The following is a 230686-nucleotide window of genomic DNA, read 5'->3' as shown; positions in this document are numbered from 1 at the left end:
TTAATCGGCAAGTATCTAGGATAATGATTCCTCCGATTGATTTTCGAGAACCGAAGAATGATATCGCCCCTACCCTCCGAACTCATATCCTTCACGAAATTCTTCGAGCATTCTCGGATGAACGGAGTTTACCTTCTCCGTCTATTGCGTGACGAGCGGGGAATATTAAAGGATTGGAAATTCGAATTCTGTAATGAAACCGCCGCCCGCAATATCGGCATGTCCTTATCCGACGTCTTAGGCCGCACTTACGGGGAAATCCGCCCGGGAGCCTTGGAGAAAAATCCCGACTTGGTCGCTTTCATGGGATCCTTAAGCAAGGCAGGTTCCGAGTGGAGAGGAGTGATGCCTTCCACCGTAAACGGAAGATCCTACGATTGCAGCTTATTTTCCCCCAAAGACGATTGGATCATATCCATCGCCAAAGATCTTTCCCAGGAGATGAAAGAAAAGGACGTATTCAGAGAAGCGGCCTTCCAAAGTAAAGAGGAAGTATACTATTTCGAACCGGTGTTCGATCCCGACGGCAAGATAGAGGATTTTACTTTCGGAGACCTGAATCCCGCCGGCGAACACCATCTCAAAATGGGAAGAGAGGAAGTGCTGGGTAAAAGGCTTTGTCTTTACTTCCCGTATAATCTTTCTTCGGGTCTATTCGACCTTTACGTGTACGCATATACTAGTGGAGAAAGTTTAGAAAAAGAATATACCGTTCCGGAAGGTGCGAGAGCTCCGGGGACCTACTTAGTCAAAGTGGCGAAAGTCCACGAAGGACTTTTAGTCAGCAATTCGAATATTACGAATTTAAGAAACGTGGAAAAAGAGATCCGGGTCCAAAAAGAACTATTGGAATCCACCTATCTCGCCTCCAACGACGGTTATTGGGATTACGATTTTTCGGAGAATAAGCTATTTCTCTCCAAACGCTGGAAGACCATGTTGGGTTACGAAGAAGCGGAAATCTCGAACGAGCCTAACGCTTGGAGAAAACTTGTCCACCCTAAGGACCTTAGGATAGCGCTCTCGGCCTTCGAAAGGCAAAGAACGGAAGGTGCCGAACGTTTCGATAAGGTGCTTAGATTCAGAAAGAAAGACGGAGAGTATTTATTCGTAAGGTCCCGTGCTATGATCATTTTCGACGATTCCGGAGAACCGATCCGGATGGTAGGAACTCATACCGATATCTCCGCGGCCAAGGAAACCGAATTGGCCCTGGCAAAAGCGAAGGAGGCCGCGGAGAAGTCGTACAATGCAAAATCGGAATTTTTGGGTATGATCTCCCACGAGATGAGGACCCCTCTTTTCGGAATCGCAGGAATGGCCAATCTACTCTCCCAAACGGACTTGGACGAATTACAAAAAGATTATCTTAAGGATCTGATCTCTTCCTCCAATATCCTTTCCCGTTTGATCGACGATCTTTTACAAGTGGTGACTTTGGACGCCGCAAAGATAGAGATACGACAAGAGCCTTTCGGAATCCAGAATTTGATAGATATGATCCGCAAACTCGCCGAACCTAGGGCCAAGGAAAAGGATCTGAATCTGGAGATCCACCTAGCCCCGAACGTTCCGGAAAAAATAACCGGGGATAGAACTAGGATCGAGCAGGTACTTCTGAATCTACTCGTAAATTCCGTGAAATTTACGGACCATGGCACAGTTTCCCTTCGTATCGACTTGGAATCGCCGACCTCGATCGCGTTTACGGTTCGTGATACAGGAATCGGAATCGAAGATGAGGCTCGCAAACGGATTTTCGAAGCCTTTCACCAGGAAGATTTAGCGGACGCGAGAAAATACAAGGGAGTGGGACTGGGTCTTTATATTGCCCAAAAACTGGTCTCCTTGATGAAAGGAGAAATTCGATTGGAATCCGATCCGGGTCGAGGATCCGAATTCAAAGTTATCCTCCCATTGCATTCTCCCGTTATAACGGCCCCGGAAACCAAGAAGATTCCGCAAAACTCCGTCCCCACTTTCCCCTCCGGAAGGATATTGGTCGTAGACGATAACGAGATCAATCTCAAGATACTCTCCAAACATCTAAGTCGCACGGGAGTCAAAACGGACTCCGCACTCAGCGGATTCGAGGCGCTGAAGATCCTGGAAACGGAGGAGAACAAATACGATTTGATTTTCCTGGATTTGCAAATGCCCGGGATGGACGGCTACAGCACCGCCGACGCTATTCGTGCATTAAAATCTTCTAATTCGAAAATTCCGATCGTAGCGGTGACCGCAAGTTCCTTCTCCGAAACCTTCGAAAAATGTGCCGAGCACAGGATAGACGGTTTTATCGGCAAACCATTCGAGCCGGAACAATTATACAAGGTTCTAAGCAACTATATCTGACGAATGGCTTGCTCCCTTCGGCCGAGTCCGAAAAGAATGCCGGTATGGATCAGATCCGTCCTTTTAGCCCTCCCTTACATCTCAGACATCCTTTCGTCCAAACGGTACTCGCTTCTCTCATGCGCCAAAAGGCTCCCGCTCATCCGATGGACTCTTCCTCCAAACCGGTCGTCTTGGAAGCTGGAAAAGGAATCCGGCTATTAGGACATTATTCCAAGTCTCCGGAAAATCGGGCCCTTCTTATTCTGATCCACGGTTGGGAAGGAAGCATGGATTCCAATTATATCCAAAGGACCGCGAGAAGATTCTACGAGAAAGGGATCTCCATTTTCCGACTGAATATGCGGGACCACGGAGAAACACATCATCTGAATGCGGAACCGTTTAATGGAAGTCTTATAGACGAAACATATGAAGCAGTGAGGCTCGCGGCGAAACAATTCGGCCCGAAACTCCCGGTCTATGTGGGAGGATTTTCCCTGGGAGGAAATTTTACTCTTAGGATCGCTAGAGAACATTCCCGAAAGAAAAAGGCGATCCCTAATCTGAAGCATTGCATCGCGGTCAGTCCCGCTCTGCATCCCAAAAGCGCAACGGAGATGATGGACTCCAAACTGATCATAGGTAAATATTTCTTGGACAAATGGAGACAATCCCTAGCCAAGAAGAATGTTCATTTTCCGGATCTACACCCTTATCCGGACATCATGAAAGGTAAATCAGTGATGGAAATGACCGATAGAATCGTAGCCTCCACCTCCCAGTTTAAGAATACGGACGATTACTTCAATTCCTACACATTAGGCCCCGAAGATTTTCGAGGCCTGAAAGTGGACGTTACCATCGTGACTTCCGCGGACGACCCCATTATTCGTCCTGACGAATTCAAAACGATCCCCAAGGCTCCTAAACTTCACGTTTTGATCCAGAAATACGGAGGTCATAACGGATTTTACGAGAATTTAAAGGGAGATTGTTGGTATTTTAAAGTCTTCGATTCGGCAATTTTCGGATAGAACATAAAGGAGAAATGGTAATGAGCGAACTCCGTCTTAGGGAAATCATAGAAGAAAGAATGAAGGTGAATCCCAATCTGCAAAGCGTTGTAGATTCGCTAAAGAAGGAAGGTTATGATCCGGCTCTAGTGGACTCGGAAGCCGATAAGGTATTCAATCCGGACCGACTCAGACCCTTTGAAACTCAATACCAGATCCTTTTGATTCTTACCGCTCCTTATTTTCTCACGATCGGATTCTTTTGGATACCTCTCGGAATCTACTATAAGAAAAAGATCATATTCTTGATCACCGGGATCCTAACATCTTTAGGCTACGCTTTTACGATGTTCTCGATCTGGTCCACAGTATTCGATAAAAAAGATCCCGATCTAGGCGGGGCGATCTTTCTGAGCATATTTCTCTCCGCACTCTTCCTCCCGATAGCGCGCATCTCGCTCCGCCTGCATAAGGAATTATTCGGTCTGCCGAAGTAAAAGATCGTGTCCAATCGGAAATATCGACATACGATTCTGATTCTCTTTTTCTTAATCCTTCCATTCGGAAATTATAATGCTGAGAGTCTTTTCGCCGTACTCGTGGAAAGAAAGATCGGCTTCATGGATCGGTCCGGCAAGTTGGTTGTCCCTCCTCAATTCGACGACGTAACTCCCATCATGTATCCCTTCTTTGAAGGCTTAACGAGAGTTTACAAGGCCGGGAAATGCGGATATATCGACGAGGGGGGAAAAGCCGCGATTCCAATCGAATATTTGGAATGCTATCCTTTCCGAGAAGGATTAGCGGTCGTAGTGAAGGGAAAATCCGAATCTCCCGATTGCATGGAATACAGATATTTGATAGACCGAAAAGGAAATACCGTATTTGGACCCAGCACGGATTTTTTCGGTGCGATCTCCGAGGGAAGAATCCCCATAGATCGGGGAGGAATCCGGACTTGCTCCGGCCCGATGGGAACTTATTCTTCCGGAAAGTTCGGCTATTTGGATCGCAGCGGAAAGGAAATCTTGGCGCCGCAATACGATTACGCGAGTCATTTCCAAGGCGGTGTCGCGACTGTTCGAAAGGGAAAATATTATGGAGTTATAAATTATGATTTCTCCGAAATACTGCCCTTCGAGTTCGATCAGATAGGATTATTCAACGAAGGCCTAACTCAAATACGGAGAAAAGAAGAATGGGCCGTAGCGGATACTAAGGGGAATATTCGTATCGGTTTCGGAAAATTCCGCTTTATCGAACCTTTCTACGACGGAGTCGCCCAGGCTTGCCTCGCGGCCGAAATTTCCGGCAGAGAATGCAAGCAAGTTCTGATCGATCCTGAGGGTCGGGTCTTGCTTTATTTGCGGGATTTATACGTTCATAATTTTTCGGAAGGCTTAGCTCCTGCAGCGAAGTCGAATCGATCGGATGTCTGGGGCTTTATAGATAAAGAAGGGAATTGGGTGATTCCTCCCAAATTCAAAGCCGCCTATTCCTTTAAGGAAGGACTCGCGCTAGTCGCCGTCTACGATCGCAAGACCTTCAAGGACAAATTCGGTTATATCGATCGCTCGGGAAAATTCGTCTGGCAACCTTCCAATTAATTCCTAGGCAAACGACGTTCACTCCTATATTTCGTATTCGAAAAAAGTTTTTCTCCAAAACTAGAGAAGAAACTTCCGAGCAAAACGGCTTGCTTTTCCCTCCTTCGTCCTAAACTCAAACCGTAGGAACTATTCGTTCTTGAACGAGAGTTCAATAATAAACGAACGGCTTTCGTTATAGGAGAAAATCATGTCCAACGCATACGTTATCGATGCGGTTCGCACCCCTCGCGGAAAAGGGAAAAAGAGAGGAACTCTCGCCTCCGTCCATCCCCAAGAACTTTCAGCCAGCACATTAAAAGCCATCCAGGAAAGAAACGGCCTTAAACCGGAAGTTGTGGAAGAAGTCGTATTAGGTTGCGTCTCCCAAGTGGACGACCAAGCGGCCTGTATTGCGCGTTATGCTGTCATGGCAGCGCAATGGCCTAATTCGGTTCCCGGTTATACCGTTAACAGATTCTGCGGATCGGGACTACAAGCGGTGAACAATATCGCCAATCACGTCCAATCCGGAGCGATGGCAGTGGGTTTAGGAGGCGGCGTGGAATCCATGAGCCGCGTAAAGATGGGTGCCGACCTAGGAGACAGGGATTTTAATATAGGAAACCCTAATATTCAAAAGCATTATAATCTGGTTCCACAAGGGATCTCCGCGGACCTGATCGCTACGAAATACAATATTTCCAGAGAAGAGGCGGATAAATTCGCCGAATCCTCCCAGCTAAAAGCGGACAAAGCGATCAAAGAAGGTGTCTTCAAGAAATCCATCATCCCGATTAAATTGGAGGATGGAAGCGTAGTGGACACGGACGAGAACCCTCGTATCGAATCCGATTACGCTTTCCTTTCCGGACTGGGCGCCGTCTTCAAAACGGTGGGTGAGAAAGAATTGGATGCGATCGCGCTCAGATCCTATCCCGAAGTGGGAAAGATCAATCATATCCATACCCTGGGTAATTCCTCCGGGATCGTGGACGGTGCCGCGTCCGTTCTAATCGCTAACGACGAAGGAGTCAAAAAATTCGGCCTGAAGCCTAGAGCCAAAATTCTCGCGACCGTTGCGACCGGCGAGGACCCCACCATCATGCTAACGGGTCCCGTCTCCGCATCCAAGAAGGCTCTGCAAGCCGCCGGTCTAAAAGTAGAAGATATCGATCTATGGGAAATCAACGAAGCCTTCGCTTCCGTAGTTCTCTATACCCAAAAAAGTTTGGGAATCCCCATGGAAAAGATCAACGTAAACGGAGGAGCGATCGCGCTCGGTCACCCTCTCGGAGCGACGGGGGCCATTCTTCTCGGAACCGCTCTGGACGAGTTGGAAAGAAGAAATAAACGTTACGCTCTCATGACCCTTTGTATCGGGGGAGGAATGGGAATCGCGACCATCATCGAAAGAATTTAATCTTTCCCTTTTCTTCAGCGCCTGTTTCCTCCGCGGAGGCAGGCGTTTTTTTCTTTCCAAAGAATCGGTTCCCGGTATTCTGAATTCGGTATGCGGAATTTCAGGGGAAATCGATCGGTTCAGGCCCTTCTACTCTGCATATTCTTAGCTAATTTTGCTCTCTCCTTGGGTTTTTACTCGAACGAGCAAGGAGATCTTTCCGAGACAAAATTAAAGGTCCAGAAGACCTTTCCCGGTAAAAAATCCATCCGCTTTCATTCGGAAACCGACGACGAGGTTTCTATCGTCCAGGATTTGGATTCCACGGAATACGATCCTACCGAGACCTACTCAGATTTCCGTTTCTTCAGAATCCTATCGGCACGGGCAGACCGCTCTCTCTCCCGGGGCAACGAATATTTTCTGTCTAGGTTCCTAACGAACCTCCCTCCTCCTTATTATATCTAATTCTTTCGAAATTACGATTCGGACCGGAAGAATCCGGTCCCATTGGAGGCGATCCGAATGCGCGGCATATATTATTATTTCATACAATACTTATTTTTATTTTCCTTATACTTAGGGATCACCGGAGATTCCTTAGGATCCGGAGAAGAATCGAAGGTCTCTCCCCCATCCTCGACTTCTCCCGGAAAACGAATCAGTTTGATCGACGCGGAGAATCTATTTCTCAGGAATAATCTCTCCCTTCTTGCTTCGCGTATGGATGTGGAATCCAAGAAAGGGGATGTCCTCCAGGCAGGACTTTGGGATAACCCGAATTTCTTTATGGACCAGAACGCTTATAATCGGAACACGGGAGTTGTTTTAGACACCACTAAGAACGGACAAACCGCGATACAGATCCAACAACTATTCGTGCTTGCAGGCAAAAGGGATAAGAGAATCCGTTTGGCGAAATGGAATAAGGAAATCGCCGAGCAGACATTTTACGATACGTTACGATCTTTAAAACTGGAGCTGCGTTCCTCCTTCTTCCAACTCTATTTCGCCCGCAAGTCCTTGGAATTCTACGAGGAAAGCATTCCCCAAGTAAGAAAAACCATCGTGGGAGCGGAAAACGTTTATAAGAGTCGGGAACTTCTTCTTGCGGAGCTCTTGCGACTCAAGGCCATCCTGTTCCGACTGGAGACGGATCGCTCCGAGCTTATCAAAATCATTCTGGAAAAGGAAGAGACCTTGAGGGTCCTACTCAACGATCCGGAATCCTTCGAAGAGGAAATCTTTCCCATATGGAGCGAATCGGAGACCTCGGAATCTTCTCCCTTGGTTTTGGAAACGGAGGATTTGCTCAAGGCCGCCTTGGAATACAGACCGGATCTGAAAGGATTGGAGCTCGCGGTGAAAGCGGAGCAGACGAATCTTTCCTTACAAAAGGCCATGGCGGTTCCGGACTTGGCATTGGGAGGAAGCTGGGATCGCGCCGGTAATTATATCAATAATTACTACGGGGTTACCGTTTCCATCGCACTACCGGTTTTCGATAGGAACCAGGGAAATATCCGATCCTCCGAAACGGTGCTCGCCGCGAAAAAGGCCGCCTTGGAGGAAAAATTCCTGAAAGTAAAGGCGGAAGTAAAATCTGCCTTGGGCCAGGCAAAAGAGAAGGATAGGCTCCTGCAGGAATATAGGAACTCGTTCACGAAGGATTATAAGAATTTAGCGGGAATGATGATCGAGAACTACAAGAAAAGATACATTACGATTCTAGAATTCTCCGATTTCTTCGAATCTTATAGCGACAGCACAATTAAGATGATCCGACTTCGCTCAGACAGGATAGATGCCATCGAAAATCTGAATTATACGGTCGGTAGGACGATCGCAGGAGAAGGCAAATGAATCCCAGCCGTTGGAAGTTCTTCTACGAACTTCATTTGCAGGGAAGACCGATTCGTTGGGTCCTACTGTTCGTTATCGTGATTTTAGGGTTCTGGGGTTACTCCAAATTCTCCGCATACAAACTGAAGGAAGCATGGAAGCAGGAAAAGGACCGCAGCCCTAAGGTTTCGGATAACGGAGAAACGATCTCCTTCCCTCCCGATTCCTCCGGGCTCGCAAGAATGTCCATTCTTAGAGTGGGCGTCGGAGACGCTTCCTTTTCGGTGATCGCCCCCGCTCGTGTAATTGCAAGCATCAATACCTCCGTAAACTCGGGGGAGAAAATCATTCTATTCGATTCCGCGGACACGACGCAAATGTTTGCGGAGTATAAAAGAAGTCGGGCTGTGACCGCAAAATCATTTAAGGACTTGGCCAGAGTCCGCGACATGTATGCGAACCAGGCGGCAACCGGAAGAGAAGTAACCGAAGCGGAATCCAACTTCGCAATTGCGAAAGCGGAAAGCGCCGAGACGGAATCCAAATTGAGATCCATCGGATTCAATCCGAAGGAATTGGATAGCGTTTCCGGGCCTTCTCTTTGGTTGATTTGCGACGTTCCCGAATCGCAACTGAGCGAGGTTCAAAAGGGAGAAGAAGTGAGAATCCAATTTTCTTCCTTTCCGGGAAAGGTATTCAAGGGTCATGCGGAAGCCGTGGGAGAAGTCGTAGACCCCACTCTTAGGACCGTAAAAGTGAGGGTTACTCTTAGAAATCCCAAAGAGAAAATTCTTCCGGGAATGTACGCTCGCGTGGATTTCGGAGATCCGAGAACCTCCGTCATCGTTTTACCGAACCAAGCGATCATCACGGTGGATGAAAAGAATTACGTTTTTCTTTCGGAAGGAGACGGTATATTTCGCAGAAGACAGGTCGTATTAGGAACCTCGGGAGAGGATCGAACCATCGTGAACGAAGGCCTCTCTTCCGGAGATCAAGTCGTTACCGAAGGCGCCTTTCTACTGAAAGGATTGAGTTTCGGATTTTAGTATGATCGAAAAGTTAATCCACTTCTGTTTAGGAAATCGGATCCCAAGTCTGGTGCTTGCATCCGGTATCATAGTATTCGGTTTCTGGTCCTGGACCGAATTAAAGAAGGAAGCTTATCCGGATGTAGGAGATACTCAGGTAAGCGTTATCGCTCTATTACCGGGTCGCGCCGCTTCGGAAGTGGAAAGAAGGGTGACCCTGCCTTTGGAAAGAGGACTCAACTCCGTTCCTTACGTACTCACGAGAAGATCCAAGACCATTTTCGGCCTGAGCGTTCTACAATTCGTATTCGAAGACGGAGTCTCCGATTTCATGGCGAGGCAACTCGTGCTGGAGAGATTGAGAGATGTAGATCTTCCGGAAGAAGCGGAGATTTCCCTCGCACCTCTCACCGGTCCCGTAGGAGAAATTTTCCGTTATACCTTGGAAGCGGACGAGGAATGGAGCCCCATGCAGCTCAGAACCATCCAAGACTGGACGGTGATTCCGGCGCTCCGCCAGGTTCCGGGAGTTGCGGATATCGTAAACTTCGGAGGACTGGAGAAGCAATACCATATCATCACCTCCCCTAACAGATTGTATCGTTACCATCTCACATTATCCGATCTTTTGGATGCGGTACGGTCCAATAATCGGAATACGGGAGGGAACATTCTCACAAGAGGCGACCAAGGCTTTATGGTCAGAGGTTTGGGAGCCATCCAGTCCAAGGAGGATATTCATAATATCGTGGTATCCGCTGTGGGAGGAACTCCCATTTATATCGAGAATCTGGCCTCGGTCGAGGAATATCCTAGACGACCGGACGGAATCTTCGAATACGTTATGCGGAATCCAATAACCGGAGAGATCCGCACCAGAAAATCCGGAGTGCAAGGAATCATCGCAATGCGCCGGGGAGAGAATCCTTCCGAGATCATAGGGAGAGTACAGGCCAAGATAGAATTCCTAAATAAGTATTCGCTGCCGAAAGGAGTTCGCATCATAGCGACTTACGATCGCACGGAACTCGTAAAATACACGGTCCGGACGGTTTACAGAACTCTTTTCGAAGGTGTAAGCATAGTAACTCTTGTGCTCATATTCTTTCTTGGAAGCGTAAGATCCGCTCTTGTAGTAGCGTTCACCATTCCCGTTTCCCTCTTATTCGGTTTCGGAATGATGAAATTGACCGGAATTCCGGCTAACCTATTATCCTTGGGAGCCATAGACTTCGGAATCATCGTGGACGGTGCAGTCGTGATGGTGGAGAATATTTTTCGCAAATATTCGGAAGCTAAGAAAAAGCAACCTTCCGGATTGTCCTTCTCCCAATTATTAGAAGTGACAAGCGTTTCAGCCGGAGAAATCGGAAGGGAAATCTTCTTCTCCATAACCATTATCATATTCGCTTATCTCCCGATCTTCACATTCCAAAGAATAGAAGGGAAGCTCTTCTCTCCTATGGCCTTTACGCTCTCCTTTGCGATATTGGGGAGTCTATTGCTTACGATCACGGTGATCCCGGTTCTAATGCTGCTCTTGTATCGATCCAGGATGGAGAGTTATTCTCATTCCTCGTTGGAATGGGAAAATCCGATCCTAAATAAGATCCGGGAAGGATATCATTTCTTGCTCTCCAAGAGAATCCAATCTCCCGGCAAAACAGTATTTTACACTTTCCTGTTCTTAGGATTCGCGTTCGCATTGGGATATTCCAAATTAGGAACGGAGTTCCTACCGGAATTGGACGAAGGGGCCGTAAATATACGATGCTTTTTTCCCGTCGGAATGCATCTTAGAGCCGCGGAGAAATACCTCCCGATCGTGAAGGATTCCCTATTGCAACACGAGCAGGTCGAAACCGTCTTAAGTCAGCTAGGCAGAAACGACGAGGGCACCGACCCCTACGGTCCGAACCGTTTAGAGGTCCTCGTCGGTTTAAAGGACTACGAACTCTGGAAGGAAAAAATTTCTAAGCAGGAATTATTGAGAAGAATAGAAAAGGATCTGAGGGAGAAACTTCCCGGAGTCCAACTTCTATTCTCCCAACCGATTCTGGACAATGTGACCGAATCCGTCACAGGAAGCGTATCCGATCTTGCGATCTTTCTAAACGGGGAGGATCTTCCTACATTAAGAAATAATGCGGACAGAATTCTCTCACTCATCCGAGAAATCCCGGGAGCAACCGATTCCGGAATCGAGCAGGAAAGGGACCAAGCTCAACTTTCCATCGAAGTGGACAGAAGAAGATCTGCAAGATACGGAATCAACGCGTCCGAAATTCTGGATACGGTGGAAGCCGCAATCGGCGGAACCGAGGTGGGAGAAGTTTACGAAGGTTCCAAAAGATTCGATATCGTTGTCCGGTATAGCACCGACTTTCGCTCTTCACTGGAAAGTGTGAAAAATTTGCTCGTGACCTCCTCGAACGGAGGCAGGATCCCTCTTGCGGAACTGGCATCCATAGAACTCAAGGACGGTCCCACGATCATCCAAAGACAGGACGGGAAAAGGCAGATTTCCGTCAGAACGAATATTCGAGGCAGAGACCAAGGGGGATTCGTCTCGGAGGCGAAGGAAAAATTGGCGGAACATCTAAGCCTTCCGGAAGGCGTTACATTGGGCTGGGGCGGGCAATTCGAGAATTTATCCCGAGCAGGAGAACGTTTACGCATAGTAATCCCGGCTACTTTGGTCGCGATTTTCTGCTTTCTTTACGGAATATTCCGATCTCCGCGTTATGCTCTCTTATCTATGGCGGGTATTCCAGTTTCCATTACTGGGGGAATCCTAGCTCTGCTCATGAGAGGAATGAATTTCTCCGTTTCGGCAGGAGTAGGATTCGTTTCCCTTTTCGGAATTTCCACCATGACCTGCGTGCTTTTCGTTTCCAGAATGTTACATATTCTCGGAGAAGGAGATCATCCCGATCTGAAACAATCCGTATTGAAAGGAGCGGCCCTGCAATTCCGCCCTAGACTCATGACCATTCTTCTGGCGTTATTCGGATTGATTCCAGCTGCAACCGCAAGCGGAATCGGGTCGGATATACAGAGACCCTTGGCTACGGTAATCGTAGGAGGCCTGACTATGGAGTTATTTACTCTAATCTATCTCCCTTGCATTTTTTATCTCGCCACACGTAACGAATACCGTTCGCAATAAAATCGCCCCGCATTTCAGAAGAATGCTGCCTTCGACAACGAGCAGAAATTGTTTTTCATTTTCATAATACATTTTCATTATAACGATTACTAAAAGTAATCCGAAAGAAGTATTCAGAATCGATTCTTTTCGGAAAAAATGAGAAAAACATAAAGAAGAATATTTTAATTTTTTTGCCACTACCCCCTCTTAGTATACAAAATCAATAATTTAAATATTTGTATTTTTCATCGCCACTTCCTTCACTCGAGAAAAATAGAAAGTACGTTATTCGTATTATTCCTTAGCAAAGGAACGGTGTCCCATGATGATGATCGAAGAGGAGGCTGAGTTACCACTCACCTCCAAGCCCAACTATTATCCCAAAGAAAAAGTGTTGTTAGTCGGGACAAAAAAAGAAAAGTCGGAGTTCCTGCAAAAAATCTGCGGGGAAATTAAACTCACGGATGTGAGATCCGTTTTTAGTGTCGATGAAATTCCGACTAATGAAATATTCGACATCGTTTACTTCGAGTTAACGATCGGCGAATTCGAAAACCTAGTAAAGCGATCCGCTACCGGCAGGCAGCATCCGATCTATTTATTCGGTTTGAGAGAATTCGACGTCAGGACCATCGTAAGAGCCATACGCTTAGGAGCCTTCGACTGTATTACGGAACAGGATTCCGTAGCCGAAATTCTGGAGATTTTCCAAAAAGCCAGGGAGAATCTGGAAATGAATCGCTTGCATAAGACGGTGGAAAGGGAGCGTTTCGACAAACTCCAGGCCGAATTGGACTGGAATTCCTTTCGAAAGGATTTGATCCGCCGGGATATGCGAAATAAGGACTCGCATCTAATATCGAATATTAGAACTTCCTTAAGCCAAGGTTCCGGATTCGGAGCTCTACTTTCCGTAGTCAGCCTGATTCGAAAGAAAGCGAAACACCAAGGATCTCATTATGAAGTTCCTACCGCTCTAATCGAAATGCTCACGGCCAATACGGAATCAGCCTCTAAGATCATCGAAGTCTTTAACGAAATGGACTATTTGATCCATAATACCCAAACCAAGGAGGATTTCGCCGTTTCCCAGATTCACGGGCTATTCACGGAGGAAATCGTCAAACTAAACGATCTCGCCGCTTCCAAGTCCCTTACGATCAAGATCTGCGAGGACAAATATGCGAACGTAAGGGATAAAATCGGAATCAACGAGAAGAGTTTCCGAATGGCGATCGGAGAATTATTGATGAACGCGGTAAAATTCTCCGAACCGAAGAAAGTAATCTATATTCTTTTCACTTTGCATAAGGATCGCTTACTGATCTCCATCCTGAATTCTCCCAAATCGGAGGAAGGAATAAGACTCGGAATCCCAAAAGAAGAGTCTGAATTCGTATTTCAACCGTTTGCAAGATTGACCAAGCTTGTACACGAAGATATACCCAGCTTGGATTACGGATTAGGACTACCTCTTGTGGAAAAAATAGTCGCCAATCACGAAGGCAGAGTGACCGCCTTTAACGTGATGAGTTTTTTGAACGAAGAAGAAAACCTCATGGTACTCCTCGAGATCGATCTCCCGATTCGAGATATCGGGTAACGATCGATTCCGTATGGAGACTTAAAAAGAGTTACCGAACTACTGGGAAACGCATCGTAAGACAGATGCCTTCTTTTCGGTTTTCGTCCAGATTCAGGTTCATCGTCTGTAAATGGACCTTACCGCCCTGCAATTCGACCAGTTTTTTCACCACCGGCAAACCGAGGCCCATTCCGAACTCTTCCTGGGTGTAACGCTCGTCCATGAACTTTACCCCTCTATAGAAAGGTTCGAAGACCAGGTCTTCGTGAAATTCCTGCACATAGCCCGAAAAAGGAGGATCGTTAATCACCTTAAACTGTAGTTCGTCCCCTATCCTAAGAATCAATATTAGAATATTAGAATCGTCGGGAGAATATTTCAGAGCGTTGATTAGAATTTCCTTCGCTATCTTATAAATCCAGGTCTTCCTAAATTTTAAACGGTTAGACAAGATATGAATATTATCAGAAACCAATATTCTCTGCCTCTTGATCGATACGGAGGATTCCACTTCGTCTATGACTTCGCGGATCGTATCCACGAATTCCGCCACTGTTCCGACTTCCTCTACCACGTCGTTTTCCTCGAAAAGCGCTTGTGCAGAGGAGAGAAAGCGAGTGAATCTGGACGCGCTGGATACTCCGTCTTCCAAAAGATCGAAAAGATTTTCCCGGATCTCCACTACACCGTCTTCCGATCTGCGTTTTGCCTTGGATAATATCATGGATAGAACGCTCATCAGGCTCCCGATTCCTGTACCTTGCATGAGAGTGATATTGATCTGCTTGATCGCGGAATCCATCCAAGCAGACGAAGAATAGCGATCCTTGAGAGATTGCTTCCAATCGAAAATCTCGATCGCTCTGCGATAAATAGCGATCTCCGCGTCTTTTACGCTCTCTCCGGTCCTATATATGGAAGCTTGACTCGGCTCATGGGAGACCGGTCCGTCCAAGGGAAAGAATAAATGCAAAGAATCGCCGCTATTTGTCTTTGAAGTCACGGAGTGAAAGGCGACATACTGGCCTTCCTCATTCTTGAGGCGCTTTACCATTTCATAATGGGATAAGCTAGAATCCTTTTCTAACAGCTTTAATTCGTGTTCCAGATCGGCGGAATGGACCCAATCGACATAACGGATCTCCTGCCCGATACTTGTACCTATAAGATTCCAGAAGGGGTCATTTCCCTCGATAATGATTCCGTCTTTTGTAACGAGAGCCGCAGCCGAGGACAAATTTAATAGTAAGGAACTCAATTCTATCCGCTCCGAATCGTATCAGCTAGCCCCGGCCATATAAAACCGCAAACCAAATCCGATCGACTCAAAAGTAAATAGGACGGTTTTTTTTGCCCAGATCGGCCTGTACCTGGCGCAGATATTCGACCTCCTGCCGCTCGATAAAACTTTTCTGCAAATTTACCTGGACCCTCTTAACGAAAGCCTCGAAGGTTCCGGTCATAAACCGAAGATTTCGATAATAAGGCCCTCCGGTTTCCAGTCCGCACAGGGAAATAGATTCGGATTTCAAAAAATCTTTTACGAATTCCACGTTTCTATCTCCGATCGGAGAATTTTGAACTCCCAAATTTAGAGTCTGACCGCCTCCCACAATCTTGGCTTGGAGTCGACTTCTAGGAGTTCCCCTCTTCACGAATTCGTTGATCAACAATTCCATAGCGTTAATGCCGAATCTCGCGGACAAAATGCCACCTTCCTTCTCCGCTCTTCCCGGAAGAAGAATATGATTCATACCTCCGAACTGATTGAAGGGATCGTAGAGACAAACGGACACGCAGGATCCTAAAAGCGTCCTAAACTGAACCGGGGATTCGGAAAACTTGAATTCTCCTACGTTCACAAACTGACTGGAGAGCTTTCTAGTTTTTGAGTCTATTGTTTTGGATTCCAAATCCCTTGTCCTTTAGTATACTTTAATTTAGATTATGCGCCTCTCCAAGATCATCTAACGAGCTTCAGTTGAAAAGCAAATTGCCGATCGAAAGAAAATTATAAGAGATGGAGTGAAATCCTCGAAACAAGAAGGCAGTATACTATATATTAACTAATCCTTTAGAACTATCGTAAAGAAGATCGTCTCGAAAAAAAAAAAGAAAACACGATTTCGGCTGCCTGATGAATCCGACTCTAAAGGGTAAAAAATTAAAAACACGATCTTTTAAAAAAAAGAATGGAAAAAAATATTATTAGAATTTTAAACCGTTGGAAATGTTTCTCCGCGATCGTATACAAATGGAGTCGATCCAATTAAGATTATCAATCACGAAGAATCTGTCTCACTCACAAATTGAACGATTGTTTTACGTCAAAAGAAAACCGAACAAACAAGAGCGAGAAGTGATGCAACAAATGACATAATCCGGAAAAGAGATAGCAAGGATTAGAAGTATTTTTCATTCACGGAAAACGATTTGTGTTATAATGTGTGAATTCTTTTCACTCGTTCCAATTCATAAAGAAATTTCCGACACATCGGAAAACGATTAACTTAGGCAAGGGGGCATGGGCCGTATAATGGTCCCAATTGCAGCAATATATGTCCGAAAACGAATTAGATCTGCTCTTAGAGGAAGACGAATCCGAAGACGAGGATACTCTTGAAAACAAATATCTCGTGTTCTCCCTATCCGATCGGGAATATGGAATCGAAATCAAATATATAATCGAAATCATCGGCATGCAGCCGATCACCGAAGTCCCGGACATGCCGGCGTTCATCAAAGGCGTCATCAACCTAAGGGGAAAGGTCGTCCCGTTGATAGACGTTCGACTTAGATTTCATATGGATGAAATCCCTTATACCGAAAAGACCTGCGTCATTATTCTAAACATAGAAGGCGAAAACCTAGGCCTCATCGTGGATACCGTTCGCGAAGTAGTGGCCATTCCCGTCGAAAACACCGAACCCGCCCCGAAAATGGGAGACGGCGAAGCGAACCGTTTCATCGCGCTCTTCGGCAAGGTGTCCGATTCCGTCAAAATTCTCCTGGATGTCAGAAAGCTATTACGCTACGACGAGCTGGAAGTGATCCACGGAAAAATCGGTATCAGTTAATCGATACCTCCTACTTAAGCATTATATAAAATAAGGATATGAACATGAGTGTTAAAGCCAAACTTACCGCCGGGTTTGCGACGGTCGTCGTCCTACTGGTATTCGTGGCAGGGTTCGCCATCTATAGATTGAACAGCTTCAACGCTGTCGTAACAAAAGCGGTAAACGTGTCGGCCAAAAAATCCACGATGCTCGTAGCCATGCGAACCGCCATGCTTAAGGTCACTCGGGCGGAAAAAAACACGATCCTGTCTACGGAAGAGCAGGATATGAAAAAGTACATTTCCGAAACCGAAGTCAATCTAGCCATCATAAGCCAACTCGGAACCGAAGTTTACCCTCTTTTGCAAGACGCGGGCAAAAGAAATATGGAAGACTTTCGACTCGTGGAAAAAGATTATCGGGCCACCTTGAAAAAGGTATTGGACTTAGCGTTCGTAAATAAGAACGTAGAGGCAAGACAAATCTCCCAAATTCAATTGCGCGCCTATCTGGACAAGATGGATAATTTCTTGGATCAGATGATCGAACGGGCCCAGAAAGAATTGGACGATGCGAATAAGAGTACGGACGAACTATACGCCGAAACCACATTCTTGATGATCGTTATTCCGATCTTCTCCGCGCTTATAGCGATCGCAAGCGCGGTTTGGATCACCGTTTCCGTCAATAAGGCATTAACCACCGCACTCGACGTAGTCGGATCGGTGTCATCCGCAGCGGCACAAGTGTCCGCCACCGCATTCTCCTTAAGCCAATCCTCGAACGAACAGGCTGCGAGTCTGGAGGAAACGACCGCCGCAGTGGAGGAAATGTCTTCCACCATCGAGCAAAACTCGCATAACGCAAAAGAAACGAACGGTATGGCGGAATCTTCCGCAAAAGATGCCAACAAGGGCAGAAAGTCGGTTCTGGAAACCTTGAACGCAATGAAGAAAATCTCCGGCAAGATCAATATCATAGAGGAGATCGCCTACCAAACCAACCTGCTCGCCTTGAACGCCGCAATAGAGGCGGCCAGAGCCGGTAAACACGGAAAAGGATTCGCGGTTGTCGCGGACGAAGTCCGAAAACTCGCGGAAAGAAGCCAGGTAGCGGCGCAAGAAATCAACGGTTTATCCAAAGATTCCGTGGAACGTGCGGAAGATGCGGGAAAATTGATCGAAGAAATCGTTCCGAGCATCGAAAACACCGCAAAGTTGATACAAGAGATCGCGGTGTCTTCCAGCGAGCAGGCACGAGGAATCACTCAAATCAATACCGCTATGGTTCAGTTGGATCAAGCGACACAGGAGAATGCCGCCGCTTCCGAGGAACTCGCATCCACCGCGAAAGAATTGAACGAGCAAGCCGAGACTCTCCTTAAAGTGATGGGAACGTTGATCAAGATCCGTCAGGACGTTCTTACGGCTTCCCAGACAAAGGCCAAAAAGAAGGCTAAGGAAAGCGGGACCGGACAAAGCAGTGCTACGGTCTCCCATTTCCAACCGCATCATTTCGATCTTAAGAAAGCGGCTTCTCATTTCGGGCAGACCAAGCGGGAACCGAATCGTTTCGCCAACGGTAAATCCGATTTTCAAGCTCCGATAGACGAAGAGGACGAAGCTGCGGTAAATCACGACTTAAGCAACGGCACCGGAGAAGGTTCCGGAGAAATTAAAGTCTGATAATAGCATATGGATCGAGAGGACTTACTTTCAGAATTCGTATCCGAAGCCAGGGATTTAATCGATTCTGCGGAAACGGCGCTACTCTCTCTCGAAGAGGAAATCGAGACGACTGGTGTCGGAAATCCGGAGACGATCAATAAAGCGTTCCGATTCTTTCACACCCTGAAGGGATCGTCCGGATTATTGAAACTGGACACGGTAGTCAAGGTCACCCATATAGGCGAGACCCTTCTTGATATATTAAGAAACCGAGATAGAGTAACCGAGTTCCCTTTTAGCGACGAACTCATGGAGACTTTGGATCTGCTTCGAAAGATTTTCGATCATGTTGAAGAGGAAAACAACGATTCGGGTTTCGAAAAGGAAACCGAAGTCGTCCACGCTTCCCTAAAAAAACAATTGGACCTGATCACTCAATCTTCCTCTAAAAGCGAAGTGAAAGCCGAGAAATCGGACGCATTCGGATTTTTCGACGAGAACACTTCGACGGAAAAGAAGGAAGCCTTCGGATTCTTCGAAAACGAAGCAGGAACGGAGCCGGCACAACTTCGCACCGAAAGTGAAACCTCAAACGTAGGAGATACTACCGCTTCTTCCAAGCCGGAAGAATTCTCCTTAGCGGAACGCAAGAAAGACATTCGTATCACGACCGACAAGCTAGACCAACTCATGGATTTCATGGGAGAATTGGTCATCGCGGAATCCAATGTAGTGCACCATCCGGATCTGGAGGGCCTGCGACTGGAAGGATTCCGATCCGCGGCTAGGCATTTGCACAAAATCGTGAGAGACATTCAGGAAGTTACCTTATCCATGAGAATGGTCCCTCTCTCTTCCACCTTCCAAAAGATGAATCGTCTCGTTCGGGATCTACAGAAGCGTTCGCAAAAACAAGTCGAGCTGAAGATCGCCGGAGAAGAAACCGAAGTGGATAAATCCGTCGTCGAAGTCCTCCAGGATCCCATCATCCATCTTTTAAGAAATTCCATCGATCACGGCCTGGAAGCTCCGGAAGAACGAAGGGAAGTCGGGAAAAAAGAGAAAGGAGTCATCCGACTACAAGCAAGACAATCCGCTAACGAAGTATGGATTCTGGTCAGCGACGACGGGAAAGGGTTGGATAGGGAGAAAATCCTCCAAAAAGCGAGAGAGAAGGGAATCGTTCGCGGTTCCGGAGAGGAAATGAGCGATAAGGAAGTATTCCAACTCATATTTACTCCCGGTTTTTCCACTGCGGACAAGATCACCGACATCTCCGGCCGGGGAGTCGGCATGGATATCGTTTTTCAGAATATCCGCAAATTGAACGGAAAAGTGGATATACGATCCAAAAAAGGAGAAGGAACCACTTTCGTATTAAGAATACCGCTTACGTTAGGAATCATAGAAGGAACCGTATTCGAAGTAGGAGGAACTTATCTGACGATTCCTACAATAGATATAAACTCTTTAGTCAGTCTTAAGGACCAACACAGAATTTATCCTTATAAGGATCAGGAAATTCTGGATTTGAGGGGAACATATATCCCGGTAATCCGGATCAATGATCTGCTCGGACTCAGGGAAAAATTGGAGTACAAGAATCCGAATCCAGTTCTGATCATTTTGGAAAGCGACGATAGATTCATCGGAGTCCTGGTGGATCAGGTATTAGGAAATCAAAATATAGTCATAAAACCTCTAACCAACTCCATCCAAAAGGCGCAAGGAGTCAACGGGTTCACCATCCTTGGCAACGGAAGGGTCAGCTTAATCATCGACACTAAATTCCTTTTCGAGAAATTTCACCGAATCTCCTACAATACCCAAAATGAGAACGGTGGAGTTTTGGAAAAGACCACTTAGAACGAAAAATGATCCGAGTATACGTCATCGACGACAACCGAATCGTCAGGGAGATCATAGTCGACCAATTGACCGGCGATCCCAGATTCGAGGTAGTGGGTTCCAATACCGCTACGGTCGCAATGTCCGAAATTCCCAAAGTAAGACCGGACGTTATCACCTTGGACGTGGAAATGCCGGATATCAGCGGGATAGAGTTCCTACAATGGTTGATGCCTAAGTATCCCACTCCGGTCATCATGCTAAGTTCCTTCACGGAAGTAGGCGCTAAAATCACTTTAGATTCCCTGCAAGCGGGAGCATTAGACTTCGTAAGAAAAGCAGACGGGACCGAGAACGACTTTCTAAGAATGGTATTCGAATTAAAGAATAAGATTCGTGCCTGCTCGAAGACCGACGTTACCCGAGTCATAGAAAGAAAAAAGTCCTTATCCAAAGAAAGAAGCAGAGAACGAATCCAAAATACGGATATCAGGCTCATTCTAATCGGAGCGTCCACGGGTGGAACCCAGGCGATAGAGTTCATTCTTAGAAATTTACCGGGAGATCTACCTCCGATCATGATCGTCCAACATATGCCCGAATATTTCACATCCATGTTTGCGGAAAGATTGGATTCCGTTTCTCCCTTAAAAGTCTTAGAGGCGGAGAATGGACAAGAATTAAGAAAGGGCACCGTATTTATCGCGAGAGGAGATTATCATCTCGAATTGATCGATTATCCGGGATATAAGATCAGAGTGCAAAAAACGGATAAGGTAACCGGGCATCGTCCTTCCGTAGATATGCTGTTCCATTCCGTAGCCAAGACAGCACTGTCTCAGTATACGGCCGCATTCTTACTGACCGGTATGGGGAAAGACGGAGCCAAAGGCTTAAAGGCCCTATCCGAAAACGGAGCCTACACTTTCGGCCAAGACGAAGCTTCTTCCGTGGTATACGGGATGCCCAGAGAAGCATATGAAATCGGAGCGGTGAGGGAACAAATCCCCTTGGGTGCGATCCCCGATAGGATCGCGGAGCTTTGCTACAAATCGGCAGACAGTAATAATTAAATTTTTTGAATATGGACAGGTAAAAATATGGCAAAGATCCTCTGCGTCGACGACGCTCCGACCGTTTTAAAACTACTCGAATTCACGCTCTCCGAAGAAGGACATACCGTCACTAAAGCGTCCAGCCCGGACGAGGCGGTCGTAAAAATCGAAGCGGAAGGTCCTTTCGACATCGGAATCTTCGACGTGAACATGCCCGGTAGAACCGGAATAGAACTCACGAAAGAAGTATTGCAATCGGAAAAAGGAAAGGGTATGAAGATTCTCATTCTAACCACGGAATCCAGCGACTCCATGAAAAATCAAGGGAAGGAAGCCGGGGCAAAAGGATGGATGATCAAACCGTTCAACGACGAGGACCTGATCGCTGCGGTGAAACACCTAGCGGGAGGTTAAGTCCCCGAAAAATAAAGATCACGCGACGAGGAGAATCGGCTTCAGATTCTCCAATAGATTCTTTTTTTATCCAATACAAAAAGGATTAAATACCAAACAAGCAGAACCGTGACCGAATAACAAAAGGAAGCCAGTTCCGGAGAATCAATCCAGCTTTTATAATACTGAAGATAGATATGATTCTTAAGGCTAGTCTCCTTTCCTTCCCGCGTCGATATCTGTATAATATTCAGACTACGTGCGTATATTCCGGAAGCAAAGAATACCAATAAAGCGTTCCGACCGAAAGGCAAAAACGCTCTCTTGACCGATTCCAACACCGAATTCGGCTTCGTCTCTAATATTAAAAAAAGAGAAAGAACTGCGGCGGCATATCCGCCCGTCCAAAGAGTGTAGGAACTCGTCCAAAGGCTTTTATTAACCGGAAACGATAGGTTCCAAATTCCTCCTACAAGAAATAGAATCCCCGCAGCTAACACAAAAACGAATCCGATCTTAATACGGGATTCTCCCTTCTCCATTCTTGTTTGCAGAATCTCTCCGAAAAAAGTTCCGAGGAAAACCGAACCGATAGCACTGACGGAAGTCAATAAACCTTCCGGATCCCAAACTTTTCCGAATCGCCAAAGATGTTTTTCGCCGAAGACGAAACGGTCCAGCCAGGCTCCCCAATCCTTTCCTTCCGTCATGTTGGGCAGCTCGGTTCCCGGAGGCGGGACAAACCCCAAGAGCCACCAATATGCGACGATGAGAGAAAGGAATAAAGCCCCTCGAAATACTCGATTCTCCCTCGAGAAAACTAGAGCTCCAAAGAAATACGTAAAACCGATTCTCTGAAGAACGCCCGGTATTCTGAGTTCTCCGATGCTCCATTCTCCGAAGAAATTCAGGAAAAGTCCGAGAAGGATCAGCAAAACGGAACGCTTTAGTATTTTAGGAAATTCCGATAATCCATTCTTAACGGAGAAAGGAATAGCCGCACCCACAGCCAATAGGAAGAACGGAAATACCAGATCCGTCGGAGTGCATCCGTCCCATTTCGCATGTTTCAAAGGCGGGTACATATGAGACCAAGAGCCGGGGTTATTCACTAGGATCATACCGGCAACGGTTAATCCCCGCAATAAGTCTACGGAAAGAATTCTCGCCGAAATCGAATGTTCGTGTTTCAAGTTAGCTTCCGTTCTCACCAAAGGGATCTATGGAATTCCGTGAACCCCCATACATCCTTGAATTGTACTTCTTTTCCGGATTCTGGTCGGAGACTACCCGAGAACTTACCGACGAATTGCCGGAAATACAGCTTGGTCCAGATTAAATTCATCTTTTCCTTTCGTTCTCCTTTAGGCTCGAATTCCAATCGAAGCCTTCCCTCTTCGTCCCAGAGTCTCCAAGGTTTATAAGGATCTTTTTGAGAAAAATCGAATATACATCTGCTTACTCTTTGCCGTTTGGAATCTATCCAATATGCGTTTTCCGGGAAGAAGCTCTCGTTTACTAAGGCCGCGAAATTCGCGCCGATTTTTCCTCCTTCCGGCAATACGGAAGAAAATGCGGCCCAGTACCAATTCGTCTCCCTTCTGAGATAACCGGCCGACCAATCGTAGACCATCGTCGTACGATAAGGATCCCTTGCCAGTTCACGATTCGCGTATTTTACCGAAATACGGTCGGGCACGAGAGGAGAACATTTCTCCGTAAAGGTCCAGCGAGTCGGCTCCGAAGGATTCAATACCCTAAGAGGATTATGAGAAGCGAGAGAATACGGAAAATCGCCCGAAATCTGTAACTTCTTACCGAAATCCGCATTTAAGGAAAGTTTTCCCTCGGAGTGGGACTTTCGTATTTCCAAGAAGGAGGACCCTTTTTTAAAAAGGATCTCGTATTCGTCCGGATTGGCGGGAAATTTAAGGGCAAGTCCTAAGTCCGGTCCCTTCTCGTCGAATTCGAAGACCTTGCCTTCGTCATACTTGTACAGATAACAAAATACGTTATATGCGTAACCGAGACTGACTGCGGCAATCCCGACAAGACAGTCCTCCATCATGATTCCGAGATAGTTAAAAGAATGGAATGCGAACCTTTTTTTAAGCCCTTTGATCTCCTTTCCGAAGAAATCCAAGAGAGAAAAATCCCGATAGTTGAAATCGATCGGTCCGTCCCAAACTCCGTAACGTACTTGGTTATCCGGTCCGATGATCTTTTGCATAATTGCGATCGATTTTTGAAAGCCGAGCGGAAAAATCAATGGATTTCCGCAATAGCGGGCAAATCTGCTTTACAATTAACTTTTTCTTCTCAATATAGACCTAACATTCGTTCGGGAAAGTCGGCATAACAAACTCTATGGGAGAAATCCAGAGCAAGCACGCGGGGAGTAGCGAATTACTCGAAGCCTCCGATCTTAAAACCCTTAAAGACAAAAAGACCTCCCGAGAAATCTCCGTCCTACTCTATCGAGTCCTATTCCGAAGCGAAGAAGTCCGCAGCGGAGCCCTAAAAGTAGTTAAAGAAACCTTTATCCGGACACATTCCAATCATCCGGAGCAATTCCCCATTTTGGATAGGGGAAAATTTGTGAGAGACATGATCTCCGTTTTCAAGACTTCCACGGTTCTCACTCCGGAGAAACTCGAATCATTCTTCACCGGAATACATGCCGCCTTCCAAAGCGAGATTCGCTATCTTTTGGGCAAATCCACCCAATTTACTTTCGATATCATGTTTCAAGTGATAGAATCCATCCTTCAAGAGATGAGTCATCCCGAGGACCAAAGAACGGTCGATGTCAAGGACAGGGAGATTATTCTAAAGCACTTCCGAGCCTATAACGACCTATCCAAATTCTTCAATAAGATGGGAACTTCAAAGGCCGTCATCGACAAGAAGGACGAGATCATCACCGAGATTTCCATCGCACACAAGGAAATCACCATCGTATCGATCGAGAATATGTTCCGGAATATTCTGGCGCAGATACTTCTTTCCCGTAAGTACAATTGCGGAACCCTGATCGACAAATGGTCGGCAGAATACGGTTTCGGTCCCGAACAGGCCCAATCCATGCGGAATTATATCCAACAAACGGCCACTCTCACCGATTTTAGGACCCAATACGCAAACGCGCTTCGGGTCATCGGAACGGAAAACGAAATGGATCTGATGTTCCTTAGGACTCTTTCCAACTATTACGCTTCCTGGGTGACCCAGGTCTCGGAACAAATTCCGGCATAGTCCGCCGCTTAAACCGATTATTTCTAATATTAGAATATGTCGAAGGGCTGCGAAAGAAATCCTCCGCAGCCCTTCATTTTTAACCCAATTTCTTCAGAGAATACCCCAGAGCGTAATTAGCCGCAGCCAATGCGTAATGGAAAATGTCCACGTTCGGAACGCCGAGCGTGGAACCTACCGTCCCGATCACTAACCCTGCGAGCATAAAAAGCAATGCCCCTAAAATCCCGTATAACGCGGGAGTCTTATGGCTTTTGCCGTACTTGCGGAGAGAAACAACCAGAACGGTAATTAAGGAAACGGCTCCGATCACGGTGGCGTATTGTCCCAATCCGAAGAGAAGATCGAATATGAATAACGCAATCAGGGCCGCCGTCAAAATGGTCCAAGTCTTTTTGTCGACTTTCCCGAATCCCGCTGCGAAGAATCCGATGCCGATCCACGGTACTCCCACTTCTCCGGCAAACTGGACGACTGGTCTATAAACGGGAGAAATCCATCCACCGCCTAAAAAGAAGACGGTCCCCATATACGCGCCTAGAGCGATAGAGAAGAATCCCCAAGCCCCTCCTCTTTTGGAAACGCTTCCTTTTCCGGAAGCGTACAAATTTAGGCCCACCCAGGTCGAGACGAGAGCCAATACAAGATCGGAAATAGCTGTGCTGATTTGCATGCGAACAAGAAAAACGAATCGGGGAAGATTGCAAGAAAGAATCCGAATCGAAAATTGCGCTTTTTGCAATTGACCGTTTCATAAGATTCCGAATACTCAAGAATTTCTTGAATCGATATGAACTCTTGGATTTTAGAATCTTCTAAGATGATCCGGGAAAGAAAGAATCCCTATACCGGAGGATGCCTAATCGCCTTCGCTACGGTGTTTTTAGGGACTTTCACTCTCGTTTCTCTGACCTACTTCGGGATCGCAGCCGGCTCGGGAGAAGCCACCTTATTCTCCGGGTTTATCGCATTCTTCTCTCTATCCCTATTTTTGATTTTCTTAATATCGATTCTACAATATAAAAAAGCCTCGCATATAATCAGGACGATAGAGTTCGATTTCGAGTCATCTCTTATCGTTCTAAAAGAAACGGGAAAATCGAATGTGGAATTTTCCTTAGCAGAATTCGTATCTTACACGATCCTATTCCGGTCGGAAAGAAGCGGTTCTTCCGGCACTAACACTTTTTCCCGCACCTGGAAATATTGGGACCTTTATCTTCTGCATGAAGACGGAAGTATGATTCTGTTAGAGACCTTTAGGGATCCGAATTCATTGGAAAAAGTCCTGGAGGATTTTAAACAAAAACTTCCTCTTCCCGTTTGGGATCGTTCGAAAGGATCTTTTACGGATCCCCACTCCAAGGAAATCCTGAAAAATGCGATCCCGGCGGAACCTCAAGTTTCCGAATGGATACGTACGGAAACCCTAGGATCAGACTTAAGAGTTCGTTTGATGGAGAAAAAGTCGGCGGGCAATCGTCTGATTTCCCTATTAGTCCCTACGATCTTTTACGGAGCCTGGGCGACCATTCTGATTTCCTTCTTACGGGAACCGGGAAATATGATTTTTCTAATATTCTTGGTTCCATTCTCCCTGCTTTTCCTCGGAATACTAACCGTAGCCACGGTTTTCGTCCTTTTTCGAAAAACCGAGATCCGAATAGACTCAAGCGGAATGCGCATCTTATATTCCACCTCCATTCCGATTCTTTCCGTGCTACTTGCCAGAGAACGTAAATTCGACCCCGCCGAGATTCGACAAATACGGACCCTTAGGATCGAAAACGAAATCCAGATTTTGTGCGTGGCCTTAAAGAAAACGGCCCGCACTCCCGAAACCTTTCTTTTGGATTTTCTTTTCAATGCCCAGGCGGTTTCTCTTCACGATAAAAGAATTCCCGGAGACAGGGAATTACTCGGGATCTGGACTTTATCCTCTTGGGCCGGAGAGAAGGGACCGAGTTACTCCGATTTGGTATACGCCGAAAGATTCCTGCAAAAAAACCTAGGCATAGCCGAAGAAAAACTTTCCTTCTCCGATCTAAACGCATAACACTTGTCGAAATACTTTCTCATAAAACCTCCGGATCTAAAAGAGCCAAAAACCGTCTAACCTTCTATGCAAAACTCAGTATTGAACCAATCCGTACGTCTGAATAACGGAAACGAAATGCCTGTCTTCGGATTAGGAGTATGGAAAACCAGATCCGGAAAAGAATGTGTCGATGCCGTTCTTTGGGCTTTGGAAGCAGGATACAGACATATAGATACCGCAAAGATTTACGGTAACGAATCCGATGTGGGAACTGCGATCCGAAAAAGCGGGATCCCTAGAGAGGAAATCTTCGTTACCACCAAATTATGGAACTCCGACCAAAGGGATCCGCGCAAGAATCTAGAAGGCTCGCTAAAGAGTATAGGATTGGAAAGTATCGACCTCTATTTAATCCATTTTCCCGTAGCCTCCACTCGAAAACAGGCCTGGAAAGAATTGGAAAAGGCCTATAAAGAAGGATTGGTTCGCGCGATCGGAGTCAGCAACTATACGGTCCCTCATATCCGAGAGCTTCTAGGTTATGCGGAAATATTACCTGCGGTGAACCAGGTAGAATATCATCCTTTTCTAAACCAAAACGATCTTTTAAAACTATGCAAAGAAAAAGGAATCGTCCTGGAGGCCTATAGTCCTCTCGCCCATGGACAAAAAATCTCGGACCCGAAACTTTCCGCAATGGCTACGAAATACAAAAAGACTCCGGCCCAAATTCTGATCCGTTGGGCCATCGACAAGGGAATGGTGGTGATCCCCAAATCCGTTCGTAAGGAGAGAATCCTAGAAAACTCTCAGGTCTTCGATTTTTCGCTCTCGAAAGAGGATCTAATGGAAATGGAATCTTGGAACGAAAACTTTAGAACTTGTTGGGATCCTACGGGAGCCTAAAAGCCCCGTTCCAAAACCGAACTAAACGACAGCGGGCATGATCGTGAAATCTAATATATTCTTATTCTCTATTTATCTTTTCTGCGGATTCACTTTCTGTAATTTTCCGGTGGCATTGGCGAAAGAATACGCATTTACTCCGAGTAACGTGAAAAGCGGGGGAATGGAACCTTCCTTACAAATCGGAGATTTCATATTCGTAAAGAAATTCGATCTAAATCCGGAGAGAGGGGATATCCTAACGTTCAAGGCCGGAATAAAGGAGGATGGCTCCGAGCGCAATAACGTGCAGAGAGTGATCGGACTGCCGGGTGATAAGATTTCCCTTTGGACAGAAAAATCGAGTCAAGGTGATTACTTCTTACTTAGGATTTCCATCAACGGCAAGACACTTCCGATTACGGAATCTTCCGAAGAGATAAATCAGGAAGATTACGATATTCCCGTTAACGGCTTACATGCGGTTTACGAAACGATCGGAGCAAAAAAATACAAATTATTTTATGATACGTCGATGATCCCATTTACGTCTCCCCATGCTATGGAAAAGGAAGAAATCAACCTGAAAGAGGACGAATTCTTCCTACTAGGAGACAACCGCACGAATTCGGCAGATTCTCGCTACACCGGTCCCATCTCACGGGCTGACATTCGGGGAAAAATGACTTTCAAATATTTTTCCGTAAATTGGAAAGACTACACTTGCACCTCCGAAGAAAGAAAAGGTAATCTCGAAGACACACACGGAGGAAAGTGTCCTCAGAGTTTATTTCGACGTATAGGCAGGGCCAAAATCCGTTGGAAGAACATCGGACAGAAAGGCTATGAAATCCTGCAAGATCGGCAATCCGAGGACTTATAACCTCATAGGAGCTCCTACAGCTTTTTTTGTTGACTTTTTCAAACTGAGACAGTCTATACTCTATTAGTTCAATCTTAAAGTATTTATGGCCACGCATTTTAAGGGAAAAGCCAGAGAAGTCAAAGTTTTAGACGCCTATATCAAATTGAGTCGTTGTACAGACTCGATTCGATCCATGGAGGACAAAACATTGAGCCAGTTCGGATTGACGAGCGGTCAATTCGGATGCCTGGAAACCTTATATCATTTAGGCCCGATGTGTCAGAAGGAAATCGGGCAAAAGATATTCTCCTGCGAGGGAAATATCACCCAGATCATAGACAATCTGGAAAAGAGAAATCTAGTCGTTCGGGTCAGAAGCGAAGAAGACAGACGTTATTTCATCATCAATCTCACCCCTGCCGGCAAGGAGCTTATCGGAAAAGCCTTCCCCACCTATGTGGAACAGCTCAAGGAAAAGATGTCTACCCTCACGGATGAAGATCTTACCCAACTCGGACATATCTGCAAAATTGTAGGATTACGTAACGCAAACTAAGGAGGCGATCCATGTTCTTCGGATTTTTCGGACCATTACTTTAATATTAAACTATCAATCCATGTATTATATAACAAGAAATCATTTAGGAGGTGATCATGATTCGCAAACTTTTCCAAACGGATAAAGACGTTACTACACTCATTCTTAGAATCGCGTTGGCGGTGGTATTCTTTCCCCACGGAGCCCAAAAGGTATTAGGATGGTTCGGAGGATACGGGTTCTCGGGGACATACGCATTCTTCACAAGCGGTGGACTTCCCGGTTTCCTAGTACTTTTGCTCTTCGCAGCAGAATTTCTGGGACCCATAGGACTCCTGACCGGTCTCTTAACCAGAGTTTCGGCCGCAGGGATCGGTATTGCGATGCTAGTCGCTCTTACCACCCATATCCCTCACGGTTTCTTCATGAATTGGATGGGAAACCAACAAGGAGAAGGATTCGAATTCCATATCCTGGCAATTGCACTCTCTTTGATCTTAGTCCTGAAAGGGGGAGGAGCCGCTTCTATCGACGGCGCGATCGCCGAAAAAATCTGATCGAAATACTACCTAACTACCAATCCTTAGAGGCCTTCGGGCCTTTTTTTTTGCACGTTAGATCTTCTTTTCGTTTCTCCTGACAGAGACGAATAAACTCTCCTAAATTTGGAAATTTTTTTCCAAAACTGTGACACCTACTCTGAAAGGATTATTTATAGGTACCTTTCAGATTAAATTCCCAGAAAAATGACAAAGAATATTACATAATCGGAAATAAAACGAGCAATAAAAGGAATTCCGAAAGCTTTTCCATAACGAGGGCGTATCATTGATTTTGTGGGATTCAAAGAGTCTATTAGTACCGAATATGGAAAAGGCCAAGAAATCCAAGCTTCTAGAGTGGATTTTTAAAACTGCAAAAGAATACCTAACACCGAAGACTCCGTTCTCTTCGGGTTTAAATTATTGGAGAGAGCTGATCCTCACCTCTCTCATATTCAGCGTATGTCTCTTGGGAACGATCGCATTCTTTCCTAGCGTTTATTTGGCATGGGACGAAGGGAGACACGAAGTCCTTTGGATCGACTCCACAGCCCTAATCGTGATCTACACGTTATTCTTCGGTAAAGGCCTGCCTTTCCAATGGAAGTCGACCGCACTCCTCTCTCTAAATTTCGCGTTAGGAACCTCCTTGCTCGTTTCGGTAGGACCGGAAAGCGGAGGAATGCTCTGGCTTTACCCTTTTCCGGTCTTAGCGGGGATTCTTTTCGGACTGCGGTCTTCCTTACTCGCATTACTTCTAAACGCTCTCGTGGTATTATGCATCGTCGTCGTAGGACAATACTATCCTCTTTCCTGGCATTTGCCCGAAGATAAGATGTTCGTCATCGGCTTGAACTTCATCATCGCAAACGCGATCCTCTGCGTGCCATTAACGATACTCATGCGGGGTCTACAGGAAAGCATCGATAGAAGAAACGAATATTTAAGCAATCTTCGGATTCGTAAGGCTCATATTTTCCGCGCTAAGAAGAATTTGGAAAACGAAATTATGAGAAGAATAGAAATCGAAAGGACGTTGGAGGAAAATCTGAGAGAGAAGGAAGTCCTCTTGCACGAAATCCATCATCGGGTTAAGAATAACCTACAAATGGTATCCGGAATGTTGAACTTGCAGAATTTATACTCCGGAGAATCCAGCACTTCCGAAGTATTGTCCAAGGCGCAGAATAGAATCACCGCCATGGCAATGATCCACGATCATTTATATAAACAGGATAAGTTTGCGAACGTGGATATGCGAAAGTATCTGGATTCCTTACTCAGGCATCTGGTTACTTCCTACTTCCCCGCAGGAAACAGAATCGGCTTCGAATCCGATCTGGATCCTGTATGGGTCTCCATGGAGAAGGCGATACCTTGCGGACTCATCGTAAACGAATTGGTATCCAATTCACTGAAGCATGCCTTTCCGGAGGAAAGAGCTGGCAATATCAAGGTCGTATTGAAATTAGAAAATCGGAAATTACATTTAACCGTAAAAGATGACGGAGTAGGAATGCCGTCGATCAAGGAATGGTTCGGTCAGGAAAAAGGATCCAAAAATACGGATAGTTCCGATTCTCTGGGTTTAATGATTATCCGATCCCTCTGCGCTCAACTCAAAGCCGAGCTCGATCTCAAAAATTCGGAAGGGACTTCCGTTTGCTTGATTTTTCCCACTTCATGAATTCTTCTGTAAGAAGAAACGGTAAGCTCTTCGGCTTTAATATCCGTTTTTTAGGAGATCCATGAGTTCGGTAATCCAGGACAGTTCCGCAAAAAAATTCTTCCTACAGGAAGACGGCAAGGAAGCTCATTTGATGTATAGGGAGATCGGCAACGCCGCTTGGGATCTATACCATACATTCGTGCCGCCCGAATTCAGAGGCAGAGGAATCGCAGGTTTATTGGCCGAAGCCGCCATACAGGAGGCCAAAAAAAACGGTCGCAAAATCATACCGAGCTGTTCTTTCGTCCAAACCTATCTCAAGAGGCATCCCGAATATAATGATATGGTAATGGAATGATCCATCATATCGCCATCGGGACCTCCGACCCGGAAAAGTTAAAGCGGTTCTACTCGGAAATACCCGGGTTAACCTTCGAAATGGATCATTTTTATGAGGATGGTTCTCTTAGGTCCTCATGGTTTTTGGCGGGAGAGATAAGAATTATGATCGAAAAAGAGAAGAAATCGAAGAGCCCATTGGCTCTGGTCTTTTCTGCTTTGGATTCGTCTATGAGAAAGCGCATTGATGAGAAATTCTCCGCAGCCTTTCTGGACAAAACCCTGTTTACGAAATATTTCTCCGATCCGGATGGAAACCGTTTGGGGTTCAGTTCCTACCCTCATCCCTGGGAAGCTTAGAAGCCTCCGCGATCGCTCTTGCCGCGATAAAGGAAGTCGTCCAAGCGTTCTGAAAATTAAAACCGCCGGTAATACCGTCTATATCGAGGACTTCTCCGGCAAAATAAATTCCAGGAAGGATCTTACTTTCCATTTTTGTAAAGTCTACGTCCTTCCTACGAACGCCTCCGCAAGTCACGAACTCTTCTTTGAAGGCTCCCTTACCCCGGATATTTAGAGTCGATCTTTTTAGAAATTCCTCCACATCATGCAACTCCTTGGAGGAAACCTCGGACCATCTTTTTTCGGAGCCGACAACCAGATCCCAGATTCTTTCCCATAATCTCCCCGGAAGATCGAATTCGGAACGAGTTCCGGGCCTTTTTGCAGGATGCTCTTTCTTGATAGAAGCGAATTTATCCCGGATCTCCTGTCTGGATACTTCCGGAATCCAATCTATTAGAAGCTTGGTTTTATAATCGCAATCGAACAATTCTCTGGCGGCCCAAGCCGACAATTTTAAGATCGCCGGGCCGCTTAATCCCCAATGAGTAATGAGCACCGGCCCTTTCTGTCTTAATTTAAAATCCTGTAATGTAGCTTCCGCGTTGGAGACGGAGAGCCCTTGAAGACCTTCTAGTAAAGGGTTTTCTATCTCGAATGTAAAAAGGGAAGGTACGGGCGAAAGAATGGTATGTCCCAGGGATTCCAACCAACTCCAAGCTTTCCTGGAGGAACCGCTGGCAAATAACACGAAGTCGTAATCTTCTTCCGAATCTTCCGTCTGGACCCTGAATCTTCTACGGGAAGTATCCTCGTTCGCATAGACTCCGGAAACCGAAACCTTGGTTCTGATTTTGACTCCCAAACGTTTCGCTTCGCTTAATAGACAATCTATGATCGTCTGAGAATCGTCGGTGATAGGAAACATTCGTCCGTCCGACTCCGCTTTCAATTTCACTCCTCTGGATTCGAAAAAAGAAACGGTGTCCTTGGGCTGGAAGACTTCGAACGCTCTTCTCAGTTCTTTTTCTCCTCTAGGGTATCTTTTGGAGAGTTCTTCCGGATCAAAACAGGAGTGAGTGACATTACAACGACCTCCCCCGGATATCTTTACCTTGGAAAGAATATTGGGGGATTTTTCTAAGAGGACAACTTCTACCATTTCTTGGGATAAAAGTCGAGTCTGCACGGCTCCGAAGAACCCTGCGGCCCCACCGCCTATGACCGCTAGTCTATTGGTTTGGAAACGAGAAGACAATCCGCTCTCCTGAATCGGAACTTATTCGGGTTTCCGATACTTTCAGGATCCACTCCTTGAAAAGAAACTAAAATCCTATCCGTTGGAATTCCCACATTCTCCAAAATACGCTTTGCTCGAGCGGCTCTTTCTTTGGCCAATCTTCTATTGCTCGCGGAGGACCCAGTATCGTCCGTCCAGGCGCGGATCTCTACGGTTCTATCCGTTCTTTTCCAAGATTCTATAATTCGAAGATCTTCGACCTTAGGCGAGGCTTCCGTACTTCCGGCATCGAAATAAAAGGAAACGGACTCACGGATCGGCGAGTCCGTATGAGAAGAAGGAGAACTTTTAGGGAGAACCGACGGCTTCTTTTTAGGAACCAAAAGGTATAGAAAAAAGCCGCCGCCGAGCACTCCTAAAATATAGAGCAGCTCCAAAGAGAAATTCGAATCCTTTAGATCTCGCCCATCTTACCGGCGGAATAATCCTCGAATGCCTGCTGTATCTCTTGGGGAGTAGTCATCACGAAAGGGCCATAACGTGCCACCGGCTCCTTCAAAGGCTGTCCTCCCAAAATCAGAAGTTCCCACTCGTAATCTTCCGGAGCTCGTAGTCCTATGCTACCCTCTCCTCCTTCGTAAAACGTGGTCTCTCCCTCTTGCAATTCCCATTCTTGCTCGGAATCGATGATCGTTCCACCTCCCACGAAGGGATAGGCAAGAATATTATATCCTTCCGGAACCGGAATCTCGGCGTACGATCCCGGAGAAAGTTTGAGATGGAAGAATACGATGGGAGTCTGGGTTTGGATCACCGCCTTCGTTCCCCATAATTCTCCCGCGATTATCTTGGCCCACACTCCGTCCTTTACGATAACTGGTAATTCGGAGGAATCGACTTCCTGGTACTTCGGGGAAATAAGTTTTTTATCCCTTGGGAGATTGACCCAGATTTGAAATCCGTGCATTCTTCCCCCCCTTGCTTGGAATTCCGCGGAAGGAAGTTCGGAATGTACAAGTCCCGCTCCCGCAGTCATCCATTGGATACCGCCTTCTTTCAATTTTCCGGCATGCCCCCAGGAATCCCGATGTTCCATTTCTCCGGATAATAAATAAGTTACCGTTTCGAATCCCCTATGTGGGTGATCCGGAGCACCGATCGCTTTTCCAGGCTCATAAACTACCGGTCCCATTTCGTCCAATAATAGAAAGGGATCCCAATAGGAAAATTGAGGAACAGGAAACGGTCTTCTTACTGGAAAGCCTCCGCCTTCTAAAGTTTTTTCGGCGATTCTTGTTCCGGTTATTCGTCTAAAACCCATATTTCCTCCTTTCTCTTGGACTGGTCGAAAATCTCTTCAGGGAATTCTTTTCCCGAAGATTCGGAAGAATCCGCATGGCAACCACTACGATTGCATTTACCGTTCCCGTTTCTTTGATCAAAGCGTTCGAGTATGTTTCCAACGTGGAGCGTCTCCCCGATTGGTCGGATAACATTTTTCTTTTCCGTAAATTGGAAACCAAGAGCTATAAGGTAAAATTGAAATTTTGGATCTTCCGGATCGAATCCCAGTACGAGATAATAGAATCTAAATATCCGAGTCGATTCGTAACAACTCTGAAAAATCGGTTTTTGGATTTTAGAGAAACATTCTCCTTCTATCCGGATCCGAAAGGTTCCGACACCGATACCAAAATTCTTTTCACAAGCCAGTTAGAATTATCCGGATCGGCGAGAATTCTAAATCCGTGGATTCGATCGAAAGTGGGAGAAAAAATCAGAAAGGACATCCGCAAACTGCAGGAGACTCTTTCGCATGGAAAAGCCTTGGGCGCTCGCAATTTCCAAGTCATCAACGGATGAGCGACGAAAATTGCGGGAATATCCGGTAATTCCTTGCCTTTTTCCTTTTTAGGAAGAGCATAAGCCCGCAAAAATTAGTCTATTAGGATTAGTCTTTTTCATGGAACCCAGTCGTCCTTATTCCGTCGCTCCCCCACCGCCGAATGAAACCGAAAGGTTGAAGGCCCTGGAGCGGTACGGAATACTAGACACTCCTGCGGAAGAAAAATATGACGCAATTACAAAAGCCGCGTCTCTTATTTTCGGAACTCCCATCGCCTTAATTACGTTAATCGACTCTAATCGACAATGGTTCAAGTCCAGGATCGGGATGGAGGACTCAGAGACTCTGAGAGAGACTTCCTTTTGCCAATTCGCGCTTTCTCAAAAAAACGTGCTCGTGATCGAGGACGCCCGAAAAGATCCTCGATTTCATTTGAATCCTTCGGTTACGGGTTCTCCATTCGTTCGATTTTATGCCGGAGCGCCTCTCGTTACCCCTGAAGGTTATGCGATCGGAACTCTTTGCGTCATAGATCCTAAGCCTAGAAAACCCGATCAAAATCAATTGGATGCATTAAGAGCCTTGGCGGATTCCGTGATCGCATATATGGAATTAGAATCCAAGTCTAGAAGATTGATCAAAATCCAGACTTCCGCCATGGAGTTCCAAAAAGCCAAGGAACAATTCTTCGTGAATATGAATCACGAATTTAGGACTCCCGTTCACGGAATTCTAGGAATGGTGGACTTAATAAGACAAACTCCAACCAGTCATTTGCAGACGGAATATCTGGATTCCATACGGGAAAGCGGAGAACACCTAACTCGACTCATTAACGATGTGATCGATTTTAGCAAGGCAGAATCGGGATCTCTTTCTTTCAGTTCGATCGATTTCGATCTTCTCTCTTTGGTTCGAAAATTCGGAGAAGATGCGGAACATGAGGCCAAGAAAAAAGGACTTAGTTTTCGTACGATTCTTCCGAAGAATCCGGAATCCTTAGCCGTTGTTTCTGATCCTGTTCGACTCCGGCAAATTCTTTCCAATTTAGTGTCCAACGCCTTAAAGTTTACGGAGAGAGGAGGAATCACCGTAGAGCTGCAGTTACATTCCGTCGGCGATACGCATATAGAGGCGATTCTTTCCGTTAGAGATACCGGAATCGGAATAGATTCGCATAGAATGCCGAATCTATTCGAAGCGTTTTCCCAAGCGGACATTTCTTCGAGTAGAAAATACGGAGGAACGGGACTCGGGTTAGCCATCTGCAAAAAAATCTGCAATCATTTCGGTTGGGACATCCGGGTGGAAAGCGAATACGGAGTCGGTTCGAATTTTATCCTGAATTTCGAACTGGAAAGATCGGCGGAAAGTTCCGAGATCGATTTTCCTAAGGTCATAAAGACCTCCTCTTTGGATTTTTCCGCCTATTCCGCATTACGTATCCTCGTGGCCGAAGACAATCCCGTAAACCAAAAGCTCATACAAAAAATGCTGGAAAGACTGGGTTTAAATTGTTCGGTCGTTTCCAACGGAGTGGATACGCTTGCATTCTGGGAAGAAATGGAAATCGATCTTCTACTCCTAGATATACAAATGCCGGAATTAAGCGGAATTGAAACTGCGAGGATCCTGAAAAAGAAGCCTACTTCTAGAAAGGTTCCATGGATCATAGCAGTCACGGCTCACGATAGCCCCGAAGACAAGAAAGCCTGCGCAGAGGCCGGCTTCGACGATTATTTAGGAAAGCCGTTCCGTCTGGAAAACCTCGCGGAACGACTTCGTGAATTCCTGAAGAACTATCCTTCTTCTCTGGCTTCCTAATCCTGCTTTAAGAAATTATAAAGCATTTTTCGTCCACCCTCCGTAGCAAAGGATTCCGGATGGAATTGTATCCCTTCCATCCGAAGCTTTGCATTACGAATCCCCATCAATTCTCCTTTCGCATACGCGGTTCTTTCCCAATCTTCTCCCAATCCGTTCTCGTCCACGATCAGAGAGTGATAACGCATCACTCTCAAACGATCCGGCAATCCTTGGAAAACGCCTTTTCCGTCGTTATCGATTTCGGAGATCTTACCGTGCATGGGAGTTTCCGCTCGAACGATATTCGCCCCCGCGAAGTGGGCGATCCCTTGCATACCTAAGCACACTCCTAGAATGGGAATCTTACCTCCCAGGTCCTGCAATATGCGTAGGGAAACTCCGAAATACTCGGGATCTTCGGGAGTGCCGGGTCCGGGAGAGAGAATGATTCGATCGTATCCTCCGTTTCGAATTCCAGAAAAATCCGCCTCATTCTGACGAACCACATCCAAGCGAAAACGAAACGGATACTCTTCCTCTAGGATTTCTCCCGCTAATTGGAAAAGATTATAGGAAAAGGAATCGTGATGGTCGACTAACAATACTTTCATCGTATTTCCTCCATAGCCTTCAACACGGCTCCCATCTTGTGGCCGATTTCCGCGTATTCCGATTCCGGATCCGAATCGTATACGATGCCTCCCGAGGCTCGGACGGTTCCTTCCTGACCTTTCCGAAAGAAGCTACGGATCGGAATGCAGAAGGAGCAGTTCCCGTCGAATCCGAATCTTCCGACCGCGCCCCCGTAAGGGCCTCTAGGATCTTTTTCGATTCTTTGGATGATCTTCATGGATTCTATCTTAGGAGCTCCGCTTAATGTTCCCGTTGGAAAAGCCGCTGCCATACCGGAAAACATATCCTTTCCGGATCTGAGAATCCCCGAGACTTCCGTAGAAAGATGCTGCACGTGGCTGAAACGTTTCAAAGCGAAAGCATCCCTCACTTTCACGGAACCGAATCGGGAGATTCTTCCCAAATCGTTACGATGCAAGTCCACGAGCATATTATGCTCCGCGATTTCCTTGGGATCCGAAAGAAGACTCAAGGCCAAACTACGATCCTCTTCTTCGTCCTTGCCCCTACGAGTTGTGCCGGCCAAAGGAAAGCTTTCCACGAATCCGTCCTTCAGACGGAACAATAATTCGGGACTCGCACCCAGATGACATTCTTCCCTGAAAGCCAAGAAGAACATAAAAGGAGAAGGATTCACTTTTCTTAATGCTCGATACAACTCCAGATCGGATGTCCTGGAAGATTCCGAGGAATTCTCGACGCGAAAGGACCTTTTAAAACCGATTTGGCATTGGAAAGTGTTTCCCTTTCGGATCTCTTCCATAATAGATTCGACCATGGACCTATGTTCCTCCTTGGTTCTGGAGGCGCCCAGGTCTTGGATTTTGAATTTTTCCCCTCTCCGGGACGAACTCGGATTCAGGAATTTTTCGAAGAGAGAATAGCGATCTTGTCCGTAATGAAAATATTTAGACTCTCCCGTTCTTCTATCTATGAGAATACCGTCCTCCATCCAAGCGAACCGGAACTTAGGGAAGTCCGAATGCTCCGCAAGCCCCAGACTAGGCTCCATATCGTTGGCGGCCTCGTAGGAAAGGTAGCCGTAAAGCCCGCCCCCTCCGGACTCGGAATATTCTAAAAACGAAATACGAGGAACTAGTATCTCGGACATCATTGCATATGGATTCCCGGTTGCTATGATCTTTCCGTCGCATTCCAATGCGTTTCCTCTACCGGAAAGAATCCTCTTGGGAAAAGCAGATATAAAACTGAAACGGGAATTATCCGATTCGGGTCCTAGGCTCTCCAAAAACACTCCGGTTTCCGATTCGGAGAGAAGGTTTTCGAAATAAGCAAACGCGTCCGATTCTTTCAAAGGAAAGGGACGAAAAATAGGAAAAGGAGAGAGTTCTCTCGCCTCCGCTCTTAAGCTTCGTATATTCAGGGACATAGCGTCCTCCTTGGCAGCCCGAATCGATCGGGCCTAATTCATATTAAGATAAAGGAATATGTATATATGATTCGGCCCCGAGAGGCCACCAGAAGGAAGTCATAGAAGACGTAGAGAAACGAAACCCGCTAAAAAAGAAGCCCTTTATCAAGGAAAAATAAAATCCTTCGGAATCCGGGATGCGAATCCCGAAATCCGAAAGAAATTCCACTCTTATGATAAAGGAATTCTTCATCCTAAGAGCATCTCCAGATTGCTTTTTCCGGGAGGAACCATAGGGAGCACCTTCAAATCCGGATGGATCGGAACGACTACCAAGCCGGGACCCTCTTCCGAAAGAAATTCTTTCAAATCGTCCAAGGTCCTACCGATTTCTCCTAAATCCAGACTCGGAATCCCGAAGGCCCGAGCGATTCTGGAAAATTTGGATTCGGAAGGATAGGCGCTACCGTTATACCTGCTTCCGTAAAACAGATTCTGCTGTTGCCTAACGAGACCTAGATTACGATTATCGAATATAATAATCTTAACGTTTAAAAGATATTCGCTGAGAGTGTCCAACTCCTGGATATTCATGAGAATGGAACCGTCCCCGGAGAAACAGACCACCTTGGCTTCCGGCGCCGCAAAAGAAGCGCCCAAAGCACAAGGCAAACCGAATCCCATAGTACCTAGTCCTCCGGAGGTCAGAAAAGTTTCCGGTTTACGGAAGGGATAAAACTGGGCCGTCCACATCTGGTGTTGCCCCACGTCCGTGGTTACGATAGCCTCTTCACCGAGGCATTGGCCGGTCAGAAGTATGATTTCCTGAGGAGAAAATCCTTCGCCTCCTTCCGTGGAAGCCAAAGGAAAATTCGCCTTGTGAGAATTCATTCTCTCGATCCAAACCTTGCGATCTTGTTTCGGAAATTCTCCCAGACTCTCCAAAAAGAATTTCAGATCGGAACGGATTCCTAAATCGGGTTTTCTTAATTTACCCAGTTCTTTTGCGTCTATGTCCACATGGACCACCGTAGCGTTCGGGCAGAAGGTTTCCAATTTTCCGGTGGCCCTATCGTCGAACCGAGCCCCGAACGCCAGCAGAAGATCCGCTTCCGAAAGAAGTATATTCGTAAAAGGAGCCCCGTGCATTCCGAGCATACCCAAAGCCAAAGGATGGTCTTGTGGAAAACTATCCAGACCCATCAGGGTCGAGGCTACCGGGATATTCTGATCCTCTGCGAATTCCAAGAGCAAAGACTCGGCTTGGGATTGCTTTACTCCCCCGCCGACGTATAAAACCGGTCGTTCGGAGCGGGAAAGTAAATCATAAAAACGGAATATATCTCCGGTAGAGATTCCGGAAACCTCGGAAGGATCCGAATCTTCCTCTTCTTTCCAAATTCTTTCGATATCCTCTTCCGATAATTCTATCGGGGAGGTTTGTATATCTTTGGGAATATCGATCCAAACGGGGCCGGGCCTGCCGCTCTCCGCAATTCGAAACGCTTCGGGAAGCGCTCTCGCCAATTCTTGGACGGAGCGAATTAGGTAATTCTTTTTGGTAATGGGAAGAGAAAGAGAGAATGTATCAATCTCCTGGAAGGCATCCGTCCCTATGAGAGGGATCGGAACCTGACCGGTGATGGCTACGAGAGGAATAGAATCGGACTTTGCGTCCGCGACTGCGGTAATTAAGTTCGTGACTCCCGGGCCGGAAGAAGCTAGACAAACCGCGGCTTTCTTGGTGATCCTCGCCTCTCCTTGAGCCATGAATCCGCCGCCTTGCTCCTGTCTTGCGAGAATGTGCGAAATCCCGCTATCGTGCAAGGCGTCGTATAACGGTAAATTGGCGCCTCCCGGAATTCCATAGACCCTCGCTTGATTCCTACGCCTCAAATACGCTACGACCAATTCCGCACCGTTCTTGGGTCGCTGCCACTCCGATAACTCTTTCCTTGTTTCCCTTGCGATCGTTTCCATCTTCGCCTCATGTAGTGTAGAAATAAAAAAAGCCCCTCCCGGCTTTACGCCGAGAGGGGCTTTTCGAGGATTGCTGCCTACGAAAGATCCTTAGGGCGTAAAGCCTGACCCGGGTAGTGTGACCACTACCACCATCCAAAGGACGACCACCACGAGGGTGAGGTTAGACTGTAGACCTAAGTTTTGCATTCGGTAGAAAATAACGGATATCCGTTAACCTTATGACGGATCCTCTCCCGAAAAATGCAAGAATTTTTTCAGGCTATTGAATCGGATCCAAAAAAGATGGAAGGCCGAAAGGATTTTCGTTGCTCAAAAGCCAAACCCGCATATCATCCCCGGCTAAAGGAAATATAAAATGAGTAGCGTTACTTTGAAAGGCAATCCTGTATCACTGGAAGGAAAATTATTGGAAGTCGGAACCAAGGCACCCGATTTCACCGGAATCGCAAAAGACCTGAGTGCAAAATCCTTAAAGGATTTCAGCGGAAAAGTGAAAATCCTGGTAGGAGTCCCGAGCCTCGACACTTCGGTCTGCGCCCTCGAGACCAAGAAGTTCCACGAAAGAGCCGTCAAGCTGGACGGAATCGTAACATTAGTCGTCTCTGGAGATCTCCCCTTCGCGATGAACCGATTCTGCACTACCGAAGGATTGGATTCCCCGAACCTGGTCACACTCTCCCAGTTCAGGGACTTCTCCTTTTCCAAGGCGTATGGTACTCATATCGCCGACGGAGGACTCAAAGGACTTTCCGCGAGGGCGGTTTTCGTTGTGGATAAAAACGATACGATACAATATGTCGAACTCGTACCCGAAATCGCAAGCGAACCCAACTATGAGGCGGTGATCTCCGCGGCCAAGAAGCTTGTTTAAAATTTCTTAAAATAGGGGCGGCCCCCTCGCCTACCCTCGATTTTTTTAGGACTTTGTTTCCATTCACGAGGGTCGGGCTCTCCGCTCCGGTCTATGGACTTGCTTTCGCAAATCCATAGACCCCGCATCGATCCCTGCCGCAGTCCCATCTTTCTCTCATAAGAGGCTTCTTTATGGAAAATCTCGATCCGATAGGATATTTTTCTGCAAGTGTATTATTCTTTTTATCGGCTTTGCATATCTATTGGGCGTTCGGAGGCAAAACGCCGTTCTTCTCGGTCGTTCCGGAATTGGAAAGCGGACCGGCCTTTCGTCCCGGATTCTTTATAACGATATTGGTCGCGATCGTTCTGTTCGGATTCGGAGCAGTGGCCCTTTGGTCGATCGGTAGCTTATTCTCGCCGAATCGAATCACTCCTTGGCTGGATTTCGGGATCGCGTTCGTATTCTTTGCAAGAGCCTTGGGCGATTTCAGACTCGTGGGCTTTTTCAAAAGGATGAGAAATTCGCGGTTTGCCGGACAGGATACCTGGATCTATTCTCCTTTATGCGTAATACTCGGTTTCGCCTATTCCATTTTAGGCTATTGTACGAATTAAAAAGAAATCTAAAACGGTCGGATTTGGATTGAACTCGATTCCCTAAGGAAAACAGTAAGTCGCATCATCCCGACCGAGGAATCCAATGGAAGAAAGTCTACATTCTTATGAAACCGTTTCAGATGCGGTCATCGGCTTAAAGACGGAAGGTTATTCCGTGGACTATAACGTGCATTGGAATTCCCAAGGAAAGGAATGCCAAATATACACTTCCACCTCCGAATACAAAGTGGATAAGTTCTATCGTTTCGAAGGAAATACCGATCCGGCCGACGAAGCGATCGTGTATGCGATTTCCTCAGACAAGCTCAAACAAAAAGGAGTATTAGTAAACGGTTACGGAATCTATTCCGATCCCGGGATTAGTGAGTTGGTTTCCAAGCTCCGGGTAAAATAAATCGATCTTTTTATGCGGGCTCTGGGATTCTTTTCCGCGCTTTTGCCGTTCTTAGCCGCCTTTTATTTTTATTATGAAAGATCCCTTTTAGGTTTTCCGGACGGCCATAAAACCGAACTAGACGAAGTTCATTCCGTTTTCTTTCTAATTCTTATTTTCTGGAATCTGATCTTCGGATTCCTATTCTCCTTTTTAATTCTTCAAAAACGAAACTTTCGGTACATAAATAGAAGAATCGCTATCGCTTATATTCTATCCGTTCCGATTGCTTTTGCGATAGAGATATATCTACGCTCCGTTCTCGATCACGGAACCGGGGGATAAAAAAAGCCCGAATCGGTTTCCCGACCGGGCCTTTTTTATTTTAGGATCCGGAACTCTTATACGAAGAATTTTTTGGTAAGTTGGATCATTCTATCCACGAAACCCGTATACGGCGGATACAGGAACTCTATCGAAGAGAAAGCGGCCTGCTTTAATATCGACTTCTCGTGGGAGAATGTCTTGAATCCCCACCAACCGTGGTAACTTCCGTGTCCTGAGTGATTGATTCCTCCGAATGGAAGGTTCGGGTTCGCCAAATGGATGATCACATCGTTTATTGCGACTCCTCCGGAAGAAGTTTCCTTCAATACCTTATTGATGGACTTGCTATTGCTTCCGAATACGTACAGAGCGAGAGGCTTAGGCTTGGAGAGAACCTTCTCCACCGCTTCGTCCAGATTCTTGTACGTAACGATAGGAAGAACCGGTCCGAAGATTTCGTCTTCCATGATTCGTGCGTTCTCAGGGACGTTAGCGATCAGAGTGGGCTCGATAAAATTCTGGGAAGAATCGGTTTGGCCTCCCATGAGAACCTTACCGCCTTTTTCCACGGCCTCGTGGATATAACCGGAAACCCTTTGGAAGTTTCTTTGGTTCACTAAACGGCAGAAGTCCCGGTTCTTTTTGATCGCCTCGGCATTCTCTCCGTAATATCCTTTGAGAGCATCCTTGGCTTCTTTCACGAACGCTTCCGTCTCGCCTTCCGGTAAAAGCAGATAATCCGGAGCCACGCAGGTTTGTCCCGCGTTCAGAATTTTTCCCCACATGAGTTTCTTAGCGGCTTTTTTAAGATTCGCTCCAGGAACTATGATTGCCGGGGACTTTCCTCCCAACTCTAGAGTCACGGTGGAAAGATGCTTGGCTGCTGCGGCCATCACGATCTTGCCCACATGAGTGCTTCCGGTAAAGAAGATATGATCGAAAGGAAGCTCCATGAGAGCGGTGGAAACGGTGTGATCTCCTTCGAACACAGCCACTTCGTTTTCGGGGAAAGTTTCCTTGATGATTTTGGAGAATAACTTGGAAGTCTCGGGAGTGAACTCGGAAGGCTTGATGATCGCCGTATTTCCCGCTGCGATCGCCGCGGAAAGAGGAGCGAAAGCCAGATACATCGGATAGTTCCAAGGAGAAATGATGAGAGTCACTCCTTTGGGCTCGTACACCACTGTGCTAGTAGCTCCGAAGAGGGAAACGGGAGTCTTCACTCTTTCGGGTTTCATCCAACTTCTCACATGGCGGATCGCGTCTTTTACTTCCGCGATGGAAGGCATGATTTCGGTAAGATCCGTTTCGTAAGGAGACTTTCTAAAATCCTTTTGGAGAGCTTCCTTGATTTCAGGAGTGAATTTTTCGATGGCGAATAAGAGTTTCTTGAGACGCTGGATGCGATCCTTGGCCTTGCTCGTTTTTAGAACCTGATGAAAATGGCGCTTTTGGAGATCGAATACTCTCTGCATTTCCTTAGGATTTGCGGGAGGAAACGCGATCGCTCCGGCCGAAGCGGGAGTGCTAGATACGGATGGGGTGGCTGTAGTAGACATTTTGGTCTTCTCTCCTAAGTTCCTAAGATTTCTATGCCGGAGTCCCGGCCTCGTCTGGAACCAAAGAATAGTTCACCAGATTTCCGGTTTGGATGCAACCTTTTTATTGAATGATCATTCATTAACTTTTTCGTCGTAGAAACGGGGTCTAACAGTGCTTCGATTTTTAATCAACCCGTTATGTAAAAAAATCCCACCACTCGATCAAGGGGGGGACTACTGCGAAAGGGTTAGAATTTCACCGACGCTTGTTCATTTTTTTTACCACAACTCTTCTCATATAAATTCAACAATCCGTTTTTTTTTGTTTCTTTGATTCGTATAATTCGCTTAGCAGCGACTTATTTTTAACGAACGATTCGTTGCAATTTCTTGACATAGACCGCTAACGTTTTTCAGAGTAATCTAAGAACTCGTCCCGATAGGCACAAGTTCTTAAAGCCGAAAGCGATACTTGCAAAAATACATAAGTTTTAGGACCGACGATAAGTATGAGCCAAGGGAAAACCCTCGAACTGTTCCACCACAAAGATCTCGGAGTCTTCAGTAATCTTAAGGACTTAAATCAACCGATTCAGGAAAACCTCCCGTTTCACTTTAAGTTCTTCAGTCTTACCGAGAATGTGGACAATGTTTTAGCAAAAACCTTGGATCGATATTTGCTTCATTTGGATATCATATTCGTTCGGGATTCCGTCCTCGCGGCGATGAAAGAAACGATCACCAACACGATTAAGGCCAATATCAAACGCATTTATTTCCGGGAATTACAAGCGGATATCCAGAATCCGATGGTTTACCGCAGCAAGATCCACGGCTTCAAAAAATCCTACCTGGACAATAAGGAAAAATACGAAGACCTTCTCTTTAAAAACAATTACGTGGTCCTGGTATCCTTTATTCATAACAAGGATACAATCCGCATACGCGTGATGAACAACGTAAAACTTAGTCCGGAAGAAGTGGATCGTATCAATCAAAGGATAGAAAAAGCTAAAACGTATAACGACTTGGCGGAAGCCTTTATGGAAAAAGGCGACGAAACCGAAGGCGCGGGACTCGGACTCATCATGACGCTCATGATGCTCAAAAACGACGGTTTAGGAGCAAGTTCCTACAAAGTCGAAAGCCAAGGAAACAATACCTCCGTCATCATCGACATTCCCATCCGTATCCAAAGAGAAAATATACAGATCCAAAAGGCGGAGGAGATCATTAAGGAAGTGGACCAGCTTCCCACCTTCCCGAAAGCGATCCAAGACATACAAGCCGCAATCGATCGTCCGAATTCCAGTATAGGACAAATCGCGGAGATGGTGAAAAAGGACGTGGCCCTGGCCGCGAATATACTGAAGCTCTCCAACTCCGCGGCTTTCCGCAGAGGAAGCAAGGTGGAGTCCCTAGACAGAGCCATCCAATTGATCGGGTTAAAGGAATTGCAGGTTCTTCTCTATTCTCTGGGAACAAAACAGATTTTGGAGAATAAGTTCCCGGCCTTCTTGGCGATCTGGGAAAAGTCGAATCAGTGCGCGTATTATTGCAAACTCATCGCCCAAAAACTAGCCATGCCCAAGGAAGTAATGAGTAATCTCATGTCGGCGGCGCTTCTTCACGATATAGGAGAGATCATTCTTCTTTCCTTGGAAGCGGATAGAATGGGCAAGATCCAAAACTATTCCGCATCCAAGGAGATCGCTTCCTCCATCTCTATGGAAGAAGCCGCATTCGGTATCACTCACACTAAGATCGGAGCGTTGATCGCCGAAAAATGGAATTTCCCGGAATTATATTCCAAGGCGATGGAATACCACCATAGACCTCAGTTGGCTGAAGACCAATACAAGGACATCATCTATCCAATCTATCTTGCCGATACGATGATCAAGATCAATAACGAAGAGGCGAAATTCTCCGAGATCCCGGATGAAGTATTAAAATATTGTAAATTCTTCTCCTCGGGAGATTTCCATTCTTTCCGAACCAAGGCTCTGGAAAGTTTCCAAGCCACTCAATAACGGCTTCGCCCGTCTTTGGGCGTTTAGGCGTTTTTGCCGAACAAACAGCTAGAAAAACTATGAACCGAAGGTTCTAAGCATATAATCCTTAGGGGGTATTGATTAAGTCGTAAGCTTAAGCATAATCGAGTCACAAATCGAAGGTGCTTTTATGACCCCCAAATATAGAATATTCCCCCTTTTCTTGCTGGTTTTCGGACTCTCCGTCTCAATTTCCTGCTCTTCTGCCAGCGATCCTAATTACGCCTGGCTCTTAGGCCTTACCTCGGGAGGAACGCCCACGGCGGCTCCGAGCGGCCCCACGGATTTCGGAATCGATATCAACGACGAGACTGCTCCTACGGATTTCGTTTTCGATACTACCCGTACGATCACCGTAAATCTTCAGGTCATCGATCCTGTCGCTCCGGTAGACGGAAGTATGGTACAGATCACTGTGCCTTCCGCGATACCTGGAGCCGCTAGTAATAAATCCATTTTCAAAGCCTATACCAATCCGAGCGGAGAAGTGACCGGTAGTTTCACCATAGACGGGGACGCGAAGACCGTGCACTTGCAAGTGGAAGCTTACGGAAAATTCTACGATGTGGATATCAGCATCATCAACGTGACCAAGATAGATAGAAGGATCTCGGTGGGATTCACAGCGACTACTACCATAATCTTGGATTCGGATGGGGACGGAATTCCCGATTTCGAAGACGTTTATCCGAACGATCCGAACCGTGTGAGCGTGATTCGTATTCCCGCAGAGGATTATTATACGATCTCCTTCGAAGACTTATTTCCCAAACAGGGAGATGCGGACTTCAACGACTATGTGGTTCGTTCCTACTTCGAAGAAGATTTGAACAAAGCGGGAGAAGTGGTGAGAGTGAGAGCCTATTATACTCACGTAGCTAAGGGAGCCGGATACAATCACACTCTCAGATTTGCATTACCGAACGCCGAGGTGACTAGTTATTCTCTTATCCGAGTCGGAACGGACGGAACCACGGTGGAGGAAAACCTAAGCGGTACCGGTCCGAGCATCACCGATCTAGAACTTTTGGGAAATAGCTCCACTACGATTCCTTCTTCCAACGCTTCCAGATCCAATACCACTTTCGCAAAAGGAAAGACCGCGAAACTGGAAGTGATCCTGTCCTCTCCCGTCTCCAAGTTGGTTTTAGGACCTGCCCCTTACGATACCTTCCTTAGGGTCATCAATACCGGAAAGGATATCCATTCTGCGGGAAAATTCTTCGACGCATCCGGAAAAGATATCTATAGGGATGCAACCGGGTTCCCTTGGGCTTTATTGGTTCCAGGCAATTTCCAATGGCCTTACGAGGCTACGGATATCCGCACGTCTTATCCTCAATTCAAGACCTGGTACGAATCTTTAGGAACCGCGGATACCGATTGGTTCCGAAATCCGAACACCGCCGATGTGTTTCCTTCCACGCTCTAATTTATTGGGACTCCTGAAAGAGTAAAAGCAACCTTCCCCCTTCCCTCATTCGGCCGAGGGGAGGGGTTTTTTTCCTTTTCCGGACACAAATAGGATTATATCCTGATCCTTGTGGCCGGAATTTTGAAACGTAAAGACAATCGTCAACCTGCGACAAATTCCGAAAAAGAACAAGCCTCCTTGTATTTTCCCGCATTGGTGGAGGAAATCTCCCCCATCGTCGCCTTGGACCAAAATAATATCGTGCGATTTGCAAACGCTTCCTTTAAGAAGGAATTTCGCCTCCGCTTCCAAAGTCCGATAGGCAAGAATCTATTCTCCTTAATCAAATTGGATTCCAAAGAAGAAGCGAACCTCAGGGAAAATCTACAAAAAGCCAGAAAGACCAGGCTCCAAAACCAGGAATTCAGAAAAGGATCCAAGTCCTACGGATATTCCATCTTCCGTTTCCGAAATAACCTGGGGATGATTCTGAAGAATATCACAGAGAATAAAAAGTTAGAGAAGAAGGTGGCGACTCTTCACACTCAGGTACTGGCCTCCCAGGAAGAGGAAAGGTCCAGACTCGCAAGGGAATTGCACGACGGAGTCGGACAGTTGATTCTCGCCGCAAAATTACATTTCCAAGCTTACCAGAAGTCGGAGAAGGAACATCCTCAATCCTTTGCCGCCGGATTGGGATTGATCGACCGCGCGAGCCAGGAACTGCGGGAAATCTACACGAACCTACAGCCTTCTTCTTTGAAAGAACTCGGGTTGGAGGCAGCTTTCAATTCTTTAGCGAATCAAATCTTTCCTTTACAGAAAATCAAAGTGAAATCCGAATACAAGGTCCCGGAAAAGATTCCCCAGCTCGTGCAAAATCAAGTGTATCGGATCCTGCAGGAAATCTGCGCAAATATTCTGAAGCATTCCCAGGCAAATAAAGTGGAGCTGAAAATTTTCTCCGAAAAGGAGACCCTCGTCGTTTCCGCAAAAGACAACGGAAAAGGATTTAAAGAAAAAGAGGCTAGAATAAAATCTACAGGATACGGGTTGGAGAATATCCGTAGAAGAACCGAAGATTTAAACGGCACCCTATTTCTGGAATCCGAACCGGGAAAGGGAACCCAATATGTCATTAGAATTCCTTTAAAGAAACGTTCCAAGGAGAAACCATGAACTCTCAACCGGCTGTTTGCAAACTTTATCTCGTGGACGACCACGCCATTCTCAGGGAAGGTCTCAGATTGATCATTTCCGGTCAAAGCGATCTGGAAATCATCGGCGAAAACGGAAACGCCGAACAGGCATTAGACGAGATCGGTAAATTGGAGCCGGATATTCTGATTACCGATATCTCCATGCCCGGAGTCAGCGGAATCGATCTCGTCAAGGGAGTCAAAAGATATTATCCCAAGGTGCAAGTCATCATTCTCTCCAGACACGATAACGAAGAATACATCCAAAAGCTAGTGGATCTGGGAATCAACGGATACGTTCTGAAAGACGATGCGGGCGAGGATCTTTTACGTGCGATCGATGCTGTCAGAAGAAAGGAAACCTATCTCAGTCCCAGAATCGCCACGCGCGTACTTTCCGGGATCGGCCGCAAAAAAACGGGAGACCAACCGGAAGAAGGTCCTTCGGTATTCTCCGTATTATCCGATCGGGAAAGACAAATCCTGAAATTGATCTCGGAAGGAAATTCCAACGAGAAGATAGGGAAGCTTCTTCATATCTCCCCTGCTACTGTAAAAGTGCATAGAGCCAATATCATGAAGAAATTGGATCTACATAAGGTCGCAGACTTGGTAGTTTATGCGATCCGAGCGGGAATCGTAGAAAGTTAATTTCTAACGCAAAGAAGACGCATATTCGGTGTATCACAAGGATTTGCGAATCCTTGGTTAAAGGCACCGATACTTGTATCTCCCGAGACTCCGTATTCGGCATCGAAAGCAACGGTAGAATCCATCCAACCGTTGCAGTTGGCTCCGGCCGCCAAGACACCATCCAATCCGGTCCAGTAATTGAGAGAACTACCGGGAATTCCCGAATCCAGAGGAATTACGGGAAGCGCTCCCGAGGTGGTATGAAAGATCAGAGTGTTCGCCGGAGTCATGGCAAAATAACTCGTGTTCGCAGAAAGTGGCCAGCCGGCTCCTCCCGGCGCTCTACCGGGACCCGCAAGTAAGGCCTGGTATTCCAAAGGTAGACCGGGAAGATCGGCGCCATCTGCCAATTTTGCCGATTGGCATTTCAAGTCGGCACCGGCAATTCCTCCCAAATCACCGCTATACGAAGAGGAGGTCACGAATAGATATTGGCCAGGAATCGCAAGGCCTAGTAAGAGTAAGAAATCTGAATTCGGAAAAGGCTTGGAGCAGTAAGAAAACAAAGAGATCCCGACACCCAGGAAGAATATTCTAAAAAACTGATAAATGCGCGTTTTCATGCTCTTATTCTCCTTAAAAACTCCTGGTATATTGGATTTCCCAACGGCTTTTGGAAACTCCTAGATTCGAAGTCGCTTGGATAAGGCCGGATGCGTCGGGCTTCATGCGGACGTAAATCGCATCTCCCGCGGGAAGTTTATTTTCCCACCAAAGAGAACCGATTACGCTCAATAAGGCCAGACCGCCTATGATCGCCTGGTTATTCTGGTGCTGGTCGTATTCCTGCTTATCCCCGGCTCTCGCCTGCCAAAGGTAAAATGTCAGAGGAGTCGGAATCTGAATGGCGAGAAGTCCTATGTTTGCCGGATCGTTCAAAGGCTTGGAGGCGAGACGATTCCCCGCTTCTCTTTCCGAATTTCCCAGATAGGCCAGAGTCCCGAGCCAAAACCAAACTCCGTATGCCTTCCATTTTTCATCTTTGGAATAGAATCCGGTTCCGGGAATCCAAACGAAGGAGGATTTGGATTTGGGCGCCGCTTCCTGCTTTTCCGCAAGAGCCACCGCCTTCGGTCTATCCTGTTCCACTTTGAATAAAGTCCATTGAGTGTAGGAAGAAGGTTTGCCGAAACGATTCAGTGCGGCGATACGATACTCGTAGGTTCCCGCATCCAATCTGAATTCGATTTCGTTTTCCAGTACCTTCTTCTCTAAGATCATATCCTGGGGAGGCTCGTTTTTCCTCACCTCCACCACATAGCCACGGCTACCTTTCACTTCCTTCCATTCTATATAATATATGAATGTCCTTCCTTCCGCGAAGATTTCGGAGGTAAAAGAGAGGAATATTAGAATCATAGAAAGTAGAATTCTATGAATTCTTTCCGAAGGACGAGCCATGTCTTCTCCTTAAGGGCGGGCGCCGCTAGATTTGGTTTCCGGGGCCTCCAACTCTTCCCTGAGTTGGATTCTGAATTCAGCTTGCGTTTTTAAATTCGGGTCGGATTCGGATTCTACGGACCAGCGGAAGGTTCCTACATCCAGCTTTTCTAAATCGCGAAAAGAAAAACGATCGCCTTTCGTTTTCTTTTCGAAGATCAATTCTTCTCCCGACCCCTTCTTTAAGAAGAGACGGAATTTCCATTCCGTTTGTTTCTGTTTGGCGGACATTTTCCAGCGGAAGGAAAGACTTTCTTTACCGGTCATATCCACAACGGACGCATTCTTAGGATATTCCAGGGACAATTCCGAATTATCTAAGTTTCCCTCCTGAGTCGGTGTCGCCTTATCCGAAACGGCGCTCTTCTGGGCGGAAACGATGGAGAATTTTCGAGTCTCGGACAATGCTTCCGTACCCGGAAGATTTGTATAAGATTGCACTCTCCAATAGTAAGGCCCCGGTTCCAGGGTAAGGGAAAAATTCGTTCGAAATAGTTGTGTCTCGGCAAACGAGGAAAAATTCGGATCCGTCGAAATCTGCAATTTGTAGCCGCTAGCGATCTTCTGCTTGGCCCAAGAGAAGGAAACGGTTCTATCTTCCTGGACCAGATCCTTTTTAGGATAATGCAACTGGACGGGAGAATTCGGTAATACTCTGAATTTCCTAACCTCCGATATTCTGTGGCCGTCCTTGGAAACCACTCTCCAAAAATAGATTCCTTCCTCGAAGGGTTGCTTATGGTTGCCTTCCCTAAACGATCTTTTGAAAAACTTGGAGCTGAAATCCCTCTTGGTGGAAATCTCGAGAGTGCCCTCTTCTCCTCCTTCCCAACGAAACTCCACATTCTGCTTGGGTTCGTTCGGGAAATACCGATACGAGTCCTCGGGAGATACAAGATTCCAATTCTTGGAAACTTTCTCCCCGTCCAATGCGGTTTCCTTTTCGCCCAATGTGAGTTTCGTGGAACCTCCTTCGTTCCAGTCCAACTCTCCGTGTTGGACCTCCACTCTGGTTTGATCTCCTTCTCTAGTAACTTGGAAGCGGGAACCCAATTTGGCTTCCAGTCCTACGGTTCCGGCGATTACGGATAGAACTTTCTTCCCGCTTTCCACGAGAATATTCCCTTCGTTTAGATCCAGATTTTCCCGACTCTCCTTCAATTGCAGAACCACCATAGACTGGGGATCCAATTCTATCCTGGTTCCGGATTTTAGGAATACTATGGCCTCCGAGGATTCGTCCGTACGAATGGAGTCCCTGTCGTAGACCGGCATGCCTTGATCGAGATCCTCCCAAAGCATTCTATCCGGGAATTTTCTTTGGGCGGTCTTGTATCGGAAGGAAACCGTTCCCATCATCTCCTTACCGGAACCGTTCCCGGAACGGGATTCGAAATACAATAAGTACAGTGATACCCCTAAGACGGCGAAGCAAAACGCTCCGACTTGCAACTCCCTTTTATATGTCCTCCAATCCATTTCGTTTTCCTAATGTGCGATGGCTTTAGAAGGGGATTCCGGTTCGGCGATGCCGCAGATTCTGCGGACTTCTTTCAGATCCTTGGGGCAATCTGGATCCTCCAACCAACCTAAAACGGCGTATAATTGTTGCGGCTCCTCCTTACCTCGGATCCAAACCTTGGGCAACATTTCGAATCTGTAATGGTCTTTTACTTGCTGGTAGGAAGAATCCGAAACCAATATATCCGTTCCGAATTCCTTGGTAAGATATTCTATCCTGGATGCGAGATTGACCGCATCCCCGATGACCGTGAACTCCAGCTTTTTCTCGGATCCTATCTGTCCCACGACCACCGGGCCGGTATTGATTCCGCAACCGAATCTTGCCTGGGGCCTGCCGATCTCCAACCCGATCCGATTAAATTCCAAAAGAGCGTTTCTCATAAGTAAAGCCGCATTCACCGCGTTTCTAGTGTCGTTTCCGTCCGAATACAAGGCGCCCCAATGAGCCATGATCGCGTCTCCGATGAACTTATCCACGATCCCTTCCGTGAGGTAGATACATTCCACCATTTCGGTGAAGTAGGCATTCAGAAACTCCACCACCTCGCTCGGCTTGAGTTTCTCGGACATTCCGGTAAAATTCCTAAGGTCGGAGAAGAATACGGCCACATCCTTGGTAACTCCGCCCAAAGACATATCTCCGGCTAACGCGCGTTCGGCGATTTCCTTGTTCACGAATTTTCCGAACGTATCCTTGATCTTTTCCCTTTCTTCCAGTCCATGAGCCATTTTAAGGAAGGAATTTGTAAGCACACCCACCTCGTCCCGAGTCACGGGTCGTATGGCTACCTTGTAATGCCCTCTTTCGATTTGCCTGGTGGCGCTGAGTAGATTGATAATGGGAACGGTAAGAGTTCGGGAGAAGAGGAAGACGACTAAAAATGCCACGGATAGTACGGAGACGAGAATATAGAAATTCTGCCTTCTGATTCTGTACACAGCTTCGAAGGCCTTATCCGCCTCAATGGAGGAGACTACTGCCAGATTGCCGTCTTCCAATTGTTGGAAGGATCCTAACGTCTCCTTGCCTTCGAAAACGGAGGTCTGGGATCCGTTATCCGCCGGATTTCTAAGTAGGAACTGTACTAAAGGATTTCTGGAGTAATCCTTGTCCGATAAGGTCTCCGATTCTTCCGTATGCGCTACGAGTCTACCCCGAGAGTCCACCACCCAAATCGCGAATAATTCCGTTTGCAAAGCGGATCTCGCCGATTCCCAAAGGTCTTGGGGAGAGATGAGGAAGAATCCGAAGCCTTTTCCTTTTATTTCCTTCTCCTTAAATAGAACGGCAGGAAATCCGAATTTAGAACTAATATTTGTTAGCTGAAGAATTTCGGAATCCGAGGAGAATATTTTCTCCTTATCTTCTTTCGAAATCGAGGCCCATAAGTGGCGGATCTCCTCCTCGTCTTTTCTCAGGTCCCTCAAAAATCTCGGGTTCAAAAACAGAATGGAATCTCCTCCCGAATATTTTCCCCAGGCTAAAACCTTGGGTTGGGAAAAAAAGAACGAGGAGATAAAAGCGGGAGCCGGAATCTTTCTCAGATCCGACCCTTGAGAAGGAGTTTGATTGAATGAGTCGAAGAAGTCCGCCGATTTTTGGGAAAGCTCTCTGACTCGAATTCCCACCTGCAAGCCGGTGAGACGAGCAAGACTTAGGTTGTATTCTTGTATTAAAGAAACCGTATAGTTACGGAAAAGATTTGTGGCGATTCCGATCATGAATCCCATGCTAAGCACTACGATCGCGCTTACGATCGCAAGCAGTTTGACTCGAATCGTGATACGAGAGGCCTTGAAATCCTCGGAATGATTGCCGCCTATACTTTCCGCTTTCTTGGGTCTTTGTTTTTCCGGAGAAATCTTGGGAGAATAAGGAGTGTAAGTCTGAAGTGCGGGAGTTTCCTTAGGAAAACTTTTCTCGAGTAAATCCGATAAAGGCTCTTCTTCCAATCCCGAATACATGAGAAGAATCGGATGGGATTTGGAGCGGAGAAATTTCTCCAATTTGCGTACAGAATCCGAAGAGGCTCTGAATTTCTCTCCGTCTAGCGTGGAAATCGAAATCTTGTCCTCTTTGAGAGCCCGTACGAAGACGGGAAATTTTGCGTTGGACCTCCAACGATGCGCATCTTCCTGGCTCCCCCAAAAGATCACCTCTTGGATTCCTCGGGTATGGATTTCCTCCATCCAGATATCCAATTCTCCCGTCTCCGGCGAAAATTTTCGCGCGTAAACCGAGATCTTTTCATCCAAGGGAAATTCCAAGATTTGATTCGAGCCGCTTCCCTCTTGCATGGGGATAGGAGTCTCCGAAAACGAATTCCTTTGTCATTCCAAAATCCGTTTTATTTTCGGTTCGGATCCGAGTAGGAGAGAGATTTCGAAAAAATGCCCTCTCTTTGCCACATAATCCGAGTCGCATCAATTTTCCTTTGCGAGTTCTCCGCTCCGACTAAGCTTGGAACATATGAACGAGCTGAAATTGATACTAGGTTGGAACTGGATCCTAGGAACCGTGTCCATTCTTTCCGGAACGCTCTTAGGCTATTTATTCGGTGGTTTCATCGTTCCCAGGCTTGTAGAGGCTCTCACCAAGGATAAACTGGACAAGAAGCATCCTCTCTACCTGGCACTTCTTTCCTTTGTGCGGTTTTCCTTCTTTCTATTCGGAGTTTATGCCGCATTGCGTTTCGCGGATCTGGATAAGGAATCCAAGGAAAACTTCCTACTCTACCTGAAAGTATTCGCGATCATCTTGATGACTTTCTCCCTGGCAAGAATCGGCTCCGGAGCATTCGCTTTATATTCCTCTAAGGCGGAAGGATTACTTCCTTCAGCATCCATTCTGAATAATATCGTCCGAATTCTCATCCTATTGACCGGCGGGTTAGTGGCGTTGCAGACTCTCGGAATCTCGGTGACTCCCGCCTTGACGGCATTGGGGGTGGGAGGTCTCGCTTTTGCCTTAGGATTACAGGAGACTTTATCGAATTTATTTGCGGGTTTGGGAGTTCTTTTAGGGAAAAAGGTAAGAGTAGGCGATTACATTTGTTTAGAAACAGGAGAGGAAGGTAGAGTGGAAGACATCAATTGGAGAACCACCACTCTAAAGAAATTAAACGGAAGCACGATCATTATACCGAACGCGAAGATGTCCAAAACCACTTACACGAATTTCAGTCTGCAGAATTCCGGCATATGGACCGGTTTCGATTTGAGCGTGCCCTTGGGAACGGATACCGAAAGATTATCCAGCTTATTGCTCGAGACCGCAAAGACCTCGTTGGAACGGTATTATGGAAAGAACCAGACGCCGAAGGGAGATCCGGAGATTCTTTTCAAGTCGATAGGTTCGTCTAACATCGATTTATCGGTAAACGTAAGAATTCTTCATATTACGGACTCGAACAAGATCCGTTCCCTCTTCATAAAATTCTTGCACTCCCGCTTCCAATCCGAAGATATTCGTGTAACCGCCTCATCTTCGCCCAAAACCAAAGGAGAGGAAGGCGAGTAACCTAAGGTCCTTCCGAGATACAATGCCATGCGAATCGTTTTAGAAAAAGGTGCCTGGTTCTATATTCATGTTTTAAGTTTGGATATTTGCCTAGGAGTCATCGGCTCGGGAGCGCTAGCGACGAGCGTTACCGGAGCAAAAATGAAGCCCGCTTGGTGGATCCTCCTACCTTTAAGCGTTTGGGTGATCTATACCCTGGACCATCTTCTGGACGGTCAAAAATCCGGAACGGATTCCGTGAACCCGAGACACAAATTCCACTACGACTATAGAAAGCCTCTCATAGTCGCCTGCTCAGTCGCAGCCTTGGTTTGCGCCGCTCTTGCATTATTATTACTAAGAGAAATCGTGCTACTCGGCGGAGCCATTCTGGCCGCTCTGGCCTTTTTACATTTAGGAATCGCTCGTTGGGGACGTTTGCGATTCGGCAAGGAGTTCTCGGTAGCCCTCATCTATACGTTAGGTGTATGGTTCGGCCCCTTGCTGATCGTAGGATTTAGGTCCTGGGCCGTTCCGGTTCTATTGCTCCTATTCTTCCTTGGAACCGTACTCAACTTAGTCATGAATTCCCTGATGGAGGCCGATCTAGACGCGAAAGAGGGGCAGGTTTATCTGCTGAGCGCGCTTTCTCCGGAACTCGCAAAAGAATGGACACTTCGATTATCCTTGCTAGGATTTCTGACCTCGTTACTCTTGGCAGCCGGAATGCGCAAGTTTGCGCCGGGTGTTTCCGTTTCTTCCTCTATCGTGATCGCACTCATCTGTGCCGTGCCGGGGGGGATTCTAAAATACTCGGATCGATTCCGGGATTCTCAGAACTATAGGATCCTAGGAGAAGGCGTTTTTATATTGGGACTATTACCCTTATTATTAAACGCATAGCCTTCGGATAGACTCGCATTCCTTCAGGAGTCTAATATGGGCGAATTCTATACGGATAAAGTGGTTTGGATTACCGGTGCCTCTTCCGGAATCGGAGAATCTCTTGTCAAGGAAGCGGCAAAACGGGGAGCAAAACTCGTGTTATCCGCAAGAAGAGAAAAGGAACTCAAACGAGTCCAAAAGGAAAACGGGCTCAACGACAAAAACAGTCTCATTCTCGTAATGGATCTGGAGAATTATAAAAAATTCGGAAAGCTCCCGTCCCAAGTAATCAAAAAATTCGGCTCCATCGACGTTCTTATCAATAACGGGGGGATCAGCCAGAGGTCCCTGGCCCACGAGACTTCCCTGGAGACGTACGAAACCATCATGAAGGTGAATTACTTCGGCAATATCGCTCTGACTCTTGCCGTTCTTCCTTTTATGAGAGAGGCCAAAAAAGGTTGGATCTCCTCTATAGCTAGCGTTGCCGGAAAAATTGGGGTCCCTCTTCGGACGGGTTATTCCTCCACTAAGTTCGCACTTACAGGCTTCTTCGAGGCTTTGAGAGCGGAGAATGCGAAAGAAGGGATCAAGGTTTCCCTGGTATATCCCGGCTTCGTTCGAACCAACATTTCGCATAACGCACTGAAAGGAGACGGCAAGCCCCAAAAGAAATTGGATAAGGTAATCGAAAACGGACTGGATCCGGACGAATGTGCAAGAATCATCCTGAACGGAATCGCAAATGAGAAGTTAGACATTACTGTAGCGGGACCTAAGGAAAAATTCGCGCTATTTCTCAGGCATTATGCTCCCGGCATTTTTGCTAAAGTTTTATCCAAGGCTTCCGTGACTTAAGGGAAAGAAAAAAGGACGGCTGCCTGAACGATAGGCATAAAAATCACTCATAACGAATCGAAAAACTAGAATATCGCAAATATCCTTGATGACTATCTAATCCGCTGGAAATTATCTTTCGAAATAGCCAGGACCAAAAATACGATTCGACTTGAGAACCTACTGAAATATCAATAATCGTCTTCTTTCCGGGAATCATTAGCAGAGGAGTGCAATTCAGATAATTAAAGTAAGTTTTTTCAGCAAATGGAAGCGGAAGCGAATCCATTTCAATACCTAGGTTACAAAAAGTGGAATTACCTTCTATATTGGAAAAACGAATCAATCCGATTACCGTTTCATCTAAGATCCCCCTTCGGTCATCAATCATTATGCGCCCCGTATAGCTCCCCCCAGCAAGGAAAAACTTTCGCTCTTCTCCTAACTTGATTTTTTCATTATAGAAAAGCAATTTGCCACCACAACGAGGCCATAATGTTAATTCCGGATCTGATTCCGAAAGGCAAATATACTTTAATGTAATCTCTTGTTCTTCCGATCTCGCATCCGATACATAACGAATTATTAGAGTTCCATTCTCAGACGCTTTCGCGGCTGCCAATGCTGTTCTTTGAACCTCAGGAAAGCAATCTACAAATAGAAACGACGCGAACGCTATGATAAGTATGAATACCAATTTTTTCATTTATATGACTCAACAAGGGTAAACAAGCATTTTCCCATTGCATCCACTGATTGAAATCGGGGCATTTTCCTTCTTCTAAACATATGTATTTCAAATATAACTTATTCCAGCTTACGCCCGGAGAAAGAGAATATCTGACAACTAACTCCCCATCGTCTGATATATTACCAGACAATAGAGATTCAACCTTTTGAACCTGGCATTGTGCAAAGGAAAATTGAACCGCGCAACAAAGATAAAATAGTTTCATTTTCATCTTAAGGCTTTCGAATCAAATCCGGCGAATATGTAAGTTCCAGGCGGGAATAGCGATGAGAGAATTGTATACCGCCAAGCCCGGAAGAAATAATCGAATACCATAGTGCGCCCCAAAAGAAAGACTCCACTTTATCCGTAATAATTAGATTGATCTTGGTTTTAATTCTCGGAAAGATTTGTAATTCTGAACAATCTGTATAGTTAAAATGGATCGACTCTGACACCGGCGAGTGAGATTCACTTCCAAATCCGAATTCACACGCTTTTCCGTTTTGCTTTCGGGAAAACCTTACGACATGAGCCACAGTCTGCTGTTGAAAGTTAATTATATTTTTAAAAACGATTCGAGCGGAATATCCTCCTTTCCGAATCGGAATTTCAACAACATCGGAAGATTTCAGCACTTGATATGGAACAAGCGATTTGCCATCACACTCTTCCATTGTAATTTTAGGATTTTCCTCTCCAAAACAGATTTCACTAAGCGTTATAGAATCCCATTCTACCCCAGGGTCCGTAGAAAACTGCATCGACAAAACTCCATCTTCCGACGGATCCGAGGAGGATAAGGATCTATATTGTCTAGTTTGGCAATTTATAAAAAATACTAAAATAGCGATAAGTAAAACCCTTAGCATTCATCCCCCTTCGATTTTTCTTGCATAGTTTACGCCTACCATCTCCAATAAGAAGTTCTAAATCACTCATTCAGAAGAAAATTAATATAGGTTATGCACACAGATTCCAATAATTTAATTAAAAAGAATCTGCTCTAGCTTCCCGGTAATGCCTCCCAATCGGCAATGGCATAAAAGCGGGAATTATCGCAGAGATCTGTTTCATATAAAAACTTGCATCGCAGAGCCGAATCATAAATAGCATCAAGACGGAGGACTTTCCTAAAATCTTCATTTTGCATCTCCCTTGAATATATAAATGCTCCATTAGTGATTCATCCTTACATCAACAAGAGATCAATTGATTGGATTTTTCAAATTAACTCTGGTGTGGCGAATATTCATCTGAGGGGACGCCAGTCCGAAACTTATAATTCCAATAAATAAGGCCTCCCCAAAAAATGATTCGAATTTATTTGTTATTTCAATTTGCACTTCCACAATCTTTCCATTACGTATTTTAAGCTTCGAACATTTCTCTATATCCAAAAAATTAAACCCTTCAGCTTTTTCTAAATGGCTGCATTTAGCATTTTCCGAAACATTTGCATCAAATATAATTCTGGAGTATATATTTTCAAAATCTTCAGCGCCTCGAATTTGGATAAAACCTACATAGTCCCCTTCCAGAACCAATATTTCCTGACTCGAGGTATCCGAAACCGCTAAACTATAACTTTGAAAATTAGAGATCGTACAATCCAGAGAATTCAAGATTTCATCAGTTGGAGCCAAGCAAATTCTTTCCAACTTCAATGCTTCATAATTTACTCCGGATTTATCGATAATCCTAAAACGAATATTACCTTTCTTTTGATCGCCTATCGCTGCCTTATTAGAAGAGGACATCACCAATACCTCTTGAGACATGCAGCTCAATCCGAATAATAAGATACATATTGATTTAAAAATACTCATTAACAACTCGTAAAAACGACTCCACCCACATTACATTGTCTCGGTGGCAGTATTATTCCGTGCTTTAATCCGTACCGCCACATCAAATATTGCACCAACGGATTTTGATCCAAATGAAATTGATAGAAAATAAGTACTGCCATTATGATTGCCTCGTTTGAAAACTCCTCATAAGCTTCTCGCTAAACAGGCCATACACAAATACGGAAGAATCACTCATAACGAATCGAAAAACTAGAATATCGCAAATATCCTTGACGACCATCAAATCCTCTCGAAGATATACTTCGAAATAGCCAGGACCAAAAATACGATTCGACTTGAGAACCTACTGAAATATCAATAATCGTCTTCTTTCCGGAAATCATTAGCAGAGGAGTGCAATTCAGATAATTAAAGTAAATTTTTTCAGAAAAAGGAAGCGGAAATGACTCCACGTCGATACCTGAAGTACACATAGTGGAATTACCTTCTATATTGGAAAAACGAATCAATCCGATTACCGTTTCGCCTATGATCCCTTTTCGGTCATCAATCATTATGCGCCCCGTATAGCTCCCCCCAGCAAGGAAAAACTTTCGCTCTTCTCCTAACTTGATTTTTTCATTATAGAAAAGCAATTTGCCACCACAACGAGGCCTTAATGTTAATTCCGGATCTGATTCCGAAAGGCAAATATACTTTAACGTAATCTCTTGTTCTTCCGATCTCGCATCCGATACATAACGAATTATTAGAGTTCCATTCTCAGACGCTTTCGCAGCTGCCAACGCTGTTCTTTGAACCTCAGGGAAGCAATCTACAAATAGAAATGACGCGAACGCAATGATAAGTATGAATACCATTTTTTTCATTTATATGGCTCAACAAGAATCCGCTCTTGCTTCCCGGTAATGTTCTTTAATGTAGGTACACACATAGGCGCGAATAAAAGGATTTTGATCGAAGCCCCATTGGTAGTATGCAATAAACATCCCTAATATAGCCGCATTAGAAATCTCTTCATAAGCGCCGTAGCCTTCATAATAGTTATATGTAAATGCAGCGACATTATAAATTGAATATGCTAAACCTATGCCAACTATCACCGGTGCAAATTCCGCTAAACCGACATAGCCTAGAAGCTCCGGAGTTAGTTCATAAGATTCCCAAATCTTACCTCCAACATAACCAAAACTTGCTTGCCCATAGAATTCGCCTGCCGCCTTTGCGTCCTTATGCCTTTTACCCAACGCCTGCATAAAGGCTTCGCCGATTCTGCGAAGAGATTGATCTACCCCTCTGGCTGCGGTTCTGAATCCATGATCCACCCTACGATAATGATCTCTCCAGGAATGATCGATACTATGAAGTACTGCACGCCACCCTCCTCTGGAACCGGGAGGAGGAGAATAGAAAGCCCGGCTGATTCCTGCTCCGACGCCATTCGCAAACCTTTGCATGTCGCTTGTATGCCGGACTTGATTTCGACCGTACCCGTATCCGAGTAAGAAACCTTGTTCCGGAGTCATACCGAACTGAGGAGCGGCATAGTAGCCTACGATCGCCCAAGCCAAAGGGGTAGAGATATTATTTCCGCTAGCGTCTCCATAGCGCACAGGATTTCCTTCCGTATACATGTAACGATTGAATCCTTGAGTCCGATTGGGAAATATCGCCGCGTCCGCTTGCAAAAACCTAGCGATCGTAGGATCGTAGTATCTAGCATTATAATAATATAAACCGGAATCTCGATCTTCTATTTGGCTAGTATATTTATATCGAAACACGTCCGGGCCCGAAGAATCCGTGCGATCAATTTCACCATAGGGCCTATAGCTGATATGAGAAGCTCCAGGCATATCGCCTCCCGAGAGGGCATTCCCTTCTCCGTTCGTCGCCATCGTTATGGAACCCATATGATCCGGATGAAAAAATACCATCCCAGGTACAGGGGTGCCGGAAATAGTCCCGCCCTCCGTTGTTCCTCCGTTACCCGGGGGAGAATCGACGGAAGGAGTGTTTCCAGGTATGGCTAATGGCAACAGGTCCCAAGGAGCGGTCCCGGATCCGTCGTTATTCATGAGTTCATCTAAACAACCTACACTAAAGGAAAATGAAAAAAGGATAATCATAGGTGCCGATACAAGACGTGTCCATGCAGGAAAAAGTGATTCAGTTTGTTTAGAAAATGCTAATGCACATCCGAGAACGATCACAAAAGTCCATATAAAAGCCAAGAACCCGTCGGAGAATTTTCCGTGTGAGTTATAAATGTAACCTAGAATAAAATTTTTTAACGCAGATTCAGCTTTTCCGTTCCATTCTTTCCAAAAGGAAATGTCCGCAATCCCCGGTTGTGCCTGAGTCGAGATAGTCGATATGAGGTTGGCATCCGTCCTAGCAAATTGAGCGACAAGTTCCCCTTTCGCACCTCGGAGATAGAGAGTGTGTTGATCGGCGTATCCCGGACGACGCAGAACTTCATAGAGCGGATCGGGAGAATAGATTACGGAAAGGTCCGTACTCCTACTTTTTTTAATACGATTTCCGACGAAATCGTATACCATACTCAACTCGTCTCCTCCGTTGAGAGTATGAGTAACCAATTTCCCGTTTGCATCATATACGAGGCTTTCACCATTGCGAGAAATCATATTCCCTGCTGCGTCGTATGAAAAATTGATCGTTCCAGTATTGGCGCTATTTACGGAAGTGACCGCATGAACATGAGAAGAATTTCCGTAATTATATGTGTATTCCCCTTTTTTGAGAAGGTTTCCGCTATCCGTATATTGATATACCTCGGTTCCGTATTTACCTGTGGCCTGGACTAAACGGTTCTGAGCGTCATAATCGTAAGTTTGGGTCCTTGTCGTATTTTGGAGATCGTTTATTTTCTTGATGTTTCCTTTCGCATCAAACTCCAAAGAGACCTGCTGTGATACCGTACCATTTTTCAGATTGGTCTGGTATCCTGTAGGTCGATCATAAATTGGATCGTATCCTATATAGGACACGACTCCATTCCCTGTCGTTCTAGTAAATTGAAAGGAGCCTGCGGCACCCGGAAACGGACCGTCGTAAGAAACAACGGGATGGTCATAACTACCTTTATCCGGCACATCCATTCTGACTCCGGTGAGATGGTTTCCTTTGGAGTATATATTATGAGCGATACTTCCGTCCGGATACGTTGTGGAAGTTACCCTATTCATAGAATCGTATTCGTATCTAAAAACGAGAGTCAAATCGTCGATGATCCTAACTTTCTGGGAGATATTACCGCGAATATCATACGTTAAATTTAGTATACCGGCCGCATCCTGGACTTGAGTAGGCCTACCTTTTCCTAAAGTAGTCCCATCGTATGCGATCACTGTAGCGGGACTCCCATCGGAAGGGGTCGACGTTATCAGTCGGTTGGCGGAATCATAGGTTTTCTGGATACCTTTTCCACGAGCATCTACTTGAGAAATCAAATTACCTTCCGAATCATACGAATAGGAAGTTGTTCCCGAATTCGGATCTGTGACACTAGATTTTCTCCCTGCCGCATCATAGGTAATCACAGTAGTTCCATTTTGGGGATCCGTCACCTTCCAGAGACGACCACCGTTGTCATAAGCATATTGAATAGTGGAACCGTTGCTTGTCTTAGAGATATCTTGGTTCAATTCATCTTTAGTAAGCGATTCTTCCAAAAGAACCGTCGATCCGTTCTTGATTTGAGTCGTAATCGTTTTGCCTGAATAATTTATATTCCTGGTCGTTCCGTCCGGAAAATTGATCCTAGAAAGTTGTCCTTCCGGACCATCGTATTCATACGTTGTATAAACGGGAGAAACGACTCCTTCCACATATTCGTTCGATTCGGTTAATAATTTACCGACGGCCGAGTAGGTTTTTACGGATGTCGCCCAACGATCCAGAAGAGTCGTCGCAGAACGTCTTACTAGCCAACCTTGAGGGGTATATGTTTCTATCGTAGCAGCTTCTCCGTTCTCGTCGTCTCGGATTCTCCTTTTTACATAGGAAGTTTGTTCTCCCGATGTAATTCCGTAAGAAAGTTTTTCGCTCCAATCGGCCTCTCCCGGAAAATCGGTCTGAATAAGCCTACCGAATTCGTCGTAATACTTCTTGGTAATACCGCCGTTTGGAGCCGTCTCCTGGGTCAATAATCCACGATCCGTATCGTATTCTTTTAATATACGCAAACCGGAAGCATTCGTAATCGAAATCGCAAAAACAGGAACGACCGGATCGTATTCGATTACCGTTTGGTTTCCTCTCGAATCAGTCACAAGGACTTGATTTCCGTAGGAATCGTAATCGTAAGTTTGAGTTTTCGCAGCCGACGTTCCCGAAAACTCCGTCTTGGAAACGGGTTTAAAATCGGAAAAAGCGATCTGGGTCTTTTCTAAAATCGTCCCATTGCGAACCACCGTTTTAGCCGTCTGTCGATTCAATATCCAATTATTCGTATCACAAACATACGTCCCCGTCGTTACCGTGGTATATGCTCCGTTAATTTCCGTGGCCGTGGAAACGTTTCCGCAAGAATCATAATTCAAAGAGATGGATACATTCCCTACCATGGTTCCACCTATATATTCTTTTTGTGTAGAGGATTGGATACGAGGATAACTTCTTCCCGCAAAGGTTCCCGTTTCGACGGTCTGAGTTTCATTCTTAACGAGAGAATACACTGTATTTGTTCCGGATACGGTTCCGATATAGCTTCTTCTGGCCTCCATCATTCCCGCATACAAACGGTTCGTTTGGAAAAAATCTATTTCCGTTTTTTCTAAGGTCCGAGAATTCGTCTCCGCAATAGTTCTAAATCCATAAGAAATTCGATTCAGAGGCGTTCCTAAATTCATTCTCGAATTTGTATAGGAATAGGTTAGCGACTCGGAAATTCCGTTTCCTAGGTCGTTACTTATCTGCTTTATGATTACCTCGTTATTAGCATTCGGAACATTCGGATAGGAACCCGCACTCGTAGAGATTGTCCCGCTTAAATCCGTTTTCCAAGAATATGTGATCGTTGAACTTTTAAATTGATTATCGGAAACGGAGGCCAAAAGATTCCCTGGAAGGCCCACACCGAGCGTATAGACTCTTAAATTTCCAACGACCGCGTTACCCCCGATATCCATCACGACTAAATCTGTCTTTCGGTCGGAGTTAACGTCGACAAGCTGAACTTCTCCGGTGATATCGATTCCGGCAGAAGGAGAACCGGACAAAGTGGATCCGGTGGAAAAATACACATTCGCCCTGGAACCGTTCGCCCAAACGAAGTCCCCGAATCCGTCTCCGTTTAAGTCGCCGATACCGAAGTATTTATTTTGTCCGGATTGAACACTAAGATCGATTACGCCTATATTCACCGCTTGGGGAGAAGTCGCCAGTTTTCCATATTCATTCCGGTAAACATAAAGAAAGCCGCTATCATAGGCCACGAGATCAGGGAGATGATCTCCGTTTATATCTCCCCACCAACGGCCAGCATATACCGGTGCATCGGAATAGGAAACCGCATCTTGTCCTACAACCGGTAGAACCTGAACTGTTTGGGTAAAACTCGTTAATGTAGAATCGAACGATTGGATCACTAAATTAGATCCGCTAAAATAGATGAACTCCGGTATTCCGTCCCCTTCTAAGTCCAGAAAGGTTCCATCCGAAGAAGTTGCTCCACTCAGAGGAACGAATACAGGATCGGCAAAGCTAGTTCCTTGCGACAGAGTATAGCCGATTGTAGAATCGTCCACCACCCATAGGTAATCCGAACGACTATCGCGATTTAAATCAAAACTATACGATTTTTGGTATTGGATTGGCAAATCGGTTAATGGAACTGGAGCAGGTGCGGGGATAGAAACGTTAGAGTAGGTCGTAAAAAATTTATTTAATGTGCCATTCGAGGTAATTCCGACCAATACAGAAGCTGAAGAGATCAAAATATCTCCTCGAGCATCTCCGTTGGCATCTCCAAATGCCAATGTATTCATCGTGTTATACTGAAAATTTCCAATATTGATATCGGAGATATAACTAGAAAATCCGCTGATTCCTTTAATGTAAGAAGAAGGATAAATACCAACGCCCATATCACCGGATAGATATTGTAAATCCAGCTTTCCGTCTGAATTTAAGTCCGCCCAAGTCCCCAAAAAGGTAGCAACAGATTGTCCCCCATTACAAGAATCAAACCAATTCAAAGTGTAGGCATTGCAACTGATTATAGCCGAATTTTTGGTCGCAATACATGGTCCCCCACCCATATCGATCGAAGGACAGGCCTGACCTGCAACAAAACACCAATACGCCCCTTCTATACATGCAGTCTTATCATATAAAGGAACTCGAATGTTCGCCTTCAATATGACAGAATCTAAATTATAATCGGCTAAATTTTGAAAGGAAGAATTTGCAGTATTATCCGTATAACCGAAGGATAATGGTAAATAGTCCTCATCTCCCCATTGAGAAGAATACTCGGACCTCTCGAGAGAACTGAGCCTGGATCTACCATAGGCTCCATTTTCATAATTGAAACGATATTCCCTAATTAGGTTTCCATTCGTGCGAATTCGAATCTTATGGATTACTTGACTCCATATTTCTTGGTTTCCGGAAGAAAATACCGAGCCTATGCTTCCGGAACGAGACGTATAGATCAATTCCACTTCTCGATTTCCATAGGTATATTTCCAAGGATACAAAACTCCGCCGGTTGTTAGGTATTGGATTTCATAGGAGTTTCCCCAAGAATCCTCCACTTTACTCAAAGCCCAAAACCTGGGGACCGTCCCGGTACGTAAAATGGAACCTGCGTTTCCGCCAAATGTATACTTTAAACCGCCTTTATCGACCGCCGCCCAGGTACAGGAAGTGGAACAATCTCCCGAAGAATTATAGAGCATAAAAGATTCATTATATGTTCTAAACGTTCCATTACCCGCGGAAACTAAATTTCCCCCAAGTGAACTTAAGAAAGAATCGGAGGAAGAAAATGCAATTTTATCGCCAGGATTTCTTTGGATCCAGTCCCATCCGGATAATTCCCAAGCTTCTCCCACAATCCCTCTACTTGCATCCGTAGTATGAACTATGGAAAGACTCGGAATGATTCCCCCAGCTCCCGGAGGCAGTTCGATAGAGATCTCTGCGTTTCCTTTTCCGGAAGAATCGACTTGAATAGCAGGAAACGGTTGAGAGATCGGATTTGCATTCGAGGAAGAAAAGATGGATTTTATCCAGCTTAAAGGCTCAAAGGAAAACTGTGAAAAAATGAGTAAGAAAATAATAAACTTGCCCACTCTCTTATGCGAGTAGTAAGGTATAATGGACCTATAAATGGGGTTTTGTTCCAAAACTCTTAAATTTTTCACATCTTGCTCCTAAAAAAAAATCAATGGATTTAGGAGGTTTTCCATTGACACACATGACTCAAACCTGACTTTGATTTTGTGTCAATTGAAAAAATCATACTCTTAAAACTTAGAATAGAACGCACGTTAGCGGAATATAGATTCCATTTTCTCAGTTTTTTACTTCTGTCCCTGTTCCATTGCCAATACCTAAATATTCCGGGTGTCGGATCCGTAAAAGGATCGGAAGCAAAAAGACAGATCGATTCTGCAATTTCCAGTAGCGTTAGTCTCTCTAATATCCTTGTACTTTCGAATTCTACCGCCTCAGGAACCTGTGGAGGAGGTGGCGGTGGACCCGGTTCCGGCTCTGCAAACGATCCTGAACCGAATGAAACTTTTGCAGGCGCATACTCTATCAATCTAAGCGGAGGAGTTGGGTATACCTTCTCTTTAACAGGTCAGATTTCTAACGGCAGCGATATTGATCTTTTTTCCTTTCCAAGTGCGACTATCCGAAAGGGTGTTACAGCTACATTTGAAGGATCCTCAACGGCAAATTGTTATTTGTATGCAAATGGGGATAACCAAAGCGGCAATTCTACATCTGTTCATTCGTCAGACCCCGGAGATTTATTTCCCCAAGGCGCTGGAGCTTCTGTTATTATTGGTCCAGGCAGCCCTTTGCATTATATGTATCTAAAATGCGAAGGAACATCAGGGCAAACTTATTCATTCACAATTACAGTAGACCAAATCTACAGCTCCTCCGGTGGCTCCGGATCCGGCAGTTCCGTAACCACGGAAGACAGTTATCTATCCCAAGCCATCTTCGACTCGCTCGTCTCTATCGATACGGGCAAATCTTACACACAAAATTCGGTAGATAAATGCCTGAAATCGATTCGGACTAAAGGCAGTTTATATGCGATTGCAAAAGGAGAAGCGGTAAAACAGGCAAAAATCTGCGGAACATCGGCCGAAATACCCGATCGAAGTATCTTCTTAAAAGACGACTGCACCTTAGAAGAGACTCATTGGATTCAAATCGATTCATTCGGAATCCCATAAATGAAAAGAAATAACGATTAATAGGAATCGACCATGCTCAAAATTAAATCTCTTAGACCGGTTCAGGCAAACCGGGAAAAGTATGCGGGCGTAACTTTCTATAAGACACCTGCATGATTTACACAATTCTTAGTAATCGTAGAATATTCAGAAGAATCGATCTTAACTTGAAGATTCGGTCCATCTATCTGCGGATTCTATTTGTCGGTATTCTATTCTGCCTATCGTCTCCGATTTTTGCGGCTGATTTACTCCTTTCCAACGGAGACGGATTCATTCTGGATCTAATTTCCGAAGACGAACGAACCGTCACCGTTTCCTGGAAAAATCGAGTCTATGTGATTCCCAGATCCGAAGTTTTGAAATTAGACGCGAGCAGAAAAGGACCTCATTCCTCTTATCGGACCTCGCATTTCATTCTGAAAGATAGTACATCAATTCGGGGAGTCTTAGCGGAGGAAAAGGAATCGTCTTATACAGTTAAAACGGATTTAGGTTACTTGGATATAGACAAGTCTCGAATTAAAAGTACGAAGATCCCGCAAGACCAAGATGCAAAACTTCCTTTAGAATTTTTAAGCGAAAAAATGGCTCAACCCGAAACGAAATGGGGAGGTTCCCTTTCCACTTACGCAGGAATAGGTTCAATCTCAGATTCCGCTCCTCTTTGGCTATCCGGTTCCTTATTTATCGAACCGGCTTACTTTAAATTGGGAGAAAGAAACCAACTCGGTGTCAGAGTCGATGCGCTCGGTTCAACAGGCGGATCAAACGCGAGATATTCCGTATTAATGCCGGAAATTTATTTGTTTAGAGGATTTGGATTCTCCGAGGAAAGAGATTTTTATCTGTCCTTTGGAATAGGGCCTGCCGCCGTTCAATCCAAATCAGGAGGAGAAACTCGGTCGGGCGTAGTTCCCGGTGCCCATTTAGAAATCGGTTACCAAGGTTGGAGATGGGAGACTAGCTTCCTAAGGGTCGGGGGAAAGGTTTTATGCTTCGCTGACGCCTCTTCTCCATTTTGCACCGCGGGATTGGAGTTCTCTTTTGGAGCGAGACTTTGAGAACGATGCTTATTAGAATTTCAATATTTATTAATCCTCTTTTTCTCAAAGGCATAACTCTATACCTTTCGATCTTATTTATTGCCATAACCGGTTGCGATTCCCCATTCGCATGGGGGGAAGATAATAACGATTTAAAAGTCGATTCCTTTTGGATTCAGCCAGGCTCCACTAAAATTGGAGTGAATTTAAAATGCTCCGCCGAATCCGACGCATACGCATATGCGATAGGTTCTTCTAATTCGCAGACCAGCATGAGTTTGTCCCAAGCGAGAGTACATTATCTTCCGATCCAAGATTTAATCCCCAGTTCGAATTATACTTTAGTTTTCGGATGCGGTAAGATATCGAATTCGAATCCTACTCGTCTACCCTTTACGACCTGGGTTAGCGACCAACCCATCGTTTCCAGAGGAATTTACCTTGTAGGTGGCGTGGATGGAAACGGATACCCGATAGCCGAAGTGGATTTATTCGACCCGGTAGAATCAAAATGGTATCCGGCTTTTACCTCGGTCCCTACTCCAAGAAGTTTCGCTCTTACTATCTTTCATAAAGGAAGAATTTTTGTGATTGGGGGAGCCAAAAGAGTCTCGGGCGGAAGCTGGACCGTAACAAATGAGGTGGAAGCCTTCGATCCATTTACCAAGACCTGGACTTCCCTCTCTCCCATACCTGCGACTTTGCACGGAGCAGTAGGCGGAAGTTCCGGAGATGAAATTTACGCTCTCGCAGGTAGCACTTCTCTAAATACCACTTCCGGCACCCTTTTAAATACGGTTTATCGCTTTTACCCGGACATAGGATCGACCGGCACTTGGGCGAGTCCTTTCACTTCTCAAACTTCCATATTCCCGAAAATAGACATGTCAGGTTGCGCATTTGATGGAACCTTCTATTTTACCGGGGGTAGACAGTACAATGACGGCTCCGCGTCGGCCACTTCGGATAGCTATATCCCTTCTCTCAATGCCACCTCAGCCATAACCGAATCATCGCTAATTACCGCAAGACATGGGGCGGCAATCGCTTGTTATCGCCCACAAACCGGAGACCCGAATCCCGGAGCTTCAAAATATGTTTTGATCGCCGGAGGGTCCAGCGGTTCAAATTTCTTTCAACCGGTTACAAGCGTATCACCTGTATCAAACTATGAAGTCTATGCGATATCAACTACAAGTAATGCTTTTGCGACAGGACCTTCACTTTTGCAGGCATTGTATTTTCCCGCAATGGAAATATCCTACGATCTAAATCAGGCTTACGTTTTTGGTGGAGCTTCGACAATCAACGTCCCGACCGATTTCGTCCATTCGATAGGATTATCAAATCCGACCGGCGGCCCCTGGACTCTCTCCACACAAAGAATGCCGAGAGCACGCTATGGTCATAAGGCGGTAATCTTAAGATGAAATTAACGTTCAAAATAACTTTTAGCTTTTTATTATATATTTCAATTTCTTTAACATCCGGGCTCTCTTCCGAAGAAGACAGTGTTCAGTCGCAGATTCGGAATTTAATCAATTTCGGAAAATACCAAGAAGCGGGAGAAATCCTAAAACCATTGTTGGAGAATAATCCAGCGGACGTAACCCTAGGTCTTTTTCAAACCGAAATATGGATCGGCATAGGGGAGAATCTCTATCAAAAGAAACAGTATAAAAGCGCTTTTCCATATTTTTCAAAAGCGTTCGATGCCTGGCCTAGTCATCCTTTATTACGTTCTCGCTATGAGGAGCTAAAAGGAAAACCTTTAAAAGACCTCATACAAGCCCCCGCAGAAATCAAATCCAATAACCCGAGATTCTCCAGTTCGGACAAAACCGTTTTTATCTTCGATCCGAGCCTACAAGAAGCTTCGGTTAGGCTTAAATTCGAGTATGATGAATTATTTAAGTCTCTTGAAGAGGCAAAGAAGAAAGTAGATTCCCCAGATCCGAACTCGACCAAAATTAATTTAGAATTACGATATATATGGTATTCATTAATTTCGCTTGCTGTTCTCTCGTTAGTTAATATCTATTTATCGATTCGGAAACGATAAATATCACAATGTCCAAACTTTTATTCAAAAACGCTCTTCGTATACTTAACCTTTCCTCATTTTCCAAACGGATCGGATCTTTTCGCTGCGAAAATCCTCCGGATGGGTGGCCTTGGTTAGATCCTGGATTTCTTCCCAGAGGATTTCGTCTTCGTCCATTTTGAATTTACGAAAATTCGTGGAGAAGAATAAAACCGCACCGGAAGCGGCAAAGTCCTTGTATAGCGAATTCAATAAGAAAGGATAATCGCTTTGCACATCGAAGGAATCTCTCATCTTCTTGCTATTGGAGAATGTGGGAGGATCCACTATGATGAGATCGTAAAGAGTTCTATTCGGATTGTTTCGCTCTCTTTTCAACCATTCCGCAATATCCTCTCTCAAGAATTCATGAACGGAAGGGTCGAAGCCGTTGAGTCTAAAATTCTCCTCGGCCCAATCCAGATAATTGCGGGATAGATCCACGCTGGTGATTTTTTTCGCTCCTCCGTCCGCGGCGTATACGGAAAAAGAACCGGTATAGCAGTAAAGATTTAGGACCTTCTTTCCGGAAGATTCCTTTCGGACCAAGTCTCGGGTAGCTCTATGATCCAGAAAGAGCCCGGTGTCCAGGTAATCGCTCAGGTTGATCTTGAATTTAAGTCCGCCCTCTTTTACGACGATCGATTTGGAAGCCGTATCCAACTTTTCGTATTGCAGATTTCCTTTCTTCTGTTCCCTCTTTTTCCAAAAAAGGTTATCCGCCTCTACTTGCAATACTTCTAATATGATTTCCCGAATTGAAGCTCTTTCTTCTTCTCTTTCCTCTTCGCTAAGAGGATAATCGTTTTTGTATTCGGATACCAAACAATAATCTTCATACAAATCCACCGAGACGGGAACCTGAGGTATATCCCGGTCATAAACCCGAAAACAGGTAATGCCTCTTCTTCTCGCCCATTTCTTCCAGTGTTTGGACATTCGAGCGAGTCGATTGGAAAACATTTCGATATGCTTCATTATTCCCAGATTTTAGGGTCCACGTCTATAAGCGGATATTTTTTTGCGTCTCCGTCGTTATAATGCCACCACTCCGAAGGCATTTGTCGGAACCCATGCTTTGTCAAAACTCGAACGAGTAAACTCAGGTTTTCGGCTACCTTGGGCGAGAGATCCGTTCTAAAGGGGGACGCTTGCATACTGAAATCATCGTAAGCGCTAGGCATCTCCAATTCCTTGCCGGAAGAATCCACCAAGGTGAGATCCACTGCCCCTCCTCTATTATGCACCGAGCCGCCCTTGTTCGGATCTCCAACATACCTTGGATTCGGAACTTTTTCCCAAAGGATTCTCTGCGCGTAAGGAGGACGGTATCCATCCCAAATTTTAATCCTATACCCGAACGTTTGGAACTCCCCATTTGCCGCTTTTAATTTTTCCGCAGTTTCCTTTCTAAGTAAGCAAGTTTGAAAAGAATAGACCCGCCCATTCGTAAAATTCTCTTCCGTAGCATATCTCAGATCCACGACTAGATTCGGATCGATGTCTCTTACGTTCACAAGACCCTTTATTTCCCGGACAGGAAGAGGCTTTATCGGTGATGCCGGTACCGGATCTTTACAGAAGAATAGAAAAAATAGGGAAAGAAATATTACCGATCGGGAAAACATTCCACAAATCTTATGGAGAAGAATGGAATGTCAATCCCAATGAAGCGGTTAGAGTCTACCCGCTCTCACGAAACGAGTCTTATAATATTCCTCGTCCAGGGAATTCACGGTCACCCCCTTGGTCACCGAGGCGTGTACGAATTTCCGATCCTTGAGATAGACTCCCATATGGCTGATCTTCTTGCCGTAAATATTAAAGAATACCAGGTCCCCTTCCTTCAAGGAAGATTCTGAAATCGATTTCACCTGTTCCGCGATATTTTCCGAAGATCCGGAAATATTCTTAGAATAAGCCTTTTGCACCAACTTAGAGGCGAGAGTGGAGCAATCGATCCCGGACTCGTCCTTTCCGTTATCCTTATGAGGAGTTCCATACCATTGGAAGGCTCCACGATACAATTCCAAATTATCTTCGGATCCGATTTCGATCTTCCATTTTTCCGAGAAGAATTGTTTCAGATCCTTTTCGGAGGGGGATTTGGCCTGTTCTGCGACGGCCACCAAAGCGAAGAAAGGCAGTCCTAAAAACAAAACCATACTCAGGTTTTGTTTAAGGAGTTCCTTCCCTTGCAAAACTTTAGAACGGAATATTTCTAAGAACCTTTTCACGTCGTTTAAGACCGTGAAAAGGAGGAATTGGTTCGCGAGAATCGGCGCTTGTTCAGATTTTTTTCAACCAGGAAGAAATGACCGGCACGATTTCCGAAACATCGTTCGTGAAAATCATATGTTCTTTTCCGGGGACCAAGTAGAAGAATTTGGGCGACCTGAGTCGGGAATAAATTTCACGTACGTAGCTCTCGGGAAAAATATGATCCTTCTCCGCATGTATTAGAAAAACGGGAACTTGTATCTCTTCTACGGGCTTCTGCAAAGGAGTCTTAAGCAAGGACCGCATGGCTCTAAGAGAAACCCAAGTCACTGCCAGGGGATCCCGATCGATCAACGTCCCTATATCCGTTCCATCTTTGAAATGTTCCCGGGAAAGATCCAGATAGAAAGACACCGGAATCGAATATCCTTGGTAAAGTTCCATGAGCTTATCCGCCACCGGGACCAAAAATACAGGAAGAGAGAACCGAGTCAGAATCAGGTTGTCCTTTCCGTTTAAATCCGCGAGGTTATGACATACCACCGCCGCTATGGAATCATCCTTTGCGGCCGCATAGAATGCGACGATCCCTCCCTGACTACTCCCGGATACGATGACCTTGGTTCCGAATCTTTTCTTCGCATATTCAACCGCCGCCAAAGTATCGTCCGTCAATTCTTGGATCGTATAATCTCCTCTAAGTCCAGTGCTTTCTCCGTGGCCCCTCGGATCCAAGCCGACCACGTGGTATCCTTCCTTCCAAAGAGCGTGCTGGTATTCCGCGTAAACATTGGAATAAGCGGTGGTTCCGGGAACGAATACTATCGTATTGGCATTCTTTACATTAGAAGTCCGAACGGTCAGAAGCAGACTATTTCCGGAAGATTCGATACGTATTCTTTCCGCATCGTAAATATCCGCCGGATAGTTCATTCGTGAAATCATTCCCTTTCGATAATCCTCGAGGACTTTCGGATCAGGTAGGCTCCGATTCTGAAAAGATCGACTCTTAGCATACCATGCGACGTGAAACAAGACGACGAGAAGCAAAATCCAAAATAATGATTTTTTGCCTCCGGATACGGTTATATGCGATTTCATACTTTCCTTTTTTTGAATGCGATTTTCAGCTGATTTCCCAGACGAATTCCCGGATTCTTTCGTTCACGATCTCGGGATGCGCTCTCTGGATCCAATGATTGCTGTCGTAGCTGTATTCCTTATAGGAATCGCAGATTTTCTCATGCAAGCCGTAGAGCTCCGGACGAATCGCAAAATCCTTAAGAGGAATCAGCACCTGGACCGGGATTTTGATATGCTCCGGAACCGGATACCTTTCGCCTCTCAGTAATTCCCGGTAAAGATTGATCGTGGAAACGCTGGAGTTCACGATCTCCGCCTTGGTCTTCTGTCTTAAGGCGTCTCCTTTCGGGACTCCCCCCAAATTCATGGCAAGGTTCCAGAAGAATCCGGAGAAGGTTTTCCAAATCCATTCCGGAAAAAAAGGAAGTTGGAAGTATAGAATGTACCAAGACCTTCTAGCCTGGGAGAGAGCCTTAAATAGAGAGACCGGATTTAGGGACAAAGCCATCTTAAATACGTTTTTCTGTCCCAATACCGGATGAGGCCCACCCATAGCGGTATAAGACTTGGCCCAAACGGATTTTTTTTCATCGGCGACAAAGGCCCAAGTAATCAATGCCCCCCAGTCATGGGCCACCAAATGCACCGGCTTTTCATTTCCTATAAATCGAATCACCGCCTCCAAATCTTCGAAGATACGTCTAACGTTGTAGGCTTTCTGTTCCCGGGGTTTGTCCGATTTTCCGGATCCCCTCAGATCCAATGCAGCCACATTGTATTCGTCCTTTAATGCCTCCAGTTGGTAGGACCAAGTGCGATGGTCGTCCGGGTATCCGTGTATGAAAAGAATAGTGGGTCGGTTCGGTCTTTCCTTTGCGGTATGATTGTATTTTACATAGATGGAGACGTCTCCGTTTCGAACGAAGGTCTCCTTGAAGGAAGAATCTTCTTTGATTCTTGATATTCCGTTTTCCGTTTTAGTCGCTAACATATTTTCGCCTCCGATTGATCAGGAAAGTTTCTGTCCGATTCTTTCGAGCCCTCTCAGTAATCCGGGAGAGAGTCTAGTTAGAAAACGTAGAAACTTAGAAGTGAATCCCGGAAAGACATGCATCTTTCTCTTTTCCATACCTCTCACGATGGCTCTAACCACCATCTTGGGACTGTCTACGATCGCAGGAGGAACCACCTTCTTTTTATCCGTTCCGAATTGTTCGGATTTCAAAATGGCAGTATCCGCGAAGAAAGGATATACGTTGGTGGTGTAAACGCCATGATTACGGTATCCGGAATCCAACGCTTCACCTAATGCTCGTATACCGAATTTGGATACGGAATAATACACCAATTCTCCCGGAGCGGTGATACCTGCAACGGAGGAGAGATTCACGATCTGTCCGTATTTTCTTTGCAACATTCCAGGTAGGAAGAGTTGGCTTAGATAAATAGGCGCGTACAGATTCACATCCAGGATCAACTTCCATTTAGGTGCAGGCACATCCAGGAGCTTTCCCATAAACGCAAGTCCTGCATTATTCACGAGAATGTCCACTTGAGGATGGATCTTTATCGCTTCCTTATAAGCCTTTCCGCAACCCGCTTCGTTACTCAGGTCTGCACCAAAGCTCCCCAAGATTTTCCCTTCCAAGGGCTGGGAGCTACCGGTATAGTATTCCGGCTTCGTGTCCGGTGCCTTTAGATCCGTTAAGATCAGGTTGGCTCCCTTCTCCAGAAGTTGTTTGGTCAATTCTTTTCCGAAACCGCCGCTCGCTCCGGTGATTAGTATATTCTTTCCGCGTAATCTGCTACTCATGCAATTTCCTTATATTTATGTTCCGGGGACGCGAATATCGCCTTGCTCAAATCCAAATTATCCTCCTGTTCGGGATGGAAATTCGGTTTAAAGTATCTCAGAAAGGCCGCAAACGCATGGAAGAAAAGTTTTTCGTCCACGAAGATGAAACGAAACGCGTCTCTTCTGGTCTTCCATTTAAAAGTAAGTCCGTCCTGCCAAAGTAGGATCTCAGTACCTATGAATGTCGCCGCCCAAAATACCACCGTCACACCGAGAAAGGCGACGATCCTACGGAAGTAATTTCCGCTGATATCCAAAAACACGTCGTAAGCTGCGGACTTATGCTCTATCTCTTCCGCCGCATGCCATTCCCAGAGACGTTTCATCTCCGACTCCGCCTTGTCCAAAGCGCGGATCTGCAATCCGACCGTGGCCACGAGAGAAGTATAATGTTCCGCACCCGCGGTAATGGCCATGCAAGCCTTAGGACTCGCGAATCTTTCCACGAATTTTTCGAAGAACGCGTTCACGAAGCGCACGAATGCTTGGATCCTATATCCTTGATCTTCCAATAACTTCCAGGTTTTCTTATGCTCCCCGGCGTGCTGGGCCTCTTGTCCTATAAATGCCTTGGCATTCCTCAAAACCCTCGGATCTTTGATCTTACCCAGAAACTTCTGGGTACTCCGTATAAAGAATCTTTCTCCGTCAGGAAAGAATAGAGTCCAGGTATTCAGGATATGGGACTTATAGGCGGAATTATCCAGCCAATGCTTGCTCGTTCCGTTTTCCGTAAATTCGAATCTGGGTTTTCTGACCGGGTAGAAATGGAAATCCTTATCCTCTAAAATACGGTTCGTCATCTAACTCAACCTTTTGCTTTTTATAATATTCTATTTTCACTATACGATCGAAAGGCCTTAAACGGCGGCCTTCTCCCGAGCCTTCGCGTTGCGCGATGTCTTGGATTTTTTCTCCTTCCATAGGCGAACATGAGGAAGATCGTCGTCCAACCAATACGCGGTGGATTCTGTCACCACCAGAATCTCCTCCCATTTGGAACCGAAAGAACGGAAAGCGTTCGGACCGGAATAGATCTTGCCTATATGCGGTTCCACCGCCCAGAGCCCCGGCTCGGCCCGGTAATGGGAGGATTCGCTCCATAGAGGAGAATGTCCTGAATTTCCAGGCAGGAACTGTTTTACCATCTGTGGAAGTAGATAAGCGAATGTCTGGAATGGAAAACCGTTCACTCTCCCTCCCGGAAGATTATAGGCGGGAAGTCTTCCTACCTTATGACCCAGCACTCCCTGAGGATAAACGGAATGACAGTTAACGTATCCGCCGGCGCGAATCCTTGCATCCACTTCCAGATAGATCTCTGATAGGGTTCTTTCCTCCAGGACTCTTCTGAGGATGAGGGACCTGTATTCTTCCAGATCCATAAGACTACGATCATGTTCCGGGTTTTCTCCGAAGGAAAAAGAGTATCCTATGTCCGCAGCCCTGCCCGCAAACGTGGGAGCCACATCCAGAATGACCGCCATCCCTTCTTCTAATCTGCGATTGGAAGGTTGAAATTTTCCTCCGAAATGGGGAAGCAGTCCTTCTCCTCTCGTTAGATATCCTAAAGAAAGAGGCCTCTTGAATCCGCGGAATGCGGTGCGGTCTCCGAACCATGCGAATCCATAATGGAAGAAGGAGGTTCCTCCCGCCTTACGGATATAATCGTCGATTTTTCTTGCGGCTTGTTTTTCCGTGATCCCAGGAAACAATTCCTTTCTCACGGCTTCCACCGCCTCATAAGCGATGGCCTGCACTTTCTTATAAGCTTCTAATTCTTCTTTGGAATAAGACTCAACGGACATTCACCTTCCCCCGTCTCGCATAACCGAAAAATAAGCGAGGTAAGTTTTATCCTAACAGATATGCGAAAAACGATCGTCCGAACTTATAGTTTACTACCCTTTTTTCTCCACTCCAAAGGTGTCATTCCTGTGATTTTCAGGAATTGGGCATTGAATGTGGATTTGGTATTGAAGCCTACTTCGTAAGCCACGGACAGAACCGTTCTCTCCTTTTCCCGCAAGAGAAGGTCTTTTGCCTCCTCGACCCGATAGGAATTCAGGAACTCGTTGAAATTCTTTCCGTAGGTTTCGTTCAAGATCCGGGAAAGTTGGTGGGGAGAGATGAGAAGTTTGGATGCCAAGTCCTGTATCTTCAAGGTTTCCTCTCTGTAGATTCGGTCCAACTCCAATAATTCCTTTAAACGTGTATGGACGGAGTCCAGGTCCAGTCCGTCGAGTTGGGTTCTCTCGTATCTTTTCTGTTGGATCTCCGACTTGAGAGAAATGAAGAAGTTAGGATACCTCGCCGAAAAAAGATAAATCAATACGATCCCCAGAGTCTGGAAAGAAGATCCGATTGCGAGAAGAGTCTGGCTTTTTAGAAAGTATCCGAACCAGCAAAGTTGGATGGTCGCAAAGATTACGAATAGAATGGAATAGACCAGAGAAGATAACGGGACCTCTCCTTCGCTGGAAACTCTGCGAAATAGAATCCAAAGATAGACGGAGTAAACCGTCTGGTGGATGAATCCGAAGATGGACACTCCGGTTAATATATCCACCTGGCTTCCTTGGATCGCGTTTCTAATGAAGCCTTGGAGAGTTTCCTTCGGGAGAAAAATATAGGAAACCGCTTCGAAAAAGAGAAGGACCAATGCCGGGAGAAAATGCGGGCGAATCCGAATCTCCCGATCCAATGCGAACTGAACCATATTTCGGGAGATAAGAAGAAGAGTTGGCCCCACTGCCCAGACTGCAGGAAAGAAAACCGGCCAGGCCCAGATGTGTTCCCAGGAACCGGGAACCAGACTCAGGCCCAACCGACTCTCCACCAAGGCGAGAATCAAGGAGAGAAAGAGCATCCCCCCGGGAGATCCGGTTTCTCTCTTTTTCGCAAGCTCCATGCAAGCGAGTAGGAGGCAAAGAGCCGTCCCGAATTGAATCCAAAAATGCAGTAAAAAAACCGGAAACTGGTCCAACAAGATTCTCCCGAAAACCGCAGGAAAGAAAAACCCTGGCCCCGAGTTTTGTCCAGTCGAAAGGTAATTTTCATCAATCTTACGGAAGGAAGGTTGACTCTTCGACCCTTTTCGCTTTTTCTATCGGTATGAGCGAATTTGTGGAATTAAAAGTGGGAGACCAGACCCATCGAATCCCCCTAATCACGGGAACCGACGGTAAGAAAGGAATCGATATCCGGGATCTGCACGACAAAACCGGACTCACCTCTTACGACCCAGGCTTCTTCAATACTGCATACGCGCAGAGTAAAATCTCTCGCAGGGACCCTCTCACCGGAGATCTACACTACCGTGGATACGACGTCGCGGAATTGGTCCATTATTCCACATTCGTGGAGACTAGTTATCTGCTCATCTACGGAGAACTTCCCAGCGAAAAGCAGCTTAAGGAATTTTCCACCAAACTTTCCAAACACAGCCTCATACACGAAGATATGATCAATCTATTCGACGGATTTCCGGGCAGGGCTCACCCTCTGGCGGTTCTTTCCGTAATGGTATCTTCTCTCTCCAGTTATTATCAGGACGAATACGAGGAATATTTGGATCGAGGCATAGACCAAGCCGCCAGACTACTCGCCAAGATCAGGACCATCTCCGCATTTTCCTACAAAAAGATGATCGGACAGCCTTTCGTTTATCCGGTAGATCGCCATCCTTATTGTACGAATTTCTTATATATGCTTTTTTCTCTTCCTTCTGTGAAATACCAACCTTTGGAAGACCACGACCGTATCCTAAACCAACTCTGGATTCTGTATGCGGATCACGAGCAAAACGTCTCCAACACGACCGTCCAACTTATCGGATCCACCCAAGCCAATATCTTCGCCTCCGTTTCCTCCGCGATCAACGCGCTCTGGGGTTCGAGAGAAGGTGGACGACAAGTCGCCGCAGTGGAACTCGTCGAAGATATCATCAAATCCAAACTTTCCGTGGCGGACTACTTCGAAAGAATGAAAAAAGGAGAAGCGATCGTCCATTCCACTTGTTTCGGTCACGACGCATATAAGGCAAAAAGTAAACGCTCCACTATCGCGCAGAAATTATTCGTGGATTTTTATAAGCAAAAGAAACTGGATCCGATCGCGGAGATTGCGCTACAAGTCGACGAGCATCTAAGCAAGGATTCCTTCTACTTGGAAAAGAATCTTTATCCGAACCTGGAATTCTACAGCGCTATCCTATTCCACAGTCTCGGAATTCCGAAAGAGCTATTCACCGCTATGCAGGCGATCGGTAAACTCCCCGGCTGGCTTGCACACTGGAGAGAGCAAAGGATGAACGAAAACCAGAGCAAGGTCCGCCCAAGACAGATCTACATGGGAGAATCTCACAGGAAGTATAAGCAAATCCTGGAGAGATAATTTCAATCACACTCGATCCGATCGCAGACTAAAACCGGACAGGGTAGTTCCGTACAAAAAAGATCGAAAAAGAGTACGTTAGTCCTTCTTTCAGGGCGGGATTTTTCGGAAAACTTCTCTCGCGACAGGGATCGATGCGGGGTCCGTTTATTGGGAATCCAATAAACGGACCGGAGCGGAGAGCCCGGCCCTCGCGACCTTCGGTTCCGTCGGATTCTCTTCTTTCGGAGGGAGAGTGAGCGAGGGAGTCGCCCCAAAACCTTCCTTATCTCCAGGGCAAAAAAAAACCGATCCCTCTCGGAATCGGCCTGAATAGGTTTCAATTCTGTAAGTACGTGTCGCTTTCTAATTAGTTAGACCGATTTTTATCGGATAAAGCTTTCAAGAACGATACTATCGAATTTACCTCTTCTGCGGAAAGCTCTTTTCCGAGTTGCAGGTAGGCCATTTTCTTAACCGCATCTTCCAGGGTTGCGACCTTTCCGTCGTGAAAATAAGGAGCCGTTAAGGCGATATTTCGGAGAGAAGGCACCTTAAAGAAGTATTTATCCGCGTCGACCTTGGTCACCGCGAATCTTCCCAAATCGACAGTATTCTCATACGGGTGCTCTTGTCCGAGTTTCCGGAAGCCGTTTCCTCCGAGTAAAGGCCCGTAATGGCAGGAAATACATCCTGTGCTAATGAAGGTTTCTAATCCTTTTTGCTCTTCGGAGCTGAGCGCCCTATGATTTCCATTCTGGAACTCGTCGAATCTATCCTTAGTCACCAAAGTTCTCTCAAAAGCAGCAATCGCTTCTGCCAAATTGTCATAGGTGATTTTCTTTTCCTGGTCCGGGAAAGCCTTAGCGAATAATTCCACATATTCCGGAATCTCGGAGAGTTTCTTTTCTACAGCCGCTTCGGAAGGCATCGCCATCTCTACCGGGTTCAATATTGGACCCTTGGCCTGTGCTTTTAGATCCGCCGCTCTTCCGTCCCAGAACTGGACGATATGGAAACCCGCGTTCAGAGAAGTAGGAGAATTTCTGTCTCCATTCTTACCCAGGGCTCCGGGAGAAGTCGGTAAATTGTCCACTCCGGCACCCTTTCCGACCGTATTGTGGCAGGAACTGCAAGATTGGGAATCGTTGATGGAGAGGCGTTTCTCGAAGTATAGTTTTTCCCCAAGAGCGATACGCTCCGGAGTATCTTTTTCGGACCCCGGCATCTTAGCTGGCAGGGTTCCGAAACTTCTCTTCGCATCCTCGATCAATTGTTTAGTCTTTTCGGAAGGTCCGCAGTCAGTCAATACGACCGCTAAGACCAGACCGAATGTCAGGATTTGTCTTTGATTCATGTTTGATCACCACAGTTTAGAATCATTCTAATTCATGTAGGATCCCGGCTTTCCGGGGATCCGGCAAGCGTTTTTCCGAAAAACCCGGAATCTGGAAACCAATTTTAAGTCTGGATCCGAAGTTCGAATTCGAATTTTGCGGGTTCGCTCAATAAAAAGAATCTGGCCCCTAATTTCTCGGTCCTTGCTTTCAGATCCGCCTCGAAGGAACCTTCTCCTTCCTCGGTCTGGCCTAACGTTCCGGACATAAAGATCCGAAGTAGAATGGAATCTCCTTCTCTTCCCCAGAAAATTTTGGACGGCCCGCCTCTTCTTGCGCTCAATCGAATCACATCCAAAAAGATCCTTTGGATCTGCAGGCATTGATCTATCCGGAGTTTGTTAGATACGGTCTGTATCTCCGAGTCGGAGAAATCGGGATGTGAAGCCACATACTTACGTATCTCCCCCTCCACCAATTCCTCCTTTCCTCCCTGATGGTGCATTAAATCCAAGATGTCCCTGACTCCTGAAAGTGTTTGATTCAGCTCCGATTTCAATTTCGTGAGCGAACGATCCGTACTTTCCTTGGATTCCAATTGGTGAATGAGAGAATGCAGTCCCTTATCCATGGACTGGTCCACTAGGCTCGCGTACTTGGCCTTCTCCTCCGCATTTACCCTCAATTGCTCGTTGTATTTGGATTGGAGTTCCGCGAATTTTTCCGCTTTTTCCAAATCCTTAGCGAATCGGATCGAAATAATATACGAATTGAATGCAATGAACCCGACTAAAGTTACGGGAAAGCTATACGGCATCAGAAAATACTTCTCGTAAAGCCCGAAGATCACGTCGTTCATCATTCCTACCGCAAGAATCATTCCGGACAAAAAGACGGTTCGCGCGCGAGGCTCTCCGTCGATCCAAGCCCTTACGAGAAAATAGATTAAAAATATAGCATATACCGGGGGAAAAAACATAAATCGTCTGTATACTTCAATAATTTCCTCCTCTCCCAAAAGAAGGATAGCTAAGAAAAAGACCCCCATAGTGGACATGAAGATAGCCAGCCACTTCGCTCCAAATTGTTTGGGATACATATTCCGGAGAATCAAAAAGATGGATGGAACGAGACAAACCTCGCAAAAGAATTCGAAGCGTATTCTCATGTCCAAAGGTAGCCCCGGCGTGAGAAGATACTGCAATCCGGAAGTCACAAAGGAATAGAACGCCACTAAAAAACAGAACAAGGAGAAGAATAGAGGAGTCAGATCCTTGCGATACGAAACGAAAAAGATCAGATGGTAAAGTCCCACCGCGGCAAGTATTGCTATGAGCGCCGTATCACGGATCATTTCGAATTGGATCTCGGACTTAAGTACATCCATATCCCCCAAAAGGAAATCGCTCCGGATCCCTCCTTTTAGGAAATTTCCCTTATAATTCGATACATTGACCACTAGCTCCGCTTCCGGAGAAGGGATATGGAAAATTCTGGATCCGGGATGAGCGAAGAATTCCGTCGATGCTCTGCTCGTTCCGGTAATTCCGTTGGCGAATATCTGCCTTCCGTTCAAATATACCGCGTATACTCCGGGCAGCCTGGGAACCAGCACCGCCAAATTGCTTTGTTCTACCGAAGAATGTATGCCGACTCGGTAAGTCCCGTGCCCTTGCATAGTATACTCCGGGTCGTATTCTCTCCAGATTCCTTTTACCGGATAATATTTTCCAGAACTAGGAAAGCCTTTCGAAGTAGAATATAAATGATTCCAACTGAATTCCCAATCCCCTCGGATCGGAAACGTTTTTCCCCAATGATTGACAGAGGCTATATCCATCTTTCCTTTCTCCACTTTAGGTGGATTGAAAGGGATTTCCTCTTCCCCGCAGGCGAAAAACAATAAGGCAAGTAGGATGCAAATCCGTTTACGGGGAAAATCGAATCGGAGAATACATTCGGTCACAATCATGATCAAAAAATTTTTAATAGAGATTGCAAATGAAAAACTTCGCCTAAACAGGAATAGACTAAATCGTCTCTCTCGGAATAGAACAAAATCGTAATCCAAAGAAACTCCCCACTTAAGGGATGCCTTGTCATTTCTTGGTTCGTCTGGATCTTTCTATTTTAAACGCGATCCCTTGGGCATTGATTTGGGAATCGAAGCCTATGAATCTTCTCTCCTTCTCTGCATAAGAAAGGTTTTTTTTATGTATCTGATCTTCCAAATAGGAACGAATTCTATTCTCGCAAAAAGACACCAAGACTTCCCCCGAAAATCCTGTTTTCTCCGCGGAGACCCAAATCCTTTTCATGGCTGAAAGTCCTTCCCTCATTTGAGCGGCCCCACCTTGCATATCTTCCCAGGTTCCGAAATGAGTCAAATAGGCCTTATCGGCTCCCGTCGCGAGAATCTTGTCCACGGAAGATAATGCCTCTTCCGGATCGAAATCCGTAGGAGTTGTGGAAGGATATAATAAGGAATCCTTTCCTTTTCTAAAGATTCCGTATCCTAATCCGAAAGTATCTCCCGTAAAAATCCCGTTGGTCAATGAATCATATATGCAAAAATGGTGATTGGCATGCCCTTTTGTATGAAGGAATTTTAATGTTCTTTTGCCCCAATGGATTTCCTCTCCATCCTGCATGGTCCGAACCCTGGACTCCGGCACCGGCAAAATTTCTCCGTATAGTTCGTAATACTCCTTTTCGCCGTATACCTGGATAGAGCTTCGTATGAGCCGAGCGGGATCTATGATATGAGGGGCCGCCTTGGGATGGGCGAGAATCTTAGCGTTCGGGCAAGCCTTCGCTAAATTTCCCGTTCCACCCGCATGGTCCAAATGCACATGGGTGATGATTATATAATCCACCGCCTCTCGGGAAATGCCTTCTTCCCTAAGAGCTTCCAAGAGCAAAGGTACCGCGGAGTTTGTATTGTTCTCCACGAAAATAGCACGATCTCCGTCTATCACTAGATAGGTGCAGGCAAGCCCGGGCTCCACATAATTGCAATCAATGACTCGAACCTGATCCAATGGTTTCTCCGAATTCGATGGATGGAAACTTAGACGAGTGCTTGCGACCTAAACCACGGACTCCGAGGCGATGGAATGTGAAGAATCGACCGAACCTATATCCCGATCCAAGAACTCATCCGGTATCGACCCCAAGGCCTCCAAAAGTAGATTCGGGTTAGGATTAGAATGCATTTTTTCGGTGAGAATTCTACGATAACTGCGAGCTCCTCGGATCTCATGAAACGCACCTAGTAAATGTCTTAAGATTCGACTCGGCTTTTCTCCGTCGGCGGTCTTTGCCCGAACGTATTCCTGCATTTCTACGAAGATTTCCCTCCTGGTTCTTTTCCGGATAGTACTTCCGTAAAAGAGAGAATCCACTTGGGAGAATAGAAAAGGATTCTCATAAGCGGCGCGACCGATCATGACTCCGTCTACTCTAGTCAGATGAGAAGAGATTTCTTCGAGGGTTTTTACTCCCCCGTTGAGTTCGATTTTGAGATCCGGAAAGCGTCTTTTGATCCCATACACATCCTCATAACGCAAGGGAGGAACGGATCTGTTTTGGGCCGGACTCAATCCGTCTAATATTGCGATTCTTGCATGAATCGTAATCCTTTCGGCCCCGGCGCGGCTCACTATACTTACGAATTCTTCCAGGTCGTCGAAACGATCCTTTCCCGGAATTCCGATCCTACACTTAACTGTGACCGGAACGCTTACCGAAGAACTCATTGCAGCTATCATCTCGGCGACTTGATTCGGATCCCTCATCAGACAGGCTCCGAAATTCCCTTCCTGGACCTTATCGCTAGGACATCCCACATTTAGATTGATTTCCGTATAACCGTAATCTTGTCCTATTCTAGAAGATTCTGCGAGCGCCTTGGGATCATCTCCACCTAACTGCAACGCTAACGGTAATTCTTCCGGAGAAAAAGCCAAATGCCTTTCCTTATTTCCCCGAAGTATGGCTCCCGTAGTGATCATTTCGGTATATAATAACGTATGCTTCGTGATGAGTCTCAGGAAATATCGAAAATGACGATCCGTCCAATCCATCATAGGCGCGACAGAGACAGGGTAAAGAATCGGCTTTTCTTTTACGGAGTACATAGGAGGGGGCTGGTACGATCCTGCGATCGGGGTCCAAGCAGTCAAGCCCCAAGAAATCGACTTGGTTTGATTTCCGGATCCGAGATTCTGGTTCTGCAATGGGTCTTAAGCGAATGAAGTCTTCCGTTCTTCTCAAAGCTTGGATCCTATCTTTCTCTCTATTACCGATTTCCTGTAAGACCCTCAATAATGTCTTGGATTCGATTATCATTAATGCCGGGGCGGAATACACTTCCTTGGACTTCCTGACCCATCCTCCTCATTTACAAGGATTTCCGGTTCGTAAATTCTCGGACCAAGCTTCGGATACGGACACTACCAGCGTAAGTAGGGATTCCTCCGTCACTCGCGCCTTCTATTCCATTGGTTCCGTACCGAGTAGAATTCCGGGCACCGCGGATATGAAGGGATTCTTTTCCTTTTTAAGCGGACTCGCCTGGTCCTTTAACCTGACCTCTCCCCGTACTTACAGAGGAAATTTGGTGAATTATCCGGACGACGGAAGAAATTATAAGACTCCGGAAGAATACGTAACGAACCAGCTCTTTCCTTTGCCCGGCCAATTGGGTAGAAACATGGAATACATTTATGAGGATTATCAAATGTATTTCACCCTGTATTTAGGTTACTACCAGGGGACCGATATCAATTTCGGAATAGGACCCATTTACGGAGTCGCATTCTACAGAATGGATATCATTGAGAACGAGCGTAGGATCTCCAGCGTGAAGAACGAGATCCAGGAATTGAAAGGCGTTAGAGTATTATTCGAATATAATGTCGGAAAATTCTTTCCGGATACGATCCTTTATAACGCCTATTTTTTCACGGAGATCACAAGCTTCGGAGATCTGGACGGGAAAGGTATGGGAATCAAAAACCAGGTACTTACTTCCAACGGTCTCCCCGCTCCTTCCCTCTATATGACGATGACTACCTATCGTATGGGTATCCGCAAAGAACTCCAACTCTCCAAAGAGCCTCATAAGAAAGAGGAAGGCCCCGCTTATCCTCCTCTTAAGAACCTACCTTCGGCGGGACTTCCTAAAAAGGACGACGGGGAAGTTTCCACCGATCCGGATAGTCCGGGATGATAGAATGGAAGGAAAATAATACTCCGGTATCCACTCAATTCGGAGATATCTATTTTTCGCCCGAGAACGGCTGGGAAGAAACCAAACATGTTTTCCTAAACGGAAATCGCTTAGAGGAAAGATTAAAATCCTCCGAGCATGCTAAGTCCCACTTTTCCGTTCTGGAATTAGGATTTGGGACCGGTCTGAATTTCTTCGCGACTTGGTATCTCTGGCAAAGGATCAGGGAAAAATCGCCTTATTCCGTTCTCAGATTCGTTTCCTACGAATTATATCCATTAGAAAAATCTGAAATTCTCAAAGCCCTTTCGGTCTTTCCCGAGATGTCTGATCTTGTATCCGTTTTCTCGGAGAAATACCGCTTCTTAGTGCCCGGCTGCAATTCGTTCGTATTCGAAAAAGAGAATTTGATTCTGGATCTTTGGATCGGAGACGCGGGGAGTCTTCTGCCCAAGACTTCGGGCAAATTCGACGCTTTCTTTTTGGACGGATTCGCTCCTTCCAAGAATCCGGAATTATGGAGCCAGACAATCGCCTCCGAACTAGGAAGACTCGCTAAAACCGACTCTACCCTCGCCACTTTTACCGTGGCCAAGCTCGCAAAAGACAGTCTGACTCATGCGGGGTTCTCTCTCTCCAAACTTCCCGGCTACGGAAGAAAGAGGGAAATGCTCGTAGGAACTTATTCTTCGCAAGAAGTTATAGAGAATGAGGATCCGGTATATTCTTCCCGTAGATTTCCCAAGTCGATTCCGAAAAAAATCCTAGTCATAGGCGGAGGTCTTGCAGGAGCCTCCGTCGCTCGAGCCTTCGCCTGGAGAGGTTTTTCCGTCCGGGTTTGGGACGAGGAGAATCCTTTAAGGGCCTCTTATATTCCGAAAGCGATCTCCCATCCTCATATTACAAAAACAGAAAGTACTCCCAGCTTGTTCACCTTAAGAGGCCTCGGTCATTCTTTGCGTAGGTATCCAGACCTTCTCCCCGAAAATGCCTACGGGATTTCCGGAACCCTACAGGCGACCAACGAGGATATGCCTTGGGCAAGATTGGAATCCGGAACCGAAGCACACCATCTCTCCGAAGAAATCGCTCTTCTAAAGGAGAATCTTTCTCCTCAATTTCATGCAGATAGAAAGGGAATCCGATTCCCTTCCGGTTTTTGGACGGAAACCGATGTTTTAGTGAGAAGCCTACTCTCCCACCCTAAGATAGAATACGAAAAAGGAAAAATCTCCCGAATCCGACAAGACGATAGCGGATGGATCCTTCTCTCCGAAGAAGGGAACGCATTGGACAACGGTTCCGTTTTGGTACTCGCGAATTCTTTCGGAATAGAGGCCCTACTCGCGGACCTGGAAGGAGAGTGCATCTTCCCTCTCGTAAAGGTCAGGGGTCAGTTAGAAGAATTAGAAGATCCTAATATTCTAAAATCAGACGATCCTGTCCGCATCTCGGAACATTATCTCACTCCTAATATCTTAGGAATCCGGGTCCTAGGTTCCACTTTCGACGAATTCGATTTGGATCCGAATCCCAGGGAAAAAGACAGGAATTCCTTATTGGAATATGCGAGAAAAACCCACCCCGATATCGACTGGAGTCGACTCAAGGTATTAAGGGAATTCGTCGGAATCCGTTTCCAAACCAAGGACCGCTTTCCGGTATTAGGTCCCTTACATTCTCCCCATGCTTTTAAGAAACAATATTCCGGGATCTCTTTGCCTAAAAACAAAAAGAAAGAATTCCCTTTTTTAGAGCCGATTCCGAACCTGTACGTGTTCGGGGGACTGGGTTCCAGAGGAGTGATATCCTGCCTTTTAGGCGGTGAGATTCTGGTTTCTTCCATACTGGGCGAACCGTTACCGGTCGAAAAGGACTTGTACTCTTCTGTGCATCCTTCAAGATTTCTATTTCGTAAGATCAGAACCCTGGAACCTAAAGGAGATCCTTAAACCTTGGCCCGAAAAGAAAATACCCTACCCGGAATAAAAGAAGACTGGACTAGGCTATTACTCTCTCATTTCGGATTTTCGAATTTCAGACAAGGACAATGGGAAGCAATCCGCTCCTTGAGTCAGGGCAAGGACGTGCTGGCAGTTCTTCCTACAGGAGGAGGCAAATCTCTTATCTACCAATTGCCTTCTTTCGCGGATTCGGACAAACTTACGATCGTGATTTCTCCACTGATCGCTCTCATGAAAGACCAGGTGGACGGTCTGAAAAGTAAAGGAATGTCCGCGGCTTATTGCAATTCTAGCCAGGACGAATTAGAACAGGTAAGAATTCTCTCAGGTGCCGCCACCGGAAAGATCCGAATTCTATACGTCTCTCCCGAGAGAGCAGTTTCCCGTTCTTTCTTAAATTTACTTCCCAAATTTCCTATAGGAATGGTGGCAGTGGATGAGGCGCATTGCGTTTCCCAATGGGGACACGATTTTCGTCCCGAGTACAGAAAGCTACATACGTTACGTCCTCTTCTCCCTTCCGGGACTCCCTGGGTCGCCTTAACCGCCACCGCGACGGATAAGGTTAAAAAGGACATCAGCGACAGCTTAGGCCTTAAAGAACCGGAATTCGTACAAGGGACTTACGCTCGGCCGAATTTGAAATTCTCGGTTTTGTATCCGGAATCCGAACGGGATAAGGAATCTCTTCTTTCTTCCATATTAGAAAAAGGTAATTTTAGAAAATCCGGATCCGGTAAGGCTATCGTTTACTGCGCTACTCGCGCCAAAGTGGACGAACTCTACGACCAACTCAAGAAATCCGGTTACAAAGTGGGCAAGTACCATGCGGGAAGAACGGACTCCAGCAGGGAAAAGACCCAAGACGGTTACAGCTCCGGTAAGACCAATGTGCTTGTCGCCACGAACGCGTTCGGCATGGGGCTGGACAGCCCGGATGTGCGCTTGGTTCTGCATTATCAGGTCCCTTCTTCTTTAGAGAGTTATTACCAAGAAGCCGGGCGTGCGGGAAGGGACGGTAGAACCTCCGAATGCGTCCTATTCTTCTATCCGGGAGATCTGAGCCTCCAAAGTTTCTTACTCTCCAAGGAAGCCAATTATAAGGGAGGAGAAACCCTTCTCTCTCATGTGAAATCCTATGTAGGATCTTCCGATTGCAGACAACGTATACTCTGCGGTTATTTCGGAGAAGAAACCGAACCCTGCGGAAACTGCGACTCCTGTTCCGATTCCGAAATTTCCGAATCGGGCAGAATCGCCTACCAAGAGAGGGAAAAGCGCAAAGCCGAGAAAAAGAAGGAAAGAGAATCCCATTCTTTCAGCCAGGACGAGATTCGATCCGTAGAAGGACTGGTCTCCGAATATCCCGCAAAATTCGGTAAAAAGATCATAGCGGGAGCGCTCAGAGGGTCCCAGGCAAAGGACGTATTAAGAAGAAGGTTGGATCGTTCCTCCTACTATGCCTCCCTACGACACGTACCGGAAGAATCCATTCTGAAATTATTGGAAGATTGGCTCCTCTCTAAAAAGCTCTCGGTCAAAGGGGACAAATATCCCAAGATCTATCTGAGCGCTTACGGTAAACCCAAACCTAACAAGGAATCGGAAAACGGTAAGATTAAGAAAGCGCCTTTGAGCGGAGATAGGCTGTTATTAAACGAACTCAAGAATTTCCGGGATCGCATCGCACGTAGGAAGAAATGGAAAAAATTCATGGTACTACAAAACCCGGTATTAGTCCGGATCGTAGCTCAGAAACCCGAAAGTCTGGAAGATCTCATTTTAATCAAAGGGATGGGAGAATCTAAAGTACAGCAGTACGGAAAAGAAATCCTGGAGATCCTGGAAAAATACTGATAGGGAGCGACTCGGATTCAGAATAAGGAAGGAAATAGGTCTTCTTCCAATTCTACTTTGACAGCGGTCTTCTTTCCGGAAGTTTCCGGATGCGACAAACTTAGACCCAATAATCGAATCGGAAAAACGGAACGACCGCCAAGTAGGAACTCCTCCAATAATTTGGAACCGATGCGGTAGAGTTCATTCTTATCTAAAAAGGAATAATCCAACGTAATACTGCGCGTCTTCTGGGTAAAATCGGAGAATTTCACCTTAAGAGTGACCGTCTTTCCAGGAAAGGAGCTCTTGAGAAGTCTCCTTTCCAATTCCTCGGCGATATCCGCGAGCTCCCTATACAAGTCTTCCGTACGCTCCAGATCGGAGGAGAATGTGGACTCTGCACCTAAGGATTTTCTTTCCCGATAAGGCTCCACAGGTCTATCGTCCTGCCCTCTACACACGAAATAAAACCAGCGACCCGATTTACCGAAATGCTTATCCAAAAATTCCAGAGTTTGGTTTTTTAAATCGATACCTTTATAGATCCCGAGCCCATTCATTTTTTTTAATGTAACTTTACCGATCCCCGGAAAAACGCCCACGTCCAAAGTGCCCAGAAAACGATCCATATCTTCCGGTCGAACCACGGTCATACCGTTCGGTTTGTTCATGTCCGTAGCGATCTTAGCAAGGAATTTGTTTACCGAGACTCCCGCGGAGGCGGTAAGCTCCGTTTCGGAAAATATCCTCTCTCGGATTTCTTTTGCGACGACGCTCGCGTAAGGAATATTCTTCTTGTTTTCGGTAACGTCCAAATAGGCCTCGTCCAGTGAAAGCATCTCGACTAGATCCGTGTATTCCAAAAAGATATTCCGGATCTGAGAGGATACTTTGCGATACGCCTCGAACCTAGGGGTGACGAAGATCGCGGAAGGACATAGACGAGCCGCCTGAGAACAAGGAATCGCCGACCTCACTCCGAACTTACGAGCCTCGTAACTAGCGGCACATACTACTCCCCTGGAATCGGGAGGTCCTCCTACTATGATGGGTTTGCCTCGATAATTGGGATTGTCCCGTTGCTCCACAGAAGCATAAAAAGCGTCCATATCGATATGCAAAATCTTTCGGACCATAACGTAGGAACTCCATACTAAACGGATATTTAGATTAGTCAAGGCTAATCCAAGGTCCGAAGGTAAGTCAAAACGTAGACCTTTTCGGCACCGTTTCTTTTTAGGATCCGACTCGCTTCGTTCACGCTGGCTCCGGTCGTAAATACGTCGTCGAGTAGAAGGATCCGCTTGGGACAGACGCCTTTCCATTCTTCCCGGATTTCCCAGGCTTCATGGGCATGGAAGAATCTTTCCGCATAACTTTTTCCCGCCTGTTTATCTTTGCTTTTCTTATGCAAAGGTCGTATTTCAGGTATTTTTAATGTGTTGGATACGATATCGCTCAATCTTTCCGTAGGACGAAACGGCCTATTTTTGGATCCGAACCATCCTCTTTTTTGATGACTAGGCAAAAGGCAATACGCCTCCCAAGGTTCGGATCGAATGCTTCTTAAGACTTTTTTCGCACCCAATCCGAGAAAGAAGGAAAGGGAATATTCTTGCCGAGTCTTCAATCGATTCAAAGCCAGACTTAAAATATCGCTTCGATCGTGAATGCTGAGAGCCCGATCGAAAAATACGTTTCGGGAATCGCAGAAAGAACATAGCCCGGACTCAGGAAGCAGATTCGAACATACTCGGCAACGAGGTCCTTGCCTCTTGGGTCCGGCCTTACGGATACAAGGCCCGCAAAGTGCGGTATGCCTAGAGTAATAGTCCTCTTTGCCGCAGACCCCGCAGTTCAGTGGAAAGAAAAGATTCAGAAGAAAGATGCAGATTCGATAAACCATTCTTATACGGTTCCTGCATCACAGACGATACGCGCTTTTTTTGAAAAAAGCCTCCTTCTTTCGGCGGAAAGCAAAGCTTATCTCAGTAAAGGTAAATTAATTATAGATTGAAGTTTTAATATACCTTGTTCAAATTCAGCCCTATGAAGGCCTGGAAAAAGATTCCGTATTTGACGTTCCTCTTAATTCTCTGGGGAGGACAGGACCTTTTTGCGGAAAAGCAAACCATCTATCTCAGAAACGGTCAGATACTTCGCGGAGAGATCATCCAACAGGCCCCCGCAACACTAAAAATTCGCTTGGAAGACGGCACCGTCAAAGAATTGATCAAAAAACAAATCCAAAGAATCAGCTTCCGCGAGCCGAGCGCCAAGGAACTGAAAGAAGCGGAGGAAAAGGCCAAGCAAGCGGAGGTCGAAAAGACTCCGGAACCTCCTCCTGAAGTTGCCGCTCCCCTCAGGGAGGAGCCGCCTTTCGTTCCGGCAAATCCTTTCGATATGGATCGAACCAAACGTAAGGATCTGGAAATCTGGGCCGGATTAGGATACGGATCCTACGCGCCCTCCACCGAACAATATTGGGAAAAGGCGACTTCCCAAATAGCTTTACTTTTCGGAAGTGTCCCGCAAACGATTAAAAACCCTAGTAGAGAACGAGGCCCGTCCCGAAGTCTCTCCATCGTTTACAATTGGAGGAGATTTGCCTTTGGATTGCATGGAAACCATTTCGAGGGAAAAACTCATTTCGAAACTTTGCAATCCTCGAACCCACTGAATTATAACGAAGTTACGGGTTCCCTTTCTGAAAAGCAGAGTATCCTGAAAGCCGATCTTTCTTTTCTAGCTTTAACGAATGCAAGATTCGATCTGAGCCCTAGCCTCGGGTATTCCCAAATTTGGGGTAAGTCAAGTGACGGGAAAGGTTTAGGTATCGGAGTCTATGACGGAGCTATAATCTCCACACCGACCTATCAGTATTCTTATCTGGAGCACCTAAGAGGGCCGTCCGTTGGTCTGAAGACAACGATACGTATAAACGAGCGTTGGGAGAATAGGATAGAATTGCATTATCTTATGTTGACCGGTAACCAGTTCGGATCCATAAAGTTTGCCGATCCTTTTACCGGCGGACCCAGCAGTACAGCGGCCCAATCCAGTAATGTAAGTTGGCAGGCTAAAGGTTTGCAGATCTCATACAAATTAGCTTATCGATATACTCCGACGCTTTCTTTCTGGGTAGGCTTTCAATACTTCGACTGGAAATACAGTGTGGGATCGTTGGACTTAGATATCCAAACCGGAGATGGGCTTACCAACCCGCAGCCTATCGAATTACCTATCTTAGAACAGATTTTAATTCGCTCCGCAGCGGCCTCCCTTTCCGCCAACAGTCGATCCACTTCTGTAGAATTAGGTGCGGCTAAAAGATTCGAATTCGGAAAAGGAAATTAGAACATTCTACTTAAGTTCTTTTTTCCAGGGCCTTACGTATGAATTTAAGCATGGCCTGAACGACTTTTTCATCGTCCGTCGCGTCCTCGCCCAGATAGATCCTCATTCTTTCCCTGTAATACTCGGTGGCGTAGGAGAATTGTAGGATCATAAACAGATTATCGATGCAGAATGCGAAGATTCTTTCCTCTATCTCCGGGTCGATCAGACCGGAACTCTTAGCTTCCGAAAGAAGAGAAGTATACACCTTTGCGGAAATGCTTTCCAATTCGGAAGACAATCTCTTGATCAGATCGGAATTCCCTTCGGCGGTCATTTCGTTATAGAGTCGGATGATGTCTCTATTCTCTCTGGAATGCCTTTGGATAATTCTGAGAATACTCTCTATCTTACCGAATAGATCGCTTTCCTCGTGTAGGACCTCCTCCAAAGTTTTTTCCAACTGACCGATTCCGTGCCCTACCGCAGTCAGAAAGAAGTCCTCTTTTGTCTGAAAATACTTGTACAAGGAGCCGACGCTGATCCCGGCCTTTTTAGCTATAATATTCGTATTGGCGTTATTAAAACCGCGACTGGCGAACTCGGAAATGGCCACCGCAAGGATCCTGGCCCTCTTTTCCTCCGGAATTTTATCAAAAGTTTCCCGATTGTGCTTGGTAGGTGTATTCACAGATAGTCCTCTTTTCTCGCGAATAGAAAGGCCCGCAAGGGAATCTCGGAAAAATTCCGGCAACTCCGCCTTTCGGATATTTTCTAGTTGACAGTGAGTGAGCATTCACTCACTGTCAACCTATATTCCGCCCCAAAGGAAAAAGAATATGTCCACCGGCTTCGCAATTAGCAAATATCCAGACGTAAAAGAGGTCTATAAGCAGCTAAAAGACCTGATCCAGCAGCCCATACGCTCCATTCGTAAGGACGAAATGGATACGTATCTCAAGGAATATTTCGATAAGAAATGCGCAAAGTCTAAGGTCATGATAGCCGAGGCTTCGGAGTACATTCCCGGAGGCGTGCAGCATAACCTGGCGTTCAATTATCCCTTCCCTCTCGTTTTTACCAAGGCTTCCGGAGCCTATCTGTACGATTTGGACGGAAACAAATACATAGACTTCCTACAAGCGGGAGGTCCTACGGTTCTAGGAAGCAATCCTACCGGTATCCGTAAGAAAGTGGTGGAGCTCTTGGAAACTACAGGCCCGGTCACCGGATTATTCCACGAATACGAACTCCGTCTTGCGGAAAAGATCGTAGAGCATATGCCTTCCGTGCAAATGTTCCGTATGCTGGGTTCGGGAACCGAAGCTTGTATGGCGTCCATTCGTGTGGCGAGGCTCGCTACTAAAAAGAAGAATGTGGTAAAAATGGGAGGAGCTTACCACGGATGGAGCGACCAACTCGCCTATGGTCTCCGTTTACCGGGCACCAGACATTTCGAATCCCACGGAATTCCTAAGCACGTATTCAAATATACCCAAGAGTTCTATCCCAACGATCTAAACGCGCTGGAAAGAGTTCTGAAAAGAAACCGTTGGAGAGGCGGCACGGCTGCGGTCATATTAGAACCGGTAGGTCCTGAAAGCGGAACCCGTCCTCTGGACATGGACTTCAATAAAGGAGTTCGTGAACTCTGCGATAAGTACGGGGCTCTTATGATTTTCGACGAAGTCGTGACCGCATTCCGTATCGGTCTCAGCGGCGCCCAAGGTTATTACGGAGTCACTCCGGATTTGACCGTATTCGGTAAAGTGGTTGCCGGAGGTTATCCTTCCGCTGGAGGACTCGGCGGAAAGAAAGAATACATGAAGTATCTATCCGCAGGTCTCCAAACAGGAGTCAAAAAGGCTCTGATCGGCGGGACCATGGCGGCAAACCCGTTAAGCTCCGCAGCCGGATATTTCACTCTTTTGGAAATCGAGAAACAAAAAGCCTGCGAGAAAGCAGGAAAAGCGGGAGATAGAATCACCGCGGGTTTACAAAAACTCATTAAGAAGTATAATCTACCGTTCGTAGCCTTTAACCAAGGATCCATCTGCCATTTGGAAACGGTCGGAACCATGCTTTTGGAAATCGATATTAAGAAATTCTGGAAGATAAAATCCACCATCAAGGAAGCTCATCTTCGCAAAAAAGCAATGGAAGAAATGGGAGCGGCATATATGGCGGAAGGTATCGTGACTTTGGCGGGAAGCAGACTCTATACGAGCGCCGCAGATACCGACGCTGTGATCGACGACGCTTTGAAAAGATTCGACAGAGTCTTCCAGAAAGTGGAAGGCGTTGTAAGATAGATCCCGGATAGGAGAGTAGAATATGGAACTGGAAAAAGCAAAGAAACTGGTGAGAGATACCGGAATTCGTCTGGTAAAATCCGGTTTGATCGCCCGTACCTGGGGAAATATCAGCCAACGTATCGACGAGGATACTTTTGCGATCACTCCCACCGGAAGAACCTATCACGATCTGACTCCGGATGAGATCGTGCAAGTGAATCGACACGACCTCACTCATGTAGGAAAGATCAAGCCTTCTTATGAAAAGGGCCTGCATGCCGCAGCCTATGCTTTACGATCTAATATCGGCGCTGTGATACATACCCACCAATTGCAAGCGGCAGTGGTTGCTGCGGCAGGAAAGGACGTCCCCGTTTTGGATTCTCAAATGAAAAAGATCATCGGAGGCCCGGTTCTTTGCACGAACTACTCTTTGCCAGGAACCAAGAAACTGATCCGCATGGCAATCGAAGCATTGGACAGATCGGGGAGTAAAGCGGTTCTACTTGCCAACCATGGAACTCTTTGCGTGGGTAAGGACATGGAAGACGCCTTCCAAGTCGCATTGGAATTGGAAAGAGCCTGCAAAGCATTCATAGAAAAGGAGTTCCTACGAGTTTCCGGAGCCAAGAAAGGAGATAGAGAGTCTATCCGGTCCTGGTATCTCAAAAACTATTCTCTGGAGAAAAGCGCATGAAGATACCGGAAAGCCCCATCGAGCTACAGGAATTCCTACCTCAATTGGTAAAGGAAGGAATCCTGGATAAACAGGGATGCGCAAGCGTGAAGATCGGAAAAAGCATTTGGATCACTCCTAAGAAAGCCGATCTAAACGTAATCGGAAAAAAGAATAAGAACGTTTTATTAGAAATACCTTTAGTAGCGGATCAAATTTTTCCGAAAGACGTTCCGGAGGAAGCGGCAAAACATCTGGCTTTGTATCTAGCGAGGCCCGAATTCAACGTTATCTTGCATTCTACTCAGGAGAATGTGCAAACCTGCTCCATGGCGGGAGAAACCGTTCGTCCTTATTTGGACGATATGGCTCAGATCGTAGGCCCGAATGCTAAAGTAGTAGGCAATTCTAACGATCCGCAATCCCTCAAGAAACTCGTATCCGCAATTGCCAGAAGGAACGCGGTTTACGTGAAGAATGCGGGAGCGCTCTGCGCTCATAAGACTCTGGACGACGCCCATGCGGTATGCATGGTTTTAGAAAAGGCAAGTAAAGCCTTCGTGGAATCCAGAATTCTAGGCGGAGGAAAACCTGTCCCTTGGCTGGAAGCGGAAGCCATCCGTTTCGTTTACCAAAGAAAATACTCCAAACAAGCGGAAAAGAATCGTTAAATCGTCCCCGCGAAGTGGGGACGATTTAACGATTCCGTCGGAGTTCCGACAAAGCGTTTTTAAGCTTTCGGCTTTCTCCGCAACTCTACCAGATAAGTTTCCATGCGTTGCGGTATACCCGAAAGCACGATCAAATATCCTGCCGAATAGCGAACACGTTATAAAATTGCGAGATAGTTTTTTATGAGGAGGACTTACTTTTCTCTTATATTTTTTCGTCTTAAGCCTGTATACCCTAGCTGATATTTTTATCAAGTAAACGCATTTTGTAAAAAATTTGTGGATGATACTTAATAAATTATATTATCTAAACCTTATACCTAGGGCTGAAAGCCGAGGCCTTACGAGAATGGAAGAAAAAAAGGAACTCATAACGGAGAGAATCATAGCCTCCGGTCCGGTCACGATCAACCGAATCCGATTCGGCCTCGCAGGACTCTTCTTGGCCTCGTTGGCCGCTTCTTGGGCCCAAAGTTCCGCAGCTCAGAATGCGGCTTATCTGATTGGCACGAGTGCGATGCTCGGCTATGCGATTTACAACCATCTTTCTTATAAGAAACAAGGTAAAATCCCCCCAATGGTAGGTAAGGTTTCCGTTCTTGCCGATATCACCATTCTTTCCGTAGTCATGTTCGTAGCTTCCTGGACGGATAGGGATATGGCCTCAGGGGTCATTCGCCAGATGGTTTTATATGCCATCAATATGATCTTCATCGTATATTCCGTTCTATTACTTTCTCCTACGGTGGCCAAACTCTCCGGAATCTTCAGCGTAGTCGGTCAAGGTTTAGTAATCCTGAATACTATCTTCAGAGGCGTGGAATTTACCGAAGACGAACTCAAAGTGATTTCTCCCGGGTATGCTTCCATTTCGGAACAGGCCTTGAAGCTCGTATTCCTAGCAGTCGTTTCCTATATCACACGGAGTGTAATTCTGATCTTCCGTAGGATCGGAGCAGTAGAGGAAGAATACTCGAATACCCTAGAACAGAAAGTGGACGAGAGAACGGTTGAAGTCACGAAGAGAATGGAAGAGATTCAGGCTCTCAAAGTGCAACAGGACGGTGACTATTATCTCACTTCTCTCTTGAGCAAGCCTCTCATGACCAACTGGAACACTTCCCAGGAAGTAAATACCACCTTCTACATTGAACAGAAAAAGAAATTCACTTTCAAGAACCGGGAATCGGAATTGGGAGGAGATGTTTGCATTAGCGGTAACCTTCTCTTCGGAGAGGACAGGGAAAAATGGACCTTCTTCCTAAACGGTGATGCGATGGGAAAATCCCTGCAAGGAGCGGGTGGTGCCATCGTACTCGGAACCGCAGTGAATAATATTATGACCCGCTCCGCCGGTCACGGTAAGGTAATAGATACGAGCCCGGAGAATTGGATTCGCCAGACTCATAGGGAGCTGGACGAGATCTTCAAGACATTCGACGGAACGATGATGGCATCGGTCATCTTCGGATTGGTGAACGATCGGACGGGGAAAATAATGATATTCAACGCCGAGCATCCTTGGGCTGTCTTATACAGGGACGAGAAGGCGTCTTTTCTCTCGACAGAACTTTCCGCCTGGAAATTAGGATCTCCTTTCGGTTCCAGTATTAAGATTCACGAATCCTATCTCCAGCCCGGAGACGTTGTATTCATAGGCTCAGACGGAAGGGACGATATCAATATCAACTCCCAAGGCACCTGGAAAATGAACGAGGATGAGACGTTATTCCTTCGTATCGTGGAAGAAGCGGGAGGAGAGCTGGAATTCATCTCGGACAAACTCCATGCGGTCGGAGCCATCGCGGACGACCTATCCTTGATTCGGATCGGATATAAGGAAGTCATTCAACCAGATCATCCGAAATATGCCGGGGCTGTCGAAAAGTATAACGAGGCTCGGATCCATATTCAGAGAAAAGAAATCCCGATCGCAATCGAGCTTTTGGAAACCGCTTGGAGTCTCGCTCCGAATTTCAAGGAAGCGCCTCGACTACTCGGTCAAATCCACTACGATCGAAAGGAATATACGAAAGCGTCCAGATGGCTGGAACGTTATCTTAGCTTGGATCCGGATTCCCAAAACATCTGGTTCCTCGCGTCCTTATGCTATAAACACATGAAGGATTTCAAAAAGGCCGCAGACGCTGCGGAAAAAGTCCGTCAGACCCAACCTCATAGGCTCGCCAATCTCATCAATCTATCGGACAATTACAGATTGCTAAACCAATTCGAAGACGCGCGTTCCGTCCTGGAAAAAGCCAAGGAACTGGACGGAGATAGCGCGCTTGTAGGAAAACTGGACGAGTTTCTTAGATCGAAAGGGTACTGAACTCCCTAGTAATCGCTTGCGTACGTAAGACTATTTTCCTACTCCGTTAGAGATGACTTCGTCTTTGTCGGGCTTCCGCCTCCCACCACCCTGAAAAGCCGCTCGTAAACCCGTATCCGGGTCACTTCATGTCTAAATTGAGATATTATTTGTCATTCCTTTGTGTAATTTTGCATATTAATTAATTATATTATCTTGACAGATCATTTCCGAGTTCGTCAGTCGCGGTTTTAATAACGCCAATACTAAATATTATAGCTAAAAAGGCCGGGACCAGCGTCGGCTCCCTGTACAAGTATTTTCAGACAAAAGAGGACTTCTTTCTATATCCGCTCGGACAAACCGATTCCATCCAGGGAATATTAGCTACAATCAACTCGTACGGAAAAAACCAAGTAACGATCTCGGATCTTGTTTCCGCAAATTTAGACCACCCTCTAACCTCCGTTCCGCTGACGATTACGGGGATTCAATTCGTGATTCAGGAACAGTATAAGTCTTTGAGCGATATTGCGTCGTATTACCAAGCACTGAGCGCACAAACGAATGGACGCCTTCTTCCTCCGGATCCGGGAAGTTTAGCGGAGGCAAGCGGGAATGTTCTCGGCCTGATTGCGGCGGGAATCACTCTTACAATCGGCAGTCAATCTTACATTACCAAGAATACGGATACTTTCGCGAGTATTGCCGCCTATTTCCAACTCACTCTGCAAGCATTAGGACAGCAGCTATCCGCGGTGTCGCTACTTGCCCCTGCTTCGAAACTCACTGTGTCTCCGCTTACATATACTAGTAGTCCTTCACTCGACGATACGTTAAATTCTTTGGCGCTATTCTTTAACATAGACGCGCTTTCTATCGCGACTACCAATGCGGATGTTCCCGGATTCTTCTCTCTTTTACTCGCGACGGACGAGGATTCCGCTCACGCTTATCTGAAACTTCCAGTGTTGGATGCCGCCCCTTTACCTATGATTCTTTCGTCCATGCAGTTCGCCGGTACTACGGCCAATTTAGCCGGCATGGCTTCCCGTTATCTCCTCCACGGTTTGCACTCACCCCCTATCTTCCGGTGACCCAAGAGATCCGAATCGACCGTATCAATAATCCTGCCGGAAATCCGCAGGCACTGACTCAGATATTAAATAATCTCTTTACCAATCTCTTTTCTGCAGTCCAGCAGCCGTCGGTGCAAAAAATGAAATTGAGCTGTAACTATGCATATTCAGAGAATGCAAACGTTCCCGATATCTTGCTCCCTGTTTTATTTTCGACTCCTTTCGATTTTAATATTCCGAACGATAGCCAAGGAATCCCTGCTTGCAATACGTCCCTCCCGAGAGAAGGATCTTCTTACGTCTGCCAATTGGCTTATGCTCTATGCCAATGGTTCCGTGTTAAATCTCCCCAAACAAACGGAAGTTTTCTCTTCGAAATCTGGATCTATAGTGATTTTACCGACTCCCAAATGCCGGTCCTGGATTTGCAAAACCTGGTACTTCCTATTGCCTCCATCTCGGACCTGATCACCAAAGGTTAATCTCCAATCCACCCCCGTGATATCGGTGCTTTGGCGGAATGGAGACGGATAGCCGACTTACGGGATTTCATAGCTCATGGCTATCATGAGATAGACGACGATATCATTCGGAATGTCGTCAGGAACCATCTAGCTTCTTTAAAAACTCGGATTATGAAAATCATCTCCAAGCAAGTTATAGGTACAGTAAAAAATAAAAAACCCCAAGGCAGAACGAACCGCCTCGGGGTATATCTCCCATCTCTAAAAGGGGAATTTATTTTTTCTTAGGTTTTGCCTTAGCCGGAGCTTTTTTCTTCACGACTTTGCTAGGAGCGGCCGCAGGTTTTTTCTTAGGCTTCGGAGCGGCTTCTTTTTTAGGCGCCTTCTCTTTTTTCTCCGGAGCCGGAGCTGCAGCCTTCGCTTTCTTAGCGTCGGAAACCGCTTCTCTCTTGTCTCTGATCTCTTGGAGAAGAGCAGGACGATCTTTGCGTGCGGTCAATTCGAGGATGCCCACTTCGGAGTTATCGGAAGGACGATTCACAAGTTTCAACAGACGAGTATAACCTCCGTTGGTGCTTGCGTAACGAACCGCGATATCTTCGAAAAGCTTAGTTACGATATTACGATCCTTCACTCTTTTCAAAACTTCGCGTTTATTATGAAGAGCTACTGCCGGAGCGATATCGGCAACCAGATTTCTCTTGGCTCTAGTGATGATTTTCTCCGCATGAGAGCGAACCACTTTCAGTTTAGCTTGGGTGGATTCGATTCTCTCGTATTTGAAAAGGCTTGTGATCATGTTATTGATCAACGCGTCTCTATGACCCTTTTCGCGGTTGAGATGTTTTACTTTATTTCTTTTGTTCATATTAGAAATCTCTCATTCCGAACGAAAGACCCAAACCGGCGAGTTTGGACTTAAGTTCCGCGAGACTTTGCTCGCTATAATGTTTGGATTTGGACATCTCTTCTTCGGATCTCTTGACGAGGTCTCCTACGAAATCGATTTCCAGACTACGAAGAACGTTCAGGGAACGAACGGAAAGTTCCAACTCCTCGACATGTTTGGAAAGAGAAGCCTTGAGTTTCTCGTCCGCCTCGTCGAGTTCGTCCTCTTCTTCTTCGAGTTCTTCTTCGAAGTTGATGAATACCGTAAGGTGCTCTTTTAGGATCTTAGCCGCTTGTGCAACCGCATCCTCAGGAGAAATAGATCCGTCAGTCCATACTTCCAGAGTCAGTTTTTCGTAATCGGATCTTTGAGCCACACGGGTCTCGGAAATCTCGAAGATTACTTTTTGGACCGGAGAGAAGATGGAGTCGATCGGGATAGTTCCCAGAACTTCTATGTCCTTCTTCTTATCTTCCGCAGGAACGTATCCTCTTCCTCTTTGGATTTCCAAATCCAGAACCAGATTCGCATCCTCGTTCAGAGTAGCGATATGAAGGTCGGGATTCATGATCTCGATGGAAGAATCTACAGCCAGATCTCCCGCTCTGAAATAGCCTGCGCCTTTCAGTTCCAAGTGGATCACTTTGCTTTGGTCTTTGTCCTCAGGCTCGTACTTGATACGAACTTGCTTGAGGTTCAGAATAATTCTGGTAACGTCTTCCGCGACTCCTTCGATATAGGAAAACTCATGGTTCACGCCTTCGATACGAAGAGCGGAAATAGACGCTCCTTCGATAGAGGACATGAGAGTCCTACGAAGAGAGTTTCCGATCGTGGTCGCAAAACCGCGTTCGAAAGGTTCCGCGACGAATTTTCCGTAGTTCGGAGTGTTCGCTTCGGTCGTAAATTCGATCTTTTTAGGACGTTTAAATCCTTTCAGTAAGCTTTTAAGAGACACTGGAAACCCTTCCCAATTAAATTACTTGGAGTACAACTCCACGATCACCTGTTCTTTTACCGGGATGTCGATATGATGACGCTCCGGTAGAGACAGAATTTCTCCCGAAAACTGGATGAAGTCGGAAGACACCCAAGAAGGAATATTATTCAAGGATTGAGCCAACTGGATGTTCTGAGTAATGAACCCGGAAGTCCTGAATTTAGGCTTAATCTCGATCTTATCGCCGACGCTCAAACGGAAAGAAGGAATGTCCACTTTCTCGCCGTTCACCAGAATATGGTTGTGAGCGATGAAGTTTCTAGCTTGGCGTCTGGTCACCGCGAAACCGAGGCGATACACCACGTTATCTAATCTTCTTTCCAGAAGCTGAAGAAGAATCTCACCGGTTACACCGTGAGAATGGGAAGCTTCTTCGTATAAGCTACGGAATTGTTTCTCTAGTAGTCCGTATGCTCTTTTCAGCTTTTGCTTTTCGCGGAGCTGAGCGCCGTACTCGGAAACTTTCGGTTTCCGTTTAGGTTGCATTCCAGGAGGTCCCTTTCTGTGGAACTTATCCTTATTGAAAGTAAAACTGGATTTGAGGTAGAGGTTTACTCCCTCTCTCCTCATTAGTTTAACGACAGGTCCTCTATATCTTGCCATATTATTCCTACCTTAAACCCTTCTTCTCTTACGGGGACGACAGCCGTTATGCGGTAAAGGAGTAACGTCCTTGATCATTTTAATGGAAAGTCCGCGAGCTACCAAGGAGCGAATTGCGGATTCACGTCCGATCCCAGGACCGGAAACGAGAACGTCCACTTCGGCCAAACCGGTAGAATCGATCGCTTTCTCTGCGGCGTTTCCTGCGGCGATCTGAGCCGCATACGGAGTGGATTTTTTGGATCCACGGAAACCCATAGCACCTGCGGTGGACCATGCCAGAGTGTTTCCTGCCAAGTCGGTGATGGTGATGATGGTATTGTTAAAAGAAGCGGTGATATAGACCTTTCCACGAGGAACGACCTTTTTCTCCTTCTTCTTAACTTTCTTTTCTTTCTTGCCTTTCTTATCTTCAGCCATGATTACTTAGTCACCTTTTTCTTGTTGGCAACGGTCTTCTTAACACCCTTACGAGTACGGGCGTTGGTTCTGGTTCTTTGACCGCGAACCGGAAGTCCTTTTCTATGACGCAGGCCTCTATAGCATCCGATATCCATCAATCGTTTGATATTGAGTTGGTTTTCGGAGCGAAGATCTCCTTCCACCTTGACGCTTTCCTCGATCACTTTACGGATCGCCGCTTCTTGAGCGTCGGTCAGATCCTTAACTCGGACCTTTTCCTCTACTCCTGCTTTGGCGAGAACCTTGCGGGAAGTGGATTGACCGATCCCGAAAATATACGTCAGACCGATAACGACTCTTTTTTCTCTCGGAAGATCTATACCTGCGATACGAGCCATGATTATGCTTGCCTTTGCTTGTGTTTAGGGTTGGTGCAGATCACGCGGATCACACCTTTTCTTCTGATAACTTTGCAGCTAGTGCAGATTTTTTTTACGGAAGTTCTTACTTTCATAACGTGTTCCTATTTTTTGCGGTAGGTAATTCTACCCTTGGTCAAATCGTAAGGAGAAAGCTCCACGGTGACTTTGTCCCCTGGGAGGATTCGGATATAATGCATTCTCATTTTGCCGGAAATATGAGCCAATACTTTGTGCCCGTTTTCCAGTTCTACGCGGAACATCGCGTTTGGAAGAGGTTCCAAAACGGTACCGTCCACGGTGATTGCATCTTCTTTTGCCAAGTTACGCTAACTCCTTCTGGATGAGTTCTGTGACTTGCTCCAGGTTCCCCACTCCGTTTACACGAGACAGGTTTCCCTTCGCTGCATAATAGTCCAATAGAGGCAGAGTCTTTTTGTTGTAGGTCTCCAAACGACTCTTGATCGTAGCCTCGTTATCGTCGGAGCGACCTTCTATCTCCGCACGTTTCAGCAAGCGCTGTAGAAGTTCCGCATCGGGAACTTCCAGGTTGATCGCTCTCTTGATCTTAACTCCTTCGGAGTGAAGAATCTTGTCCAAAGCATCCGCTTGTTCCACGGTTCTTGGAAATCCATCCAAGAGGAATCCGTTTTTACAATCAGGCTCTACGAGACGATCTTTGATAATACCGATCACAACCGAATCCGGGACCAAGTCTCCGGCATCCATGAACTTCTTCGCTTCCAAACCCATTGGGGTCCCATTCTTCACGGCCGCGCGAAGAATATCACCAGTGGAAATCTGAGGAATTCCCAAACTGTCGCAAAGAATCTTAGCTTGGGTACCTTTTCCCGCACCCGGAGGGCCCATGAAAATGATGGAATTCATTCTCTTAGGACCTTCCCTTAATTTTGGATTTCTTCAGGAAGCCGTCATAATTTCTCATGAGCAGTTGGGATTCCAATTGCTTCAGAGTTTCCAGAGCCACCCCTACCATGATCAAGAGAGAGGTTCCTCCGAAGGTGTATACCAAGGATCCTCCTCCTGAATTGGTCCCTAAATCCAAGAAACGAATGATAACATAAGGAGCGAGCGCGAGTCCCGCCAAGAATACCGCACCCGGAAGAGTGATTCGATTCAGAACTTTCTCGATATATTCTTTGGTATGAGAACCTGGACGGATACCTGGAATGAATCCGTTATATTTACGTAGATTCTCAGCGAGTTCGCTCGGATTGAATTGGATCGCAGTATAAAAATATGCGAAGAATACGATGAGCCCGATGTAGATCAGGAAGTATACCGCAGCGTGATACCAAATCTGAGAGAACGGGTTCAGATAGTCGAGAAGAACGACCCAGCCCGCCCAGTTAGGAAGCTCGGCGATCTGTTGGATGATCGTTTGCGGAAATAATAATAAAGAAGAAGCGAAGATAATCGGCATTACGCTCGCACCGTTCACTTTGAAAGGAATGCTTTGCGATTTAGCCTGAACCATTCTGCGTCCTACCATCTGCTTGCCGTATTGCAGAGGCACCTTACGAACCCCCTGGGTGAGAAGAACGGTAAGAGCGATGAGTAGAATGAACAGTAACAGTAGGATGATGATATTCAGTCCGTCTACGAAATTCTCACGGAAGAGTTGCGCTACGGAAACAGGAAGACGGCCTACGATACCGGCGAAGATCAAAAGAGAAATACCGTTACCGATCCCTCTCTCTGTGATTTGCTCTCCGAGCCAGATCAAAAGAACGGTCCCGGTAGTAATGGATAATAATGCGATGAAGAAGAACCAGGATTCTACGGAAGAATGGATGAGTCCCGGGTGAAGAGCGGGGCTATTGTCCGCTCCATAAGACCAGCGTTGTGCCAGACGAATCACTGCGAGAGATTGAACCGCACAAAGAATAATAGTACCGTATTTGGTATATTGGGAAATCTTCTTACGACCTTCTTCTCCCTCTTTTTGGAGTTTTTGTAAAGAAGGAACAAGTACCATCACTAATTGCATGATGATGGAAGAAGAAATATAAGGCATGATCCCTAAAGCGAAGATGGAGAAGTTCAGAAGAGCTCCTCCCGCGAACATATCGAACATTCCGACGAGTCCTTCGGAAGCGTTTGCGTCCAAAGCGATCGCAGAGACTACCTTAGGATCGATACCGGGAATCGTGATATGAGTGCCTAGACGGAAAAGCAAGAGCATGCCGAGGGTAAAGAAAACCTTATTCCTTAGCTCGGGAATTTTGAAGATATTTGCGATCGAAGTCAGCATGCGGCTTTTTTCTCTGTCCTTGTTTCCTAACTTGGGCCCGGGGGCCCATCGGGCAAAAGGGACTCAATTGCTTGAATCCCTTCTCTCATTTTACCGAATCGATAGTTCCAAACGGCTGTAAAACGACTCTTAAGCCTCTTTAGGGGCTTCGGAGCGGAGCTTTACGGATCCTCCGGCTTTCTCTATCTTTTCTTTTGCGGAGGCGGAGAAGCCGTCTGCCACGATATGAATGGCTTTCGTGATCTCTCCGGTTCCCAGAATCTTGAAAAGAGTGGTCTCTTTATCGAGAATCTTCGATTCAACCATAATTTTGGCATCTATGTTGCCGGTCAATCCGCTTTTCTCAAGGTCTCTCAAGTTGATTGGGAAGAAGTCCTTGTGAAAAATGGAGGTAAATCCGCGCTTAGGGAGCCTTCTGTGGATAGGCATCTGCCCACCTTCGAATCCCCTACGAACGGTATTTCTCGCGTACTGTCCTTTGGAACCGCGACCTCCGGTCTTACCGGTTTTGGAACCGATACCACGACCCAGACGCTTCTTCGCCTTAGAAGAACCTTCCGGAGCGGGAATCGTATTGTTTGCAGGCTTGTCGCCTTTTGGTGCGCGCTCTTTTCCGAACGCCAGAGCGGTTTTAATTCTTTCTTTGCTCATATCCGATTCCTCGATTAGGCCTTATCCACTCGGACCAGGTGTTGGACATCGTAAATCATTCCCTTTACCTGGGGGGTCAGAGTGTGTTTTCTTTGTTGTCCGGGTTTACGGAGTCCCAAAGCGGCCAGAGTCAATTTCTGGCCTTTCTTGATCCCGATACTGCTTTTGATCTGAGTAACGATTACAGTTTCCATGTTCCTTATCCTACGTCGTTTCCGAATAGGCGAGCGAGGCTGATTCCTCTCTTGCGAGCCGCAAGAACAGGAGTCTCCAATTGTTGGAGAGCGTCCAGAGTCGCCTTTACGATGTTTACAGGGTTGGAAGATCCCCAAGATTTGCTAAGAATGTCTTGGATTCCCGCTTTTTCCACTACGGAACGAACGGATCCTCCGGCGATGATCCCGGTTCCCGCAGTGGAGGGTTTCAGGATCACTCTTGCCGATTTGAATTTTCCGATCACTTCGTGAGGAATGGTATGTCCTCTGAATTGGATCTTAACCAGATTCTTTTTCGCGGACTCGATGGATTTACGGATCGCATCTGGAACCTCGTTCGCTTTACCGAATCCGATCCCTACTTTTCCCTTGGCGTCACCGACTACTGTCAGAGCGTTAAAGGAGAAACGACGTCCCCCTTTTACCACCTTGGCAACGCGGTCGATTTTCACGACCTTCTCGTTAAATTCTTTCTGCTCTTGGTCTTGTTCGTACGCCATTATTAGAACTCCAGTCCCGCTTCTCTTGCTGCGTCAGCAAAAGCCGCGATTCTTCCGTGGTAGATCATCCCGGAACGATCCAGCATAACCGATTTAAGCCCTTTTTGAGAGGCTCTTTCACCGATCGCTTTTCCCAAAGCCTTAGCGGCTTCCTTATCTTTGCGACTCTTTCCGGAAAAAACTTCCTCCAGAGTAGAAGCGGCAACCAGAGTAATCCCTTTAGAATCGTCTACGATCTGGCAGGAAAGATAACGATTGGATTTATTGAAAACCAATCTAGGGCGTTCACCGAACTGTCTCAGTTTGAATCGGGAACGTTCCGCTCTCCTGTTTTTGGCTGCGATTTTTTTCAGTTTATTAATCATGGCCTACTTCTTACCGGTTTTTCCGGCCTTTCTCTTAATGAATTCGTCGTTGTACTTGATTCCTTTACCTTTATAGGGCTCAGGAGGTTTCTTAGCGCGAATATCGGCTGCGACTTGACCTACGAGTTGTTTGTCGATCCCGGTGATCTTGATCTTCACCTGCTCGATGACTTCGATCTTGATTCCTTTCGGGGTCTTATAAACCACTTCATGGGAGAACCCCAGGTTCATTACCAGATCTTCTCCGCGCTTAGCAGCACGATAACCGACCCCGGTAATTTCTAAGTTCTTTTCCCAGCCGCTGGTCACACCCTTAACGCTATTCATAAGAAGAGCGCGGGTGAGTCCGTGAAGAGCTACAACATTCTGCTCTTCGCTTGCTCTTTCCAGCTTAACGGTTCCCGATTCGCTCTTGAGGGAAATTCCCGCAAAGATCGGAGTCTGGAGCTCGCCAAGAGGACCTTTCACGCGGATAATGCTATTATCCTGTTTTACTTCCACTTTATCAGGAAGTTTGATTTCTGCTTTTCCAATCCTGGACATAGGTATTTACGATAGATCCGAATCTCTTAAGAGAGTTTGCAGATCACCTCTCCTCCTACGCGTAATTTACGGGCTTTCTTCCCGGTCATAATTCCTTTGGAAGTGGAGAGGATCATAGTTCCCATATTGTTTTTATAGGGACGGATCTCTTCGCTCTTCAGATATACACGACGGCCGGGCTTGGAAACGCGAACCAACTCACGGATGATAGGTTTCTTAGTGACGTCGTATTTCAGAGCCACTTTGAAATCTTCGAAACTTCCGTTGGTCACAGGCTCGTAACCGCTGATATAACCTTCTTCTTTCATCAATTCCAGAATGGAGCGTTTGATTTTGCTTCCAGGAATGACGCAACTCTCGTGTTTCGCACGACCAGCATTTCGGATGCGGGTCAGCATATCGCCGATAGGATCAGATAAACTCATTATAATATCCTCCTGCCCCTTACCAAGATGCCTTGACTACGCCCGGGATCTGAGCTTGGCTAGCCAGTTTCCGGAAGCAAATTCTGCACATATCAAATCTTCTGAGGTAACCACGTGGACGACCGCAGAGTGGGCAACGGTTGTGAACCCGTACTTTGAATTTCTTTTTCTTCTTATGTCTTTCTATTAAAGATGTCTTAGCCATCTGCGGCTCCTTATCTCAGGTTCCGGAACGGCATACCGAAAGCGGCGAGAAGGCTATGAGCTTCCGCATCGCTCTTGGTGTTCGTTACGAAGGTCAGGTTCATCCCGTAGAGTGAATTGATCTTATCCACTTTGATCTCGGGGAAAATGATTTGCTCTTTGATGCTGAAGTTATAGTTTCCGCGTCCGTCGAAACCCTTCTCGGAAACACCTTTAAAGTCGCGCACCCTTGGAAGAGCCACGTTCACCAGACGATCCAGGAACTCATACATATAGTTCCCGCGCAGTGTAACGGTGGTTCCGAGGCTCATACCCTCGCGGAGTTTGAATCCCGCAATGGATTTTTTTGCCTTAGTTTTTACGGGGCGTTGGCCGGTAATCAAAGCGAGCTCTTCCACCGCAGCTTCGAGAGCCTTGGGGTTCGTATGAGCTTCTCCCATACCTACGTTGAGAACTATTTTCTCAAGGCGGGGGACCTGCATAACCGACTTGAAGTTATACTGTTTTTGGAGTGCGGGAGCGATTTCTTTCCCGTATTTTTCCCTCAGTCTAGCTGCCATGATTTAGATCTCTTTCCCGTCCGGTTTGGAAACGCGGACTTTTTTGCCTTTATTCTCTTGGTATCCCAAGCGAACTCCCTTCTTCTTCTTGGAGTCGTAGAACATTACGTTGGAAATGTGCATAGGAGCTTCCACTTCCACTACTCCTCCCTGAGGGTTCTCCTGGGTAGGTCTTAAGAAACGCTTGCGTTTGTTTAAGCCTTCAACCACGACACGATCCCGTTTTTTATCGATAACGAGGATTTTTCCTCTTTTACCTTTTTCTTTTCCTGCGATCACGACGACTTCGTCGTCTTTGTGCAGGCGAACGGGTTTGAATTTAGTATATTCGGATCCCCGATACGTCAGCTTGGACATTATAGAACCTCCGGCGCTAGGGAGATAATCTTAGCGTATTTTTTATCGCGAAGTTCGCGAGCAACCGGCCCGAAGATACGGGTTCCTTTCGGATTTCCCTTATCGTCGATGATGGCTACTGCGTTATCATCGAAACGGATATAAGAACCGTCCGGACGACGGATTTCTTTCTTAGTTCTAACAACAACGGCGCGTTGAACGGCCTTGTTATGGACCTTTTTCCCCGTGGAGTCCTTCAATCCGTAAGCGGGTTGAGCGTCTTTAACGGCGACGATAATCTCGTCTCCCACGGAAGCGTAACGTTTCTTAGAGCCTCCGAGAACCTTAATACACATAACCCGTTTGATTCCGGAGTTGTCGGCGACTTGGAGGATGGTTTCCTGTTGGATCATCTTACTTTGCCTTTTCTACGATCTTAAATAGACGGTGACGCTTTTCGCGGGACAGAGGGCGAGTTTCAATCGCGAGAATCTTGTCTCCTACTTGGCATTCGTTCTTCTCGTCGTGAACCTTCATTTTAACGGTTTTACGAACGATCTTCTTGAATCTAGGATGAGTCTTACGTGCTTCCACGATCATCACCAAGGTTTTATCCATGGCGGTGCTTACGACTCTACCTTCGCTCAGAAGGGATTTCTTAATATGCTTCTTTGCAGTTTCCATAATCAATTCTTAGCCTTCGCATTCTTCTTAGCGGCGGCATTCGCTTTTGCTAAAGCTTGGCCTTTGCGAGTCGCTCTGGAATAACGCTTGGTCTTAGTGGAACCGGGCTTCGCAGCCAACTCTCTGTTCTTTTGGATGGTCAGAAGGCGAGCGATCTTCTTCTTAGCGTTCGCGATTACCTTCGGATTTTCCAAAGAACGGGATACTCCGTATTGGAAGCGAGCGGTGCGGATGACCTTGCGCGCATCTTCCAACTGAGCCAGAATTTCCGCGTCTTTCAACTCTGCGAGTTTGATCTTTTTCACAGCATGGACCTCTTCACGAATTCGGTTTGAACAGGCAGTTTATAAGCAGCCAAATCCAAAGCTTTTTTAGCGGTCGCTTCATCAATTCCGCTCATTTCGAATAAAACGCGGCCAGGTCTGACTTCAGCAATCCAGAACTCAGGGTTACCTTTTCCTTTACCCATACGAGTTTCCGCTGGTTTCTTGGTAATAGGAAGGTGAGGAAAGATCCGAATCCATAATTTCCCGCCTCTTTTCACTTGGCGGTTGATGGTGATCCTTGCAGCTTCGATTTGTCTTGCAGTCAGACGACCGGAAGTCACGGCTTTCAAACCGAACTCTCCGAAAGAAACTTTAGAACCACGTTCGTCGTTTCCTTTCAGGCGACCTCTTTGTCTTTTTCTGAACTTAACTCTTTTAGGTGATAACATCGTTTTTTACCTTTGGATCATCAAAGACGATCAGTTGGTCCTTCTCTTAACGGCGTATTTATCTTCTTCGGACTCTTCTTTACTGTTGATGAAGTCTCCAGTGTAAGTCCAAACTTTCACTCCGATCTGGCCGAAAGTGGTGCTTGCTTCGCGGAATCCTAAATCAATCTTCGCTCTCAGGGTATGAAGAGGAATTCTTCCTTCACGATAGCCTTCGCGACGAGCCATATCCGCTCCGTTCAAACGTCCGGAGATTAGGATTTTGATCCCTTCCACTCCGCCTCTCATCGCACGACGAAGCTCTTGCTTCATTACGCGACGGAAAGGTTGGCGCTCTTGGATTTGAATCGCGATGGACTCGGCGATACATTGAGCGATAGTCTCAGGCTTCTTAACTTCGATAATGTTAAGGTTCAAAGGCTTCTCGGTCATAGTCTTGATGACTTTCTTAACGGCTTCGATATTCGCTCCGTTTTTACCGATTACCACACCAGGCTTAGCAGTGTGAAGGTTCACGTTGATCTTCTCAGGAAAACGCTCCACTACAACTTTTACAACGCCTGCCTCTTTGAAACGGCCTTGGATAAATCTACGAATTCTAATGTCTTCGTGCAGGTTCTTTTTATAGTCTGCTTGAGAGAACCAGATGGAATCCCATCCGCGAGTGATCCCGATACGAAGTCCGATTGGGTTAACTTTCTGTCCCATGATTTCCCCTATTAATCCGAGATGACCACTGTTACGTGGCTGGTTCTCTTACGAATCCTTGCCGCTCTACCGCGAGCGCGAGGACGGAAGCGTTTCAGAATAGGGCCTTCGTCCACGAGAATTTTCTTAATAAACATCTTGCCGGGCTCAGCGGAATCGTTCTTCACGACTGCGTTTGCAGAAGCGGACTTGATCAGCTTGAAGATAGGCTCGATGGCTCTCTTGTTCGTATATTTCAGAATATCCAGAGCTTCCGCAACTTCGTATCCGCGGATCTCGTCGGCGACGAGACGCAGTTTACGAGGAGACATTCTGATAAATCTTGCGATTGCTACGGCTTCCATTATTTCTTCGCCGCCTTTTTATCCGCGTTTCCGTGACCACGGTAGGTACGAGTAGGAGCAAATTCTCCCAACTTGTGTCCGACCATATTGTCGTTGATGTAAACCGGAATGAACTTGTTCCCGTTATGAACCATGATGGTGTGACCGATCATGTCCGGGAAAATCGTACTTCTACGAGACCAGGTTTTAAAAGGCTTCTTTTGGTTTTCGGAGTTCAGTTTGATCACCTTGCTCATGAGGTGACTGTCGATGAACGGACCTTTCTTAGTAGATCGCATGATGATTACCTGCTCCTATTTCCCTTTCTTTTCTGGATGATAAACTTGTCGGAAGGTTTAGCCCTACGACGAGTTTTGTATCCTTTGGTCGGAATACCCCAAGGAGTCACTGGGTGACGTCCTCCGGAAGTACGTCCCTCACCACCACCATGTGGGTGGTCAACCGGGTTCATTACAACCCCTCTAACCTTAGGACGTTTTCCCAACCATCTGTTTCTACCGGCTTTACCGATGGAAACGAGGTTATGATCTTTATTGCTGCAAATACCGACGGTCGCATAGCAGTTCTGGTGAACTTTACGAACCTCGGAGCTCGGGAGCTTGAGAAGAACGTATTCTCCGTCTCTACCTGCGATGGTTGCGAAGGATCCAGCGGTTCTTGCGATCTGCCCGCCTCTTCCGATTTTCAATTCCACGTTATGCACATTGGTGCCTGGAGGAATTTTTCCGAGAGGAAGAGCGTTACCGATTTTAATCTCAACGCCTTCTCCATTGGAAATTTTGTCTCCAACTTTCATGCCTTCGGCATTTAGGATATAAGCGTATTCTCCGTCAGAATAGCTGACGAGAGAGATAAATGCGGAACGATACGGATCGTACTCCACGGTCTTAACCGTAGCGGTGATACCCACTTTACGGCGTTTGAAGTCGATGATACGATATTTACGTTTAACGCGTCCGCCTTTTCTGCGAACCGCGATTTTTCCACCTTCTCCGCGACCTGCTTTATAATTCAGGCTGATCGTCAATGGACGATACGGTTCGATTTCGGTGATTTCTTCGAAAGTAAGAACCGATTTAAAGCGGCTGGCGGAAGTAACGGGTTTAAATTTCTTAATTCCCATTTTTATGCTTCCTTACCGAAGTCGATGCTTGCTCCGTCGCGGAAAGTCACGATTGCTTTCTTCCAATGCGCTTTCGGAGCCGGCAGATGACGGAATCTTTTCACCTTTCCACGGTAAACTTGGATGTTTACAGAAGAAGGCACTACGTTGTAAATTTTGCGGAAAGCTTCCTTCACCAGAGTCTTGTTGGCTCTAGGATGGATCTCCACCGTATATTTTACGGTTCTCTTTCCATCTTTTTCTCCGATGGTCTCGAGGTCCTGGGACTTCTCGGTGATGATCGGTGATAAGATAACTTCGTTCAGGTTCATTTGCCTTCTCCATAATGCTTGAGGATTTCTCCCAAAGCGCCTTCGGTGATGACGAGGTTCCTGTTATAGAGAATGTCGCGAACGGCGATCCGCTTGGAGTTGATATACTTCACGGTAGGGATATTGCGAACAGATTTCTTGATGAAATCGTTCTCTCCGCCTACCAGAAAGCCGATGACTCCCGTGTTTTTCAGACCGATATTATTGAATAAGGTCGCAAACGCTTTGGTGCTGAATTCTTTCGGATCCAGATCCTCCACCACTTTGATGGATGCGCCTTGCGCTTTCTTATTCAGAACGGAAAGAACCGCCCTGCGTTTCACTTTCGGGGAAACCTTGTACGAATAATCTCTCTTGCGAGGTCCGTGAACAGTACCACCGCCCACCCAATGAGGAGCGCGAATGGAACCTTGACGTGCACGACCGGTCCCTTTTTGGGCCCAAGGTTTTTTACCGCCTCCCGAAACTTCGGAGCGGGTTTTCGTATGATGATTCCCGGAACGGAGGTTAGCGTTCTCCGCCTTAATGGCGTCGTAAATCGCCCCGCTGCTGAATTTGGATTCGAACAAAGCCGCAGGCAGTTCGATTTCCGAGAGCAGCTTTCCTTCTTTGGAGTACTTCTGTGCTTTCATGACTCTACCGGATCTTATATCTTCTCTATAGTGACGATGGTGTTCGCAGGACCAGGAACGGAACCGCTAACGAAAACCAAATTCTCAGCTTCGTGGATACGAACTACTTTCAGGTTCAGAACGGTTTTCGTATCGAAACCGGTGCGGCCTGGAAGTTTGCGTCCTTTGAATACTCTTCCCGGAGTAGTGTTGGAACCCATGGAACCAGGGTGCCTGTGGAAACGAGAACCGTGAGCTCCCGGACCACCATGGTGACCGTATCTTTTGATCACACCTTGGAAGCCTTTACCTTTGCTGGTTCCGGTCACTTTTACGATATCCGAAACTGCAAATACGTCTTGCGCTTTTAATTCCGCGCCGGGTGCGGGTTCTTCCCCGAAATCCCGAAATTCCTTCAACACTCTTTTAGGAGTAAGTCCAGTTTTAGCTAAATGGCCTTTTTGTGCCTTGCTCAGGTGTTTTTCTTTATCATCCTGAAAAGCTAACTGAATCGCGTCGTAACCGTCCGTTTGTGCGGACTTGACTTGGGAAACTGCGCAGGGACCTACTTCTAAGACGGTTACAGGAATGATATTTCCTTGTTCGTCGAAGATTTGGGACATCCCTATCTTTTTACCGATTAATCCCTTTGCCATTTTTTCTTCCCTTAGGATTTAATATCCACGGATACACCGGCTGGCAGTTGCAGCTTCATCAGAGCTTCTACCGTGTCTTCGTTAGTATCCAGGATGTCGATAAGCCGTTTGTGAGTTTTCATCTCAAACTGCTCTCTTGATTTTTTATTTACGTGTGGAGAACGGAGGACTGTGTATATTTCCTTCTTCGTAGGAAGAGGAATCGGACCGGAGACAGTAGCTCCGGTCCTTTTGGCAGTCGCAACGATCTCGTAAGTCGATTGGTCGATCAACTTATGATCGAAAGCCTTAAGCTTTACTCTGATCTTTTGGCCAGCCATTCCCTTTCTCTTACTCGGTGATCTCAGCCACTACGCCGGAACCGATAGTCTTTCCACCTTCGCGGATCGCGAATTTAAGACCTTTGTCCATGGCGATCGGGTGAATCAACTCGATGCTCATCGTAACGTTGTCACCAGGCATTACCATTTCCATACCGTTAGGCAGGTTACAAACGCCGGTGATGTCGGTAGTTCTGAAATAGAACTGTGGACGGTAGTTATTGAAGAATGGAGTGTGACGTCCACCTTCGTCTTTGGTAAGAACGTAAACTTCCGCGTTGAACTTTCTGTGAGGAGTGATTGATCCCGGTTTAGCGAGAACTTGTCCTCTCTCGATGTCTTCTTTCTTGGTTCCGCGAAGAAGAGCACCGATATTGTCTCCTGCTTCCGCAGAATCCAAAAGTTTACGGAACATTTCGATACCGGTAACGACCGTTTTCGTAGTAGGACGAATACCAACGATTTCAACCTCGTCGTTGATTTTCAGGGTTCCTTGCTCTACTCTTCCGGTTGCAACAGTTCCACGACCGGTGATAGAGAATACGTCCTCTACAGGCATCAGGAACGGCTTGTCGGTAATACGCTTAGGATTCGGAACGTAAGTGTCCAGAGCTTCCATCAATTTAACGATGGATTGAGTTCCGAGCTCGCTTTCGTCTCCTTCCAGAGCTTTTAGAGCGGATCCGTAAACGATTGGAGTAGCGTCGCCTGGGAAATTGTATTTGTTAAGAAGGTCGCGAACGTCCATCTCAACCATTTGAATCATTTCCTCGCGCTCGTCTGCTGCAAGCATGTCCGCTTTGTTGATGAATACGATGATGTAAGGAACACCTACCTGACGAGCGAGCAGGATGTGCTCTTTCGTTTGAGGCATAGGTCCGTCAGTTGCGGAAACAACTAGAATCGCAGCGTCCATCTGAGCAGCACCGGTGATCATGTTTTTAACATAGTCAGCGTGTCCCGGGCAGTCAACGTGTGCGTAGTGACGGTTTGCAGTCTCATACTCTTGGTGAGAGGTTGCAATCGTGATCCCACGAGCCTTTTCTTCAGGCGCGTTATCAATTTGGTCGTAAGCTACGGCTTTGTTTTTTCCACCCAATACTTTTGCAAGCGTAGTGGTGATTGCTGCCGTTAGCGTGGTTTTTCCATGGTCAACGTGTCCGATAGTACCAACGTTTAAGTGTGGTTTGGACCTGTCGAATTTCTCCTTAGCCATAGCGTTTTAAACTCCTTACTTTATTAACAAACTCGAAATCGAGCCTGTTTCTTAAAACAATACAGAATGGTTATCAAAGTCAAAAAGGGTGTCCAAAGACAGGACGCCCCTTCCTTGAGCCATATTTCTAAGAACGCCGCTAAAGCCAAGTAAGTTTTGCGTAGAAGCACTTGCTTGGATCAATTGGCGCCCATCAGCCACCGCAACGACCTTACGAATCTTTGCGTCCCTTTTGGACAAACTTGCCAAAATATCTCCGAGATAAGAATCCGGTGTAAGGATCTCCAACTCAGAGACGGGGCCGATTAGTTCCGAATGATTCGGAATTATGTCTTTTAAACCCTTGATGACGGCTACTTTGATCAACGAAGCAAGATCGAAAGAGGACTCCGTCTCCGGAGGCTCATAACTCTCTACGATCATGGAAAGACCGAGAACTTCTTCTCCGTCTTTGCCCTTAGCGGTAACTTCCTCGAATGCGGAAGAAATCGCCTCTTCTATCGAATCTGGTAACTCGGCATTAAACCGCACTCCCTTAGAAAAGCTGTGAGAGCTTTCCAAGGACGCGAGCACCTGACCGCTCGAGATTTTTTGATCGAACGCGGTATGCTGAAATGCGACCTTTTGAACCAAATTTTTCCAAAGCGCGAATCTTGCAACCTTGATTCCGCTTGTCTGAAAACTTTTAGAGAAGATGCTTCTCAAGCGCGAAAGAGAAATCTCCAGATGCAACTCACCCGTGCCTGATAAGCGAAATTGTCCCGTTTCGGGAAGAATATCCAACCCGATCGACTCGTCCAACCAAGCTAACTCCTGGAGAGAATTCCATAATTCTTCCCGATCTTCTCCCTTTTCGGGTTCGAGAAGAATCTGGAATTGCTTCTTGATAGGAGACAATAAACTGGTTTTCGTCGTATTATGTCGTAAAAGAATGTCCCCCGGCTTTGCAAATAGAAGGGAAGAAGTCGCAACGAGTTCCCCCGGCTCCACCTCTTTCGTTTCTTCAAAATCCCTGGCGGAGATTCTGTATAAATTGTCTATGGATCTGTCTCCGGATTCGGAGAAAACTTTGGTCTTGGTTCCCAAACGGTTCCAGGCCTGAAAATGCACGAGTTTGCCGAGCTCCGGATGTACTTCCCTCTTAAAGACGACTCCCCAGGCATCGGAGACGGGAGGCCGGAGTTCGGGTTTTCCCTTTGCCAAAAGTTCTAAGATAGAAAGCAACTCCGGGATCCCTTGCCCATGCAGCGCGGAGCCCCCTAAAACGGGAAACACCTTCCCTTCCCAGAATCCTTTTATAAGGCCCTCTTTGGCGAGAAGGGGAAGTTTGGAATGATCTTTGAGATATTCTTCGGAAAGATCCGGATCCCATTCAATACAAGGAAGGAAGTCTCTCTCCTCTCCCTTGCCTTCCAACAGAGGGACCTCACCTCCTTCTTTGAATAATAGAACGGGCTCTTTGCCTAGAGCGACCTCCAGATCTACCAAAGGGGTAAGTATATCGGAGCCTTCTCGGTCCAACTTATTTAAAAAGAGAAGAATGGGTCGTCCCGCTTTACGCAACGCTTCCACGTTTTGGAAAGTCTGAGATTTCAGACCCTCGAAGGAGTCCACGAGTACCAGACCGAAATCGGAAACTAAGAGGGAAGCATTGGCCTGGGACTGAAAATCCAAATGCCCCGGATTATCCACGAATTGCAAAAGTAGCCGGGGAGATTCCTCGTTCGGATAAGGAATGCGAGCCACGGTGGATTGGATGGAGATCCCTCTTTCGATTTCTTCCGGAAGATAATCGGACTCTGTGGTGCCTTCTTCGATTCTGCCGGGCGAGGAGATTTTACCCGTTTCGAAAAGAATCCTTTCAAGCAGCGTGGTTTTGCCCGCGTCAATATGCGCGAAGATTCCTGGATTCAAAAAAGGGAGGGACATGTCGATTGCAGGTCAAGAAAAAGAGCGGCGAAAGCCCATGTTTGGGAATTCGATCCCTTCGGTCAAGGATGCTTCTTGGCCGCAATCGTAACACCAAGTCGGCTCCGACATAAGCCGAACCGACTTCTCTTAGTATTTTAATAACCTGCGATGATCGCACCCATGACGGACATTACCAGAAAAGAACATCCGCATTCGAATAACCAAAGACCCAGTTTTCTTCCCATCCAAATCACTTCCATAGAACTGGAAGTCACTACGAAACCGATCCAGAGCCAAAGTGCGCAGATCACTCCTTTCCAAATACCTTCGCCCGCCAAATAGGAAGAAGGAGCCGCGAACAGATAGATAACGGCGATCACATATGCGGTCACAAAGTTTGCGACTAGGTTCCAAAACAAATTCGGGAGCATATCCGAGAACTTTTCGTTTCCGGTAGGGACGATATTCGCAAGCCTCATCCAAACCTTGCCCAGGATGGGTCCATGTAAAAGAAACCCTAAAACCATAGCGGCAAGGGTAGCCAACAAAACTGAGATTAAATTGATCGGTAACATACTAATATCCAATGGATTTTTCCGCCGCCTAATATCTTGCGAACGGCTTCATTTCATTAACATACCATTTAGTATGTTACAAGAAAAATATTTCCATTCATCCTTTTTTGTTGCGGAATTCCGGAAAAAAAACTTAATTAGTAGGAGAGATTCGGTTCTTAAGCAAATGAAGAAGGTAGCAAAACAGCCCGCCAAGACCAGGGATCTGCAAAAAACCAGAGAGCGGATTCTATACACCGCCTTTGAAAAATTCTTCCAGTCCGGATTCCAGGCTACTAGCATGGACGATCTAGTAAAAGAAACGGATCTGAGCAAGGGAGCGTTTTACCACCAATTTCCTACCAAGTTCGTTTTGGGATACGCGGTGGTGGAGGAAGTGATACGTCCTCTTATCCTAAATAGATGGATTCGCCCTCTCCAGGATTACGAAAATCCTATGCAAGGGATCTTAGACCTCATGCAAAAACATATCTGCGATACTAAGCCGGATTTAATCCGCTACGGATGTCCTTTGAATAATTTCATGCAGGAAATGTCGCCTGTGGACAAGGGATTCCATACTCGCCTGAAATCCGCTCTCCAACTTTGGATCCATGAGCTGGAGATAGAATTGTTCAGAGCGAAAGAAAAAGGCCTGATCCGAGAGAATGTAGACACGAAGGAAGCGGCTTCCTTTATCGTGATGTTTCATGAAGGAGTCTACGGTTTCCTAAAAGGATCCGGGGACCGGAAATTATCCGTTCTATTTCGAAACATGATGAAAAGCTATTTGCAATCGATTGCGGCCCCCGGAATCGAATTGGCATAACGCGGTAGTGATGCATAGCGCTTTAGTCCGGGCCTGGGCCCGGATGAGCGGACACGCGAACGCGGAGCAGCACGACTCCCGCTTTGCGGGAGGACCGCCCCGAATCCCATAACCCTTACATTGAATGAGATTCGTTCAAATGGATTTCTTTTCGATTTTCTTGGTCTTGCACATCTCGGCATACTTACGCGCGCTGGGCCTCGGCTTTCTTTCCATGGTTTTGTAATCCACTTCCACGAGTCCGAAGCGCGGACCGTATCCGTCGTTCCATTCTAGGTTATCCAGAAAAGACCAATGGTAATAACGTTCCACACCCACCCCTTCGTCCAGAAGTCTGCGGATTTGAGCCAGATGGTCCACGATATATTCTTCCCTTTTTTCGTCCTTCTCGTCGGGAATTCCGTTTTCCGTAATATAGATCGGAAGTTTGTATTTGTCCCAAGCCCTATGACAGACCTTGTAAAGGCCTTCGGGATAGATCTCCCAACCCAAATCGTTTTTGCGGGATTCCGGACAGAGAGGGTCCACCATAGGAATCGCAAAAAGATTTCCCGGATTATAACTCGCTTGGAATAGATGTCTGGAATAATAATTGATTCCGATAAAATCGCAGAAGATCCCCTTTCCTTCCGGGGTCCCGGAGCCCAGAGGAAATACGAGTCTACCTTCCACAAATCCTTTCATCTGGATTTCATGAAATAGATAATCGCTTAAAAAACAACCCAGCTTCGCGAGCGGATGGGAGTTCAACGGCTCGAAGACCGCAAAATGATGAGCGAAGCCTACTTTGGTTTCTCCAGAAAATCCATGCTCTTTTCGGATTCGATGAATAAGTTTGTAGGACTTCAAATGCGCCAAAACCATTCTCTTGCTGACCTTAATATAGGCGCCTATATCTCCTTTGGTTCCGGGAGGATATTTTCCGTCCATGTAAGTATCGTTCGCGAATACGTTAGGCTCGTTTATGGTGCACCATTCTGAAACCAGGTCCCCGAAACTTTTGACGGAGAAATCCGTGAATCGAATAAAGTCCTCTACTGCATTTTCAGAAAGCCATCCTCCTTTTTCTTGGAACCATTGAGGGCAAGAAAAATGATGAAGAGTTACGAGAGGCCGGATTCCCGCCTTCGATAATTTTTGGAATTCGTCCCTATAATGCTCCACCGCATCCTTGGACCATTGCCCCGCTTGGGGTTCGAGCCTACTCCATTCAATACTCATACGATAGCATTCCTGGTGTAGCTCGGAAAGGAGTTCTATATCTTCCGCATAACGACGATAATGATCCGCTCCCGTAAGAGAGGATTCCCCGTTTCCTACCTTGCCAGCTATAGACCAATAATACCAATTATTATTTGTATCGCCTCCTTCAATCTGCGTCGCTGCTGTTGCACTACCCAGCAAAAATTCCTTCGGAAGTTCGAAACTCTTCGACATATTCAATTCTCCTTATTTAGTTTTCGGTTCCGCGGATAAAGCCAGAACCAGAAGTTGGATTTGTGCGTTTACTAGTTCCATCGCCTTCACACCGAACTCCAGGGCGATCAGATTTTCACGCAGTGCCACTCTTTGGCCGAGACTCCAGAAAACGGTCGTGATTGTAGGAACTAGTGTCTCCGGAGGAGTAGGAAGTCTTAAGCTACCGTCCTCCTCACCTCTGATAAGAATTTGGGAAAGCAGATCCTCGGTGACATGAAAGTCCGCAAATAAGGACTCTTCGGCGGAAGGATCGAGAGGTAAGGACAAGCGATCCCGGAACAGAAAATCGTACTCGGCGGCGAATCGGAGTAAGGACTTTTGCTCTTCCAAATATCCGGCGAGAATGCGTAGAAATGCCTCGAGTTCCTGTCTTCCGGAAAGACCCGAAGCGCTCAAAGAACGGAAGGTTTCCGTCTGGAAGTCGTTCCAAGGTGCGAGTAGCTTCCTTAGAACTGCGAGGCTCAAAGTCTCTTTGGTTTCAAAATAGCGATAGAGGTTGCGACGAGTGCAGGAGGCGCGTAAAGCGATATCCTCCATGGATACGTCCAAGAGACCCCTTTCTAAAAAAAGAGACTCTGCCGCTTCCAGGATGAGTTCATTTGTCTCTACTCTAGTTCCCATTCTGCGCTTTTCCAAAATGTCACATGGTGTGACATTTTGAATTTTGAGTCTTTTTCGAAAAAGCGTCAAGTCCTTTACGCGCACTTCTAATCCAAAGAGGCTTACTATAAGCGAGCCGCGAATTATCCGGATATTATCGCCACCGAATCCCGGAAGAGAATTGGAAGAGCTAAATCACGCTCTCTTATTGTTAGTCATGACCGGAAGTTTTTGGAAAAATTTGTTTCCGTCGATCGGCATATGGAAGAGACGGATAACGCAACTTTTCCTACTAAAACATACTTTTTAATTATCAGATTCGAGCGAATATTAGGAACGATTTCTCCAAGCCGACCATGCACCAGTTGACCAAAGGGCCCAAGCGACCAAAACAGGCTGGAAGAATAAGCGAATTCCTCTAGAGGTATCGGAATTCAATCCAAACGCGTTGATTCCGTTCACGTACTGGGAAATGTTCCCCGGAAAGATCAAAACGAAAAATAGAGCCACTATCCAACCCACTTGCGCCTTGTATCTGTACAAGAGTATTAAGGAAAGGCCTAGAGCGATTTCAACCAAACCGGAAAGAACCACTACTAAATCCCCGTCCATAGGAAGCCAAGTCGGTACCTGAGCTAAGAATTCCCTTCTTTGCCAAGTTAAGTGACCGATCCCGGCAGTGAATAAAAAGGTGCCTAATATGAATCGAAACACGCTCTGAGTCCGAGTCGTGGCGATCGGAGCTAATCCTAAAATACTCATTTCTTATTCTCCATTTTCGAAGGTCTATTTTGACGTTCTTCTTAGACGAACTTCCTACATCGGTTCCGGAAAAAAGAAAATGAAATAATACGAGGATTTTCAATCGGATCGACTGTTTTTAAATTCATTTCCGTACAAGCAAGGTCTCTTAAGTTTGTCCGGAGATCCTATGCTGCACTCTTTTTCCAAAACGAAAGAGACCTTAGAGAAGGTCGGAATCTTCCTACTTTTTTTAGCTTTGTTCTATTTCTTGTCGGAAAGGTCGATCACCAAATTCCTGCATCTGAAAGCCGGAATGGATACTGGCCTATTCGAGAATATTCTTTATAATACCCTGCACGGAGACTTCTTTTATACATTCTTAGGGCCGGTAGACTTATGGCATTCCTACTTTTCCGACCATGTAAACCTTATATTATTCCTGATCCTTCCCTTCTATTATCTCTTCCCCCAGACGGAGACCTTATTTATTCTACAGGCATTCTTTCTTTCCTCGCCTATTCTCATTCTCTATTTCTATTCCAAGGATAAGATCGATTGGCCGATCCTACCTTCTATTCTTTACGCATTGTATCTTCCCGTTTATTGGATCGGTATTTTCGATATCCATCCGGAAGTCGCCTTTATCCCGCTTTTCCTTCTTTTCATGATACAATGGGAGAAGAAAAATTTGCGTTATGCGTTCACGCTCTTCCTTTTTTGCCTATTTTGCAAGGAAGAGATCGCCTTCGTTTTCATAGTCTTCTCGGCGTTGGTCTACAAAGAAGAGCCCAAATTCGTCCTACTTCTCTTTTTAATCAGTATATCGTATTTCTGCGTTACGATGGTAATATTAAGTTTACATAATCCTTATTTCGGAATTCCGATGCATATTGGGCGATATGGCGGATTACCGAAAGATTCGTACCTGTTCGGCCCTTTGCTATTCTTTCTCCTAACTCCTTTTCTGATCTTTCCTTTTCTCTCCCGGTATCTCTTACTGGTCCTCCCCTATCTGGCATATTCCTTTTTATCCAACGCAATTCCGAATAAAACGCCCTTCACGCATCATAGCTTCGTGGCAGTTCCTATTCTCTTCGTAGCTTTTCTATCCGGATACGATTTCCTAAAGAAGAAGGGTAAGGCCGCAGATTGGATTCTTGCTACTTGCGCTCTTACCTTTTTATATCTTTTTCTCTCCCAAGGCCCCCCGAACAAAAAGTATAACTACAAAGAAGACTTTCTTCGAGGCAGTGTGACAAAGGAACAGGTGGACTTCTTGAGGAATTACGATCCTGAAGCGAATATCGTGAGTAACGTTCCTTCCGTTTTCGGAAACCGTAAAATCATACGCGTCTTTCGCGGAAAGAAGTATTCCTCCGAAGAAACGATCATTTTATTTACGGGAGACCATCTTGCGGATTTCGATCTAAGCCCGGTACTGCAAACTCATTCCGACACTCATTCTTTGCGGAAGATCGGACCCGATATCGCTTTATTGGAACCCAAAAAGAAAAGTCCTACCCGATGACCGTTTCGATTCGTAAAAGGGATAGACTTCTTCAGATGATTCCGGTTCGAAATATAATCGCGTTTCCATTCGTTTTTTATTTCATTCTGTTCTTCCGCTTCGCACGAATGCATCGTAAAATCTCCCGGAAAGTAAATTAGGTTCATAGGATGCAAAAGTTCAGACTCGGATTTTTAGCGGCGATATTGTTATACTCGCAACTGCACTGCGCGACTCTGGGGGCAGTATTTATCGTAGGAAGTCCGGCAAACGGGACTAAAGCCTCGATCGGAACGGGTATAGGTTTTGCCGGAGATATGGCGATCGCGGTGAAGATCGGTAGCCTCGGAGGCGTCGCTTACGGCTTAACAAGCGCTCTAACACTCTTATTTATTATAGGCATCAGCGTCATTGACCGTGATTTGGAAGGCCATATAGAATATGCGGCTTATCCGAAATCCCCCAAAGGGAAATCCCTGCAAAAACTGATCGGCAACGCAAGATACACGTTACTCGTCATAGATCCTCCTTCTCATCCTTTTTTTCGCGAAAAAGAAATCGAGACGGAAGTAAGCGACAGTTTCGATAGATTCGGATATTTCCGTCTGATCTCGGCGTCGAAAAGAGGAGATCTCCCTCTCTCCAACGATTGGAATGAGCTAAAAAAACGGAGTAAAATTCTAGGAAGCGAAACGGGATCGGAATTGATACTCAGCGTAAAGTTGCAATCTTATTCGAGCGGTTGCGGAGTCGAATCGATCCAGGATATACTTTGCGAGGCGGGGAGACTAGCCGCGCAACAAGATAAGCTCTGCCCGAAGAGACCTACCGCATATCGTTTTTCTAAAATTCCAATCGAAGCCAAACTGTTGAATATAGAAACCGGAGAATCGGTTATCGCAGCTTCTAAGGATGCATCGTATAAGAACTTCGCTACTATCGGAAGTCTTAATTGTCCTGCGGATCTCCCGGAGGCTTGGAAAGCCGCAATCAACGAATCTGCGGAAAAAATCCTGTCCGAGATCTCTCCGAGAATGAAGGAAACCTCTTTCCCTCGTCCGATTACAAAAGATCCGAATCCGGAAGTGGAGGAAATCCTAAAAGACGGATATGAGGAACTAAGAGGAGAAATCCCTAACTATCGAAGAGCCCTTCTCAAATGGCAAGAAGCGGATAAAATCTCGGGAGGGAAAAGCGACGGAGCCCTGATAAATATCGGTTTATATTATGTACATATCGGAGCGTTTGATACGGCGATCCGTCTATTTCTGCAAGCGGAGAAGCTGGAAGGTCCGAATCATAAACTAGCTCGAATACTGCGGAAAAAATCGAGGAAGAAAACCGGAATTGAGACGCGAGCTCCAAAATTAGCTCAAAGGCTCCAAATAAGTGCGCGCAGCTTGCAATGCCGCAAAGTAAGAGGAAGAAGGTGCCAATTCGTTTTCCTTCAAACATACCTCGGTAAATTTGATAGCATGTTCGTCCCCATGTTGGATCGCCTTTTCGATTGCCTCTTCCCTAGATTCCGCGATCGGTTCGTAGATATCCTGTTCTATATTCTTTCCGAAAGCGGAGTATAGAGCGACGGAAGTCTGCCAAGAATATCTCAAAACGCTTTTACGTTCGAAAGGAGTGAGGAAAGGAAGAATACTCCGTAGAGCAGATATGCTCGTTACCGAGTGAACGAAGACAATAGCAGATAACGTATCTTCGACATTATTCTTTAGGACTCTGGAAAACGCTTCGGTAAGTTCGGAGACGGATTTTTCTTCTTCTCCATAGGCATCCCAATAGCCTATGACAGGTGCAAAGGAATCGACGTCTTTCAGGCCCTCTAGTGAGGAAACGATCGTCCCTGAAAAGACTTTCTTTTCAGGCGGGACGAAATTTACTTTCTGAAGAGCGTCTCGAGCGGAAAGTCCGAGCAAGGATTCGAACGAAGTCGGCAATTCCAAATAATTAGAGGCCCATACCGCAAGTCCGGAAGAAAATTCCCCCAAGCGTAACGAGGTCTCCTTGCGGATTAGATTCCGAATCGAGTGCCCTGTCCGGATCACCCCATGAGTTGCATCCGCACAAATCCCGGGAGAAAGTTTCGGAATCCAATAGGAAACGCATTTTTGCCAACCCTTTGTATGGATTTCATTTTTGAAAAAGATTTCCCATTCGGGAAAACTTCCGGAAACGCCCAGAAAGCTTGGCCACGACTTCTCACCTATTTCCCGTGTAGGAACTTCTTTGGGCTTCAGCTCTTTTCCGTATCTTTCCAGCCAGGGAAAGATAACGTCCGTCCTTCCCATCGTGAATAAGGCTTCGGTAGCCATAGGAGCGTGATTGCTCAGTCCGTTTTTCAGATCCGGACCGAAAGATTGCAAAAAATCTAATACGGAATCGAAGTCGAAATCGGAGGTCATATTCTTCCAAGTTTCCGTATACTCCGTCAAAAGAGAAGTATGCTTCCGAAGCCCCTGAGTATCCTATAATCTATCTTATCCTCCGAAGTTTTGAGAATCATAAAATCCATCGCTCCGGTAATATCGTCGCCCAGACTCAGATTCGGCTCCAAGGGAAGAGTTAAAGGTTTAAAAAAATTATCCCAATGGATCGGAACCACAACCTTGGGCATTACGGTTCCTACCGTTTCTTTATAGTATTTTTCCTGAAACTCCCGATCCTGCTTAGCAAGCATAGCGATTCCGAGAAAAAGAGCGTCCACTTTCAGATCCTTCCATGCTCCTTCTATGTAATTCGTACTACCCTTAATCAACAGGGAGTTTTTGCCGTGCTCAACCAGAAAATCGTAAGTGCCGCCCTCTATGTACTCTTCCGCCTTGACCGGCTGAGAAAGCGGCTCCTCCAAATCGGGACGGTTCGGATCGGAGGCATTCGTTTTTCCTAATATTTTAAAAGGAGGAGTATGCTTGGAAGCAAGAACGGTTACCTTGAATTTTCCGATGGTGATCTTTTTTCCCGGTTCGAAAAGAATCATCTGAGTTTCGGGAAGTTCGCCCCCTCTTCCGATCTGCAACGTGGATTTGGATCCGTATAATTTCGCTCCCGTCTCTCTAGCAATGAAAGGCGAATCCATCGCGTGATCGAAATGAGAGTGGCAAACGAAAATTCCCTTCAACCGGTTAATACCCGCAAGCAACATTACATATCGAATCTCCTCCGGATTCGAGGCGATCTTAGTAAACATCGTCTTCCAAATGGAAGGACGGGAAAAAAAGCCGTCCGTTAAGATTTGAGTCTCGCCGTCGTCTATGAGTAGGGAACTAGTCCCGAGATAGGTGATTCGAACTTTTCCGACCGGAATTTTCGAAACCGAGGAGCTTTCCTCTTGGTTGGCAAAATGCGTCTTATAGTCCATGATATTTCCGGAAGGAGAAAGGCAGGAAATATATGACAACATTAGGAATAGGAAAAAAACTCTTGGCGAGCGATTGCTGACGGTTCTGTAGGAAGACATAGAAAAGACTTCCACAGACTGGGGACCGAATTAACTTCTGCCAAGTAGAATTCTATGGATCCGATATTCTTTAAATCCCAAAAGGAATTCCGCTCTTGGTTAAAAAAGAATCACCATAAGGAATTCGAGCTGATTCTAGGCTTTTATAAGACCAAATTCGCTCGGAAAGGCATCGCCTATAAGGAAGCAGTCGACGAGGCTCTTTGTTTCGGATGGATAGACGGAGTCAGAAAGGGAATAGACGTAGAAACATACTGTATCCGTTTCACTCCCCGGAAGTCCAATAGCATTTGGAGTAAGGTAAACAGGAATCGAATGTTGGAACTCCAACAACTGGGTTTGGTGATGGAAGCGGGCCTAAAAGCCTTTCAAGCGATTAAAAAAACGAATCAATATTCTTTCGAACAAGAAAGTATAGTAATGCCTCCCGCTTACGAAAAGACGTTTCGAAAAAACAAAAAGGCCTGGAGCTTTTTCCAAAGTCAGGCCCCTTATTATCGAAGAACGGCTATTTGGTGGGTAATCAGTCCTAAAAGAGAGGAAACCAAACTCTCCCGCCTGAGTGTCCTGATCTCAGACTCGGAAAAAGAGAAACGGATAGATGCCTTAACCTGGAAGAAAAAGATCTAAATTCCTCTTGTGCGATTCTCGGAATCACTATGAGGCGGAATTCTCGGAAAATTCGGAATCCTTTCCTGGCATGGTAAAGTAAAAGGAAGCGCCTTTTCCGATCTCACCCTCCGCCCAAACTCTGCCCCCGTGTCTGGATACGATCCTATTTACGATAGCGAGTCCGACTCCCGTTCCTTCGAAATCCTCTTGGGAATGGAGACGTTGGAACACTCCGAATATCTTTTCATAATATTGCATATTGAAACCGGCGCCGTTATCCTTGATGAAAAAAATACTTTCTCCATTCTCCTCGAAGGAACCGATTTCGATCCTGGCTTTTTCCGTTTTCCTTGTATATTTAAGAGCGTTCGAAATCAGATTCACCCATAGTTGGCGAAAAGCCATCTGATCAGCTCTTACATTCGGCAGACTTCCTACTACGAGTTCTATATCCCTATTCTTTTCGTATCCGCTAAGTTCCGAGTACACGGCGGATACGATATCCTTGGTAAGAAGTTCCCTATGAGCGAGTTCCATTCTTCCCAAACGGGAAAATTCTAGAAGATCGTCGACGAGTTGTCCCATTTGTTTAGCGTTGGCGAGAATTCTGGAGATCACCCGATTGGCTTCCGCATCCAGTTTATCTCCGTAATCCTCCTCTAAGATCCTCGTATAACCGTTTATGCCTCGAATCGGAGCCCTTAAATCGTGGGAAATCGAATACGAGAAAGATTCCAATTCCTTATTGGCCAGGAGCAACTGTTCGGTTCTTTGCCTTACTCTTTCTTCCAACGCGTTATTCAAGGAACGGATTTCGTCCTCAGCTTCCTTACTCTCCGTGATGTCCTGTTGAACCGCGATCACTTCGAGAAGTTTTCCGGCCGTATTCTTAACGGGATGTAGCACGAGTTGCATCCATCTCGCCCTCCCTTCTTTTCCGATCAGGCCCGGATCGTATTTATAAGGCTCTGAGACGGCCGCTTCTCCGGAAAAAGCTCTTTGCACATGACGAAACAGATCGGATTTCTGCATTTGAGAATCTTTTAGTATATTATAATCGACTAAATTATCTCTTCTCGCATTCCACATTTCTTCCCAGGCCAAATTAGCCCCTGTGCAGGAACCATCCGAAGTATAGGTGAGAACCGGATAGGGAAATTGCTCGATGATCGTTCTGAAACGATTTTCACTCCTATACAATTCCATCGTCCTTAATTGCACGAGCCTTTCCAAATCCCGGTTTAGGCCCGAAAGGTCCTCCTCCGCCTTGGTTCTCGCGCGATCGGCCTTATCCAATTCGAAGGAAGCGAAATAAACCACCAGAAAGAACGTTAGAATGATCGCAGTAATAAGAAATCCGACACCCAGCTCGAAACTGACCGGATAGATACGATACAGATAGATCCGGAGCATCCCGAAAATAACCGGCACTAGTATTATAAACGGAAATAGAATCCGAGCCAATTTACCGCCCAGATAGCGACTCGTAAAAACGCGCATAAACGCGTAATCACCGTTGTATATTAGAATGGAAAAAGAACAAAACAGGAAGCAGATCGCGGTAGGCAGCGCCATCGGAATAAAGGAAAGAAATCCGTAAAATTCCTTTACTTGATATAAATAACCGACTATGGAAAATATTCCCACCAACATGACGACGAATGAGAGATAATTGGACGCCGATCGGAGGGACGCCTTTCGAAAAGTAAGAAAGAAAACGGAAAATCCCAAAAGCAGAAAATCGAAGGCGGTATTAGGCGCCATTTGATTCGGCCTTCCGTTGATTATATCGATCGCAACTTTCTGGGAAAAAAGTATCTTATCGATTCCGAAATCCGAACCTATCGATAGCCCGAAGATTTTGACCGCCCCGATCAGAGAGGTCAAAAAAGAAACGGAGCGGATTATGATTCTGTAACGAACCTTGTCCCGAAATAAGAGCAATAAAGAAAGACCTATGAATCCGAATCCCACCGCGGTAAGCGGGTTCATGGATACCCATGCGGGATTAGGTCGCTTGAAGATATCTATATCGAAGGCCCAGCCTAAAATCACCATCGCCCCGATGCATATCGGAACCGAAACCAAAATATCTAGCCATTTCTTCAAACGGTCTTTCCTAATAATGCAAAGGAACGGAATTCGAAAACGCTCATGCCAATCAATTCCGTTCCGTAATATTCATTTTTTATAAAGTAATCGGTCCGAATTATCCGGGCCAAACCGCCAGAATGATACCGGTTACCATCAGCGAAACCAGATTATGGGAGGCGTTCACAAAGAATAATCGCCAAGATTTTCCTTCCCATGCTATCGAATTAAAGAGAAGCGGGACAAAGAATCCCAACCACACGTAGAACGCTCCGTAAGCACCGTACTGCCAAGCCGGCCCGTCGCCTTCCAAATGCCAGGAAGAAGGCTTCCATACGAAAATACTATGAGCCAAAACATAAGCGGTCAAAAACGCACCGACGATTCCCAAAGCCATAGATTTCATCATTTGCTTCGTATTCGGCTCCATATTCTCCAGTCCCATTTCTTTCACCCAAATCTTGCCGAATATGGGTCCGTACCAAAGAAAGCCGATAACCATGGTGGCCAACACCGAAACGCCGATCGCTAAAAAATTTAAAGGAATTACCGGTAGCATATCTAATCCTCCATCTCGGGCAAGAAATCTCCGCCCGAATAGCGGACCGGTCAAGTAATTTCAATAATCGAAAGCGTGAATCACCCCGAATATTCGATTACGATTAGAGCCATATCGTCGTGGGAACTTCTTTCTTCTTGGGTAAAATCCTGAATATTTCGGATGACGGCGTTGCAGAATCTTTCCGGATCGGAGTCGGAATGGTTCTTAAGCAGGGAAAGAAAACGATCCGATCCGAAGAAGTCGCCTTCCTTGGATCTGGCTTCGATCAATCCGTCCGTATATAGGATCAATTTGTCTCCTTTAGAAAGTTCCGCCTTTAAAGTCTGGTAGTACGGAGTTGACAGAAGCTCGTTAATAGCCACGCCAGCGGGACGGAACATCTCGTGTTCTCCGGACGCTTTTCGAATCAGAATGGTTTCCGGATGACCGGCGTTCGCGACAAGTATCCTACCCGATTCCGGAAAAACCGTGACCATAGTCGCGGTCACGAAGTTGCCGTTCAGTTTTCCCACCAATTGAGCGCGCATTTTAGAAAGCATGTGTCCCGGATCGCTCAAATAATCCGACCAATCCGCCAAGGCCATTTTCACCATGGCTGCGACCATGGCCGCGCCTGTGCCGTGCCCAGTTACGTCGCAGATAAAAATCCCGAGAGCTCTTCCTGTCCTATCGGAGATGAGATCCACGAAATCTCCGCCGACCTGAAGCATGGGAATACAGCGATACGCAATTTTAACGTTAGGCGTTTTAGGTAAAGAGGAGGGAAGAAGGGAAAATTGAATCTTCCCGGCGATCGCCAAATCCTTTTCGATGAGTTTGGCCTTACTTTGGATCTCCAATTTTTGTTCTTCGATCGTCTTGGTTCTTTCGTTTACCATCATCTCCAAGGAATCGTTCAAGGTCTTCTGGATCTGAAGGGTCTTGGCTTGAGCCTCCTCTTTTTCCTTTTCGATCATCTTGATCCTGGAAGCCAAAGCGAAGGAGAATAGTACGGTTTCCATCCCCGCTCCCACCTGCCATCCGTATCCTGTGATGAATATATCCGGCACGATCGCAAAAGACTTCAGACCGTATAATAACGCTCCGAGTAAAATGGTAAGCCATCCTATGAGATAATATATGGCCGGTTTATAACCTTTCTTTAATACGTATGCGGCGCAACCCAATAGGGTCGGAACAATGTGCATATCATAAATGGCGAGTAACCATAGAATGGAGGAAATCTTCACGAATATGGAAACCACAGTCAACGCCAATCCGAAAAGGCTGGAGGCCAGAAGGGCACGATTCATTTTAGGAAGATATACGGAAAGCATCAGGAAATGCCTTGAAAAGAGGATCGCGAGAGCCGCCACCAAAGGAATTAGGAAAGTAGGTGCGTAACTAGCCAACCAGATCGAATTGGGCCAAATATATTGGAACGCGATTCCGTTCAGGCTCATCTGAAGCAATCCGAATACGGTTATATACAATACATAATAAAGATAGCTTAGATCCTTAACCGTGAAGAATATGAAGAGATTGTAAAGTGCCATCACGAAAATCAATCCGTAGTACAAACCGAAGACGAATTGCTCCGTCGAATTCGTATTAGAGAACGCCTTCTCGCTTACGATCTCCATGGGTAGAGAGACGGTACTTTCGGATTCCACTCTCAAGAAAAAGACCGTTTCCTTATCCGTCGCAGGGTCGAAAGGAATCTCTATAATAAAATCGCGATGATTGATTTCCCTGGTTTGAAACGGCAATGCGTCTCCGAAACGCTTTACCGAATATCCTTTCGAAGACGGATAATAGAAATCCACATGATCCAATACCGGATGATTGACTTCCAGATACCAGTTTCCGCCTTTCGTGTTCGCATTCCTGACGGAAATACGAGCCCAATAAGCGAAATCGGTAATACCGAAATTCGTCACCCCTAACTTCTCGAAGCGATTCTCCGAATTTAAACGAAGAATATCTTCGATCGTTAAATTCTTTCCCTTATCCACATAGAAAGATACGAAATTGCTGATATCGTATTCCTCGTGTTCGGCGGATAAAACGATAGTCTCGACCGATGTTTGATCCGAGAATGCAGGAGAAGCGATTAGCCCCAGAAGAATCGCCGAAAATATGCGAAACAAAAAAGACATACTATCCACGAAAATTCAGGAAAGTTCGAAAAGTAGACGGGCGGAGTCCCGACATGGAGAGAAAAAGAAAGAGAACCCGCGTTGCAAGCTTCGTCATGATAGCCACATCTTAGCGCAGATTTTACTTTTATAATTCTTGGGAAACAACAAAATACTCCCAGGCTTCGGAACAAAAGGGATTTATCGAAAATCGATCGATCCGATTTTACAATGTCTTAAAGAAGAACGGAGAAAAGCCGGCGCCCTCAGTCCTCGATCTCTTCCGCCACCTTGCTCCCTTGGGTCACGGGGTACAGCCGCTTAAGATAGAGTTGAGTCGCCTTATCTTCGGGAAACAAGGAGATCACCTTTTCAAATTGGATTTTGGCCTCGTCGAAAGCGTGGGAATAAAAAGCCTTTACCCCCTTCTCGTAAGCATCCTTAGTCTTGATTTTCAAATCCTGCTGCTCGGGCTCGTCTCCGTCGAATACTTCGTAGACCGAAACTGGTTTCTGCTTTCCTTTTACCTTAACCCGATCCAAAAATCTAAAATTAAAACGACCTTCCTTCTTAACCTCTTCCACGGTGCTTTCGCTGACCGCGATCCTGGATCCGTAGACTTTCGTTAAGCTTTCGATCCTAGAGGCAAGATTCACGGTGTCCGAGATCACCGTTCCTTCCAACCTTTCCTCGGCACCGATCGTTCCGAGCATTAAAGATCCGGAGTGTATTCCTACTCCGATCTGAATGGGGATATATCCCTGACGGTGGCGATGCTCGTTATATTCTTTCAGGTATCTTTGCATTTCCACTCCCGCGGAAACCGCATCTATCACATTTCTTTGGAATAAGGCCATGATGGCATCGCCGATGAATTTATCGATAAAACCGTTATGTCTTTGGATGATCGGGCTCATTCTACTTAAATAGGAATTGATGAAATTGAAGTTCTGAGCGGGAGTCATCTGTTCCGACAGAGTGGTGAAAGAACGGATATCGCTAAAGAGTACCGCCATCTCTTTCTGGATCTGATCTCCCAATTTTACGTCAAGAATGGAATCTTTCCCCAGATTGGCCAAGAAATCCTTCGGCACGAACCTAGCGTATGACTCCGTGAGAATCTTCTGCATCTCGAGAGTTTTGGCCTGAGCCTCCTCTTTTTCTTTCTTGATCGTATTGATCCTGGAAGCCAAAGCGAAGGAAAGTAGAACAACTTCGAGTCCTGCGCCGATTTGCAATCCGTAATTAGTCAGGAATATATCCGGCACGACTCCGAAGGCCTTGAGTCCGTAAAGAACCCCTCCGAGCATAAGGGTCAACCATGCGGTCAGATAGTAAATCGCAGGCCTATAACCTTTTCTTAATGTATAAATCGCACATCCCAAAACGAAAGGGATATTAAGAAGAGCGTAGACCGCAAGAATCCAAAGCACCGAAGATATCTTAACGAATAGGGAAATGACCGTCAAAATCGCACCGACCGCGCTCGAGGATAATAAAAACTTATCCATCTTAGGGAGATATTGAAAGGTAAGTAAAAAATACCTCGAAAAAAGGATCACAAAGGTCGGTAATAACGGTATTAGGAAGGTAGGCGCGTAGCTAGCCAACCAGATCGAATCCGGCCAAACGAACTGGAAAGCGAGCCCGTTCAAACTCATCTGCAATAGCCCGAAAGTAACTATATAGAATACGTAGAATAGATAGCTCAAATCCCGAACCGTAAAGAATATAAAGAGATTATAAAGCGCCATCACGAAAATCAGCCCGTAATACAATCCGAATACGAATTGTTCGGTAGCGTTACGATTCGCGAAAGCCTTTTCACTCAGGATCTGAATGGGTAAGGAAATCGTACTTTCCGATTCTACGCGGAGATAAAAGACCGCTTCGTTGGTCTCGCTACTATCGTGTAAAGGTAGCTCGAAAATAAAGTTTCTATGATTGATTTCGCGATTATTGAAAGGTAGCTTATCTCCCGAGAGCTTAGCGACGTATCCTTCGGAAGTCGGAGTGTAAAAATCCACATGATCCAATACGGGATGGCTGATTTCCAAATACCAATTCCGGACGCTTTTGGACCTATTCTTTACCGGAATTCGAACCCAATATGCGAAATTTGTAATCCCGAAATTCGTCTTTCCGAATTTTTCAAACTTCCCGCTTTCATCCAAACGACGAACGCTTTCGATCGTCTCCTTCTTCTCCTTATCTACGAAAAAAGAGACCGCGTTTCTGATATCGTATTGGTCGGACTCGTCGGTTAGAACGATGTCCTGGGTCGGACTTTGCTGCGCGACCAAGGAAGGAGTGAAAGATAGGATCAGGAGAAGCGGGAGTACACGGGACAAGCCAGTCATATTACGTACGGATTCCTAAGACTTTTGAGATTAATTTATCGAACGTCCGAGTCGGGAGGAATTTAGGCAAAAGGGTGTCGGTAAGGAAACTACTTTTTAAAAAATAGCGCGTTTTTGGACTCGGACTCCTAAGAGCGTGGAGAATCGCGTCGAGAACCTTTGACATAGGAACACCGGACTTTGCCTTCTTCTCGTTTATCTTCACAAAGTTCAAAAGTGCGTCTCTGTATACTGAGCCGTTGGCGATTTCCCGGATCTGATCGTTGATCTTATCCGTTAAGGGAGTCGCGATCGGACCAGGCAAAACGGAAATCACGTCCACATCGTATAAGCTCAGCTCTCTCCTAAAGCCGTCGGTTAAAGCTTCGAGTCCGTGCTTGGATACGGAATAAGCTGCCAAGAAGGGAATTGTCCGAACTCCACTCATTGAACTTACGTTTACGATCCTTCCGGGAGAGAAGCTTCTATCTTTCTTAGCTCCCAATAACGGTAGGAACTTTTGGGAGAGAATAAAAGGAGCGATAAGATTGATTTCTATCTGCTCGCGAAAAAGACGGGGCGGCATCTCTAACAGCGGCCCGGGAACCACTACGCCGGCATTATTCACGAGTCCTTTCAGGCCCCGTCCATCCAGAACGTTCGCGACTTCTTTCGAGGCCTTATCGATCGCGGTCTCGTCCGTTACATCGAAGTAAAGAGGATAAAACGACTTTCCAAGTTTAACGGATAGTTCGGCTCCTTGTTTCTTCGATCGAACGCTCCCGAATACGAAGTTCCCATCCTGTATTAACCTTTCGGTTAACGCGAGACCTACACCCGAATTTGCACCTGTAACGAGTATATATTCCATAGGCAAATTCTGCAAACTTTACATACTTAAGCAAATTATTTATTGCATATTATAATGTTTTTAATAATTTTCGTCACCTATGACAGGCATTGGACATCTATCTTCCGCATTTCTAGTAAAATCGAAGTTCAAAGATACGCCGCTTTGGATTCTTCTCATTGCGACGGAAGCCGTAGAATTGGTTTGGATCGTATTGAATCTGAATCCGTTCGGCTTCTCTCCCCCATTAGAATATATGAAAGTGGAGATCCCTTTCTTATATATCGGAAATATGAAACTGCTGAGCCAGCAGTATTCCCACTCTCTGGTCGGCGGGATCATCATCGGAATCCTTTTCTTTCTAGTTCTGAAAGCCTTTAAGGTTTCTCCTGCTGCGCGTTATCTCTCCGTGGCCTTGGCGACTAGCGGTCATTGGATCCTGGACTTTTTGGTTCACGACCATGATCTAAAGATCCTACCTCTGTCCGATGCGCCGATCATCGGCCCCATCATCTCGCTGGATCCCTCCAACCCCGAACTCGGAATCAGCGCCGCCGCGCCGCTTTTGGGATTCGGAATCCAGGCGGCACTCTCCGCGATCGCCGCTTATATCTTCCTGAAGAATTTCGAATTCTCTTCGCCGAACGGAAAGAGAAACTTCGCGATCGGAATCGTGATCCTGAACCTATTCTCCTTACCGATATTCGTAAAAGGATTCATGACCTTCTTGATCAAATCCGAAGTTTGGATGGCGTTACTCGTATTTGCGGATATGCTTTTCGCCGCAATAGTCATTCTTTATCTCTCCAAGACCGCAGTCGCAAAGAATCCGAGTCGTTAAACGACTCGGATATTCGATTCACAAACGAAACGTTAAGAATGTTTTTTCAAGAATTCCACGATTCTTGGAAAGATATCCTTATCGCTTTTCTTTCCCATCAAGGTGTCCTGGTGACCGTATCCCTTAGCTATAAATAACTCGTTCTTGTTTCCCGGATTCAATCGATTCAAGGTATCGTGGGCGATAATATTCGAATCTTTGAACACCTTATTCTGATCACCGGTCATGAATAAGATGGGGGTCTTAACCGTGGAGGCCTTATCCAAATAATTATTCGGAAGAGAATCATATCGATTGTCCTTAGGCTCGAACTTGATCATGGATTTACGACCCACAGCCTTGCGGATATGCCTATAGTAATTCATGGAAGTGGCGCCGAACAGATCCCCTACCCTTCTATGAGTGACATCGGGCAGATTTTCGTGTTCGTAACAAGCAGGCCATCCGGTCCCCCACATTAGGCTGAGCATATGGCAAGCGGGCTCGTCGCATTCATGGTGAAATAGACTCACGAATTTGGCGAGAACCTTGCCGGACGCGAAGCCGGGAAGGTAATGCCAGCGAGGATTCACATTCGGAAACCGTAATACGGACTCCATTAAAAAAGGCGCGAAACTAAGTTTAATCTTGGACCAGGCCGGAACGTTCGGAGTCAAAGAAACGCTATTGGATACGACGCTCGTCACCCCTTCTATTTTTCCGGCAAAAAGACTCATGAAGAATGAGATAGATCCTACACAATGCACCACGAAATGGATTTTCTTTCCCGGACCGACCGCCTCTCGAACGACCTTCAGAGCGGCCGGAACGTCGTATAAAGCGATATCATCCAGAGTATACCGATGAGGGAATAGATTATAATTAAAACGTAAACTCCCCCTCCAATCGAAACTCCAAACGTCCCCGTAACCGTTTTCATGTAGGTAAGTTACGAGATTCTTATGTTCGGGCATAACGAACATATCGGTGGAAGTAGTCAAACCGTGCATAAGCACGACCACATCTTTACTCTCTTTCTTCTGGAACCTCATCAGGCTGACGGAAATCTTATCCTCAGTTACGAAAGGATGGTGGGAGATCTTAGCGCCCTTGACTCCCTCCAAAGTAAAGACAGGAATATCCCTCTCTCTCCATAATTCCGGTTCGGCTTTTCTGAATTGGGCTCCGTAAATATCCCAAAGATTTCCCAGGAACATTTCTCCGAATCTTAAGGCGGCATCCTTTCTTTCGGAGAAGGTGCGACCGTTGGATTTGAAGGTGGTCATTTGTTTCAGAAAATCTTTTTCAAGAATTCTTAAAATACCTTTGCCTAAAACCTTGGCCTTAGCCTCGCCTTTCTCGTCAATATGACCTTCGTATACGGTAGTGTATAATGTGGAAGTGTCTCTCCAGATATTCAGAATACCGTCGTCCACGACCTTCTTGAATCCGTTCAAAGTGATTTTACGACCCGCCTTATTCTTCAGGAATAGGCGGTATCTCATATGCTTCTCGTTAACGGAAGGTTTTCCATAATCTACGAAGCAATTGAAGATCCCTTTCTCTACGTCGAATTTACCGCCTAACGCCTGGCATTCCACCCAACCGATCGCTTCTCCCGTTTCATTCGGATCGTATACGAAGAATTCCGTATCCGGAATCCGTATCGTAAGATGAAACATGAGATAATTTCCCGCTTTCTTTCCGGCCTCGTAATCCTCTTCATAGGAGAAGGAACCTGGAAGTGAGATGAAACCTTTCATCTCTTCCGTAAATTCCAAACTCACCGGGTGCGGTTTCGGCGCTAAGTTCTTCTTACTTTTGCTTTGATTCGTTGCTTTTTTCTTTTTTGTCGCCGTAGCCAATCGATTTTCCTACCTTAAACTCGCGTTCGGTTTTCTTCCAGTAATCGCTTCCGCAACCATTTCCGAAAGTGCAGAAATAGTCATGGACGGATTCGCTCCCACTGCGGTCGGTAATAAGCTTCCGTCCGCCACATATAAACCCTCATATCCGAAAACCTTTCCGAACGTCTTTGGATCCGAAGAACAGACTCCGAACGCAGCGGAAGATCCGACGACGCAACCACCCAAAGGATGGACCGTCACGTTATTCCGGACGGGCCAGGAATAAGTGGGCATCGGAAATCTAGTTTTGGCGTTCGTGAATTTGGAAAAACGCTTATTCACATCCATTATGGTATTGTAAAGCGTCATATTCTCCGCCTGAGGCCAGGTGATCTGCAGAGTTCCCTTCTTATCCAAATACATTTTCCCGTCGGAAGTATCGATTCCCATGCATAGAAGGACTGCGGACGTATAGGAGATATCCCCTTTCAAAGCTTCGCCGAGTAGGAAACCTATCTTACCGAAAATCTTGCCGTCCCAGATACTGCGGAAAAATTCTCCGACGATATGGAAGATATACTTCAAACGGAAGATCAGAGGGATGGCTCCGGATACGAAATAAGAGGCAAATACAGGATAACTTGCATCCTCCAATACGAAAGCCTTCTTTGAATCGAAATTTTGGAATAGATTATAATCCGTGTATTGAGTGATCACCGGGCCGTAATTCGGATCCGCAGGCTTATCTCCCTTAGCGGTAAAGGATAAGAAGTCCCCGTTTCCGGAGAATTGGGTCCCTATCTTGTCGGAGATCTTAGCGAGAGTTTTAAATTTCGTTTTGCATTTAAGAAGAAGTTCTGTCGTTCCCAAAGTCCCGGCGGAAACGACGACTCTCCTGGTATCGGCGTAAGTCGCCACCGTCTTTCCGTTTTGCAGATTCAAAAAATGGACCCTATAACCGTATGCGCCGCTTGCGGAAGGATCTTCCTCTCCCTTTGCCCCTAAAGGAATGATTTTAGTAGCGAGATGTTCCGTACGGATCTCCGCCTTATGCGAATTCTTCGCAACAAAAAGGTAATTCAGATCCAGAGTATTCTTAGAATGGGTGTTACAACCGACATCACATTCCGCACAGTAAGTGCAGGAAGTTTGGATCGCGCCGTAGCGGTTTTTTTCCTGAACCCCGATAGGAGTTGGCTTCTTGAAATCGTTTCCGAAAAATACGTTGAGATCGGCCCGCTTGGAGACACGGGATTCGTGAGCGGCGAATTTTTCGTACAATTCCGTCCTGACTACTTTTCTCCGCTCCTCCCCGTTATCGGGGATAGGACGGGAGCCTAGGACTTCCTTCACTACTTTATAATACGGTTTTAAATTACGTTTTTTGCAGGTTTCCGGCCATCGTTCGTCGAAAATATGATCCGGAGGCTCCAAAAACACGTTTGCATAAATAAGAGAACCCCCTCCCAAACCTGCGGAAAGGACCACATCCAACTTAGGATAGTTGCGGATATCGAATAATCCGGTCTGGCGACCGCTTTTCTTGAATTGGGAAGAACGTGGAACCGTCCCTTCTTCGGGTACATTCCAGAAATTCTTGGACATTCCTTCCGGTGAACGGGGAAAAGAGCCTTTCGGATATTCCTTACCTCGTTCCAAGACCAGAACCTTACCCGGCCATTTTTTGGAAAGCCTACACGCGTTAATCGAACCGCCGAATCCAGTACCTATCACTATCGCTTCGTAGAACTTCAAGAAGATCCCCCTATCGCCGAAAAATCTACTTATTTGCAGCATTTGCCTAAAAATAGCAATAATTAATTGATTTTATATGCGAATTTCGAATGATTCGAATCCCAAATGCCTACAAGTAAAATCAAATATGTTGTGTTATCCGACGTTCATCTAGGAGCATATAATAGTTTACTTACATACATCGAAGAGTTTCCGGATCCTGTTAAGGAAGAGGACAAGTATAAGGTAAACCCCCAGAAGACATCTCCCGCACTCCTGGAATTGATTTCCTGTATCAAACATATCGTTCAAACGGTGAACGGCTCTAGTAAACCGCCTCAGTTCATTCTACTCGGAGACGTGTTGGAACTTGCCTTGGGAGATATCAACGAAGCCTCAATGACCTTCGAGAGATTCTTGGAAGTCGCCTATAAGGAACAGAAAAGCGTTTTTTCCGACAGCATACTATATATTCCAGGAAACCACGACCATCATCTCTGGGAAACAGCTAGAGAAAGGCAATATGTGGACTATATCGCGAGACTCAAGCCCAACCAATACATTCAAAATGCGTGGTATACCACCAAGATGGTGGATCCCGACTTCGTTGAATCCGACCTGTTAACCGGCATTTTGAGAAGAAATCGCAAATTGAAGAAAGGAGAAGCCGTCATTGCTTATCCTAATTTCGAAATCGTGAGTAAGGACGGAAGCAGATCCGTATTCCTTTCCCATGGAAACTTTCTGGAAAATATCTACGCGCTAATGAGCACGATCCAAAGAATCCTGCTCCCGGAAATAGACAAAGACAAGAATCAGGAAAAACCCAAGCGCAATTTCTGGGAAAAGCTCTTGGATCTAAACCCTTTCCGAGCCGCAGTGGAGGTCCCGAACCCTACTTCCATAACCGTTTTGGAAAAGGAGAACTTCGCATGGATCGATTTTTTTTGGTCCACGTTAGGCAGATCCGGAAAAGTCGGAAAAGGGATAGGCCTAATTTACGATATGCTTCAGGACGAAAAGGCGGTAGGAAGACTTGCGAGCAACGTAACCAGCTATCTATTGAGAAAACTGGATACTTTCTTTCTACTGAAATATTTCCTTCAATGGGCGATCGGACGGACCCTCAAGAAAGTCGTACTCAAAGTGGGTCAGGCGGAGAGAGGGATGTCCGATACTGTCTTAAGCGACGAAGTAATCCGCAATCTGGACACCTATTTGGCGGAAACCATCCCCCACCAATGGGAAGAGGAGACCAGAAGGACCAAGCGTAAATTTCCGCAGGACTATGCCTTTATTTTCGGCCATACCCACAAACCTTTCGTCTCGGTCTCCCAAGGTTTAGGATTAAAAATCCAAGACAAGCTCATCTTCAACACCGGTGGATGGGTCGTAGATACCATACAAACCATGAAGTCCCACGGAGGAGCCGTATTATTCATCGACGACGACGCTCATGTCGCCTCCTTCCAGGCTTATTCGGAAGGGGAAATCAAATCCAGATTCCTTTTACCTGAAGGGAAAACCAATCCTCTCTACGAGACGCTGCAAGCCAAGATCGATCTTTCCCACCGTAAATTCGAAAACCTCTCCAAATCCCTCGAGGAGGAGATCCGACTGAGACGTCGCCTTTTGAAAATCAGAGTCAAGGAATAAGAAGAAGGTACCATTCTTCTCGGTTTCGAATTTTTCCGAATCGCATTTGAAATGATTCGACGGAACAAAGAGGTCTGATTTGATTCGGTTGCCATGGCCTTTAAAAGAAGCATTATCGCAAGCGCATCGGAAGACAGATTGGAGAATCTGATTTTAGAAAGGCTCAAGCCCGGAGCGGATAAGGAAAGGATAGACCAAAGGATCTGGGATCTTTTCGGAGAAGTTTGGTGCATCATGTTCACCGATCTCTCCGGGTTCTCGAGAGGAGTGGAGAAGTTCGGGATCATCCATTTTTTACAGACCATCCATGAGTCCGAAAGAATCTTAGTGCCGGTCATAGAAGATCATGACGGTATTCTTCTCAAATCGGAAGGGGACAGTTTTCTCGTTATCTTTCGCAATGTCGCAAAGGGATTGCAGGCGGCGATTCGGATGCAGAAGGAACTAGTCGAATACAATAAGAATAAAATCCCGGAAGAAAAGATCCTACTCTGCGTCGGATTAGGATACGGTAAGGTGTTAAAGATCGGAGACATAGACGTATTCGGTTCCGAAGTAAATACCGCAAGCAAGCTGGGAGAAGACACGGCCGAGGCCGGAGAAATCCTACTTACACAATCCGTTTTCGACAATGCGGAAAATTTAGAATATAAATTCGAACCTATCCAGGACGTCCCGGCAGGAACGACGGGAGCCTATAGACTTGTCTATTAGAGCCTCACAAACCCATATCGCAAATCATCAAGCAAAGACTATCCGAATGAACACCTTCTACTCTCCATCAGCATAATGCTCACTCCATCACACGAACACATCCTTCCTATAAGGCAGAACATAAAATGCAGACTTACAAAAAGATCCTTTTCATTCTAATCGCTTTCATCAGCGTTTCCGTTTCCGCAAAAGATGGAGATACGGTGCTTTCTTTCGAGACGGAGCAGGAATACGTGGACTTCATCTATAGCCTGAGTCCGGTCCTACTTCAGCAATATCCGAAATCGATCGTGAGATGGGTTTATCTGAATTCCTCTCAATATGAAACCGACCTAAGCAATGTCCTCCTATTGGCGAACGCGGATTTCAATAAAAAGGTAAATAAGAAATTCTTTAAGCTATCACAGGGAGAGTCCATAACCTCCTTACTGGACAAAGGAACGATACTCTTAGGAAAGAGAAAATCCGTATCCGGAGACCAAGCGATTTGGATCAATATTATAGGATACGACCAACATGGAAAAGTCCTAGTCGTAAACGATTCCAAGGTGGGCGCCGCCCAACAAATTCCAAGCGATGGACTCGAATCTGCATATTACATAAAATAAAACGATCGAAGCTATATGCGAAAGATCGTTATTAATTTCGGAGAATTTAACTTTTACAAAAGGATTCCTATGAAAAGAATATTCGTTTTACCCTTACTCTTATTGCTACTCCTTTCCTGCAAATCGACGAGCCGCAGGGAAAAGCCGGAATACATGGACGGATTTAAGGAGAAGCTCGCCGAAACCAAATTACTGATCCGGCAAGTCGTCCCTCCAAATTTTCGATTAATCGCCAAGGATCCGAAAGTACCGTATCGCTACGACTACGCGTTGCGTTCCGATGACGATCAAATCGAGATACGATATATCTTGAAATCCGTTCCCGGACTTCTTAGGGAAATCGCCGAAATAAAGAAGAAGGATCCTTCCGCGGTGATGGTCCCTCCGAAAAAAGACGACTATCTAATTCATTACGCGGTCTTTCTACAAAATCTGGGCGGAGAAAATGTCGCGACAGGTTACACGGAATTTCCGCCCAAAGCGGTTAAGGACGAGTTCGGAGCGGACTGGGGAAGCAATGTTTCCTTCGAAATGAGACCAGGATCGGATAGTAAATTCAAATATTGTAGTATTACCGCACTTCACAAAGACAATCAGGCGGATGTTTATATTCTCTATCTTTCGGAAGATCCGGATAAATTAATCCAATTCATGAAAAATACGCATCTATTCTATAATCTTCGGTTCATGTAACCAACAGAGAACGCGAAGCCATGAGACATTTGCTTCATAAATTCAAATTACTAAAAAACATAACAAAAAACTAATGAATTTTTTAAAAACTACATTCTGCTTAATCCTTCTCTTATCCGCCGAAATGTCCGCCGTGGCCGAATCCTCCTACGAAAAGGAGATTTTTAAGGCCGTGGATTCCTTGAGATCCATCTCTCCGACAAGCGACAAAGAAAAGCTGAAAGAATACAATCAGACAATGGATGATAATTGGTCCTTATTCTCTAAGGACAAAGATGATTCGGTCCCCGTACTCGTTCGAATATTGGAACAGGAGATCGAGTCCAAAGAACCGAACTCGTTAGTTCTCATGGATTTAACGTATTTCATCGCGCTTTCCGATAAGAAATCGGAGAGGGCAGCTTTTCTTTCAAAAGTATATCAAAGAATCGATCCCAAAAAGCCGATTATCTCTTCAAACAGCCAACAGTTTTTCTTACTTTCGCTTTATATGAGCTACAAGCAGGTCCCCGGTTTTTTAAAACAAATCGACGATAAATTCCTGCAAACGGAGGCTACGGCTTTTTTTATTCCGCAACACGTTGTAAATGTGGATGGTCACGCTCAGAGAACTCATTTATACGGAGTCTACGGCAAAGAAAGCGTTGAGCATCTATTGGATCTGTTAGAAAAGGAAAAGAATCCCAAGATTAAACGATCGCTTACCAGTATTCTTAGAAGAATATGCACCCCGATTTGTGCCAAAAGAATCGGCAAATTTTTAGAAACCGAAAAAGACCATGAGATCTTCGTAAACGGGACCTACATTTTATTGGATAATGCGGGGCCGGAAGGGAGAGAAGTTTATTTAGAACTTCGCCCAAATGATTTGTCGGCAAAAACCTTGGATTACTTCAAGAGCGAACAGGATTACGTTCGAAATCAGTCATATGAGTTTCTGATTTCAAAAATAGAAAAGAAATTCGGGAAAAGTGAAAATAGTTTCTCCAAGTCGGAATTGAAAGAGCAAATCGAGCAAATGATCCGGAACAAGGGAGCCTCACGGACCATCCATCCTCTGGATTTACTCCAAAGCGACTTGGATAAGAACTTCTTGATCGAAAAGCTCATCGAAGCAAGAAGGAATTGCTTTCTCAGAACGAACCAACACGGGATGCAGGATATCGATATCAACAACATGATTCTCAATACGCTGTATTACCGAAATTAACGGTCCGAGAGAAAGGACTTTCCTTGGGACCGGCCGATCTTCATATCCGCCGAACGCCTACTAAATTGCCGTTCAAAATAAGAGAATATATCAAACCCTCACTCTTATGGGACGCATTATGATTCCTTAAATTGCAGTTCCTGTCGCACTCCGGTCGGCCCCTCTTCCTATCGGTCCAACTTACTTGACGCTAGGTGAGCCTATTCAATACGGTAAAAGTGGAAGGAAGGTCATCGGTATGGAGCAGGAAATCGCGTCCGAAAATCAGGATTTTGCGGAGAAAACCGACTTAGAAGAACTTCTGAGCCAGTACAAGGACGCAATCGACAAAAGCACGATCGTATCCATGACCAACCTACATGGCAGAATTACCTACGCTAATGACGAGTTCTGTCGACTCTCCAAATACAATCGGGAAGAATTAGTCGGCAAGCCGCATAATATCGTCCGTCATCCGGATATGCCAAAGGAAGCCTTTCGAGAAATGTGGTCTACGATCAAATCCGGTAGAATCTGGAAAGGAATCGTGGAAAATAGAGCAAAGGATGGAAGCAAATACATCGTTAGTACTACTATCATTCCTATAAAAAATCCGGATGGAACCAATAAAGAGTATATCGGAATCAGAAGCGATATTTCCGAACTTGTCCTTTCTCAAAACAAAGTTCGTTCCCTTTTAAATGCGAGTTCCAAGTTCGTTCCTTCTCAATTTCTCAAGGAATTGAAATCAACCGACCTGGCTTCCGTTAATCCTGGAGAAGCCACCACTCTAAAGCTGACTGTACTTTTCGCAGACATCAGAGGCTTTACTTCCATCGCAGAAAAACTATCTGCGGGGGATATTTTCCAAAGTCTAAACCGTTACATTGCACATATGGAACCGGTAATTACTCGTAATGACGGCTTTATCGACAAATTCATTGGAGACGGAGTCATGGCTCTTTTTCATCACTCTGATAATGCGCTAAAAGCGGCCAAGGAAATGCTTCAAGAGTTAGATAAATTCAACGATCTCTTACTAGGAGAAGGTTCGGAAAAAATAAGAATAGGAATCGGCATCCATTACGGTCAAGTTGTCTTAGGAACGGTCGGAACGGAAACCAGAATGAACACTACTGTAATCGGAGACACTGTAAACATCGCCGCCAGAATGGAAAAATTAACCAAGAGAGCGGGTGTCCCGATCTTATTCACGGAAGAAACACTGAAAGAGGTCGACTTAACCAAATTTAAAATCAAAAAAGTGGGTCAATCCACTCTTAGAGGGAGAACTAAGCGTACGATCTTATATACTCTGAAATAATCCGCAGAACATACGAAACAAACCTCTCAGTGCTTAGTGCTTAAGACGTTCTTCTGGTATTCCCTAATTTTACCATCGCCCCTTCCCCTATGTCTATAAACAAAAAAGGGATCCTTTCGGATCCCTGATTCATGCCTAATTTCCCCCGGGTGTTGTCCCCAGGGGCCCGCCCCGAGTATTTCGCGAAGCGAAATATACGAGGGAGGGGGGTTACCAGCGATAGTGGCTGAATGCTTTGTTAGCATCTGCCATTTTACGGATATCTTCTTTCTTCTTGATAGCGGCACCGGTGCCTTTCTGAGCTTCGATAAACTCGGCAGCCAGCTTGTTCGCCATACCTTTCTCGTTTCTGTCCCTGGAATAACGGATCAACCATCTGATTCCTAAAGCTAAACGTCTTTCCGGACGAACTTCGATAGGAACTTGGTAAGTCACACCACCTACGCGGCGGGATTTAACTTCGACCTGAGGCTTTACGTTTTCCAAAGCTTCTTTGAAAGTAACGTAAGGATCGTTTCCGGTCTTTTTCTGAACGAGATCTAATGCATCGTAAAATAAGGTTTCTGCTACGGATTTCTTTCCGTCCACCATCAAGCAATTGATGAACTTAGCGATATTTGTGTCGCTGTAAACCGGATCCGCTTGGATCTTACGGGGCTCTACTTTTCCTCTTCTTCTAGACATTCCTTAACCTCTTACGCCTTAGGTTTTTTCGTTCCGTATTTAGAACGACCCTTACGACGTTTGTCGATACCTAGAGTATCCAAGGTACCGCGGATAATATGATAACGAACCCCTGGAAGGTCTTTTACCCTTCCCCCGCGAATCAGAACAACGTTGTGCTCTTGCAGGTTATGTCCCTCACCTGGAATGTAAGCGGTTACTTCGATTCCGGTGGTCAAACGAACCCTTGCTACTTTCCGCATTGCAGAGTTCGGTTTTTTAGGAGTGAACGTAGTCACCCTAGTGCATACTCCTCTACGCTGAGGGGAGCTTTTCAATGCAGGAGATTTAGATTTGTTCTTCTGTTTCTTCCTGCCGTGTCTTATAAGTTGGCTAATTGTAGGCATGAATCCCTTCTTTTTCGCAGGCCGGTGACCTATTTTACCAGTTCGCCCGAGCCTGCTCTATTGTAAAGCTTTCCTTTAGTTCTCGCTGTCTTCCGGTATGGCTACGGGAATCTCTTCCTCTTCCACTTCCAGAGGACGATCCAGATCTCCGTAAGTTTCCTTGAATACGGCGACGTCCCTATACTTTCTCATTCCGGTTCCCGCAGGAATCATATGACCGATGATCACATTCTCCTTAAGTCCCATTAGATTGTCGGTCTTACCTTTGATCGCCGCGTCGGTCAAAACCTTGGTTGTTTCCTGGAAGGAAGCAGCAGAGAAGAATGACTCGGTATTCAAAGAAGCCTTGGTCAATCCCAAGAGAATCGGAACGGACTGTGCGGGGGATCCCCCTTCCGCTACGACTCGCTTGTTTTCCTCGATAAAGGCGAAACGATCCACCTGTTGTTGGTTTACGAAGGAAGTGTCTCCGGAGTCGGTGATCAGAACCTTACGCATCATCTGGCGAACGACCACTTCGATGTGCTTATCGTTGATATGCACCCCTTGCAGTCTGTAAACCTCTTGGACCTCTTGCACCAGATACACTTGAAGAGCGGTTACACCTTTTACTCTCAAGATATCGTGAGGATCCAGATTTCCGTCGTCCATCTGGTCTCCGCGTTTTACGAAGTCCCCGTGACGAACTCGGAGCTGTTTACCGATCGGAATCGTTACTTTAACTTTATCTAATTCTTCGTTATCCGGAACGATGTAGAGAACCCGTTTTTCTTTTACGATTTCTCCGTTATCTTCGATACGTCCGTCCGTCTCAGCCAGAGTAGTCGCATCTTTCGGGCGACGTGCCTCGAAGAGCTCATCCACGCGAGGAAGACCACCGGTAATATCCCGGGTTTTTTCCGCTACGGTAGGAATCTTGAATAGAATGTCCCCTGCCTTCACTTTATCTCCGTTCAGAACGGAGATAATAGCGTCCACAGGAACCAGATATTCTTCCTTAGTAGAACCGTAAGTTACCACGATTCTCGGAACCAATTTATCCCTACGTTGCTCGATTACCTTATAGATAACGTTTGAAGTCTTAACGTCCTCGTCGCGTCGAACGTTCTTACCGACTTCCAAATCCACCCAAGCCACGTTTCCTTCGATCTCGGAAACGCCGATCTCGTTGAATGGGTCGAACTCGGCCAAAGCTTGATTCGCTTCGGTGATCTGAGTTTCCTTCACGTTCAAGGAAGTTCCTGTCTTAACGGGAACTACCGCTTCTTCTCCCAAGATTCGGAAAAGACCGTCGGCGATCTTAATCGTTCCCGGCGCTTCGGAGGTAACGTTCTCACCGGTGGACAGAGTAGCGACTAGCTCTCCCTTGTCCACCTTCTGACCGTTCTCCACGCGAAGGTTGGTGAGCTCGGAAGAATTGAACTGTTGGATCAATCTTTGTACTACGATGGATCCGCGGCGAGTGAAGATCAGACCGCGATCGGCAGTTTGGAGAGTACGTCCGTTGATCGCGTTAACGATCGCGCGGTATCCGACTTTGTGCTCCTTCTCTTGGACCTTAGCGGACGCGGCACCACCGATGTGGAAGGTACGCATCGTGAGCTGAGTTCCAGGCTGCCCGATGGACTGAGCGGCGATGGTTCCGACTGCCTCTCCGATTTCCGCAGGAGTCAGACGAGCCATATCCATACCGTAACATTTAATACAGATTCCCCAACGAGCCTCGCAGGTTAGAGGAGAACGAACCTTGATTTTCTCGTAACCAAGGTTCTCCAATTTCTGACCAACTTCCCTCGTAATCAGAGTATCCTTAGGATACACTACATTTTCGGAAACGGGGTCTACGATGTCTTCCGCGGTGTAACGACCGAATACACGATCGCTCAAGGAAACGATAACATTCTCCCCTTCTTTTACGGTTCCGAGAGTGATAGACTCTTCCGTTCCGCAATCGTCCTCTGCGACGATCACGTCTTGGGAAATATCCACCAAACGGCGGGTTAGGTAACCTGCGTCGGCAGTTTTCAACGCCGTATCCGCAAGACCTTTACGAGCACCGTGAGTGGAGATGAAGAATTCAAGAACGCTCAATCCCTCGCGGAAGTTGGAGCGAATCGCAAGCTCGATGATCTCTCCGGAAGGTTTCGCCATCAGACCGCGCATACCAGCCAACTGACGGATCTGTTGTTTGGATCCGCGGGCGCCGGATGCGGCCATAATGAACACAGGGTTATAACCGCCCTTGTCCTTCTCGAGTTCTTTGAACATGGAGTCGGTGATGAGGTCATTGGTTTTAGTCCAGATCTCGATTACCTTCTTCTTACGTTCTTCGTTAGTGATAATACCTTTACGATACTCTCCGTCAGCCCTTTCCACTTCCTTATTCGCGTCGCCGACCAGGGTAACTTTACCCGGGGATACGCGGATGTCTTCGATAGAGATGGTCGGGCTGAAAATAGTAGCGTAGCGATATCCTAATTTCTTGATATCGTCGAGCATCAGAACGGTTTGAGCCGGCCCGTATTTCTCGTAAACTTCTGCGATGATTCGGTTCGTCTCTTTATCGGAGAGAGCACGGTTCACGTAAGGATATCCTTCCGGAAGAACCGTATTGAAGATCAATCTTCCCGGGGTGGTTTCCAGGATCTTTCCTTGGTGAAGAACGGAGATTTTGGTTCTGTATTCGATGACGCCACGGTCGATCGCATAAACCACTTCATCCAAATTCGCAAAGGACTTGAGAGGAACTCCCGCTTCGGTTGGAAGCTCGGAGGTTAGATAATAAATCCCGAGTACGATATCCTGAGTAGGTCCACAGATCGGGTGACCGTTCGCAGGGTTCAAGATATTGTGAGGAGAAAGCATTAGCATCCATACTTCCAACTGAGCCTTAGGAGTCAGAGGAACGTGGATCGCCATTTGATCCCCGTCGAAGTCCGCGTTGAACGCGTGACATACCAGAGGATGCAACTTGATGGCTTTACCTTCTACTAGGATAGGAAGGAAGGCCTGGATTCCCAAACGGTGAAGGGTAGGAGCACGGTTCAACATGACCGGGTGTTCTTTCACGACGGTTTCCAGAACGTCGAAGACTTCTTTTTCTTCCGCTTCCACCTTCTTCTTAGCGGATTTGATGTTAGGAGCCAGGTCCAGATCCACCAAACGCTTCATAATAAAAGGTTTAAATAGTTCGAGAGCCATCTTCTTAGGAAGACCCATCTCGTGGTATTTCAACTCAGGACCGACCACGATCACGGAACGACCGGAGTAATCCACCCTCTTACCGAGTAGGTTTTGGCGGAAACGTCCCTGCTTTCCTTTCAGCATGTCCGAGATGGATTTAAGAGGACGGTTCCCTTTACCTTTTACGGTACGTTTGCGGCGGCTATTGTCGAATAACGCGTCCACCGCTTCCTGGAGCATACGTTTTTCGTTACGAACGATGATCTCGGGAGCTTTCAAGGCGAGAAGGCGTTTTAGACGGTTGTTTCTGTTGATAACACGACGATATAGATCGTTCAAATCGGAAGTAGCGAAACGTCCACCCTCCAACTGAACCATTGGGCGGAGTTCGGGAGGAATGACAGGAACAACGTCCAGAACCATCCACTCGGGACGGTTACCGGAATCACGGAACGCTTCCAAAACTTCTAGACGCTTTAGGATTCTCTTGTCGGAGATTTTTTCCTTATCCTGGATTTTTTGGCGGATGATGCGTGCTTCCGCATCCACATCGATACGGGAAAGAAGTTCTTTGATCGCGTCCGCACCGATACCTGCTACGAATTTGTCGCCGTATTCGTCCAGATAAGCGTGGTATTCTTCTTCGTCGATGAGTTCGCCGCGATTTCTTCCGGTATCAGCCGGATCGATGATGACGTATTTCTCGAAATAAAGAACGCTCTTGAGCTGATTGATGGTCATGTCCAAGAGAAGTCCCATTCTGGAAGGAACGGAACGGTAGTACCAGATATGCGAAACTGGAGCTGCGAGTTCGATATGCCCCATACGCTCACGACGAACTTTGGAGTGAGTTACCTCGACCCCGCATTTGTCGCAAACCACACCCTTGTAACGGATGGACTTGAATTTACCGCAATAGCATTCCCAGTCCTTGGTGGTTCCGAAGATTTTTTCGCAGAATAGACCGTCGCGCTCCGGTTTCAGAGTACGGTAGTTGATCGTTTCCGGTTTCTTGACTTCTCCGTAGGACCATTCTTTGATCCTGTCGGGAGAAGCCAGTCTGATTGTGATTGATTCGAAGTCGTTATTGGATCTCATGCTACCTTACCCTTAGGCGTTCTCGATTGTCTCGAATTTGATCTTCTTCTTGCTCTTGGAATATTCGTCCTCGTAGTCGGAGATATCGATGCTGTTACCTTCCGAGTCGGTGATGACGATGTCCAAGGCAAGTCCCCTGAGTTCCTGTACTAATACGTTGAAGGATTCCGGAATTCCAGGCTTGATGGAATGGATTCCTTTTACGATGGCTTCGTAGATTCTCGCTCTGCCCAACATATCGTCGGATTTGATGGTGAGAAGTTCCTGAAGAGTATGGGATGCGCCGTAAGCTTCGAGAGCCCAAACCTCCATCTCTCCGAGACGCTGACCACCAAACTGAGCCTTTCCTCCCAGAGGTTGCTGAGTAACAAGTGAGTAAGGTCCGGTGGAACGTGCGTGAATCTTGTCATCCACCAAGTGCGCGAGTTTCAACATGTAGATGAATCCGCAGAATACTTCGTTCATGAACGGAAGTCCGGTACGTCCATCATACAATTTGAATTTAGAGCTGAGAGGAAGATTCGCTTCCTTGCAATACTTCTCTACATCCGCTTCAGTAGCTCCGTCGAAAACCGGAGTTTCGAAATTGATTCCCAGCTTGCTTGCAGCAAGTCCGAGTTGAGTTTCGAAAATCTGACCCAGGTTCATACGAGAAGGAACGCCTAACGGGTTCAACACGATATCCATCGGAGTACCGTCTTCCATGTAAGGCATGTCCTCTTCGGCCATGATACGTGCGACTACCCCTTTGTTACCGTGACGTCCGGCCATCTTGTCTCCGACCAGAAGCTTACGCTTACGAGCTACGAAGACTTTCACCATTTCTTCCACGCCGGCAGGAAGTTCGTCCCCTCTCTCACGAGAGAAGCGTTTGATATCGATTACGGTCCCTTCGAAACCGTTCGGCATACGAAGAGAAGAATCTCTTACTTCCTTCGCTTTTTCACCGAAGATGGAGTGAAGAAGTTTGTATTCAGGAGTGAGGTCCGTTTCTCCTTTAGGAGTCACCATACCTACCAGAATATCTCCCGGTTTCACTTCTGCTCCGACGCGAATCACACCGGTCTCATCTAGATCGCGGAAGGCCTTGTCGGAAAGATTCGGAATATCTCTTGTAATCTGCTCTTGTCCGAGTTTGGTCTCACGAGCTTGGATTTCGAATTCTTCTATATGGATAGAAGAGAATATATCGTCTTTAACGACTTTTTCGGAAATTAGGATCGCATCCTCGAAGTTGTAACCTTCCCAAGGCATGAATGCTACGAGAACGTTACGTCCGAGTGCGAGAGTTCCGTTATCCACTGCAGGACCGTCGGCAAGGACCGTACCCTTCTGGAGGATGTTTCCATTCTCATCCATTCTCTCACCCAGAACGATCTGGCCGGCGAGAGTGGATCCTCTGCGAACTTCTTCTCCGGAAGAGATAAGAGGTTGGTATTGCTTCAGACCGGAAGTCAGGCTGTATTCTCGAACGCTTCCGTTATCCGCGGTCACTTCGATTTTCTCTTTGCTTACTTTGGTTACTCTTCCGTCGATTTCGGAGTGAACCACTCCGACTACGGGAGTTTGGTTGAAGCAAGTACCTTGGTTGGTCTTCTTGAATTTAGTAAGATCGTAGGTATCGGATTCTTTTCCGCCCTTGCGTTCTATGATCACCTTCTCCGCATCCACATATTTCACGACTCCGTCGTGTCTGGAGATGATACAGATTCTGGAATCGTAAGCTGCACGGGTTTCCATACCGGTTCCCACGAAAGGAGCCTCTTGGCGAAGAAGAGGAACCGCCTGACGTTGCATGTTGGAACCCATGAGCGCGCGGTTTGCGTCGTCATGCTCCAGGAACGGAATGAGAGCGGTGGAAACGGAGACTACCTGCATAGGAGTCAGGTCCATGTACTGGATCTCGTTCGGGTTGCGGAAAGGGTAATCGGAACGGTGACGAGTGGAGATCAGTTTGCTCTTGAACTCGCCCTTCTCATCCACAGGAGAAGAAGAAACCGCGATGGAATGGTATTCTTCCTTATCCGCGGTTAAATATTCGATATTGTTTCCCACACGTCCGTTCTTAACGGTGCGATAAGGAGTCTCGAGGAATCCGTAATCGTTCACTCTAGCATAAGAGGACATGGAAAGAATGAGTCCGATGTTCGGACCTTCAGGAGTTTCGATCGGACACATACGACCGTAGTGGCTGTAGTGAACGTCCCGCACTTCCATACCCGCCCTGTCCCTGGAAAGACCGCCGGGTCCTAGAGCGTTCAAACGACGTTTGTGAGTGAGTTCCGCCAGAGGGTTGGTCTGGTCCATGAATTGGGACAATTGGCTGGATCCGAAGAACTCGTTGATCACCGCGGTGATCGGTTTGATGGAGATGAGAAGTTGAGGAGTCTGAGTTCCCACTTCTTGCACGGTCATCCTTTCTTTGATCACTCTTTCCACGCGAGTGAAACCGACTTTGAGTTGGTTTGCGATGAGCTCACCGACGGAACGGATACGACGGTTTCCTAGGTGGTCGATATCGTCCGGATAGTAGTTCTCGGTTTCGGAGATCAGGTTGAGAAGGTAACGTACGGTCTCGATAATATCCGCAGGTCTTAAGACTCTTTCGCGAGCACTGGAGAATTCTTTCGGGTTATTGAACTCGAATTTGCTGTTGATCTTATAACGACCAACGTCTCCCAGATCGAAAGTTTTAGGAGAGAAGAATAGGCGAGTTAATTCGGTTTCCGCGTTTTCTATCGTGGAAGGCTCGCCTTGTCTCATGATGCCGTGAAATTTCAGGATTGCGTCTTCGTAATCGTTGACTCCGTCTTTTTCCAAGCAGTTCACTAAAACGGGATTATCCTTGTCTTTAGGATATTCCACCAGCTCGACTTCTTTCACCTTCATCTCTTTCAGGATGGAGATATTGTCCTCGTTGATCTTGGAACCGGCATCGAGCATAACCTCTCCGGTTTCCATATTGATCACGTCTGCGATCACTCTGCGTCCGATCAGACGTTTGAGTTCCTTGGTGGAAGCTCCTCCGATTTTCGCCTTGGAGGATTTGTAGAAAAGACGAAGAACTTCTTCGTTCGTTCCGTGACCCAGGGACTTGACGAGAAGAGTAGCCGGGAATTTTTTCTTACGGTCGATTTTTGCGACCAGGATTCCCTTATTGTCCATCTCGAATTCCAACCAGGATCCTCTATATGGAATCACTCTGGCAGAATAAGTATCTCTCTCAGAATCGTAAGAGAAGAAGATACCGGGAGAACGGTGGAGCTGGGAAACGACCACTCGCTCTGCTCCGTTGATGATGAAGGTTCCCTGCTCTGTCATTACGGGAAGATCGCCCATATAGACGACCTGCTCTCGGATCTCTCCGGTTTCCTTGATGATGAGTCGAATGACCGCTTTTAACGGGAGAGCAAAAGTAGCGTCTGTGTCTTTGCACTCCTGCGGGTTTTTCTTAGCCTCTCCCAGGACATAGTGGCTGTATTCCATCACCATGTCGTTGTTCGGACTTTCGATAGGGAAAGTTTCCCGGAAAACGGCTTCTAAGCCTTGGTTCTTCCGTTTAGTGGGGTCCTTAACTTCGGATTGAAGAAACCAGTCGAAGGACTTCTTCTGAATCTGAATCAAGTTAGGTAGGTAATCCAGATTGGTGATCTTACCGAAGTTTACCCTTTTTCTCTCTACTTGACCGTACATTCGTGTGCCCCCTGTGGGTTTTGGAAAATAATAACGTGCGCGATAAAATGCAATACGGCAAGGAAGGCCCGCCGGCCTCCTTGCCTAAGTGAAAGGATTGTAATCAGATATCGAGGAGACAAAGCCTCGGCCTCTGATTAGACTGCCTTGAGTTCGATTTGAGCGCCGACAGCTTCTAATTTCTTTTTAAGATCGTCAGCTTCTGCTTTTGCAACGCCTTCTTTAACGGATTTTCCGCCAGCTTCTACCAGATCTTTAGCTTCTTTCAAGCCCAGACCGGTGATCTCGCGAACAACCTTGATAACTTCGATTTTTTTATCTCCGAAACCTTTCAAGATTACGTTGAAAGAAGCAGGTTCTTCTGCTCCGCCTGCCGCTGCTCCGCCACCTGCTGGTGCTGCAGCCGCTACTGCTACTGGAGCCGCTGCGGAAATTCCGAACTTCTCCTCCATTTTCTTAACTAGATCAGCAGCTTCCACGAGGGTAAGTTTGCCGAGTTGCTCTAATAACGCTTCAGTGGTAGACATAGGGTGCTCCTTTGATTCCGTTTGGTCCTTTTAACTACTAAATGTGTTCTTACTGGTTGTTCTTCTCTGCGACCGCTTGGATAGCGCGCGCAAGTCCTGCGATAATTTGGTTCAGGCCGGAAGCGATGCTTCTTGCCGGACCGTTGATACCGCCCGCGATCTGAGCCAAGAGTTGCTCTCTGGAAGGAAGACCTGCGATTGCATCCACTCCCTCCGCGTCCAAAATCGACCCGTCCAAATAACCCGCTTTTAAGATCAGGTTTTTATTGGTTTTTGCGAATTCCTTCAGGACTTTCGCAACTGTGGGAAGATTGTCCTCTGAGAAGATCGCGGCTAGCGGTCCTTGGTATTCGGGACCGAAGGCGATATTCTTATCCTTATGCTTTTCGGATTCTTTCAGTGCGAGAAGGAAGAGATTGTTCTTAATCACCTTCATCTCGGAACCTTCTTTACGAAGTTTCGCGCGAAGACCGGTGATCTCCTCTACTGTGAGTCCGCTGTAGCTGGCTAGGATGAAGTCGCTACGCTTTTCTAATTTGCCCTTCAATAGGGCGACTGCTTCGAATTTTTCCTGGCTGGGCATTGGTTTCTACTCCCGTCTACTCGCCCTTAGAGGGACGTGTTGACCAGTTCCTTAACGTCTACTTTCACGCCTGCACCCATAGTAGGGGAAACGGAGAAAGTTTTCAGATAATCGCCTTTTGCATCCGAGGGTTTGTCTCGGAGAAGGGTTTGCACTACGGTGCGGATGTTTTCCACAAGCTTGTTAGGCTCGAAGCTAACTTTACCGACCCCTAGGTGAACCACGCCGCCTTTGTCGGGACGATACTCGATACGTCCTGATTTCAGTTCGCCGACTGCTTTCGCAACATCGTTAGTAACTGTTCCAGCCTTAGGCTTAGGCATTAAACCTTTACGTCCTAAGATCGGTCCGAGCTTACCTACGTCCTTCATCATGTCGGGAGTAGCGACGCAAGCGTCGAAATCGGTCCAGCCACCTGCGACTTTCTCGATTAGGTCCATATCGCCCACGAACTCCGCACCTGCGTTTTTCGCGTCGTTCTGCTTGTCTCCTTTGCAGAAAACAAGAACTCGAACCAATTTACCCGTTCCATGAGGAAGAGAAATGGTTCCACGAATGTTCTGGAGAGATTTATAATTTACTTTCGTAGCGATCTCGATGGTTCCGTCGAATTTGGTGTAAGAAGATGCTTTAGCCAATTCTACGGCTTTTTCGATCGGATATACTTTCAGCGCGTCGACTTTCTCTTTAGCCGCGCGATATTTTTTTCCGCGTTTCATGCTTACCCCTCTACCGTTACGCCCATGGAACGACAAGTTCCCGCGATGATCTGTACGGCTCCGTCCAGGTCGTTTGCGTTCAAGTCCGCCATTTTGGTTTTGGCGATTTCTTCCAATTGTTTACGGGTAATTTTCCCCACCTTAACTGTATGGGGAGTTGCGGAACCGGTCTCTAGTCCGATCGCCTTCTTAACGAGAAGCGCTGCCGGAGGAGCCTTGGTAATGAATGTAAAACTCCTGTCGGAGAATACCGTGATTACAACGGGAAGCTTGTACCCGATCTGGGCCTTGGTTCTCTCGTTGAATTGCTTGCAGAACTCCATGATGTTCAATCCTGCCTGACCGAGAGCCGGTCCGACTGGAGGAGCAGGGTTGGCCTTACCGGCTTCAACCTGGAGCTTGATCTGCTTTACTACTTTTTTTGCTGCCATTGGCGAAACACCTTATTTGTTTCTCCCGGTTCACCCACCGGTCAGGGTTCGGTTTTGACCTGTAGATAATCTAATTCCACAGGGGTGGAGCGACCGAAAATCTCCACCTTCACTCTGAGTCTTCCCTTGTCCGGGAAGATCTCGTCTACGACTCCGGTAAAATTCGCGAAAGGCCCGTCGATAATCTTCAAGCTATCTCCCACTTTAAACAATAAGCGAGGAGTGACCGGCTCCTCCGATTTGAACTCTCCGGTTTCCGCGAAGAGATTCTTGACCTCGTCTACGGAAAGAGGCTCGGGTCCGCCGTCCTTGGATCCCACGAAAGTGGAGACCGAAGGAAGACTTTGGATCATGAAACGAAGATCCTCGTCCATGTCCATTTCCACCAATACGTAGCCCGGCATGAGCTTTTTCTTAGTGACCTTCTTTTTGCCGTTCTTCATCTCGGCGACTTCCATGGTAGGAATGCGTACTTGGGAAATTTTTTCCTCCAGCTTGCGCTGTTGGATCAGTTTCTCCAGGTTCTTCTGGACCTTATTCTCGTGACCGGAATAAGTCTGTAACGCGTACCATTTCAAATCAGCCATGATTTCTATTTTCCTAATAATCGCTTCTTACAGATTCCAGAATCCGGTCAGAAGCTTCACAAATGCGGTATCCGAAAGAAAAAGAAACGCGGAGAAGAATAATACCGTTCCTAAAACCACAAAAGTGGACTGAACCACTTCTTGGCGATTAGGCCACTGAACCTTCTTCAGCTCTTCCCTACATTCCTGTATAAACGTGCCTAACTTCACTTAGTCCATCCTACTTGCGACGTAGATCCCGGAGAGAACTCCAGGTCTGGAGAGAATCGAACTCCCACCAAGGACTTTGGAGATCCTTGTTCTACCATTAAACTACAGACCTATTAGAACCTTAGCCCTCTACCAGGCTTGAACTGGTGACCCCTTCCTTACCATGGAAGTGCTCTACCGCTGAGCTAAGAGGGCATGTCTTGTTACCCGCTCCCGGAAGAGGAGCTAGAAATACACAGTATTTTTACCCGGGGCGCCCGGTCAAGGTTTTAGCGCAAGTATTTGGAAGAGATTGGCATTGTTTATGCTAGGGAAACTGTTTCCCCAGCCATTTCCCCAACTCAAGTTCACATAATTCCGAGAATGCGACATAAGTTGAAAGACCTCATGCAATACCAACGAGAAGAATATCCCGAAATCATAACTTAGACTCGTACGAACTCGGATCCGGAATCATTTTTCCGCCCCCCTTCCTTGACAGCTGTCATATTTCACCATATACTGCCATATATGATAGCGGTCAAAACCACTCTATATATCCCGGACGAGCTGTTCCATAGCGCCCAAATGTACACCGGCATCCAAGAAAAAACCCGCCTAGTACAAGAAGGCCTTAAGGCATTGATCCGGGAAAAATCCGCAGAAAGACTGGCTCTTTTAGGAGGAACCGATCCCAAGGCGGAAGGTCCGATTCGGAAGAAAGCCGGTAAATGAGCGGAGTCTTAGTAGATACTTCCGTCTGGATCAATCATCTCCGAAAATCGGATCCAAAATTGGTGGAGCTTTTGGGCTCCGGCTTAGTCAGGCGCCATCCGATGGTAGAGGGAGAATTGAGCCTGGGAAATTTTAAAAACAAGACCTCGTTTCTAGTGGAATACGTCCAACTCAAAGAGGTTCCCTCCGCGACCCACCAGGAAGTCCGTACCTTTACGGAAAGAAATGCGTTATCCGGAGCCGGAATCGGTTGGATAGACGCTCATTTGTTAGCAAGTTGCGCTTTAGGAAACGCTAAATTATATTCCGCGGATTCTTCCCTTCTCAAGGCCGCGGAAAAAATAGGAATCAAGGAATTACAGTAATCTCGGATGGAAAACCAATCCTATACTTCCCTATTCTTGGCTTTTTCTTTGGGACTCGCCTTCTTATTTTCCTTAGGAGAAACGTTCTCCTCTCCTCGCGGAGAAAAACAAAACCTACTGGCATTTATCTTTTTTCTGGTCGGAATTTTTCTCACGCATGCGTTTTTACTCACCTGCAAGATGATCTCTCATTTCCCCGGTTTGTATCTCACTCATCTTCCTGTGTCCGCATTGATGGGTCCTTTTTTGGAACGTTACCTTCTTCTTGCCATGGGAAATCCTCCGGAATCCAAGCGGATTTTTTCGATCAAGATGCTGCCGGCTCTTCTCATTCTTCTTTGGATGCTGCCTTTCTATATTTCAGGAGGTCCGGAAAAAATCGAACTACTCAGAACCATACAAAGTACGGGTCTTCCTCTCTCCTTAAAAATTCCCGTTATGGTTACTATGGGGGTGATGTTTTATTTTTTATTCTCCACGCTATTCCGCATCTTCCTACAGGTAAGATACACCACCGTATACAAAGATCCTAGGATGCTCACGATCTTAGGCGTGAGTCTATTCTCCTTAATCATACTACTGTACGGTTTCTTCTCCGTTTTGATCGGATCCATCCGAGGCTTGGAAGGAGTCGGATCCCTGATCGGAATCTTCCTTTGCGCTCTATACGTTTTGAGACAAGGTTATCCGGAATTCTTTCTAGAGGTCCAAAAGGTCGTCGAGGAAGAAAAGAAATACAGAGCCTCCCAACTTGGTAAATTGGACCGGGAGGATCTCAGGAGAAGATTGGAGAATCTATTCGATTCGGAGAAAGTCTTCCTACAAGAGGATCTTACCCTTTCTTACCTGGCCCAAAAATTGAACCTGAGCACCCACCAATTATCCGAGTATCTGAATGCGGATTTGAAAAAGAATTTCTTCCAGCTATTAAACGAACACAGGGTTTTGGAGGCCAAAAAAAGAATCGAATCCGATCCGGAAGAAGTTCTACTCTCCGTCGCCTATTCTTCCGGATTCCGCTCCAAATCGACTTTTAACGAGGTTTTTCGAAAGGAAACCGGCTTTACTCCTTCCGATTACCGCAAGAGAATCCGTCAAAAAAAGAGAAAATAAGGTCCGATTCGATCGGTTTGGACATTTATTTCCATCCGGATCGATCGGACAGGACGACTCAAAACGCTTTTGCCCTTAGAATCGAATCGATTTTGGGAGGCAAGATGAGCATTAACGCTTGCGACTTCGGTTGGGAATGTGTGAGAAATTTCGCAGTATTCCAACTTAGCATGAACGTGGTCCGGTATTATCCTATAGCCGGATTGGCATTCTTTATTTTCTGGGTTTGGAAAAAAGGAACCTTCGAAAGATTCCGGATCCAAAAGAGTTTTCCCAAATGGGAAAAAGTGGTCTTCGAGATCAAACAATCCGGAGTCACTTTGGTCATGTTCAGTCTGGTTGCCGTAGTTTCCTTTAGCCTGCAAAAATTGGGATACCTCCCGAGAGCGTTGTATTTCAACTTCTCGGAAAGAGGCTGGGCCTATGCTATTTTCAGCTTAGTTCTGATAACGATCTGGCATGAAACTTGGTTTTATTGGATGCATAGACTCGTTCATCATAAGAAAATCTATCCCTACGTCCATTCAGTGCATCACAAATCCGTAAACCCTTCTCCTTTGGCAGCCTATAATTTCCATTGGGCGGAGGCCTTCTTAGAAGCGATCTACGTGGTACCGTTTATCAGCTTGGTCCCCATCCATTTCGGCGTCTTCATAGTTCATACTTTCTACGCTATGGTGATGAATATTTGGTGGCACCTGGGCTACGAATTTTTCCCCAAGGGTTGGGCAAGCCATCCGTTAACCAAATGGATCAACACATCCACTCATCATAATATGCATCACCAAAAGTTTCACGGGAATTATAGCCTCTATTTCAATTTCTGGGATCGCATTATGGGAACGAATTTCCCGAATTATGAAACCTATTTCGACGAAGTAGCCTCCGGTAAACCGGAAACAGCTTCTACTCCCGAAATCGGATTCGCTAAATAACTTTCTAAGAGCCATCCTTCCATTTCGTATAGAATCTTCTGAGAGAAACCGGTAACCGTTTCTCTTTTTTCTTTGTAGAAGACGGATTCGAATTTCATAAGCGGATGATTCCTCCTCCGCCATGGCCCCCGCCGCCGTGACCGCCACCACCGTCTCCTCCCCCGGATCCGCCGCCGCTTCCTCCTCCGCCTCCGGAAGAGCTGGTTCTGGAACGACTCGTGCTTCCGCCTGAGCCTATATACCGGCATTTTTCCTTGCAGTTTGTGCAGGAGTTTTGACAAATCAAAGCGAATCCCAAAGCGTTCGGTCCGCCACCCGCTACAAGCAGGCAAATGGAAAAGTCCCGATTACAGTCCTCGTTGCAACGGGCCTCGTTCATGCAGGATTCCAAGAAAAACAATACTACGATCGCCCCCACAAGCGGTTTCATACTTACTTCCCGGCTCCCGCGTTCGAAAGAAGTTCCTTGATCTTAGTAGAATCTTCCAGAGTCGCCTCCGACCAAGCCGTATGTCCCTGGCGAGTCTTGGCATGAACGTCCGCGCCACTTCTTAATAATAAGGATACGATCTGGATATTCCGATTGTATACCGCCATCATGAGCGCGGTATGTCCATCTCTAGTCTTGGCGTTCACATCGGCGCCGTTGCGTATCAGAAATTCTGCGATCTCCGTTTCTCCTTCCCTGGCGGCGATCATTAGAGGAGTGTAATTTCGAGTAAAAGGGTCTTTAGTATCCACCGAAAAACCGGAGTGCAAACTTCTTTCCAGACCCCCAAGATCCCCCTTATATACATAGTCGGAGGGATACGCCCCCGTATTTGCAACGCGGACTTGCGGCAACATGCAAGCCTGGAGTCCAAGCAGAAAGAATCCGCAGAATATCCCGGAGAAGGATTTTCGAAGATTGAAACCGAAAATATTAGAAAAAGATAAACCCATTATTTTTCTCCCCTACGTCTGATTGACCCGAGGTCGGTCCTAACGTATCCGAGGAGTGGAATTTATTTTCAGAAATTTATTATTTCGTGTATTGAGTTCGAAGTGCAAAAGACGGAAAGGAAAGAAATCGCAGGAGACGGACTTCGTTGGAGACTAAGATCCTCGTAGAAGGCCAAACGGTTCCGGTCCTGAAATTTTTTGGAGCTAAAAAGGAAACTATTGCGAAGGAAAGGAATCTTCCATACGGATTTGAATGCCTCCGTCCTCGCTCATTCTAAGATTAGCGCGAAAGAGAGCCTTTTTGTATTCGTGAAAGGAAAATTCGAAAGGATCGCTTTCCCGATCGTCCTGGAGAAGAATCTTCCCTTGATTCAGCTGGACCCCGCCGAAAAGAGTTCTTCCTCCCGAAACAAATATAAAGTTTTTTGAATTTGTCTTCGGAGGAATCGGATCCGATTCGGAACGAAACTCGATATCCAAATTCTCCGCTTGCAATTTTATACTACGAAGGGTTCCCTCCACCTGTGGATCGGGAAACACGGAAAAAGGCTCGAAATAGATCCGATTTCCATTGATAATCAGACCCTTTCCTTCCGGAAAACGGACCAAATCCTCTATGGAAAGACCTACCGTATTCAATAATTCCTTGGTATACGGGTTCAAAAGCGCCTGGACGGACTCGTTTTCCATGAGTACCCTGCCCGTCTCCAAATCCAAGCCTATACTTGCGATCCCTTCGAAGCCGACCCAAACCATGAGTTTGACTTCTCCGGTTACCTTCAATTTCCAAACGCCATTATGATACACCGGAGAGAGGCGAATCTTCCTTAAAGTGGATTCCGGAAAGGCCAATAGTCTTCCGTTAATCAATTTTTCCAAGCTAGCGCAAGTGATCTGTATGTTCCCGGAAAGAATCCTAAGAGAAAAGGATTCGGGGCGATCGAATAATAGAAGGTCCCCTTTCTTAGGAATCGCTTCTAAAGCGAGTCTACTCGTTTGGATAAAGATATCCTTCTGCCAATAGAATCGCACATTCTGTAGAAAAAGATGGGGTCTTTCGGAAAGATATTTGCGAGAACTGGAAATCTCCGAAGAAGCTCCTGTAAAGAAAGAAGTCTCGGATTTACGATAGCTCGATCTGCCTAATACGAAGAAAAAAACTGCGGTTGCAAACAAACCTGCTATCCAGGCGCTCGTGGGTCTAAGAAATACTTTTCGAATCGGATCGAATCTCATTTAGCATACGGTTGCGAAAAACCTACGGATCTATTTCTTTCCGCGGAGTAGTTTTCTGACTATCTCTTTTCCGAGAAGATATAAAAGGATTCGTTTGGCTCCCAACGGCCTCAAGTAAGGTTTAACGGGACTTTTTCTTGGAACTAGCGACTTTCAGAGTCTTGGATTTGGATTTGGAAGTTTCTTTTTCCTCGAATCGAAAGAAGAACTCCACCGGTTTCCTGTATAATTTTGCGAGATTCCAAAACTCGATCACATCGATTCTACGATCGCCTGCTTCCACTTTAGAAATAAAAGATTGGGGAGCCTTTAAGGCGTTTGCCACATCCGTTTGAGTCAAGCCGGACTCCTCCCTCGCCTTTCGAAGGAGCTTTTGAAATGCCTTGTATTCCTCGGTGAAAATCGACTTAGCCAAGCAGGTATATTCTACTTCCCAATTCGGAATATCCCAAATTAGAATAAAATATAGATCAATAGAGAAGATTCGAAGCTATGGATTCCGGTAGAATGGAATTTTCGCTTGTGCGGCGGTACGAAAGGAGTCTTTAGAAACATGTCCGAAAAATTCCGAATCGGTATGATTCTTTTTCCAGATCTGACCCAATTGGACCTCACGGGTCCTTACGAAGTATTTTCCAGGATGCCGGACTCGGAGATCCTTCTCTTGGCCGAAACAAAGGAAGCGGTTCGTTCCGAGAAGGGACTCTCCATTCTTCCCGATCGAACCTGGGAAGAAGTATCGGACTTGGATCTGCTTTTCGTTCCGGGAGGTATAGGAGTCAACCCGATGATGGAAAACAAAAACCTACTCTCTTGGATCCGAGCCAGATCGGAGTCTTGCAAATACGTGACTTCCGTTTGCACCGGCTCATTGGTCTTAGCCGCTGCGGGAGTCCTGGACGGCTACAAGGCGACCACACATTGGCTCTCGATACCGGTCCTAGAATTGTTTCCCGAAATCGGAATCTCCACCGACAGGGTGGTAATCGACCGGAATCGAATCACGGGAGGAGGAATCACTGCTGGGATTGATTTCGCTCTACGAGTGGTCTCGGAGATTAGAGGAAGCGAAGCGGCTCAGGAAATACAACTCATGATGGAATACAATCCGGATCCTCCTTTCCGCTCCGGCCATCCTAGCGTTAGTCCCCCTTCACTAGTACATAAAATCCGAGAATCCAGAAAAAAAGCCCAGGATCTCAGAATGGAAATCGCCAAACGAGCGATCTCCGATAGAAGGAAATAATTTCGGAAAGATGATCGAAAAAAAAGAGAAGGAAGGCGAAAACGATCTTCCTTCTCTTTTTCAGTTTAGCGATTCGGTTGAGGGGTGTATCTCAGATACGGTTTGATCTTACGGAAACCTTTCGGGAACTTCTTCTCCGCATCTTCGTCGGAAACTGCGGGAACGATGATCACATCCTCTCCGTGCTTCCAATTGGCGGGAGTCGCCACGCTATAATTCGCGGTTAATTGCAATGAATCGATCACTCGCAATAGCTCGTCGAAATTTCTACCGGTGGATGCGGGATACGTCAAAGTGAGTTTCACCTTTTTGTCAGGACCGATCACGAATACGGAACGTACAGTAGTGGTCTCGCTTGCATTCGGATGAATCATATCGTAGAGTCCGGAGACTTTGCGATCCGCATCCGCAATGATCGGATAATTTACAGTGGTGTTCTGGGTCTCGTTGATGTCTCCGATCCAGCCTTTATGAGAATCCAGCGGATCCACCGAAAGAGCCAGAACCTTTACGTTTCTTTTTTCGAATTCCGGTTTAATCTTCGCCACGTAGCCGAGTTCTGTCGTGCAAACCGGAGTGTAATCTTTGGGATGGGAAAATAAAATCCCCCAACCTTCTCCTAAATACTTATGAAAATCGATCGGGCCCTCGGAAGTTTCCGCATGGAAATCCGGAGCCACATCACCTAGTCTAAGTGCCATTCTTCTTACTCCTCCCCAAATAATACAGAAGAAGCATCTGTTTTACAAGATATTATCTGCTATAACATACAAAAAATGCAAAAACTATCCAAGGGAATGGAACGGACCGATGGAATTTTAAATCTACCAAGATTCAACCCGCCTTCTGGGTAGAATCTGCCAAAATGACTTGGAGCTTAAGGCCGACTTCATTCAGGGAGAATAGGATCGTACATCACCCAGGCCACATTCTCCGTCAGGAATTCGTCCTTTAGGAGATCGCCTTCTTGGAAAATCTTCCTTCTGATTTCATTGCGCCTGGTATAGCCGCCCCAGGGCTCCGAGCGAAATTCGTGACGGGATTCGTACACTTCGTACGACAGTTGTGCGGGAAATTCCGATCGCCATTCTCCCATTAGATATTCTTTATCTAGACGGATTCTTAACTGGAAATCCGATTTGGTATCGTTCCGAATTTGAAGGTCCACATAATTATAAGCGCAGGTCGCGCCCGAGCCGAAAGGAAGAGTTCTTTTGGAATCCGGAAACACATCGAAGCTATGCCTCCATCTTTCGATCACGGTAAGAGGAGAATGTAGAGTCATCCAGTAGATCAGATTCGTCATTTGGCATAAACCTCCTCCTACGGCACAGTAAAATCCTCCGTTTCGTAGCTGCATTCCCGGAAGAAAACCCCTACTCGATTTCGGCTTTCCTACGAGTCTCCAAAAGGAAAAGACTTTGCCGGGTTCCAAAATCAACCCATCTATGCATGATGCAGCGATTTCTAGATTCTTAATTTTATTATATTGTAAAATCATCTCCACGTCTTTTAGCTCGCGCAAAAGAGGAGATTTATGCCGAGAGATCGTATACGGGAGATCGGACTCCGATCTTTTCCGAGCGAAAGCGGATCGTTCCCATATCCATTTGAGCCTTCGTTTCGTTCTGAAATACAAGGTACCTAGAAACATCCGCAAACGGGACCGAACGATTCTTTTTCTAAAGTCGAACGGATTCGTTTTCATTCGGGCTTTCCGTATTTTTTTAAGATGAATTTAGGTCTTGTCCGGAAAGGGTTTCTCCAATTCTCGATTCTAGAAAGAACTTCTTCATCCCTCTCCTTCTCCTTAATAGATTGGAAACTATCCCAGTCTCGTTCTTTTACTAAAAGGTAATCCCCCAAATTCAGAACTCCGTTTTTAAAAATCGAGCCTCCGTTCGAATCGAAAGAGCTCTCTAGTTCCCTAGAGGAAAAGCCCTGTACGATTCGGTAGATTTCGGAACCGGAAGGCAATTCTTGCTTCGCCTTTTCGTCGGGCTTCCAAGAAAGACAATCCAGTTCCCGATGAAATTTAATGAATTCGCAAAATCCATGGTGAGCGACCAATAACCCCGGGCGAAAATCATTAGGAAGAGAATGCAAAGCCTTACGAAACTCGGGATAATTATGACGGAAATGAGTGGAATCGGATCTTAAACCGAAGATCCACAGCATGCAAACAAGAAGTCCCCACCAAGGATCCGTTTCTTTTCCTTCGATGGAAAGTTCCGAAATCCAAAGCACCGATAGAAAAATTCGGAACTGTAAATCCGTGAAGGAAGCCCAGGGAAATAAGAAGGCTGCGAGAAGACAAAGATAGAATAACGAAGTTTTTCTCCTCCACAGCAGAAAGAATGCTAAAAACCATTCCAGAAGAAGAGCGGAGCCGAAACTGCGATACGTTTCTAAAATCGGAAAATAAAAATCCGAATCGAACTTCCATCTCTCCGAAAAGGACAAATCGGGCAAAAGAATCCGAAGAATAAAGAGGAGGACGATAAACGAAAAACCGATTAAAAGGCCCTTGGAAAAATCTAAAGCTTTTTTCAAAGCCAAGTAATTTAAAGCGATGCCGATCGGGATACAAACCGACAAAATTAGAAAAACGGAATGAAACCAAATCGAGATTCCGAAACAGACTAGCGCCGTAATCAAATAGGAAAGTTTCCCGATCCTCCTTTCTTTCAAATGCAGAAGACCGATCCAAAAACCGATTCCCATTCCGAAGAAACCTAATCCCCAGGCTTGCTTCGGATAAAGAAAAGAGATCCAAATCCCGGAGAGAAAAAGAAAGAAAGGAAATCCGATCCTGTTTTCCATCCGAATGCTTTTAGAATGAAACCGAATCCCGATCCATCCGGAGAGAACGAGAAAACCGTACGTAATAAAACCGAACAGGAATAATGTGCTCTCCGTTTCTCCGAAAATCCGAAACAAAAACTCTACTATAGAAAAAACGGGAGAGGGATCCGGAGAATGAAGTTTCCCCGTATGCAATAAGGACTTAGCCTGCACTCCATACCAATAGATGTCTTTTCCGGGCAAAAATTCCGGGGAAAAAAAGAATAGAACGATACCCGGCGGTATGCATCCGCCGAGAATCCGAATTATCCGATCCTTTCTAAACTCAATGAAAGCTTCCGTAGATCTTATTTCCTTTTAAGACGAACGCTTGAGAAACACTGCCGTCGCAATCCGAAGGAACATCCTCTTTACTTATTTTAATCCGATCCGAGAAGATTTCGGTTTTAGATTCTTCGGATATATTTTCCGAATCGTAAGGTCCGGCTCCATAATCCTTTAAAGTCCGAAATACCTGGTATAATCTTCCGAAAACATAAATTTGGCCATCCCCTTTAGAAGATTTTTCCAGAATCCAATTCCCGTCCATTACCGTATCGACACCGGTCGTTCCGCCGAGCTTTTCCCAATAAACGAAACTCCCGTTAGGCCGAAAGGCGACGCTCCGACCTCCGTCGTTTACGCAATCTTCCGAGTATAATCGACTCCCCAGGATTTCTCCGATCAGGGTTCCTTTGGATTTATCTATCGTCGATTGTTCTTTGGCAAGATACTGACTATCGCTTACCGTATAACGTTCGAAGTTCGGACCCAAGAAAATCATCTCGCTAATCGCCGTGTCCTTCCATTTTTCTCCGGTCCAAGCAGATTCGATCGTGAACTTGAATTGTTTGCCGCTTAGAGGTTTAGGAAGCAGGACCCTTTGCGCTCCTGAAACATCCGAAAGCTTTACGGATACAGACTCCTGCCCGTTAGAAATTCCTAATTTTTCCACCCTTCCGTTCTTTGCATAATGCTCCACGGATCTTTGGTATCCATTATAGATCTCCAAGCCAGAAAGAGTGATCTCCTTCTCCAAGTCCACGGTTACGGACTCGCCGATCCCGTCGTCCGGTTTGCCTTCCACCCAACCGAATTCTTTTGCACCATCGAATAGATTATAAGCGGGATAACCTTCTTTAGGATCCGCAATGGAAGTTGCGATAACTTTTCCTTCTATCCCGATTGGAAAAAGCACGGTGGCTTTCTTATCGTTTCTGTAAAATTCGAGCTCGTCCAATTCGATCGTGTCTGTCTTCTTTTCCGGGCTCGGAGACACGAACAAAGAATGAACGAAACCCTTGATGGAAAGTTTTTCCCCGCAGGTAGTAGACCCGCGATAACTTGCGTTTACGTAAACGTAATATTTCTGAACGGATGAACTCGGGCATCCCAATTTGATCGCATCGATCTCCCCGAATCCAACCGTCGTGCCTTGCTGGTCCAATTTGGATGCGTTGGAAAAAAAGAAGGTAATTCCGTCTTCCGGAGCTTTTGAAGGAAGAGGCTTCCAGGATTTTCCGGAGATAAAGACGTTTTCCGGTCTATGACCTTCCAGATAGGAGCTTGCTTGTATGGTCTCTACCAAAACGCCGTTTTGAGGATCGAATTTTTTGCTACAAGCATTGCCTAACGCGAATGAGAATAATAAAACGAGAGCTAAACTATTGTGTTTCAATGCGGGAACTCCGGGGCAAAGTTCCCACAAGAATCGGCTCCGACCCTTATTTCAGGAAAGCACTTTCCGCCGAGTCACGGGAAAATTTCTCCAGGTTTCTGAGATAGATTCTTAATTCTTCCTCCGTTTTTAGATCCGTTATGGAACCTTCCGCGTTGATCTTCTTGTTTACGGAAGCGACTCTCAATAAACACTCGTCGTTCAGTCTGGCGGTTAATACCTTCAATAATTGAACGAGCATCTCCTGCACCTTGGAGGCTCCTCCGTAACCCGGAGATGCGTTGATGAGGCCGACTGGTTTTCCGTACAATTCCGCACTGGAGACGATCCAATCTAACGCGTTTTTCAAGACTCCCGGAATAGCAAACGCATATTCCGGACTCGCAATTAGTACGGCGTCCGCAGACTTTAATTCTCCTCTCCAAGTTCGAACCGATTCGGGAGGATTTTCCGTATCCAAATCGGCGTTAAAGAATGGAAGACGATCCAAAGGGGATGAGAAAACGATTTCAGTTTCTCCGGAAACAAGTTTTTGAGCCGCTTTCAGCAACGCCGTGTTAAAGGAACGCCCTCGGAGGCTTCCTGATACCGCAAGGATTCGGATTTTTTTCATAAGAATGAGACTGTTCTTAGACGCGAAGGAACAGTAGCTAGGCGGCGGAAAACGAAAAAATAAGAACGGATCCTTGCTTAGAAATGAAGGCGAGAAACCAACTCGCTTAAATCGCGGATGTCTCCGTCGGGGTGTTTATGAAAAGCGGTCCATCCTCGAGCGCGAGTGGGAATAATATCCAACTCCACCTTATCGCCGCAATACACTAATTTGTCGGCGGATAAACCGGACAGTTTCTCCGCAGCCTCGAAGATCAAAGGGGAAGGTTTCTCGTAACCGAATTCCGCCGAAACTAAAACCGGATCGAAATGGTGTAGAACACCCACGCTGGACAGCAACTGCTTCAATCTATGGTCCCAATTGGATATGATACCCAAACCGAAATCGTTCTTCTTCGCGAAATCCAGCAATTCCAAAAATCCGGGGTCTACCTCCCAGACGGAAGGTTCATCAAATTTTCTGAATATGGATTGGAAGATGGGATCCGGCTCCAGGTCGGAACCGATTTCTTTTAAGAAGAACCCTAGAAGATCCCTCCACCATCCCTCGCTTCCGTCGACATGAGCGTGAAATTTGTCCCTATGCTCCGGTAGAGGAACCCTAGTCATATGAGCGTACGCTTTTCGAAAGGCTCTCTCCATAAAACCGGGGGGGAATTTCTCTCCTCCGAGGCCGAATTCCTTCAGTACTTCGAAGTAAACTTCTCCGGCAGGTCTCTTCATCGTTAGAAGAGTATCCCCCACATCCAAATAGATATAACGTTCTTTAGAACTCATCGACTCTCTGGGCTGTCCTATCCGTGTATTCCCTTTCTTTGGACAGCTTTCGTCCGGGGAACCGGGAGAAAATCAAAAACTCCCGTTTAACCGAAGAATTGGGGAAGTTCTCGTCCGAATCTATGAGCATCCCCCGGCCATCGAGCGGAGAGATAATTTTCCGACCTTAGAGTGAACCCCGGTTTAATATTCGAGAAACTATCTCTGGAAACGGGAAGAGGCCCTTCTATAAAATGATCGGGGGAATCCAAAAGAGATTGAACCTCATCTTGCAACGGAGTCGGATAAGTCCTGTAGTAATCCCCCAGCCAAGCTCGTGTCAAATTCCAGGCCAATAACTCTTGGGATTTCAATAATCCGGTTGTTTCCTTTCCCGAAAGGGAGGATTTACCCGTCTTGGGATTCTTGGACCTGGCCGCCAATAATACTCCGTGGCAGATCGCAGCCACCGGCTTTTTGTCCGCAAAAGTCTTTCCCACAAGCGCCTGAAGTTCCTCCGATTCCAGATAAGTTCTCATCCCTTTGGCGTGACCTCCGGGAAGAAGAAGCACATCGAAAGAATCAGGTTTTACCGAACCGTATTTTTTAGGAGTCAGAAATTCATTCGATTTTTCTAATTCTCTATAAACTGCGACGTCTTCGTTTCTGGCTCTAAGAACGGGAGAGAGTATCCCCAATCCTTTACCTGTCACCATAAGAGGGTCTGCTGATCCTGGAGTTCCGGTGGGCGTGGAGAATTGGATCTTGTACCCGTGATCCTTTAGGATTTTCCAAGGAACGGATACTTCGGTGGGATCGAAATCGATTTGCGGAATAGGAATGAGAACGGTCTTCATCTAAGGATGATTTTGCTTCATACCCGGTTCCGCCGCAATCCTTGTTTCATCCGCACCTTCTTTTAATCTAGGGTCCAGGGAAGTCTTATGAGCGATCTTCAATTCCTTGATGAGGGCCATTTCCTTCTCTTGGGACTGGATTTTATCGGTAGAATGTAGAGAACTCTTCACTGCGTCCAAAACGGATTGTAAAACGGTATCCGGAGCCTTGTCCCAAATGGCGCTAGTCATGACCACGACCATTCTACGATGTGGGATAACATAAATGAACTGTCCTCCCTTTCCGTTGGCCATGAAGGAAGACTTACCTTCGAATTCCGAAAGCCAAAATTGCAGACCGTATTTTTTGTCCACACCCGGCTCCAAAGTCCAGGCGATCCATTCCGGTCTTAGAATCTGACGGCCGCCCCATTTGCCCCCGTCCAAGTACAACTGTCCGATCTTGGCCATATCGATGGGTCTCAGTCTCAGACCGAATCCGCCCGTTTGTCGGCCGGAGGAAGAGGTGTACCATTCTTCTCCTCGGATATTCAACCACTGGAAAGCGGTATTCTTAGCGTATTCGTACAGACTCTTGCCCGATTTCGCTTCCAGATAGCCGGCAGCCAATTGGGAATCCCCGTTGGAATATTCGAATTTCGTTCCGGGGGGAGAGGATACGATCGGCGTCCATGCGATCGCTAAAGGATCCGCATCCGTCCGGATCTCTTCTTTTTTAGGAAATGAATCCCAGCCCATCCCAGAACTCATGCGTAACGCATCCTTCAAGCGTATGGACTCCTTTCCGTTCAATTCCGAAGGGAGTAAACCCGGAAGAATGGATTCGGCGGAAGCGAGACTTTCGTCCAAATCCACTCCGCAGGAATTAGAATAACAAATTCCTAATAGAAGAGAAGTAACCGATTTGGTTACCGAATACATATTATGATTATGATTTCTGGATATTCCGCCCGCGTATCTTTCGAAGACCAGGTGTCCGTCTTTTAAAATCAGAAGAGATCGAACCTCGGTCTTATCTTTTCTGAATTTCTTAGAAAGCTCGACTAGAGGGGTAGAATCCAATCCCGCCTCTTCCGGAAAAAGAACGGTGAAGCCTTCCACCGGATTGCGATCCAGTTCGCCCGGTTGCTCCCAACCCACTCCGCTCGGAAGCTTGACCCAGCCCCAACTCAAAGCGCTACAATTGGATAAGAATAGAATAAATAAGGGAAAAATAAGGAGACGTTTTGCTGGCAATTTAGGTAGGAATTGAATCACTCGAACCTCCATCATCCGTTACGTTAGGGACCTATGTAGATCCCTTCCAACTAACCTATTAGACTGTATTCGTCTTTCAATCCGAATGAGACGGATTTTGGAAATTTTTTTCCCATTCTTTTTTCGAGAAAATCGCTCAAAAAGGGGATATTCGTTTGTTAAGCGACAAATCGGCCCGCTAATCCCAACGGGTTAGTTTTCCGAAAAACGGTGCTTTCTTTCCTTGCCTCTCCTATATATCTTCGGAGCATGAACCTAAGGAATTGAATTTTGTCCTACAGAAGACTCCTTATTCTATCCTTTCTTCTTTTTGGCTCCCTCTTTTGGTCCCAATGCTATTTCGCCGTGGATTGGAGTCAAGGCAGCGGTCCTAACGGCAAAGAAAGAGCGACCTTAGAGGAGACTCCCGATCCGGAGGAGTCGAACTTAAGCAAATCCGAGTTGAAGCGCAAAGGTAAAGCCGGTAAGTCGGGCAAAGACGACCAGGAAACCTTCGAGATTCTCTCCGGACAAAGCGGTTCTTCCGCAAGAAGTTGCACCGTACTATACAGCAATTGTAAAGACAAATGTTGGAAAGAATTTCCTCCTCCGAAAGTGGAGACAGTCTTTACCGCAGTGACAGTGGATCGGAAGCGTTGGGACTGCGTGGGTAAATGCAGAAACGTCTGCGATAATTTCGATCCCCCTAGTTCCGGCGGATCGATGCCGAATTCCGGAAAAGGAAATTATTCCGAGCCCCCTCGATAAGATTGCTTCGAATCACTCGGGGCAGCTTCCCTGTATCGACATAACTATTTGCAATCGCTTGGGGCAGCGCTCCGTACATCGATACGATGATTCTCAAAGGTCACGAGCTAGGGAAAAGAGTGGACAAAGAAAGAAGGCTTACTATCTTCCTTTCTTTCGGAGGAAATCGAATGTCTTCATCCCAAGAAATATTAGTCTTCACTACTTTGGCGGATCGGGATCTAGCCGAGGAGTACATCGCGGACATGCTCCAACTTGGCCTAATCGTAAGCGGTACTATCTTTCCCGAGGTGGCCCTACTCTATCAATGGGAAGGAAAACTGACCATAGATTCGGAGAATAAAATCCTATTGAAGGCGAAAGCGGATCAATACCCTGGAATCGAAGAATATATTATGAAAAAGCATCCTTACTTAGCTCCGGAAATTATCCGCCTGGACGTAAGCTTCGGAAGCGATAAATACAAAAAATTCATACAGGAAAAGATCGCAAAAGGCGGCTGATCCTTTCTTTTACCGAAGTTCCGAAGCGATTCAAACTGGATGTCGCTTCGGAAAAATCCTACAGAAAAATCCCCGCCAAATAGAGCAAAAATCTCTCCACCGATTCCGGTCTCGCTAAGATCGCGACCGCAAGTCCCGTTAAAGCTCCGTAAAAATGAGCGTCATGATTGATTCCATCCTGGGAATTTTTGGAAGCGTAGTAGGAATAAGCCAGATAAAACAATGCGTAAAGAGGCCCCGGTATCGGAACCGGAATCAAAAAGAAGAATATCTTAGAGTAAGGAAAAAATAAGATCGAAGCGAATACGATCCCCGAAGTACCGCCGGAAGCGCCGAGGCTCCCGAAATTCGGATCGTCCTTATGCCTAAAGTAGGAGACTGAATTGGCCACAAGAATGCTCGCCAAATACAATCCCATAAACCCCGTAGCTCCCAATACATTATCCACCGCTTGTCCGAAAAAATACAGAGTGATCATATTAAAGATCAAATGCTGCAAATCCGCATGAACGAAACCGCTAGTTGCGAGAGTGTAGTAGTTTCCTTCCTTAGAATCCCTATACGGACGCAGTATCAGCTTATCCAATAGATTCTGATCCTTGTAAAGAGTGTACAAGCTGATAATCGTGGTGATCGCTATCGTAATTTCCGTGATCATCTAAAAAGCCTCATTTGATGGACAACATCTTGTCCCTTAATAGGGCCGCCCTTTCGAAATCCAATTCCTTGGCAGCCTTGAGCATCTCTTCCCGAACTCGTTCCTTCATCTCTTCCTTGGAGGAGAAATTCTTTTCTCGGAATTTCTTGTCTATTTCCTCGGAAGCGGATTCTTCCGGAGTCAGATCTTTCTCGGTTCTTTCGATGATATCTCCGATCTGCTTGCGGATCGTCGTAGGGGATATCCGGTATTTCTGATTATGCTCTTCCTGGATTTGGCGTCTTCGTTTGGTCTCTTCGATCGCCTTTTTCATGGAGTCCGTCATCTTGTCCGCATATAGTACAGCGGTCCCGCTCACGTTCCTCGCCGCACGGCCGATGGTCTGTATTAAGGATTTATAATTCCTCAAGAAACCTTCCTTATCCGCGTCCAGAATCGCTACGAGAGAAACTTCCGGAATATCCAGACCTTCCCTGAGCAGGTTGATTCCTACCAAAACGTCGTAGATCCCTTTTCTCAGATCCCGGATGATTTCCACCCTTTCCAGAGTGTCCACTTCCGAATGCAAATAAGAGACTTTGATACCCAACTCTCTATAATAATCGGTAAGGTCCTCGGCCATTTTTTTGGTCAGGGTGGTAACTAAGACTCTTTCTCCCGCATCCATTCTTTTGCGGATCTCTACAAGCAGATCCTCCACCTGATTCTTGGTAGGACGGACCTCCACCATAGGATCCAAAAGTCCGGTAGGACGAATGATTTGCTCCACGACCGTCTTACTCTTTTCCAACTCGTACTCGGCGGGAGTCGCGGAGACGTACAGAGTATTCGGAGTCAAGGATTCGAATTCCGTAAAGTTCAAGGGTCTATTGTCCAAAGCGGAGGGAAGACGAAAGCCGAAATCCACGAGAGTCTGCTTTCTCGCCCTGTCTCCCGCGTACATTCCTCCTACTTGGGGGATCGTAACATGAGACTCGTCCACGATAAGAAGAAAATCTCCTCTAAAATAATCGATGAGACAGGCCGGTCTCTCTCCTTCCTTTCTACCGGTGAGATGACGAGAATAATTTTCTATTCCGTTGCAGTATCCCATTTCTTGGAGCATTTCCATATCGTAATTCGTACGGGATACGATCCTTTGGGCTTCAAGAAACTTATTCTCTTTCGTGAACTTGGCTTCTTGTTCCGCCATCTCATCCTTGATCCGAGTAACCGCATCCTTTATCAAAGGAGTGGACATGATGAAGTGTTTGGCGGGATAGATAAAACATTTTTCCTGTCTGGCTATAACCTGCCCGGTCACTGGATGGATACGGGAAATCGCATCCACATCGTCTCCGAAAAACTCGATCCGAATTCCGTCGGTATGATATGCGGGATAGACTTCTATGGAATCCCCTCTGACCCTGAAATTACCTCGGGAGAAATCCGTATCGTTACGATTGTATTGAATATGGATGAGTTTTCGAATCACTTGGTCCCGATCTATCGTATCTCCCTTCTTCAAGGCGACAACGGAATTCACATATTCTTCTGGAGAACCCAAACCGTATATGCAAGAGACGGAACTCACTATGATCACGTCGTCTCTTTCCAAAAGAGAAGAAGTGGCTCTCAGACGAAGCTTGTCTATCTCCTCGTTCATGGACATGTCCTTCTCTATGAAGGTATCAGAAGAGGGAACATACGCCTCGGGTTGGTAATAATCGTAATAGGAAACGAAATATTCTACCGCGTTTTCGGGAAAGAACTCCTTGAATTCCCTAAATAACTGGGCCGCCAAAGTCTTATTATGCGAAAGTACAAGTGTAGGAAGACCCAAATGAGCGATCACCTGGGCCATGGTGAAGGTCTTACCGGAACCGGTGACTCCCACCAACGTGACCTTCTTCTCTCCCGATTGGAAGGAGGACGCGATCTTATCGATGGCTTGTACCTGGTCTCCCGCAGCTTTGTACGGAGAATGAATTTTGAAAATCGCAGACATATTCTTAGATAAAAGACCCGAAATCGGAAAATAAAAGCGGGAAAAAATCGGATCGTTTACTTCGGAAGAATTTTTTCGGCCATAAACAAGGCCTGTCTTTTATCTTCCAAAATCTCAAGATCCATTTTATCGAATAATTTCTGCATGACCATCATTCCACGCATGAGGGTGGCGGTGGAGGAGAATTTTCCGCGCTCTATGTCCTCTTCCAAATTGAGTTCCCGGAGATTGTTCACCAGTCGGATTTTGAACAAATTCTCCCTTTCTATGGAATAGGATACTTCGACGGAACCTCCGTCTCCGTATTTTACCGCGTTCTCCACCGCTTCGATGGAGCCGATGGTCAGGTCCACGATCAAATCCTCGTCCACTTTATTATTTCGAAGGAAGGATTCCATACGGCTACGCACGTATTGCATGGGTTGGAATTCGGTTTTACCTAAAATTAAATATTCTTCTTTTTTGGAAGGCTTCTTTCGAAGAGGGGAATCGGGGGAGAGAGTGTATTCTCTAGGATCCAGTTTTCCTTTGGCGGCGTCCTTGGAAGCGACCAGATCGTCCAAGATTTTTAAGACCCATTCGGAAGGATAGACGGGCTCCTCTCTCAATCTACGTATAGTATCCATACGTATCCACGAGAGGAAATCCTGGGAATTTCCTGTTACACCGTTTGCTAGGAGTTCCCTAATACGGGCCTCTATCTCTCCTAGGGAAAAGGACATTCCCATATTTTTCCATAGGACTTTTTTTTTCGGGGAGTGTAAATCCGATTTTTTTCGACGGGTAGTTTCCGTTTCACCAATTCCGGATTTGTCGCAGCGCTTCATAAGCGACCACGGCGACGGCGTTGCTCAGGTTCAAACACCTGCAATCTTCTTCCATCGGAATCCGAATAACCTGCTTGGAAACGGAGGATTGAAAAATTTCGGATGGAAGTCCGGAAGTTTCGTTTCCGAATAGGAACGTATCGTCCTTAGAGTAATGAGGAGTCGTGTAGGAAGTGTCTCCTTTTGTGGAAACCAAATATAAATTGGATCCGGAAGGGAGAGTTTCCGCAAAACCGGACCAATCGGAATGAAGCGTTAGGCTCAGCTTATCCCAATAGTCCAGTCCCGCGCGTCTAGCCGCTTTCTCAGTCATTTCGAAGGCGGGTTTGCCGACGATATGCAATTCGGCTCCCAGCGCCACGCAAAGCCTCGCGATATTTCCCGTATTCGGAGGAATCTCGGGACGATACAAGGCGATCCGGAGAGACATTCTTAATTCTTCTTTTGACCCTTGTTTAAGGATTTTGCAAGAATGGCTCCGAAAGAACCCGTGGAACTAGTCTCTTCGGAAAGATACCCGCTATAATCCAATCTTTCCTGCACTTCCTTTGCTTTCACGAGAGAAAGGGAAATCTGGCGTTTTGCGAGATTCACTTCGGTCACGAAAGCGGAGAGGGATTCTCCCACCTTGAAATGCTGAGCGGCGGGAATTCTATTTTGCAATCCGGTTTCCCGATTCGGAACCAGTCCCGAAAAATTCTCGTTCAATTTTAAAAAGACTCCGAACGGTTTTATACTTTCCACGATTCCAGTGACCAGATCCCCTTCTTTGAAAGGAACGTTTTGGGCCCAAGGATCCTTTAGAAAATCCTTAACTGTAAAGCTGTGTTTATTCTCTTCCCAATCCAATTTTAGGACCTTGGCTCTCAGTACCTGTCCTGGATGGAAATCCTTGGATAGATCGGGGTTCTTTTTGAAAGTCGCTTCGGACGTAGGAACAAGGGCCGTAAGTCCGTCCGCCTCCACAATCAATCCGAAAGGATGCACGGATTTGACCCGACAGGTTACGAACATTCCCGGTTTCAGTTCTCCCTTTAGTACGGAGATCTTGGCTTCTCTTTCCTTATCCGCGATTTTCTTCTGGGACACGATGATCTTGCCCTTGGCACCCAATTCGGAGACTAGAAAACGTACTCTTTTACCGACCACGGCGCCTTGTTTTTTAAGTTCCGGATCCAATTGGGAGAAGGGACAGAATCCGATCTGTTCGCCTAACTTGACCTCTACGCCGGCATCGTTCTCTCCGACTATATGTCCGAGTACCGGGATCTCGGAAGAATGAGCGACTGAAATCAGATCCTTAGTGATCGTATCTCCGTCCATACAGATGGTGAAATACTGATCTCCGGAAGCCTCGCGCAAGAAATAGGCTTCTATCTCCTGTCCTATGGCGGGAGCCTCGGCGAATTCTTCCGCTAAGATAATTCCTGATATTCCCGCATTTTTTACCTTTATAAAAACATAATCCGTTTTTGCGCTCGTTACTACTGCGGTTACTTTTGCGCCCGTCTCCAGGGAAGCTTTTTTACGGAAACTTTCGTCTAGTAATTTTTGGAAGAGTTCTTTTTCGGAGTCCTTCATAGTTCTGCCTCTTTCTTTTCCGGCGGTCTCCGGAATCGATTGGCCGAGTCGATTTCCGGAAATCCGAGCGATTTATTTTTTAGATTTTGATTTCTTCTCCGTAGAAGGGATCTCGGTCCTTCCCTTCTCCGTAACGACCGTCTTCAGGCTCTTTAGCTTATCCCAATTCTGCATCGGGTCTTCCTTAAAAATGAGAAGATGCGCCGGCTTTCCCACTCGGATCTTTCCTTCATGAGGAGAATTTAGATAAGAGCAGGTAGTTTCCGTCGCGGCTCGCAACGCCTCTTTCGGTCCGAGAATATCGGAGAGAATCCTGAGTTCCTTCCATCCGGAAATCCCGGGAAAGGAAAGATAATGTCCCGAACCGGAGCCCAAGAGGATCTTTAAGGACAGATTCTTCCTGGCCTTTAGAAAGGCAAGATAGGAATCGTATTCCTTATCCGCTTCGGATTTTTCCGACTCGGAAAGCGGAGAAAGCGAAGAGATCCATTCCTTAGACGGAAATCTGGCTTGGAACTGCGGACTCCAGGCGGTCCATCTGTCCCATTCTTCCGAAAATGTAGGAGTTCCCACTTCCTTTCTTATATAATAGATTCCGAAGAGAGGGGCCCATGTCTGTTTCGTTAAATTCTTGGCTACTGGAAGAATGGAAGGTAATTCCGGAATCGGATGGAAAAGCGTTTTGATCTCTGAAGAGAGCGCTTCCCAAACTGCGAATTCTTCTCCGAATGTGGAGACGGATATTTCCAGGCCGACTTTTTCGGCCTGGCTTCTCATTCTGTATAATAGTCTCCCGTCGACCGTGAAGGAATCTCCTTCGTTGTATCGAAGGAATAAATGCGCTTTTCCTTTGCCTCGAACGGAAGCTGCTCGCATCGCTTCTTCGGGAGATTTTAGAATTCTGTACGCACTGGATTGATTTCCCTCCAATTCTTTGGAGTTCGCGATCCATACGGGCGGAAATACGGAGATTCTAGGATAGAGGGATTTCTTTTTTCTAGTTTCCGCCACTTCCTCGGCCCATTGAGGATCCGCTACGCTTTGTATATGAGTGAAACCGTGTAATAAGAATTGCCTCAAATCGGTTTCCAATTCTTGGCGATCCTTCCCTCCTCCCAGAGAATTCGCTCCCAGGGTGGTATGAGCGTCGCAAAATCCGGGTAAAATGAACGCAGCGTCTTTGGTAGCAGAAGAAGGAGAAATCTTTTCTACGATTCCGTCCTTTACGGAAATTTGAACCGGCCCGACGTACTCCAAAGTCTCGGGTTCGAGAACATAAGCTCCGGTCCAAGACCAGGACTGAGCTTCCAAGTTCCCTGAAAAAATTAGGAAAATCGGAAAGAGTAGAATGAGGAAAATTTGCCGAGAGTTCGGGCTCGGGCGGTCCTTTTTTAGATTCCGTAAAATGAGTCTCTTGACAAACAAATCGAGTTCCGAAAAGTTCAAGGTAATGGGTCAGGAAATCCGAGATATATCAGACAATATCCGGCTTACAATCGAGAACGGTAGAATCCTTTCTCTCAAGACCCACAGGATAACAAGATCCGTAGAGGAACATATCCAGCAAGCGATCGAATTGATCCTGGATAAGGTCACGTATCCGACCCTCGTTCCCACGGTTTATACTATCGTTAAAGAATTATCAATCAACGCCTGCAAAGCAAACCAAAAAAGAATCTTCTTCGAGGAAAAAGGATACGACCTGGATAATTCCGCGGACTACAAAAAAGGAGTCTCGGAATACAAAGGACTTTTTTCCGAGGCGATGGCGGAAGAATACGGACAAAAATCCAAAAAGCGCGGCTACTTCTGTTTGATCAACTTCGACTATTCCATGGACGGAATCCGGATCGAAGTCACGAATAATACTCCCGTTACCTTGGAAGAGGAAAAATCCCTGAGAGAAAAATTAGAGAAGGGAATGCAGTACGGAGATATCGCCCAGTTCTATATGGACAATGCCGACAATACCGAAGGCGCAGGCCTAGGACTCGCACTCATTCTGATCATGCTCAAGGCGGAAGGAATCGATCCTTCCTTTTTCAGGATCATCATACGCAAGGATTCCACCGTCGCCAGACTGGAGATTCCTTTGACTCCGAATTTCAAGTCGGTCAGAGACAAGGATTTTTCCCGCGCTTAGATGACCCTACCTATCTCCGCATGCATCATTACGTTAAACGAAGAGGATAATATTGAGAGATGCCTCTCTTCCCTGGATTTCGTAAGCGAGATCATCGTATTGGATTCCGGGTCCAAGGACAAAACGGAAGCTCTTGCGAAAAAGAAAGGAGCCAAGGTAGTCAGAAGAAAATTCGACGATTACGTTTCCCAGAAGAATCATGTGATCGGTCTCGCAAAATTTCCCTGGATCCTAACACTGGATGCCGACGAAGAGATTTCGTCCCAATTAAAAGAGGAAATTAAAGGTCTTTTCCAAACCGTCCCGAAAGAAGACGGCTTTTTGATCCCCAGACTGACCATGTATATGGGCAAATGGATACGCCACGGGGGCTGGTATCCGAACTATCGAGTGAGATTATTCCAGAAATCCAAAGGGCAATTCGTAGGCGGCAAAGTCCACGAAGCCGTAAAGCTGGAAGGAAAAAGGAAAAAACTCGAAAATCCGGTATTACATTATTCTTATGCAAGCCTTCACGATCATGTGAACTTCATCAACAGATACTCGGAACTCGCCGCATTGGAAAAATTCGGAAAAGGAAAAAGATCCGGACTATTCTTAGCGCTTTTAGAGGCGAGTTACAAATCTTTTTGGATGTATTTCGTGCGTTTCGGATTTATGGACGGCAGAAGAGGACTCATACTCGCCATTATGGGATTTTATTATAATTTTCTAAAATATACTAAAATCTTCGAAATGACCCTGCTCGATAAAGGAAAAACGGATCCTAAGAAGTAAGATCCTATAAATCGGGAAATTAAATCAGTCTCTGCGTTCTTTATTGTGATTTATGCGGTTCATGATATATAACATGGAGTATCCTCCGATGATCACCGCGATCAAATTCACATTAGCAACCTGCCAAATCCCGATCTTCGGGGAGATCAGCCAATAGACGATCTCGCGAATCGGATCCTGGAACAGGGCGAGAATGATCAAAGAGCCTAATAGGGCCACTAAGAAGGCTACCCAATAGCCTCCTAAGAGATCTTTTCTCTTGTAATAGTAAAAATACCAGGCCAGTCCTCCGCTAATCGATAAAACGAAAAGAATATCGGTGAACGTAGTCCACCATCCCGAAGAAGAGGCTAAGACTAAAAAAGGTTGAGTGCCTATAAAAGGAAGAAAATCGTTGAGCGAGGCCAGGATTCCCATCTACCAAACAGGTTTTCCTGGTTTTCGGATAAAGTCCAGAATTTTAGTAAAAAAGAAGCGGTACCAATTGAAATTCTTTCGAGACAGTTCCAAATATTTCGGGATCGTCGGAAATCCCCTATCGCATACGCTTTCTCCCCTGCTTCATACCTCTTGGTACGAAGATCTGAATCTAGATTGCGGGTATTTGGTATTTCCCGTGGCATCTTTGGAAAAACGGGAACTTCTAACCATGTCAAAGTTCGGAATTTGCGGGCTTTCCGTGACCATTCCCCACAAGGAGACTGCATTCCAAATCGCGGATCAAACCGACGAAACGTCCAAAGCGGTCGGAGCCAGTAATACTCTGGTCTTGCAAAACGGATCGATTAGCGCGCATAATACGGACGGATTGGGAGCGGTCCGAGCGGTTCAGGAATATTTTCCGGATTCCTTGCAAGGTAAGGTCTTGGTAATCGGAAGCGGAGGAAGCGCCAAAGGAATTTCCTTCGCATTATTGAACCAAGGAAGGGTCGGAGACTTAACGATCGCGGCTAGAAATACCGAAGCATCCAACTCTTTAAAGAACGCATTGGGTAAAATTTCCAAAGCGAATATCCATACCGAAGGCCTGGAAAATACGAAAGATAAATTTTCGGAGTACAGCCTCGTTATCCATACGACTCCCTTAGGAATGAAAGGGAAAGAGCCGGGACCGGCAATTACAGAAGCCGCATTTCATAAGGGCCAAGTCTTTTTCGACATCGTCTATAATCCCTTGGAGACTCCTTTTGTACTCGAAGCAAAAAAGAAAGGTGCAAGCATCATTCCCGGAACGGAAATGCTGCTCTACCAAGCCGTGGAGCAATTCCGCCTGTTCACAGGAATCCAACTCGAAGCCGACCTGGTGGGAAAGGGAAGAAAGAGACTATTGCAGGTTTTAGGGTACGATAAATCTTAAATGGAGTCCCCTGAATTTTTAGAGTTCGCCTCTCGATTGACCAATCTGGAGAAGACCAGAAATTTCAACGTATTCGGCGCTTATTCTCTGGATCCTTTTCGCGATCTACTAGACCGATACGGATGGCGGAATAGAAAAAAAGAAAGACTTAGGATCTCCGTAGTAGGAACCAACGGTAAAGGTTCCATATCGCATTTCTTAGCGGAATGTTTTTCTAAATTAGGATTTTCTGTAGGACTTTACACCTCCCCCCATTTAAAGGATCCGAAAGAAAGGATCCGACTCTCTCCCGAACTCCGACCTGTCAAAGACGAGGATTTAAAGGAACTCACAAAGCTCCTATTTTCCGATTCTTCCCGGGAGGAATTGTCCTTTCTTTCCTGGTTCGAATGGTTCACTTTAGCTGCATTCGTATTATTCGAAGAAAAGGACAGATCCGTGCAAATCTACGAGGCAGGGTTAGGAGGCAGATTGGATGCGACCAAGCTCGCGGAACCGGATGTAGTGATCGTCTGCGCGATAGGAGAAGATCATAAGGCGGTTTTAGGAAACACTAAGGAGTCCATTCTTCAGGAGAAATTGGGAATAATCTCCGATCGAACTAAACTCGTATTCGCATTAGAACCCGAGCCTTCTCTGCAAATAATTCTGGAAGAATTTTGCGAAGAAAAGCATATAGATCTCGCAACATTCCCCTCACTCCCGCAAGGAAAATCCTATCTAAGACACAATCAGGAATTCGTAAAATTCATAGTCCCCCGCCTCATGGAAGTACTTGCAAAAAAAAGAATACTACCGGAAAAAAAAGGAGAAGAGATCGTTCAAGACCTTTCTCCTCCCCCAGGTAGATTGGAAATCGTATCCGATTCCCCATTTATCGTTTTTGATCCGGCTCATAATCCGGACGCGGTTCGAATCACTCTCAGCTCTCTAGGAACCGCCTTTCCGGGCAAAAAATTCTCAATCATCGCAGGATTCCTGCCGGATAAGGAAGGAGAATCCATGGCAAAGGATTTAACTGATTATACGAAGGCTAAAAATACGGATTTGTATTTTCTAAATGCGAAAGAATTCCTACTTCCGAAGGGCTTTGAGTCGTTTGTCGTTTCACCGGATAAACTATCGGAGAAATTGGAATCCGTAAATGCAAAAGGAGAAGGGATTCTTGTTTTAGGAAGTTTTCGGATGTATTCTTATATCTCGCAAAAAGATTAAGAGCTTGTCCCAAAAGGTATTTGTACTTAAACTCTTGTAGTTAGTATAAGGAGTATGAAATCTGATTTAGGGCACCTTGATATACCGGAAGAGATCTGGAGAAAACAAAAGAACTCCTACCGAAGGAGAAGAAGGATCAAGGCAAAGGAGGTCGTCCCAGAGTAGATGATAGGAAAGTGATGGCAGCCATTTTTTATAGAGCGAAGACCGGTGTTCAATGGAGATATATTCCTCCAATGTTTGGCTCAAAATCCACACTACATAGGAGATTTCAAGAATGGGTTTCAGCAGGAGTGTTTGATAAGATAGAGAAGGAAGCTTTGAAGCTTTATGAAAAAACGATCAAAATTCGTACAAAACGGATGGCCGCAGACGGGAGCCAAGCGAGGGCTCCTAAAGGGGGGCTTCACAGGCCCAAACCCAACGGATCGCGGCAAGATAGGCATTAAAAGGCATATTCTCGTCGATCGGCTTGGAGCACCTATAGCATTTATCTTGGCTACCTCGGGAGTTCACGATTCTACATTGATCTTTCCTACGCTCAGAAAGTTTCGAGTATACCGGAACGGAAAAATACTCAAACCGGAAATTCTATCATTAGATAAGGCTTATACCGGAAAAATTATCAAAAGGGGATTAAGAAAGATGAATGTTCGATACCGTATCCCGAATAAAACGGATGCCAAACAACCGGAATCTATTCCAAAACTAAAACCGTTCCGCTGGACCGTCGAAAGAACAATTGCATGGATCAATGCTTTCCGTGCCCTTAAGACAAAATGGGAAGTTAAAATAGAAAATTACTCAGCCTTATTTAAACTCGCATGCGCATTCATTCTATGGAGAATGACTAAGTGGTAGTTTTGGGACAAGCTCTAAGTATTCTTGGCCTCCAAATTTCCCAATTCCCAGGTCAGATTCTCCCTGGCTTGTTTCTCATTTTTGTCCTTATACTCTTGCGTTTTAAAAATGAAATCCATGGACAGAAAATGCTCCAAGACCTTCTTACGACCCGGAAAATAAACCTCGTCCGGATACATGATGTATTCCTGTCTGATTTGGAGGGCGTATTTCCCGTAAGACTCGCGATCCGCTCCTAAAATCGAAAGATCACAATCCAAAAACACCTTTGTATCGAAATCGGAAGCGGCATTATGACCTTTCGTTTGTAGAATTAGATTTTTACAATATTCTATTTTTTCCGAGCCGATGCCCAACGATAGAATCCTTTCCTCGGCAAGAATTGAGCTATTCTCCTCGTTCTTGGAATCCCTCGGATCGTAAACGATATCGTGATAGTACATCGCGAGTATCGTACTCGGCCAATCGGCAATACGATCTCGAAACTCCGACAATCTGCGAAGAAAATGAAACAGATGTTCGAGAGTGTGATAATATCTTTGGGGCTCGGAATATCGAGTCTCGATTTCTTTCCATAGTTCGGCAGTTCTATCCACTTTAGGAGAAAACTCCCGAAGGACTTCGAAAAACGTATCTCGCAGAATCATACTCTATTACTCTGGCAAGCCTTGAGAGAATTGACGACATACAAATGTCGCTTCCGTTAGCATTCCTCTTCTCAAATAATAGAACGGTATTAGAGCGAAAAAAAGAAAAATAAAAGACGCGAGTAGGCTTTGGATCCAAACGCTACTCTCCGTAAAAAATTGCAGACAGGCTAAAAAGGAAGGTATTGAAAAAAGAAATAGAATCGCCCATGAAACCCGTATTTCGAGAATGAAACCGTTTGTCGACTTTCGGATGACTCCCATAAACATGGTTTTTCTCTCTGCCAATCGGAAAGAATCTGATTCCTCCGATCTTAGAGTTCCCCGAACAAACAGCCGATCTACGTCCATGACCTTAACGAAGCCTCCCATAAATCCGTAAGTCCGCCCCAAAATCCAATCGATATCCAAAGAATCGAATTCCAAGCGATAAAGTAGGAATCCTTTCTCGAAATTCTTTTCGAAGTATTGATATCTTGTTAGAGATATCCCCCAATAAATTACATAGGCGATAATAATGAAAACACCGATGAGAGCCCAAAGCACCGGAGGCATACCCTATATATTCCTAAAAAGTAATTTTCCAGACAAGAAGATGCCTTCTTCCTTTTCCATCCGAAAGAGAAGAGTTAAAACCGATAGTTGAATTTAGCGTAGGACTCGGTTTCATATTGGCCTTCGATTCCTTTTACGAAGGCAGGTGCGGTCTTCACGGGGGCGACTCCCACTTCTAACGTTTCGGAATCCAAACCCAAAGCGTAAAAGGTGGCGGAAAGAATCAACATAGCTCCGATTCCGTAAAGCATGAGTCCTCCCTGGACTCCCTGGTGCCTTGCAAAACGTCCGGAAATAGAGCGATAGTATTCCGACTTGGAACGAGCGTCTTCGTAGATTCTTTCCTGATAAAAATATACGGTCGCGAAGTATTGGAAATTGGGAGAAGTTTGCTGTAATTCCTGGACCGCGGCGAAGTTCGTTAAAGACACCATAGGTCGCGCATTCTCTAAAGCTTGGTCCGCCCTAAGATTGAAATAATAGTATCCCGCATAAAAGAACAAACTTCCGTATAAGGAGTAAATCGCGAAATCCTCGTAGGTATGATCCAAGAACAAATACTTTTTGTTTTTATAATAAGATACGGATTCTCCCGATTTCAGTTTCGCCGAAACTTCCGCAACTTCCCCTTTCTTGATTTCCACTCCTTTGAAGATGTCCACATGTTCATCCAAGGAGAATCGAAGTCGGTTCCAGCCGGTCTTTACGGGAATCTTATTTAAAGGAGTCGTTCCTAAAAATTCGGAACCTAAAAACACCTTGGCTCCGGCAGGCTCAGAGGTAACCGAGATGTATCCTTCCTTCTTTTCCTTTGCAAGAACTAGTTCTATCTCCTGAGCGGATTCCCTCAAATCCACCTGTCCCGTCCAATCGTCGAAACCGTTCTTGGTGATTCTTAGATCGTGGATTCCGGCAAGTACTTCTACATTTTTCAAAGGAGTCTTGCCGATATAATTTCCGTCCAAGAAAACGAGAGAATCGTAAAGACTCCCTGTCTTGATCGTCAGTTTTCGAGTATTCTTCCCGAGTAAAATCTTCCGTATCTCATCAGTCAAGGGAGATAGCTCCTGATAAGATCGTCTAACGCTAGTTTTATGGGAGAATTCCTTCTTGGAACCGTCTTTGGATGAACGAAGCCTGACTCGAACCTGAATCTCGTCCGAACCTTTCTTCTCGTATTCCCCGGATATGGAATAGAAGCATTCGTATTTACGGGAGATAGGGATCAGAAATCCTTCGTCCGGTGCGGCCTCGGATTCGTAGGGCTGGATCTTAAGATTGATATAACGAGGATCCTTCGTCGCAGGAAGAACGATCTCTCCTTTTTTCAACTTCTCGAAACGTTTGGAATCCCATTCTCCTTCTTTTGATTTCGAGATGGGAGTTCCTTCTCCGTTTCCGTAACCGTGCTGGATACTCGTGGGCAATAAGGATTCGTCGAAAATCTGAACGAGGGATTTCAATCCGGAATATACGACCGAGGCGTATCCGGGAGAATAGAAATCCAAAGAAGCTTCTCCGGAAAGATTTCTAAGCGGAAAAATACAAAGCTTTCTCTCCTTCTCGAATACGATCCTCTCCGGAGAAACGATATCTTCGAAACGATAATAATCGTCGATTCCGTAAAGCGATCCGCCGATCAAAGCCGGAGAAAGGGCTATAAGTAAAATCCCGGCGGATAAACGGTAAAGAAAACCTGATTTCAAGATTTTCCTCCCACACTGAATACTAAGCCTAAAATTCCAAGAGTCGGAAATACCAATGCCCACGGCGCGCTCTCTGCGTAATCCTTGGAGAATGCGATCTGTTCCCCCAAACCGGGCCCGAAAATTTCCGAACCGGAAGAGATCCCTAAAAACCCGAAAATGGCGAGGGTCATCACAACGGAGGGTAGACCCGTCGTCAAAAGTATACCTAGTATCCGAAAAGTCTGGGGTAGCAAATGCTTACGAAAGATATAAGATCGGCTCGCTCCGAAACAGGTTGCCGCGAGAACATATCCGCTCCCGCTCACTTCTTCTATCTTAGCGCGAATCGTCTCGTAACTTTGGGCCCAATCTCCGAGCACGATCGCAAGGAACAAAGGAATAGGCCCGGAACCGAACACCTGAACGACTAGAAGCGCCAAAAGAAGCGACGGAAGAGAAACGAATACCGAAGAAAGCGGGGATATTATATTATTCTTAATTATAGTATTTGAATAGGAAACGAGACCGATTGCGGATGCCAAGGCGAGAGTCAAAATTCTCGCTGGGACCGCGAAAAGAAACGTGGCCACGGATCCGTAAGCGAACATGGAGAAAACGTCCCGGCCGAGTCTATCCTTGCCGAACGGATGGCCCCAGGAAGGGGACAAGAAGGATTCTTTCAGATCCACCTTAGTAGGAGCGGGAAAAAATAACAGTCCTAATACGAGCAATAAGACGTAGAGACCGATTGCGGACATCCTAAACTTATTCACGCGGAGGCCTCCCAGCCGAGTAGACGATCCCGAACTCTTTCGGAAATTCTAGTAAGGAGATAGAATACGGCTCCGCTATAAAACAATAAGGCGGCCAATAATCCGGAATCCATGACCCGGATAGCATGATACATGGACTTTCCTATTCCCGGAAAGAAAAAGATCTCCTCCACAACTATCGCTCCGGAGAGTAAGGAACTCAAATCCAGTAGAATAAGTATCAGGAGTACCGGAAATATCTTCAGAAGAATATGCCGAAATAATATTCTATTTTTGGAATATCCTCTAGCTTCAAGCACGGTGATATAACCGGACTTTTCCTCGTCCTCTCCTAATTTGGTCGCAAAGAGAAAGATTCTCGCAAAGACTCTGGAGCCCAAGGCGATTCCGGGAAGAATCACGTAGGAACTATTCCAGTCTTCGTATCCTCCGGGAGGCAACCATCCCAATATCGCAAAAAAGACCACCAAAAGAAAGACAGCCACGACGAAAACCGGAGTGGAAAGGATCAATTTACTCAGGAAGCTTAAAGCATCCCTTAAAAATGAAAATCCCGGTTTCAGAGAAAATAAGGCCAGTCCGACGGAGGACAAGGTAGCCGTAAGTATCGCAAATAAAGAAAGATGGGCGGTGGGCCAAAACCGGGAAGCTATATGGGATAAGACCGGATCTCCGGATTCGGTTTTTCCCATATCCAGGGTCAATAGCCCTTTCCAAAAGCGAATGTAACGATCTAGGAAACGATTTTCTTCTAGAGTTACATTGTCTTCGGCGCGGATACCGGAATCGGCGTTGAGAAATTCCTTATTCAAGGATCTGAGTTCCGAAAAGAAAACCGAAACTGCGGATAAGAACACCGCAAATATTAGAAACCTCTTGGCCTCTTCGAACAAAGCCCGGCCCTCAAGCCGAAAAGGCTTTTCGGATATCTTCGAAGTCTTGAGCGTGAATCAATTTCTCGCGATCTTCTTTCACGTTCAGTGTTTTGGCGATTTGAGCGAGCGTTTTGATATGTTCTTGGAATTTGGATTTAGGTACGATGAGTAGAATGAAAATATGCACGGGTAGATGGTCTATAGCGTCGAAGTCGATGCCCTTTCGGGAGAGACCCATCACACATTTGAGTTCATCCACCAGATTGACGGAACAATGCGGAATAGCGACACCGCTTCCGATCCCTGTAGACATCGATTTTTCTCTAGCTAGAAGGGATTCGTAAACGGGATCCTTATCGTCCGACCCGATTAAACCTGAATCCACCGCCTTCCGGAGAAGTTGAGAAATCACTTCTTCCTTGGAGGCACCTTCTATCTCAAAAATTACAGTCTCTGGCTTAAGTAAAGCGAGGAGCTGATTCATTCTTATCTATCCTATCTCCTAGGAAAATACGAATCAGGATGGATTCAATGAAAAAAAAGGAAGCCACCCAGAGGAATACCGGAACCGAAGAGGCCGGAACGAAAAAAATTGCCAAACCGATCGGCAATAAAGCTAAAAAAGAAAGAGGCAAAAGTGTGCCCGTATTTCTTCCCGGTAAATCCAAGAGAAGAAGCAAGGCGACACTCGCATTCCAGACAGGGCCGGACAAGGACTCCCAACCCGAGAATCCGAAAATGAAGGTCCAAATTCCCGTTATTACACCGAAACAGACAGGAAGTAAGGCAGCAGAAACGCGTTTTAATAAGAGAGGGAGGAATAATAAAATTCCGAAACCCCCGGAAGCTTCCAGACAGGAATATCTAAGCCCAGGAAGAGAATCCATAAAGAAACCGGACGTATACAAATCGGGATATTCCCCTACTCTAAAACCCGTTCCCGCCTGGCTCGCCCAACCTTGGATGCCGGGAAGCAGATAGAATAATAGAAAAAGCAAAAGTTGCACCAAAGCCAAAGGAAACCGAACCCTCAATTTCCTTTCTCCTATCCACCAAACCACGATCCCTAAACTGATCGCGAAGAAAACTTGGATTGCATAACGGGAATCTCTCGGTATCAGCAGCGCGAATCCCAAGGAATGATTCAGCCAATAAAGTAGATACGATTTCTGTCCGGCTAATAGGAAATAAGCGAGAACCCCGAATCCCAAACCCAAGAAGACAGGAAAAAGAATATAATAAGACCCGCCGCTTCCCAAAAACAATAGCGCTATAGCCAAGACGGAGAAAAGGATATCCGGAAATAGAAGATCCTTCCTTCTGAAAAAACCGTTTTGGGTGGAAAGGACGAAACTAAAAGCCATGATTCGCCTCCTTCCAATTCCGGATTCTATCTCTTAGAGAAATGCTGGATGGACAAAGGAAAGTACAGATCCCGCACTCCATACATAGTCCCGCTTGGAAATTGCCGAAACTGGATACCAAGGCCATCGGATTTGCTTTAGTAGGACAATTAAGGGAACATTCTCCACATTCCACGCAAGGGAATTCCTTTCGATCCGATTCGTATCTGGAAAGAAAAATGAGAGAATAATGTTGGCGAATATCCCAATAAAATCCCTTCTTGGATTCCCTTACCGAATTTCGGTCGTAAAAGGAATTCACGGTAAATTTAGGATAGAGTTCCCCGTATTCTTCGAAAAGAAATTTTAAACTTTGGCCGTTTCGGATTCGGAGAGTGGATTCGGATCTTCTCACTCCGCCATTCTTACCCAAGAAATACAGACCGATCTCCCTTTCTATAAAAGGAAAATTGGCAAATAAGGCTCTATAAAGATTATATAATGTTTCCGGGCCCAGATACAGAACTTCCCCTATCGCGGCGAACGGAAGCTTCTCCGTCTTAAAAACAAAATACTCCGGAATTCCCCAAGGATAAGCGAAGTTCTTCATAGGGATTTTGGAATCGCCGGATATATAATCCCGAACGTTCGCATTCGGAAAGGCAAGCTTCAGAAATTCCAAAAAATTGCGATGGCAGTCCGCATTCTTCCTGAGCTCGGGCAGATAGTCCACTTCTTGGGTCCTAGAAAAAGGAGAAAGAATAACAAGTGAGACCTGAGACTTGGAGGAAAAATAAGAAGAGAGGGGTAGATCCGGAAAATCCAGAGAAACCAATCCCAATCTGTCCATGGTTTCTAGGACTTCGTTTCTCTGTAAGGACTTAGGAGTCCAAGGTTTGGATCCGATAAAGTTTCCGTCCTGGACGATTCTGATTTTAGTGCCCTCGTCTCCGTGTTCCAGAGACGCGATCCCGTTTACGGGAGATAAGACGATGCCGGATTTTTGTTTGTAGAGGTGATCCCCCACCTTGACCCGAACGGGAAAATCCTTAAGTAATAAGGCATCCCCGTCAGGGAAGAGTGTGTAGGGTTCGTCCAGGACCGTTCTGCGATTCCCCGTCTCTTTTACGGTCCTGGGTTGGAGGAGGAACGGTTCGGTGAACAAAGCCCTTTTTAGTTAGGCGACTTAACCATGTAGATTTCGTCTTTGATCGGAAGTTCTTTCTTGAGATTCTTGATATAAGGAAGAATTTCTCCCATCGGCTCGTAGAATTCACAATCCGTTTGCATACGGCGAGCTACGGTGAAGTATTTATACAACTTCTCTTCGCCGGAACGTTTAGACCATTTTTTCTTGGTACATTTGACCCGGAGGATGTATTTGTCCGCCTCGGATTCATACTGCCTTACGGTTACGCAATGCAGGCAGTTGGCGCAATAGACTTTCTCGCTCATCGGTTATCCTATTTCCTGGGGTATTTGACAGATTTAGGCGAGGGCACGGGGAGTCAACCCGTTTCTCGCCTATTGGAAGCCGACTTAGGCTTCTTGGGGAATCTCTTCCGGAGCAGTATTCCGAGCTTCCTTGTATTTCCAAGAGGCTTCCTGGAAGGATTTGAAGGAAACGAAGAAGAAACCGATTCCGTAGATCAGTAAGAATCCCACGATATAAGGGCGTCCGACAAAGAAGGAAAGAGCTACGGAGAAGATACAATAGCATCCCAGTAGGAATTCCAACACCACGTGAAAATCCAAAGGAACGGTGTATTTCAGTCTTTCTTTCAAAGAATCGGAGTTTTTCTCGATTCTCAATTTCGGAGTTCTCTTGAAAGAGGATTGGATTCCTAAAACGGCTTCCAACCAAGCGCGGGTATTAACGATTGCAATCCCGGTTCCGATCATGATCAAGATAGGCAGATAGACCAGACGCTTTTTCCAATCCTTATACAAGGTTTTCTGAGAATATGCGTAAAAGAAAAGGGGTCCAACGGATCCTATGGAAAGAATCGCCGCAGTTCCGGACAATACTTCCAAAGGAAGATCGTAGAAACTAAACCCGGACCAGTATTCCATAAGTAAGAGAGGGGCGCTGAATAGAATGTTCACGATCATGAGAGGGTGAACGGAATAATTGATTAGGTGGGTTACCGCCTCTGCCTTGGTTTTCCAAGGTAGATCCGCTTTCCAGATGCGAGGAAGAAGTTTCACCGCAGTTTGGATGGAACCCTTGCACCAACGGAATTGTTGGGATTTGTAGGCGGACATCATTGCAGGAATCTCTGCAGGACATACCACGTCTTTAAAATAACGGAATTTCCAGCCTCTCAACTCGGCGCGGTAGGAAAGATCGAAGTCCTCGGTAAGAGTATCGTGTTCCCAACCTCCGGCATCCTCGATGGTTTTCTTTCTCCAGGTGCCGGCGGTTCCGTTGAAATTCATCCAAAGCTTGGAGCCGTTTCTGGCCACCTGCTCTATCATGAAGTGACCGTCGATCCCGAAGCTTTGGGCCTTGGTGAGAATATTATAATCCGCGTTGATATGACCCCAACGAGCCTGGACCATACCGATTTGCGGATCGTCGAAATAAGCCATGGTTTTAAGAAGAAAATCCGGATCCGGCATGAAGTCCGCATCGAAAATAGCGATGAAATCGCCTTTGGCAACTTTCATCCCTTCGTCCAGGGCTCCGGCCTTGTGACCTACGCGATTAGTTCTATGCAAATGATGGATATCGAAGCCTGCGGCCTTGTATTTAGCCACGAGTCCGGCTGCCTTTTGGATGGTTTCGTCCGTGGAGTCGTCCAGAACCTGGATCTCCAATTTGTCTTTCGGATAACGCAGAGCGATTGTGGAATCGATCAGACGATCCACTACGTAGAATTCGTTGAAAATGGGAAGCTGCACTGTGACGATCGGAAGTTCCGGGTCGTTGATGGAAAGATTTCTGCTGGGGTCGGTATCGCAATTCGTATTGTACTTCTTATACAAGTACACCATAATATACGTGTGTATCCCGAAGAAGAATAACCCCAGGATATCCAAGGCGTAAATCGCTAGAAAAAGGAAAGTGACCACAGTGAGCATTTGGGACAAAATTTTCAGTCAGACCCAAAAAGTCAATGGATTTTGGCGGCGCATCATTCGAGGCGCCCAGGTCCGAGAAATCCGCTCAGATTCCCAAAAAAAACCGGATCGGCCTCATGTGGAAGTCGGTGAATCCGATACTCTATACGGATGGACTCCAAAGCCTCCCTGGCACAGGAGTTTTTTCCACTGCGAATTTTCACTTTCTTATGAGGGGACAGATGTCCTCTTTTTTTTTAAGAAGGCTGAAAAGGAAGGCGTTCTCTTGGGCCCGGACATTTTCAAAGCCGAGAGCTTCTCCCCCACCGCCTGGCTCTTCTGAATAACGCTTGTCGGTACGACATAATCCACCCAATCTTGCCTCCATGCGGTCCACGATCCTGGGTCTCCTTGCGGCATTTGCCTCCGTCCTAGTCGCCATTCTTCTGGAAGAAGCGCATATTCTCTCCTTTATCAAATTTTCCGCATTAATCCTGATTATAGGCGGTACCTTCGGGGCAACCTACGCCAGTTATTCTATCGAAGAATTTGCCAATCTTTTAGTTCATATGAGAGAGGCCGTATTTCCCAAAAGGGAATTTTCCCTTTCGGATCTGTTTCTGGATTTTGCGGAGAAGGCTCGTAAGAACGGACTACTATCCCTAGAGGACCAACTCGCAGCCGTGCCGGATGCGTTCTTACGAAAAGGGATCCAACTCATCGTGGACGGAACCGATCCAAGAGCTGTGGAGGAAATTCTTTTCGAAGCTGCGGAAGGATTGGAAGAAAAGGAAATTCGTTCTGCAAAGATCCTAGAGACTGCGGGAGGATTTTCTCCTACGATAGGCATCATAGGAACCGTCATGGGTCTTGTGAGCGTATTGGAAAATCTGGGTGCAGGAACAAGAGCCTTGGGCGAAGGGATAGCGACCGCTTTTATCGCCACTTTCTACGGGATCGCTTTTGCCAACCTGGCTTATTTTCCCCTCGCGAATCGACTGCGTACCTGGGCATTTTCCAGAAATCGTAGGAGGCAAGCGATCATCCGAGGAATCATCGCCTTACAAACGGGAGACAACCGTAGGATTCTTGTGGAAAGAATGGCTCCTTTCCTGGAAAGATCCTAAGTCTTATCACATTATCTTTATTCGCCGATCTTCTTTTCCGAGTCTACGGAATACGGCTTAACGTATTTCCTATATTCTCCGAATTGGAATTTCAAAAAAAGACCCCATCTTTTAATGTCCCAAAGATCGCCTCGGACCAATATCAACAGAGAATCGTAATATTCTTTCAGATCCGGATCTACGATTAGGTTCTTATTCTGCTCCAAGCTCTCCACATATCCTTGCGGCAGCGCTCTGTATCTATGACCGGCTCTTTTTCCTCTTCCAGGAATTCTGGCCAAAAGAGGATCTCCCAGGCCCAAAACGTCGATTACATGCACGGAAGAGGACAAAGAGAAGGAGCTGATACCCACCATATTCTTCACGAGCACCTTACGTGGCTCGGGCAATTCTTTCTTGGAAGCCAAATCGTGAAGAAGAGAATCTTCCTTACCCAGTCGAAAAAGACCCGTGGCAGGAAAATACCATAGCTTCTCGTCGGCGATCTGTTCTTCGCCCAATATCCAGGGATTGCCGGAGGCCTGAGATCGAACCTGACGAAAAGGACTGGGAAACAATATATTATATAAGAATAAAATACTAACGATTCCCATCGAAGCCTTAGGCCCAAGATCCGGAAGACGAACCATCCCGATCCCTAAAAGAAGAATCACGTATGTAAAGAATCTCCCTGCCATGAAATCTCCCCCTACAAGGAGAATATATAGCAGATACGGAATTCCGAATAGAAAGGAAACGATCAGGGGCCGGACGTTTTTTCCGGAAAACGCAGTCAGGGAGACCAGAAGGATCGGGAAGAATAAGGAGATACTGTCCCAACGGAATTGAAAAGAATAGTATTGGAGTCCTTGCAAAATCAGATCCGAACGAGAATCCAAAACGTTTGTCTTTGCATAATATGTGTTCGGAAGCAAGGAACCGTAATAAACCGCGGAAAATACGAACCACAAAATCGCGGGAAAGGAGAATAAGAAAGACTTTCCTAAAAGTTTACCGTCGATCCCCCCTGACTTCCATACTTTATGAAGTTCTAAACATAACGGCAAAAGAAAGATCAGAAAAAAATCGATTCGGGAAACGATTCCTATAGAAGCGATCCCGACCAGAATCGGCAGATTCGATTTATTCTCCGGTTTCTCTTTCCAATAGTATAAAAAGAAAGCCGCCTCTAAACAATAATTCAGCGAATTCTCCAGACCGGAATAAATATAATCGAAGAAGGCACGGGAACTGAATAGAAAGAACACTCCTATCCAAAAGGAAATTCTGGAACTCGCCATTCTCCATAGAAGTAGCAAGGTAATAGCTCCGAAAAGAAAGGAACTCAAGAAAGACCAGAAAACTATATTCTTATACAGGAAGTAAAAGGGCGAAAGGAACAGGACCAATAACGGATTCGTGAATACCTGAACCCTCTCGTCTATATTCCATCTGAGTCCGTTTCCTTGGACAAAATTGTCCACCACCTTAAAACTAATGAAAGAATCGTCGGAGAGCCAGGCGTTAAAATAGGAAAGAATGCAAAAAAGAAATAATATAGGCCAAACATTCCGGTTTGCAAATATCAGTTTTAGTCTCTCCATCGCTTCTAATATCCGTAATTAATGGAAATAATCGTGAATGCTTTTCGCGACGACCTTATCGTCGATTTGATAGACGTTGTAAAATCTTCTTTGCCGACCGAATTGAAAATTCCAGAACAAATCCCATCGACGAGAATCGAAAATATCCGCCTGAGTTAATACCCGAATTCCTTCATAGTATTCTCGTAAATCCGAACTGGATAATTGATTCTTCCCTGATTCTATCGAGTCCAGGTATCCCGCCGGGATCGCCCTGATCTTATGGCCGATTCTTCCAAAACCGAAAATCCTAGATAGTAACGGATCGCTTAATGCATAAAAGTCCACTATATGATATTTAGGACCCATAAGAAAACCTACGAAGCCGATATTGCGTGTAACAAAAACCCTTTTCTCCGGAGGGAGGATTTGTCTTTTTTCCGCCAAAGGAATAAGCAGCGAAGAAGATGCACCTCTCGAAATGAGCGACGTAAGATTATAATAATAAAGTCTTTCATCCGTAATCCCTTCTTTGCCGATTACCCTCTTTGCCGAAATCGTATCTTCGTCCGGCGTCCGAATGGGAGAGTCGGAAAAAGCGAATGAATAAATTATTAAAAATGCGAAAGCAAAAACTTTCTCTTTCCACTCGAACGAATCCATTCTCGCAATAGACAACCCGAAGAGTAGTATAATGTAACCGAAAAATCTGCCCGCCATAAAATCTCCTCCGACCGAAAGAATATATAACGAATAAGGAATGGAATATAGAACTCCATCCCGAAACGGACCTATATTCCTCCCGAAAGATATCCGGAGGAGAATCAGTAAAGGTATGGAAGCGAACGAAATCGGATCCCATACGAATTGAAAACGGTAATAAGCGAACCCTTGAGCAATTATACTCCTAAATGAATCCACGACGTTCGTCTTTGCGTAATACGTATTCGGAAGAAAAGACCCGTAGTAGAACGCCGCAAATAATAACCAGAGGATAGCCGGAAGACCTGCAAGAAGAACCTTGCCGAGCGATGTCTTGTCCCATTTTCCCGATTTTACGTCGGCATAGAAGCGAAAGAAAAGCGGAAGAACGAAGATCAATACGAAATCCATTCTAGAAACGAATCCGACGGAAGCGATCAGGACTAAGAGTGGAAATCGAGAATCATTAGATCCGTCCCTCTTCGTCCAATATATATAGAAAAAGAAGGTCTGTATAAAATAATTGAGACTATTTTCCAAGCCAGAATAGAGATAGTCGACAAATGCCTTGGAAGATAATAGGAAACCGATAGCTAATAAAAAAGCGACTCCGTTCGAAGAAACCTTACGTAATAATAATATTGTCCCAAGGCAGGACAGAAAAGAAACTATAAGGGATATTACGACGATATTCTGCCAGAGGGAATAAGGCAAAATCAGGAGTAAAACAAGAAGAGGGTTCGTGAATACCTGAACCCTCTCGTCTATATTCCACCTGAGCCCATACCCGTTAACAAAATTATCGACGACTCTAAAACTGATAAAAGCGTCGTCGGATAACCAAGCGTTCCAGTAGGAAACCACAAGCAATAATCCGATAGCCGTCCAAATCTCGATTCCAGGAATGGATTTCAGTCTAAATAATAAATTCCTAATGGACCCAACCGGATCCGTCCTTAAAGGCAGTCCGATCAAAGTTCTTTTCTCTCGCCCATCCTGGAGAGAATTTCTCGAATCTTCTCCTCGGCTCCGGCGGGAGTCAGCACTAATAAAACGTCTCCATCTTCCATTTTGGTCTTACCTGTGGGAACCAAATGAGAATCTCCCCTATAGATCATAGTTATGAGAGAATTCTCCGGGAAATCCAATTCGTATACGAATTTGCCTACGGATGCGGAACCGTACGGAACGATGTATTCCACTAGTTGGGTATCGCTCTGCTCCTTGTTCTCAAATTCGAAAGGATAAGAGGCTCTATGTTCCAAGGGAGCCTGCAATCCCAAGAGCTGTACTGCGAAAGGAATCGTAGTCCCTTGGATCAAAAGAGAAGTCAAGACCGTAAAGAATACTAGATTGAAAATCATCTCGGACTCGGGAAGCTGTTTCGCAAAAGGAAAAGTCGCGAGAATAATCGGCGCAGCTCCCCGCAATCCCACCCAAGAGATTAGAATCTTTTCCTTCCAATCCACTTTGAAACCGATCAGGGAAAGAAATACCGCCGCGGGTCGAGCCGCTAACATAATGAAAATGGAGAACGCAATTCCGGTAAGTGCGACTCCTGGAATCTTGGAAGGAAAAACCAGCAAACCTAGCGTAAGGAACATCACGATCTGCATCAACCATGCGATCCCGTCCATAAAACGAACGTTACTTCGTTTATGCACAAACGAACGATTTCCGATGATGATACCCGCTATATACACCGCCAAGAACGGGTTTCCATTCACCAAAGTAGTGGAGGCGTATACGAATAATACCGATGCGGAAAGAAGAACCGGATACAAACCCTCGTAATCCAGTTTGATTCTATTCATCCCTCGATAGATCCAGTAACCTAGAAGGAGTCCTAGTAAAATACCGATACTGAACTGTTGGAAAATTTCCCAAGCCAAAATTTCCCAGCTAGGAGCGTTACTTCCCACAAAGCTCAAAACGGAAACGGTTAAAAGAACCGCGAGAGGATCGTTACTGCCCGACTCCAATTCCAATAAGGAAGTCAAGCCTTTGCGCATACCGGTGTTACTCGTACGTAAAACGTTGAACACTGCCGCGGCATCGGTGGAAGAAACGACCGCTCCTAAAAGAAATCCGATAATCGGATCGAATCCAAGAATAAATGTGGAAAAGAGACCGACGAAGACGCAGGTCAATAAGACCCCGACCGTCCCGAGAGAAATTCCTTTCCAAAGAATAGGTCTTACTTTTTCCCAATCCGTTTCCAGACCGCCGGAGAATAAAATAAATGCCAGAGCGATGGAACCTATCTTGCGAGTTAGGTCCGCATCGTTGAACCAGATATTTAAAATTCCATCGGAACCTGCGAGCATCCCTATGGTAAGGAAGATGAGTAGAGAAGGAACTCCGAACTTGGTGGACACACGCAGCAAACCGATGCTTAAAATGATTAAGCTGGAGAGAGCGAGAATCTGAAACTCGAAAGTAAGATTAAGCAGGTCCACGATGTTATATTCTGAGACTGTAAGAATTATGCGAATTCTTTTTTTAAAATAATTCGTTTGAGAAGAATCCGATAATCCGGAGATTTAAACGATTAGACTACGTCCGAGTTGAGTTCGTATAATAGATCCTCCAGTTCTCTAGGATCGGTAACCTCCACCAAACGGTCTTCTCCGAATTCGTCCGCCTCGATCTTCACCGCAAAATAACCGAAGCTTTCCTCTCCCTTCAGAAATCCCACATCCAGATTCACCCAATCTCTCTCTTCATCCGTAGAAGGGATCAGGAGAAAGTACTGGCTTTCATCCAGTTCCACAACCTCGCCTATTAGAAAGGAATAAGGATTCCCGTCCTCGTCCAGGAGATGCAAAACCTCGTCCCCAAGTTCCTCGTGCTCCTGGGATTCCGTGTCCTTCTCGTAAGATTCGAGCATCCGGTCTTCCTCCGGTTTTAAGATCGGCAAAAAAAAGGAAGGAACCTTCGGTTAAAAATTTATCGGCTTGCCGTAAAAGCTGGACAGTGGCAAAATTTTCCCGTTTTTGGAGTAAAATTTGATCTCTAAGCGAGATTTCCCGTTTGGGACCGGCAAAGCGAACTCTAATGGATTCCATATACGTTAAAATTTCCATTCTTCTCTCTTTCCTAATGTTAGCAAATTGTGATAGGTTAGAGACTACCCGCGTGAGCGGCGGGATCCTACATGCTAAAAATTGGAATCCTAAGGAGAGTTCCATTCTTCTCGTGGGAGAATGGGAGATCTTTCCTTCCCAATTTACAGCGTCCGAATCTTTGGATTTTAAACAAAAACCAGAGTCTCTTTTTGTAAACGTTCCCGCCGTTTGGAACGATGTCAAAAAGGACGGAAAGGAACTTTTCCCTAAAGGAAAGGGATTCGCCACTTATCGTCTCCGCTTAACGCTACCGCCGGACTCACCGGATCTAATGTTGCAGATTCCGGACCAAGGCACGTCATACTCGGTTTATGCCGACGGAAAGCTTTTGCAAAGAACAGGTAAAACGGGCAAAAGTGCGGAAGAATCGATTCCGTTTTTAGGTTCCTCCATCGTGGTTCTGCCCGGAACCACCCAAGAATTGGATGTGGAAATATCCAATTTTAAGCATATCTACGGAGGACTTTGGTACGCTCCGAAGCTTGGAACCGAAGATAATATATTAAAAGAACATCATGCAAATATGGCGATGGAAATCGCCACTTCCTCTTCCGTCTTAGTCCTGGCGATTTATCAAATCGCCGCTTTCCTGAGATCCAGAAAGGAAAAGGCTCCGATTTACTTCGCCGTATTTTCTTTGGCGGGGGTCTTACGATTCTTCCTGACCGGAAACAGATTGTTCAATTCCGCGTTCCCGGAGATTCCTTGGGAGATTTCTTATCGTCTGGAATACCTGAGTACTTACGCGCTATGTTCCGGATTCTTAGGATATCTGGCCGCCTCTTTCCCGAAAGATTTCCATCCGAAAACGGAATTATATTCCATCGGTATTTTCTCCGTTTTCGGATTCAGCGCCGCGTTTCTTCCAGTGGAAATCTACGCGAATCTACTTATACCTTATCAATTCGTGATCGCGGGAGGAGGCATCTACACTCTTATAGGATGCGTAAAATCCGTCTTGAATCGTAGGCCGGGATCCATACTTGTTCTCGCCGGAGTCGCCTTCATCATCCTGGCGGGGATCAACGATATATTAGTTTCCCATTATATTCTAAACAGTCGATACATTCTCGCTCCCGCACTCTTCCTATTCATATTCTCCCATAGCCTGGAATTCTCCATCTCCTTTTCCAGAGCGATGGAGGCCGCAAAGTCCGCGAGCGTGGAGCTGGAAGGACAGGTCCAGCTAAGAACCAAGCAATTGACCGTGGCCAAAGAAAAGGCGGAGTCGGAGGCAAAATTCCGATATGATTTTTTAGCGACCATGAGTCACGAAATCCGGACTCCTTTGAACGGATTACTGGGCACCGCAAGCCTTCTTTCCGAGAGCCCTCTCAATCCGGAACAAAAGGAATACGCGGAGATCATCCAAGTTTCGGGAGAGAATCTTTTGCATCTGGTAAACCAGTTTCTAGATCTTTCTAAAATCGAAAATCATCGATTCTCTTTGGAAATTATCCCTTTCGATCCATTTGCGGTCTTGCAAAAAGCGGCAAGAGTGGTCAAAGCCAGAGCGGAAGAGAAAAGGATCATCGTAGATATCAGTTATCCGGACCATCATCCCGGAATTTTCCTAGGTGACGAAGGAAGAATCCAACAAGTTCTTCTGAATCTCTTAAGCAATGCAGTCAAGTTTACCGGATCGGGTGGTAAGGTCTCCCTAGGAGTAAGATTTTTCGGGCAAGACCAATTTTCCAGAATACTGGAATTCTGGGTAGAGGACGACGGCTTGGGCATTCCGGCCGACAAGGCTTCTTCATTATTCGAACCTTTCGTACAGGGAGATTCCTCGGTAGCTCGCAAGTTCGGCGGTAGTGGACTAGGACTCACCATATCCAAAAAACTCGTAGAACTCATGGGGGGAAGCATACGATTCACAAGCGAGCCGGAAAAAGGATCCAAATTCTCCTTTCTGATTCCCTTCCCTCAAGAAGACGAAAAACAAGAATGGGAAGAAGAAATAAAATCCCCCTCTCCTAATTTCCCTCGCCAAAATATACTCTTAGTCGAGGACCAGGATTTCACAAGAAAGGTCGCTTCGGAAATGCTAAATAGACTCGGTATGACCGTAACGGCGGTGGCCAACGGAACCGACGCTCTGGCTTGCATCGAATCAGGAAAATATAATATAATTCTATTGGATATAGATTTACCCGAAATTACCGGAACGGAACTCGCCGCAAGAATCAAAGAGACCCAGAAAATCTGCCCTGTTTTAGTCGCCTGGACGGCACACGCTCTCCCCGGCTCCGAGGAATCCTTTCGCTCCCTCGGATTCGACTATTATCTCAAGAAACCTTCCTTGCAAAAAGATTGGGAAAAATTTTTGGAATCCTATTTGCAATCCTCGCAGGGGAAAACGGAATCTTACTAAATGAAGAATCGTCTCCGAAAGATCTGTAATCTTTCGCTTTGCCTATCTTTCTTCTGGATTTTCGGAACGTACTGTAACGAGGGAGGCGGTAGACAAGACTGCAGTCGGGAAACCTCCCAAGATAAAAAAATCACGGAAAACTTGCAGACCGCCTGTTTGGCCGATCCTCAAAATCCGGATTACTGTAGATTGTATCTAATACAGGCGGTCTATAAACCGCATTGTTGGTAGATTTTAAAAATCCTCGAAAGGTAATTTGTTCTTTTTAGCGTTATTGCAGTCTTTGCAGGCGGGAACTAGGTTGGCTTTAATGGACTTTCCGCCCTTAGCCAAGGGTATCAGATGATCCATGGTCAGATCTTCCGGCGGAAATTTCTTCCCGCAATAATGGCAAATTCCGTCCGCCTTCTTTTTTTTCCACCAAGGAGTCTTACGCAATTCCTTGGCGATTTGTCTCTGCTTTTTGATTTCGGATTCGCTGACCCAGAGTAAAGGCTCTTCCGAAAAGCCGCTATTATCTGGAATCTGCATTAAACGCAATCCAATCCGTGCCCGGTCCGGACCAAGCCAATCTAAGTTTAGGAGATCCGGGTCTGCAAACGACTCCCTCCCGGATTCCCGCAGCGGTGACGAGTACCGTATCCCCTTTTTTGAGATCCAAACCCTCCACGAAGCAATGCCCTTCTAATATCATAAGAACGTGAAATACCGGTTCTTGGGAAAAAGCGGGGAGAAGAATTTCCCGATCCGATTCCAAAATCTCCATCCGAAACTTATCGTTCGCGGTCAGTAGGAATCTTTCGTAACCGGCAGCATCGATCCTTTTACGAGACAATCTATCCTGAGGATCCGCGGAAGAATAATCCAAGACGTCCAAGGCCTTACTAAGATGCAACTCTCTAGGACGACCGTAATCGTAAACGCGGTAAGTGGAATCCGAAGACTGTTGCACTTCCATGAGAAGAATGCCCGCTCCGATCGCATGAATACGTCCCGGATTCAGAAGAAAGGAATCCAATTCGGATACTTCCACTTCGTTCAGAACCTCTTCGACTCGGTTGGACTTTACATAATCGGCGAATTCTTCCCGGTTTGTCTTTCTGGAAAAACCGCAGACCAATTTGGATCCTGTATCCGCTTGCAACACTGTCCATGCTTCCTTCTTACCGGAAGACTCGGGATCGAATTTATCCGCATATGCATCGTCGGGATGCACTTGCACGGAGAGTTTTTCTTTTGCGTCTATGAGTTTGATAAGAAGGGGAAAATCCTTTCCTCGAAAAGGCTTACCCAAAACGGAATCCGGATCCGAACGGTAGGCTTCGCGCAACGTTTTGCCAGAATATTCTCCGTTAACGATAACGGAGAGATCGGATCCATAATCGGAAATTTCCCATGATTCTCCTATCTCTCCCGGTGGAAGATTTCGCCCTAGAAATGTCTCTAGCTTTCTTCCGCCCCAGACTTTTTCCTTATAGATCGGTTCGAATTGGAAAACCTTCTGCATATGCCTATTTTTTTCCGCCCAGGAAGAGTTCAATTTTAACTTTAAGGGTCCGCTTCTTGAAATGAGTAAACGCGTCGGGACGAAATCCGGAAAGATCCAGAGTGTAGATTCTCCCCGGAACAAGACTACCCGGTTCGGGACTCCATTTCAAATATCGAAAACTCTTATAGCTCCCTTTTCCTCCGCAGGACCCGCAATTCAAATCGGAGCCTCTGCACTCCGGACAAATGGAGCGGACCACCAGAGGAATGGCGGCGAAGATTCTTCCCGAAAACTCCTCTTTCTTAAGACAGATACGTATATCGTGATAGATTCCGGTGTATTTTTTTCTATCCCTGCTTCTCATCCCCGCACGGAGCAACCCTCTACGAGCGAATTCCACCGCCTGGGTTGCGAATTGAATCCTAGATGGAGGAATCCAATGGATGCGAGAACGAGAATCTTCCTCCTCTTTTTTTCTGGAGAGGAATTCCAGATCGAAACGGGATCTCTCCTCCGGTTGGGAGAGAATTTGGTAGGATTGAACGACTTGTAGGAACACATCCGGAGAACCGGTTCCCTGGTTGTCCGGATGAAAGATCTTAGCCAATTCCCTGTACCGATGTTTTACGCTCTCCGGGCTCGCTCCGTATCTCAGGCCTAAAACTCTGTAATGATCGATCCAGGGCGGACTCATACTTTGGATTTAGACCCCGGAAATCCCGAATAGTACTCTATCGATTCGAGTCGTATTCCTGGAAGGAACCGCCGCTATCCAAACCGTCGAGCATAGTGTCCACATCCTTGGAGTCGGCACGAATCGTACCTTCCACATATTTATCTATGGCTCGAACGACCTCGCCGAGGTTGTCCCTATAGGATCTTACGAATTTCACTCTTTGATTAGGATTTCGTATATTTGCCAAGTTGAAGGTTTCTTCCTTCGTTCCCGCATCCGTACGTCTTTTTACGATTAGAACGATAGTGGAAGGATCCGAGGAAGAGATTCCGTCATTCTTCATCTCTCCGATCTCGTCGTTTACGGGACGGAGTTTAGTGACCAAGGATTTGCGGGTAATAAAACGGACTCCTTCCAATTTCAAAGCTCCCTGACCTCCGGAAACTTTGAGATAAAACTTCTTATCGATCAGATATCTGTCTCGCACGGGAAAATTGAAATTCTCCAAAGCAGGAACGAATTGGAAGTATTCGTTATCAATAATTTTTTTCCTTTTATTCAGGAAGGGAAGCATCTGTTCGATTCTCTTATGAAAGTCCTTGATATCCTTGGTCAGACTCTCTATATCCTTAACCTGAGTCGGCTCATAGGGGAGAATTTTGATCTGACCATCCGCTTCAAAATCCTGGGCGAAAATATTCCAACCCATGGTAATTAGCAGAAGAATAAGTAAAAGTTGCTTCTTCATGAATCGAATCCGGAAGGTATCCTCCTTACTAATGTCGTCCATTCCGTCAAAAAGCCCGGATTTTTCCTAAAAATTCGTTGAATTCCGGCCGGTTTCTACGAAAAGGGAAGGGAAGATCATGGAAATCAGCATTAGAAAATCCGGCGATACAAACATAGTAAGCCTTTCCGGGAGCCTGGACATTTATACGTCCATCGATCTCAAGAATTTCTTCGAACAGAATATCGATCGAAACAATAATAACGTAGTCATCAATCTGGAAAAACTGAATTACATCGATTCTTCCGGTATCGGTATGCTCATCAAGCAGTTGAATTATGTCCAAGAATTGAACGGCAAATTCTTCATAGCGAATATGAAAGCGGCCATCGAAAAAGTTTTCAAAGTAGCCGGTCTCACTTCCTATTTTCAAACTCTCTCGGAAACGGAGTTCTCCAGCCAGTTCCCTTAATTTTCTTAACCGAATTCCGGGGGCGTGTAAGAAAGAAAAACGTCCCAAATTCCCCAGAACCTTCCCTTTTCTCCGGCAATCGGAACCAATTTCAGAAGCAACCGTCCGTCAGCAAGTTCGGAGGGATCCACTTCTATAAAGACGGGAGGAGTTCCCGAATACAAAGCCTTTGTATATAAACCGGAATCGGGAAAACGCACGATCCTCTTCTCTTTCCCATTGGCATAGATTCTAAGTTCCCTCGCAGGCAAACGAGCTGCGTACTCCGTTCTTTCGAAAAGAGTCAGGTCGAAATAGACGTAAATGGTGTCCTTCCGATCCGGATCCGCGATTAGTAGGACTTCCAAACCTTGCTCGGGGACCATTCTACATTGGTTATCGAAGAGCCTTCCCGTTCCGGATCCCGGAGCCGGGTCCTTTCTGTCCGGAGCCAATTTCAAACCGTTATGCAGTCCCCAAACGGAGAGCTCCGGAAAAGTCTTATAATCCTCGGAGATATAGGATTCTCCTCCCATAGGTTTGGCGAAATTCTCGAAATTTTTCGTTTTCCGATTTTCCTCTCCGGAAAGACCCTGGCCCGCAGTGGCCGGAATCAGGAATAAGAGTATTGCAAAACGGAGCCAGTTCATCTTTTTAGAATATCGACTGCCCTGCGGAGGGAAACTTGAAAATTCTTAGAAGTCTGGAGAACCTAAAGACGGATTTGAACACCCCTACGGTGGTGACTCTGGGTAATTTCGACGGAATTCATTTGGGGCACCAGGCCCTCTTGGAAAGAACCAAGGAAATCTCCCTCGAAAAAGGCGTTCCTTCTTGTGTGGTCACCTATTACCCGAACCCCGCCTTAGTTTTAGGTAAAGACAAGGACTCCGGCGGAATCACGACTCAATCGGATAAGGAAACGTTGATAGAATCCTACGGAATCGATTGGCTCATCGTAGTTCCATTCACTCTCGAATTCGCGCAAATAGAGGCGGAAGATTTCCTGAAAAACGTTCTAATCGACGGACTTGGCGCCAAGCATATTCTGATAGGCTTCAATCATTGCTTCGGAAAAGGAAGAAGAGGAGATTACGAACTTCTAAAGCGATACTCCTCGGAACTCGGATACGAATTGGAAAAATTGGATCCGGTCTTTCTGGGTAACACCAAACTTTCCAGCTCCCATGTTCGGTCCCTTTTGCGATCCGGAAAAGTCGAGGAAGTGGAGGAATGCCTAGGTAGGGAATTCTCCGTATCCGGTTCCGTGGTAGAAGGTCACAAACGCGGGAGAGCCATCGGTTTTCCCACGGCAAACGTCCGTCCATTACCCGAATTGATCCTACCGGGAATCGGAGTCTACGCTGGAAGAACGGAAATCGACGGCAAAACCTATCCGAGCATGATCAATATCGGAAACAATCCGACCTTCGGAGACAATGTCGTAAGTTTGGAAAGTCATATCTTCGATTTTTCGGGAGATATTTACGGAAAGACGGTTAGGATTTTATTCACAAGCAAGATCCGGGAAGAAATCAAATTCTCGGGAGTGGACGCTTTGGTTTCCCAATTGAAGGCGGACGAAGAAGTCTCCCGTAAGATTTTAGCCGAACGTTGACTTCTAAAATTACGCCCCTTCCCTACATCCGATTCCACCGAATAGAGGAGTGCCCCTTCTACCCAAAAGCACTCCCTCCAGATCTTCCGGCGGAGTATATATGAGTATATTCGTAAATAAAGATAAAGGAATATGATCCGCCCAATCCGGGATAGACTCGAAAAAGGGATCCCACAAAAGCTTCATATCGTCGTCCTCGGAACCCATTGAAACCGGTTGCCCGGATTCCGTTTCGAACCAGATCAACATCTGCTTTAAAACCGCGGATTTATTCAGGATCGCAATCCCGAGAGGGAACTCGAAGAAATACGTGTGCACGAAACGTCTAGTACAGGATTCGTTCGTACAGATGATTTCCTGGACTTCCTCCAAGAAGGCCGCCCAATCCCGGAGCCTTCCCCTGGATTTGGACCAAGGAGTCTTGTTATCTGCTCCGCATTCGGGGCAAGTACATACGGGGGTGAGGGTAACACCCTTGAGAGATAGAATGGGAGGCTCTTTAGGAATAAAAGCAACGGAGTTCTTGGTCAGATAGGGTGAGGTTTTTTCCGAATCTCCGAACAAATCCCCTGCTTCCATGGCGACTATCTCCGGCCGTAAGACATTACGTTAGCTGCGCCAGTATCTAAAACAATGTCGTCTAACGCAAACTATTTTCCCGGTCCGGCGAAGCGATTCGGATAGAATTTTCCGGACCCTGAAAATCTGGCTTTTTTAGCCCAGAAAAGCTCCGTCGCAATTTCATTCGGGATTGATTCCGTCGTCCAATTCGGTTACGATGCCTCGCAGCGTCGGGCCTATGAATTATTACCTTTTTCTCCCTATAAGCGCTTTAATCACAAATACTCTCTTAATTTCATACGTTTTCGCTAGAAGGTTCCGAAGCGCCGTAATCCGGGACTTCCTGAGATTCGCCCTATTCATAGATCTTTGGCTGCTTTCCTATATCCTTTACTGGAGCATGTTTCCTCCGGAATGGATGACTCCTATCTTCAAACTTTCCTGTTTTACCTGGCTTCCTACTGGCTTATTCTATTTGGAAACCGTTTACAGTTTTTTAAACATTCGTTCAAAAATCGTTCTCCCTTTTTTCCGATTCGCTGTCATCGGAACCATTCTGATCACCGCCTCTACAGATTGGATCATAAAAGGCTCCGTTCTATACGATTGGGGTTACGAACTGGATCCTGGAATTCTGTTCGTAGCGTTCAGCGGAGTAGTGGCCAGTGGTCCCGCAATTTGGGGTTTGGCCCTGCTATTAAAAGAAAGATTCCAAACCCGCCAGCGAAAGATCAGAAGTCAACTCGATCTCTGGATCTTGGGAACTGCCATCGCCTTGGGCATCAGTATTTATACCGAACTGTTCAATTTAGACGAACAGGGAAGATTCCTCTCCGTTCCGCTGACTCCGGTTGCGGTTACAATCCAATCCATCTTCACGCTCGTCGCAATCACTCGATACGGGTTTCTAAATATCAGTCTGGAAAGAATCGCGATCGAATTATTCCGGGATATACACGACGGAATCGTACTCACTAAGGAGAATGGGGAATTCTTCTTCGCGAACCAGGCCGCCATACAAATCTTGAACGGGGCCCCTTCCAAAGAAGGATTCTTCAAACCGGAAGAATACTTCGTCGGGTTCCGTCCGGAACAGGACCATTTTCCCAGGGATTATCAGTTATCCAATAAATCCGGCCAAACTTTCATCGAGCTTACATTATCCGACATTCGTATCTCCGACCAGGAATTCGGAACATTATATCTTCTGAGAGACGTAACGGAAAGAAAGGCGGCCCAGGAGAAAATCCACCAGCTCTATTCCCATATCGTAAACGATTTGGAAATCGCTAGAATCACCCAGGCATCCATTATTACCCAGAAATTTCCGGACAAAGGCGCCTATCGTATCCATTCCTTCTTCCAACCTATCGATAAGGTAGGGGGAGATATGCTCCGAGTCATAGACCATCCTTCGGGAAGAGTGGACATACTCTTTGCCGACGTTTCAGGACACGGAATCGCTTCGGCCATGGTGGGAGGTATGCTTTCCATCACCTTCCAAATCGTATCGGGCAAATTGCTTTCCCCGAAGGAAAGCCTTTCCGAAATCCACGAGATGCTTTCCAAGGTCGTACTCCACCATCATATTTCCGCCGTATTCGCGAGCTATTATCCGGACGAGAATCGAGTCCGATTCTCTTACGCGGGTCATCACCCCATCCTCGTTCTCAGAAAGGGCAAACTACTTCCTTTAGAAGGAGAAGGTAGAATCCTACTCGCAATCAAGGAGCTGCAACTGCAGGATTATTCTTTCGATTTACTCCCTGCAGATCGTCTGTTGTTTTATTCGGACGGTCTATACGAAGTGAAAAACGAAGTAGGGGAAATTCTAGGCTACGAAGAATTTTTGGAATGGTTAGGGCAAATGGCGGACAGGGACACAAGATCCCTTCTGGAAGCCGCCCAAAGAAAGGCCTTGGAATTCGGAAAAGGAAAACATAACGACGACCTTGCTATGCTGGCTCTGGAGATCGATTCCAAATGAATCCTTATTTAATCGTTCCGTTATCTGCTCTTTTCATTAATCTGTATTTATTTACGTACGTTCTCGCTCTGAAGGGAAGGCATAGGGTAGTTCATCTTTATCTATTGTATTCCGGAGATCTGAGCCTTTGGATATTGTCCATCATACTCTATTGGTCTTTTTTACCTCCTCATTGGATGATTTGGATTTTCAAAATCAGTTCGATTTCCTGGCTACTCTGCGGAACCCTTTTCCTGGAGTTCGTATTCGCATTTCTATCCAAAAATCCGAATATAGCCCTGTATCTTTTGAGAGGACTCTCTCTGGCGGTGTTTCCGATCACACTTACCACGGATTGGATCATCCGAGGAGTGGAAAGAAAATACTGGGGAGACATTCTCCTCCCCGGACCGTTATATTCTTATAGCCTGAACGTTCTAATTGTGGCCCCCGCAATATACGCCGTCTTTCTTCTGATTTACGAATCCAGAAAAGAAGAATCCGGATTTAGAAAACAATGCTATCTGCTCGCCTTCGGAACCTTGCTTACTTCGATACTCGGTTTCTTAACCACCGTTTTGCCCAGGCTTCCGAGAGGAGACTTAAGTTATCCTCCTTTGAGCGGTAGCGCCAGCGTGATACAATCCATCTGTATCTTCATCGCGATCGCGAAATACGGATTTTTGGAAATCCGACTGGAGAAGATCGCTTTGCAACTTTATTCTAAATTGAGAGAGGGTGTTCTTCTTCTTTCCACCTCCGACGATCTACTCTATTGGAATGAGAGCGCGAGAGAGATGCTCGGATTTTCCAAAGACTCCCCCTCTCCCGAGAAATTGAATCTTGCCAATTACCTGGAAGGATTCACCAAAAAGGCGTTCTCCAGAATGGATTTTAAAAGGAAGAAAGAAATCCAAAGGGAGACGGAACCGGAAGACGAGTATTCTCTGCCTAGGTCAAACTCACTCTATCTCGAAGTCTCGAAATCGGAGATCCCTATTTCCGGAAGGGATGTCGGGAAAGTCTACGTTCTGAGAGATATCACGGAAAAGAAGGAAGCCTCGGAGAGAATCAATATGCTCTATTCCAGAGTAATCCGGGACTTGGATATCGCGAGAGAAGTACAGGATACAATCACCACTCGTGAGTTTCCCATCTCCGATAAATTCAAAATCTTTTCCTATTTCCGGCCTTATGATCGAGTAGGAGGGGATATCTTAAATTGCGTGGAAGGAACCGACGGAAGCCTGGAAATCCTTTTCGCGGACGTTTCAGGACACGGAATCTCCTCGGCAATGGTGGCCGCCATGGCGTCCATCGCATTCAGTGTCGTCTCCCGCAAAGGAAGTAAACCGAAAGAGGGACTATTATTCACGAACGACTTGCTGTCTTCCGTAGTAACCCAGCACTTCATATCCGCCGTATACCTAAGATACGAACCGAACACAAGAATATTAGAATATAGCTATGGAGGACATCATGCCGGATTGCTTCTTAGGGGCGGACAAACCCTGGAATTGGAGGGAAAAGGAGGAGTCCTTCTCGCTGTAGGAACTCCTATCTTGGAGGAATTCCGAACGGAATTGAAACCGGGAGATCGATTGCTCTTATACTCGGACGGATTATTCGAAGTAAGAGGATCCAAAGGGATTCCTATGGGTAACTCAACCCTAATAGAAGCGGTAAAAAAGCTATCCTACCAGGACTCGAACGCGCTTATCCGCTCCCTAGTATCCTATTCGGAATCCTATGGAGACGGAGTCATGACGGACGACTTAACTTTATTCTGCTTGGAAGTTACCGGATAAAATCAGACCTGGATCGAATCCGCCTGTTCTTTCACCTTAGCGAGAAAAGGGAGCAGCTCGTCCAGAGCCCCCGGAATCTCGTATTCGATGATGTCTCCTGCACGAATGATATCCTTTTCCTCCAGGGCCAATGCCACGGAAGCCAAAGTATCGTTCAATTCGTTTGTCTTTTCCTCAAAACTCTTGCCTTCGATTTGGATCTTGGAAAAGTCCATACCGGGCAATTTTTGTCGCAGCGTAATGAACGAAGTGAGTAATACGTTGATCTGGGAAACGGATTGCGTCAAAAGATGAGTCGCAACTTCGTCCTTTCCGGATTGATAGCTTTCGTTGACTTTGACGAAACTTTCTTTGAGCGCGGGTACCGCTTTGATGAATGTATCCAGAATTTCGCGCAGGGTGGGAAGTTCCAAATCGAGTACCGAAGCTCTAGCGACCAAATCCATGATGAACAATTTCAAGTCTCGCAAATGTTCTAAGAATTCCTCGATCGCCGCCGTTCCTTCCAGCTTTGATGCGCGAGCATTCAATTCCGCAAGAATATCCTGTACGGTGTTTCCCGTTCCCATTGGCTTGATCTGATCGTATTTCAATTTAAGAAGCTTGCCGGCGGATTGCAAAAGGCTTTCGATCCAACCGAAACCATCCACGAGTTCCTTGGATTCCTTTTCAGTCAAACTATCGCGACCCAAAAGAGTATTCCCGACTTTATCCACATAGGCGTCCAATTCGTTCAAAGAGCTGATAAGAATATCCAACTCTTCTCCTACGAAAAACTCCATCTTTGCGGTTTCGGAGATAGAGGAACCTCGCATTTTTCCGGCCTGGAATTCTTCACCGTCGACTAGGCAGGAAAGAAGGAACTTGCCGTTCACTTCCACCCAACGACCTACCGCATCAAAGACCTCGCCCAAATTCTTCTCGTTCTCGATGACGCTCTCTAATTTCTGATCGTTTACGAATATTTCCACGGTGATTCCTCCGTTTAACCTTATGATTCCTTACTTGTCGTCGCCTTGGCCCCTACTGAGATTATTGTTCAGATAGGATCCTACGGCCTTGTTCTTACCCACTCCCTGCTCCATATACAGAAACTTTTCCTTCAGCTTCTTTTCGTAGCTCATGAGATGGGATTCAAAATTCTTAATTTTCTTATTATTATCCGAAACCTGTTCTTCCAGAAGTTTGATCTTGCTTGTGACCAAACCTCCGGCGAATTGGGTGTACGGCTTCAGATGCTCCACCAGATTCACACCGACGCCAATATCCATTCTAGCGTCCGAATTCGTATCCTGGGCGAACAAATGCCGGACCGCGTCCGGATTTTCCGCGAGCTTTCTGGAAAGCTTTGCCTCGTCTAGGGTCAAAAATCCGTCTTGGATATCCGCCCATTTACTTCCCACATCCCCTGTGGAAACTCCTATGTCGGCCAGGGTACGAATTTCCGACGTACCCAATGCGGGGAACGAAGACGTGGTTACGGTTTTCATACCCGCAACCAATCGTACCACGGAATTTTCTCCCGCAAGCACTCCTGTCTTGGTTTTGCCTTCCCAAAAGGACCTGCTGATATCCGGATCGTCCAATTTCGAGTCGGTCATATTACCGTCCCGATTTACGGCCGTGGCATTCTTGGAATATTTTAGAACATTATTATATGCTTCGATGAATTCTTTGATCATACGGATTCCTTTCGCGGAATCCACCTTGATATCCACCGTGACAGGTCCTTCGCTTTTCTTATTCAGATTCAGAAGTACCCCATCGAGTACGTCCGTCAACCCATCGTTCTTGGGTCTCTTGACTTCGATCCCGTCCACGGTAAACGTTGCGTCCTTCGCCTCCGCGATCGTCTTTGCGGGCTTGGCTCCGTTGAATTCGGAAGGAAGGACGAAACGGAAACCCGAGAATTCCTTCTCCTTTCCGGTTTGGTTGACCACGATCACCTTATGGATCTTCTTTCCTTCCATCGCGGATTTGAAAGTAATGCGGATCTTTCCTTCCTTATGGTATGCCGTATCCAGAAGCACTTTATCTTGCTCGTCCTGGTCGTAGACCACTCCTAAGGAAATCGTCTCCCCTTCTTCCAAAGGCTCGGAGAGAATGGCTTCTATTCTCGCCCCCTTCTTTCCTTCCTTTGCATCCACATGAAATTGGAAAGCCTGCTTGGGTCCTAGTTTTACCTTGGAAGGTTCCTTCTTCGCTGCGTCGCCTGGAATAAACGTAGGTTTGGCATCCGCGCTCATTCCGTATTTATCCGGTTGAAAAGCGTTGGTCTGTCCCGGTTCCCAAGGTAGAGAGAAGGACTGGGGAGGATCCTGGGGCAGCATTCCTCCCACAAGAGCGGCTGCCTTTAAGACTCCGTTCGTATCGTCGAACTTGAGTTGGTTGTCCAATCCGGATTGGGAAGCGGCTAACGTTAAAACGGATTTATCCTGATCCACTTTCACTAGAGTGGGTTGAACGATCCCCGCAGCGGCGGTACGAATGGTGAGAAATAAATCCCGGACAGTTCCACCCTGAAATTCGATCTCTTTCTCGTTGTCTCCGGAAAAAATCTTGAAGTTACCTGCTGGAATCTTTCTCTCGTTATCGATAGGATCTCCCGAGATTTGATGGAATGTGGCAAGTTCCTTCACTTCTATCTTTCTCTTTCCGCTGGACGCGGAGCGAGCCGCGTCTCCGGTGATCACTCCTTCGGGATCGGAAACGATGGACTTAGTGGCGAAAGGAGCCGTAAATGATATGATTTCTCTGGTTTTATTTTGGAGGTCCGTGGTCAGAGTCTTGAGGTCGTTCCAGGCTTTGACCTGCGCTTCGTTGTACCCGTTTTGCTGCTCCAATCTACGGATGGGCTTGGCTTCGAGTTCTACGAGCTTCTTTACGATCTGATTGGTGTCCTGACCGGAGCTAAGTCCCGGAATGGAAAACGCGGGCATAGTCCCCTCCTGTTATTTGCATCGACCAATTCTCAAAAAGTATAAGTATTTCGATGAAAAAAAGCTCGCGTAAGTCGGCTTCAATCCCTCATTTGTTCGATTGATTTATGGTCCGTTTCCGCTTAAAAATCCTCCCCTTTCTCCTAATAACCCTGTTTTTCGGCCTATCCTTCTTATCCTGTGCGGACTCCACTAAGCGACATTTTCCCACCGCAAAGAACGGACTCCTAGACCTGAGAGATTGGGATTTCCAGAACGATGGAATTACGGAACTAAACGGAGAATGGCTCTTCTATTGGATGGAATTCGTTCCTACGGAAAAATTTTGGCAGGAAGAGCCTCCGACGCCTACCGGACTTATTTCCGTGCCCGGAGTTTGGAACGGCTACGATCTGGACGGAAAACCCTTAGGCGCGATCGGCTATGCAACATATAGTCTGACGTTACTCTTGCCGGAAAACGCTCCCGATTTGGCCATCCAGATAGAGGACGGGCAAGGATCCGCCTATGAAGTATATTGGAACGGAAAGAAGATCGCAAGAAACGGGATCGTAGGCACCTCGGAGGCGGACGAACGCCAGGAATATCTCCCTCAAACTTCCACCGTCTCCCGCGGCGAGGAAGTACAGGTAGTAGTACATATCTCCAATCATGTTCATAGGAACGGCGGATTTCAAATGCCTATACTCTTGGGTGATTCAACCAAGATCTTTGGCAAAAGGGACAGATCCAGGTTAGCAAGTTCCTTTCTTGCAGGAGCCTTGTTCATTATGGGCTTGTATCATATGGGGCTTTTCCTCTTCCGTAGGAAAGATCAGGAGATACTCTGGTTTTCTTTGATCTGTCTTACGATCACCATGCGAGTCTTACTCAGTGGAGAAAGATTCTTAGGAGAAAGTTTTCGTTTCATTCCTTGGATCATTTTCATTAAGGCGGAGTACTTGGCCTTTTATTTGGGAGTACCTATCATGTCTCTCTTCTTCCGCAGATTATTTCCGGACGATTTCCACAAGTACGCATTGATCGCAATCCTATCTTTGTCATTGCCCATGTGCCTGTCCGTATTGGTACTGCCCCCTTCTCTCTTCTCCCATACCCTCCCTTACTACCAGGCACTGATTGTAGGGGGCGGATTGTTCTCGATCCTCGTTCTAATCCGGGCCTCCTTTAGAAAAAAGGACGGAGCAAGACTAATGCTATTAGGACTGGTGCTATTCTTCGCATCCGTAGTTAACGACTTCTTATTCTACTTGTTCCATGTCGGCCCGGGATATCTGACACCGGCAGGCCTATTCCTACTAACGTTTGCACAAGCGGCTATGCTTGGAAGAAGAATCGCAAGAGCCTTCAATACCAGCGAAGAATTATCCGCTCATTTGGAAAGAAAGGTCATCGAGAGAACCAAAGAATTGGCGGAAGAGAGAGATCGCACGATAGAAGCCAGAAATGAAGCCGAAGTACAAAGAGCAAAAAGCGATCGATTGCTACTGAACATTCTACCTAAAACGGTCGCGGAAGAACTGAAGGAAAAGGGAACCGTCTCCCCCGTTTACTACGACTCTGCGACTATCCTTTTCACCGACTTCGTAGGATTCACTAAGACCGCGGAAGAAATGCTACCGGCGACCTTGGTGGAGAATCTACACGCTTGTTTTTCGAAATTCGACTCGGTAGTTTCCAAACAAGGATTGGAAAAATTAAAGACGATCGGAGACTCATACATGTGTGCGGGAGGGATCCCGAGTTCGAACAATTCTCATGCGATCGATAGCTGTTTGGCGGGTCTAGAATTTCAGAATTTTATGAAGCAAATTGCGGAGAATAAGGCCGCCCAAAATCTTCCTTTTTGGGAATTAAGGGTCGGTATACATACCGGTCCGGTCACCTCGGGCGTCATCGGCTCGGATAAATTCGCCTACGATGTCTGGGGAGACGCGGTGAATACCGCTAGTCGAATGGAATCCTCCGGCAAGTCAGGCTATGTGAATATCTCCGGCGCGACTTATGAAATAGTAAAAGATTTCTTCGTTTGCGAACACCGGGGAAAAATCCAGGCGAAAGGCAAAGGAGAGATCGACATGTATTTCGTATTATCGATCCAACCTTCGCTTTCTTTGAACGGAGAAGGTAAATTGCCGAACGAAAAATTCGAATCCATGAAAGGCTCTCTAAGCGGAAAATAATACGGAAAAAAATTTTTCGAATTCGTAAGTTACTTTAAACTGCCTGAATGGAAGCGGCCTTCATCTTCAAGCGAGCGCGTAGGCCTTCCGTATAAGCCAGGCTGTCCAGATTGTATTCTTCCACATGAGAAAGTCGCTCGGATCGTAATTCCTCCGGAATTCTTTGAGTGGATCGATAAAAGAGCATGCCCGAAAGCAGTCTTGCCGTCGCCCAAACGATCTCGTCGGCCGCTTCTTCCCTATCTTCCGAACCGGGAAGTTCCTTATAAAGATTCACGATCTCCTGGTAACCTTCCCAAACCTCGGAAAGTACGCGCGTCTCTTCCGTCGGAAAATGAGCCCATTCATGCTCGATATATTCTCTCAGGAAACCGTGACCGCTCATACCGGTGCTAATTCCTCCGATACTCGCATTGACTTGGATCTGAGAAGTTCCGTCGTAAATCGTAGTAATTCTCGAATCCCTATAGATTCGGGATACGTCGTAATCTTCGGTAAACCCGGCTCCTCCGTGTACCTGCACTGCGTCTCCTGCGATTTTCACGCAAGTTTCCGAACAATAGAATTTGGAAATAGGAGTCAAGATACCGGCTAACTTTTCCCAATATTTCAGCACCACATCGGATTTGAGATCTCTTTCCGTAGCTCCTTTTTGCTGTAGATGCTCTCCACGGAAATAATATAGATCCATGGTTTTTGCACCCTCTAACATGAGACAACGCATTGCCATGGTTTCTCTTTCCATTCTGCGTAATATCTTTCTGACGGCAGGAATCGTTCCTATCGGTTTTCCGAATTGTATCCGTTCCGAAGCGTATTTCTTGGCTTCGCTTAACGCGGCTTGAGCGATACCCACTCCTTGTTGGGAGATCCCCATTCTCGCGCCGTTCAACATTCCCATAGTGTGTCTTATGAGACCGTGACCTTCTTCTCCGATGAGAATGCCCGGAGTATTTTCCAAAACCACTTCGCAGGTAGGGGAACAATGAAGTCCCATCTTTTTTTCGATCCCTGCAATCTGAATGTCCTTGGATTGAACCAGAAAGAAAGAAAGTCCTCTCGCTCCGCTACCCGGATTTCCCGTCCTAGCCAAAAGCAGTAGAATGGCCGGAATCTCTCCCGTACCGCATCCTTGCGTGATGAATCTTTTCGTTCCGTTCAGAAGATACGTATTTCCTTCCTTGTGGACGGCCCGGGTGCGAAGCCCCGGTAGATCGGAACCGTGGTCCGGTTCGGTAAGTCCCATGGCGCAGGCGAATTCTCCCGCCGCCAATCTTGGGAGCCACTCGTCTTTCAGTTGTTCGCTTCCGTTCCTTTCCACAATCTCTGCCAGGTTCACGCATCCGATCGCGATACATACGGAGGCGTCCACTCTATATAAGATTTCACTAAAGAAGGCGCGAACGGACCAAGGAACTCCCAGTCCGCCGTATTTGCGCGAAAAACCGGTGGGCTGTAATCCCGCATCCCTTGCCTTACGCACGATCTCCAATAATTTTTCGGGGAAGACGACTTTCCCGTTCTCGAATTTAACTCCGACCCGATCCAGTTCCGCCACGTAAGGGGCGATTTCCTTGCCCGCAAATTCTCCCACCGACTCCAATAGAGTCTTGTAATATTCTTTGGCCTCGTCGTAGGAAGAGGGCGCTGTGGAGAATCTTTCGTCCCCCGCCCTATACTTGGCCGCATCCGTGAATCCGTTTTCGTACGAATCTATGATTTCCTTCCAAGGAATGATATGCTCGAAATGGAGCTGTAAATCGGGGACATCGCTGAAATAATTATTCTGAAGCATGAGGAACCTATAAGAGCTTTTAGTATCTTGTTTCCGAGGAAAAGGTCAATCCGTTTTCCACGGGAGCTCTTATGGCGAACGATCGTTAGTTTGAAGCTCCAACGGCTATGAATGAGGTCATCAGAAGCAAAAGATTAAACCTTTATTATATAAGACTCAATTCCGGCTGCAACAAGTGCGAACCGCGTCCATTAATTTGGTCAAGTCCCAGGGTTTGGAAATCACCGCGTAGGTTCCCGCTTCCCGTTTAACTCTGTCCGCAGCGGCTTGGTCCACATGGCCTGTGATAAGAATGGATTGTATATGAGGATATTTTCTATGAACTTGGATTAGGAATTCGTCGCCTTTAATTCCGGGCATCAACCAATCGGAGAGAATCAATATTACGTTCACTCCCGCCTCGGCGAGTTCGTCTATGACTTCCATTCCTTCTTCCGCATTCAGGGCGGTCTCGTATTTGAATTCCTCTCCGAATTGTTTTCGGAGCTCCTGTTGCAAAGTGATCAGAATGATCGCCTCATCATCCACGCAGAGAATGGCTTTCCGAGTAGTTTCTACTTTAGGCATACTTTCCTCTCTAAACCGAATCGGCCTCTTTTAACCAAACGCTGAATTTGGTTCTACCCGGCGCCGTCTCGAATTCGATTTTTCCCCCCATTCTTTCGACGATTTTCTTGCAAATATCCAGGCCCAATCCGATTCCCTCTCCGTGTTTTTTTGTGGTAAAGAAAGGATCGAAAATTCTTTCCTGAATCTCCGATGGGATCCCTGATCCGGAATCCGTAACGGATGCAATGACCCAACCGTCCTTCTTTTTAGTTTCGATTTCCAACTTTCCCTTATAATTCATGGCCTGGAGACCGTTGTTGATGAGGTTGATCCACACCTGATTCAATCGATCTGTATCCCCCATACAGCGACTTCCTTCGGCGTATTTCTTTACGACTTCGACACCGTATTTTATTTTTCCGTGATATAAGGTCAATATGGTATCGATTTCCATACAAACATCCACAGGAACCAGAACCTCCTCCGAAACGTTGTCGTTGGAGTGGAGATAATTCTTAAGCGCATCCACAACATAAGACGCCTTACCTGTAGCGATCAAAATGATCTGACTGAATCTCAACAAAGAAGCGAAAGACGCCACCGCTTTCAGTATCTCGTAGGAATTTTCCGATTTCAACAATTCTATGGACTTATCCCCTATCTTATAAAGACCGGAGTCCAAAATGATATTCGCGACGTTCTCGTAATTCTCGATACCGTTATCTTTCAGTTTTGCCGCCAACTCCTTCTTGAAAGCCCGACTCGGGAGAATTTCATCCTCCGAAACACCGTTCAGACTCTCTTCCATCAGAATCCGAAAAACATCGCTTTCTTCCCGAGTCAGTCCCGAGAGAAAACCGGGAATTCTTCTCATTTCGTTCGTGAGTACGTCCATGATCGCTCGATTGGAAGATGCGATGGCCCCGAGGGGAGTATTCAATTCATGCGTCATTCCGGCCGCCAACTGTCCCAAGGCCGCGAGTTTTTCGGAAAGGAGCAATTGGTTCTGAGTCTCCCTTAATTCCTTCATGATCCTTTCCAGATTCAATACCGCTTCGACCAGATCCTGGTTGGACTTCTTCAGTTCCTCCGTTCTTTCCTCGATTCTTCTCTCCAAATTTGCATTCAAATCCAGAATCGTTTCTTCCGCGCGCTTACTCTTAGTGATATCGTATGTGATCCCGAATATTTCGCTGGGACTCCCGTTGGAATCCCTTCGAAAGATGGATTCGCGCGATTCGAGCCAACGCCAATCTCCGTCGGCATGCATCATCCTAAATTGGTTTTCGATCAGATCCCGATCGCTCGCCTGTAGATACTTGGGAAAAATTTCATTCTTATATCTTTCGAAATCCTCCGGATCCATCAGAGTTGCGACCATATTCTGCCCGAAACTCTGGATCTTTTCCAAAGGATATCCCAATAGCCTTTCCGTTCCGTAATTTACGTAAGCAACTTCCTGCTTATCTATATTAAAAATATACAATAAACCTGGGACGATATCCAGGATGGACTCGATGAATCGATTTCTATCCAGCAGTTTTTCCTCTACGCCCTTTCTTTCTGTGATATCGATCATCACTCCTCGCAACCATTTCGGCTTTCCTTTTTCCGAGATGACCTTGACGATATCCCTAATCCAAAGAAAGTCTCCGTTCTTCTTCAGAAACCGGTATTCGAAATCGTAAGAATCGCTAGTTCTCATGGATTCGGTATAGATACGCAAGGCGCTATCCTTATCCTCCGGATGGATATGCCTTTCCCAAAATCTAGGCTGGGACCATTCTTCCATCGAATAGCCGAACATATCTACGGCCTGTCTACTGACGAAGGTAAAACCGAAACTATCCGCATCCGCTTCCCAAACGATTCCGGGAGTAGTGTCCACCAAATCCCTGAATTGATCCTCTCTCTCCTGGATCCTGCGAAACGATTCCTGTAATTGCTCGGCCATATGATTGAAAGAAGTAGAAAGAGAATTGAGCTCCTGGAGCTTAGTCTTAGGAGTTCTTTGGCTTAGGTCGCCGACTGCGATTGAGGAGCTAGCTTCCGCGATTTTCTGAACAGGCTTGGTTACGATCCCAGCGATCAATGCGGCGATGAGAAGCGAAAGCACCAAGGAGGCCGCGAATACCATTGCGGACTGGCTGTTTCCTTCTCGGATTCCGGAAAGATAGAAGGAAGAAGGGATAACGGTGACGAGAATCCAACCTACCTTTCCGTTCGGATCTTTGTAAGGACTCGCATGAGCCAACCATCTCTCCCTGGACAGGGGCTTAGCGGTAACTAAATCGAAATCGAACACGAAAGATGCATTCAAATTCTTTAAATTATATCCGTTTGAACTTAGATAAGTCGACGCCGCCTTTACTACGGAGTCCTCGCTTTCCTCCCCCTTTAAACTCGGATCGCCCGACTTTTTTTCTTCCTTGGAGGAAGCCACAAGAACTCCCTCCTTGTTCAAAAGGAAGGATCTCCCTGCGGAGGAAATCACGGTCTTTTGCAGAAGTTTATGGATACTATCGATTCTTCCCCTTTCGTCGTTCGGATTCTTCTCCAGATACTCGTCGAGAAGGAGGCCGATATTCTCTGATGCTTTTTGATGGAGTCTACCCGCAAGTTCCTCGGCCGCATTTTCCGAACTCCTCAGGGTTACGAAAGCGGTGGCACCCACCATTAGTAGAATCAAAATGATGAAAGGCGCCGCGATAAAAATACGGATCGGAAGTCCATCCAAGGAGGACGGAGCCTCTTTGGAGTTCGCTTCGGATTCCGATCTAAACCAATATTTCTTGGCGACCGGAAAGACAGCAAGCATGGCAAAAGGAGCGAAACCCCAGGTTACCGCGGTGGTAAAGAATAGAGCAGGAGTAATATTTCTATACGATATTTCGGATGTGAACTGAGGGGAACAAACGTATCCCCATAGAATCGGCTCCAAAGTCATAAAGACTATAACGAAGATCGCATAACCTCCCCAAGTCCTAAGCCTTCTAAAATCCGGATTCTTACCTATCAATTCGTAGGAGATCCAAAAGCAGGAAGGATTAATAAAATAGGCCAATCCCCAATCCAATAGGAATTCCGGAGGCACACCTTCGATCAAATCGGAGACTCCGTAGGCGAAAGGAACCGCGAGTAAAGCGGGATAGCCGAAGATCAGAATGCAGATAAAAACGGATAAATCCTTGAGGGACTCGAAGGTCTGGGCTCCGGGAACGAGAACGAAAAACGACCCTATATAACCGGTAATTAAGATCAGTATGAAAGTAATAGGAACGCTTAATAATGCCTTAGCGTCCCAAACCTGGGGGATCCGCGTTAAACTCCATTTACCCTGGGACCGGAAAGTGAATCTGCCATAGGCGAATGCGGTCAAAAACAATCCGAGAATATATCCGAAACGTCCCCAAACTTCCAATAAGGGAAGAGGAATCGAAGCGAAAATGGATTCGACCCATTTGACGATCGCGATCATGCATTCTTCTCCATGCAGATCCGAAACTTTGTAATCTTCTTCCTACAAAGTCAATCAGGTTTGGAAATGATTTTGAGATAATAGCTCTTCGTAATTGCTCAACGTCTCTCTTAAGGGAGCTAAAATCAGGCGTTTTTAGAACGAATGTGAGTATGATTATGCAGGTGCTTATCGCAGTATTCCTGATCTTCGCAATCCACACAATATCTGAATTCCGCCTGAGGATCGGTAACTTCCGTCGCTCCGCAGATATAGCATTTGTGAATAGCGAAAACTTCCCTTTGCTTCGCAACCCAAGCGGTTCCTCTTTTCTTTCTAGTCAAAGAATCGAAGAGGCTTTTTCCGAAGAATAAGATCAAATTCGCATAACTGAAATATAAACCTAATAAAGGGAGATAAGAACCCGTTAGACGAGCCTGTCCGTATGCGGAACCGACAACGTAAACCGCCACTACGACTCCGATCCATTTCATTTTGATCGGGATGATGAAGATCTCCGATTCCGGAATCAGGATCGCGATCCCTATGATCATGCAAATATAAATCGATCTAGTTTCTACGAATAACGGATAATATACCGAAAGGACCCCACCTATCGTAACGTGAAAAATCGCGGACCAAAGATATAGATTGAAACGGGGAGATTCCAAAAGATTTTCCAGAAGCCTGCCCACTACGAGAAGAACATAAGAATGGATTCCCAAAGAAAACCAAACCCAAAAACCGTTTCCGACCGCCTCGCTCGGAGAAAGAAAACGGAAGGCATAAAGAGCAACGCTCCACCATTTTCCTTCGGCGATAGTAGCGGGGGTTAGAATACCGAAACTCGGATTGATAAGTAAAGAGTAGGAAGTAACGAGAGCAGTGGCTCCGGCAAAATAACCGGCTGCGTTTTCCAAATAAAACTGATTTAGAAATCTAACGATAGAACGTTTCAATAGTAATGCCTTTAAAAGAAAATCGCTTCCGAAGAACGAGCCTTGCGGAAGCGTAGGAAAGAATCTCTCACCTTATTTGACGGAAACGGGCTCTAAAAAGCCGCCGAAAACATAGCCGTCCTTCTTCTTCCAACGGACTTTGACCCATCGTCCTCGCTTTCCGTCTTGGATCTCGATTTCACCCACTTCTCCGAAGGTTTCCACCGCGTCTCCATCGGTGACTAAATCGATTTTCTTAGCGTCTATACTTGGAGCGATTCTAAGACGCAATCCGCCCCCGGCTTGAACCCGCATAACCTTCTCGATCTTACGAGGTTCCTTCACTTCGGTGGAGGAACAATTCCAGAAAAACAAAACGGCAAATAATAGGGAAATGCAAACGGACCTTTTCAAGATAATAACCTCCACTGTAATCCTATTCTTTTCCCTTTGGATAAAAGGGATTCCAAGGAATATCCGTTACACCGTAATCCAAACCAGACTGCAGAAGCGCCGTAGAGATCTGGCTGCGATGGTGTGTTTGATGGTTGAAGAAATGAGTCAATACCAGCCAAAGCGGTAAGGTGATCTCCCGCTTGTATAAGTAGCTGTAAAATTTTAGATCTTCCGCCAACCATTCTTTTGTAATGTTTTGAACCCAAGCTAAAATCGTCGAATCCAATTCTTTGCGTAAAACGCGCAGCTCGTCCAAACCGGAGAATTGCATCTCTTGGAAATCCGTCTTTTGGATGGGACGATAATGAAATCTATCCAACCAGGCAAGATCCATTAAGAGAATATGATTCCATGTCTTTGCCATCGACTGAAAAAAGAGTCCTTTGTCCGCTTCGAACTCGCCGGGCATTAGTTTAGAGGAAACTTCCAAAAGAGAGTCGTTTTGCCAGCGATTGTATTCCGCCATGGCTGTACAATATTCGGGATCAACCATACGGATAGTACGATCCCTATCGCCGAAATCCCAGTCAATCGAGAAAACTATTCGGAAAGAATATGGGAACCTAGGGACCTTCCTACAGGTCGAACTTACATGATTTCGAGAGCGATCATAAGTTCCGCTTTACTATGCTTTTCGCTCACCTTCGGATTCGGCGAAACCGGATTCGTATCTTACCGAGATCCGCAAATCCAGAAATCGGTTCGAATCTCCAAAATCGAAATCGGAAAAGTCGTCGATTCGGAAATCGACTTATTTAAAAATCCGGAAAAAGAAAACGAGGGAATTCCTAAATTCTCCCCGATAGATGCAAGCGACGTTCGAACCGAAAAGCCGAATAAAGTTCGACCCGAATTACTTTTAACACTTTCGGAAATATTCTTACCCGCATTTCACTCCCCCCTAAAAGATGTAAGACTCCTGATTTAGATCGAATTCCGGTTTCTAATCGCATTTCGATTTCATAATTTAGGAGAATATTATGCGCAACGTATTTGCATATCTGGCCGCCGCGTCCGTCGTTTCCGTCGCAGCGCCTACAGCACCCGAAAATTCCGAACTCAAACTCTTCCGACGCCTGGCGGTATTTCACGAACAATTATTATCCAGCGGAGAAAGAAGAACCAATCCGAGAGGGATCGCAGATTCGGTCCGGCGAGCCAAGGAACAGAACGAAGAGTTCCGAACATCCTATGCGAGGGCTCTCACTTTTGCCGAACTTTTGGAAAAGGCGAACTCCAGAGGAGAACAAGAATTTCTTTATGCGGAACTCTGTGCCTCCGTCCAGAGTCTTGCCCCCAAATTTCTACTCCATGCCTTTTACTGCCCCCAGACTAAAAGGGTTTGGATAGGACAAGGAGAAGAGATCCAAAACCCTTACGTCTCCTCAGAAAGGAATAACGGTGTTCGCTTGAGTTGACCCAAAGGGAGGGGATAGAATATTTCGCTCCCCTCCTTTTTACAAGTTTTCGGAAATCCCGAAACTCGAACCTTAGATAGTTTTCCGCAAACTTTCCCCGATTCTTAGCCGGAAAAAGAGACTCCGAAAGCCGACTTGACTCTCCACCCATCGATTTTAAACAAAGAAGAAAGAGAAGGAAAGACCCGTGGCCCAAAAGACTAAAACCACAGCCGAGCCAATCGAGACGAATCAGGGCGGAAACGGAACAAAAGGACCCATCCATATCGGCAATCCGGATATTTTCTTCGATCGGGAATTATCCTGGATCGATTTCAATAAGCGCGTATTGGAGGAAGCGAACGACCCCGAAAATCCGCTATTGGAAAGATTAAAATTCCTTTGTATCACCGAATCGAACCTGGACGAGTTTTACATGGTGAGAGTGGCGGGCGTAAAGAATATGCTCGAAGAGGGAAACGACGAAAAAAGTCTGAACGGCCAGAGAGCCTCCGAAATTCTCACCGAACTATCCAAGAAAGTGCAAGCTTTCGTTAAGGTCCAATACAACACTCTTTCCGTTACGATGGACCAGATGAGGGAAAACGGAATCGAACTCGTGCTGGATCCGAAAGAACTAAGCGCGAACGAAATTGAAGACATCGTACGTTATTATAAGGAAGACGTCTCTCCGATTTTGACTCCGTTATCGATCGATCCTTCCCACCCCTTTCCTCATATACTTAATAAATCCTTAAATTTAGCG

223 protein-coding genes, 2 tRNA genes and 2 pseudogenes (1 of these 227 running past the window's edge) are annotated in these 230686 nt (G+C 46.1%); 86 read left to right on the top strand and 141 right to left on the bottom strand.

The window, feature by feature from the left end:
* Window positions 1-57 precede the first annotated feature (57 nt).
* From LEP1GSC061_RS19455 to LEP1GSC061_RS19410, 10 genes are all read left to right on the top strand, one after another.
* Entirely contained in the window at window positions 58-2355 is a 2298-nt protein-coding gene (locus LEP1GSC061_RS19455) for a hybrid sensor histidine kinase/response regulator (RefSeq protein ID WP_198014291.1), read from the top strand.
* Window positions 2356-2399: 44 nt separating this feature from the next.
* Entirely contained in the window at window positions 2400-3371 is a 972-nt protein-coding gene (locus tag LEP1GSC061_RS19450; protein WP_040510148.1) for a YheT family hydrolase, read from the top strand.
* A 20-nt stretch (window positions 3372-3391) separates the two neighbouring features.
* Window positions 3392-3847 (top strand): hypothetical protein, encoded by a 456-nt coding sequence (locus tag LEP1GSC061_RS19445; RefSeq protein WP_016546956.1) that lies wholly within the window; start codon window positions 3392-3394, stop codon window positions 3845-3847.
* A gap of 6 nt (window positions 3848-3853) precedes the next feature.
* Window positions 3854-4957, top strand: a complete 1104-nt coding sequence (locus tag LEP1GSC061_RS19440; protein WP_016547085.1) for a WG repeat-containing protein — start codon at window positions 3854-3856, stop codon at window positions 4955-4957.
* A gap of 190 nt (window positions 4958-5147) precedes the next feature.
* Window positions 5148-6359 carry an acetyl-CoA C-acetyltransferase gene (locus LEP1GSC061_RS19435; protein ID WP_016547472.1) on the top strand — a complete coding sequence of 404 codons (1212 nt, stop codon included), beginning with the start codon at window positions 5148-5150 and terminating at the stop codon, window positions 6357-6359.
* A gap of 90 nt (window positions 6360-6449) precedes the next feature.
* Complete coding sequence (locus LEP1GSC061_RS19430) at window positions 6450-6806, top strand: hypothetical protein (protein WP_016547338.1); 357 nt, start codon at window positions 6450-6452, stop codon at window positions 6804-6806.
* A gap of 57 nt (window positions 6807-6863) precedes the next feature.
* The gene (locus LEP1GSC061_RS19425; protein ID WP_040510046.1) at window positions 6864-8201 is read left to right on the top strand and encodes a TolC family protein; all 1338 of its coding nucleotides are present in this window, start codon (window positions 6864-6866) and stop codon (window positions 8199-8201) included.
* The gene (locus LEP1GSC061_RS19420) at window positions 8198-9229 is read left to right on the top strand and encodes an efflux RND transporter periplasmic adaptor subunit (RefSeq protein WP_016546949.1); all 1032 of its coding nucleotides are present in this window, start codon (window positions 8198-8200) and stop codon (window positions 9227-9229) included. Before LEP1GSC061_RS19425 ends, LEP1GSC061_RS19420 begins: the two co-directional genes overlap by 4 nt.
* A 1-nt stretch (window position 9230) precedes the next feature.
* Window positions 9231-12380: an efflux RND transporter permease subunit gene (locus tag LEP1GSC061_RS19415; RefSeq protein ID WP_016547294.1), complete on the top strand. Its 3150-nt coding sequence runs from the start codon at window positions 9231-9233 to the stop codon at window positions 12378-12380.
* A 304-nt stretch (window positions 12381-12684) separates the two neighbouring features.
* Window positions 12685-13965, top strand: a complete 1281-nt coding sequence (locus LEP1GSC061_RS19410; RefSeq protein WP_016547256.1) for a sensor histidine kinase — start codon at window positions 12685-12687, stop codon at window positions 13963-13965.
* Window positions 13966-13996: 31 nt separating this feature from the next.
* Here the strand turns inward: LEP1GSC061_RS19410 and LEP1GSC061_RS19405 are convergent, their stop codons facing one another.
* Together LEP1GSC061_RS19405 and LEP1GSC061_RS19400 are read right to left on the bottom strand one after the other, a co-directional pair.
* A complete protein-coding gene (locus tag LEP1GSC061_RS19405) occupies window positions 13997-15205 on the bottom strand; it encodes a sensor histidine kinase (RefSeq protein WP_016547467.1) in 1209 nt (402 codons plus the stop codon).
* Window positions 15206-15272: 67 nt separating this feature from the next.
* Window positions 15273-15860, bottom strand: a complete 588-nt coding sequence (locus LEP1GSC061_RS19400; protein ID WP_016547397.1) for a chemotaxis protein CheD — start codon at window positions 15858-15860, stop codon at window positions 15273-15275.
* A gap of 645 nt (window positions 15861-16505) precedes the next feature.
* Between LEP1GSC061_RS19400 and LEP1GSC061_RS19395 the strand changes: the two genes are divergently transcribed.
* The 5 genes from LEP1GSC061_RS19395 to LEP1GSC061_RS19375 are packed head-to-tail and all read left to right on the top strand — an operon-like array spanning window position 16506 to window position 21990.
* Window positions 16506-17024 (top strand): chemotaxis protein CheW, encoded by a 519-nt coding sequence (locus LEP1GSC061_RS19395; protein ID WP_016547341.1) that lies wholly within the window; start codon window positions 16506-16508, stop codon window positions 17022-17024.
* 44 nt (window positions 17025-17068) lie between these two features.
* Entirely contained in the window at window positions 17069-18691 is a 1623-nt protein-coding gene (locus tag LEP1GSC061_RS22060) for a HAMP domain-containing methyl-accepting chemotaxis protein (protein ID WP_016547404.1), read from the top strand.
* Window positions 18692-18700: 9 nt separating this feature from the next.
* Window positions 18701-20539: a chemotaxis protein CheA gene (locus tag LEP1GSC061_RS19385; RefSeq protein ID WP_016547050.1), complete on the top strand. Its 1839-nt coding sequence runs from the start codon at window positions 18701-18703 to the stop codon at window positions 20537-20539.
* An 8-nt stretch (window positions 20540-20547) separates the two neighbouring features.
* Window positions 20548-21594: a chemotaxis-specific protein-glutamate methyltransferase CheB gene (gene cheB, locus LEP1GSC061_RS19380; protein WP_016547156.1), complete on the top strand. Its 1047-nt coding sequence runs from the start codon at window positions 20548-20550 to the stop codon at window positions 21592-21594.
* Between the two features lie 27 nt (window positions 21595-21621).
* Complete coding sequence (locus LEP1GSC061_RS19375) at window positions 21622-21990, top strand: response regulator (RefSeq protein WP_016547108.1); 369 nt, start codon at window positions 21622-21624, stop codon at window positions 21988-21990.
* Between the two features lie 41 nt (window positions 21991-22031).
* Here the strand turns inward: LEP1GSC061_RS19375 and LEP1GSC061_RS19370 are convergent, their stop codons facing one another.
* Together LEP1GSC061_RS19370 and LEP1GSC061_RS19365 are read right to left on the bottom strand one after the other, a co-directional pair.
* Window positions 22032-23162 (bottom strand): acyltransferase family protein, encoded by a 1131-nt coding sequence (locus LEP1GSC061_RS19370; protein WP_016547165.1) that lies wholly within the window; start codon window positions 23160-23162, stop codon window positions 22032-22034.
* A gap of 14 nt (window positions 23163-23176) precedes the next feature.
* Window positions 23177-24199, bottom strand: a complete 1023-nt coding sequence (locus LEP1GSC061_RS19365) for a DUF2804 domain-containing protein (RefSeq protein WP_040510143.1) — start codon at window positions 24197-24199, stop codon at window positions 23177-23179.
* Window positions 24200-24336: 137 nt separating this feature from the next.
* Here LEP1GSC061_RS19365 and LEP1GSC061_RS19360 point away from each other — a divergent pair, with 137 nt between their 5' ends.
* Window positions 24337-25224, top strand: a complete 888-nt coding sequence (locus LEP1GSC061_RS19360) for an LIC_13029 family protein (protein ID WP_016547266.1) — start codon at window positions 24337-24339, stop codon at window positions 25222-25224.
* Window positions 25225-25303: 79 nt separating this feature from the next.
* Here the strand turns inward: LEP1GSC061_RS19360 and LEP1GSC061_RS19355 are convergent, their stop codons facing one another.
* Window positions 25304-25897 carry a hypothetical protein gene (locus LEP1GSC061_RS19355; RefSeq protein ID WP_040510142.1) on the bottom strand — a complete coding sequence of 198 codons (594 nt, stop codon included), beginning with the start codon at window positions 25895-25897 and terminating at the stop codon, window positions 25304-25306.
* 117 nt (window positions 25898-26014) lie between these two features.
* Here LEP1GSC061_RS19355 and LEP1GSC061_RS19350 point away from each other — a divergent pair, with 117 nt between their 5' ends.
* The 8 genes from LEP1GSC061_RS19350 to LEP1GSC061_RS19315 all read left to right on the top strand — a co-directional run bounded on the left by LEP1GSC061_RS19350 (window position 26015) and on the right by LEP1GSC061_RS19315 (window position 32460).
* Window positions 26015-27280, top strand: coding sequence for a hypothetical protein (locus tag LEP1GSC061_RS19350; RefSeq protein WP_016547433.1), 1266 nt, complete (start codon window positions 26015-26017; stop codon window positions 27278-27280).
* Between the two features lie 66 nt (window positions 27281-27346).
* Complete coding sequence (locus LEP1GSC061_RS19345) at window positions 27347-28168, top strand: aldo/keto reductase (protein WP_016547045.1); 822 nt, start codon at window positions 27347-27349, stop codon at window positions 28166-28168.
* A gap of 37 nt (window positions 28169-28205) precedes the next feature.
* The gene (gene lepB, locus LEP1GSC061_RS19340; RefSeq protein WP_016547065.1) at window positions 28206-29030 is read left to right on the top strand and encodes a signal peptidase I; all 825 of its coding nucleotides are present in this window, start codon (window positions 28206-28208) and stop codon (window positions 29028-29030) included.
* An 85-nt stretch (window positions 29031-29115) separates the two neighbouring features.
* Complete coding sequence (locus tag LEP1GSC061_RS19335) at window positions 29116-29568, top strand: MarR family winged helix-turn-helix transcriptional regulator (protein ID WP_016547229.1); 453 nt, start codon at window positions 29116-29118, stop codon at window positions 29566-29568.
* Window positions 29569-29666: 98 nt separating this feature from the next.
* A complete protein-coding gene (locus LEP1GSC061_RS19330) occupies window positions 29667-30107 on the top strand; it encodes a DoxX family protein (protein WP_016547415.1) in 441 nt (146 codons plus the stop codon).
* 310 nt (window positions 30108-30417) lie between these two features.
* Entirely contained in the window at window positions 30418-31779 is a 1362-nt protein-coding gene (locus LEP1GSC061_RS19325) for a sensor histidine kinase (protein WP_016547117.1), read from the top strand.
* A gap of 61 nt (window positions 31780-31840) precedes the next feature.
* The gene (locus LEP1GSC061_RS19320) at window positions 31841-32119 is read left to right on the top strand and encodes a GNAT family N-acetyltransferase (RefSeq protein WP_016547105.1); all 279 of its coding nucleotides are present in this window, start codon (window positions 31841-31843) and stop codon (window positions 32117-32119) included.
* The gene (locus tag LEP1GSC061_RS19315; protein WP_040510043.1) at window positions 32116-32460 is read left to right on the top strand and encodes a VOC family protein; all 345 of its coding nucleotides are present in this window, start codon (window positions 32116-32118) and stop codon (window positions 32458-32460) included. Before LEP1GSC061_RS19320 ends, LEP1GSC061_RS19315 begins: the two co-directional genes overlap by 4 nt.
* Here the strand turns inward: LEP1GSC061_RS19315 and LEP1GSC061_RS19310 are convergent.
* Genes LEP1GSC061_RS19310 through LEP1GSC061_RS19300 form a run of 3 tightly spaced genes read right to left on the bottom strand, consistent with a single transcriptional unit; the run spans window position 32429 to window position 35003 of the window.
* Entirely contained in the window at window positions 32429-33700 is a 1272-nt protein-coding gene (locus tag LEP1GSC061_RS19310) for a BaiN/RdsA family NAD(P)/FAD-dependent oxidoreductase (protein ID WP_016546961.1), read from the bottom strand. The two genes, LEP1GSC061_RS19315 and LEP1GSC061_RS19310, sit on opposite strands and share 32 nt — an antisense overlap.
* Window positions 33670-34119 (bottom strand): OmpA family protein, encoded by a 450-nt coding sequence (locus LEP1GSC061_RS19305; RefSeq protein WP_016547284.1) that lies wholly within the window; start codon window positions 34117-34119, stop codon window positions 33670-33672. The genes LEP1GSC061_RS19310 and LEP1GSC061_RS19305 overlap by 31 nt, the downstream gene beginning before the upstream one ends.
* Before the next feature lie 17 nt (window positions 34120-34136).
* Window positions 34137-35003: a pirin family protein gene (locus LEP1GSC061_RS19300; protein WP_016547468.1), complete on the bottom strand. Its 867-nt coding sequence runs from the start codon at window positions 35001-35003 to the stop codon at window positions 34137-34139.
* A gap of 74 nt (window positions 35004-35077) precedes the next feature.
* On the opposite strand from LEP1GSC061_RS19300, the gene LEP1GSC061_RS19295 reads away from it, so the two are divergent.
* Complete coding sequence (locus tag LEP1GSC061_RS19295; protein ID WP_016547169.1) at window positions 35078-35545, top strand: LIC13081 family protein; 468 nt, start codon at window positions 35078-35080, stop codon at window positions 35543-35545.
* A 100-nt stretch (window positions 35546-35645) separates the two neighbouring features.
* Window positions 35646-37352, top strand: a complete 1707-nt coding sequence (locus tag LEP1GSC061_RS19290) for a hybrid sensor histidine kinase/response regulator (protein ID WP_016547207.1) — start codon at window positions 35646-35648, stop codon at window positions 37350-37352.
* On the opposite strand, the gene LEP1GSC061_RS19285 is transcribed toward LEP1GSC061_RS19290, so the two are convergent.
* From LEP1GSC061_RS19285 to ilvB, 3 genes are all read right to left on the bottom strand, one after another.
* Window positions 37349-37945 carry an anthranilate synthase component II gene (locus tag LEP1GSC061_RS19285; protein WP_016547187.1) on the bottom strand — a complete coding sequence of 199 codons (597 nt, stop codon included), beginning with the start codon at window positions 37943-37945 and terminating at the stop codon, window positions 37349-37351. The two genes, LEP1GSC061_RS19290 and LEP1GSC061_RS19285, sit on opposite strands and share 4 nt — an antisense overlap.
* Window positions 37942-39357 (bottom strand): anthranilate synthase component I family protein, encoded by a 1416-nt coding sequence (locus tag LEP1GSC061_RS19280; RefSeq protein ID WP_016547374.1) that lies wholly within the window; start codon window positions 39355-39357, stop codon window positions 37942-37944. The genes LEP1GSC061_RS19285 and LEP1GSC061_RS19280 overlap by 4 nt, the downstream gene beginning before the upstream one ends.
* 231 nt (window positions 39358-39588) lie before the next feature.
* On the bottom strand, window positions 39589-41319 hold the full coding sequence (ilvB, locus tag LEP1GSC061_RS19270; RefSeq protein ID WP_016547272.1) for a biosynthetic-type acetolactate synthase large subunit: 1731 nt from the start codon (window positions 41317-41319) through the stop codon (window positions 39589-39591).
* 358 nt (window positions 41320-41677) lie between these two features.
* On the opposite strand from ilvB, the gene tpx reads away from it, so the two are divergent.
* The 4 genes from tpx to LEP1GSC061_RS19250 all read left to right on the top strand — a co-directional run bounded on the left by tpx (window position 41678) and on the right by LEP1GSC061_RS19250 (window position 43513).
* Window positions 41678-42193, top strand: a complete 516-nt coding sequence (gene tpx, locus LEP1GSC061_RS19265) for a thiol peroxidase (RefSeq protein WP_016547185.1) — start codon at window positions 41678-41680, stop codon at window positions 42191-42193.
* Between the two features lie 173 nt (window positions 42194-42366).
* Window positions 42367-42792, top strand: coding sequence for a DUF3995 domain-containing protein (locus LEP1GSC061_RS19260; protein ID WP_016547209.1), 426 nt, complete (start codon window positions 42367-42369; stop codon window positions 42790-42792).
* Between the two features lie 85 nt (window positions 42793-42877).
* Window positions 42878-43189: a hypothetical protein gene (locus tag LEP1GSC061_RS19255; protein WP_016547286.1), complete on the top strand. Its 312-nt coding sequence runs from the start codon at window positions 42878-42880 to the stop codon at window positions 43187-43189.
* Window positions 43190-43201: 12 nt separating this feature from the next.
* Window positions 43202-43513, top strand: coding sequence for a hypothetical protein (locus LEP1GSC061_RS19250; RefSeq protein WP_016547238.1), 312 nt, complete (start codon window positions 43202-43204; stop codon window positions 43511-43513).
* A gap of 56 nt (window positions 43514-43569) precedes the next feature.
* On the opposite strand, the gene LEP1GSC061_RS19245 is transcribed toward LEP1GSC061_RS19250, so the two are convergent.
* Window positions 43570-45054 (bottom strand): aldehyde dehydrogenase family protein, encoded by a 1485-nt coding sequence (locus LEP1GSC061_RS19245; RefSeq protein WP_016547435.1) that lies wholly within the window; start codon window positions 45052-45054, stop codon window positions 43570-43572.
* A 491-nt stretch (window positions 45055-45545) separates the two neighbouring features.
* Between LEP1GSC061_RS19245 and LEP1GSC061_RS19240 the strand changes: the two genes are divergently transcribed.
* The 4 genes from LEP1GSC061_RS19240 (at window position 45546) to LEP1GSC061_RS19225 (ending at window position 50354) form a co-directional block, all read left to right on the top strand.
* Complete coding sequence (locus LEP1GSC061_RS19240) at window positions 45546-47069, top strand: HDOD domain-containing protein (RefSeq protein ID WP_016547251.1); 1524 nt, start codon at window positions 45546-45548, stop codon at window positions 47067-47069.
* A 151-nt stretch (window positions 47070-47220) separates the two neighbouring features.
* Window positions 47221-48522: an LruC domain-containing protein gene (locus LEP1GSC061_RS19235; protein WP_016547283.1), complete on the top strand. Its 1302-nt coding sequence runs from the start codon at window positions 47221-47223 to the stop codon at window positions 48520-48522.
* Window positions 48523-48645: 123 nt separating this feature from the next.
* Entirely contained in the window at window positions 48646-49683 is a 1038-nt protein-coding gene (locus LEP1GSC061_RS19230; RefSeq protein ID WP_232218522.1) for a sensor histidine kinase, read from the top strand.
* Window positions 49680-50354: a response regulator gene (locus LEP1GSC061_RS19225; protein ID WP_016547401.1), complete on the top strand. Its 675-nt coding sequence runs from the start codon at window positions 49680-49682 to the stop codon at window positions 50352-50354. The genes LEP1GSC061_RS19230 and LEP1GSC061_RS19225 overlap by 4 nt, the downstream gene beginning before the upstream one ends.
* Here the strand turns inward: LEP1GSC061_RS19225 and LEP1GSC061_RS19220 are convergent.
* Genes LEP1GSC061_RS19220 through LEP1GSC061_RS19205 form a run of 4 tightly spaced genes read right to left on the bottom strand, consistent with a single transcriptional unit; the run spans window position 50351 to window position 55658 of the window.
* Window positions 50351-50959 (bottom strand): DUF1554 domain-containing protein, encoded by a 609-nt coding sequence (locus tag LEP1GSC061_RS19220; protein ID WP_016547082.1) that lies wholly within the window; start codon window positions 50957-50959, stop codon window positions 50351-50353. The genes LEP1GSC061_RS19225 and LEP1GSC061_RS19220 overlap by 4 nt on opposite strands.
* 13 nt (window positions 50960-50972) lie before the next feature.
* The gene (locus tag LEP1GSC061_RS19215; protein ID WP_016546966.1) at window positions 50973-51797 is read right to left on the bottom strand and encodes a hypothetical protein; all 825 of its coding nucleotides are present in this window, start codon (window positions 51795-51797) and stop codon (window positions 50973-50975) included.
* A gap of 9 nt (window positions 51798-51806) precedes the next feature.
* Window positions 51807-53315, bottom strand: coding sequence for a FecR family protein (locus LEP1GSC061_RS19210; RefSeq protein WP_016547100.1), 1509 nt, complete (start codon window positions 53313-53315; stop codon window positions 51807-51809).
* Between the two features lie 9 nt (window positions 53316-53324).
* On the bottom strand, window positions 53325-55658 hold the full coding sequence (locus tag LEP1GSC061_RS19205; protein WP_016547186.1) for an adenylate/guanylate cyclase domain-containing protein: 2334 nt from the start codon (window positions 55656-55658) through the stop codon (window positions 53325-53327).
* Window positions 55659-55830: 172 nt separating this feature from the next.
* On the opposite strand from LEP1GSC061_RS19205, the gene LEP1GSC061_RS19200 reads away from it, so the two are divergent.
* From LEP1GSC061_RS19200 to LEP1GSC061_RS19190, 3 genes are read left to right on the top strand one after another with little or no spacing between them, the layout of a single operon-like run.
* Window positions 55831-56880, top strand: a complete 1050-nt coding sequence (locus LEP1GSC061_RS19200; protein ID WP_016546959.1) for a mechanosensitive ion channel family protein — start codon at window positions 55831-55833, stop codon at window positions 56878-56880.
* A 27-nt stretch (window positions 56881-56907) separates the two neighbouring features.
* On the top strand, window positions 56908-57762 hold the full coding sequence (locus tag LEP1GSC061_RS19195) for an LA_0991 family prenyltransferase-like protein (protein WP_016547457.1): 855 nt from the start codon (window positions 56908-56910) through the stop codon (window positions 57760-57762).
* A 36-nt stretch (window positions 57763-57798) separates the two neighbouring features.
* The gene (locus LEP1GSC061_RS19190; RefSeq protein ID WP_016547388.1) at window positions 57799-58602 is read left to right on the top strand and encodes an SDR family oxidoreductase; all 804 of its coding nucleotides are present in this window, start codon (window positions 57799-57801) and stop codon (window positions 58600-58602) included.
* A 43-nt stretch (window positions 58603-58645) separates the two neighbouring features.
* Here LEP1GSC061_RS19190 and LEP1GSC061_RS19185 read toward each other — a convergent pair whose 3' ends face one another.
* From LEP1GSC061_RS19185 to LEP1GSC061_RS19165, 5 genes are all read right to left on the bottom strand, one after another.
* On the bottom strand, window positions 58646-59203 hold the full coding sequence (locus LEP1GSC061_RS19185; RefSeq protein ID WP_156844600.1) for a hypothetical protein: 558 nt from the start codon (window positions 59201-59203) through the stop codon (window positions 58646-58648).
* A gap of 341 nt (window positions 59204-59544) precedes the next feature.
* Window positions 59545-60075 carry a hypothetical protein gene (locus tag LEP1GSC061_RS19180; RefSeq protein WP_040510038.1) on the bottom strand — a complete coding sequence of 177 codons (531 nt, stop codon included), beginning with the start codon at window positions 60073-60075 and terminating at the stop codon, window positions 59545-59547.
* Window positions 60076-60519: 444 nt separating this feature from the next.
* Window positions 60520-61092, bottom strand: a complete 573-nt coding sequence (locus LEP1GSC061_RS19175) for a hypothetical protein (RefSeq protein ID WP_040510036.1) — start codon at window positions 61090-61092, stop codon at window positions 60520-60522.
* A 260-nt stretch (window positions 61093-61352) separates the two neighbouring features.
* On the bottom strand, window positions 61353-61910 hold the full coding sequence (locus LEP1GSC061_RS19170) for a hypothetical protein (RefSeq protein ID WP_016547350.1): 558 nt from the start codon (window positions 61908-61910) through the stop codon (window positions 61353-61355).
* A 93-nt stretch (window positions 61911-62003) separates the two neighbouring features.
* Window positions 62004-68522, bottom strand: a complete 6519-nt coding sequence (locus tag LEP1GSC061_RS19165; protein ID WP_016547010.1) for an RHS repeat-associated core domain-containing protein — start codon at window positions 68520-68522, stop codon at window positions 62004-62006.
* 672 nt (window positions 68523-69194) lie between these two features.
* On the opposite strand from LEP1GSC061_RS19165, the gene LEP1GSC061_RS19160 reads away from it, so the two are divergent.
* From LEP1GSC061_RS19160 to LEP1GSC061_RS19150, 3 genes are all read left to right on the top strand, one after another.
* Window positions 69195-69572, top strand: a complete 378-nt coding sequence (locus LEP1GSC061_RS19160; RefSeq protein ID WP_040510032.1) for a hypothetical protein — start codon at window positions 69195-69197, stop codon at window positions 69570-69572.
* Window positions 69573-69685: 113 nt separating this feature from the next.
* Window positions 69686-70636: an LA_3334 family protein gene (locus tag LEP1GSC061_RS19155; RefSeq protein WP_040510030.1), complete on the top strand. Its 951-nt coding sequence runs from the start codon at window positions 69686-69688 to the stop codon at window positions 70634-70636.
* A gap of 182 nt (window positions 70637-70818) precedes the next feature.
* The gene (locus LEP1GSC061_RS19150; protein WP_198014290.1) at window positions 70819-72048 is read left to right on the top strand and encodes a Kelch repeat-containing protein; all 1230 of its coding nucleotides are present in this window, start codon (window positions 70819-70821) and stop codon (window positions 72046-72048) included.
* Window positions 72049-72725: 677 nt separating this feature from the next.
* On the opposite strand, the gene LEP1GSC061_RS19140 is transcribed toward LEP1GSC061_RS19150, so the two are convergent.
* From LEP1GSC061_RS19140 to LEP1GSC061_RS19100, 9 genes are all read right to left on the bottom strand, one after another.
* Window positions 72726-73679, bottom strand: a complete 954-nt coding sequence (locus tag LEP1GSC061_RS19140; RefSeq protein ID WP_016547275.1) for a class I SAM-dependent methyltransferase — start codon at window positions 73677-73679, stop codon at window positions 72726-72728.
* The gene (locus LEP1GSC061_RS19135) at window positions 73679-74218 is read right to left on the bottom strand and encodes a M15 family metallopeptidase (RefSeq protein WP_232218519.1); all 540 of its coding nucleotides are present in this window, start codon (window positions 74216-74218) and stop codon (window positions 73679-73681) included. The genes LEP1GSC061_RS19140 and LEP1GSC061_RS19135 overlap by 1 nt, the downstream gene beginning before the upstream one ends.
* Before the next feature lie 159 nt (window positions 74219-74377).
* A complete protein-coding gene (locus LEP1GSC061_RS19130; RefSeq protein ID WP_016547344.1) occupies window positions 74378-74938 on the bottom strand; it encodes a C40 family peptidase in 561 nt (186 codons plus the stop codon).
* Window positions 74939-74990: 52 nt separating this feature from the next.
* On the bottom strand, window positions 74991-75854 hold the full coding sequence (locus LEP1GSC061_RS19125) for an alpha/beta hydrolase (protein WP_198014289.1): 864 nt from the start codon (window positions 75852-75854) through the stop codon (window positions 74991-74993).
* Window positions 75855-76047: 193 nt separating this feature from the next.
* Window positions 76048-76995, bottom strand: coding sequence for an alpha/beta fold hydrolase (locus tag LEP1GSC061_RS19120; protein WP_016547160.1), 948 nt, complete (start codon window positions 76993-76995; stop codon window positions 76048-76050).
* Between the two features lie 18 nt (window positions 76996-77013).
* Complete coding sequence (locus LEP1GSC061_RS19115; protein ID WP_016547174.1) at window positions 77014-77817, bottom strand: SDR family NAD(P)-dependent oxidoreductase; 804 nt, start codon at window positions 77815-77817, stop codon at window positions 77014-77016.
* A complete protein-coding gene (locus LEP1GSC061_RS19110) occupies window positions 77814-78662 on the bottom strand; it encodes a metal-dependent hydrolase (RefSeq protein ID WP_016547277.1) in 849 nt (282 codons plus the stop codon). The genes LEP1GSC061_RS19115 and LEP1GSC061_RS19110 overlap by 4 nt, the downstream gene beginning before the upstream one ends.
* A gap of 57 nt (window positions 78663-78719) precedes the next feature.
* Entirely contained in the window at window positions 78720-79667 is a 948-nt protein-coding gene (locus LEP1GSC061_RS19105; RefSeq protein WP_016547237.1) for a M24 family metallopeptidase, read from the bottom strand.
* Window positions 79668-79750: 83 nt separating this feature from the next.
* On the bottom strand, window positions 79751-80845 hold the full coding sequence (locus tag LEP1GSC061_RS19100) for a helix-turn-helix domain-containing protein (protein WP_040510140.1): 1095 nt from the start codon (window positions 80843-80845) through the stop codon (window positions 79751-79753).
* A gap of 128 nt (window positions 80846-80973) precedes the next feature.
* Here LEP1GSC061_RS19100 and LEP1GSC061_RS19095 point away from each other — a divergent pair, with 128 nt between their 5' ends.
* On the top strand, window positions 80974-82254 hold the full coding sequence (locus LEP1GSC061_RS19095; RefSeq protein ID WP_040510025.1) for a citrate/2-methylcitrate synthase: 1281 nt from the start codon (window positions 80974-80976) through the stop codon (window positions 82252-82254).
* A 349-nt stretch (window positions 82255-82603) separates the two neighbouring features.
* Here the strand turns inward: LEP1GSC061_RS19095 and LEP1GSC061_RS19090 are convergent, their stop codons facing one another.
* The 4 genes from LEP1GSC061_RS19090 to dusA all read right to left on the bottom strand — a co-directional run bounded on the left by LEP1GSC061_RS19090 (window position 82604) and on the right by dusA (window position 87709).
* Window positions 82604-83590 carry a cytochrome-c peroxidase gene (locus tag LEP1GSC061_RS19090; RefSeq protein ID WP_016547049.1) on the bottom strand — a complete coding sequence of 329 codons (987 nt, stop codon included), beginning with the start codon at window positions 83588-83590 and terminating at the stop codon, window positions 82604-82606.
* 104 nt (window positions 83591-83694) lie between these two features.
* Window positions 83695-85410 carry a 7TM-DISM domain-containing protein gene (locus LEP1GSC061_RS19085; RefSeq protein WP_232218517.1) on the bottom strand — a complete coding sequence of 572 codons (1716 nt, stop codon included), beginning with the start codon at window positions 85408-85410 and terminating at the stop codon, window positions 83695-83697.
* Window positions 85411-85669: 259 nt separating this feature from the next.
* Complete coding sequence (locus LEP1GSC061_RS19080; RefSeq protein ID WP_016547017.1) at window positions 85670-86611, bottom strand: MBL fold metallo-hydrolase; 942 nt, start codon at window positions 86609-86611, stop codon at window positions 85670-85672.
* A gap of 48 nt (window positions 86612-86659) precedes the next feature.
* Window positions 86660-87709 carry a tRNA dihydrouridine(20/20a) synthase DusA gene (dusA, locus tag LEP1GSC061_RS19075; RefSeq protein ID WP_052006588.1) on the bottom strand — a complete coding sequence of 350 codons (1050 nt, stop codon included), beginning with the start codon at window positions 87707-87709 and terminating at the stop codon, window positions 86660-86662.
* 98 nt (window positions 87710-87807) lie between these two features.
* On the opposite strand from dusA, the gene LEP1GSC061_RS19070 reads away from it, so the two are divergent.
* From LEP1GSC061_RS19070 to LEP1GSC061_RS19060, 3 genes are read left to right on the top strand one after another with little or no spacing between them, the layout of a single operon-like run.
* A complete protein-coding gene (locus tag LEP1GSC061_RS19070; protein WP_016547354.1) occupies window positions 87808-88803 on the top strand; it encodes an LIC10647 family lipoprotein in 996 nt (331 codons plus the stop codon).
* Complete coding sequence (gene mnmC1, locus LEP1GSC061_RS19065) at window positions 88800-90755, top strand: FAD-dependent 5-carboxymethylaminomethyl-2-thiouridine(34) oxidoreductase MnmC1 (protein ID WP_016547379.1); 1956 nt, start codon at window positions 88800-88802, stop codon at window positions 90753-90755. The genes LEP1GSC061_RS19070 and mnmC1 overlap by 4 nt, the downstream gene beginning before the upstream one ends.
* 3 nt (window positions 90756-90758) lie before the next feature.
* A complete protein-coding gene (locus tag LEP1GSC061_RS19060) occupies window positions 90759-92624 on the top strand; it encodes a RecQ family ATP-dependent DNA helicase (protein ID WP_016547302.1) in 1866 nt (621 codons plus the stop codon).
* Window positions 92625-92641: 17 nt separating this feature from the next.
* Here the strand turns inward: LEP1GSC061_RS19060 and dinB are convergent, their stop codons facing one another.
* Together dinB and LEP1GSC061_RS19050 are read right to left on the bottom strand one after the other, a co-directional pair.
* The gene (gene dinB / locus LEP1GSC061_RS19055; protein ID WP_016547014.1) at window positions 92642-93742 is read right to left on the bottom strand and encodes a DNA polymerase IV; all 1101 of its coding nucleotides are present in this window, start codon (window positions 93740-93742) and stop codon (window positions 92642-92644) included.
* Window positions 93743-93786: 44 nt separating this feature from the next.
* Window positions 93787-94512 carry a ComF family protein gene (locus LEP1GSC061_RS19050; RefSeq protein ID WP_016547310.1) on the bottom strand — a complete coding sequence of 242 codons (726 nt, stop codon included), beginning with the start codon at window positions 94510-94512 and terminating at the stop codon, window positions 93787-93789.
* A 170-nt stretch (window positions 94513-94682) separates the two neighbouring features.
* Between LEP1GSC061_RS19050 and LEP1GSC061_RS19045 the strand changes: the two genes are divergently transcribed.
* A complete protein-coding gene (locus tag LEP1GSC061_RS19045; RefSeq protein ID WP_156844599.1) occupies window positions 94683-95963 on the top strand; it encodes an LA_0442/LA_0875 N-terminal domain-containing protein in 1281 nt (426 codons plus the stop codon).
* A 10-nt stretch (window positions 95964-95973) separates the two neighbouring features.
* On the opposite strand, the gene LEP1GSC061_RS19040 is transcribed toward LEP1GSC061_RS19045, so the two are convergent.
* The gene (locus LEP1GSC061_RS19040; RefSeq protein WP_016547120.1) at window positions 95974-96696 is read right to left on the bottom strand and encodes a TetR/AcrR family transcriptional regulator; all 723 of its coding nucleotides are present in this window, start codon (window positions 96694-96696) and stop codon (window positions 95974-95976) included.
* Between the two features lie 85 nt (window positions 96697-96781).
* Between LEP1GSC061_RS19040 and LEP1GSC061_RS19035 the strand changes: the two genes are divergently transcribed.
* From LEP1GSC061_RS19035 to LEP1GSC061_RS21325, 8 genes and pseudogenes are all read left to right on the top strand, one after another.
* The gene (locus tag LEP1GSC061_RS19035) at window positions 96782-98254 is read left to right on the top strand and encodes an aspartate aminotransferase family protein (protein ID WP_016546932.1); all 1473 of its coding nucleotides are present in this window, start codon (window positions 96782-96784) and stop codon (window positions 98252-98254) included.
* 22 nt (window positions 98255-98276) lie between these two features.
* Entirely contained in the window at window positions 98277-98933 is a 657-nt protein-coding gene (locus LEP1GSC061_RS19030) for a class II aldolase/adducin family protein (RefSeq protein WP_016547236.1), read from the top strand.
* On the top strand, window positions 98930-99583 hold the full coding sequence (locus LEP1GSC061_RS19025) for a class II aldolase/adducin family protein (protein WP_016547182.1): 654 nt from the start codon (window positions 98930-98932) through the stop codon (window positions 99581-99583). Before LEP1GSC061_RS19030 ends, LEP1GSC061_RS19025 begins: the two co-directional genes overlap by 4 nt.
* Window positions 99584-99932: 349 nt before the next feature.
* Window positions 99933-101915, top strand: a complete 1983-nt coding sequence (locus LEP1GSC061_RS19020) for a PP2C family protein-serine/threonine phosphatase (RefSeq protein WP_016547408.1) — start codon at window positions 99933-99935, stop codon at window positions 101913-101915.
* Between the two features lie 205 nt (window positions 101916-102120).
* Window positions 102121-102241, top strand: a pseudogene (locus tag LEP1GSC061_RS21330) (helix-turn-helix domain-containing protein); the annotation flags it as partial.
* A 174-nt stretch (window positions 102242-102415) separates the two neighbouring features.
* Entirely contained in the window at window positions 102416-102991 is a 576-nt protein-coding gene (locus LEP1GSC061_RS19015) for a hypothetical protein (protein WP_156844598.1), read from the top strand.
* A 122-nt stretch (window positions 102992-103113) separates the two neighbouring features.
* Window positions 103114-103455 (top strand): hypothetical protein, encoded by a 342-nt coding sequence (locus tag LEP1GSC061_RS19010; protein WP_156844597.1) that lies wholly within the window; start codon window positions 103114-103116, stop codon window positions 103453-103455.
* A 30-nt stretch (window positions 103456-103485) separates the two neighbouring features.
* Window positions 103486-103725 (top strand): HepT-like ribonuclease domain-containing protein, encoded by a 240-nt coding sequence (locus tag LEP1GSC061_RS21325; protein ID WP_232218516.1) that lies wholly within the window; start codon window positions 103486-103488, stop codon window positions 103723-103725.
* On the opposite strand, the gene rplQ is transcribed toward LEP1GSC061_RS21325, so the two are convergent.
* The 33 genes from rplQ to LEP1GSC061_RS18855 form a co-directional block, all read right to left on the bottom strand.
* Window positions 103712-104305, bottom strand: a complete 594-nt coding sequence (gene rplQ / locus LEP1GSC061_RS19005) for a 50S ribosomal protein L17 (protein WP_016547321.1) — start codon at window positions 104303-104305, stop codon at window positions 103712-103714. The genes LEP1GSC061_RS21325 and rplQ overlap by 14 nt on opposite strands.
* A 1-nt stretch (window position 104306) precedes the next feature.
* On the bottom strand, window positions 104307-105284 hold the full coding sequence (locus LEP1GSC061_RS19000) for a DNA-directed RNA polymerase subunit alpha (RefSeq protein ID WP_016547124.1): 978 nt from the start codon (window positions 105282-105284) through the stop codon (window positions 104307-104309).
* 21 nt (window positions 105285-105305) lie between these two features.
* The gene (rpsD, locus tag LEP1GSC061_RS18995) at window positions 105306-105929 is read right to left on the bottom strand and encodes a 30S ribosomal protein S4 (protein ID WP_040510024.1); all 624 of its coding nucleotides are present in this window, start codon (window positions 105927-105929) and stop codon (window positions 105306-105308) included.
* Between the two features lie 12 nt (window positions 105930-105941).
* A complete protein-coding gene (rpsK, locus tag LEP1GSC061_RS18990) occupies window positions 105942-106349 on the bottom strand; it encodes a 30S ribosomal protein S11 (RefSeq protein ID WP_016547062.1) in 408 nt (135 codons plus the stop codon).
* A gap of 2 nt (window positions 106350-106351) precedes the next feature.
* A complete protein-coding gene (gene rpsM, locus LEP1GSC061_RS18985; RefSeq protein ID WP_016547106.1) occupies window positions 106352-106729 on the bottom strand; it encodes a 30S ribosomal protein S13 in 378 nt (125 codons plus the stop codon).
* Window positions 106730-106731: 2 nt separating this feature from the next.
* Window positions 106732-106845 (bottom strand): 50S ribosomal protein L36, encoded by a 114-nt coding sequence (gene rpmJ, locus LEP1GSC061_RS21320; protein ID WP_008594142.1) that lies wholly within the window; start codon window positions 106843-106845, stop codon window positions 106732-106734.
* 9 nt (window positions 106846-106854) lie between these two features.
* A complete protein-coding gene (infA, locus tag LEP1GSC061_RS18980; RefSeq protein ID WP_008595303.1) occupies window positions 106855-107073 on the bottom strand; it encodes a translation initiation factor IF-1 in 219 nt (72 codons plus the stop codon).
* 1 nt (window position 107074) lies between these two features.
* The gene (locus tag LEP1GSC061_RS18975) at window positions 107075-107638 is read right to left on the bottom strand and encodes an adenylate kinase (protein ID WP_016547011.1); all 564 of its coding nucleotides are present in this window, start codon (window positions 107636-107638) and stop codon (window positions 107075-107077) included.
* 4 nt (window positions 107639-107642) lie between these two features.
* Window positions 107643-109025: a preprotein translocase subunit SecY gene (gene secY, locus LEP1GSC061_RS18970; RefSeq protein ID WP_016547193.1), complete on the bottom strand. Its 1383-nt coding sequence runs from the start codon at window positions 109023-109025 to the stop codon at window positions 107643-107645.
* Between the two features lie 129 nt (window positions 109026-109154).
* Entirely contained in the window at window positions 109155-109676 is a 522-nt protein-coding gene (rplO, locus tag LEP1GSC061_RS18965) for a 50S ribosomal protein L15 (RefSeq protein WP_016547463.1), read from the bottom strand.
* Window positions 109677-109690: 14 nt separating this feature from the next.
* Window positions 109691-109870: a 50S ribosomal protein L30 gene (rpmD, locus tag LEP1GSC061_RS18960; protein WP_016547084.1), complete on the bottom strand. Its 180-nt coding sequence runs from the start codon at window positions 109868-109870 to the stop codon at window positions 109691-109693.
* Window positions 109871-109875: 5 nt separating this feature from the next.
* A complete protein-coding gene (gene rpsE, locus LEP1GSC061_RS18955; RefSeq protein ID WP_016547134.1) occupies window positions 109876-110391 on the bottom strand; it encodes a 30S ribosomal protein S5 in 516 nt (171 codons plus the stop codon).
* 2 nt (window positions 110392-110393) lie between these two features.
* Window positions 110394-110756 carry a 50S ribosomal protein L18 gene (gene rplR / locus LEP1GSC061_RS18950; protein WP_016547061.1) on the bottom strand — a complete coding sequence of 121 codons (363 nt, stop codon included), beginning with the start codon at window positions 110754-110756 and terminating at the stop codon, window positions 110394-110396.
* A 3-nt stretch (window positions 110757-110759) separates the two neighbouring features.
* Entirely contained in the window at window positions 110760-111299 is a 540-nt protein-coding gene (gene rplF / locus LEP1GSC061_RS18945) for a 50S ribosomal protein L6 (protein ID WP_016547366.1), read from the bottom strand.
* Between the two features lie 26 nt (window positions 111300-111325).
* The gene (gene rpsH, locus LEP1GSC061_RS18940; RefSeq protein WP_016547409.1) at window positions 111326-111724 is read right to left on the bottom strand and encodes a 30S ribosomal protein S8; all 399 of its coding nucleotides are present in this window, start codon (window positions 111722-111724) and stop codon (window positions 111326-111328) included.
* 19 nt (window positions 111725-111743) lie between these two features.
* Complete coding sequence (locus tag LEP1GSC061_RS21315; RefSeq protein ID WP_010513640.1) at window positions 111744-111929, bottom strand: type Z 30S ribosomal protein S14; 186 nt, start codon at window positions 111927-111929, stop codon at window positions 111744-111746.
* Between the two features lie 10 nt (window positions 111930-111939).
* A complete protein-coding gene (gene rplE, locus LEP1GSC061_RS18935; protein ID WP_016547235.1) occupies window positions 111940-112488 on the bottom strand; it encodes a 50S ribosomal protein L5 in 549 nt (182 codons plus the stop codon).
* Between the two features lie 3 nt (window positions 112489-112491).
* Window positions 112492-112845, bottom strand: coding sequence for a 50S ribosomal protein L24 (gene rplX / locus LEP1GSC061_RS18930; RefSeq protein WP_016547309.1), 354 nt, complete (start codon window positions 112843-112845; stop codon window positions 112492-112494).
* Window positions 112845-113237, bottom strand: coding sequence for a 50S ribosomal protein L14 (gene rplN, locus LEP1GSC061_RS18925; protein ID WP_008596038.1), 393 nt, complete (start codon window positions 113235-113237; stop codon window positions 112845-112847). Before rplN ends, rplX begins: the two co-directional genes overlap by 1 nt.
* A 1-nt stretch (window position 113238) precedes the next feature.
* Window positions 113239-113508, bottom strand: coding sequence for a 30S ribosomal protein S17 (gene rpsQ / locus LEP1GSC061_RS18920; protein WP_016547179.1), 270 nt, complete (start codon window positions 113506-113508; stop codon window positions 113239-113241).
* Window positions 113509-113510: 2 nt separating this feature from the next.
* Window positions 113511-113813: a 50S ribosomal protein L29 gene (gene rpmC, locus LEP1GSC061_RS18915; RefSeq protein ID WP_016546987.1), complete on the bottom strand. Its 303-nt coding sequence runs from the start codon at window positions 113811-113813 to the stop codon at window positions 113511-113513.
* Window positions 113810-114223 (bottom strand): 50S ribosomal protein L16, encoded by a 414-nt coding sequence (gene rplP / locus LEP1GSC061_RS18910; RefSeq protein WP_016547001.1) that lies wholly within the window; start codon window positions 114221-114223, stop codon window positions 113810-113812. The genes rpmC and rplP overlap by 4 nt, the downstream gene beginning before the upstream one ends.
* Window positions 114224-114253: 30 nt before the next feature.
* On the bottom strand, window positions 114254-114931 hold the full coding sequence (gene rpsC, locus LEP1GSC061_RS18905) for a 30S ribosomal protein S3 (RefSeq protein WP_016547465.1): 678 nt from the start codon (window positions 114929-114931) through the stop codon (window positions 114254-114256).
* An 11-nt stretch (window positions 114932-114942) separates the two neighbouring features.
* Entirely contained in the window at window positions 114943-115275 is a 333-nt protein-coding gene (rplV, locus tag LEP1GSC061_RS18900; protein ID WP_016547044.1) for a 50S ribosomal protein L22, read from the bottom strand.
* Window positions 115275-115556 (bottom strand): 30S ribosomal protein S19, encoded by a 282-nt coding sequence (gene rpsS, locus LEP1GSC061_RS18895; RefSeq protein ID WP_040510023.1) that lies wholly within the window; start codon window positions 115554-115556, stop codon window positions 115275-115277. The genes rplV and rpsS overlap by 1 nt, the downstream gene beginning before the upstream one ends.
* A 2-nt stretch (window positions 115557-115558) precedes the next feature.
* Window positions 115559-116398, bottom strand: a complete 840-nt coding sequence (gene rplB, locus LEP1GSC061_RS18890) for a 50S ribosomal protein L2 (RefSeq protein WP_016547170.1) — start codon at window positions 116396-116398, stop codon at window positions 115559-115561.
* 2 nt (window positions 116399-116400) lie between these two features.
* Window positions 116401-116709 carry a 50S ribosomal protein L23 gene (locus tag LEP1GSC061_RS18885; protein ID WP_016547287.1) on the bottom strand — a complete coding sequence of 103 codons (309 nt, stop codon included), beginning with the start codon at window positions 116707-116709 and terminating at the stop codon, window positions 116401-116403.
* Entirely contained in the window at window positions 116706-117341 is a 636-nt protein-coding gene (rplD, locus tag LEP1GSC061_RS18880) for a 50S ribosomal protein L4 (RefSeq protein WP_016547291.1), read from the bottom strand. Before rplD ends, LEP1GSC061_RS18885 begins: the two co-directional genes overlap by 4 nt.
* Window positions 117342-117355: 14 nt before the next feature.
* Window positions 117356-117976 carry a 50S ribosomal protein L3 gene (gene rplC, locus LEP1GSC061_RS18875; protein ID WP_016547418.1) on the bottom strand — a complete coding sequence of 207 codons (621 nt, stop codon included), beginning with the start codon at window positions 117974-117976 and terminating at the stop codon, window positions 117356-117358.
* Window positions 117977-117987: 11 nt separating this feature from the next.
* A complete protein-coding gene (rpsJ, locus tag LEP1GSC061_RS18870) occupies window positions 117988-118296 on the bottom strand; it encodes a 30S ribosomal protein S10 (protein WP_008593919.1) in 309 nt (102 codons plus the stop codon).
* Window positions 118297-118306: 10 nt separating this feature from the next.
* Window positions 118307-119512 (bottom strand): elongation factor Tu, encoded by a 1206-nt coding sequence (gene tuf, locus LEP1GSC061_RS18865; RefSeq protein WP_040510019.1) that lies wholly within the window; start codon window positions 119510-119512, stop codon window positions 118307-118309.
* A 51-nt stretch (window positions 119513-119563) separates the two neighbouring features.
* Window positions 119564-121441 carry an elongation factor G-like protein gene (locus LEP1GSC061_RS18860; RefSeq protein ID WP_016547006.1) on the bottom strand — a complete coding sequence of 626 codons (1878 nt, stop codon included), beginning with the start codon at window positions 121439-121441 and terminating at the stop codon, window positions 119564-119566.
* A gap of 137 nt (window positions 121442-121578) precedes the next feature.
* Complete coding sequence (locus LEP1GSC061_RS18855) at window positions 121579-121998, bottom strand: DUF1761 domain-containing protein (protein WP_016547147.1); 420 nt, start codon at window positions 121996-121998, stop codon at window positions 121579-121581.
* A 166-nt stretch (window positions 121999-122164) separates the two neighbouring features.
* Between LEP1GSC061_RS18855 and LEP1GSC061_RS18850 the strand changes: the two genes are divergently transcribed.
* The gene (locus tag LEP1GSC061_RS18850) at window positions 122165-122806 is read left to right on the top strand and encodes a TetR/AcrR family transcriptional regulator (RefSeq protein WP_040510129.1); all 642 of its coding nucleotides are present in this window, start codon (window positions 122165-122167) and stop codon (window positions 122804-122806) included.
* Window positions 122807-122941: 135 nt separating this feature from the next.
* On the opposite strand, the gene LEP1GSC061_RS18845 is transcribed toward LEP1GSC061_RS18850, so the two are convergent.
* The 3 genes from LEP1GSC061_RS18845 to LEP1GSC061_RS18835 form a co-directional block, all read right to left on the bottom strand.
* Window positions 122942-124243, bottom strand: coding sequence for a glycoside hydrolase family 1 protein (locus LEP1GSC061_RS18845; RefSeq protein WP_016547347.1), 1302 nt, complete (start codon window positions 124241-124243; stop codon window positions 122942-122944).
* Window positions 124244-124255: 12 nt separating this feature from the next.
* A complete protein-coding gene (locus LEP1GSC061_RS18840) occupies window positions 124256-124906 on the bottom strand; it encodes a TetR/AcrR family transcriptional regulator (RefSeq protein WP_016546992.1) in 651 nt (216 codons plus the stop codon).
* Window positions 124907-125215: 309 nt separating this feature from the next.
* Window positions 125216-125647 carry a DoxX family protein gene (locus LEP1GSC061_RS18835; RefSeq protein WP_052006579.1) on the bottom strand — a complete coding sequence of 144 codons (432 nt, stop codon included), beginning with the start codon at window positions 125645-125647 and terminating at the stop codon, window positions 125216-125218.
* Window positions 125648-125816: 169 nt separating this feature from the next.
* Here LEP1GSC061_RS18835 and LEP1GSC061_RS18830 point away from each other — a divergent pair, with 169 nt between their 5' ends.
* Complete coding sequence (locus tag LEP1GSC061_RS18830) at window positions 125817-127157, top strand: DUF2079 domain-containing protein (RefSeq protein ID WP_016547247.1); 1341 nt, start codon at window positions 125817-125819, stop codon at window positions 127155-127157.
* A 1346-nt stretch (window positions 127158-128503) separates the two neighbouring features.
* Here LEP1GSC061_RS18830 and LEP1GSC061_RS21305 read toward each other — a convergent pair.
* Together LEP1GSC061_RS21305 and LEP1GSC061_RS18815 are read right to left on the bottom strand one after the other, a co-directional pair.
* Window positions 128504-129580, bottom strand: a complete 1077-nt coding sequence (locus tag LEP1GSC061_RS21305; protein ID WP_016546943.1) for a questin oxidase family protein — start codon at window positions 129578-129580, stop codon at window positions 128504-128506.
* The gene (locus LEP1GSC061_RS18815) at window positions 129577-130506 is read right to left on the bottom strand and encodes an MBL fold metallo-hydrolase (RefSeq protein ID WP_232218515.1); all 930 of its coding nucleotides are present in this window, start codon (window positions 130504-130506) and stop codon (window positions 129577-129579) included. Before LEP1GSC061_RS18815 ends, LEP1GSC061_RS21305 begins: the two co-directional genes overlap by 4 nt.
* Window positions 130507-130659: 153 nt before the next feature.
* Between LEP1GSC061_RS18815 and LEP1GSC061_RS18810 the strand changes: the two genes are divergently transcribed.
* Entirely contained in the window at window positions 130660-131235 is a 576-nt protein-coding gene (locus LEP1GSC061_RS18810) for a YdeI/OmpD-associated family protein (protein ID WP_016546965.1), read from the top strand.
* Between the two features lie 27 nt (window positions 131236-131262).
* Here the strand turns inward: LEP1GSC061_RS18810 and LEP1GSC061_RS18805 are convergent, their stop codons facing one another.
* The 5 genes from LEP1GSC061_RS18805 to LEP1GSC061_RS18785 all read right to left on the bottom strand — a co-directional run bounded on the left by LEP1GSC061_RS18805 (window position 131263) and on the right by LEP1GSC061_RS18785 (window position 139197).
* Entirely contained in the window at window positions 131263-133326 is a 2064-nt protein-coding gene (locus LEP1GSC061_RS18805; protein ID WP_016547428.1) for a sensor histidine kinase, read from the bottom strand.
* 100 nt (window positions 133327-133426) lie between these two features.
* Window positions 133427-133867, bottom strand: a complete 441-nt coding sequence (locus LEP1GSC061_RS18800; protein WP_016547265.1) for a DUF1761 domain-containing protein — start codon at window positions 133865-133867, stop codon at window positions 133427-133429.
* 80 nt (window positions 133868-133947) lie between these two features.
* A complete protein-coding gene (locus LEP1GSC061_RS18795; RefSeq protein WP_415751842.1) occupies window positions 133948-135999 on the bottom strand; it encodes a 7TM diverse intracellular signaling domain-containing protein in 2052 nt (683 codons plus the stop codon).
* Window positions 136000-136253: 254 nt separating this feature from the next.
* On the bottom strand, window positions 136254-138347 hold the full coding sequence (locus LEP1GSC061_RS18790; protein WP_016547135.1) for a 7TM diverse intracellular signaling domain-containing protein: 2094 nt from the start codon (window positions 138345-138347) through the stop codon (window positions 136254-136256).
* A gap of 1 nt (window position 138348) precedes the next feature.
* The gene (locus LEP1GSC061_RS18785) at window positions 138349-139197 is read right to left on the bottom strand and encodes an SDR family NAD(P)-dependent oxidoreductase (RefSeq protein ID WP_016547074.1); all 849 of its coding nucleotides are present in this window, start codon (window positions 139195-139197) and stop codon (window positions 138349-138351) included.
* Between the two features lie 79 nt (window positions 139198-139276).
* Here LEP1GSC061_RS18785 and LEP1GSC061_RS18780 point away from each other — a divergent pair, with 79 nt between their 5' ends.
* Window positions 139277-140017 carry a hypothetical protein gene (locus LEP1GSC061_RS18780; protein WP_016547177.1) on the top strand — a complete coding sequence of 247 codons (741 nt, stop codon included), beginning with the start codon at window positions 139277-139279 and terminating at the stop codon, window positions 140015-140017.
* A gap of 32 nt (window positions 140018-140049) precedes the next feature.
* Here LEP1GSC061_RS18780 and LEP1GSC061_RS18775 read toward each other — a convergent pair whose 3' ends face one another.
* On the bottom strand, window positions 140050-141861 hold the full coding sequence (locus tag LEP1GSC061_RS18775) for an alpha/beta fold hydrolase (protein ID WP_016547080.1): 1812 nt from the start codon (window positions 141859-141861) through the stop codon (window positions 140050-140052).
* A 9-nt stretch (window positions 141862-141870) separates the two neighbouring features.
* Window positions 141871-143598, bottom strand: coding sequence for a GMC oxidoreductase (locus tag LEP1GSC061_RS18770; RefSeq protein WP_040510121.1), 1728 nt, complete (start codon window positions 143596-143598; stop codon window positions 141871-141873).
* A 105-nt stretch (window positions 143599-143703) separates the two neighbouring features.
* Between LEP1GSC061_RS18770 and LEP1GSC061_RS18765 the strand changes: the two genes are divergently transcribed.
* The 6 genes from LEP1GSC061_RS18765 (at window position 143704) to LEP1GSC061_RS20915 (ending at window position 149761) form a co-directional block, all read left to right on the top strand.
* Window positions 143704-145233, top strand: coding sequence for a metallophosphoesterase (locus LEP1GSC061_RS18765; RefSeq protein ID WP_016547217.1), 1530 nt, complete (start codon window positions 143704-143706; stop codon window positions 145231-145233).
* Between the two features lie 93 nt (window positions 145234-145326).
* On the top strand, window positions 145327-145947 hold the full coding sequence (locus LEP1GSC061_RS18760) for an adenylate/guanylate cyclase domain-containing protein (RefSeq protein ID WP_016547441.1): 621 nt from the start codon (window positions 145327-145329) through the stop codon (window positions 145945-145947).
* 125 nt (window positions 145948-146072) lie between these two features.
* Window positions 146073-146555: a hypothetical protein gene (locus LEP1GSC061_RS18755; RefSeq protein ID WP_016547028.1), complete on the top strand. Its 483-nt coding sequence runs from the start codon at window positions 146073-146075 to the stop codon at window positions 146553-146555.
* 69 nt (window positions 146556-146624) lie between these two features.
* Window positions 146625-147248, top strand: a complete 624-nt coding sequence (locus LEP1GSC061_RS18750; protein WP_040510117.1) for a hypothetical protein — start codon at window positions 146625-146627, stop codon at window positions 147246-147248.
* A 73-nt stretch (window positions 147249-147321) separates the two neighbouring features.
* Complete coding sequence (locus LEP1GSC061_RS18745; protein WP_016546948.1) at window positions 147322-148458, top strand: hypothetical protein; 1137 nt, start codon at window positions 147322-147324, stop codon at window positions 148456-148458.
* Window positions 148459-148696: 238 nt separating this feature from the next.
* Window positions 148697-149761: an adenylate/guanylate cyclase domain-containing protein gene (locus LEP1GSC061_RS20915; RefSeq protein ID WP_016547151.1), complete on the top strand. Its 1065-nt coding sequence runs from the start codon at window positions 148697-148699 to the stop codon at window positions 149759-149761.
* Between the two features lie 210 nt (window positions 149762-149971).
* Here the strand turns inward: LEP1GSC061_RS20915 and rpsG are convergent, their stop codons facing one another.
* The 12 genes from rpsG to LEP1GSC061_RS18685 form a co-directional block, all read right to left on the bottom strand.
* Complete coding sequence (gene rpsG, locus LEP1GSC061_RS18735; RefSeq protein WP_016547068.1) at window positions 149972-150445, bottom strand: 30S ribosomal protein S7; 474 nt, start codon at window positions 150443-150445, stop codon at window positions 149972-149974.
* 11 nt (window positions 150446-150456) lie between these two features.
* On the bottom strand, window positions 150457-150831 hold the full coding sequence (gene rpsL, locus LEP1GSC061_RS18730; RefSeq protein ID WP_040510012.1) for a 30S ribosomal protein S12: 375 nt from the start codon (window positions 150829-150831) through the stop codon (window positions 150457-150459).
* Between the two features lie 75 nt (window positions 150832-150906).
* A complete protein-coding gene (rpoC, locus tag LEP1GSC061_RS18725; protein WP_016547243.1) occupies window positions 150907-155112 on the bottom strand; it encodes a DNA-directed RNA polymerase subunit beta' in 4206 nt (1401 codons plus the stop codon).
* A 12-nt stretch (window positions 155113-155124) separates the two neighbouring features.
* Window positions 155125-158805 carry a DNA-directed RNA polymerase subunit beta gene (rpoB, locus tag LEP1GSC061_RS18720; RefSeq protein WP_016547423.1) on the bottom strand — a complete coding sequence of 1227 codons (3681 nt, stop codon included), beginning with the start codon at window positions 158803-158805 and terminating at the stop codon, window positions 155125-155127.
* 137 nt (window positions 158806-158942) lie between these two features.
* On the bottom strand, window positions 158943-159332 hold the full coding sequence (gene rplL, locus LEP1GSC061_RS18715; RefSeq protein ID WP_040510009.1) for a 50S ribosomal protein L7/L12: 390 nt from the start codon (window positions 159330-159332) through the stop codon (window positions 158943-158945).
* A 49-nt stretch (window positions 159333-159381) separates the two neighbouring features.
* Window positions 159382-159915, bottom strand: a complete 534-nt coding sequence (rplJ, locus tag LEP1GSC061_RS18710; protein WP_016547308.1) for a 50S ribosomal protein L10 — start codon at window positions 159913-159915, stop codon at window positions 159382-159384.
* Between the two features lie 26 nt (window positions 159916-159941).
* Complete coding sequence (gene rplA / locus LEP1GSC061_RS18705; protein ID WP_016547233.1) at window positions 159942-160634, bottom strand: 50S ribosomal protein L1; 693 nt, start codon at window positions 160632-160634, stop codon at window positions 159942-159944.
* 2 nt (window positions 160635-160636) lie between these two features.
* The gene (gene rplK, locus LEP1GSC061_RS18700) at window positions 160637-161065 is read right to left on the bottom strand and encodes a 50S ribosomal protein L11 (RefSeq protein ID WP_016547176.1); all 429 of its coding nucleotides are present in this window, start codon (window positions 161063-161065) and stop codon (window positions 160637-160639) included.
* Between the two features lie 41 nt (window positions 161066-161106).
* Window positions 161107-161652 (bottom strand): transcription termination/antitermination protein NusG, encoded by a 546-nt coding sequence (nusG, locus tag LEP1GSC061_RS18695; protein WP_016547122.1) that lies wholly within the window; start codon window positions 161650-161652, stop codon window positions 161107-161109.
* Between the two features lie 27 nt (window positions 161653-161679).
* Window positions 161680-161862 carry a preprotein translocase subunit SecE gene (gene secE / locus LEP1GSC061_RS21300; RefSeq protein WP_016547057.1) on the bottom strand — a complete coding sequence of 61 codons (183 nt, stop codon included), beginning with the start codon at window positions 161860-161862 and terminating at the stop codon, window positions 161680-161682.
* Window positions 161863-161903: 41 nt separating this feature from the next.
* Window positions 161904-161974, bottom strand: a tRNA-Trp gene (locus LEP1GSC061_RS18690).
* 11 nt (window positions 161975-161985) lie between these two features.
* Window positions 161986-162057: transfer RNA gene (locus LEP1GSC061_RS18685), tRNA-Thr, on the bottom strand.
* Window positions 162058-162372: 315 nt separating this feature from the next.
* On the opposite strand from LEP1GSC061_RS18685, the gene LEP1GSC061_RS18680 reads away from it, so the two are divergent.
* The 4 genes from LEP1GSC061_RS18680 (at window position 162373) to LEP1GSC061_RS18665 (ending at window position 164989) form a co-directional block, all read left to right on the top strand.
* A complete protein-coding gene (locus LEP1GSC061_RS18680) occupies window positions 162373-162576 on the top strand; it encodes a type II toxin-antitoxin system VapB family antitoxin (protein ID WP_040510003.1) in 204 nt (67 codons plus the stop codon).
* The gene (locus LEP1GSC061_RS18675) at window positions 162573-162941 is read left to right on the top strand and encodes a type II toxin-antitoxin system VapC family toxin (RefSeq protein ID WP_016547365.1); all 369 of its coding nucleotides are present in this window, start codon (window positions 162573-162575) and stop codon (window positions 162939-162941) included. Before LEP1GSC061_RS18680 ends, LEP1GSC061_RS18675 begins: the two co-directional genes overlap by 4 nt.
* Window positions 162942-162947: 6 nt before the next feature.
* Window positions 162948-164054, top strand: coding sequence for a helix-turn-helix domain-containing protein (locus LEP1GSC061_RS18670; RefSeq protein ID WP_016547337.1), 1107 nt, complete (start codon window positions 162948-162950; stop codon window positions 164052-164054).
* A gap of 104 nt (window positions 164055-164158) precedes the next feature.
* The gene (locus LEP1GSC061_RS18665; protein ID WP_040510115.1) at window positions 164159-164989 is read left to right on the top strand and encodes a sterol desaturase family protein; all 831 of its coding nucleotides are present in this window, start codon (window positions 164159-164161) and stop codon (window positions 164987-164989) included.
* 94 nt (window positions 164990-165083) lie between these two features.
* On the opposite strand, the gene LEP1GSC061_RS21765 is transcribed toward LEP1GSC061_RS18665, so the two are convergent.
* The 4 genes from LEP1GSC061_RS21765 to LEP1GSC061_RS18645 all read right to left on the bottom strand — a co-directional run bounded on the left by LEP1GSC061_RS21765 (window position 165084) and on the right by LEP1GSC061_RS18645 (window position 167582).
* Window positions 165084-165419, bottom strand: coding sequence for a hypothetical protein (locus LEP1GSC061_RS21765; RefSeq protein ID WP_016547335.1), 336 nt, complete (start codon window positions 165417-165419; stop codon window positions 165084-165086).
* Window positions 165420-165421: 2 nt separating this feature from the next.
* A complete protein-coding gene (locus LEP1GSC061_RS18655; protein ID WP_084680541.1) occupies window positions 165422-165931 on the bottom strand; it encodes an ankyrin repeat domain-containing protein in 510 nt (169 codons plus the stop codon).
* A 216-nt stretch (window positions 165932-166147) separates the two neighbouring features.
* A complete protein-coding gene (locus LEP1GSC061_RS18650) occupies window positions 166148-167167 on the bottom strand; it encodes a hypothetical protein (RefSeq protein WP_016547420.1) in 1020 nt (339 codons plus the stop codon).
* A gap of 121 nt (window positions 167168-167288) precedes the next feature.
* Entirely contained in the window at window positions 167289-167582 is a 294-nt protein-coding gene (locus LEP1GSC061_RS18645; protein WP_040510000.1) for a helix-turn-helix domain-containing protein, read from the bottom strand.
* A gap of 138 nt (window positions 167583-167720) precedes the next feature.
* Between LEP1GSC061_RS18645 and LEP1GSC061_RS18640 the strand changes: the two genes are divergently transcribed.
* Window positions 167721-168413: a DJ-1/PfpI family protein gene (locus LEP1GSC061_RS18640; protein WP_016547180.1), complete on the top strand. Its 693-nt coding sequence runs from the start codon at window positions 167721-167723 to the stop codon at window positions 168411-168413.
* A 65-nt stretch (window positions 168414-168478) separates the two neighbouring features.
* Here the strand turns inward: LEP1GSC061_RS18640 and LEP1GSC061_RS18635 are convergent, their stop codons facing one another.
* From LEP1GSC061_RS18635 to LEP1GSC061_RS18600, 8 genes are all read right to left on the bottom strand, one after another.
* Window positions 168479-169114, bottom strand: a complete 636-nt coding sequence (locus tag LEP1GSC061_RS18635) for a peroxiredoxin (protein WP_016547078.1) — start codon at window positions 169112-169114, stop codon at window positions 168479-168481.
* 188 nt (window positions 169115-169302) lie between these two features.
* Window positions 169303-170121 (bottom strand): VanW family protein, encoded by an 819-nt coding sequence (locus LEP1GSC061_RS18630; protein ID WP_016547395.1) that lies wholly within the window; start codon window positions 170119-170121, stop codon window positions 169303-169305.
* On the bottom strand, window positions 170118-171461 hold the full coding sequence (locus LEP1GSC061_RS18625; protein WP_016547041.1) for a hypothetical protein: 1344 nt from the start codon (window positions 171459-171461) through the stop codon (window positions 170118-170120). Before LEP1GSC061_RS18625 ends, LEP1GSC061_RS18630 begins: the two co-directional genes overlap by 4 nt.
* Window positions 171462-171543: 82 nt before the next feature.
* Window positions 171544-172935: a discoidin domain-containing protein gene (locus LEP1GSC061_RS18620; protein ID WP_198014288.1), complete on the bottom strand. Its 1392-nt coding sequence runs from the start codon at window positions 172933-172935 to the stop codon at window positions 171544-171546.
* Between the two features lie 46 nt (window positions 172936-172981).
* Entirely contained in the window at window positions 172982-173548 is a 567-nt protein-coding gene (locus LEP1GSC061_RS18615) for an NADPH-dependent FMN reductase (protein ID WP_016547319.1), read from the bottom strand.
* Between the two features lie 77 nt (window positions 173549-173625).
* Window positions 173626-174324, bottom strand: a complete 699-nt coding sequence (locus LEP1GSC061_RS18610; protein ID WP_016547043.1) for an HAD-IA family hydrolase — start codon at window positions 174322-174324, stop codon at window positions 173626-173628.
* An 86-nt stretch (window positions 174325-174410) separates the two neighbouring features.
* A complete protein-coding gene (locus tag LEP1GSC061_RS18605) occupies window positions 174411-175160 on the bottom strand; it encodes a type 1 glutamine amidotransferase domain-containing protein (RefSeq protein WP_016546973.1) in 750 nt (249 codons plus the stop codon).
* Window positions 175161-176432: a serine hydrolase domain-containing protein gene (locus LEP1GSC061_RS18600; RefSeq protein ID WP_016547002.1), complete on the bottom strand. Its 1272-nt coding sequence runs from the start codon at window positions 176430-176432 to the stop codon at window positions 175161-175163.
* Between the two features lie 255 nt (window positions 176433-176687).
* Here LEP1GSC061_RS18600 and LEP1GSC061_RS18595 point away from each other — a divergent pair, with 255 nt between their 5' ends.
* Both LEP1GSC061_RS18595 and cutA read left to right on the top strand, forming a co-directional pair.
* Window positions 176688-177164, top strand: coding sequence for an LIC_10730 family protein (locus LEP1GSC061_RS18595; RefSeq protein WP_016546929.1), 477 nt, complete (start codon window positions 176688-176690; stop codon window positions 177162-177164).
* 170 nt (window positions 177165-177334) lie between these two features.
* Window positions 177335-177667 carry a divalent-cation tolerance protein CutA gene (gene cutA / locus LEP1GSC061_RS18590; protein ID WP_040510111.1) on the top strand — a complete coding sequence of 111 codons (333 nt, stop codon included), beginning with the start codon at window positions 177335-177337 and terminating at the stop codon, window positions 177665-177667.
* Window positions 177668-177725: 58 nt separating this feature from the next.
* Here cutA and LEP1GSC061_RS18585 read toward each other — a convergent pair whose 3' ends face one another.
* The 6 genes from LEP1GSC061_RS18585 to LEP1GSC061_RS18560 all read right to left on the bottom strand — a co-directional run bounded on the left by LEP1GSC061_RS18585 (window position 177726) and on the right by LEP1GSC061_RS18560 (window position 184145).
* On the bottom strand, window positions 177726-178325 hold the full coding sequence (locus tag LEP1GSC061_RS18585; protein WP_016547461.1) for a rhomboid family intramembrane serine protease: 600 nt from the start codon (window positions 178323-178325) through the stop codon (window positions 177726-177728).
* Between the two features lie 10 nt (window positions 178326-178335).
* Complete coding sequence (uvrB, locus tag LEP1GSC061_RS18580) at window positions 178336-180312, bottom strand: excinuclease ABC subunit UvrB (RefSeq protein ID WP_016547123.1); 1977 nt, start codon at window positions 180310-180312, stop codon at window positions 178336-178338.
* Between the two features lie 56 nt (window positions 180313-180368).
* Entirely contained in the window at window positions 180369-181034 is a 666-nt protein-coding gene (locus LEP1GSC061_RS18575) for an ATP-binding protein (RefSeq protein WP_040510110.1), read from the bottom strand.
* 73 nt (window positions 181035-181107) lie between these two features.
* Complete coding sequence (locus LEP1GSC061_RS18570; protein WP_016547250.1) at window positions 181108-181569, bottom strand: tRNA (cytidine(34)-2'-O)-methyltransferase; 462 nt, start codon at window positions 181567-181569, stop codon at window positions 181108-181110.
* A 2-nt stretch (window positions 181570-181571) separates the two neighbouring features.
* The gene (locus LEP1GSC061_RS18565; RefSeq protein WP_016547200.1) at window positions 181572-182720 is read right to left on the bottom strand and encodes a S1 RNA-binding domain-containing protein; all 1149 of its coding nucleotides are present in this window, start codon (window positions 182718-182720) and stop codon (window positions 181572-181574) included.
* 72 nt (window positions 182721-182792) lie between these two features.
* The gene (locus LEP1GSC061_RS18560) at window positions 182793-184145 is read right to left on the bottom strand and encodes an amidohydrolase family protein (protein ID WP_016547383.1); all 1353 of its coding nucleotides are present in this window, start codon (window positions 184143-184145) and stop codon (window positions 182793-182795) included.
* Between the two features lie 25 nt (window positions 184146-184170).
* On the opposite strand from LEP1GSC061_RS18560, the gene LEP1GSC061_RS18555 reads away from it, so the two are divergent.
* Window positions 184171-184863, top strand: coding sequence for an ATP-binding protein (locus LEP1GSC061_RS18555; RefSeq protein WP_016546975.1), 693 nt, complete (start codon window positions 184171-184173; stop codon window positions 184861-184863).
* Complete coding sequence (locus LEP1GSC061_RS18550) at window positions 184864-185640, top strand: glycosyltransferase family 2 protein (protein WP_016547145.1); 777 nt, start codon at window positions 184864-184866, stop codon at window positions 185638-185640.
* A gap of 24 nt (window positions 185641-185664) precedes the next feature.
* Here LEP1GSC061_RS18550 and LEP1GSC061_RS18545 read toward each other — a convergent pair whose 3' ends face one another.
* On the bottom strand, window positions 185665-186057 hold the full coding sequence (locus LEP1GSC061_RS18545; protein ID WP_016547098.1) for a hypothetical protein: 393 nt from the start codon (window positions 186055-186057) through the stop codon (window positions 185665-185667).
* A gap of 67 nt (window positions 186058-186124) precedes the next feature.
* Between LEP1GSC061_RS18545 and aroE the strand changes: the two genes are divergently transcribed.
* From aroE to LEP1GSC061_RS18525, 3 genes and pseudogenes are all read left to right on the top strand, one after another.
* Window positions 186125-186997, top strand: coding sequence for a shikimate dehydrogenase (gene aroE, locus LEP1GSC061_RS18540; RefSeq protein WP_040509995.1), 873 nt, complete (start codon window positions 186125-186127; stop codon window positions 186995-186997).
* Window positions 186998-188212 (top strand): glutamate ligase domain-containing protein, encoded by a 1215-nt coding sequence (locus LEP1GSC061_RS18535; RefSeq protein ID WP_016547213.1) that lies wholly within the window; start codon window positions 186998-187000, stop codon window positions 188210-188212.
* Window positions 188213-188266: 54 nt separating this feature from the next.
* Window positions 188267-189073 (top strand): annotated as a pseudogene (locus tag LEP1GSC061_RS18525) (IS5 family transposase).
* Window positions 189074-189087: 14 nt separating this feature from the next.
* On the opposite strand, the gene LEP1GSC061_RS18520 reads toward LEP1GSC061_RS18525, so the two are convergent.
* The 10 genes from LEP1GSC061_RS18520 to LEP1GSC061_RS18475 form a co-directional block, all read right to left on the bottom strand.
* On the bottom strand, window positions 189088-189720 hold the full coding sequence (locus LEP1GSC061_RS18520; protein WP_016547088.1) for an HD domain-containing protein: 633 nt from the start codon (window positions 189718-189720) through the stop codon (window positions 189088-189090).
* Window positions 189721-189726: 6 nt separating this feature from the next.
* On the bottom strand, window positions 189727-190275 hold the full coding sequence (locus LEP1GSC061_RS18515) for a hypothetical protein (RefSeq protein WP_016547022.1): 549 nt from the start codon (window positions 190273-190275) through the stop codon (window positions 189727-189729).
* A 74-nt stretch (window positions 190276-190349) separates the two neighbouring features.
* Window positions 190350-191981 carry a PEGA domain-containing protein gene (locus tag LEP1GSC061_RS18510; RefSeq protein WP_016546928.1) on the bottom strand — a complete coding sequence of 544 codons (1632 nt, stop codon included), beginning with the start codon at window positions 191979-191981 and terminating at the stop codon, window positions 190350-190352.
* The gene (locus tag LEP1GSC061_RS18505; protein WP_040509994.1) at window positions 191978-192721 is read right to left on the bottom strand and encodes an ABC transporter permease; all 744 of its coding nucleotides are present in this window, start codon (window positions 192719-192721) and stop codon (window positions 191978-191980) included. Before LEP1GSC061_RS18505 ends, LEP1GSC061_RS18510 begins: the two co-directional genes overlap by 4 nt.
* 11 nt (window positions 192722-192732) lie before the next feature.
* Window positions 192733-193629, bottom strand: coding sequence for an ABC transporter permease subunit (locus tag LEP1GSC061_RS18500; protein WP_016547402.1), 897 nt, complete (start codon window positions 193627-193629; stop codon window positions 192733-192735).
* A gap of 10 nt (window positions 193630-193639) precedes the next feature.
* Complete coding sequence (locus LEP1GSC061_RS18495) at window positions 193640-194095, bottom strand: PTS sugar transporter subunit IIA (RefSeq protein ID WP_016547327.1); 456 nt, start codon at window positions 194093-194095, stop codon at window positions 193640-193642.
* Entirely contained in the window at window positions 194070-194975 is a 906-nt protein-coding gene (locus tag LEP1GSC061_RS18490; RefSeq protein ID WP_016547241.1) for a hypothetical protein, read from the bottom strand. Before LEP1GSC061_RS18490 ends, LEP1GSC061_RS18495 begins: the two co-directional genes overlap by 26 nt.
* Entirely contained in the window at window positions 194965-196119 is a 1155-nt protein-coding gene (locus tag LEP1GSC061_RS18485) for a hypothetical protein (RefSeq protein WP_016547087.1), read from the bottom strand. The genes LEP1GSC061_RS18490 and LEP1GSC061_RS18485 overlap by 11 nt, the downstream gene beginning before the upstream one ends.
* A gap of 8 nt (window positions 196120-196127) precedes the next feature.
* Entirely contained in the window at window positions 196128-196409 is a 282-nt protein-coding gene (locus tag LEP1GSC061_RS18480) for a hypothetical protein (RefSeq protein ID WP_010414765.1), read from the bottom strand.
* An 84-nt stretch (window positions 196410-196493) separates the two neighbouring features.
* Complete coding sequence (locus LEP1GSC061_RS18475; RefSeq protein WP_016547260.1) at window positions 196494-198038, bottom strand: cellulose synthase family protein; 1545 nt, start codon at window positions 198036-198038, stop codon at window positions 196494-196496.
* Between the two features lie 118 nt (window positions 198039-198156).
* On the opposite strand from LEP1GSC061_RS18475, the gene LEP1GSC061_RS21565 reads away from it, so the two are divergent.
* Window positions 198157-198360 (top strand): hypothetical protein, encoded by a 204-nt coding sequence (locus tag LEP1GSC061_RS21565; RefSeq protein WP_156844595.1) that lies wholly within the window; start codon window positions 198157-198159, stop codon window positions 198358-198360.
* A gap of 43 nt (window positions 198361-198403) precedes the next feature.
* Window positions 198404-199144, top strand: a complete 741-nt coding sequence (locus LEP1GSC061_RS18470) for a motility protein A (protein ID WP_016547474.1) — start codon at window positions 198404-198406, stop codon at window positions 199142-199144.
* 17 nt (window positions 199145-199161) lie between these two features.
* Here the strand turns inward: LEP1GSC061_RS18470 and LEP1GSC061_RS18465 are convergent, their stop codons facing one another.
* The 4 genes from LEP1GSC061_RS18465 to LEP1GSC061_RS18450 form a co-directional block, all read right to left on the bottom strand.
* Window positions 199162-200727 (bottom strand): glycosyltransferase family protein, encoded by a 1566-nt coding sequence (locus LEP1GSC061_RS18465; RefSeq protein WP_016546976.1) that lies wholly within the window; start codon window positions 200725-200727, stop codon window positions 199162-199164.
* An 18-nt stretch (window positions 200728-200745) separates the two neighbouring features.
* A complete protein-coding gene (locus LEP1GSC061_RS18460) occupies window positions 200746-202383 on the bottom strand; it encodes a hypothetical protein (protein ID WP_016546982.1) in 1638 nt (545 codons plus the stop codon).
* Window positions 202380-203867 (bottom strand): potassium/proton antiporter, encoded by a 1488-nt coding sequence (locus LEP1GSC061_RS18455; RefSeq protein WP_016547054.1) that lies wholly within the window; start codon window positions 203865-203867, stop codon window positions 202380-202382. Before LEP1GSC061_RS18455 ends, LEP1GSC061_RS18460 begins: the two co-directional genes overlap by 4 nt.
* A 92-nt stretch (window positions 203868-203959) precedes the next feature.
* Window positions 203960-204298 (bottom strand): DUF1292 domain-containing protein, encoded by a 339-nt coding sequence (locus LEP1GSC061_RS18450; protein WP_016547119.1) that lies wholly within the window; start codon window positions 204296-204298, stop codon window positions 203960-203962.
* A 167-nt stretch (window positions 204299-204465) separates the two neighbouring features.
* On the opposite strand from LEP1GSC061_RS18450, the gene LEP1GSC061_RS18445 reads away from it, so the two are divergent.
* Together LEP1GSC061_RS18445 and LEP1GSC061_RS18440 are read left to right on the top strand one after the other, a co-directional pair.
* Window positions 204466-206910: an ATP-binding protein gene (locus LEP1GSC061_RS18445; RefSeq protein WP_040509983.1), complete on the top strand. Its 2445-nt coding sequence runs from the start codon at window positions 204466-204468 to the stop codon at window positions 206908-206910.
* Window positions 206911-207141 carry a hypothetical protein gene (locus tag LEP1GSC061_RS18440; protein WP_016547376.1) on the top strand — a complete coding sequence of 77 codons (231 nt, stop codon included), beginning with the start codon at window positions 206911-206913 and terminating at the stop codon, window positions 207139-207141. It abuts the gene before it with no gap.
* A gap of 3 nt (window positions 207142-207144) precedes the next feature.
* Here LEP1GSC061_RS18440 and LEP1GSC061_RS18435 read toward each other — a convergent pair whose 3' ends face one another.
* From LEP1GSC061_RS18435 to LEP1GSC061_RS18420, 4 genes are read right to left on the bottom strand one after another with little or no spacing between them, the layout of a single operon-like run.
* Window positions 207145-207441: an HNH endonuclease gene (locus LEP1GSC061_RS18435; protein WP_016547278.1), complete on the bottom strand. Its 297-nt coding sequence runs from the start codon at window positions 207439-207441 to the stop codon at window positions 207145-207147.
* A complete protein-coding gene (locus tag LEP1GSC061_RS18430) occupies window positions 207425-208417 on the bottom strand; it encodes a type I phosphomannose isomerase catalytic subunit (protein WP_016547112.1) in 993 nt (330 codons plus the stop codon). Before LEP1GSC061_RS18430 ends, LEP1GSC061_RS18435 begins: the two co-directional genes overlap by 17 nt.
* A gap of 4 nt (window positions 208418-208421) precedes the next feature.
* A complete protein-coding gene (locus LEP1GSC061_RS18425; protein WP_016547192.1) occupies window positions 208422-209093 on the bottom strand; it encodes a J domain-containing protein in 672 nt (223 codons plus the stop codon).
* Window positions 209094-209130: 37 nt separating this feature from the next.
* Window positions 209131-209823 carry an LIC_12936 family protein gene (locus tag LEP1GSC061_RS18420; protein WP_040510107.1) on the bottom strand — a complete coding sequence of 231 codons (693 nt, stop codon included), beginning with the start codon at window positions 209821-209823 and terminating at the stop codon, window positions 209131-209133.
* 118 nt (window positions 209824-209941) lie between these two features.
* Here LEP1GSC061_RS18420 and LEP1GSC061_RS18415 point away from each other — a divergent pair, with 118 nt between their 5' ends.
* The gene (locus tag LEP1GSC061_RS18415) at window positions 209942-210274 is read left to right on the top strand and encodes an STAS domain-containing protein (RefSeq protein ID WP_016547079.1); all 333 of its coding nucleotides are present in this window, start codon (window positions 209942-209944) and stop codon (window positions 210272-210274) included.
* A 5-nt stretch (window positions 210275-210279) separates the two neighbouring features.
* Here the strand turns inward: LEP1GSC061_RS18415 and LEP1GSC061_RS18410 are convergent, their stop codons facing one another.
* A complete protein-coding gene (locus tag LEP1GSC061_RS18410) occupies window positions 210280-210903 on the bottom strand; it encodes an LIC10729 family protein (RefSeq protein WP_016547330.1) in 624 nt (207 codons plus the stop codon).
* Between the two features lie 35 nt (window positions 210904-210938).
* Between LEP1GSC061_RS18410 and LEP1GSC061_RS18405 the strand changes: the two genes are divergently transcribed.
* Complete coding sequence (locus tag LEP1GSC061_RS18405) at window positions 210939-211871, top strand: bifunctional riboflavin kinase/FAD synthetase (protein ID WP_016547432.1); 933 nt, start codon at window positions 210939-210941, stop codon at window positions 211869-211871.
* A 9-nt stretch (window positions 211872-211880) separates the two neighbouring features.
* Here LEP1GSC061_RS18405 and LEP1GSC061_RS18400 read toward each other — a convergent pair whose 3' ends face one another.
* Window positions 211881-212450: a hypothetical protein gene (locus tag LEP1GSC061_RS18400; protein ID WP_016546968.1), complete on the bottom strand. Its 570-nt coding sequence runs from the start codon at window positions 212448-212450 to the stop codon at window positions 211881-211883.
* A gap of 220 nt (window positions 212451-212670) precedes the next feature.
* Between LEP1GSC061_RS18400 and LEP1GSC061_RS18395 the strand changes: the two genes are divergently transcribed.
* Both LEP1GSC061_RS18395 and LEP1GSC061_RS18390 read left to right on the top strand, forming a co-directional pair.
* Entirely contained in the window at window positions 212671-214419 is a 1749-nt protein-coding gene (locus tag LEP1GSC061_RS18395; protein WP_040510106.1) for a SpoIIE family protein phosphatase, read from the top strand.
* Window positions 214416-216206: a SpoIIE family protein phosphatase gene (locus LEP1GSC061_RS18390; protein ID WP_016547034.1), complete on the top strand. Its 1791-nt coding sequence runs from the start codon at window positions 214416-214418 to the stop codon at window positions 216204-216206. The genes LEP1GSC061_RS18395 and LEP1GSC061_RS18390 overlap by 4 nt, the downstream gene beginning before the upstream one ends.
* Before the next feature lie 2 nt (window positions 216207-216208).
* On the opposite strand, the gene LEP1GSC061_RS18385 is transcribed toward LEP1GSC061_RS18390, so the two are convergent.
* The gene (locus LEP1GSC061_RS18385; RefSeq protein WP_016547003.1) at window positions 216209-217177 is read right to left on the bottom strand and encodes a hypothetical protein; all 969 of its coding nucleotides are present in this window, start codon (window positions 217175-217177) and stop codon (window positions 216209-216211) included.
* A 30-nt stretch (window positions 217178-217207) separates the two neighbouring features.
* Window positions 217208-219145, bottom strand: a complete 1938-nt coding sequence (gene fliD, locus LEP1GSC061_RS18380) for a flagellar filament capping protein FliD (RefSeq protein ID WP_016546978.1) — start codon at window positions 219143-219145, stop codon at window positions 217208-217210.
* Between the two features lie 107 nt (window positions 219146-219252).
* Between fliD and LEP1GSC061_RS18375 the strand changes: the two genes are divergently transcribed.
* Window positions 219253-221328: an adenylate/guanylate cyclase domain-containing protein gene (locus LEP1GSC061_RS18375; protein ID WP_016547150.1), complete on the top strand. Its 2076-nt coding sequence runs from the start codon at window positions 219253-219255 to the stop codon at window positions 221326-221328.
* Between the two features lie 34 nt (window positions 221329-221362).
* Here the strand turns inward: LEP1GSC061_RS18375 and LEP1GSC061_RS18370 are convergent, their stop codons facing one another.
* From LEP1GSC061_RS18370 to LEP1GSC061_RS18345, 6 genes are all read right to left on the bottom strand, one after another.
* Complete coding sequence (locus LEP1GSC061_RS18370; protein WP_016547072.1) at window positions 221363-223123, bottom strand: acyl-CoA dehydrogenase family protein; 1761 nt, start codon at window positions 223121-223123, stop codon at window positions 221363-221365.
* Between the two features lie 156 nt (window positions 223124-223279).
* A complete protein-coding gene (locus LEP1GSC061_RS18365) occupies window positions 223280-223690 on the bottom strand; it encodes a response regulator (RefSeq protein ID WP_016547221.1) in 411 nt (136 codons plus the stop codon).
* Window positions 223691-223700: 10 nt separating this feature from the next.
* Window positions 223701-227150: a PAS domain-containing protein gene (locus tag LEP1GSC061_RS18360; RefSeq protein WP_016547132.1), complete on the bottom strand. Its 3450-nt coding sequence runs from the start codon at window positions 227148-227150 to the stop codon at window positions 223701-223703.
* A gap of 125 nt (window positions 227151-227275) precedes the next feature.
* A complete protein-coding gene (locus tag LEP1GSC061_RS18355; protein WP_016547439.1) occupies window positions 227276-228088 on the bottom strand; it encodes a hypothetical protein in 813 nt (270 codons plus the stop codon).
* A gap of 72 nt (window positions 228089-228160) precedes the next feature.
* The gene (locus LEP1GSC061_RS18350) at window positions 228161-228481 is read right to left on the bottom strand and encodes an SH3 domain-containing protein (protein WP_016547358.1); all 321 of its coding nucleotides are present in this window, start codon (window positions 228479-228481) and stop codon (window positions 228161-228163) included.
* Window positions 228482-228503: 22 nt separating this feature from the next.
* Window positions 228504-229016, bottom strand: a complete 513-nt coding sequence (locus LEP1GSC061_RS18345; RefSeq protein WP_040509981.1) for a DinB family protein — start codon at window positions 229014-229016, stop codon at window positions 228504-228506.
* A gap of 487 nt (window positions 229017-229503) precedes the next feature.
* Here LEP1GSC061_RS18345 and LEP1GSC061_RS18335 point away from each other — a divergent pair, with 487 nt between their 5' ends.
* Both LEP1GSC061_RS18335 and ppk1 read left to right on the top strand, forming a co-directional pair.
* The gene (locus tag LEP1GSC061_RS18335; RefSeq protein ID WP_016547342.1) at window positions 229504-229941 is read left to right on the top strand and encodes an LIC13259/LIC11441 family protein; all 438 of its coding nucleotides are present in this window, start codon (window positions 229504-229506) and stop codon (window positions 229939-229941) included.
* A 187-nt stretch (window positions 229942-230128) separates the two neighbouring features.
* Window positions 230129-230686, top strand: partial view of a polyphosphate kinase 1 gene (ppk1, locus tag LEP1GSC061_RS18330; RefSeq protein ID WP_016547271.1) — the start only. 1575 nt of this gene lie beyond the right edge of the window; 558 of the gene's 2133 nt are visible here — the first part of the coding sequence; its start codon is at window positions 230129-230131; the stop codon falls past the right edge of the window.

The organism is Leptospira wolffii serovar Khorat str. Khorat-H2, assembly GCF_000306115.2.
Lineage (GTDB): Bacteria > Spirochaetota > Leptospiria > Leptospirales > Leptospiraceae > Leptospira_B > Leptospira_B wolffii.
Note: the sequence above shows the minus strand (reverse complement) of the source record. Positions and strands in the feature narration are given on the sequence as shown.

Bases quoted from the DNA above. Each gene is read 5' to 3' on its own strand.
- LEP1GSC061_RS19455 (WP_198014291.1), top strand. From the start codon at position 58: ATGATATCGCCCCTACCCTCCGAACTCATATCCTTCACGAAATTCTTC.
- LEP1GSC061_RS19450 (WP_040510148.1), top strand. From the start codon at position 2,400: ATGGATCAGATCCGTCCTTTTAGCCCTCCCTTACATCTCAGACATCCT.
- LEP1GSC061_RS19445 (WP_016546956.1), top strand. From the start codon at position 3,392: ATGAGCGAACTCCGTCTTAGGGAAATCATAGAAGAAAGAATGAAGGTG.
- LEP1GSC061_RS19435 (WP_016547472.1), top strand. From the start codon at position 5,148: ATGTCCAACGCATACGTTATCGATGCGGTTCGCACCCCTCGCGGAAAA.
- LEP1GSC061_RS19430 (WP_016547338.1), top strand. From the start codon at position 6,450: ATGCGGAATTTCAGGGGAAATCGATCGGTTCAGGCCCTTCTACTCTGC.
- LEP1GSC061_RS19425 (WP_040510046.1), top strand. From the start codon at position 6,864: ATGCGCGGCATATATTATTATTTCATACAATACTTATTTTTATTTTCC.
- LEP1GSC061_RS19420 (WP_016546949.1), top strand. From the start codon at position 8,198: ATGAATCCCAGCCGTTGGAAGTTCTTCTACGAACTTCATTTGCAGGGA.
- LEP1GSC061_RS19415 (WP_016547294.1), top strand. From the start codon at position 9,231: ATGATCGAAAAGTTAATCCACTTCTGTTTAGGAAATCGGATCCCAAGT.
- LEP1GSC061_RS19410 (WP_016547256.1), top strand. From the start codon at position 12,685: ATGATGATGATCGAAGAGGAGGCTGAGTTACCACTCACCTCCAAGCCC.
- LEP1GSC061_RS19395 (WP_016547341.1), top strand. From the start codon at position 16,506: ATGTCCGAAAACGAATTAGATCTGCTCTTAGAGGAAGACGAATCCGAA.
- LEP1GSC061_RS22060 (WP_016547404.1), top strand. From the start codon at position 17,069: ATGAGTGTTAAAGCCAAACTTACCGCCGGGTTTGCGACGGTCGTCGTC.
- LEP1GSC061_RS19385 (WP_016547050.1), top strand. From the start codon at position 18,701: ATGGATCGAGAGGACTTACTTTCAGAATTCGTATCCGAAGCCAGGGAT.
- cheB (WP_016547156.1), top strand. From the start codon at position 20,548: ATGATCCGAGTATACGTCATCGACGACAACCGAATCGTCAGGGAGATC.
- LEP1GSC061_RS19375 (WP_016547108.1), top strand. From the start codon at position 21,622: ATGGCAAAGATCCTCTGCGTCGACGACGCTCCGACCGTTTTAAAACTA.
- LEP1GSC061_RS19365 (WP_040510143.1), bottom strand. From the start codon at position 24,199: ATGCAAAAGATCATCGGACCGGATAACCAAGTACGTTACGGAGTTTGG.
- LEP1GSC061_RS19360 (WP_016547266.1), top strand. From the start codon at position 24,337: ATGGGAGAAATCCAGAGCAAGCACGCGGGGAGTAGCGAATTACTCGAA.
- LEP1GSC061_RS19355 (WP_040510142.1), bottom strand. From the start codon at position 25,897: ATGCAAATCAGCACAGCTATTTCCGATCTTGTATTGGCTCTCGTCTCG.
- LEP1GSC061_RS19350 (WP_016547433.1), top strand. From the start codon at position 26,015: ATGAACTCTTGGATTTTAGAATCTTCTAAGATGATCCGGGAAAGAAAG.
- LEP1GSC061_RS19345 (WP_016547045.1), top strand. From the start codon at position 27,347: ATGCAAAACTCAGTATTGAACCAATCCGTACGTCTGAATAACGGAAAC.
- lepB (WP_016547065.1), top strand. From the start codon at position 28,206: ATGATCGTGAAATCTAATATATTCTTATTCTCTATTTATCTTTTCTGC.
- LEP1GSC061_RS19335 (WP_016547229.1), top strand. From the start codon at position 29,116: ATGGCCACGCATTTTAAGGGAAAAGCCAGAGAAGTCAAAGTTTTAGAC.
- LEP1GSC061_RS19330 (WP_016547415.1), top strand. From the start codon at position 29,667: ATGATTCGCAAACTTTTCCAAACGGATAAAGACGTTACTACACTCATT.
- LEP1GSC061_RS19325 (WP_016547117.1), top strand. From the start codon at position 30,418: ATGGAAAAGGCCAAGAAATCCAAGCTTCTAGAGTGGATTTTTAAAACT.
- LEP1GSC061_RS19320 (WP_016547105.1), top strand. From the start codon at position 31,841: ATGAGTTCGGTAATCCAGGACAGTTCCGCAAAAAAATTCTTCCTACAG.
- LEP1GSC061_RS19315 (WP_040510043.1), top strand. From the start codon at position 32,116: ATGATCCATCATATCGCCATCGGGACCTCCGACCCGGAAAAGTTAAAG.
- LEP1GSC061_RS19300 (WP_016547468.1), bottom strand. From the start codon at position 35,003: ATGGGTTTTAGACGAATAACCGGAACAAGAATCGCCGAAAAAACTTTA.
- LEP1GSC061_RS19295 (WP_016547169.1), top strand. From the start codon at position 35,078: ATGGCAACCACTACGATTGCATTTACCGTTCCCGTTTCTTTGATCAAA.
- LEP1GSC061_RS19290 (WP_016547207.1), top strand. From the start codon at position 35,646: ATGGAACCCAGTCGTCCTTATTCCGTCGCTCCCCCACCGCCGAATGAA.
- LEP1GSC061_RS19285 (WP_016547187.1), bottom strand. From the start codon at position 37,945: ATGAAAGTATTGTTAGTCGACCATCACGATTCCTTTTCCTATAATCTT.
- LEP1GSC061_RS19280 (WP_016547374.1), bottom strand. From the start codon at position 39,357: ATGTCCCTGAATATACGAAGCTTAAGAGCGGAGGCGAGAGAACTCTCT.
- ilvB (WP_016547272.1), bottom strand. From the start codon at position 41,319: ATGGAAACGATCGCAAGGGAAACAAGGAAAGAGTTATCGGAGTGGCAG.
- tpx (WP_016547185.1), top strand. From the start codon at position 41,678: ATGAGTAGCGTTACTTTGAAAGGCAATCCTGTATCACTGGAAGGAAAA.
- LEP1GSC061_RS19260 (WP_016547209.1), top strand. From the start codon at position 42,367: ATGGAAAATCTCGATCCGATAGGATATTTTTCTGCAAGTGTATTATTC.
- LEP1GSC061_RS19255 (WP_016547286.1), top strand. From the start codon at position 42,878: ATGGAAGAAAGTCTACATTCTTATGAAACCGTTTCAGATGCGGTCATC.
- LEP1GSC061_RS19250 (WP_016547238.1), top strand. From the start codon at position 43,202: ATGCGGGCTCTGGGATTCTTTTCCGCGCTTTTGCCGTTCTTAGCCGCC.
- LEP1GSC061_RS19245 (WP_016547435.1), bottom strand. From the start codon at position 45,054: ATGTCTACTACAGCCACCCCATCCGTATCTAGCACTCCCGCTTCGGCC.
- LEP1GSC061_RS19240 (WP_016547251.1), top strand. From the start codon at position 45,546: ATGAGCCAAGGGAAAACCCTCGAACTGTTCCACCACAAAGATCTCGGA.
- LEP1GSC061_RS19235 (WP_016547283.1), top strand. From the start codon at position 47,221: ATGACCCCCAAATATAGAATATTCCCCCTTTTCTTGCTGGTTTTCGGA.
- LEP1GSC061_RS19225 (WP_016547401.1), top strand. From the start codon at position 49,680: ATGAACTCTCAACCGGCTGTTTGCAAACTTTATCTCGTGGACGACCAC.
- LEP1GSC061_RS19220 (WP_016547082.1), bottom strand. From the start codon at position 50,959: ATGAAAACGCGCATTTATCAGTTTTTTAGAATATTCTTCCTGGGTGTC.
- LEP1GSC061_RS19215 (WP_016546966.1), bottom strand. From the start codon at position 51,797: ATGGCTCGTCCTTCGGAAAGAATTCATAGAATTCTACTTTCTATGATT.
- LEP1GSC061_RS19210 (WP_016547100.1), bottom strand. From the start codon at position 53,315: ATGGATTGGAGGACATATAAAAGGGAGTTGCAAGTCGGAGCGTTTTGC.
- LEP1GSC061_RS19205 (WP_016547186.1), bottom strand. From the start codon at position 55,658: ATGCAAGAGGGAAGCGGCTCGAATCAAATCTTGGAATTTCCCTTGGAT.
- LEP1GSC061_RS19200 (WP_016546959.1), top strand. From the start codon at position 55,831: ATGAACGAGCTGAAATTGATACTAGGTTGGAACTGGATCCTAGGAACC.
- LEP1GSC061_RS19195 (WP_016547457.1), top strand. From the start codon at position 56,908: ATGCGAATCGTTTTAGAAAAAGGTGCCTGGTTCTATATTCATGTTTTA.
- LEP1GSC061_RS19190 (WP_016547388.1), top strand. From the start codon at position 57,799: ATGGGCGAATTCTATACGGATAAAGTGGTTTGGATTACCGGTGCCTCT.
- LEP1GSC061_RS19180 (WP_040510038.1), bottom strand. From the start codon at position 60,075: ATGCAGTTTTCTACGGACCCTGGGGTAGAATGGGATTCTATAACGCTT.
- LEP1GSC061_RS19175 (WP_040510036.1), bottom strand. From the start codon at position 61,092: ATGTCTCAAGAGGTATTGGTGATGTCCTCTTCTAATAAGGCAGCGATA.
- LEP1GSC061_RS19160 (WP_040510032.1), top strand. From the start codon at position 69,195: ATGTATCTAAAATGCGAAGGAACATCAGGGCAAACTTATTCATTCACA.
- LEP1GSC061_RS19155 (WP_040510030.1), top strand. From the start codon at position 69,686: ATGATTTACACAATTCTTAGTAATCGTAGAATATTCAGAAGAATCGAT.
- LEP1GSC061_RS19140 (WP_016547275.1), bottom strand. From the start codon at position 73,679: ATGAAGCATATCGAAATGTTTTCCAATCGACTCGCTCGAATGTCCAAA.
- LEP1GSC061_RS19125 (WP_198014289.1), bottom strand. From the start codon at position 75,854: ATGAACTATCCGGCGGATATTTACGATGCGGAAAGAATACGTATCGAA.
- LEP1GSC061_RS19120 (WP_016547160.1), bottom strand. From the start codon at position 76,995: ATGTTAGCGACTAAAACGGAAAACGGAATATCAAGAATCAAAGAAGAT.
- LEP1GSC061_RS19115 (WP_016547174.1), bottom strand. From the start codon at position 77,817: ATGAGTAGCAGATTACGCGGAAAGAATATACTAATCACCGGAGCGAGC.
- LEP1GSC061_RS19110 (WP_016547277.1), bottom strand. From the start codon at position 78,662: ATGACGAACCGTATTTTAGAGGATAAGGATTTCCATTTCTACCCGGTC.
- LEP1GSC061_RS19105 (WP_016547237.1), bottom strand. From the start codon at position 79,667: ATGTCCGTTGAGTCTTATTCCAAAGAAGAATTAGAAGCTTATAAGAAA.
- LEP1GSC061_RS19095 (WP_040510025.1), top strand. From the start codon at position 80,974: ATGAGCGAATTTGTGGAATTAAAAGTGGGAGACCAGACCCATCGAATC.
- LEP1GSC061_RS19090 (WP_016547049.1), bottom strand. From the start codon at position 83,590: ATGAATCAAAGACAAATCCTGACATTCGGTCTGGTCTTAGCGGTCGTA.
- LEP1GSC061_RS19085 (WP_232218517.1), bottom strand. From the start codon at position 85,410: ATGGATATAGCCTCTGTCAATCATTGGGGAAAAACGTTTCCGATCCGA.
- dusA (WP_052006588.1), bottom strand. From the start codon at position 87,709: ATGTACTCCGTAAAAGAAAAGCCGATTCTTTACCCTGTCTCTGTCGCG.
- LEP1GSC061_RS19070 (WP_016547354.1), top strand. From the start codon at position 87,808: ATGGGTCTTAAGCGAATGAAGTCTTCCGTTCTTCTCAAAGCTTGGATC.
- mnmC1 (WP_016547379.1), top strand. From the start codon at position 88,800: ATGATAGAATGGAAGGAAAATAATACTCCGGTATCCACTCAATTCGGA.
- dinB (WP_016547014.1), bottom strand. From the start codon at position 93,742: ATGGTCCGAAAGATTTTGCATATCGATATGGACGCTTTTTATGCTTCT.
- LEP1GSC061_RS19050 (WP_016547310.1), bottom strand. From the start codon at position 94,512: ATGGTTTATCGAATCTGCATCTTTCTTCTGAATCTTTTCTTTCCACTG.
- LEP1GSC061_RS19035 (WP_016546932.1), top strand. From the start codon at position 96,782: ATGTCCACCGGCTTCGCAATTAGCAAATATCCAGACGTAAAAGAGGTC.
- LEP1GSC061_RS19030 (WP_016547236.1), top strand. From the start codon at position 98,277: ATGGAACTGGAAAAAGCAAAGAAACTGGTGAGAGATACCGGAATTCGT.
- LEP1GSC061_RS19025 (WP_016547182.1), top strand. From the start codon at position 98,930: ATGAAGATACCGGAAAGCCCCATCGAGCTACAGGAATTCCTACCTCAA.
- LEP1GSC061_RS19020 (WP_016547408.1), top strand. From the start codon at position 99,933: ATGGAAGAAAAAAAGGAACTCATAACGGAGAGAATCATAGCCTCCGGT.
- LEP1GSC061_RS19010 (WP_156844597.1), top strand. From the start codon at position 103,114: ATGAAATTGAGCTGTAACTATGCATATTCAGAGAATGCAAACGTTCCC.
- rplQ (WP_016547321.1), bottom strand. From the start codon at position 104,305: ATGAACAAAAGAAATAAAGTAAAACATCTCAACCGCGAAAAGGGTCAT.
- rpsD (WP_040510024.1), bottom strand. From the start codon at position 105,929: ATGGCAAGATATAGAGGACCTGTCGTTAAACTAATGAGGAGAGAGGGA.
- rpsK (WP_016547062.1), bottom strand. From the start codon at position 106,349: ATGGCTGAAGATAAGAAAGGCAAGAAAGAAAAGAAAGTTAAGAAGAAG.
- rpsM (WP_016547106.1), bottom strand. From the start codon at position 106,729: ATGGCTCGTATCGCAGGTATAGATCTTCCGAGAGAAAAAAGAGTCGTT.
- rpmJ (WP_008594142.1), bottom strand. From the start codon at position 106,845: ATGAAAGTAAGAACTTCCGTAAAAAAAATCTGCACTAGCTGCAAAGTT.
- LEP1GSC061_RS18975 (WP_016547011.1), bottom strand. From the start codon at position 107,638: ATGAATTCCATCATTTTCATGGGCCCTCCGGGTGCGGGAAAAGGTACC.
- secY (WP_016547193.1), bottom strand. From the start codon at position 109,025: ATGCTGACTTCGATCGCAAATATCTTCAAAATTCCCGAGCTAAGGAAT.
- rplO (WP_016547463.1), bottom strand. From the start codon at position 109,676: ATGAGCAAAGAAAGAATTAAAACCGCTCTGGCGTTCGGAAAAGAGCGC.
- rpmD (WP_016547084.1), bottom strand. From the start codon at position 109,870: ATGGAAACTGTAATCGTTACTCAGATCAAAAGCAGTATCGGGATCAAG.
- rpsE (WP_016547134.1), bottom strand. From the start codon at position 110,391: ATGGCGTACGAACAAGACCAAGAGCAGAAAGAATTTAACGAGAAGGTC.
- rplR (WP_016547061.1), bottom strand. From the start codon at position 110,756: ATGATTAATAAACTGAAAAAAATCGCAGCCAAAAACAGGAGAGCGGAA.
- rplF (WP_016547366.1), bottom strand. From the start codon at position 111,299: ATGTCCAGGATTGGAAAAGCAGAAATCAAACTTCCTGATAAAGTGGAA.
- rpsH (WP_016547409.1), bottom strand. From the start codon at position 111,724: ATGAGTTTATCTGATCCTATCGGCGATATGCTGACCCGCATCCGAAAT.
- LEP1GSC061_RS21315 (WP_010513640.1), bottom strand. From the start codon at position 111,929: ATGGCTAAGACATCTTTAATAGAAAGACATAAGAAGAAAAAGAAATTC.
- rplE (WP_016547235.1), bottom strand. From the start codon at position 112,488: ATGGCAGCTAGACTGAGGGAAAAATACGGGAAAGAAATCGCTCCCGCA.
- rplX (WP_016547309.1), bottom strand. From the start codon at position 112,845: ATGTCCAAGCTGACGTATCGGGGATCCGAATATACTAAATTCAAACCC.
- rplN (WP_008596038.1), bottom strand. From the start codon at position 113,237: ATGATCCAACAGGAAACCATCCTCCAAGTCGCCGACAACTCCGGAATC.
- rpsQ (WP_016547179.1), bottom strand. From the start codon at position 113,508: ATGGAAACTGCAAAGAAGCATATTAAGAAATCCCTTCTGAGCGAAGGT.
- rplP (WP_016547001.1), bottom strand. From the start codon at position 114,223: ATGTTATCACCTAAAAGAGTTAAGTTCAGAAAAAGACAAAGAGGTCGC.
- rpsC (WP_016547465.1), bottom strand. From the start codon at position 114,931: ATGGGACAGAAAGTTAACCCAATCGGACTTCGTATCGGGATCACTCGC.
- rplV (WP_016547044.1), bottom strand. From the start codon at position 115,275: ATGGAAGCCGTAGCAATCGCAAGATTTATCAGAATGTCTCCTCGTAAA.
- rplB (WP_016547170.1), bottom strand. From the start codon at position 116,398: ATGGGAATTAAGAAATTTAAACCCGTTACTTCCGCCAGCCGCTTTAAA.
- LEP1GSC061_RS18885 (WP_016547287.1), bottom strand. From the start codon at position 116,709: ATGAACCTGAACGAAGTTATCTTATCACCGATCATCACCGAGAAGTCC.
- rplD (WP_016547291.1), bottom strand. From the start codon at position 117,341: ATGAAAGCACAGAAGTACTCCAAAGAAGGAAAGCTGCTCTCGGAAATC.
- rplC (WP_016547418.1), bottom strand. From the start codon at position 117,976: ATGGCAAAGGGATTAATCGGTAAAAAGATAGGGATGTCCCAAATCTTC.
- rpsJ (WP_008593919.1), bottom strand. From the start codon at position 118,296: ATGGCTGGCCAAAAGATCAGAGTAAAGCTTAAGGCTTTCGATCATAAG.
- tuf (WP_040510019.1), bottom strand. From the start codon at position 119,512: ATGGCTAAGGAGAAATTCGACAGGTCCAAACCACACTTAAACGTTGGT.
- LEP1GSC061_RS18860 (WP_016547006.1), bottom strand. From the start codon at position 121,441: ATGTCCCTCCCTTTTTTGAATCCAGGAATCTTCGCGCATATTGACGCG.
- LEP1GSC061_RS18855 (WP_016547147.1), bottom strand. From the start codon at position 121,998: ATGTTACCGATCAATTTAATCTCAGTTTTGTTGGCTACCCTTGCCGCT.
- LEP1GSC061_RS18850 (WP_040510129.1), top strand. From the start codon at position 122,165: ATGAAGAAGGTAGCAAAACAGCCCGCCAAGACCAGGGATCTGCAAAAA.
- LEP1GSC061_RS18845 (WP_016547347.1), bottom strand. From the start codon at position 124,243: ATGTCGAAGAGTTTCGAACTTCCGAAGGAATTTTTGCTGGGTAGTGCA.
- LEP1GSC061_RS18840 (WP_016546992.1), bottom strand. From the start codon at position 124,906: ATGGGAACTAGAGTAGAGACAAATGAACTCATCCTGGAAGCGGCAGAG.
- LEP1GSC061_RS18835 (WP_052006579.1), bottom strand. From the start codon at position 125,647: ATGAGTATTTTAGGATTAGCTCCGATCGCCACGACTCGGACTCAGAGC.
- LEP1GSC061_RS18830 (WP_016547247.1), top strand. From the start codon at position 125,817: ATGCTGCACTCTTTTTCCAAAACGAAAGAGACCTTAGAGAAGGTCGGA.
- LEP1GSC061_RS18815 (WP_232218515.1), bottom strand. From the start codon at position 130,506: ATGGACTATAAGACGCATTTTGCCAACCAAGAGGAAAGCTCCTCGGTT.
- LEP1GSC061_RS18810 (WP_016546965.1), top strand. From the start codon at position 130,660: ATGGATCCGATATTCTTTAAATCCCAAAAGGAATTCCGCTCTTGGTTA.
- LEP1GSC061_RS18800 (WP_016547265.1), bottom strand. From the start codon at position 133,867: ATGCTACCGGTAATTCCTTTAAATTTTTTAGCGATCGGCGTTTCGGTG.
- LEP1GSC061_RS18790 (WP_016547135.1), bottom strand. From the start codon at position 138,347: ATGACTGGCTTGTCCCGTGTACTCCCGCTTCTCCTGATCCTATCTTTC.
- LEP1GSC061_RS18785 (WP_016547074.1), bottom strand. From the start codon at position 139,197: ATGGAATATATACTCGTTACAGGTGCAAATTCGGGTGTAGGTCTCGCG.
- LEP1GSC061_RS18780 (WP_016547177.1), top strand. From the start codon at position 139,277: ATGACAGGCATTGGACATCTATCTTCCGCATTTCTAGTAAAATCGAAG.
- LEP1GSC061_RS18765 (WP_016547217.1), top strand. From the start codon at position 143,704: ATGCCTACAAGTAAAATCAAATATGTTGTGTTATCCGACGTTCATCTA.
- LEP1GSC061_RS18760 (WP_016547441.1), top strand. From the start codon at position 145,327: ATGGCCTTTAAAAGAAGCATTATCGCAAGCGCATCGGAAGACAGATTG.
- LEP1GSC061_RS18755 (WP_016547028.1), top strand. From the start codon at position 146,073: ATGCAGACTTACAAAAAGATCCTTTTCATTCTAATCGCTTTCATCAGC.
- LEP1GSC061_RS18750 (WP_040510117.1), top strand. From the start codon at position 146,625: ATGAAAAGAATATTCGTTTTACCCTTACTCTTATTGCTACTCCTTTCC.
- LEP1GSC061_RS18745 (WP_016546948.1), top strand. From the start codon at position 147,322: ATGAATTTTTTAAAAACTACATTCTGCTTAATCCTTCTCTTATCCGCC.
- LEP1GSC061_RS20915 (WP_016547151.1), top strand. From the start codon at position 148,697: ATGGAGCAGGAAATCGCGTCCGAAAATCAGGATTTTGCGGAGAAAACC.
- rpsG (WP_016547068.1), bottom strand. From the start codon at position 150,445: ATGTCTAGAAGAAGAGGAAAAGTAGAGCCCCGTAAGATCCAAGCGGAT.
- rpsL (WP_040510012.1), bottom strand. From the start codon at position 150,831: ATGCCTACAATTAGCCAACTTATAAGACACGGCAGGAAGAAACAGAAG.
- rpoC (WP_016547243.1), bottom strand. From the start codon at position 155,112: ATGAGATCCAATAACGACTTCGAATCAATCACAATCAGACTGGCTTCT.
- rpoB (WP_016547423.1), bottom strand. From the start codon at position 158,805: ATGTACGGTCAAGTAGAGAGAAAAAGGGTAAACTTCGGTAAGATCACC.
- rplL (WP_040510009.1), bottom strand. From the start codon at position 159,332: ATGTCTACCACTGAAGCGTTATTAGAGCAACTCGGCAAACTTACCCTC.
- rplJ (WP_016547308.1), bottom strand. From the start codon at position 159,915: ATGCCCAGCCAGGAAAAATTCGAAGCAGTCGCCCTATTGAAGGGCAAA.
- rplA (WP_016547233.1), bottom strand. From the start codon at position 160,634: ATGAAACGCGGAAAAAAATATCGCGCGGCTAAAGAGAAAGTCGACGCG.
- rplK (WP_016547176.1), bottom strand. From the start codon at position 161,065: ATGGCAGCAAAAAAAGTAGTAAAGCAGATCAAGCTCCAGGTTGAAGCC.
- nusG (WP_016547122.1), bottom strand. From the start codon at position 161,652: ATGGCTGATTTGAAATGGTACGCGTTACAGACTTATTCCGGTCACGAG.
- LEP1GSC061_RS18680 (WP_040510003.1), top strand. From the start codon at position 162,373: ATGATAGCGGTCAAAACCACTCTATATATCCCGGACGAGCTGTTCCAT.
- LEP1GSC061_RS18675 (WP_016547365.1), top strand. From the start codon at position 162,573: ATGAGCGGAGTCTTAGTAGATACTTCCGTCTGGATCAATCATCTCCGA.
- LEP1GSC061_RS18670 (WP_016547337.1), top strand. From the start codon at position 162,948: ATGGAAAACCAATCCTATACTTCCCTATTCTTGGCTTTTTCTTTGGGA.
- LEP1GSC061_RS18665 (WP_040510115.1), top strand. From the start codon at position 164,159: ATGAGCATTAACGCTTGCGACTTCGGTTGGGAATGTGTGAGAAATTTC.
- LEP1GSC061_RS21765 (WP_016547335.1), bottom strand. From the start codon at position 165,419: ATGAAACCGCTTGTGGGGGCGATCGTAGTATTGTTTTTCTTGGAATCC.
- LEP1GSC061_RS18655 (WP_084680541.1), bottom strand. From the start codon at position 165,931: ATGGGTTTATCTTTTTCTAATATTTTCGGTTTCAATCTTCGAAAATCC.
- LEP1GSC061_RS18650 (WP_016547420.1), bottom strand. From the start codon at position 167,167: ATGAGATTCGATCCGATTCGAAAAGTATTTCTTAGACCCACGAGCGCC.
- LEP1GSC061_RS18640 (WP_016547180.1), top strand. From the start codon at position 167,721: ATGTCCGAAAAATTCCGAATCGGTATGATTCTTTTTCCAGATCTGACC.
- LEP1GSC061_RS18635 (WP_016547078.1), bottom strand. From the start codon at position 169,114: ATGGCACTTAGACTAGGTGATGTGGCTCCGGATTTCCATGCGGAAACT.
- LEP1GSC061_RS18630 (WP_016547395.1), bottom strand. From the start codon at position 170,121: ATGAAAACGAATCCGTTCGACTTTAGAAAAAGAATCGTTCGGTCCCGT.
- LEP1GSC061_RS18615 (WP_016547319.1), bottom strand. From the start codon at position 173,548: ATGAAAAAAATCCGAATCCTTGCGGTATCAGGAAGCCTCCGAGGGCGT.
- LEP1GSC061_RS18610 (WP_016547043.1), bottom strand. From the start codon at position 174,324: ATGAGTTCTAAAGAACGTTATATCTATTTGGATGTGGGGGATACTCTT.
- LEP1GSC061_RS18605 (WP_016546973.1), bottom strand. From the start codon at position 175,160: ATGAAGACCGTTCTCATTCCTATTCCGCAAATCGATTTCGATCCCACC.
- LEP1GSC061_RS18600 (WP_016547002.1), bottom strand. From the start codon at position 176,432: ATGATGGAGGTTCGAGTGATTCAATTCCTACCTAAATTGCCAGCAAAA.
- cutA (WP_040510111.1), top strand. From the start codon at position 177,335: ATGTCTTCATCCCAAGAAATATTAGTCTTCACTACTTTGGCGGATCGG.
- LEP1GSC061_RS18585 (WP_016547461.1), bottom strand. From the start codon at position 178,325: ATGATCACGGAAATTACGATAGCGATCACCACGATTATCAGCTTGTAC.
- uvrB (WP_016547123.1), bottom strand. From the start codon at position 180,312: ATGTCTGCGATTTTCAAAATTCATTCTCCGTACAAAGCTGCGGGAGAC.
- LEP1GSC061_RS18575 (WP_040510110.1), bottom strand. From the start codon at position 181,034: ATGTCCTTTTCCCTAGGAGAGATAGAGGCCCGTATTAGGGAACTCCTA.
- LEP1GSC061_RS18570 (WP_016547250.1), bottom strand. From the start codon at position 181,569: ATGTCTCTCCGGATCGCCTTGTATCGTCCCGAGATTCCTCCGAATACG.
- LEP1GSC061_RS18565 (WP_016547200.1), bottom strand. From the start codon at position 182,720: ATGAAGGACTCCGAAAAAGAACTCTTCCAAAAATTACTAGACGAAAGT.
- LEP1GSC061_RS18555 (WP_016546975.1), top strand. From the start codon at position 184,171: ATGGGTCAGGAAATCCGAGATATATCAGACAATATCCGGCTTACAATC.
- LEP1GSC061_RS18550 (WP_016547145.1), top strand. From the start codon at position 184,864: ATGACCCTACCTATCTCCGCATGCATCATTACGTTAAACGAAGAGGAT.
- LEP1GSC061_RS18545 (WP_016547098.1), bottom strand. From the start codon at position 186,057: ATGGGAATCCTGGCCTCGCTCAACGATTTTCTTCCTTTTATAGGCACT.
- LEP1GSC061_RS18535 (WP_016547213.1), top strand. From the start codon at position 186,998: ATGGAGTCCCCTGAATTTTTAGAGTTCGCCTCTCGATTGACCAATCTG.
- LEP1GSC061_RS18520 (WP_016547088.1), bottom strand. From the start codon at position 189,720: ATGATTCTGCGAGATACGTTTTTCGAAGTCCTTCGGGAGTTTTCTCCT.
- LEP1GSC061_RS18515 (WP_016547022.1), bottom strand. From the start codon at position 190,275: ATGCCTCCGGTGCTTTGGGCTCTCATCGGTGTTTTCATTATTATCGCC.
- LEP1GSC061_RS18505 (WP_040509994.1), bottom strand. From the start codon at position 192,721: ATGTCCGCAATCGGTCTCTACGTCTTATTGCTCGTATTAGGACTGTTA.
- LEP1GSC061_RS18495 (WP_016547327.1), bottom strand. From the start codon at position 194,095: ATGAATCAGCTCCTCGCTTTACTTAAGCCAGAGACTGTAATTTTTGAG.
- LEP1GSC061_RS18490 (WP_016547241.1), bottom strand. From the start codon at position 194,975: ATGGCTTTTAGTTTCGTCCTTTCCACCCAAAACGGTTTTTTCAGAAGG.
- LEP1GSC061_RS18480 (WP_010414765.1), bottom strand. From the start codon at position 196,409: ATGAGCGAGAAAGTCTATTGCGCCAACTGCCTGCATTGCGTAACCGTA.
- LEP1GSC061_RS18475 (WP_016547260.1), bottom strand. From the start codon at position 198,038: ATGCTCACTGTGGTCACTTTCCTTTTTCTAGCGATTTACGCCTTGGAT.
- LEP1GSC061_RS18470 (WP_016547474.1), top strand. From the start codon at position 198,404: ATGCGGTCCACGATCCTGGGTCTCCTTGCGGCATTTGCCTCCGTCCTA.
- LEP1GSC061_RS18465 (WP_016546976.1), bottom strand. From the start codon at position 200,727: ATGGAGAGACTAAAACTGATATTTGCAAACCGGAATGTTTGGCCTATA.
- LEP1GSC061_RS18450 (WP_016547119.1), bottom strand. From the start codon at position 204,298: ATGCTCGAATCTTACGAGAAGGACACGGAATCCCAGGAGCACGAGGAA.
- LEP1GSC061_RS18445 (WP_040509983.1), top strand. From the start codon at position 204,466: ATGGATTCCATATACGTTAAAATTTCCATTCTTCTCTCTTTCCTAATG.
- LEP1GSC061_RS18440 (WP_016547376.1), top strand. From the start codon at position 206,911: ATGAAGAATCGTCTCCGAAAGATCTGTAATCTTTCGCTTTGCCTATCT.
- LEP1GSC061_RS18435 (WP_016547278.1), bottom strand. From the start codon at position 207,441: ATGCAGATTCCAGATAATAGCGGCTTTTCGGAAGAGCCTTTACTCTGG.
- LEP1GSC061_RS18430 (WP_016547112.1), bottom strand. From the start codon at position 208,417: ATGCAGAAGGTTTTCCAATTCGAACCGATCTATAAGGAAAAAGTCTGG.
- LEP1GSC061_RS18425 (WP_016547192.1), bottom strand. From the start codon at position 209,093: ATGAGTCCGCCCTGGATCGATCATTACAGAGTTTTAGGCCTGAGATAC.
- LEP1GSC061_RS18420 (WP_040510107.1), bottom strand. From the start codon at position 209,823: ATGAAGAAGCAACTTTTACTTATTCTTCTGCTAATTACCATGGGTTGG.
- LEP1GSC061_RS18415 (WP_016547079.1), top strand. From the start codon at position 209,942: ATGGAAATCAGCATTAGAAAATCCGGCGATACAAACATAGTAAGCCTT.
- LEP1GSC061_RS18410 (WP_016547330.1), bottom strand. From the start codon at position 210,903: ATGAACTGGCTCCGTTTTGCAATACTCTTATTCCTGATTCCGGCCACT.
- LEP1GSC061_RS18400 (WP_016546968.1), bottom strand. From the start codon at position 212,450: ATGGAAGCAGGGGATTTGTTCGGAGATTCGGAAAAAACCTCACCCTAT.
- LEP1GSC061_RS18395 (WP_040510106.1), top strand. From the start codon at position 212,671: ATGAATTATTACCTTTTTCTCCCTATAAGCGCTTTAATCACAAATACT.
- LEP1GSC061_RS18390 (WP_016547034.1), top strand. From the start codon at position 214,416: ATGAATCCTTATTTAATCGTTCCGTTATCTGCTCTTTTCATTAATCTG.
- fliD (WP_016546978.1), bottom strand. From the start codon at position 219,145: ATGCCCGCGTTTTCCATTCCGGGACTTAGCTCCGGTCAGGACACCAAT.
- LEP1GSC061_RS18375 (WP_016547150.1), top strand. From the start codon at position 219,253: ATGGTCCGTTTCCGCTTAAAAATCCTCCCCTTTCTCCTAATAACCCTG.
- LEP1GSC061_RS18370 (WP_016547072.1), bottom strand. From the start codon at position 223,123: ATGCTTCAGAATAATTATTTCAGCGATGTCCCCGATTTACAGCTCCAT.
- LEP1GSC061_RS18365 (WP_016547221.1), bottom strand. From the start codon at position 223,690: ATGCCTAAAGTAGAAACTACTCGGAAAGCCATTCTCTGCGTGGATGAT.
- LEP1GSC061_RS18360 (WP_016547132.1), bottom strand. From the start codon at position 227,150: ATGATCGCGATCGTCAAATGGGTCGAATCCATTTTCGCTTCGATTCCT.
- LEP1GSC061_RS18345 (WP_040509981.1), bottom strand. From the start codon at position 229,016: ATGGTTGATCCCGAATATTGTACAGCCATGGCGGAATACAATCGCTGG.
- LEP1GSC061_RS18335 (WP_016547342.1), top strand. From the start codon at position 229,504: ATGCGCAACGTATTTGCATATCTGGCCGCCGCGTCCGTCGTTTCCGTC.